Consider the following 230,686-nt stretch of genomic DNA (forward strand, 5'->3'; position numbering starts at 1 on the left):
CTTTATTTTTTCGGGTCTGATCAAGATCAACGACCCGGTTGGCACCCAGATTAAATTCACCGAATATTTCGAAGTTTTTGCGCTGGATGTGCCGTCGCTGGCGGGCTTTTTTCACGGTTTGATTCCTTTCACGCTCATTCTGTCGGTCATGTTTTGTGCGGCCGAAGTGGTGCTGGGGGTAGCCCTGCTGCTGTCCTACCGGATTAAGTTCACCTCCTGGGTGCTGCTGGCTCTGATCGTGTTTTTTACCTTTTTAACCTTCTATTCAGCCTATTTTAACAAAGTGACCGATTGCGGCTGTTTTGGCGATGCGATTAAATTAAAACCGTGGACCTCGTTCAGCAAAGACATTTTCCTGCTGGTGCTGATTCTGGTCATCATCTGGCAACGGAAGGTCTTCCGCAACACGCCCACCGGTTTTCTGGTCGGAATGGCCACCGTGGTAGCAATCGGGATTGGCGTTTTCGCCATTCAGCATTTGCCGCCACTCGATTTGCTGCCATACGCCGTCGGGAAAAGCATACCGACGCAGATGCAACCCTCGGAACCCTTGCGGTTTTCGTATAAAATGGAGAAAGACGGGAAGGAAGTGGAACTGGAAAAATACCCCACCGACACGACCTACAAATTCAAGGAAATGGTTTTGCTGAACGAATCGGCCAAACCCAAAATTACCGATTACCGGGTCTGGAACGACGAAGGCGACTTTACACAGTCCACCTTTGAAGGGACTAAACTCATGCTGATTATCCGGGAACTGGACGATCTGAGTATTGGCGACATGCCCGCCATCCGGAAACTAATGAAAGGCGTCGAGGACAAGAACGTGATGCCGATGATTCTGACGTCGGTGAGTGACAAGGAAATCAACGATTTTCGGCACGAATACCAGCTTTCTGTTCCGGTCTATAAAGCCGATGCGACGGTTTTGAAAACCATCGTACGCTCCAACCCCGGTTTGTGGCTGATCAGTGGCGGAGTCGTGAAAGGCAAATGGCACCATTCCGATACGCCAACTCCTGAGGAAGCGCTGGCGTTGTTGACTACAAACTAAGTGATTGCCTGGCAGGGCGTAATACATGAAGAATATCTTTTTGGTCGGAATGCCATCGTCGGGAAAAAGTACCCTCGGAAAACGGTTGGCCCGGCATTTAGCGTATCGGTTCGTCGATACGGATAAACTGATTGTTCGGGAAGAAAAAGGACGGAGTATCAACGCCATTTTTCAGAGCGACGGTGAACCGTATTTTCGGGAAGTCGAAAGCCGGGTTTTGCACAACATTCAGCCCAACAGCCGGTTGGTGGTGGCAACGGGGGGCGGAATGCCGTGTTTTCACGAGAACATGGCGTTCATCAAGGCGAATGGATTCAGCATTTTTCTGGATGTATCGCCGGAACACCTGCTCGATCGCATGTTGCGCCACGCTCAGGATGACCGGCCGCTTTTTAGCCGACAGGACCCTGCCTTACTCGAAAATTTGCGTCAGAAGTACAATGACCGTCGGATTTATTATACACAGGCAGATTTAATTGTTCCCGGAGAAATCGCTGTAGAAGAACTGAGTAAGCAGATTGAAGGGTATTTGTAAAGTTGCCGGGCAGCGGGCAGTTCAATAATCTTTTCCGGTTCCAGGAACCATTTAAAACAATCAATGTGTATTCTATACAGTTTGCACTGTCCCAGTGCGGTTTTAAATGGTAATATGCGCCGTATATTGATATGATCGTAGCGAAAAAGTACCTGATTGCCTGCCTGCTTAGTTTTGGGTCTTATCTTTCGTATTCGCAACCATCCACTGATTCTACGTTACAACAGGCTACGCTGGAAAGCTGTATTCAGTATGCATTGCAGCACCAGCCCGTTATAAAGCAATCTGAACTGGATCAGTTGATTGCCGAGCGAACGATTCGCAGTGCGTTGTCGAGCTGGCTGCCGCAGATTTCCGGGAATTACAGCCTCCAGCGGTATCTCAAATTACCCGTTTCGCTCTTTCCAAATTTCAGTAACCCAACCTCTCCCGAACGGGTTCCCGTCACGGTGGGCGTTGCCAATCTCTCGAATATCCAGTTTTCCCTCAGCCAGAATCTCTTTAACCGGGATGTGTTGCTGGCCAGCCGCACCGCCGATACGTACCGCGATCAGGCCCGCCAGAATCTGGTTAATAACAAGATCGATGTAACGGTCAACGTCAGCAAAGCCTTCTACGATCTGATCCTGACCCAAAAGCAGGTGGATATTCTGGACGGTGACATTGTCCGGCTGGAGCGGAGTTTGCAGGATGCCACGAATCAGTACAAGAGCGGTTTGGTGGATCGGACGGACTACAAACGAGCCGCCATTGCCCTGAACAATTCACGGGCGCAACGCAAACAGGCGCAGGAGCAAATTGGCGGGAAAGCCCAGCTATTGAAGCAGTTGATGGGCTTTCCGCCCAACGGCGAACTCAAAGTGACCTACGATACGCTGCAACTCGCCAATGAGGTCTACATCGACACGACCCAACTCATTAAACCCGAAAGCCGGATTGAGTTTCAGTTGCTGCGAACCCAGCAGGAATTGCTGAAGGCCAACGTATTGTATAACCGTTGGGCGTATCTGCCGTCGGTTTCGGCCTCGGCCAACTACAATTTTGTGTTTCAGAACAGCGAGTTTGCACAGCTATACAGCCGGAACTTTCCGAATTCACTCATTGGACTCACCATTGCCCTGCCGATTTACCAGGGTGGCCGGCGGGTGCAGGAATCCCGGATTGCCGAATTGCAGCTTCAGCGTTCCCAGTGGGACCTGACGAATCTCTCGAACACCGTCACGACCGAATACCGGCAGGCGATGGCGAATTACAAGGGTAATCTGGCCACTTACCGGGCGTTGCAGGAAAATCTTGATCTGGCCAACGACGTCTATCGGGTGATACAATTGCAATACCGCTCCGGCGTTCGAGCCTATCTGGATGTGATCATCGCCCAAAACGATCTGCGAACCACCCAGTTGACGTACTTCAATGCGCTCTATAAGGTTTTGGTCAGTAAACTGGATGTTCAGCGGGCGTTGGGTACGGTGCCGAATTAGTAATCAGAAAATATGAAACGCAGTCTTTATCCATCATTTCGAATGAACCGTCGCTTATACAAGCTTTCCATACCCGTTGTTTTGCTGGTTTTTTTGACGGCCTGCGGGGGTGACAAAAAACAAGCCCAGCAGGGGCCACCTCCGCCGACAGCCGTGGCTGTGGCCGTGGCCAGTCAGGGAACCGCCACCTATTACGACGAATATCCCGCAACCGTAACCCCGCTCAATCAGGTGGAAATTTATCCGCAGATTACGGGTTATATCACCGGTGTTTTCTTTACGGAAGGGCAGGTCGTTACGCGGGGACAGAAACTCTACGAAATCGACAAACAGCAATACCAGGCGAATTACGATGAAGCCGTTGCCAACGTCAATGTGGCACTGGCCAACCTGAACCGGGCGCAGAAAGACGCGGATCGCTACAATACACTGGCGAAACAGGATGCCATTGCCCGGCAGGTGGTCGACAATGCCGAAGCATCCCTCGAATCGGCCAAAATGCAGGTGGCGGCTGCCCGGGCGAATGTCTCGCGGGTTTCAACCAACCTGAATTATTCGACCATCAAAGCGCCCCTGACCGGAACCATCGGCATTTCGCAGGTAAAACTGGGAGCCGCTGTGTCGCCTGGGCAAACCCTGCTGAATACCATTTCGTCCGATGATCCGATTGCGGTCGACATTTCGGTCGATGAAACTGACATTGCCCGCTTCGTGCGTTTTCAAAACCGGAAAGTGACCGACTCGACTTTTGTTTTTGTCTTGCCCGACGGAACGCCATATCAGGCTGCGGGGAAGATCGGAATTATCGACCGGGCCATCGACCCGCAAACCGGAACCCTGAAAGTGCGCTTGTTTTTCGCCAACAAACAAAAGTTATTGAAGTCTGGCATGAACGGCAACCTCCGGGTTCTGAACAGCGAATCGGGCCAGCGGCTGCTAATTCCGTATAAGGCCGTGACGGAGCAGATGAGCGAATATTTTGTGTATGTGGTCGGCGACAGCAGTAAGGTGTCTCAACGGAAAGTTTCGCTGGGCAACCGCATTGGAGCCAATATTGTTGTCAAAGACGGAATTCGTGCCGGTGATAAAATTGTGACAGAAGGAATTCAGAAACTGCGGGAAGGGGCGATGGTGAAAGTTGTAGGTGATTCTGCTTCCGTTGCGCAGGCTCCCTCCTCAACAACCGGTCAAACCCACTAATCAGCTTTAAACATGTTTGCCAATACGTTCATCAACCGGCCCGTGATGGCCATCGTTATTTCCATTGTCATCGTTTTATTGGGCATATTGGCTATTCTGGAACTTCCGGTTGGGCAATACCCGGACATTACGCCCCCGGTGGTGCAGGTGACAGGAACCTACACCGGTGCCGATGCCCAGACGGTGGAACAAACCGTGGCGACGCCCATCGAAACGCAGGTCAACGGAACGCCCAACATGCTGTATCTGCAAAGCAACAGCACCAGTGATGGCCGGATGACGATGAACGTCACGTTCGACGTCGGAACGGATGTGAACATTGCCGCCCTCGACGTTCAAAACCGGGTCGGAATTGCTCAACCGCAATTGCCTTCGGAAGTAACGCGGCTCGGTTTGACGGTTCGCAAGCGGAACCCGAGTTTGTTCATGCTGGTGGCGATTTATTCACCCAACAAAACCCACGGCGTTTCTTTTCTGGATAACTACGCCAATATTTTTATTCGGGACGCGCTGCTGCGGGTGGAAGGCGTCGGCGACATTTTTTCCCGTGCGGATGACTTCAGTATGCGAATCTGGCTGCAACCGGACAAGATCGCGCAGTTGGGCATGACACCCGGCGATGTGGTGGCGGCTTTGCAGGAGCAAAATCTCCAGGTGGCGGCTGGGTCGGTTGGTGCTCCGCCCCAGCAATCGTCACAGGCGTTTGAATACACGGTTTTTACGAACAGTCGGCTCAGTAAAGAAGAAGATTTTCGGAATATCGTCGTTCGCAGCAAGCCCGAAACCGGGTCCATCGTCTACCTGAAAGATGTGGCCCGCGTGCAGTTAGGGAAGTTCAGCTACGTCAGCAATTCCTTCGTCGACGGCAACCGGGCGGCTTATCTTCTCCTCTACCAATTGCCCGGCAGCAACGCCCTCTCAACAGCCAAAGGTGTTTATGCCGCTATGGATGAACTGAAGAAATCGTTTCCAAAAGACATCGATTATGTGGTGCCTTTCGAGTCGGTTTCGGTGGTGCAGGTCTCCGTCGATGAAGTGGTCAAAACGCTGGTTGAAGCCCTGATTCTGGTTACGATCGTGGTCTTTCTGTTCCTGCAAAACTGGCGGGCAACCCTGATTCCGGTGTTGGCCATCCCGGTTTCGATTTTGGGGACCTTCGCCTTTTTCATTCCGCTCGGTTTCACGATCAATACCCTGACCATGTTCGGCTTCGTTCTGGCCATCGGGATTGTGGTGGATGATGCCATCGTGGTAGTCGAGGCTGTGCAGCATTACATCGATACCGAGAAAATATCGGCTAAAGAAGCCACGCGTAAAGCCATGCGGGATATTTCGGGGCCGGTTGTGGCCATTGCCCTGATTCTGGCCGCGGTGTTTGTTCCGGTTGGGTTTATACCCGGAATCGTAGGACGACTTTACCAACAGTTTGCCATTACCATTGCCGTTTCGGTGCTGATCTCCGCTTTTGTCGCCCTTTCGTTAACGCCGGCTTTGTGTGCGCTGATGCTGAAACCCACGGAGATGAATGAGAAATCGAAGGGGCTGAACTGGTTTTTCTTCCGGTTTAACAAGTGGTTCGACCGAACGAGCAGCGCCTATGGCGGGGGCGTCAACCGGCTGATCAAAGTCTCACCGCTGGTGCTGGTGCTGCTGGCCTGTCTGTTTGTTGGAACCGGTTTTCTGTTCAAGAGCAAACCGACCGGTTTTATCCCAACCGAAGATGAAGGGCGCGTGATCATCACTTACGAAATTCCGGAAGCGGCTTCAACTACCCGAAGTCTGGATGTGCTGAACCGGGTGATGAACATTTTGAAACAGCAACCGTATGTGGCTCACTTTTCCGCCTTGGGCGGTTTGAATGCCGTCACGTTTTCCAGCAAATCGAACAGCGGAACGGTTTTTACCCAGTTGAAACCCTGGGATGAACGAAAAGATAAATCGGTTCAGATCGACTCGGTGGTGGTGAAACTGCAGCGCGCCCTGTCGAGCATTAAGGAAGCCAGTGTCGTTGTCATTCCGCCCCCGGCCATTCCCGGTTTAGGGCAAACCGCCGGTTTTACGTTTGAAATCGAGCAGCGCGAAAGCACAGACGACGTTCGGGCGTTTGATAAAGTGGTACAGACGTTCGTGGCGGAGGTGAACAAGCGACCGGAAATTGCCCGGGCTTTTACCTACTTTACGTCCAAAACACCGGCTTTCCGGGTGGATGTAGACCGGGAGAAATGCAAGAAACTGGGCATTAACGTCAGTGAGGTTTATACAACCATGCAGACTTATCTGGGAAGCGTCTACGTCAACGACTTCATAGTGTATGGCCGGAAATTTCGGGTGGTGGCGCAGGCGGATACGGCCTATCGGGCTGATATTCAACAACTAAACCGGTATTTCGTCCGCAACCGTGCCGGAGCGATGGTGCCGCTCAGTACGGTCATCAAAACCGAGGTCATTGAAAATGCGCCCCTGATTTCGCACTACAACCTGTTCCGCTCCGTCGAAATCAACGGGAGTCCAAAACCGGGCTACAGCAGTGGCCAGGCCATCGATGCACTGCGCGAAGTGGCCGACAAAGTGCTGCCCGCCGGTTATGGATATGACTTTTCCGGTTTGAGTCGGGAAGAGATTAGTTCGGGGTCCAGCACCGTGTATATTTTCGGGCTGTCGATTCTGTTTGTGTTTTTGTTTCTGGCTGCGCTCTACGAAAGCTGGTCGGTTCCCTTTGCGGTTCTCTTATCGGTTCCCATTGGGGCTTTCGGTGCCATTCTGACCCTGACATTGATTCCGTACCTGAGTAATAACGTGTATGCGCAAATAGGGTTGATCACACTGATTGGTCTGGCGGCCAAAAATGCCATTCTGATCGTGGAATTTGCGAAGGAGCGTGTCGACAAGGGGGTGGATTTGCTGGAGGCTACGCTCGACGCCGTCAAGTTGCGGCTTCGTCCGATTATTATGACGTCGCTGGCGTTTATTCTGGGTGTACTACCGTTGGTATTTGCCAGTGGAGCCGGTGCGGTAGCGCGGAAGACCATTGGGTGGACGGTTTTCGGAGGTATGTTAGCGGCAACCTCGCTGGCTATTTTTGTGGTGCCGGTTTTGTTTGTGACCATCACCCGGTTGGCCTATGGAAAGAAGAAACTGGCGGAGTTGAAGGAAATGGCAAAAAAACCGGCCTTGCAGCTTCAGGAAAACGACGGGGTAAACCTGTAAATTATTGAAACGCGAACTGATCCCGCCGAAACGTCTGCCGAAGCTGAATGAGGGCGATGCGGGTCCAGGTTTTTACGGTTCCCAGTGGCAAATTGAGGTATTCCGAAACCTCCTGCTGGGTATAGCCCTGCAAGTAGACAAGTTCGATAATTTGCCAATGTCTGGGATCGAGGGTCGTGTTTACTGCATCACTAAATCCGATGTAGCCCACGTTGTTCAACGTCACACTCATCCCCGGCAAATAGCCATCCAGTGGAATCTCAGCCTGTGGGGCTTTTTTATTGGCCCGCAGGTAATCTAACGCGGTGTTTCGGGTGACGTTAAGGAGCCAGGTGAAGAGTCGGCCTTTGGCCGGATCATGCCGGTGAATGTTCTTCCACACTTTCACGAAGGTATCCTGCAACAAATCTTCGGCTTCCGTTTCGTTTTTGACGATCTTGGTAATCACACCGAGCAGTGTGGCGGCATACCGATCGTACAGTTCGCTGAAAGCAACCCGGCTGTGCGTTTTAAGGCCCTCGATCAGATCTGTTTCAGAAGTGGTAGTAAAAGGCTTTTTCAAAAGGTAAAGAAGAATAGTAATGTGATCGATTAATTGGATTTGTAGCCAGTTGGTCTATTCCTATTCTTTGAACCAGCTACTCAGTAAGGCTAATTATACTACTTAACTCCAGTAGGCTAAAATTGTTCCGGATGTGATTAATTGGCCTGTTAAAAAATGTGTGACCAAAGGAAAATACCTAAAAATTAGAGTTGCACACAAACGAAAAAAGCTTCCCGACAGCGGGAAGCTTTTTTCTGATTACACTTCTGTTTTAAAAAAACACGCCGGCAGTCAGGGTAATTGTCGTCAGCTTCGAATCAATCTGGGCAGAGGCAAAATCCGATGTATTGGGCAGTGTATACGGGGTATAGGCCGATTTAAAGGTATTGTAGGTGGCACTACCATCCAAAAAGAAGCGATCGGTGCGGAAGCCAAGTCCTCCGGAGACCAGCAACCGGCTGCGGTCAATATTATTCAACTGCACTTTATACGGATCAGGCAGATAGGCAACCCCACCCCGGATACGGAGCAAGCCCGCCCGGATTTCGGCACCGGCCCGCAGGTTTACGACATTTTGATAGGTGTTCTGAATTTCTCTTCTAACATCGTTTTTAAAGGCATTGTTGTCCTGCGCATCGTAAACATTGGTGGTGACACGCATACCGGAGTAGCCTACATAATCAGCGGATGCCGTGATGAACCCAATTTTTCCCGAACCCAGAAAATATGTCAATCCACCAGATGCCCGGAAGGGTGTGGTCAGGGAATAATCAAAATTATTGGGTACGACAAAAACCTCGTTTCGTTCTAGGGGAAGGTTTGGGTCCCGGGCAACGGCCCGAAGTGATTGTTCAAACGATTCTTTCACACTGGTAAAGGTTGGGGTGGTCAACGAAGCACCCAATTGCAGATTACGGTCCGGTTTATAAATCAATCCCAATGAAAAATTGATGCCGTTTCCGGTCACACTGAAGTTATCGATCTGGCTGTAATTATCCAGTACGGCCCCGCCAACAACGGTTTCCCGGTAGACATTTTCGAAATCATACCGCAGGCGACTGAGTCCGAGGGAGGCTCCCACGTACAATTTATCGTCCAGGTTTCCGGCGTATCCGATCGTCCACTGCGAATTGGCCCCCGTTGAGGTGAACGTGTTCAATTGCTGGGTTGGCGCAGTGGCGTCATAGCGGAAATAGGGTGGGCCGGATTGATTCGGATTGGTAGAAGAAGGCGTCCCGTTGATCAAAAAAAGCTGATACGCAGCCGCTGAGGCAAAGTTGGCTTCGTTGGTATTTGCGTTGTATTGATTATTGATCTGGTCACCGGACAGGTTTCGGTTGTTGACATCGACAATGTACGAATCGACAATAGAACTGCGGTTGTTGCGCGCCTGAAATTCAAAACTGTTGCTCAGACTCACCTGACGGTTGTAAGTAATTCCCAGTGCAGTCCGGCGCCAGCGCCGGTTTTCATTTTGTTTGTTACCGGCCAGTACCACCCCGAATTGGCTGATGTTCGGCGTTGTTTTGGTATTGGTGGTTTGCGTACCGATGTAGGTCGACTGGGCATTCAGGATGTTGAACGAAGGGCTAAACGTGATTTCGGAGCGGTTGTAGAAGCCCAGACCAGCCGGATTGCCGAAGGTTGAGCTGGCATCACCACCAATGCTGACGTGATTGCCCCCCAATCCGCGCATCCGGGCGGTTCCGGTTTGCGTTAGTTCTGAATACCGAAACGCGTCACCGGCGTAAATATCAGCCTGGCTCCAGGCTGTGCCTGCGTACAGGAGCAAGCCCACGATGCAGATGCTATTTTTCATAAAGGTTGTGTGCTAAAAGTGAAAACAGGTTCCGGACTTGTGTGTAAATCTATTTGTAACTATAGATGCATTATGGAGCCGTTTGGTTTAAAAACAACCGCGAAAAATACCCATAGGTTACAATTCCGTCACGATTATACAACGAAAAAGCCCGTCGATTATAACATCGACGGGCTTTTTATTTTCAATAGCCACGGCTAACCGTGTTAAAAGATCTCAATATTACCGGGGACCCCGTGATCCGCCACCGCCTGAGTAGCCGCCACCGCCACCACTTGATCCGCCCCGGCTACCACCGCCACCACTGGGAGCGCTGTAGCTAGGTTGTGAAGGTGGACTGTAGCTGCGTTGGGTAGGAGCCTCGTAAGACCGCGTCGGCGCTGACTGGTAGCTGCGGGTTGGTGCCGTTGGTGATTGATAACTCCGTGATTGTTGCGGGGCACTATACCGCGATCCGCTATTGACCGAAGACGAAGGGGAAGGCGTGTAGCTGCCCCGGCTGTTGGAACGCGGTGCTGCGTAGTAGTCAGAGTTGCTGGGCGCACTGTAGCTCGGCGTAGCAGCGTTGTTGGCGCTGGTTCGACCACTGGTGCTGGATCCTCCGTAGTAATAATCACTACCCCGGCTGTTGGCCCGACCGGCACCGTAGGTGCCATTGTTGGTCGAACCTGAGGTGTTCGGACGGCTGTAGTAGGTGTTGTTGTTCGCTGCGTTCAACTCACCGGACCGACGACCGCCGTTGTTGTTATTATAACTCCGGGGCGTGTTGACAAAATCACCATTGTAGCGGTCGCGGCTCGATCCGCCACGGGCTCCGTACGTAGCGTTCCGGCTGGCTCCGATGTTGTTGTAATTGTTGACGACCACCACATTACGACCACCAAAACCGCCATAGCCATACGAATAAGGGCTGTAGAAGCTGTTGTAGCCATAGCCGAACGGGGAGTAAAACGAATCATAGAAACCACCACCGTAGCCAAAAGGACTGTAAGCATACCCGCCACCAAAGCCGAAGGGGCTATAACCAAAGGGACTGTAGAACGGGCTGTAAAACCGGTTGAATCCCCAGGGTGACATCATTCCCATGCCAATGCCCAAACTCAAACCACCGTAGAAAGGACTGTTCCATCCCCAGCGATTCCAGCCTGAATTCATCATGGCCATGTTGTAACCGTTGGAGAATCCGTCGGTATAAGCGTTATCGGTATTCCAGCCCGGATCGGGCGAAATACCCCGGGTTACCTTGCGGGCCGAAACTTCACTGTAGTACTCATCGTCAGAATACTGCGCGGCTGTCTGCTCGTTATAATACTCCGGGTCGGAGTTTAACGTACCGTTGTTAAACCGTTGGGTCGATTGACGACTTGCCAGCCGTTTCTCTTTTTGGGGCGATGATATGACGGCCGCATCGGAGGAAGACCCGTAGAGGTCATCAAATTCGCCCGCGTTCTGGGCGGTTTGTTTCGTGGAGCTACAGCCCCAGAAGCCAACCACGGCCAGTAAACTCAGGTATTTGAAGGTATGAAGCACTTTCATGGTGTTGTTTTGATAAAAGGTTTTAGGGACCGATTATATTGCTAAAACGCAGAACCTGGCAAATTGATTACAAATAAGCTGTTTGATTACAAATATAGGAGAAAAACCTATCTTTGCAAGCTTCTCATAACATTAGACCCACATTTGTACCGTAGGGTTTAACCGTGATCAAAAAAAAGTTTAGTACCTATGGCAAAAGCAATTCCGTCGCGTTCCGAGAATTATTCCGAGTGGTATAACGAGTTAATTAAAAGAGCGGATCTGGCCGAAAATTCGGCGGTTCGCGGCTGTATGGTGATCAAACCGTACGGTTTTTCGATTTGGGAAAAAATGCAGCGGGCTTTGGACGATATGTTCAAGGAAACCGGCCACAGCAATGCCTATTTCCCGTTGTTCATTCCGAAATCGTTTCTGAGTAAAGAAGCCTCGCATGTGGAAGGTTTCGCGAAAGAATGTGCTGTGGTAACGCATTACCGACTGAAAAATGCGGAAGATGGCTCCGGTGTCATCGTGGATCCGGAAGCCAAACTCGAAGAGGAACTGATCGTGCGTCCCACGTCGGAAACCGTCATCTGGAGTTCGTATAAAAACTGGATACAGTCTTACCGGGATTTGCCGCTGCTGATCAACCAGTGGGCTAACGTTGTTCGCTGGGAAATGCGGACCCGGATTTTTCTGCGGACGTCCGAGTTCCTCTGGCAGGAGGGGCACACCGCGCATTCGACAGCGAAGGAAGCAATGGAAGAAACAACCCAAATGCTGAACGTCTACGCCACATTTGCGGAAGAATGGATGGCAATGCCGGTGATCCGGGGGACCAAAACCGCCAACGAACGGTTTGCAGGAGCCGACGACACGCTCTGCATCGAGGCCATGATGCAGGACGGCAAGGCCCTGCAGGCGGGAACGTCCCACTTTCTGGGGCAGAATTTTGCCAAAGCCTTCGATGTAAAATTCCTGACCAAAGACAACCAGCAGGATTACGTCTGGGGAACTTCCTGGGGTGTCAGCACCCGCCTGATGGGCGCCCTGATTATGGCGCATTCGGACGACGACGGCCTGGTTTTGCCGCCCAAACTGGCCCCGATTCAGGTGGTGATTATTCCTATTTTCCGCAACGATGAGCAACTGGCGCAGTTATCGGAAAAAATCAACCCGCTGATCAAGGAGTTGAAGAAGGCCGGTATTTCGGTGAAATACGATACCAGTGATGCCAACAAACCGGGCTGGAAATTTGCCGAATACGAACTTCGAGGGGTACCGGTGCGGCTGGCGATGGGGATGCGGGATTTTGAAAACAATACCGTTGAAATTGCCCGGCGGGATCTGAAAACGAAAGAAACCATTTCGGCCGACGGTCTGGTGGCGCACATCCAGAATCTGCTGGAAGAGATTCAGCTCAATATATACAATAAAGCCGCGCAATTCCGGCAGGAGCATACGTTCCAGGTCGATACCTATGAGGCATTTAAGGAACAAATCGAAAAAGGCGGTTTTCTGATGGCCCACTGGGACGGCACTTCCGAAACCGAAGAAGCCATCAAGGAAGAAACCAAAGCCACCATTCGCTGTATTCCGCTGGATGCAGAACTGGAAGAAGGAACCTGTATTTACAGTGGAAAACCGTCGAAGCAGCGAGTTGTTTTTGCGAGGGCTTATTGAGAATGAGGATGAATGATGAGCGATGAACGATGAGTGGTTGACGGATTTCAGGCATCATTCATCGCTCATCATTCATCGTCCTCAAAGAATACTGGCTCAAATAATCGGCAAATTGTGCCTGACTTTCGGCGGGTTTGGGTAGTTTTGCCGCTACACAATTCAACTCGTATTATGGCAGAAGCAAAGGCTGGGGATACGGTGCAAGTGCACTATACCGGCAGAAAAAACGATGGTACCGTGTTTGATTCCTCCAGTGGCCGGTCGCCATTGCAGTTTCAGGTAGGAAGCGGCATGGTCATCCGGGGTTTCGACGAAGGCGTAAAAGGAATGGAGATAGGGCAGGCAAAAACCGTTCGGATTCCGGTGGAAGATGCCTACGGTCCGTCGAGCGAAGATATGATTTTTGAATTTGACCGCTCGCTGATACCGGATGATATTGAATTGGAAATTGGATTAACCCTCAACATGCATCAGGACGGTAACCCGCAGGCGGTTCCGGTGGTGGTTCGGAATGTGACGGCCACGTCGGTAACACTGGATGCCAACCATCCGCTGGCGGGCGAAGAACTGATCTTCGACATCGAACTGGTGGGAATCAATCCTTCCAAGTTGATCCTGTAAGAAGGAGTTACTAAGAGAATATTAAATGTAAAATGAGGAATGTCGAATGTTAAAGTAGCTTGGCGCTGTTCACTTTAACATTCGACATTCCTCATTTTACATTTAATATTCCCTTTTAATTAATCCGGATCAGATCAATCTTGAAAATCAGGATGGAGTTGGCCGGAATGCCGCCCTGCGCACGTGAACCATAGGCCAGACTCGGGGGTAAATAGAGTGTAATGCTGCCACCGGGTGCAATCAGCGGAATGCCTTCCTGCCAGCCCAGAATGAGCTGGTACAATCCAAAACTGATGTTTTTATTGCTGTCAAATACTTTGCCATTGGTCAGCGAACCTTCATAATTCACCGTCACGTTGGAGCGAACGGTTGGTTTTTCGCCTGAACCCGGAGCCTGAATGGTGTAGTAAAAACCACGGTCGTCGGCCGTAGCGGAGATGCCACTGGCCTCAATAAATTCTTTTAGGGTCGCCACTTCGGCCTCTGGTGCTTTCGCCATAAGAATGTCTGGTTAATCAGAAATCGTTTACGGCTGCAAGATAGCCGTTATAAATTTACCCAGGCCGAAACTTTGATTCCAAAGGTTGAAATATTGGGATTGTTGCGGTAGGTCAGGCGGTGAATGGCATCGATACGGAACACCTTGAAGATATTGTCGATGCCGTAGCCGACTTCCACATACGGCGCCCGGCTCAGCGACTGAAAACCCAAAACCGGTTCGCCCAATTGATTGGTGGCTGGAATCAGTGCCGTATTGGCCTGACTAACTCCGCCCATCAGGATGTTTCCGGTAGCCAAAAAACGCCACTTTAGCCGCCGGATTGCCGGAATCCGGTTGAAAAACAGGCCTTCAAAATTATGCTCGGCCATTACGCCCACATACCGGTCGGTGACAAATTCAAAGAAATTCATCAGATTATACGAGTTCTCGACCCGGAAAAATGTCTCGTTGCCCAGCGGCATATACAGCAGCGGATATGGAATGGTGGACGGAATGTACCCGGCATTGACCTGATAGCGGGTTCGGCCCAGAACGCCCATCCGGAACGAATGGCGCACGTTCAGGCTAAACCGGTGGTAAGAAAAATCGCCGTGCAGAACGTCCTGCATCCCCAACTGGTAGCGAAACGTGAACACCGGATTGTTGCTGCCTTCCACACTGAACCGGTCGTTGTCGCTTTGAATCATCAGCGAACCGGGAGCAAACCGGGTTTCGAACAGCAACTCGGTGGTGCGGTATTGACTGGCGGTGATCGTTTCCCGATCATTGGTGTTGTAGGCAAACGGAAAGAGTGGCTCGAAAGACCGGTTTCGTAAACTGATCGTCTGCGTTATTCCCTTGCCCAATTCACTTCGGAGGTAGGTATTGTGAAATTCCTGCATGTAGGGACGGCGCAACGTTCCGAAACGGGTATAAGCCGCAAAAATCGTGTTGCCGCCCAGGTTTTCCGACGATGTACCCAGCCGTTCGATGTCGTAACTTTTCTGAATACCGACAATCGTATACGGTTTTTTACTGACCACGTAGTCGATGTTCATGCCGTATTTGAACTGCTGGTCGCGCGTTCCATAGGCCAGATAACCGCCCAGAATCCACCGACGGCTGAAACCCGAATTCGTCCGCAAGCCCAGTCGCAGGCGATGCCCTTCGACATTGTTAAAGGCGTAGCTGTTCAGCAGCGGACCGGCGTCGAGGTGCAGAGATCCGAGTGGATAGTAACCAACGGCCGTCAGATTCACAACTTCCCCCAGAAATTTCATGAAAGGCACATTTCGGACGGAATCGACAATGGTAAAGGCCCGCAGTTCGTTCGGGTCCAGTCCTTCGGGGCGGATCGTTTGCCAGAATGCCGGGGATTTTTCGCTGTAGTTTTCGACCAGTTCCAGGGGCGGTTCGTAAAATTTCGACTCTTTGGGCACATTGACTTTTACGTTCCGGGCTGCAACATACATTCGGACCAACGCACCGGGGGCATTGGGTGTCGGCTCGTCGGTATCGATCAGCAGTTGCGTTAAAACCGGCAACCGAACTGATGACGTCTGGGTGCTGTCGCCCACATCTTCCCACTCCTGTTCAATCCGGATTTCATCGACAAAATTGATGTTGGCGCGCTGGTCGATTCTGGCGTCGATCTGCGTGAGACCCATGCGGGTGGTATCGATCCAGGCCGTGCCGGAAAACGCCAGATCGGTAGGCCGTTTGGGTTCGAAGTCGACCTGGTAGCAGACGAGCCCGCCAACGGTAACCGTATCGATCAGTCGGAATTTATAAATGGTTTGCCAGGCCTGTCCCAGCGGAGAGGGCAGGTCTTTCCGCAGCAGGCTGATGTAATTCTGATAAAAATTGTATTGTTGAAACGACGAGCCGGTCAATTGCGCCGAAACCCCGCCGTCGCTGATGCCTACACCCGAAGCGCGGCTTTTCAAAATCCGTTCTTTCACTTTGCGGGGGTTCGCCCGCTGGTAGTATTCCGAAAACGTTTCCGAAACAAACACCGGAACCGCCGGTTTCCCCTGGCTGTCGTATATGGCCGGGAGTTTGGAGAGCAAGCGGCCGACCGGGCCTCCTTTACGGCCGTTTTTGCGCTCGTTGGCAAAATTGTTGACGTAAGCTTCAACTTTGGAATAACTTTCGTACTGGAAAGCCGTCAGTTGGTCGGGGTCGAACTGGTCGCGCCGTCGGATGGCTTCCCGGATGATGCGGTAGGCCGGATCACCGCCTTTGGCGTAGATTTTTACTTCCTGAAGTTTGGTGGCGGAGGAGGTCAAAACGGCGTCGATGGTCTGAGAAGCCACCGGAATGATGCGGTAGGCCCGGTTCTGATACCCCAGACTGGAGAAAAGAAGAGAATCGCCGGTTTGGGTGGAGGTTAGTGAAAACTTGCCATTTTCATCCGATGTTGTTCCAACGGTTTTGCCTTTAATGGCTATATTGGCGAACGGAATGCCTTCTCCAGTACCGGCGTCGGTAACGCGACCACTGATCTTGTAGGCTGTTTGTGCAAGAACAGGAAAAAAGAGTGTATTCAGAATAATGAAAACTAGACTGAACCGCTCCCGTATAACGTGCTTCATTCGGAAAGGCAAGTGGTATGAATAATACCGGTTTAACACAAATCTAGTCAACAGAGTTTACCAGGTAAATTGATTTTATTTCATTTGAAGACGAATCGCCGAAATGTATAGATGAATCACCAGAATAATCCTATAAATTATCCGCTGTGGATTCATTTACCGGTATCACTTAGACTTTATATCCCATTTTTTGTCACAATCTGCAACCACTTTTTCCGTTAAACTCAGAAACTTGATTATGCCTACCGATCGATCGTCAGTTACCCGTACGCGGGAATACGCTGAAACGTTGCTTCACGAGATGCCGGCTGCGTTGGTTTACCACAACCTGACACACACCCGCGAGGTGGTTGAAGCCGCCGAATTGATTGGGAAAGAAAGTAACCTGCGCCCGGAAGAATTGGAAAACGTGCTGATTTCCGCCTGGTTACACGATCTGGGGTATGCGAAAGCCTGTCAGGAACACGAAACGATCGGTGCCGAAATGGCTCAACCTTTTTTAGAATCCCTTGCCATCGGGCCGGAGCGGATTCAGGCGGTTGTCGACAACATTCTGGCCACCCGGATGCCCCAGAATCCGAGGTCAAAAATGGCGGAAGTACTTTGCGATGCCGACCTGTTTCATCTGAGTTCCGACCGTTTTTTTGAGCGGAGCGAGATGCTGCGGCAGGAAGTGAAAAGTGTCTACGGAAAAGTGGGCAAACGGAAGTGGATGCAGGGCTCCATCGTTCTCATGGAAAAACACCATTATTTTACCGACTACGGCAAACAGGTTTTAACTCCGCTGAAGGAAAAAAATCTGAAAAAAGCCCGTCGCAAGTTGGCTGAACTGGAAGCCGAAGAAAATGAGAAAGACGGAAAACCCTCGGATAAACACAAATCGGAAGAAGAAACCGACAAGGTGAAAAAACCGGGACGCGGCATTGAAACCATGTTCCGCGTGACTTCCCAGAACCATTTCCAGCTCAGCGCCATGGCCGACAACAAGGCCAACATCATGATTTCGGTCAACACGATCATCGTTTCGCTGATCATCAGTATCCTGATCCGGAAACTGGAAGAATGGCCGCAGTTGGTCATACCCACCGTTATGCTGACGGCCAGTTGCCTGGTAGCGACCATTTTTGCCATTCTGGCCACCCGTCCCACCATCACCAGCGGGCGGTTTTCCAAGGAAGACATTCACCAGAAACAGGCGAACCTGCTGTTTTTTGGCAATTTTCACAAAATGGATCTGGCCGATTACGAGTGGGGAATGCGGGAAATGATGAACGACAGCGACTTTCTCTACAGCAGCATGACCCGGGATATTTATTTTCTGGGGAAAGTCCTGGGTAAAAAATACCGCCTGCTCCGAATTTCCTACACCACCTTTATGTTCGGGTTTGCAGCCTCCGTCCTGGCGTTTGGCCTGGCAGCCTATTATTTTCCGGTCAAATAATCTGAAACCTGTTTAAATGAAAAAATCGCAAGTTTTTGTTCTCGCCCTGCTCTGTTTTTTAGGAGCATGTACGGGCAAAAAAAGTAAGGATGATACCGGAAATCAGGCTGTTAACGGAGAGACTACCTTCGGAAAACAACCGTTGGCCTACGATCTGACTACACCCACCCGTCGCTTTACATTGCCGCCAGATCTGGAAGAAATCTCCGGATTGTCCTATTACAAAGACAACCAACTCCTATGTGTGCAGGACGAAAAAGCAGTTGCCTACTTTTTTGATCTGAAAAAAGAAGCCGTAACTGATTCTTCGGTTTTTGGCGGCTACGGCGATTATGAAGGCATCGAATGGGCCAAAGGCGAGATTTATACCCTGAAGAGCAACGGCGATCTGTACCATTTCAAACCGTTTTCGAAGGAAATTGCCCGTACGCCTACAGATTTGCCGGCCAAAACGGAGGTGGAAGGCCTGGCGTTTGATGCCGAAACCGAACGGCTGCTGATTGCAGTGAAAGAAAACCCCAAAAAGAACGAGAAAGCGGTTTATACGTACGATATCAAAACGAAGGTGGTTTACAAAGGCTTGACCATCAAGGATGACGTGCTAACCCAGGCTGGCGTGCCGTTTAACAAATTCAAACCGTCGGGTTTGGCTGTTCATCCAAAGACCGGCGACCTGTATTTCCTGACTTCCGTTGGAAAAATGATCGTCGTGTTCAACCGGAAAGGGAAGGTCGTTGCCACCGAAGCCCTTGACCCGAAACTGTATCGCCAACCCGAAGGCATTTGCTTTGCGCCCGACGGAACGCTCTACATCGCCAGCGAAGGCGACGGAAAACCCGGTTATATTCTCGAGTTTGCGAACCAGCCGTAATTCCGAATTGTAATAGGCGTATGAAAATACTCTACACGGCTTTACTTCTGCTATTATGCCTTCCATTCCCGGTTCTTGCCCAGTCGAAACCTTATACGGTTTTTTTGTTGGGCGACGCGGGCGAACCCCAGCCGGAAGGGGATGTGGTTTTGAAAACCGTTCGAAGCCAGTTGCAAACCAGCGGTGCCAACAGCAGCCTGATTTACCTCGGCGACAACATTTATCCCCGGGGCTTGCCCGACTCTTCTCATGCCGACCGCGCCGATGCCGAACGCCGGATGCGCGATCAACTCGCCATTCTGTCCGGTTTTAAAGGACGCGCCTTCGTCATTCCGGGCAACCACGACTGGCAGCAGGGCAAACGCGAGGGCTGGGACCGGGTGCGGAACCAGGCTGCTTTCGTAACCGCGGAACTGGGCCGTGAAGACGTTTTTTTTCCGAAAGACGGCTGTCCGGGGCCGGTCGAAGTGGCTTTGAATGATGAGATTACGCTGGTTTTGATCGATACCCAATGGTGGCTTCATCCCTGGGACAAACCGGGTGAAGAATCGGATTGCGAAGCGAAAGATCTGCCTTCTTTTCTGCTGTTGCTGGACGATGTGCTGGCGCGAAATCAGAACAAAAAAGTGGTGCTGGCCGGCCATCATCCGATGTATAGCCACGGTGAACACGGCGGGTATTTTACACTCAAGGACCACCTTTTTCCGTTGACGGACCTCAATCCGTCCCTTTACATACCCCTGCCGGTTTTGGGATCGATCTACCCGGTTTATCGCTCGTTGATCGGCAATATTCAGGATATTCAGCATCCAAAGTACAAATTGATGCGAAATGGCATGGTTTCGCTGCTGAAAAAATACCGGAATGTCGTATATGTCAACGGGCATGACCACAACGAACAGTTGATTCTCCGCGATTCGATCTACTACGTCACCAGTGGCAGCGGTTCCAAATCGGTACCGGTTAAAAAAGGGCGGCACAGTTTATTTGCATCGTCGGCGAAAGGATTTGCCCGGCTCGATTTTGAGGAAAATGGAAAGACGCGGGTCCGGTTTTTTGCCCCCGACGGCGGATCGGAAACCGGTAAACTCCTGTTCGAAACGGCCTTCACCCTGCCCGTCAAGCCCCTGCCAACGCCCGAATCTATGGCGGCTCCCACGGAGCAGAATGTCATTGCCAGTGGCCAGTATGTCGCATCGCCATTGCACCGGATGCTTTTGGGCGAAAACTACCGCGACGTCTGGCAGAGTCCGGTTTCGGTTCCGGTTTTGAATCTGCGTCAGGAAGCGGGCGGGTTGAAACCCTTGCAACGCGGGGGGGGGATGCAAACGTTTTCGCTGCGGATGGCCGGACAGGACGGCAAGGAATACGTGCTGCGATCCGTTGAAAAGTACGCCGAAAATGCCATTCCCAAAGCGTTACGCAGCGGTTTCGTCAACGATCTGGTGCAGGATCAAATTTCGGCTTCGCACCCGTTTGCGGCTCTGGTAGTGCCGCCACTGGCCAATGCTGCGGGTGTTTTTCATACGAATCCCAAACTGGTTATTGTTCCCGACGACTCGCTGCTGGGACCGTATCGCCGGACGTTCGCCCGGTCGCTGGCGTTGTTTGAGGAACGGGTGGATGGCAATTACGCCAACAGTTCGCAGTTTGGCGGGACAAAAAAAATACTCAGTACCACCAAGTTACTCGATAAACTGGCGGACGACAACGACAACCAGGTCGACCAGCGGGCGGTTTTGAAGGCGCGACTCTTCGACATCTGGCTCGGCGACTGGGATCGTCACGATGACCAGTGGCGTTGGGCGAGTTTCAAAACCGAAAAGGGATTGCAGTTCAAACCCATTCCGCGCGACCGCGACCAGGCTTTTTTCGTGAATATGGGTATCATTCCGAAGGTGGTCAGCCGGAAGTGGGCTATGCCGAAGTTCCAGGGATTCAGTAACACCATCCGTGACGTTCCCGGTCTGGCGTTCAACGCCCGGTATTTCGACCGCAGTTTCCTGACCGAACCGTCGCTGGAAGAATGGCTGCAAACCGCCGACAGTTTATCGCGGCAACTCACGGATGCCGTCATTGACGAGGCCCTGAAACAACTGCCCGAAGCCGCCTATCAGGAAACGGCGGCTTCCATCAAGGCCAAACTACAAAGCCGCCGGGCCGATCTGGCACGGTATGCGGGGGAACTTTACCGCTTTCTGGCCAAAACCGTGGATGTTACCGGCAGTGACAAAAAAGAACGGTTCGAGGTGGAGCGGCAGCCGAACGGACAGATGACGGTGGTGGTGTCTAAACTGAAAAAAGCCGGAGAGACTGGTGAACAACTCTACCGGCGGGTCTTCAAGGCGGACGAAACCCGCGAAGTGCGGTTGTTTGGACTGGGGGGCGACGATGAGTTTATTGTGAAAGGAAAAACCAACGAAGGGATTCTGCTGCGAATCATTGGCGGCAAAGGTCGCGATCAGGTGAAGGACAGCTCTTCGGCGTCGGGCCTTCGGCGGGAAACGGTGGTCTACGATTCGAAAAAAACGGTGGTAGAACCCGGTTCCGAAACGCGGGTGCGGCTATCGGGAAAATCAAAAATCAATGCCTACGACCGTAAATCATTCAAATACGACGTTCTGTTTCCGCAGGTTTCAGTGCAGTATAATCCCGACGATGGCCTTTTTCTGGGGGGCGGTTTTTTATATACCAGACACGGTTTTCGGAAAGAGCCGTTTGCCCAGCAACATCGATTCGTGGTCAACCATGCGTTTGCCACCGAAGCCTACAATTTCAACTATGACGGAACGTTCACGGATGTGATTGGTAAAGCCGACCTCCGGCTGGACGCCGATTTGCAGGCGCCCAACTACGTTTATAACTTTTTCGGACTGGGCAACAACACAGTTTTTGACAAAGAGAAAGGCATTAAATACTACCGGACGCGGTTTGAAAACATGGCAGTCAGCGCCTTATTGCAACACAAAGTAGGCAGCCTGAACGTGTATTATGGCCCGGCCGTGGAAAGTATCGAGGTCGAGGAAAATGAAAAGCGGTTTATCGATCAGTTCGCCAATACCCTGCCCGACGGCCAGAATCTGTTCAGTCGCCGGTGGTATGCCGGGTTGAAAGCCGGTTTTCTGATCGACAACCGCGACAGCAAAATTCTGCCCACCCGCGGAACCTACTGGAAAACGGAACTACGTCTGTACGAAGGTATTTCAACCCACTCCCAGGGTCTCACGCGGCTCCAGTCGGATCTGGCATTTTATGCCAGTCTGCGATTACCGACGACGCTGACCATCGCTTCGCGCGTGGGTGGCGGGGTGAATTTCTCGGACTACGAATTTTTTCAGGCCAACACGCTGGGCGGTCTGTCGAACCTGCGCGGTTTTCGGCGGACGCGTTTTGCGGGGGGCAGCACGCTTTACAACAACACGGAACTTCGGCTGAAAGTGGCCACCATCCGCACGTACCTGTTTCCGGCTTATCTGGGCGTGCTGGCGTTCAACGACGTGGGCCGGGTGTGGGTAAAGGGCGAAAATTCGAAGACCTGGCACCACGGCTATGGCGGGGGCGTCTGGCTGTCGCCGTATAAACAGACCGTTATCTCGTTTCTGTATGCCCTTTCGGAAGAAGAAAGGCTCCCGATGCTGCGGGTCGGGTTCCTGTTCTGAGGTCAGGACAGTTTATACAATTCAACGCCTTCTTCCATGCCTTTGACGTCGACCACGCCCAGCAATTCGGTCAGGGCCGGGTATTCGGACAGTTCGTTGATCACATCCTGCGACACGAGCATGTTGGTGCCGTAGACTTTGTTGAGTTGTTCGATGCGGGCGGCCAGAATGACCACGTTGCCGGTAATGGAAAATTGTTGCCGGGTTTCGGTGCCAATGTTACCGATCACGGCATCACCCACGTGAACGCCAATGCCGACGCTGGTGGGAATAATGAGGTCAGCGAAGACGGCTTTTTTGATTTCGTCAATAATCTCCAGACCGGCTTTGACCGCGTTTTCGGCGGGGTTGTCCAGCGGAATCGGAGCGCCAAAGGTGATCATGCAGCCGTCGCCCAGAAATTGGTTGACAATGCCGCCGTGGCGGTTGACGACGTCGACAATAATTCTGAAAAACGAATTCTGGTAGGCGACTACCTCATCGGCGGTGTGCTTATCGGCGTATTTTGTAAAATTCCGAATGTCCAGAAACAGCACACTGACCTTCATGTGCTGGCTTTTCAGCATCCCCTTTTCCTTGATGATCAGGTCCGCAATTTCGGGGGAAACCTGCTGTCCGAAGAAGGTAATCAACTGATTATGTGTTTCGTTGCCTTCGATGGATGTTTTGATGCTTTTCTGAATTTGCCGGGAAACAAAACCGGCACAGGCCCCGCACAATACCAGAATGCCCGCTTTCACCCCGTAGGCAAACGCTACGGACATGTACAGATCCAGCGAATCGGCCACCAGCGACGGCTGCTCCAGCAGATACACACTCAGCAGCAGATACTCGAAACCAGCCACCAGACCGGTGTAAAATGAAATCCAGAAGTTGAGCCGGAGGGTGGAAAGGATAATGAAAAAGTAATAGAGCGTGGCAAAAGGTGACAGCATGACCAGAATTGGGTGGTCAAATTTGTCCGAAATTAAATACATCAACAGCGATATGGAGGTCACTTCAAACGTCGCGTTCAGGAATTTGGTGAATTGCGGCATGTGAATGCCTTTTTGCAACCATCGGCGGAACAGATTCCAGATGCTCAGTTCATAAAGGCCCATGAAGAGCATAAAGCTGAAAACCACCCGCAGGACGTCCATTTTGGCCTGGTGTGGAAAGGCCGACTCGGGAATGAATGAGTGAAAAAACGAGGCAATCAGAACGCCGACACCGAAAACACTGGCCAGCAAACCCGCCCGTTGTTTTTCCCGGCGCAGGTTTTCCTGCGCAAAAGCCAGGTGAAAATACGGGCTGATTTCAGGCTTCTCTTTTTTGTGGTAAACGAAAGTCATAGCGTCACGGTGCTGGATTGGTGAATATGACAAGGCTGCCCGCAATTTACTTACAGGAAAACACGGTTCCCAGTCCAACCCTACGAAGCGACGAACGAGGGGAGTGAAACGCCAAAGTAGTTTCGTGAGCGGACAAAATTAGCGAAATACCCTTGCAACGCTTTCAGAAATTTGTACGTACGGTCAAATAATGATTCCCAACCTTTCATTTGCATGACACCATCTCGCTTACTTATTATCCTCGCTTGGGTTGGTACCGGGTTTTCCTGCCAGCAAAAAGCCATCGACGTCGAGCCGGGCTCGACCAATTCGGATTGGACCACCGAATCGCACAGCAATGAGATCGATCCCAATTATACCGTCGTTTTTCCGCAGGAACAGGTCAACACGCTGGAAATAACCCTGACTGCCGCCGACTGGACCGCGATCCGCGCGGACATGAAAACCAAGTTCGGGAGCGATTTCGGCAGCAGTGGCACAACCGGCGGAGGCATGGGAGGGGCGGGCGGTTTTGGCTCCGATGACCCCGATTATGTCGCCGTGCCGGTTAAATTTAATGGAAAAGTCTGGAACAAGGTCGGTTTTCGGCTGAAAGGAAACTCCAGTTTATCGTCGACCTGGCGATCCGGCATTTACAAACTCCCGTTCCGGTTGCACTTCGATAAGTTTGAAGACGACTTCCCCGACATCAAAAACCAGCGGTTCTACGGGTTTAAGGAACTGTCGATGTCGCCAGCCTACAGCGATAATTCATTGATTCGGGAGAAAGTGGTGGCCGATATTTTTCGCAGTGCCGGTGTTCCGGCGGCCCAAACGGCTTTCTACAAAGTGTACATCGACTTCGGCGAAGGCCAGAAATACTGTGGGGTCTATACGATGGTCGAAGTGATCGACGACACGATGGTCGAGGACCAGTTTGGCGAAGACGACGGCAATATCTACAAACCGGAATCGACCTTTCAGCAGTTTACCCAAAGCCAGTTTGAAAAGAAAAACAACGAAACAGCGGCCGACTGGTCCGATGCCCAGGCTTTCGTAACGGCCCTCAACGCCACTACCCGCACTACCAATGCCGCCGAATGGCGGGCCAATCTTGAAAAAACGTTCAACGTCGATCATTATCTGAAGTTTCTGGCGGTCAACAACACCATCGTCAACTGGGACACCTACGGCGCGATGGCGCACAATTATTATCTCTACAACGCCCCGGCGGGCAAGTTGACCTGGATTCCGTGGGATCACAACATGTCGATGACCACCACAGCGGGCGGGGGCGCCAACCCGGGCAATGGAGGGGGTGGTGGTATGCGGGCGGTTTCGATTTCCATGTCCGAAGTGACGAGTAGCTGGCCGCTGCTCCGCTACGTAGCCAACGATCCGGTTTATTACGCCCGCTACAAAGAACACGCCAAAACGTTTCTGGAAACCGTGTTTACAACCGCCAACATGAACGCGCTTTTTGAGAAAAATACCAATCTCATATCGCCGTATGTCATCGGTCCGCAGGCCACCGAAACCGGCAAATACTCGAACCTGAGCAGTTCGGCCAACTTTACCAGTGCGCTGGGTGTCCTGAAAGCCCACGTGGTCACCCGCAACCAGGAAGTCAGTACGTTTTTAAAATAACCGTGTCCATGCGAACCCCTTTTCAAGTCGATGTCCGGGAAATCGAAGCCCAGGCGAGTTCGTTTGCACCCATTGCCCTGGCCGACATGGAGGGCGTCCGGCTGATGAACCGCACGGATACCAAATTCATGCTGCCCCTGCACCAGTTGCCCCGGTTGCTAATGGCGTTGCAGCCGCATTATGCCTGGCTGGAGATCGATGGCAACCGGCTTTGCACCTACGAAACGCTGTATTTCGACACCGATGAATTGCGGTTTTACCACGATCACCGCACCCGGCGGCTCAATCGCTACAAGATCCGGCAACGGCACTACGTGCAGTCGAACCTCACGTTTACGGAAGTCAAGCTGAAAAACAACAAGGGGCGAACCATCAAAACCCGCATTCCGAACGCCAGCCGTCCCGGAATGGGTTTCGACGAAGCGAGTGCGGCTTTTCTGAGGCAAAACACGGGGTATGAAACCGCTCTTCTCAAACCGGTTTTGTGGGTGAATTATACGCGCCTGACGCTCGTCAGCCGGACGACAGCCGAACGCCTGACCATTGATCTGGACGTCTGTTTTCGGAATGGAACGCAGCAACGGGGATATCCCGAGGTCGTGATTGCCGAACTGAAACAGGATGCGCTAAAAGGATCGGAATTTCTAAAACTGATGAAACAATACCGCCTGCGGGAGGGCTCGCTGAGCAAATATTGCCTCGGCCTGATCAGCCTCGACCACACCCTGAAGCAAAACCTTTTCAAACCAAAACTAAAACAATTACACAAACTCCTTGCCGATGACGCTCCTGTTGCAACACCTCTCTATGCCTGACCATTCGGGATTTGCCAACCTGCCGGATGGCGTTTTCACCCGATTGGGCCTTGATCTGCTTTCGGTCGTTGTGCTGATCCGGCTGATCTATTACCGCATTTACCGAAAAACCGACCTGTTCCTGACTTTTTTTACGTTCAATCTCATCATTTTCCTGATCACGTTTCTGCTGAATCAGGTTCAGATGTCGATTGGGGCGGCTTTTGGGCTGTTTGCGGTTTTTTCGATGCTCCGCTACCGAACCGAGGGGCTTTCGGCCAAAGACATGACGTACCTGTTCGTGGTGATTGCCGTCGGTCTGATTTCGGCGGTTAGCCAGGGCAGTGGGTACCAACTGGCGATCATCAACGGCTTGATTCTCCTTTGTGTGCAACTCCTGGAGGGAAACTGGCTTTTCCGGCGCGAATTCAGCAAAACCGTCTTCTACGACCGCGTGGATCTGATTGTGCCGGGTCGGCGACCGGATCTGTTGCTGGACCTGGAAAACCGGACGGGGCTGGATATTCACCGGGTTGATATTCAGGGTATTGACTTTCTAAAAGATTCCGCTCAAATCACCATCTATTATTACCAGGACGATGCAAAACACGAATCCGTTCAAAAAGCAGCCGCTTCGCTTCTCCGCTAACCGACTTCAGGTCGGCCTGATCGTCTGGTTGATCGTGTTGCCCGGTTTGGGCTGGTCTCAAAGCACCGGGTTGGGGCTCTGGTCGGGGATGAGTCTGGAGAAAAAAATCAGCAAAAAGTTTGCCCTGCAAGTCAACGCGCAACTTCGTTTCAGTGAAAATGTATCGGTGACCCGGGCTTTTCTTGGCGAAGCGGGGCTATCCTACAAGCTCAACAAATCCTGGGAAATCAGCGGTTTCTACCGCTATACGGGCCGCCGGAAGTGGAACAAGGAAACCGATGCCTACTATTACCGTCCCTACCACCGGTTTTACGGGCAGATTACGTACGATCATAAAATCTGGGGAAACCTGAAACTGGATTACCGGCTTCGGTATCAGAACCAGTTCAAAGACGATGTTGAAGGGCTGGTGGCGGCCGGAAGTTATTTGCGGAATAAAGTCGAGTTGTCCTACAAAAACTCCTCCCGATTCACTCCCCTTATCTCCGCTGATTTATTTTATCTGGTTGGCGTTGAATTTGACCAGATCCGGTATAAAGCGGGAGTAAGTGCCGACTTAACGAAATCACAAAGCCTGGATGTAACGGTTTTTAAAGATGCCGCCCTGAGCGGATCGGAAGAAAGCAGCGGGGCGGTAATTGGCGTAACGTACAAAGTTAAGCTGGGTTATAAAAAGAAGAAAGGGAAGAACAATTCATAATTCATCATCGTCCGGCTTTTTAATTTTGCCCGCATGGTACGCGTGTTTTGCATCAGCGGCATCCTGGTTGTACACGTTTTCAACCAATTTAAAGCTGGCCGAATCGGCTCCTTTTACTTCTTTTCCATCGAAATAAACGTGCTTGTTGTCTTTTGCATAACCGGATTCCAAAACGGTAAAGGTAGCCCGGTCACTGTTTTTTAGCGGTTTATCCTGGTAAAACACGGTTTCGCGATCACGGGCATAGAAGTCATTCAGCAGCTCGAAAGAAGCCACATCGGCTCCGGAAATGAGCTTATTCTGATAAAATACCTGCGTTGTATCGGCAATATAATCAAGGTAGTTCGGTTCAACCAGCCGGACGGTGAGCGGGTCGGCGCCGTTTATCGGTTGGTTTTTGTAGTATACCCGGTTTTGATCTTTGGAATACGCAAGATCCAGAACCGCAAAAGTTTGGGGGTCTGCTCCGGGAATAACCTGGGCTACCGGCAGGTTGCGGACCTTCGGATCGGCGTAATTGATCCAGCAATAAAAAACCCGGTTTTGGTCTTTGGCAAAACTATTTCCCACAACTTCAAACGAAGGCCCGTCACTGTTTTGAATCATCATGAGGGCGTAATAACCGGTCACTTTATCCTTGCAAAAACCGTGATCAAGGGGTTGAAGGGTAGCAAGATCGTTTACCGGAAATAGCGTGCCGTTCCAATAGCCATGTAATTTATCTTTGGCGTAACCATTCGATAACAGTTCGAAGGAAGCTGCATCGGCTTTCGGTAATCGTTTGATGCTATTTTTCCGGGAGGTGAAATAGGTTTGGCCATCCAGGGAATTATCGCAGTAATAAACCGTGGATTTATCTTTGGCATAATGTTCGTCCAGCGCTTCGAAACTGGCGCCGTGGGCTTCGATATAACTTCCCCGGTAATAGGCTGCCACGGCATCCCGGGCAAAAACGGAGTTTAATTCCTCAAACGAATCGAGGTCTTCCAGATTGACCTTGTTGCCTTTGTAGTAGACGGCGCCATTCTTCGTTTCGTAACCCGATTTCTTGCAGGAGAGCAGGAAACTAAAACCCAGAACTGACAGGATCAAATAGACGAATTTCATGTTTGGTGTGCGTATTTGAAAGCACTTCAAAGGTAAAGAAGCCTTCAGCGATCACCTATTTGAAATGAATAGCCGGTGGGATTGAGCGCATAACTCGCGGCTTTTAACCGTATTGTAGAGAAATTGCTGACGCTATCGAATCTCTATATTCTCCATTTGGGGTTTGGGATGCACGACGTACACATCCAGAACGGCCAGGGGGCGGGCCAGGTATTCGCGAATCAGGGTGCGGAACGAATAACCGCCGGGAATGTCCTGGGCGGCAAAGGCAATGGCGTCGATGTCCTGGTGATTGCCGATGTAGAGGGCGCGTGCGTTGTGAAAATTCTGGGAGATAATCGTGATCTTGTCCTGATTGAACACCTGCTTGCAGCGTACCACCGAGTCGAAGGTGCGGTAACCGGCGTAATCGAGGGTCATGTCGGCCTCCGGGATGCCCATCCGCAACAGGGCTTTTTTCATGTCGGACGGCTCGTTGTAGTATTCAGAGTCATTATTGCCGCTCAGGATGATGTGTTTGATTTTGCCTACTTTCCAGAGTCGGGCGGTGGCTTCCATCCGGTAGCGGAAAAACAGATTCTCATTCCCGCTTTTTACGGATTTGCTGGTTCCCAGCACCAGACCGACTTCGTTGGCAGGCAGGGAATCCATGTCGAAATAGACCTGACTCCGGGTGCTGTAAACGACCCAGAAATTACAAAGGAGTACGATGGTCACGCCCACGAACGCCAGGGTGATGCTTCCCTTGACGAGACGCTTCATCCGCGACACCCGCACCCGGGGTCTGACTCCTTTGTAATTGCCGGATTCCCGGTCAGTCGTGTACGACATTGGATTCATTTCATGAAAACAAGCCTAGTTGTTTAGCGGATGGCTCGGTTCCGTTGTCTTCCGTTTCGGGTGTTTCATCCATCGGTTCGTCCGTTTCCGTTTCTACGACGATTAAGTTAGGCGTTATCGCGGTATTTTCCGCTATATCCCGCTCATTATTGCGTCGGGGCGGGAGCAATTTCACTTCTTTCACTTTGGCAAACGGCAATTTCGCCCCCAGAGCCTTCCAGCCGCGCACGTCGATGAATCCTTCGGGTTCCAGCACCATTTTCTCGAGTGGCCCCTTGTCTTTCATCTGGTGAACGATTTCGAAACGCGGAAACCGGTCGGCCGAGACCGCCATCAGCTTCGAGCCTTTTGTGTCGCCAATGAAGCTGAATTTCTTGTCCTGCGTCGTGGTTTCAACCTTAAACCGCTTCACATAATGTGATTTCTGGTTGACTTCGTAATAAATCGCCGACAGAATCCGCTCACTGTCGAACTTTTCCAGAACCGCAATTTCGGACGGTTCGTAGCGGTTGGTCAGGTTGTAGTTGGTCAGTTCATACTGCCCATCTTTATAGACCACCAGAACGCTCATTCCGTTGTCGAAATTCCCTAAATATTTTCCGCGCTCGTCGCGGTTCAACCGGCCGAGGTGTTCGTCATACCAGATGTCGACGCCCCCGAGGGTTGAAACCCCGCCCGATTTCAGGCTCACCTTCCGCACCGGATATTTCGTCAGGATATTGCCCTGCGCCGAGCGGTTTTTGATGCCAACTTCCGCAAAATTGTAGTCGAACTGCTTGATTTTGGCCGTACTCTGCGCCGTCAGGTTGATCGTCACCACCTCGGCTTCGCCGTTGTCATTGGCCGTAAACCACAGCACTTTCGACTTCGGATTGCCCATCGTCAGGTCGTATTCCCGGTCGCGGGTGACGGCGGTGACGCTGAACCGTTTGGCCATCGTGATCCCCGATTTGCCGTCGAGGTAAAGCAGGTTATAAACCTTGCGCTCGTCATTCTTTTTGAAAACCGCGCAGTAAATGATGTCCTTGCCAACGAAGGTTTTGTCCTGAATTTTAGTCACCAGACATTTGCCGTCGCGCCGGAAAACGATGATGTCGTCGATGTCGGAACAATCGGAGACAAACTCATCTTTTTTCAAACCAGAACCCACAAAACCGCCTTCACGATCGACGTAGAGTTTGGCGTTGGCGGCTGCCACGACGTTGGCCGCAATGGTGTTGAACGCCCGTATTTCGGTTTTCCGCTCGCGGCCCTTGCCGTATTTTTTCAGCAGATCGCGGTAATAGTTGATGGCATAGCGGGTCAGGTTGGCCAGGTTATCTTCTACTTCGGCCAATTCCTGCTCCAGTCTCCGCATCAATTCTTCGGCTTTGAAACCGTCGTATTTCGAAATCCGCTTGATCCGGATTTCGGTCAGGCGCAAGAGGTCATCCTGCGTAATTTCGCGGTAAAATTGCTTCTTGAACGGTTTCAGCCCTTTGTCGATGGTTTCCAGCACGGCCTCGAACGTTTCGCACTCTTCGATTTTGCGGTAAATCCGGTTTTCGATGAAAATCTTTTCGAGGGAGCTGTACAGCAATTTTTCCAGCAACTCCGCCCGCCGGATTTGCAACTCCCGTTCCAGCAGGTCGACCGTCTGGAGGGTGTTGACCCGCAGAATGTCGGTCACCGTCACAAAGTGCGGTTTGTCCTTGATAATAACGCAGGCATTGGGCGACGCCGACACTTCACACTCGGTGAAGGCATAGAGCGCGTCGATGGTAATATCGGGAGAAACGCCGGGGGCGAGGTGAACGTGAATTTCGACATCTTTCGACGTCAGATCTTCCACTTTCTTGATCTTGATCTTTCCGTCGTCGTTGGCTTTGATGATCGAATCCTTGATTGACGTCGTCGTGGTGCCGAACGGTATTTCGCGGATGATCAGCGTTTTTTTATCAAATTCCTCAATTTTTGCCCGGATGCGGGCTTTGCCACCACGGCCGCCGTCGTTGTAGTTGCTGACGTCGATGTAACCGCCGGTTAAAAAGTCAGGGTATAACGTGACTGGTTTGTCTTTCAGAATATTGATCGACGCTTCAATCAGTTCAATAAAGTTGTGGGGCAGAATTTTAGTCGAAAGACCCACGGCAATCCCTTCCACGCCCATGGCCAGCAGCAGCGGGAATTTTACGGGGAGTGTCACCGGTTCTTTTTTCCGGCCGTCATACGACAATTGCCACTCGGTGGTCTGTGGATTGAATATGACGTCGTTGCCGAATTTCGACAACCGGACTTCGATGTAACGGGGAGCCGCAGCGCCGTCGCCGGTGCGGATGTCGCCCCAGTTGCCCTGCGTGTCGAACACCAGATTTTTCTGGCCGATGGTTGTTAGCGCATCACCGATTGAGGCATCACCGTGCGGGTGATACTGCATGGTTTGCCCGATGACGTTGGCCACTTTATTGAAGCGCCCATCATCCATTTCTTTCAGGGCGTGCAGAATCCGGCGTTGCACCGGTTTCAGACCGTCTTCAACGGCCGGAACGGCCCGCTCCAGGATGACATAGGATGCGTACTCTAAAAACCAGTTTTCGTAAAGGCCCGACACCACGGTTTGCTGGTGGAGGGTGTTTTCATTTTGATCTTCCGGTAAATCAGTTGGGTCCAGAATTTCGCTCATTCGAATGGATACGGATAAAAATCAATGGTCAATGCTATCGTTTTGATTGGGTCGGCGGGTGGAATGGCTCCGTCGATAGCTTCATAAAGATACAATAGTTTTCAAGAAAACAGGCCAGATTGAAGCAAAATGCGGGATTCAGGCCGTTTTCGAGACGTGTCTTTACGTCGCCGGGCAAAAAAAGAACAAAAGAGGTGCCGGTTTTGAAGCCAGGCTTAAAAAGGCACAATTTCCGGCTTCCTGAAGGTTTCGTTCGTATTCATTTTGCGATCCAGGATATGTGATACTTATATCACAAATATAATAACTTTCAAATAGAATCCCAGATTGGATTTTACTAATTTACTTCGGAACGGAATGAATAACCGTCAGCAATTCGCTGATCATCATGGCGGTTGCGCCCCACACCTTGAAACCCTGAATCTGGTAAAACGGAGCGTCAATGAGGGTGCCTTTGATTTCAATGCCGTTTTCACCGATGATGCTTTCGTCCATCAATTCGTCTAACGATACCTCAACAACGTGTTCGACTTCGCGCGGGTCGGGGTAGAAATCCGGGCGGTAGGGAAGGATGCCCACCACGGGCTGAACGTAAAAATTGCTCGGGGGAATGTAAATCTCGGTCAGCTTGCCCAACACCTTCACATCCGTCACCCGAATGCCGACTTCTTCCTGCGCTTCCCGCAGGGCCGTCCGAATCAGACTTTCGTCGGTGCGTTCCATGCGGCCACCGGGAAAGGCCATTTGACCGGCATGAACACCGTCATATTGGGGGCGCAGAATCAGGGGTAAAAAAATCGAATTCTGGTAGGGATAAAAGACAATCAGAACGGCGCTCCGGCGGGTCCGTTCGTTCGGTTGCATCGCCATTCGCAAGCGCGACCGGGCCGCCATTTTCAGGTGGGCGTCCGGGCCGGGCAGTGGTTCGGCCAGCCGGTCCCGCAGGGCGCTGGCGAAGCTATGAAACGAAGGATCAACCATAACATTTTATCAGTTGTTCAGCACATTTTTCACCATCCATAGCCGCCGACACAATGCCGCCCGCATACCCGGCTCCTTCACTACAAGGAAACAGCCGCCGGATCTGCACGTGTTCGAGCGTGTCGGGTTGCCGCGGAATCCGAACGGGCGACGATGTCCGGCTTTCCACGCCAATCAATTGGGCTTCATTCGTCACATACCCCCGCATCGACAGGCCGAACTGTTTCAAACCGGCCTTCAGTGGCCCGGCAATGGCTTCCGGCAGCACCGTACTCATATCGGCCGGTTTCAGGCCGGGTTGATACGATGTGGGCAACAAACTGTTGGAAATACGTCCGTTGACGAAATCCGAAACCCGCTGGGCCGGAGCGGTTTGATCGCCCCCGGCCAACTGACAGGCGCGTTGCTCGAGTTCTTTCTGGTATTGCAAACCGGCCAGCGGACCATAGTCCCGGTATTTTTTCAAATCGTTTTCGTGAATGGCTACCACCAGACCCGAATTCGCGAATTTTGAATCCCGGCGCGAAGGCGACATGCCATTGACCACCAGTTCGCCCGGCGCGGTGGCGGCTGGCACAATGAAGCCACCCGGACACATGCAGAACGAAAAAACACCCCGCTCGACGCCATTATGCCGCGTTTGCGTCACCAGACTGTACGAAGCCGCGGGCAGGTAATCTCCCCGATTCGGACGGTGGTACTGCACCTGGTCGATGAACGACTGCTGGTGTTCGATCCGGACACCCATCGCAAACGGTTTGCTTTCGATGGTGATGCCTTTCTGCTGCAAGAGCGCAAACACATCCCGCGCCGAGTGACCGGTGGCCAGAATGACGCCCAGTCCGGTTACTTCTTCGCCTTGGTGAGTAACAACGCCCTTGATTTCGTTTTGTTCAACCAGCAAATCGACCATGCGCGTATCGAACCGGATTTCGCCCCCTGCATCGAGTATACTTTGCCGGAGCGCCATCACCACATCGGGCAGTTTGTTGGTACCAATGTGTGGATGGGCATCGACCAGAATCTGTTCCGTGGCTCCGTGGGCGACCAGAATTTCGAGAATCCGGCGAACATCGCCCCGTTTTTTGGAGCGGGTGTAGAGTTTACCGTCGGAATAGGTTCCGGCACCGCCTTCGCCAAAGCAGTAGTTGGATTCGGGATTGACAACGTGCTCTTTGTTGATGGCTGCCAGATCGCGCCGACGGGTCCGGACATCGCTACCCCGTTCCAGCACCACCGGTTTGATGCCCAGTTCGACCAGCCGCAGGGCCGCAAATAGCCCCGCCGGACCGGCACCAACGACCACCGCCTGCCGGGCATTGCTGACGGCCGGATACGTGCGTTGGTAGGCAATCAGGGGATGCGGTTTTTCGCCAACGTACACTTCAGCATCGATATGAACTTTAACGTGCCGGGAGCGGGCGTCGATGGACTGGCGCAGTTTCCGAACAACAGGGCGTTCGGGTTCCGCTCCGGTCAGCAGATCCGCCGGAATCAATAAACGGTTATAGACTTCCCGCTCGAAAGCCGCATCATCCAGGGCAACATCGGGTTCGAGGGTTAACGAAAGCGAATGAATCATACATGAAAACTCCTGCTTCTTCAACAACACGAGGGTGTTCCGGGTTCGCAGGTATTTCTTATATTATTTAGGTATTTTTTGGTAAAATTAGTCAAATAAGCGAATGTAACCCGGTCAGCGGTCGAAGACCCTGAGCGCGGTGGCTTTCGCGATCCACCCTGCCACATTGAAAAAACCAGTCAAAGGAGTAATGAATTGGTAAAAACCGCACTACTTTTACCAACCTATCCCGGAGTGTTTGATCAGCCGAATAGTTCGTTAGCGTTTGAAAAACAAGTAACTACGTTTGCCACTGCGGTCAGAGTCTTTGATCATTGACCGGGCGGGAAGACGACAATCTCTTATCAATGAAAAAAATTCTTTATTTAGGATTACTCAGTGCGTTAAGCGTCAACGCGCAAAAGACCGCGCCCCCCGCGCCCTACGGCGCCCTACCAACTCCCCAGCAGGTGCAGTGGCAGCAAATGGAATATTACATGTTCATCCATTTTGGTCCGAACACGTTTACCAACAAGGAATGGGGCCACGGCGACGAAGATCCTAAGGTCTTCAATCCGTCGCGCCTGGATGCCCGCCAGTGGGCAAAAACTGCCAAAGCGGCTGGCATGAAAGCGATCATCATCACGGCCAAACACCACGACGGTTTTTGCCTGTGGCCCAGTAAATTCAGTAAACACACCGTGCGGGAAAGTGCCTGGAAAAACGGTCAGGGCGATGTTCTGCGTGAATTGTCGAATGCCTGCAAGGAATACGGGTTGAAATTTGGCGTGTATCTCTCACCCTGGGACCGCAACCACCCCGCCTATGGTACACCGGAGTATAACCAGATTTTTGCCAACACGCTCGATGAGGTACTGAGCAGCTACGGCGACGTGTTTGAGCAGTGGTTCGACGGAGCCAATGGCGAAGGACCGAACGGAAAACGCCACGAATACGACTGGGATTTGTTCCGGGGCGTGGTATTTAAACATCAACCAAAAGCCATCATTTTCAGTGATATAGGTCCGGGTTGCCGGTGGATGGGGAACGAATCCGGTATTGCCGGTGAAACCAACTGGTCGACGCTGAACACCGACGGTTTTGGCATGGGCAGTGCCGCCCCCTCTACCCAGGTGTTGAATACCGGAAATGAAAACGGAAAGTACTGGATTCCGGCGGAAGTCGATGTGTCGATTCGGCCGGGCTGGTTTTACAGCCCCGACACCGACGATCGCGTGAAAACCCTGACGCACCTGATGAAGATTTATTATTCGTCGGTGGGCCGCAATGGCAATTTGCTGTTGAATGTACCGGTTTCACGCGAAGGCCTGATCCACCCCAATGATTCGACGCGGCTGATGGAATTCCGCAAAACCGTCGATGCTTCTTTTAAAACGAATCTGGCGCTTGGAAAAACCGTAACCGCTTCGGCATACCGGGGAAAAGATAAACAGTTTGCTGCCAGCAACTTGCTCGATGACAACTACGACACCTACTGGACGACGGATGACGCCGTTCGGCAGTCTTCGTTTGTAGTTGACCTGGGAAAACCGACCGAAATCAACCGCGTGGTGTTGCAGGAATACATTCCGCTGGGGCAACGCGTCAAGTCGTTCAAAGTGGAAGCCTGGAACGGGAAACAATTCGAAACCATCGACCAGCAAACGACCATTGGCTACAAACGGATTCTGGTTTTCCCGACCCTGAAAACCGCCAAAGTGCGGATCACGATTCTCGACGCCAACGCCTGCCCGGTACTGTCGTCGGTCGGTATTTACAAAGCACCGGAGCTGTTGTCGAACCCCGAAATCGCCCGGAGCAAACAGGGGTTGGTGACGATCACGTCGGAAGTTGCCGATCCGGTTATTCGGTATACAACCGATGGAAGCGAGCCAACGCTGGCATCGGCGCGGTATTCGGCCCCGTTCAATTTTGCCAAAGGCGGTACGATCAAAGCCAAAGCGTTCATCAAAAATGGCGCCGAAGCGTCGGAAACCATCCCGGCTTCGTTCGATCTGGCTCCCGAAAAGTGGTCGGTCGTCGGTGCAGAAAGCAGCCGGAATTCAGCCAGCCGGGCCATCGATTCAAACCCCAGCACCGTCTGGCAAACTGCCCGGCAGGATGGGAGCCAGAAACATCCGCACGAACTGGTCGTCAATCTGGGCGAAAGCCTGACGCTAAAAGGATTTACCTACACGCCCCGGCAGGATGGCCAGTCGGGCGGGACGATTTACCAGTATAGTTTTTTCGTGAGTGAAAACGGAACCGACTGGAAACCAGTGTTGGAAAACCGCTCGTTTGCCAACATTAAAAACAATCCGGTGAAACAGGAGGTGGCTTTTCCGACTCCTCAGACCGCAAAATTCTTCAAACTGGTAGCGCTTTCGTCGGTGAATGAAAACGAACACTGGGCGTCGGCGGCTGAGGTTGGGGTCATCATTAAGTAAGGGGTCGACATCGAAAACGTAAAACCTGTTCGTTCTACCAAACCAGTTAGGTCTTCAAGACCTAACTGGTTTATGGGCCAATACGTACTATGCCAACTTTTCACAACGCCACCGGTTTTGAAGCACCGGATTTTTTCGAAATCGACGAACTGCTGACGGACGACCAGAAGCTCGTCCGGTCGGCCATGCGGGATTTTGTGAATCGCGAAATTAGTCCGATCATTGAAGACTGCGCCCAGCGGGCGGTTTTTCCGGCTGACATGCCCCGGAAGTTTGGCGAAATTGGCGCGTTTGGCCCCACCATTCCGGTGGAATACGGCGGGGGTGGGCTGGATGCCATTTCGTACGGTCTGATGATGCAGGAGATCGAGCGGGGTGACTCGGGCATGCGCTCCTGTGTTTCGGTGCAAAGCTCGCTGGTGATGTGGCCGATTGATGCCTTTGGCTCCAAAGAGCAAAAGCGGAAGTATCTGCCGAAATTGGCAACGGGTGAATGGCTGGGCTGTTTTGGCCTGACCGAACCCGACCACGGTTCCAATCCCGCTGGCATGCAAACCGCCTTTACGGAACACAGCGATCATTATTTGCTCAACGGTTCTAAATTGTGGATCACCAATTCACCGGTGGCAGATTTGGCGGTGGTCTGGGCAAAAAACGAGCAGGGACGCGTCCGTGGCTTGCTGGTCGAACGCGGAATGGAAGGCTTCTCGACGCCCGAAATTCACCGCAAATGGTCGTTGCGGGCCAGCGCAACGGGCGAACTGGTGTTTCAGGATGTGAAAGTGCCGAAGGAAAACCTGCTGCCTGGCAGCGACGGCATGAAAAGCCCGTTGCGCTGCCTTGATCAGGCGCGGTACGGAATTGCCTGGGGTGTGGTTGGCGCGGCTATGGATTGTTACGACTCCGCCCGGCGGTATGCGCTGGAACGGCAGCAGTTTGGAAAACCCATTGCGGCTTTCCAACTGGTGCAGAAAAAACTGGCCGAAATGCTCACCGAAATCACGAAGGCGCAGTTGATCTGCTGGCGGCTGGGCGTGTTGAAAAACGAAGGGAAAGCCACCACGGCACAGATTTCGATGGCCAAGCGGAACAACGTCGAAATGGCCCTGAACGTCGTACGGGAAGCCCGGCAGATTCACGGAGCGATGGGCATTTCGGGCGACTACCCCATCATGCGCCACCTCATGAACCTGGAATCCGTGGTCACCTACGAAGGCACGCACGACATTCACCTCCTGATCCTGGGCAACGAAATCACGGGAATTCCGGCTTTTAAGTGAGGGGATGTGGACGATGGACCATCGACCATCGTCAATGGTCAATGATCGTCATTTCAACTCCTCCAGCGCCTTTTTCATCGCATCGACCTGGCGTTTTTTCTGCAATCCGGTGGGGGCAGCCACGCGTTCGCGGCAGTCGAAAATGCCGCAGCGTTCGCAGGCTTCGTTGACTATTCGTTGGGAGATGTTAGAAGATAAGGGATTTAAAAACCGCATTTTACTTTTCAGTGTGTCGGTCATTTTAAAACACATCGACACACTCATATTCTGTTGCTGGTGAGGCTGATAAAGCTGGGCGACCGACACAATCAGGAAGGTATTCCCCGTATCGGCGTAAGTCGAAAGCTGGGCCTGGCACAACGCCCCCACGTGGTTTTTGCTCTTTTGCAGAAACGCCAGTTCCTGCAGAATCGTCAGGGCCACCCACCGGCGGCAGTAATGCTCATCGACCATGCTCTTCGGACCCTGCTGACGGGTCAGGTGCATTTCTTTGGTCAGGTGAAAATTGGTTTGCCCGGCGGTGTTGTTAAACCGGTAAAAGAACAACTGATCGATGCCGAAATATTTGGGAAGCAGGTTGCTGAGCCGGTAGAAAAACCGCTCGGGCGTGGCGTTGAAGGACTGAATCAGGTTGAGAAAGGCTTCGTTACTCCAGTTGGCCTGGTCAAAAATAGCCTGTAACCGTGTGATCAGATCCGTCCGGCGAATCAGAATCGTTCCGGCAAAATAAGATGCTTTGTAGTTGTTGAGAATCTGCTCAAACGACTCCACTTCCACGTACGAATACGTATACGGCCGGATTTTCAGGTTGAGGTACTGAAATCCCACTTCGCGGGCCAGAATGAACGTTTTTTGTTCAATCGATAGGTGGCTGTTGAGGTAGAGCGTACCGGATTCGGGGCGGAAGACGGAACGCAGGGACGCCAGTTCCGGATGACTTTCCCGGCTGAAATTCACGATTTTATAATTATACCGGGTTCTTAACAAGCTGCTCAACAGGCTTTCGTCGACCAGCGAATGGCTTGAGGCAAACTCCGTTAAAAACCGGTCGCCGTCCTGCTCGATGTCTTCAAAATAGTTGTCGTGCATTTCCTGGTACGACCGCAGCACCGCCATATAAAGCCGTTCGACGCTGACGTGGTAGCTCCGCCCGATGTTCATCACCGTCGAAATCATGGCACTGACTTTGGCGGGGGCTTCTGCCAGCAATTCCAGCAGATCGGAGGGGTCGATGCCCAGCAGTTCGAGCGGGATTTCGGTTAAAAACCGGGAGCGAAGCAGTTCGGAAATGGGTTCGAGTTTCTTACTGAGTTTGAGCGAAACCAGCGTGTCATAGTCCACGTCCATTGCCTTGGCGAGGGCGGCAATTTTGTCCGTTTTGGGGTATTTGCGGCCTTTTTCAATTTCGGTTAAATACGAAACCGAAAGACCGGAAATCTGGCCCAGTTCACTGATCGACAACCCTTTATCCAACCGAATCTGTTTTAATTTCAGTCCAAAAAGAAGGCGGATATGGTCGGTATAGACAGCCACTGAGTCGGAGAGGTTAAGGTTGTGATGGAAGTAAAAATACCGCTAAAAACGTCGGTAAACAAAAAAGTCCACCCGGTTCGATTGATACCGGGTGGACTTTCTGTAAAATAAAGCGGGATTATCGTCTCATTCCTTTGTATGAACGGGTCCATTTGGCTACAGTGCCATTTTGGTTCAGGGTTGTGACCGATGTGACGGTGACGAGCCGACCTTCGAACAGGCCTGAACCCAGGAATTCGGCATCGTACTGTTTGTTGCCCAGCGACATCTGGTCGCGGGTACGGTTAACCGTAAACTTGGTTCCATCTAATTTAACGACATCCGTCGCCGTGCTGAATCCCGGAAATTCGGTGGTCATTTTCAGTTCATTCGACGCATCTCCTTTGCTGAAGGTGAGAACTCCTTTTCCGCTGTCTTCATTAAAATCGATGGATCCGATGATGGTTTTTGACGAATAATCAATGTCGTAGGTGCCGTAATACTGTTCTCTTGGATCGACATTATCCGCTTCAGAATCGCTTTTTTTACAGGAAGATATACCCACTACAAGGAGGAAAAAAACGACGATGAGTCTCATTGTGCCCTTTAGTTTTTTCAACGGTTGAAAAATAGATAGATAATAGGTCATTTCGCTATAGAACGAAATCGATTGCCTATCTAATATATTCCACCACAAATGATACGCCAGAAATGGGAATATTCAATGAAAATTGATCGTGTTCCCCGTCTCCGCCAAAAACGATGCGTAGTGTTTGATACTGCGCCAGCGCTACTGCGGGCAGCTCCATTCGTATTTGTTGATATGAACGCGCATCCGGGGATCGGTGTCAGGATAGTTAAACATCAGAATGTCGTACTTGAGATTGCCCTGGTCGTCGTAAATATACTTCAGATCGAACTCGGTTTTTGTGCTGGTGTCGAGCGAAATGATATCAGTCCGAAGATTTTTATCTTTTTTACCATTGAAAAAAAACGGATTTGGGATCGGATTGGGTTTTGTCAAATCGTATTCATAGCGCTCGGCATCGGTGCCAATGTCATTTCCGTTTACGATGTTGTAGTTGGTGGAGCCCCGCCGGGTAACATACCCTTCGGCATCGTAGGTTACATTGGGGTCGATTACCAGACCCAGACTATTCAGGGGTACTATTTTGGTAGAGGAAGGGGGAACCGGATAAGTCCCGTAATCATCGGTTTGGGTTATCTGGAGTTCCGTCGGTGAAAGGTACTCGTAGACGGTGGTAATGGTAGCGGTCGGTCTTCGGTAGCGAATGACGGCCTTTGAAAGCCTTCCCTGCGAATCATATTCAAACGCAGCATTGCTTTCTTCTCCACCCGTTCGTGCTACTTCGGATTTACCGCTAACGGCATACAGCTGACCATTGAGCTCCAGAATATCAGCTACGATAAAATAACTTCCGGAAATGCCGGTTACCTGCTGCCCCAGGGTGACGGTTTCTCCGGGTGGTATCAGGTAGGTATCCAGTTGATTTAGCATGTAACTAACCCGGCAGGGGTTCGACTCTTCGGGATTCAGGTGATCCTGAACGGTGCAGGACCCGAGCAGGATGAGGAAACAACTGGGGAGCAGGAAGCGGTATAAGGCGTGCATAGGATAAAAAGATTAAGTAAGGGATAGATATAGATTTTTACAGATAGACATGTTTTTATTCGTAATCGTTGGAAAGAGCTATAAATAAAATTAAAAATGATAATAGTTATATCAATTGGTTGTTAATCCGCTTGTGTGGTCCTGAAAAGCAAACCGCCTTCCTGATTGGAATAAGAAACGTTTCTTATTCCAATCAGGAAGGCGGTTTGGTAGTAAACAAATAACCTTATTCCAGCGTCGCGTCTACGCTGATGGCCGTATTGAATAACTTTGAAATCGGGCAGTTCTTTTCGGCATGTTCGACGAGTTCGTCAAATTTTTCTTTCTCCAGACCCGGAACGCTGGCCTTCACGGTCAGCTTCGAGCTGCTGATGCTGCTGCTGGCGGTATCGAGCGAAACAACGGCTTTGGCGTCGATGAAGGTGGCCGTAAAACCGGCTCCCTGAATGTTAAAGGCGAGTTGCATCGCAAAACAGCCCGCGTGGGCGGCAGCCGCCAGTTCTTCGGGATTGGTTCCTACGCCATCGGCAAAACGGGTGTTGAAGGAATATTGGGTTCCGTCCAGAACGGTGCTGGCGGTGCTGACGGTACCTTTACCATCTTTGCCTGAACCTTCCCAATGGGCGGTGGCATTGCGTTTGATTTCCATAAAGTGGATGTTTGTGTTTAAGCCGGAAAAGTAAGAAATGTTGCGGACAGCCCGGCAACTTACTTAGGATTTGGTCTAAAAATAATACTGACTTCACAGGCCCAAGTGGAATGTGGCCCAAAGATTCGTTTTTCAAACGGCCGGAATAGCCCGAATGGCCGGGCAAAACCGTATTACATCCGGGCGGGTTCACCCGCGACAAACCAAGTGCTATGCAAATCTTAAAAAATCTCTTTCAGGTCGGCGGTGACCTGAACGGCATCACCTTCGACCAGCCGGGGGCGCTGTGGAACGATGCTAATTCGTACGTTTTAAAGACCGGGCAGGGGTTGATTCTGTTCGATTGTGGCTGCGGGGATACCATGGAGCAGATTTTTACCAACATGCGGTATTGGGATCTTTCGCCGGACGACATTCGCTATTGCCTCCTGACCCACGCCCATTTCGACCATGCCGGTGGTGGGCACCTTCTGAAACAGCGGGGCATTCCGATCATTGCCCTGGGCGAAACGGCGGATGCCGTTGCTTCCGGCGACGAACGCTGCTGCGGGTATCTATACCACAAAACATTCCGGCCATTTGCAGTGGATCGACGCGTGACAGACGGCGAGAAACTAGCGCTGCCGGGTCTGGAAATCGACGTGATGCACCTGCCCGGCCACAGCCGGGGTTGCACAGCCTACCTGTTCAACTGGGAGCAGAAGCGGGTCGTCATCAGTGGCGACGTGATCGGGACGCTCTTGAGCGGGGATTTTGGCTGGAGTGGCTCCATTGATTTCGACAAAAAGAGCTACACCGAGTCGCTGCGCCGGTTTGCCCAAGTGGACACCGATCTGATGCTGCCCGGACACGGCATGATCTATTTTCACAAACCCCGCCGACGGGTCGAAGATGCGCTGAATTCGGCGCTGATGCAGTGGCGGTAAGGCCGGAATCGAACGCTAAACCGCCCGCATCTCCGTCCTCAAACCGAGGCTTTCTTCGACAAATGCACGATGCACTTGCCTTCGGTGTTGATGTGAAAATTCGTATTTAAATACAGTTCATTGACTTTCCCGTTTTTCTCCAGAAATTCTTCCACCGCACACCAAACCTCCTCGTCCATGGAAACCTCTTCGACCAACAGGGTTCCGTGGGGTAGAATTCTTCGTTCGGGATCAAGATTCGTAATGATTGCCATCGTGTACCGAAGTGAAAAAGTAAAAACCGGTGTTAGGTTAAGCGATCCAGAACTTCCTGCAAGATCCGGGCAAATTCTTTGTCGTTGGGCGACGTAAACAGATTGAAATGGTCGCCGGGAACTTCGTGAATGGTGATCCCATTTAAAGCAAACGGTTTCCAGCCCAGAAATTCAAAATCATCTACATAATAGCTGTGTTTTTTAGCCCGAAACAAGGTTACCGTAATCTCCTGGGGTTCCAGCCGGTATTTGCGGGACGCGATTTCGTTGGCTTCATTTACTTTATAGTAATTGCCATGGAACACTTTCAGATGGTCTTCGTTGTAGCGAATTTTTCGATAAAGCCGGTTTGCTTTATTCTGTACCGATTTGGCTACATTGACTACGGTTTCGCGGGGGTTTTCTTTCAATAACGTCAGCACATACAGCCGCTCTTTGATCGCGGTAATGGTATTCTGCCAGGCTTTCGCGGGCCAGGGATCGTAAAAATTGGACTGGTAGGCATACGTATCGAACATCGCGAGCATTTTCACTTCTTTCCCCATCTTGCGGAGTTGTTTGCTCATTTCATACGCGATGATCCCCCCAAACGAATAACCGGCCAAAGCGTACGGGCCTTCCGGATTCTGTGCCCTGATGGCATCGATGTAATAGGCCGCAATCTCTTCGATACTTTCGAGCGGCTGGTCCTCGCTGTTGATTCCCCTGGCCTGCAAACCATACACCGGTTGATCGGGGTCCATGCTCAAGGCCAGGGTGTTGAACAGCAGCACGTGCAGACCCGCGCCGTGGACAATGTACAGGGGAATTTTGCTGCCGTGCGGTTTGATCGGTACCAGCGAATCCCAGGTGACCGACCGGCCATTCATGTGCAGGGTCGACGCCAGTTTTTCGATCGTCGAATATTCAAAGAGGGTTGCCAACGGCAGGTTTTTACCGGTTTTTTTCTCCAGAAGGCTCATCACCTGTACGGCCGTCAGCGAATGGCCACCCAGTTCGAAAAAGTTGTCGAACACACTGATGTTTTCAATTTTCAAACACTCGGTCCAGATTTCGGCCACCAGTTTTTCCACATCCGTTCGCGGACCCATAAAACCGGTTTCATGATCCCGTTCGCTCAGCGCGGGCGCGGGCAGTAACTTCCGGTCAATTTTGCCGTTGGCGGTGATCGGGAATTTTGCCAGCGCCACAAAAGCGCGGGGAACCATGTAGTCGGGAAGCTGCTGCCGGAGTTGCTGTTTCCACTGCTGAACCAGTTCTTTCGGGAGGGCCTGGTTAATTTCCGGGGATTCGGAGACGACATAAGCCACCAACTGCTGGTCGCCGGGCCGGTCTTCCCGGGCAATGACCACCACTTCTTTGACTTCCGGGATCTGATGGATGGTATTCTCGATTTCGCCGAGTTCGATGCGGTGTCCCCGGATTTTCACCTGATGATCGATGCGGCCCAGGCACAGGATTTCGCCGTTGTCCAGTAACCGCCCCAGATCGCCGGTTCGGTACATCCGCCCTCCCGGCGTCCCCGCAAACGGATCGGCCACAAAGCGCTCCCGGGTCAACTCGGGGCGGTTCAGATAGCCCCGCGCCACGCCCGCGCCCCCAATCCACAGTTCCCCGATTTCGCCGTCGGCAACCGGCTGCTGCTGTTCATCCAAAATATAGACCCAGGTGTTGTGGATGGGATGGCCGATCGTAATCGGTTCGCCCTTTCGGATGTGTTTCAGGGTCCCCCACACCGTCGTTTCCGTGGGGCCGTAGACGTTCCAGAGTTCAGCGGTTTTTTCGATGAGCTTATCGGCCAGGTCCGGTGCCAGCGGTTCGCCCCCACACAGCACTTTCAGTGGGAGGGGTTTGTCCCAGCCCGAATCGAGCACCATCCGCCAGGTGGCGGGGGTGGCCTGCATGATGGTGACGGTCTGGGTTTCGATCAGTTCGCGCAAGGCCCGTCCATCGCGGGCGGTGGCCTGATCGGCCAGCCGGATGGAGGCTCCCACAATCAGGGGCAAAAACAGTTCAAGCCCGGCAATGTCAAAGGAAATGGTCGTGATCGCCAGGACGGTATCGTTGGGCGTGATGCCGGGCTGCTGGATCATGCTCCAGAGGAAATTCACCAGGTTGTGGTGTTCGATAAGCACGCCCTTGGGTTTGCCCGTAGAGCCGGAGGTGTAGAGAACATACGCCAGATCATTCCCCTCCACAACTTGTTCCGGCTCGTCCTTGGAATGGTTTTTTGACTCCTGTAACGCGGTTTCCAGGTGAATTTCCGGCGTATCGGTGTTCAGGTAGTGGTGGTATTTTTCAGAGGTCACCAGCGTTTTGGCCGATGCGTCCTCCAGCATAAACTGCAGACGATCCGCGGGGTAGTCGGGGTCCAGCGGGAGGTAGGCAGCACCGGCTTTCAAAACCGCCAGCAGGATCATGACCATTTCCGGCGACCGATCCAGCATGATGCCAACGATGTCTCCGCGCTGAACGCCTTGCTGGGTCAGGTAGCGGGCGAGCTGGTTGGCCGTTTCATTCAAAACCTGGTAGCTTATTTTTTGCCGGTTAAAGACGAGCGCAATTTTATCCGGCTGCTGGCGGGCGGTTTGGGCAATCAGCGTCTGCGTCGGTGTATGAAAGGGGTAATCGGTTTTGGTATAGTTTAATGGAACCCAATTCTTTTTCAGCGGTTTCCCGGCTTTGAAATCGATGTCGCAAATGGCAATGGATGCATCGGCCACCACGGTTTCCAGAATCCGAACCAAACCGCTCATCATCTGATCGATGGTCTGTGCCTTGAACAATCCGGTGTTATACGTCCAATTCAGCATAAGTGCCTGATCGTCGCCACTGACATCCAGAAACAGCTCAAAATTTTCGTATTTTTTGGGTTGGTATACGACCTGGTGGGAGAGTCCGACGAAGCTGAAATCGCCGTCCTTTCGATTGAAATTAAAGATGATCGGCACCAATGGCACCCTGGAAATATCGCGCGGTACGTTCAGCTTTCTCAACAGACTGCCAAACGTCAGGCGCTGGTGTTCATGCGCATCGAGAACCGATTTTTTACACTGTTTTAAAAAGTCAGAAAAACCGAGGCCCATTTCGATCTGGCTGCGCAAGGGCAACAAATTGACACAATGCCCCGCCAACTGCTGGTAATCCGTGATGGATTGGCCGGCCGTCGGCAAACCGATGATCACATCATCCTGCCCGCTCAACCGGTGAATCAATACCTCAAAAGCCGCCAGCAGGGTGGTGGCAAAGCTGCACCCGGCTTTTGCGGCCACTTTCCGGACGGCGGTCACCAGCGCCGGTTCGAGCGTATAATCCAGGCGGTGGCAGTCGAAGGTGCGGGAGGCTGGTCTGGGGAAATCGGTGGGCAGGTCAAAAACCGGTATCTTCTTTTTGTACTGATTCACCCAGAACGCTTCCGTCCGGAGGTAGTCATCACTGCTCAGATACTGAAACTGTCGCGTGGCATATTCCGCAAACGAAGGCGCTTCTGGTAAGTCGGGATGGGTATTGTTGACAAAATTCGAATAAAATACACTCAAATCGTTCAGAATGACGCCCATCGACCAGCCATCGCTGATGATGTGGTGCGTGGTCAGCACCAGTTCATGCACCTGATCCGCCACCTTGAACAGACCCACTTTCAGTAAGGGTCCCTGCAAAAGGTCGAATACATGCATCGTGTCCTGTTCCAGATAGTCAGCGAGCAAGCGGTCTTTTTGACTGGCCGGGTTGCGGGAAAGATCCTGGTAGAAAATTTCAATCTGCAGCGCTTTGTAGACGTAGATGTGTTCGCCGTTGGGGCTGACGACAGACCGTAAAGCGTCGTGTCGGTCAACCACCGCCTGAATCGCCTGGGTCATGGCCCGGTGATCAAACGACCCTTCCAACCGCAGCGAGTTCGTTAGATTATAGGATCGGTTGGCATTATCTCCCCCCAACAGACAGGCGATCCAAATTTCGGTTTGCGGCCCGGTAGACGGTGCTATTTGCGCAATTTCGGGACCAGCAAAAGGGTCAAAATCAACCGCTATCGTTTTAGGCATCGTAAAGTTTGCTACCATTCTGGTTAGAGTATGATCTGTAAATAGCTCCCGGGTTTCTCGGGATCTGAAATGAACCACGCCGGATTGCCATCCCGGTCTTTGCCCAGTCGGGCTCCCGGAACGGGTGGTTCGGTAAACGCATAGTCCGGGACAGATCGCTCGGATCGGGGCATTTTCAAGACGGTTTTCGGTCGTTCAACGACGGCCTCCGGGGTTTTGACAGAACTGGCTTTGCTGGCTCCGTTCAGGCCCGGCAGAACGGTTTGGGAAGCCAGGGACGGCAGGTTCTGAAGGGTATTCTGGAGGTATTCAATCTTTTCGGTCAAAATCTGCAACTGCCGGGCCATCTGATCCATAGCCGGATCACGGTTTACAACGGCAGTTCCTGACTGGGCGGGAGCCGGAGTCGGTTGGGACACAGGAGTGGGTGACTGAGGCTCATAAGCTCCCGTCGGTAAGTCCCGGTCGAGGTAGGCCACCAGGGCATCCAGTGTGCCGTATTCCTCATTCAGTTGGCGAAAGGTAATGGGCAACCCAAACTCTTTTCTCAGGGTGGAGGATACCTGCGTCAGCAGCAACGAATCCAGCCCCATTTCATAAAAGCTCAGTTCCGGCCGCATCTGATCGACCCCAATGCCGGATGCGTTCTTCAGCTTTTCCCGTACGATTTGGAGAAGAACCGCTTTGCGGCTGGTGGTTAGGGGGCGGGCGACCTCAGACCGGTTATCTGCCAGTACTTGTATTCCCGAACCCGCTGACGGACTGATTGCGGACGCTGCGGGTTTGGGAGGATCGACCCAATACCGTTTTCGATCGAAAGCATACGTGGGCAGGTCTACTTTTGATCGGTTTTGATGGCGGTAGAACGCATCCCAGTCAGGTTCCAGGCCGTGTAGCCACACCTGACCCAGACCGTTCAGCAACGCCTGGTAATCGGTTGACACGCCTTTTTGGTCCAGGCTGGTGGCCAGCGCAGCCGGTTTGGAACCCGCCTGCTGGCGGGCCAGGGTGGTCAGGCCACTGCCGGGCCCCACTTCAACCAGCACCGGTCGGTTCAATTCAAAAACAGAGTCGAGGGCATCGGCGAAGCGTACGGGCAAGCGGAGGTGGGTGGCCCAGTAGGCCGGGTCCGTCGCCTGGGCATCCGTCAGCCAGGTGCCGCTTACCGTCGAAATTACCGGTTTTCGCGGATGGTGTAAACGAACCTGCTGAACGGTTTCTTCAAAGACGGGAACGACCGAATCCATCATGTTCGAATGGAAAGCGTGGCTCGTTGCCAGCACCCGATTCGGTATTTCTTTTTGATCCAGGAGTTTGGCAAAGCAGGCGATTTCTTCATCTTCACCGGCAACGACGCACAGGGAATGGCTGTTGAAAGCCGCCACCGACAAGGTTTCGGGCATCAGGGCGGTCATCTGCTCCGCGCCAGCCCGCACCGACAGCATGCTGCCCGCAGGAAGTTCGCTCACTAAGCGGCCGCGAACCGCAATCAGCCGGATGGCATCTTCCAGCGAAAAAATACCGGCCAGGTGAGCACCAACAAATTCACCGATACTGTGCCCACAGAAAACCGTGGGTTCGATGCCCCAACTCAGCCATACCCTCGCCAGGGCATATTCTGTAACAAAGATGGCAGGCTGCGTAAACCGCGTATTTTTGAGTCGTTCTTCCGTTTCCCGGTTGGTCTCGTCGGGAAAAAGAACCTGGCGGATATCGACCTCCAGGTGTTCCCGGAGCAGGTCGGCACAATGGTCTACGGCCTGTTTGTAAACCGGTTCGTTCTCATACAGGTCACGGCCCATGTTGAGGTATTGCGCGCCCTGACCCGGAAAAAGAAAGACCACATCGCCCGGTGGTTCCTGCAGCGTTTTCTGGCTCGATGCCGGGCCGTTTTCGAGTCGTAATTGCCCGATTAGTGCTTCCGTCGACGTAGCGGTTACAAATCGCCGGTGGTTGAAATCCGCCCGGGCGGTTTGCAGGGTAAACGCCACATCCGCCAGATTCAAGGTACGGTTTTGCTGCAGGTGCGCTGCCAGAAGCGGGCCATACGCTTCCCGACTGGCCGTCGATTTGGCCGACCAGGTAATCAATTGAACCGGGCGTTGTGGCTCTGCCGGATCGGTAACGGGTGTTGGTACCTCACTGACAAACTCCTCCAGTACGATATGAACATTCGTTCCACCCACCCCGAAAGAGCTGACGCCCGCCCGGCGGGGTTGTTCAGGATTTGAAACCGACGCTGGCCAGGCACCAAACGCAGTATTCACAAAAAACGGGCTGTTGGCAAAATCAATGGCCGGATTTGGCGTCGAGAAATGGAGCGTAGCCGGGATCTGTTTGTGATGCAGCGCGAGGGTCGTTTTAATAAATCCGGCTACTCCGGCGGCAGCGTCCAGGTGCCCCATGTTGCTTTTAATGGAACCGATAGCGCAATATTGGGTGGGAACCTGATTCCCGAAAGCCATTTTTAACCCTTCAATTTCGATGGGATCACCGATGGGGGTGGCCGTTCCGTGGGCTTCAACGTAGCTGATGGTCGCCGGATCGATGCGGGCATCGTCGATCGCCATTCGGATGGCCCCCGCCTGTCCTTCGGCACTGGGGGCCGTAAAGCTTCCCTTGCCGCTCCCATCGTTGTTGACACCGGTTCCTTTGATGATGGCGTAGATGGTATCGCCATCCTGCCGGGCGGCTTCGGCATTTTTCAACAACACCACCCCCGCGCCATCGCTGAAAACCGTTCCCTGTGCATCCGAATCGAACGAACGGCAATGCCCGTCGCGGCTATAAATGGACCCTTCTTCGTAGAGATGACCACTCATCAACGGAGCCCGAATACTGGACCCACCCGCCAACGCAACATCGCACTGGCCGTTGCGCAGGCTGTCGACGGCCTGCGCGATTGCCAACAGCGACGTTGAACAGGCGGAATGAACGCTAACCGCAGGCCCCGTCAAATTCAGTTGGTAGGCCGTCCGGGTGGCGATGTAATCTTTTTCATTCGCGGTCATCACCTGATAGCTACCGACCTGATTCATCAGGACTGGATTGGTCAGCACGTGGTTGTAGTAATAGGTGTTGTTGCCACAGCCCGCATAGACCCCAATCAGTCCGTCGTATTTTTGGGGCAAATAACCGCCATGTTCCAAGGCTTCCCAGGCAATTTCAAGGAAAATCCGTTGCTGGGGGTCCATGAGTTCGACCAGTTTCGGATTCAGGCCAAAAAAGCGCGGGTCGAACTCACTGGCACCTGAAACGACGCCCCGGGCTTTCACGTAGTTTTCGTCCTGCGTCAGTTCGGCGGGCAACGATTGATCCAGTTCTTCATCGGTAAAATAGGAAATGGTTTCCCGGCCTTCCTTCAAAACCGTCCACAACTCCTCCATCGTATTGGCACCGGGAAAACGCCCGGCCATGCCAATGACGGCGATGTCACCCGAACTGCCCGCCCGGTTTACGGCCTTACGTTTTGGGCTGGAATTTCCTTTTTTACCTTCCAGAAAACCGGCCAGCCCGGCCACCGTCGGGTATTGATAAATGGTGGTAACGGGCAATTCATAGGCATATTTTTCTTTCAGGCTGAGCATCATTCGCAACGCCAGAAACGAGTTGCCACCCAATTCGAAAAAGTTATCCTGAATGCTGACGTGGCTTACTTTCAGAAGTTCTTTCCAGAGGTCCACCAGGTTGTTTTCCACTTTCGTACCCGGCGATATGAATTCCCTCGTGAGTAGCTCGGAGGCATCGGGGTTGGGTAACGCCTTGCGGTCAACCTTGCCGTTGCTGGTTAACGGAATTTCAGCCAGTTCCATCAACAATTGCGGAACCATGTAGTCCGGCAACTTGGATTGCAAAAACCGGATCGCTTCCTGTTTATTAAATTCACCTTCGGGAATAAGGTATCCGATCAGGCGTTTGTCGCCGTCCGGGCCTTCCTTGGCATCGACGACACACTGTTTGACGCCGGGAAACTGATGCAGGACGTTGTCAATTTCGCCGAGTTCAATCCGGTAGCCCCGGATTTTTACCTGATGGTCGATGCGGCCCAGGCACAGGATTTCGCCGTTTTCCAGAAACCGCCCCAGATCCCCCGTGCGATACATCCGCCCTCCTGGTGTTTCGGCAAACGGATCGGCCACAAACCGTTCCTGGGTCAACTCGGGGCGGTTCAGATAGCCCCGCGCGACGCCAGCCCCTCCAATCCACAGTTCCCCAACTTCTCCTTCCGCTACCGGTTGTTGCTGTTCATCCAGGATGTAGACCAGGACGTTGTGGATGGGACGGCCTACGGTGATCGTTTCGCCCAGCCGGATGTGTTTCACGGTGGCCCAAACCGTTGTTTCCGTCGGTCCGTACAGGTTCCATATTTCAGCCGCTTTGCCGGTGAGTTTCTCCACCAGATCCTGGGCCATTGGTTCGCCCCCGCAGAGCACTTTCAGTGGCAGCGATTTTTTCCAGCCCGAATCGAGCATCATCCGCCAGGTGAACGGAGTGGCCTGCATGATGGTGATGTTGTGGTTCTCAATCAGGTTGAGTAACGCCCGGCCATCGCGGGAGGTAGGCAGATCGGTCAGCCGGACGGAGGCACCCACGATCAGGGGCAGAAACAGATCGAGGCCGGCGATGTCGAAAGAGATGGTGGTGACCGCCAGAATGGTATCGCCGGGCGTGATGCCGGGCTTATCGATCATGCTCCAGAGGAAATTCACCAGATTGTGGTGCTCGATGAGCACGCCTTTGGGTTTACCGGTGGAGCCGGAGGTGTAGAGGACGTAAGCCAGATCTTGGGGCGTGAACGCATTGGAGGGGGGCTGGGTTGACTCCCGGGCAATCAGCTCCCAGTCCCGATCGATAAACACCGGTTCCAGTTTCTCCCGGCCCTTCAGTAGAACACTGGCGGGAACATCCGTAACTGCCAGACAACTATCACTGTCGGAAAGCATGTAGGCGACCCGGTCCTGCGGATATTCCGGATCGATAGGTACATAGGCCCCGCCGGCTTTCAGAATCCCCAGAATGCCCACAAGCAACTCCAGCGAGCGATTCAGGCAGATGGGGACGAGGGTTCCAGCTTTTATGTTCTTTTTTTTGAGATAATTAGCCAGTTGACTGGATTTATCATCCAGTTGTTGATACGTTATTTGTTTATCATTAAAGGTCATGGCTACCTTATCCGGCGTTCTTTCGACCTGTTCACGAAATAAGGTTACTACGGTTTTATTTTCTGGAAATGGAATCATAAAATCAGGGATTGGCAAAGCCGATTTGTCAATTTCTCCCGCACTGGTTCGGGGGAAATCTTTCAGCCAGATATAATGGGAAGGAATCATAGAATCAGGTAAATGCGGTGCCAAAGCCGACCGAATGGCGGAGGTTTCCAGCTCCGTTTCGGTGGCAATCAGGTAAGCAACTAACGTTGGCTGAACTAGTTGATTCTTCCGCTTTAATACGATTGCCTGCCGGATGCCAGCCTGTTGCTGTAAAACAATCTCGATGGTATCAGTATCATTTCGTTCCATTCAATATTGATTTTAAAACGTTCAGGAATGTATAGAATCCGCCCCGGTAAAGGTGAAATCGTACTTATTTAGGATACCGAAAAAGCCAATAGCGTTAACGGATATAACCCCGGATGAGTCTCTTAATTGTCAAAGCGTAGTATAAAAAATGAGATGCACATACAAACCACTGGGTTTATTGTGACATGCGATGTGCGCGTAATAAAAAAAGACTTTTTCTCAAGTAAGACGGTATGATGGTGGCAATCTTAATCAGATCGCATGGTTTCATCTATTAAAAAACGATGACAATGCAAATTAAATAGTAATTAAAATAATTCGCAAGATTACTTGTAAATTATTTTCAACAAATTAAGTATTTTTCCTCATAATAATCGCCCTCTGCCTCTGCAAATTTTAAATAAATACCAGACACAGGTTCATGGGCGAATCCATTAAAAAGACCACTTCAACACGGGATTAGCCCTTGGCTTTTGGTTTAATCCTACTAAATCTGGCAGAAATCTTAATAACCCCCGTCATACGATGGATGAATGCGAAAAAGGATGGTATCAAGTGGTGGTCAGCTATAACGTCTGACAAGGTGAGCAACTGGAAGTCGAGCTTTTTTACTTTTGGGCAATAGCAGGAGAGGAAAAGGCAGAGGACTTATAAAACCAGTAAATCGCGATTTGATTTTGGACCTGGCAAACTGGGACGAGCTGCTTAAGGCCACCTGAAACTGGCAGAAATTTACTGTTCTGTATGATATTACCGCAATCTTAGCGTTGAGAACGACGTTATTTGCGGGATTAAAAATAACGCTGTTCTCAACGCTGAAAAAGACATCTAAAATGACGTCAAATTGTATTTCTTCTTTTCGCGTTCGATCTTTTCCTGAATGGCTTCAATCACCCAGTCATGAACGGAGATTGTAATTTTCCGGCTGCGGCTCCGGGGGCGTTTGTCACGAAGGTGTTTGATGGTCTCCATTTCGGAGGCAGTCATAATGAGTTTTATACTCTTCATCTCCTCCGGGTCGTCCTGGCCCATGCGGTTTTTTGCGGTCGGACTGCCTCCCTGGCTGATGAATTGCTGAATTTTTTTCTCGGATACTTTTCGGGTTGGTTGTTCCGGTTTTGGCGGCTCCGGCGCTTTCGATATGGCCATGACAGACGTTTTTTAGGAGGTTAAAAATAACGTAAATTTCAACGTTATTTCAGGCGTTTATTTCAGCGCCTAATTTTTCCATAATGATCTTAAAAACCAGAGTGATTTCGTGAATGGCTTTCTGATCGGCAGGCTGGTTTTCGATGACGCCAAGACCATTGCTGGAGGCATTAGCAAAACTCTTGCGTGAAACGATGGGTGGCCCCACGTATTCGATGACCTGGCTTTCCTGCAGCAGTTCCGCCGAGTCTTTGTTGTCGGTGCCTTTCGGGTCGGCCCGGTTGAGGATGGCAAACGCGTGGAGGTCGGTGGGTTTCAGTGCGCGGACTTCTCTCACCAGCGTCTCGACATCGGCAATGGTCCACAAATCGAAGCTGCGCGGGTTAAAAGGAACCAGCAGCGCATCCGACACGAACAGGGCCGCCCGTTGGCTCATCGTGTCGCGTCCCCCGGAGTCGATGACAATGTGATCAAACTTGGGTTTGAATTTTGCCACTTGCTGACGGACGGCATCACCGGTCAAAACCGTTGCTGTATACCCGCTATTTCCGTCGGTGTTCACTTCCCGCCATTTGGTGAATTTGGTTGCCGTCTGCTGTTCGTCGGCATCCACCAGCAACACATCAAAACCCTGTCTGGATAACCAAACGGTGAGGTTCGTAGCAATGGTAGACTTCCCGCTTCCGCCCTTGATTCCGCCTAAAGTAAAAATCATGCTGTTCAGATTAACGTTGATTGAAACGTCAAATATACAGTAAAGAATCACCTTATAAAAAACGTCTTATTTAACGTCAAATGGAAGGTGAAATTAGACGTTGAAGCTACCGTCGATAGTCTGTTTGGCGTGTTCAGTTTAGGGGAGTAGCCTGCATGAAAAACTGGTGTGAAATGCTGTTATTTTTAACGTTAAAAATACTGTCTTAATTCCGGTTCAACATGCCTCTAAAACCGTTTGGTCGTGCCTGAGGACGACTGCAATTTGTTGCCAATGTTACCACAACCTTTTATATTGAGGCTTATTCAATCGATAATTTTGATTTTTGTCAATATCTCCAAATTTTACATCTAAAATTTCTATTTATGTTTCAGATAAAGTTAGTATTCACGATGTTGGTAGTCGTGTTGTTAGGTCAATCTGCACGCGCACAAAAAGAAAAAACAGCGGCAATTTCTCAATTAGACAAACAATATTCCCATTATTCGGCTCTCGCGCAGCGAATCTGGAAACTGGCTGAGCCCGGTTATCTGGAAAACGAAACCAGCAAACTGCTCCAGAAAGAATTACAGGATCAGGGTTTCAGCATCACGACGGGTGTGGCGGATATGCCCACGGCTTTTGTTGCCAGTTTCGGGAAAGGCGCACCGGTGATCAGCATTCTGGCCGAAATGGATGCACTGCCCGGTTTGTCGCAGGATTCCGTGCCGGTTCGCAAACCGCTCGTACCGAATGCCTATGGTCATGCCTGTGGGCATAATCTATTCGGGGTGGGTTCGGTCGCTGCGGCCATTGCGGCCAAAAACTACCTGCAACAGTCCGGCAAATCCGGCACGATTCAGTTGGTAGGCACCCCGGCCGAAGAAGGCGCGGGCGGTGGCAAAACGTATCTGGTGAAGGCGGGTCTTTTCGATAAAGTCGATGCGGTGCTACACTGGCATCCGGGCGATAACAACAGCGCGAGTCCGTCGTCTTCTCTCGCTTACCGCGTCGCCACGTTTCAGTTTAACGGACTGGCGGCCCACGCAGCGGCTGCCCCCGAAAAAGGCCGATCGGCCCTCGATGCTGTCGAAGCGATGAACTACATGGTCAACATGATGCGTGAACATGTGACGTCCAGCACCCGGATTCACTACGTCATCAAAAAAGGCGGTCTGACGTCCAACATCGTTCCCGACTACGCCGAGGTGGAATACACCATTCGCCATCCGTCGGCGAAAGGCCTGGAAGAAGTGTGGGCTCGTTTGATGAAAACCGCTCAGGCGGCTGCGCTCGGCACCGAAACAACGATGACCCACGAAGTGATGGCGGGGCTGTATAATCTGCTGCCGAATGAAACCCTGGCAAAGCTGATGCAAAAGAATCTGGAGCAGGTGGGGGGCAACCAGTATTCACCCGCCGAAACAGAATTTGCAAACAAAATCCGGAAAACCGTCAATTCGGAAAGTCTGCCGCCCTTAAGCCGGGCTTCCGACATTCAACCGTATGCGCTGAATGGGGTGGGTTCGGCGTCCACCGACGTCGGAGATGTCAGTTGGGTGTTGCCAACGGTCGGGCTGTCGGCGGCTACCTGGGTGCCGGGCGTTCCGGCCCATAGCTGGCAGGCGGTGGCCTGCGATGGCATGTCGATCGGTTTTAAAGGGATGCTGGTGGCGGCTAAAACGATCTCGCTGACGGCCATCGACCTTTTTCAGCAACCGGCCGTCATCGAGCAGGCCAAAGTTGAATTGAACAAAGCGCGGGGCGAAGGATTCGTCTACAAATCGCTGGCCGGGGACAGGAAACCACCACTGGACTACCGGAAATAACGTTTGGCGTCTTGGACACTACTTCAACTGGGCCACTTCAAAGTGCATGCCGTCGAGCCGGGTGAAGTGGCCGCCCCAGTAAAAACCGTGTTTGTTGGCAATCGGCACCAGTTCGCGTACACTGCCTTTTTTGCCGACGAGCGCGGGCATGGTCGACAGCATGTTCTGGGGCACATTGATATCGAAAGCCGTACCGAAAGCGTGGTTGCTCAACTCGGTGCGGCTGCCCCGGACAAAGCGGGGGACGAACGACCCGGCGTAGCTCAACACCAGATCGAGCAGGCCCGCATCCTCCCATTCGGCCCACATCGACACCAGTTGGGGAGTAGCCAGATGATGGAATTGGATGGTGCCACTGGCAGGAGCACCGGTCTTTCCGATCAATTGCGGAATGGTCACTTTGACAATGTTTTTGGATTCCCAGTCGTCCAGGATCTTGATGTTTTCGGGGTTTCCGGGAATGGGCGCAGCCGCGAATTTAAACTTCCCGAATAATGCCTGACGGGCGGTTATGCCAACCAGTGGGGAGAAATCGGGTTTCAGAGGCCAGTTGGGTCCTTCTTTGGCCGGGTCGGGGTTGGTCAAAACCGGGAAGCCCAGTTGCATGGCAACACCAACGGTTTTGTTGCCCACAACGCCGTCATCCAGCAGGTTATTTTTCTTTTGAAAGGCAACCGTCGCTTCGTGCGTCCGCAGGCCAAATTTGCCATCGGCCACACCGGGTTCAAAACCCTGCCCGATCAGGAATAATTGCCATTTTTTTACGTCGGCTCCTTTGCTGTTTTGCTTGAGAACTTGCATGGTTTCAATGCGTTGGAAAAAGAAGAATACGGTTCACCAATGGAATTCCATACCCGTAGAGAATGGCCCCGGTGTAAACGTGCATGATCAGGAATATCGTACTGAAAAAGGAATGAAATAAAAAATAACGTTGAGTAATCGTAGCTTTTTTAAAAGAAATGAATGGATCAACAGTATGCGTAACTAAAATGGGCAACAGTAGGGAATCTGTAATGAACCGGTATCAAATTATTACTTTTAATTGCGGTAATTTAAACGGGTAATCACAAAACAAGAATTGGGTTTGTACTTCGTAATGCCTGAGCGATTGATGACATGACTAAACGTACAAAAACTTTTTAAAGGATTATGCCTTGTATTTAGCAAACGGTAAAAGCAAATTTTTCGCTTTTACTTTAATCCGTCGATTACCGCTGTTTCCACCCAAAAAATATCTCCATCCCGGGAAAAGAACAGGTATTTGCCATCACGGGTTAGGAAAGGGCAAAACTCATAGGCATTGGTATTGATCACAGAACCCATGTTTTTGGCTTGTTGCCATTCGCCGGTTTTGCTTTTGAAGCTGATGTATAAATCGCCCTTTCCAAAACCGTCCGGGCGCTCGGCGCAGAAAATGACGTACTGCTCATCCGGTGACACGAAAACATCAGCTTCGTAATGGGCTGTATTGACAGCAGGAGGTAAGGGTTGGGAAGTCTGAAATTTCCCCCTGGCAAACCGGGAAAACCGGATGTCATAATTCTGATCCGTCGACGCATCGGTGCCGCCATTCGACGAAAAATACATCGTACCCGCTTTCGTGAAGGACATGTAATACTCATTCTTGCTGGTGTTGATGCCGGGGCCGGCATTCACCGGCACAGTCGACCAACCGTCTTTTTTTCGTTCAAGATACCAGATGTCGAAGTCCTTCTTTTCGCCCTGCCCGTCGACCGCCCGATCCGAAATAAAATACAATCGCTTTTGATCCGGCGACAGGAATGGATCATTGTACTCGTATCGATCGCTGCCAATGACGGTTTTTGGCGCGGTCCAGGACTTGTTTTCAAATCGTATGCACCGAATCTGGGGTTTTTTATTGATGATCACCGCGTAGTAAAACTCCTTTCCGTCGCTCGAAAAAACCGAACCGTATTCGTAATGATCTTTTAAGGAAACCACATCCGGAGCAAATACGCCGGGTATCTTGCCCGGCGGTTTTTGATTCAGATAGAGTGCAGGTGTTTGCGCGCGTAACGAACCGTAGCAAATGAGTAGCAGAGCAATTACAGTCTGAAAGCAATGCATCAGAGATTTGGAGTTTAGTGAAACTGATCTCAATAAATAGAATGATAGCGAAAATTATACCAGATAGTAAGTGGTTAAACTACAATAAATTGCTGAAATTCTAATGGGATAGATGGGTGCGGTATCACACATTTTGTGCGGCATTGAACGGACGTTGTGGGTCGTAAATACGATATGATATACCAACAAAAAAGTCATTGCCTAACCAGACAATGACTTTCCAATTCATTAACCTAATGTATAGGTTAAAAGTACGCGTACCTCTTTATAGAAGCTGTTCCATTTGGGAACGATCCTGTCAATTTTGGGAGAGAAATAGAACCGCCAACCAAAGCCTGCCAGAGTCAGATTTGCAAAATTACAGAGGACATACCCGAATGGATAGCCAAACAATCCGGCCACAAATTCAGGTGGTCTTAAAATAAAATAACCCACTCAGAATGAGTGGGTTATTTTCGCAGAGAGAGCGGGATTCGAACCCGCGATACGCTTTAGACGTATACACACTTTCCAGGCGTGCTCCTTCAACCACTCGGACATCTCTCTGGGTCGAAACGGGATGCAAAGATGCGGTTTATTCCTGAAACTTACAACCCGTTTTTGGTCCTTACAGACTCATTTCTCCACAAATCGGCGTAACCAGGCGTTTTTTCAGCCGGTCCTGATCCGGTTCGTTGGCGAGCAGGAACATCAATTTGGTGATGGCCGCTTCGACAGTGCTGTCGCTCCCGCTCAACACCCCGATGCGGTCCAGGGCTTTGCTGGTGTGGTAGCGCCCCTGCGTCACCCGGCCGCCGTCGCATTGGGAGACGTTGAAAATGACCAGACCGCGTTCGATGGCACTTTCCAGCGCATTCAGAAACCAGGTTTCCGTGGGAGCATTCCCGGAACCGTAACTTTCCAACACCAGCCCTTTCAAACCCGGAATGCCCAGAATAGCGCTGATAATCTGGTGGTTGATACCCGGGAAAAGCGGCAAAACGACTACGTGAGTGTCCATTTCCTCGTAAACTGTCAGTTTTGAATCCGGTACATACGGATGAATGAACGGTGCATTGTATTCGATGTTGACGCCGGCCATCGCCAGATACGGGTAGTTTTCGGAATGAAACGCGTTGAAATGCACACTTTCCTTTTTCTTGGCCCGATTGCCCCGCAGCAGTATCGAATTGAAGTAGATACAGACTTCCGGCACCATTGGCCGACCATTTTCCTGCGCAGCGGCAATTTCCATCGCCGTGATAAAATTTTCGCGCGCATCCGACCGGGCCACGCCAATGGGCAATTGCGCACCCGTCAGAATCACCGGTTTGTTCAGCCCTTCGAGCAAAAAGCTGAGGGCCGAGGCCGTGTAGGCCATCGTGTCCGTTCCGTGCAGGATGACAAAACTGTCGTAGGATTCGTAATTGTCCCGGATGATACGGGCCAGATGAATCCAGTTTCCCGGTTGCATGTTCGAAGAATCGATCAGTTCGCTCAGTACAATAACCGTTACTTCAAAATCGAGCCGCCGGATTTCGGGAACCCGATCCAGAATCTGCTCAAAATCGAACGGGACAAGCTGGTCATTTTCGCGGTCGTAAACCATGCCGAGTGTGCCGCCGGTGTAGATGACCAAAACCGAAGATCGGGACTGACCGGGCAAAACCGGGTTGATATGAATGGTGCGGTACATGTTAGCGAATCAAAAGCTGTTGGGCATTTTGGGTGGTTTGCGCATCGACCTGCGCCAGCGGAATCTGCTTCAAATCGGCGACCCGCTGGGCAATCAGCTTCAGATACGCCGGTTCGTTCCGTTTGCCCCGGTAAGGGACGGGAGCCAGATACGGAGCATCGGTTTCGAGCACCAGATGCGCCAGGTCGATATGGGGCAGCACCTGATCCAAACCGCCATTTTTGAAGGTCGAAACACCACCGATGCCCAATTTGAAACCCAGTTCAATGGCGCGGTGCGCTTCCTCCACGGTTCCGACGAAACAGTGGAAAATGCCGTTCAGGTTGGGCAGGGCCAGTTTTTCAATGAGGTCGGCGGCTTCGGCAAAGGCATTTCGACCACCGTTGGCGGCAGAACGGCTGTGAATGGAAATGGGTAAATTTCGCTGCGAGGCCCATTGCAACTGAACCGTAAAGGCTTCAAACTGGCGGTCGACGTGGGTCAGATCCCAATAAAAATCCAGCCCAATTTCGCCGATGGCAAAAAACGGATAGCGGTTCAGCCAGCTTTCGACGGTCGCCAGTTCGTCTTCGACGGTTTCGTTGACGTAGCAGGGGTGAAGCCCCATCATCGGCAGACAGTGGTCGGGAAACCGCCCGGCCAGTACCATCATGGCGTCGATGGTTTCGGTGGCGCAGTTGGGCATCCAGATTTGGGAAACGCCCTGGGCTTCAGCCGCCGACAGCATGGCTTCCTTGTCGTCAAACTGCAAATCGTAAATATGGGCGTGGGTGTCGATCATGAATACGTTCGGCCTTTCCAGACCAGCTTCGTGGGTAACCAATAATAAATGAGTGAAATAAAATAGCCGATGTGCAGGTAAAACTCGAACCCGATCAAATACGGTAACAGGTCCCACCGGCGAAACCGGTTTAGAATCCAGAGCAACTGGGCCGTCTGGGTAACAAACTTAATCAGCCAGATCGTTGCCGCTGCGGTCGGAAACCAGAACGCCAGAACGATCAGCAGGGGATAAAAAAGCAGTTGCAGAACAAAAAGGATGATGAAATACGGCGGTAACTGCAAGGCCCCGACCATCCAGCGTTTACGTTGATGCAACCAACTTTGCCAGTTTGGTAACGGCAATGTGGTTGCCAGGACTTCCCGGTTGAAGAGGTGGCCAAAAGAAAAACCGCGCTGCACGATTTCGGTAAACAGTTGGTAATCTTCGACCACCGAAAAGGGCAGATTTTCATACCCGCCCACGGCATCGTAGGCCGTTCGGCGCACCGCCATGTTGTTGCCCATTGCCGTCACCGGAATGTTCAGGTCGGTTAATTGCTTGATCAGGTATTGTCCGTAAAACCAGTCGACGGCCTGTAGTTTCTGAAAAACCGTTTGTCCGATAATCTGCGTACAGCCCGTCAAAATCCCGATTCGTTCCTGTTCAAACGGTTTTAGCATCCCGGAAAGCCAGTCGGGCGACACTGCGCAATCGGCGTCGGTAAACAGCAGAATCCGCCCCTGCGCGTGCTGGGCTAACTGCGCCAGTACATTGGCTTTTCCGGCCTGTTTCCCCATTTTTTGCGTGATGGTGATAAGCCGGTAGTTCGGTTTATTGCGAAAAAAATCGGCCACCAGTTCCCCGGTTTGGTCTTCTGACTGGTCATTGCCAATCAGCACTTCGTAGCGATCCGGCGGATACCGAAGTTGCCCGACGGCCTGAAGACAGCGGAGAATCGTGTCCTCCTCATTGCGGGCGGCAATCAGAATGCTGGCGTCGATGTTCACGCTACCGAAGTCCTGAAACCGGACGTTTGGGGCAAACCGTCAAAGCGATACCCGCGTTCTGAAAAATGGGACAGGACCCGCGGCAGGGCGTAACTCATGCGGGGCCAGGCTTTCAGGCTGTCGTGAAACAGGATGATGGAACCAGGTTCGGTGTATTTCAGCGTTTTCTGCAACACCACTTCCGGCTGCAGCGACAGCGAAAAATCGCCCGTCAGCACATCCCACATGATGACATCATGCGTTTTGAGGACTTCGTTGCCTTGGCTGCGTTTCATGCGGCCATAGGGCGGACGAAAAAGCCGGGTCGGCAGGTCCAACTGCTGTTGACACTGCCGAACGTTTTCCAGATACGGCTCGTCCTCGGTTTTCCAGCCATTCAAATGGTTAAAGGTATGATTGCCAATGGAATGGCCTGCCTGGTGTACCTGCTGAAAAATGCCGGGATGCTTTTTAACGTTGTCGCCAATGCAGAAAAACGTCGCTTTGGCCTGGTGGTTTTGCAGCGTTTCCAGCACAAATTCGGTGACATCCGGGATGGGGCCGTCATCAAACGTCAGGTAAATCACCTTCTCCTGAGTCGGAACGCGCCACTCAAACCGGGGGTAGAAGGCCCGAAGCAGGAAATTTGTTTTATGTAAAAACATAGAATCAGTTCGCTGATGCGGTTTTTGGTGGGACTATCGCAACGTCCGGTCTTTCCAGCGGAATCCCTTTTGCTGAGCCGCCAGCCCGAAAAAAACCACGTACAACGGATATACCAGTTGCGTGACCGGAATCCAGAAAAGCACCGGCTTTTTTTTCAGGAATACCAAAACGGAGCCCAAAAATAGCCACTCCGGCACAGCTTTCAAGGCTACGATGCCGATTAGTTGAATCGCCGACAGATTCCCGAACCCATACGCGAGCAGAGTGACAGGCAGCGCGAGGTTACTGGTAAAGATAAAAACCGCTAAAATCGACGGTAGCACACTCTGGTACGCGCGCCATTTGCTGGCCCACCGCTTCCGCTGGTGGTAGAACGCTTCCAGCGTCGGTTGCGGAGCGGTGTGGACAATCGCATCCGGACTCTTCAGGAATTTCACGCCCGCAGGATAGCGACTGGCAATCTTGTGCATGAGCAGTTCATCGTCGCCGGAAGCCACATGGTCGATGCCGTCAAAACCGTCTACGGCTTCAAAAGCCCGTTTTTCGTAAGTCAGATTGGCGCCGTTACACATCGTCGGAAAGCCCAGGGCCATCGTGCAGGCCCCCGCACCGATGAGGCTGCTGCTTTCGACGGTTTGCAGGTTGCCAAAAGCAGAATGGTCGGTGTTGAAACTGATGGGGCCACTGATGAGTTGGGCGCCGGTTTGCTGGTAAAAAGACGCAATCGTTTCGAGCCACTTTGGTCCCACGCGGCAGTCGCCGTCGGTCGTTACGATCAGGTCGCCGGTGGCCATTGCTATGCTTTGCCGGATCGCCCGTTTCTTCGGCGAGGTGGTCGGTTCGTTGGCCAGCGGCAACGGGCGGAGATTGTAAGGCATCTGTCCAACCAGCGACTGGGTGATTTTCAGTGTGTTATCCGTTGACGAGTCGTCCGCGACAATGACTTCAAAACCGTCGGGAGCAAAAGTCTGGTTTTGCAAATCACGAAGCAGGAGGGGCAAGGTATGTTCTTCGTTGCGAACCGGAATGATGACGCTGATTCGGGGCGAACTGGCATTTTGGGACGTTGCAGGAACTGTAAACACGGTCATTCGCCACCAGGTTACGGCCAGAATTAGCGTGAAGAAAGCGTAACTGATGGAGATTACCAGAAGAATAGAAAACATGGTCGGTCAGTTCGTTGAAAGCTTTAGTTTCCAGACCCAGAACAGCCCGACCAACACCGGAGCCAGAATATTGAACAACCAGAGCGTGAGCGTCGCCGACAGAATTTGCGGAGCCGGAACCTGCCATTGGCCGAACACCCACATGGACGTGGCTTCCCGAACGCCCAGATCGCTGAGCAGGTTAAAAGCCGGAATAATCGTTTTTCCCAGATACACCAGCCCGATTCCCGTGGCAGTTTCCCGAAGCGGTAACTGAATGCCGAATATGAGCAGGGCAAAATAAAATTGCAGCGAAAACGTCAGGTAGCGGAGCGAGGCCGCACCGAAAGCCAGAACCAGTTCCGTCGTCGTATAATAGGAAGCGACCGACCAGTATTTCTCCCAGCGTTGCAGCCATCGGAACGGCACATGAATCAGTCGGTGCCGCTGCCAGGCCGCCAAAACCGCCAGCCCCATCGTCAGCACCAGCAGCCAGAACAGCACGCCCTGCGCCACGGGCCAGGCTTCCGTTTCGAATTGAAGCTGGACGAAGAGGGCGATGGTTCCGAAAAAGACGGCGGCCAGAAACTGCATTCCGCCCGAAACGAGGGCCGCACCGATGCCCTGCCAGCGTTGGTCGGAGCGGAGCGAAAGCAGTCGGCCGGCGGTGTCGCCCAGTTGGGCGGGCAGGGCAAACCCCATCGCCAGACCGGCCAGTACGCCCTGGGTCGCTTCTTTCAACGAAATGGGTTCGACCCGTTGCACCAGGATTTTCCATTTCAGGGCTTCGAGCAGCCAGTTGGCGGGCGTGAGCAATAGCAACAGCAGGGCCGGTAGGCTGAGCCAGTTGGCGGTTTTCCAGTAGGTGAAGACGGATTGCAGGTCGTGTTGCTGGCGATTCAGCGTAATGCCGATGTAACTGACGATCAGGGTAAGAATGCCGATTTTCGACCAAAAAACGATTTTTTTGGTCCTGGAATACGTTCTTTGAGGGACGAACCCGTTACTTTGCATAGTTAAGTTGCTAAAACTCCGTACGACCTTCCATGCCCATACCACTTGCTGCTACCGAACTTGAAGCGTACGACAAAATTATTCTGGGGGTCGATCCCGGAACGCAGATTGCGGGTTATGGCGTCATCCGAATCCAGAAAGATCAGATGAGTATGTTGCAATACGGCGTCATTCACCTGAGCAAATATAGCACCCACGAACTGAAATTGAAGAAACTCTTTGATCGGATGATTCAACTGATCGAGGAACATCTGCCCGATGAAATGGCGATTGAAGATCCCTTTTTCGGAAAAAACGTTCAGGCGATGCTGAAACTGGGGCGGGCGCAGGGCGTGGCCATGGCCGCTGCGCTGTCACGCGGCATTCCGATTGTAGAATATTCCCCCCGAAAGGTGAAGCAGTCGGTGACGGGCAACGGCAATGCATCCAAGGAGCAGGTCTCTCACATGGTGGGGCATCTGTTGCAGGCCGAACTGAACCCCGAGTTTTTCGATGCGACCGATGCGCTGGCGATTGCGATTTGCCACCATTTTCACAAAAATGCGCTGCCGGGAACCAAGTCAACGGGTAAGAAGTCGAAAAAAGGAGCCTGGTCGGCTTTCGCCAGCGAAAACCCCGGCCGCATTTCCTGAAAGCGTAAAAAAGGTACTTTTCACTTCGCAAAACAGGGGAAACTACGCACTATTCTTCCGGAACAACCGTGTACTTTTGGGTATTGAAACGAATTGTCCGCTCTCCACCGGTTTTGATCCTGATCTTTCAGGGAAGGGGAGGAAAAAGTTGACCTGATACTGATGAAAAAGCTATTTAGAAATCGATTGATGTTGGCCGGTTTTTACCTGCTGGTTGGACTGGGTCTCACCACCCTGGGCCGGGAACAGGTGCGTTCTAAAAATCTGGGCGTCATCAACTCCAAAACCATCTTTAGCCACAAAAAAGGCGCTGCCAGCCCCAGTGGTGTATACATGGTTCTCAAATTGATCAAAGTGATTTAATCAAATGGGATTGCCAGCCGCCCGGGTCGGAGATCTGCACGTTTGCCCGATGGTAACGGGCACCGTTCCCCACGTGGGTGGCCCCATTCTGCCGCCCGGTCAGGCCGTCGTTCTGATTGGCGGGCAGCCCGCAGCCTGTGTCGGTGATTTGTGTACCTGCACAGGCCCTCCGGATTCCATCATCAAAGGATCGGCAACGGTTTTGATTGCCGGAAAACCAGCCGCCCGCGTAGGCGATACGACGGCCCACGGCGGTTCCATCGTGCTCGGTCTCCCCACCGTTTTGATTGGCGGTTAAAACGCTTCCCAATTCGTTTTCATTAGGACGCTTGTTGCCCCGTTCTCCTAAAGGGGACTTTCAAATCCGGATGTTAAAGCCTCCTTTAGGGGAACGGGGCAACAAGCGAAAGTCCAGTTATTAATTTTCCAAACTGCTAAATGCAGCCTCCACACTCGTTACCGGCAATTGACAACTGCGGTTGTAACAGACGTAAATAGCGGTTTTTCCATTTACCTCGGTCCGGTTTTCCAGCAGTGGGAGGTCACTTTCCGTCAGGGTTCCCGCCAGGATTTTGTTGGGGTAAAACCGCTGGTCGATTTCGCGACGGAACTGCTCCGCATCTGGCCCCACAATGGCCAGTTCGGCGGTTGGCTGCACCCGCATCGCGTAGAGCGCGGCCCAGTGGGTCAGGTAATCGGCATTTTGTTGCAGCAGGGGTTGCACCAGCCCCAGCATGGCCGTGAGCAGATCCGTGTAAGCCGGAGCGCCATCGACCGCGCGCTCCAGCAACAGGCTGAGGGCGTAGAGGTTATGGGCCATCATGGAGTTGGACGCCGGGATGACGTTATCGAAAACCTCCTTTTTTCGGGCAATCAACGGTTCTGCCGCCTGGTCGGTAAAAAAGAACAAGTGGTCTTCTTCGTCCCAGAAATGATCGAGGGTGTAGCGGGCGAGTCGGTCGGCTTCAAGCAGGTATTCTTCCTTGAATGTGGCCTGATAGAGTGCCAGAAAACCGTCGATGACGGCCGCGTAGTCTTCCAGATAAGCCACAATCGTAGCGACCCCGTCCTGTTCTCTCACCCCGGATTTGTAGCTGTGCCAGAGTTGACCGGTTTCCGGATGGGTCAGTTTTTTCAGAATAAACCGGGCGTTTCGTTCGGCCAGTTCCAGGAAGGAATCTTCTCCGAAAACCCGGTAGGCCGTCACCAGTCCTTTCAGCATCAGGCCGTTCCAGGAACACAGAATCTTGTCGTCTAAACCGGGTCGGACGCGCTGGTTCCGGACGGTCATCAATTTCTGGTGCGCGACGGAAAGTTTGTCGGCTAATTCCGACTGAGACCAGCCCTGCATCCGGGCAAAATCGTCGTCCGGCACCACGCGGTGCAGAATGTTTCGCCCGACGCCCGCGTGTTCTTCCCAGTTGCCTTCGGGTGCGATGTGGTACAATTCACTAAACCATCTGAAATCATCTTCCAGGATTTTCTGCAATTCGGCGGTTGTCCAGGTGTAGAACTTGCCTTCGACCCCTTCGCTGTCGGCATCCAGTGCCGAGTAAAAACCGCCTTCCGGACTGGTCAATTCCCGCTGGAGGAAGTCGATCGTCTGGAAAACCGTCTGGCGATACAAAGGGCTTTGGGTCAGGCTGTAGGCTTCGGAATACAGCGAAACCAACTGGCCGTTGTCATACAGCATTTTCTCGAAGTGGGGAGCAAACCACTGGTCATCAACGGAATACCGGGAAAATCCGCCCCCGATCTGGTCGTAAATACCGCCCAATGCCATGAAATCGAGTGTCCGGCGAATGTGGTTCAGAGCCTCTTCGTTTTTCGTAACGTGGTAATACCGCAGCAGAAAACCGTAGATGCTCGGCATCGGAAATTTGGGTGCCCGACGAGGTCCGCCTTTCACTGGGTCGAAGGATGACGCCAGTTTTTGATACATCGCTTCGAGCAATTCCTGCGTAAAGGCCGGGGCGGCATCGGTCAGGTAGTATTGTTCCGTTACGCTCATGTTCAGTTGTTTGGCAAAACCCTCGGCGGATTCGGCCAACTGATCCGGGTGTTCGGCAAATGCCGATCGCACACTGGTCAGCAGGTTTACCCACTGACGGGCCGGGAGATACGTCAGGCCGTAGAACGGTTTGGCGTCGGGCATCAGGAACACGTTCAGGGGCCAGCCGCCCTGCACCCCCATGGCCTGAACGGCATCCATGTAAATGGCATCGACATCGGGGCGCTCTTCCCGATCCACTTTGATGCACACAAAATTGTCGTTCATGACCGAGGCAACCGCTTCATTTTCAAAAGATTCCCGTTCCATGACGTGGCACCAGTGGCAGGCCGAATACCCAATGCTCACCAGAATCGGTTTGTTCTCCTGCTGCGCTTTCTGTAGTGCTTCGGGTCCCCAGGGAAACCAGTCGACCGGGTTGTGGGCGTGTTGCAGGAGATAAGGGCTACTTTCTTGGGCAAGTCGGTTCATGAACGGGGATGGCTCGGAAGCTGGTATGGTTGCCATTTTAACCGCGATCACCGGACTTAAGTTTAAACCGGCTCGGATTTTTGACGCTGGACGAAGGTGGTCAGAGAAAATAAATCAGTAACTTTATTGGTATGACGTCTTTTAGAAATGAGTATTTAATCATATTATGAATAGGTTTGTACTTTTTATAATCAGTTGTTTGCTGCTTGTTTCCTGTAATGCTAAAAAAGACCCGGTTACAACGCCGGTTTACGATACCAAAATCATTGCGCACCGGGGTGCCTGGAAAGTGATTGGCGCACCCCAGAACTCGATTGCCGCACTCCAGAAGGCAATACAACTGGGCTGTTGGGGAAGTGAATTTGATGTTCAGATGGCGGCTGACTCCGTTTTGTTCATCAACCATGATGCTAATTTTCAAGGTGTTGTACTCGAAACCAGCTCTTCTACCCAGCTTTCGGCATTGAAACTGAGTAATGGTGAGCCTCTACCCACACTCCAGGCGTACCTGGCTGAAGGGACGAAACAGGCTAAAACCCGGCTAGTTCTGGAAATCAAATCCTCGACGATTAGTAAAGACCGCTCCATCGCTACGGCCCGGAAAGTAGTGCAATTGGTAAAAAAAATGAATGCTCAGGTGCTGGTCGATTACATCAGTTTCGATTATGAAGTTTGCAAGACTCTGATCGTGTTAGATCCAGCAGCCCATGTAGCGTATTTGAACGGCGATAAAACGCCCGATGAGTTGGCCGCCGACCAGATAACGGGCCTGAATTATTATTTCGGCATTCTGATCCTGAAGCCTGACTGGATTCCTCAGGCCCACCAGAAAAACCTGACGGTCAATGTCTGGACGGTGAATGATCAACTTAATATGAAATGGTTCCTGGATCAAAAAGTCGATTTTATCACGACGGATGAACCCGAGCTTTTGCGGGAGCTACTCAACTAACTCAACTCGTATGAAGTATTTTTTCGGATTCGTGACCCTCTTTAGTTTAACCTTCATTGCCTGCAAACACGAGCCAGACCCCGAGCCAACCTACAAATTAGTCTGGTCGGATGAATTTGAATATACTGGTTTGCCCGATTCCACCCGCTGGACGTACGAAGTAGGTTTTATCAGAAACAGGGAAGCTCAATATTATCAACCGAAAAGGCTGGAAAATAGCAAGGTCGAAAACGGGCATTTAATCATCACGGCATTAAAGGATAATTTTCAGTCGCATCCGATCAGCTCCGCCAGTGTCATTTCGAAAGGAAAGCAGGATTTTATGTATGGAAAGGTGGAGGTTCGTGCCAAAATGCCGGACGGGAAAGGGGCCTGGCCGGCCATCTGGACACTGGGCAAAAACCGGGATGTTGTGGGCTGGCCGGCCTGTGGTGAAATCGATATCATGGAATGGCTCGGTTTTGCTCCGCAGTTCGTTTTCGGTAGCCTGCACAAAGCGGGAGCCGACGGAAAAGATGCGCCACTCATTAGTATTTCGCCCACAATAACCGATTTGTCTACCGCTTTTCATACCTACACGCTGGAATGGGACCGTGAGCAAATCCGGATTTTTGTCGATGAGTTCAACTATGCTATTTACAAGGCCAGTGATATGACGGCCGCCGAATGGCAGCAGTTTACAAAACCGCATTACCTGTTGTTGAACCTGGCTATAGGCGGCACGAGCGGGGGGACTATTGACGACACCAAATTTCCGTTTATTTTTACGGTCGATTACGTCCGGTATTACAAAAAGGAGTGAAGGAACGATGGCATGAAGAAGAGAGTGGCTTTCACCGCTTCCGATTCCCTGTAGAGCTTCATTCCATCATGGCTTCCTCTTTTATGAAAAACAACCCCCGTATTGTCAACGCCTGGTGTCTGTATGACTGGGCGAATTCCGTGCATTCGCTGGTCATCGTTTCCAGTATTTTTCCAGTCTACTTCAGCGCGACGGCCTTGAACGAAGCGGGTGGCAACGTCATTGATTTTCTGGGGTTTCCGGTAAAAAATTCGGTGTTGTTCTCTTACTCCGTTTCGGCTTCTTTCCTCCTGATTGCGCTCCTGAGCCCGTTTTCGTCCGCTCTGGCCGATTACAGCGGTCAGAAAAAGTCGTTCATGAAGTTCTTCTGCATTCTGGGTTCCATCAGTTGTGCGCTGCTGTATTTCTTCACGCAGGAGACGACGACCTTCGCGGTTTTTTGTTTTATCCTCAGTTTGGTTGGCTGGGGAGGCAGCATCGTTTTCTACAATTCGTACCTGCCCGAAATCGTAACCGAGGACCAGATCGACCGGGTCAGCGCGCGCGGTTTTACGATGGGCTACATCGGGAGTGTGCTGCTGATGGTGTTCAACCTGACCATGATTTTGTTTCCGCAGTGGTACGGCGGCCTGTCCAGCGCGATGGCTTCCCGGATTTCGTTCCTGACGGTGGGCATCTGGTGGTTCGGATTCGCCATGCTTTCATTCCGGTATTTGCCAAACGCCGAGCGCCGGATTCGCACCAAAACCTCGGGTAACTGGATTTTCAACGGTTTTCGGGAACTACAGAAAGTGTATGCGCAAGTGCAGACGCAAACGTTGCTGAAACGGTTTCTGCTGGCTTTTTTTATTTACAACATGGCCGTCCAGACGGTGATGTACATCGCTACAATCTTCGGTAGTGACGAATTGAAACTGCCCGCCCAAAGTCTGATCATCACCATTCTGCTTATTCAATTGATCGCCATTCCGGGAGCCATTCTGTTTGCCCGTCTGTCGGGGCGGTTTGGCAACATTTACGCGCTGATGATGGCCGTAACGGTCTGGATCGGCATTTGCGTCGGGGCGTATTACGTGATGAGCGAAAACCAGTTTTACGCGCTGGCCGTGGTGGTCGGCCTGGTAATGGGCGGTATTCAGGCCCTGTCGCGGGCGACTTACTCCAAACTCATCCCGGATGGAACGCAGGACACGGCTTCGTACTTCAGTTTTTACGACGTGACGGATAAATTGTCCATCGTGATCGGCACGCTCATGTACGGACTTATCGAGCAGATTACGGGGAGTATGCGCAACAGCGTTTTGGCCTTATTGGTGCTCTTTGTGGCCGGATTACTGCTGCTGTGGCGAATTCCTTCACAAAAAGTTTACCGCGTTCGTTTGGAAACCGAAGAAATCTCCTAATTTTGTGGCCTGAAATGACGACAGGATGTTAGCTCAGTTGGTTCAGAGCGCCGCCTTGACAGGGCGGAGGTCAGCGGTTCGAGCCCGCTACGTCCTACACACAAAGCTTATCACTTAACCGTGGTAAGCTTTTTTGTTACTTCCCGCATCCAGATTTCCCGACCGGCGCAATTCCAGTGCGCATCGCTGGTTTCATACAGCGGAACCGAACTGGCGGTATAAGGCGTGTAAACATCGATTGCGGGAATGGCCAGCCGGGGGCTTTGCTGAACACGTTCGATGAGGTGGTTATAGGGTAGCGGTCCCATGCCCGGTGCGTAAATGCTGGTTTTGTTGGGAATAACGGACAGAAACACCTGGTCAAAACCGGCTTTCCGGTACCGGTCGGCCACTACATTGATCGTATCGATATACCGGTTCAGGAGCGAATCGGGCAGGGGTCTGAACGATGAGTTCGTTAATGACGTGTCTGTATCGAGGTAATACAACAAATGCTTTCCATCCGGCGACAGGGTTGTTTTGGGATTCACGCGGCCGAACCAATCCAGCGTCAGCCAGGCTTTCAACTCCTTGAACCACAGCGCCCAGTCCGAAAAGAACAGGATGGTTTCCAGCCGGGCTTCGACGGCATCCCGCGAAAAAAACGTTTCCATTTCCTTCGTAATGCTTTGCCAGGTCATGCGGTTTTCGGACGTCGGTTCGGCTTGGGTCGTGTCCGGAACTACGGTCAGTTCGTCGATGTGTTTCCCAAACTGATCCCGGAAATGGCGCTCGACGGTTTCTATAATCAGGAGGTTGGTTTTGGTGGTATCCAACTGAACCCGGTGGTGCGTGTCCCATTTGGTGCGGTGAAAATATTCAATCGGGAAGTCGTTCCGCGTAACGCGCGGGGGTTCGGAAAAACTATCGCCGATGATGTACAAATGAATGGGTTTCCGCGGACCGTTGGCTGCGTAGGCGGGCGGACAGGGAATCTGTTCGGCTTTAAACTGGGGTAAATTTGCCATCCGGTAGAGATCACCAAAGCGGTAATCGTCGGGAATCAGTCCTTCTTTCTGGGCCGAATTCATGACATCCGAATGACAACTCCCGACGTATACGAGAATTCCAACGAGCAAAATCAAATACCGGGCAATCACGCCAATGTTCATAGACTCCTGCTTAACGCAACTTCACCGACCAGATCTGAACGGCTTTGTTGTCGGTACTGTAGACAAATAATTTATTGCGGGTGGCCGAAAACTGTAACTCCACCGGGAAATTCCCCGGAATGGGACGGTCTCCAACCGGACGACCCGCGAGGTCGTAAATTGTGGTAAAATTACCGGATTTTACGCTGATCAGATTGACACCAGAACCCAAAATGTGGTAGCGGATGGTTGTTTGCCCCGGTCGCAAGCCCCGTACTTCAAACAACGAATTGCCTTTTCGATCCAGAATGGCCGCTTCGGTGTCCGACGTCCGCAGCAACACATAGCCATTCTGATTTACTTCGGGCAAAAGCCGGAACGAACCCCGCCGGATGGGCCGGACCAGTTGATTCCGTTCCAGCACCCTTCCATCGGCCGAAATACTGAGCAGTTCACCTTGCCGCGTCAGGGTGGTGAGGGTGGTCGGCGTTCCGCCTTCCAGCCAGGCCGGTCCGGTTAGTTCCGCTTTCAAATCAAGTGGAAAACCGGGGGCAAAACCGCCATTTTCATTCCAGTAAAACAATTTACCGTCTTTCTGAACCGAAGCCACCGAAAGGGCCTGGTTGCGAATGGCTGCGTGAAAAGCCGACACGCCTTCCCCGGCGGCACTGTTCACCGGGAATTGCCGGATAAACTGCTTCCGCTGCCGGTCAAAGCCGTAGACACTGCCGTCTGCATGAAGCATCAGCAGAATCAGGGAGCGGTTTTGATCGCGCCGGGGGGCCATCATCGTCCGCGGGTCGAGTCCTTCCGGCAACGGGATGGATTGCAATTTGGCCAGCCCGTTCACCGGGTCCGCGAAATACAAGGAGCGGGCCGTTGCAAACGCGTATTGCAAACGCCCGTTGCTTAGGTAATCGACCGGCACCATCGGACTGATCACCGGGCCATTGACCGAACCCATCGGGTGTTTTTCCCCTTCGGGGGTAATGAGCAGAAATTGTTGGGACTGATCGACCGCCCAGATGGCTCCGGAACTGCCGACAAAATCGCCGATTACCATCGGCTGATTCAGCAGGGGTGCGTTGAGGGCAATTTTTCGCTGAAGAAAAATCCGGTTCAACACCGCTTCGCTGGCGCGACGGGTTGTGTGGCCCAGAATGAGTGTCGAATAAATCCGCTCCCGTCCGTAGGTACTTTGGTAGATCAGGTTTTCAACGTTGTCAAGCGCGGTTTCGTCGTGATTCAGCAACTGTTGCCAGGATTGCGGCCAGTTGGCCGTGACGGACTCCCCGGCCCGGCTGAAACGGGTGTAGGCCGTGAAGTTGGCGGGGCGAAGGGTCTGCGTCAGCAAATCCCGCTGGCGGTAGGACTCCGACCAAACCGTTCGCTGATCGACGGCTTGCAGGTACTCCTGCAAAACGCCCTGCCCGTTGGCAATCACGAGGTAATCGCCCACCTGGGCCAGCCAGTTTTGTTCGAAACCGCGAAATAAACCGCCGAACAGAAAAGCGGGCAGGTTGGGGGCTTCGATGGATGAAATCCGGTAGCGCAGGAACGGTTTGGAACTCGAAATCCGGTCGGTGCCGGAAGCCAGCAGAGCCGCAAGCTGGTAACGATCCCACAGTCGGTCGACATTGGGCGAGTGAATCAGCATCACCAGCCGCCGGTCGGCGCTGGGGGCATCCAGCCGAAGCAGCGCCATTTCGTTGCCGACGTATTTATAAATGCCGTTTTCTTCGTTCTGCAACAAAGGCCGGAGTTTCCGGCGACCTTCGCGGGTGTCGTCTTCGTCTTCCGAATTGATAAAAGCCGTGAGGGCTTTGCCGAAACGGGGGCCGTCGCTCAGGCTAAAATGAAAAAGGGTGGTCGTCTGGTCGGGGATAAGCGCAGCACAATTGATGCGGAAAGGCGTTTGCCGGTCGAAGAGATTGGCCAGTGCGCTCTTGGAACCGATGTCGTCCGTCGACAGTCCGATGAGGTGGGAGCGGGAAGCCGACTGTCGAAACCGGGTTAGCAACTCAGTGGGTAACAGGGCTTTGATGTATTTGGACTGGTAATCGGTGCTTTCTTCCCTGGGTGAAAGAATGGCCGACAACACCGAACTGCGTACGTAAATGCCCGCCAGATTGCCCGGCCGGATCAGCGACACATCGGCCCGTTGCAGGGGTGTTTCCGTAAACGGTTGTTTCATGCGCCGAACGACGCTTTCCATCAGAATTGTGGAAGGACTGCCGATCAGGTAATCATCCAGTACCACAAACGACCCCAGCGATTCGTTGCGGACGGTGAGCAGTTCGTGAATCCGGGTGTCTTCGTAGGGATGGCTGAGCACCCGAAACCGGTTGGCGTCGGGATTCAGGATGCGGTTGAAAAACGGTTGATCCTGCAGCGAACGAATGGGAATGTAAAAAATGAACCCCAGCCGGTCTTTTGACGTGGGGTGCAGCGAATACCAGATCGGTTTGTCGTTCAGAAACTGAATGGCGCTGGCGGTGTCGAGGGGTGCCCAGACGAATTTTTCGAGGCTGTGGGCGGCTTCCTGAAAAACCGGGGTGGTCTGCAGGGCCATCTCATTCAGCCGGGCCTGCTTAGATAGCGTATCCTGCAAAGTCGCACTCTCCAGAACCAGCAAGGCATCCGACGGAATCAGCATCCAGGTCGAACGGGCGGGTGCTTTCCACCAGCGGTACCCGAAGTAGCCGCCGAGAATCAGCGCCAAAATACCAATGCCAATCCAGAGCTGCTTTTTGGTCATGTAGGTGAGCTTGAGTGGTAGACCATTGACGATTGACCATTGACGATCGACGGCGGTCAGCGGTCAATCATCAGCGGCCAATCGTCAAAAATAAGACGCAGACCGGGCGGATTTTCGCAGATAAAATCTGTGAGTTCCGTTCAATCTGCGTCATCACGGCGCTTTTCCGGAAGGAAAAGCTTACAGTTTAACGGGCTGCTTCACATCCACGGCTTTCAGGGCTTTCACCTTCGCGCCCAGTTCCAGGCGGAATTCGGCCAGTTCCCGGAAGCTTTGCAAACAAACTTTGATCAGTTTCCAGCGTAGAATCGAAACCGTACCCGTCAGTCGTTCTTTGTGAACGATGGGAATGTCGAAGGTTTTCTGACCGGCTTTCCGCGCCATGACCGCCAGAAAAATATTGGGCGCAAAGGGCGTGGGGTCCGGCAGTTGTTCCAGCAATTTTTTCAGGTAAGCTCCATTGATGAGCCGGAACGGAATATTGCTGTCTTTGATGTAGGTTCCGTAAATCAGGAAAAGGCTGAACTTCAGAATCCGGGTGATGACCAGCCGGGCGGGGGCATCGAAACGAATCTGGCGGTAGCCCAGAATGAAATGAGACTCGTGGCGTTTGGCCCACAGTTTGGCAAAATCGTCGGTTACAAACTGGTCGTCGCTGTCGGTTTGGAATACGTACTCCGATCCCATGGCGACGGCGTGGCGGTATCCCCGAACGACGGCATTGCCGTGTCCGCCATTGGGTGTATGAACCACCTCCAGTTTAGTCGGATATTTGGGTTTCAACGAATCCAGAATGGCACCGGTGCGGTCTTTGGAACCGTCGTTGATCACAATCAGACGCGTATTTTCAGTGGGAAATTGCCGGGTGAGCAGATCGACCCAGGTCTCAACTACCTCGTGGATACACTCTTCCTCGTTGTAGGCCGGCATTACTATTGATAGGTGTAAACTCATTTGCTGGTAGCAGACTTATTAGTGGCCACGCTGATGAACCTGTTCGGTTTCTGTTCGTATGGCCGGTTGGACAATAATATAAAAGCAAAGATAGGGAAATCGGAAGTAGGAATTGTCCTACCCCCACACTTAGATTTATTCAACGGACTCGTTTCCGGAAAATCAATACGAAAAACGGTCTTTCAGGGCATTGAATGGTTTCTCGACCATATACCAGGAAACAGTGGCTAACAGTACCGTAATCCCGTAAAAAAACAGGAATTTAAGCGTCGTATCAGCTCCCGTATCGACCAGAAAGGGCAGTTCCCGCAGAACCCGGTTCCAGGCCCGAACGGTGATAAAATCGGGCGGTGTGTGGTAATAATTAAAAACCAAATTATGAAATAAGTACAATCCGTAACTGATGCGGCCGAGGTAGTTGCTCACCGGATGTTCCAGCACCCATTTGGCCAGACCACCGTAGCCCAAGACGCTTTTTCCGATGATGAAAAAGCAGAACAAGGAGGTGAAAAACCGGTCGAAAACGTCCGTATACACATTCCGCAGGGAGGAGGTCGTCGACATCAGATACACATTCAGGGCATACAAAGCCAGACTGACCAGCAGAAAACCCGTGTTGCCAACCAGTTTGTTGAACTGCTCCCGGCGAAAAACCATCAGGAAGGCCAGTACACCACCCAAGCCGAAGGCATCCAGACAGGCGGGCATGAAAACGAACTGCACCATCCAGGGCGCTCCGGTTGCGAAGAGGTATACCCGCAACAGAAAGGCCAGCCCCACCAGCGTTGCCAACACCACCGGCAACCGGCGAAGCGGCAGGAACAGCACCAGAAACGGGAAAAAGATGTAATACTGCTCTTCTACCGCCAGCGACCAGAGGTGATCCAGCGCGCCAAACCAGGTCTGGTGAATGATGATCCAGATGTTTTGCGTGTAGGTCATGAACCAGACGAAATTCTCCCGGGCGGCCTGAAAGCCAATGATCGCCAGAATAATGATGGTCAGGTAGTAAATGGGAAAAATTCGCAAACTACGCCGAATGAAAAACTGCCGCAACGAGTGCCCGTGCGACCGCTGAAGCCGGTCATCCGCCTGCTTGCTGTGAATCAGGATGCGGGTGATCAGAAAACCGCTCAGGACAAAAAACAGGTTGACGCCAAAATACCCCAGTGGCAGGCTGTTCTTTTCGCCCAGCCAGTGATCGATCATGACCAGTGTGACGGCCAGAAACCGCAGTCCGTCTAACTGAACGAGGTAAAGTTTCTCTTTCGATGGGGATTCGGTCGCTGGTGTCAAGAGGGACATGGGTTAATACGTGGTGGTGTGACGAAATAATACCGGACTCATTTCCAGCCGCAGCGAATCGTTGCGGTTGGTCAGCAGGGCCATTCGGTACGTACCCGGTCTGGTGGCTTCTTTCGGAACCTGCGCCAGAAACGCGGGGCTAAAATAGCCGGTTTTGCCGGATTGCAGGGCCGAGTCCGGCACCGAATAGGGGCGGAGCGGCCGCGCCGGGTAAATGTAACTGCTGTCGGCTCCCAGCAACACGATGTAGGAACCGTTTTCGGGTCGTTCCAGGGTGGGGTTCGCAGCTTCTTTTTTGAAAACCGTTAGGAAAAAATGCTCTTCATTGATCCGGTCGAAAGCTGCTGTGGTGTCCTTTGGGGCGGTTTGTACGGCATTCACATACGAATCAGAAAACGCATGGGGGTGATACACGGATTCAAAAGTCCGTTGTTCCCGGACCGGAGTTTGCAGCCGCCAGGTCAGATACGCCCCCACGGTTTTTCGACGCTGGTTGATGATGCCTTCCAGACATTGATAGTCCGCATACAGACTGATCGGAACAGTCACGACCAGAAAACCCGCCCACACAAACCGCAGCCAGTCCTGCTTCTGATACATCCAGAGGGCATAGAGGTAACAGATACTGATGAACAGCCCCGAATAAATTTTGTAGCGGCTCTGGAGCATGTATCCCGCCCCGCCGAACCCCACACGAGCATACACCGTCATGGCGTCCGTTGCCAGCAGAAACAGCAGACTGCCGCCGAAAAAAGCGGGCCAAAACCAGGGCATCGCCGAAATGGAACGGCGGTTGGTCAGAAAATACGTCAGCAAAAGCCGGATCAGTTGCCAGATTGCAAACCCGATGAACAGAACACCCACCAGAATGGTCACCCAGATCGGGTTGTCGTAGCCAATGGCGACCGGTTTGGGGTAGGGATAGGTGTCGACAAAACCGCCGACGAACACAAAAAAGGCTTTGATCCACTGCCCGAAACCGTAGAGGTAGGGCGAAGGAAAAAATGTGATCCGGTTGTAGCTGTAAAAGTAGATGACCACACACGCCAGACCAACTACCAGCCAGAGCGCTCCCCGGCGAAAAAGACGCTGCCCGAACAGCAGCATCGCACCGATCAGAAAGATGAGAAAACCGTTTCCGCTGGTGAAACTGGCGAGCGTGGCGACGCACAAAGCCGCCACAAAGGCCCGGCGCGATGGATAGGCGAGCAGATAAAAGGCGCCCAGTGCGAAAACCAGGATGTAAAAATTCTGAATGGAAGCCATCGCCCAGATCAGGTTCTCGTGCGATTGCAGCGTGAATAGCAGGAACGGAACCGGCAAAAAGTAATACAGTGGCAGGCGGGTTTTCCGGAAAACCGTATACAGCATTAACAGCAAAACCGCCAGTCCGCTGAATCCAACCAGCGTGAGGTTGTAGTAGTTGAGTTGTCCGGTGAGTTTGTAGTACAGAAAGAAAATGCTGCGGGTCCAGACGATCCGGTGTTCCCAGTGCTGGTCGAACAGGCGACTGAGTTTGCGGAGGGTTCCCGTGTCGCTTTTCAGGGAAATCAAATGCGTCTGAACCAGGTAATCATCCCAGTACGGAAGGTCGATGGCGTATTTTAAAACCGTTGCGCCAACCAGAAAAACCGGTGTCAGGAGTAAAAATAGCGTGATCGATTTACGGAATACCTGCATACTACCAGTTTTTCTTAAAGGATTCCAGCGGTTTTCCGGTCGAAACAACCTGGCGTCCGGTGCTGTAAAACCGCCACTCCGAATTGGGGCCGACGGCCAGAATCTGGAGGTCATACGTACCGGCATCCAGTTCGGCTTCGAGAAATTGCGCCGTAAAACCGGAGCCGAACGTGGCCGCCGGTTTAATCCATCGCTTGCGACTGCCGGAAAGATTCTGCCGGGTGGGAAATAGATAGATCCGGCGGGGTGACCGCGCAATCAGGTACGCGCCCTGGTCGCGAATTCCCAGCGCCGGAAAGGAATCCACACGAATCACAAACTCGTTGCCGGATTTGAAAAGCGTATCCAGCCGGATCACGGCCGCCGGTTTGGCTTCCTGAAAGAGAGCCGACAACTGCGCATCATAAAAAGTCGGCGCGTTATCGACCCATTCACGGGTTTGGGCATCGATGGTAGAAACTGGCCGGTTTTGCGTATAAGTCCAGTTGAATTGCATGGTAGCCAGGTAGTTGCGCAAATTAATGGTTTCGTCTAAATACGTCGTGTACGAAAAAAAGGCGATCAGCAGACTGAAACCTGAGGCTAAACCCGCCGTCAGAAACCGGCGTGAAGGGCGCGCGTTGGCAATCCAGAACGAAAACAGAAACGCCAGCAGCGTCAAGGAATAGATTTTGTAACGACTGGTGGTGAGCGTACCCAGGCCAAATCCCACACGGTTGAAAGCCACGACGAGTCCCGTTCCGACCAGAAAGGCCACACCGCCGAGAAAAAACAACTGCCACGGGCTCAGTTTAATCCCGCGAAAGCGCTGCCCAAGCGTTGAAAAACCCGTCCACGCGGCCAGTCCGACCACCGCAACGCCCAGAATCAGGCAGGTGAGCATGAAATTCTGGATCGGAAATGCCTCGGCAGAAGCCCCGTTGAAGAGAAACCAGCCGTGAATTTGATCCAGCAGCGAACCCTGATCGGTCGGATTCCCCGGCGGTTTCTGGTAGCTCAGAAAATAGAGCCGGAAGGTGACGGCCAGCGCGGCCATCCAGCGAAGAACGCCCACGTAATCCTGGCGCAGAAAGATCATCATCAGGCCTACCGGCCAGATTAACAGGCCATTGCCGCTGGTGATCGTTGCCGCAACGGCCAGCAGAACGGCCACCCAGCCCACCCGGTTTTTAAACGCCAGTTCGTAGAAGGTGGCAATGGCGAGCGCAACCACTGTAAAGTTTTGCAGGGCCGCCATGCCCCAGAACATATTTTCCCAGTGGGACAGGTTGAAAAGCAGCAGTGAAACCGGCAGAGCCATCCAGACGGACGCCCCCGCTTTTCGTAATGCCCTGACAAACACGAACAGTAGCGCAACCAGGCTGAGGCTTCCCACCACCATCAGGTGGATGTAGTTGAGCTTGCCGGTGAGGTTATAATCCAGCCAGGTGATCAGCCGGTCGTAGACAATGCGGTGCTCGTTGTGTTGCCGGAAAAATTCGTACACCTTGTCGCGGAACGAATCGGCTTTCTCCAGGTTGAACAGAAAGGTCTTCAGAATGTGGTCTTCGAATTTCGGAACATTGATGGCATACCGGCTGAACACCCAAAAATAGACCAGGATCGGGACCAGCAACACCAGCCCGCCCAGAAAGACGGATCGTTGGGAAATCGCTTTCGGTCGGATTTCCTGAACCGCTCCCGCTTGTGTTTTCGATTCCATACGGTCAACTCAACAAATCCTCTCTGATTCCCTCTGATGTTTTCTGATCAACCCTGTGTAATGATCGTATCACAAAAAAGCCGCCAGTTTTTCCTGAATAGACGCCGTATCCAGGCCGGATTGCTGCTGGTGGTAGCTCTGATCGCCGTACAGCCCGTCGGGATAACCCTGCGCCGACAAACTGACAAATTGCCGGAACGACAGGCCATTTTCGAGCAGTTTGACCGACAATTGCTGCGCCAGACCACCAATGCTGACGTGTTCTTCCACAATCAGCAGATTTTTCGCATCCGCCCATTGCCGACCCAATTCCGTCGGCAAATCCAATGGCAGATTCAGGGCGGTGTAGACGTCGAATTGATTGCCGAGGGCGTCGGAGGTTTGCAGGGCTTTCAGCACATTGGCGGCAACCGGCCCCAGGGCCACAACGGTTCCTTTCGGATTTTCGCTGCTCACCACTTTCCTGAACGATCCGGTGGTTTCGCTGCCTTCGGGGGTTTTCGGCCCGGCGCCGAGCCGCAAATAAGCCGGTCGACCTTCGGCAACGATGCTATCGACAATCGAATCGATCTCGTCGGCAAAGGCCGGAATCCAGGTTTTGACGTTTTGCAAACCGCTGAGGCAGGCCAGGTCTTCGATGGCGTGGTGCGTGGAGCCCATGATGCCGTAGCCATAGCCTCCGCCGTTGCCAACCAGAAAAACCGGCAAATTGTGCAGGCAGGCATCGTTGCGAAACTGTTCCAGACAGCGATAGACCGCAAACGGTGCGATGCTGTAACAGAACACTTTATACCCTTTGTAGGCCAATCCGGAGGCCACGCCGACCATGTTCTGTTCGGCCACCCCCGCGTTGATGAAGCGCGGCCCCATGATGGCGGCCACGTTTTCAAGCGCATTATATCCCAGGTCGCCCGTGATGAAGATGATTTTCTCATCAGCCGCAGCAATCCTTTCCATCGCAGCAGAAAATTCTTTACGCATAGACTTGATTAGTTTATGGTTTATGGTTTTCAGTTTACGGTCTACGGTGGGCTGGCGCTTTAAGCATGCGCCAGCCCACCGTAGACCGTAAACTGAAAACCGTAAACCTTATTTTGTCTTTCTCGCTTCCACTAGCGCCCGGATTTCGGATGCGGTTTTGTAGAGGTGCCCGCCTTTCCGAACCTTGGTGCGGATAAATTTGGGTCGCTTTTTCGTTTCTTCAAAAATCTTGCTGATGTATTCTCCCACAAACGAAACCCCCAGCAAATTGATACCACCGAACAGCATGACCAGCACAATGATGGTCGAGATACCGGCGGGAGTATTCGGGAAGAACACAAATTTAGCCAAAATCTGCCAGAGAATGCCCAGCAGCGACAGCCCTGTTAGCAGGAATCCGGCGTAGGACATCAATTCGAGTGGGGCAAAGCTGAACGAGAAAATGGCTTTTTTCGCCCACCAGATGTTTTTCGTCCAATTGTTGGTCGACACGCCGAACATGCGCTCCGGCCGCACGTAGCCCACACCGGTTTGCTTGAACCCTACCCAGGCCCGCAGTCCGCGCAGAAACTGCTCGGTTTCGGGCAGCGCCACGAGTTCGCGCACCACTTTCTGATCGATCATCGAGAAATCCCCCGCATCGACCGGAATATTGATGTACGACATTTTCTTGAACAGCCGGTAGAACGTCCGGTAAAAGAAATGAACATGGGGCGGCATTTCGCGCTGCACCCGAACGCCATACGTGACGTCAAAACCCTGCTGCCATTTTTCGTAGAAACTGGGAATGATTTCGGGCGGGTCCTGCAAATCGCCGTCCATCAGCACCACGGCGTCGCCCGACGAAATTTCCATGCCGCTCAGAAAAGCCGACTGTGACCCAAAGTTGCGCGAATGCGTAATGCCGATCACGTTGGGGTCTTTCGCGCAAATTCCTTCGATGACTTCTTCCTGGTTGTCCGGCGAATTGTCGTTTACGAAAATGATTTCGTACCGGACCTTCATCTCGTTGAACGTCTTGACCAGCCGATCATACATATACGGAATGGCCTGCGCGTCTTTGTAACAGGCAATGATGGCCGTGATGACGGGGTTGAGCGTCGGGTTGGCAAACGCGGGCAGCACGCGCTCGGCATACGCGTGCTGGATCTGCCAGTCGGCGGTTTTCCGGAGTCCAACACCCAGGGGCGTCCGGGCTTTCCAGCCCAGATCGGTGTTGGCCGCTTCGGGATCGCCATACCAGTCGCTGAGGTCCCACTGCCGGTTTCCCATGCTACCCCAGACGGGTTCGATGGTCAACCCAAAGGTGTTGCGGGTTTCATCGACCAGCTCGCGCATGGTCGTTTTCTGACCCGTTGCAATGTTATACGACCGTCCGCTGATGGTTTTGTCGACTTTCAGAGCGGCCTGAACGAAGGCTTCCACGCAATCGTCGATGTAAACAAAATCGCGGCTGATGTCGGGTGAAACCAGTGGGGGCAGGGTGTCTTTCCGGGCTTCTTCCACCAGCCGGGGAATCAGCCGGTCGGGTTCTTCCCAGCCGCCGTAAATGGAATACAACCGTAGGTTCAGGGTTTTGAGGCCGTGGACGCGGGCGTAAAATTCCAGCATGTAAGCCGCCGAAACTTTCGAAACGGCGTAGTGGCTGTTGGGTTCGACGCGATCGGTTTCTTTCGGGGCGGTGCAGTTAAAACCATATTCCGAGCTGCTGCCAGCGTGGATATACACCGTGTCGGGCGTGCAGTTTTCGAGAATATTGACCGTCCCGTTGACGTTGGTTTCGTAGGTCAGGTTGACGTTTTTCTGTTTGCTGTAGGCCCCGTATGCCGCCAGGTTGAAGATGGTGCGGGGTTTGTAGCGGTCAAAAATTTCCTGAACCGATTTATGGGAAAGAATATCGCAGTGAATGACATTTTCCGTCGGAACGTTCAGCAACTTCAGCCGCCAGGCTTTGGTGGCGTCGTGCGTCAGGGCGTAGCAATCCTTGCGGAGCTGAAAAATCTGATCGAATAAATTGGCACCGATAAAGCCGCTGGCTCCGAAGACGAAAATGGGTCCTTTTAGTTGAAGGATGCTGTCCTGGTACGGAAGGATCTGTTTAGACATTCGTGGTTAACTGGTAAATGTATTTACCTTTTTTTTCAACACCCGTCAGGTTTTTGAAACCTGACGGGTGTTGAAAAAAGGCTTCAAGCGGTAAAATACCGGTTGTTTATATCGTTGCAGGCCTGGTCGTAGAGGTCGGCGGTCATGGGCAGGTAATGCCATTCGAGCCGGTTTTCCATATACGAAACGCCTTTGCCTTTCACCGTTTGGGCAATAACCACTTTGGGCTTGCCGTTGGTTTGCAAACGCAGCGTGTCGAGGATCACGAGCATGGCTTCCACATCGTGGCCGTCTGCTTCGACCACGTCAAACCCGATGGCTTTCCACTTTGCCACATCGGCGGTGTCGCCGAATACCTCGGCGGTGGGGCCAAACCCCTGCAAACCGTTTTTGTCGATCAGCACCGTCAGGTTATCCAGCCCCTGTTGCAGGGCGTAGTGGGCGGCTTCCCAGGTGGTGCCTTCGTTGGTTTCCCCGTCCGACATCAGCACATACACGGCGTTGGTGTTGCCCTGCAATTTGTTCGCGTGCGCAATGCCCGACGCAATCGGAAAACCGTGGCCGAGCGAGCCGGTGGCAAACGGAATGCCTTTGTGTTTATTGGGCGCGGGGTGAGCGGGCAGGGTGGTGCCGTTTTTGTAGAACGACTGCAGTTGTTCGTCGGAAATTTCGCCCAGGTGATTGAGGCAGACGTAAAGGGCCGCAGCGGCATGTCCTTTCGACAGAATAAAGGTGTCTTCTTGCTGTTTCCGCAAAATCAGCGAGGCAATCATCATATCGAGGCAGCTCAGCGAGCAGCCAATGTGGCCGGCATGGGCCTTATTATACAATTCGAGAACCTTGAGCCTTAGTTGGCCGCTGAGGGTCGTAATATCGGTTGTGAGTGCTGGTGAAGTCATTTAATACCTGTATTTCGTTCCTTCGAGGTCAAAGATAGTGATTTTCTGGCCCGTCTTGCCTTTGACCAGTACAATCTTATCCCGTTCCATAGGGTCGATGCGCTGGTAATAGGTGGCGTCTTTTGGCAAATAGATGTTGACCAACTGCGCATCGATAATGGCATAGGGTCGGCCACTTTTGTCGATATCGGAATATTCCCGGCGTTTCAGCGACGGATACAAAACCGTATCGCCGGGAGCATAGAGTGCTTCAATTTTTTTCGCGGACTCCCGAAACGGATTGGTGGTGCGGGGAACGGAAAACGACGTATACTTCGCTGCCGTATCATTGTAAATGCGTTGCAGCAACTGAATGACCAAACCGCCCTGAATGATCAAAACCGCCGTTAGCGGTAAACTGAGCCACAATTTTTGCGTCGAAAGTTTCCGAATCAGAATGGCAACGAGGATGATGACATACGGAAATGAAAAGCCCGAATACCGCTGCGTAAGCCCGTAGGTATGCCCGGAGCGGAACGCCATCAGGATCAGAAACAGGGTGGGAACCACCGAGAGCAGCACCAGAAAAACGATCAACGGGCGGTCGTTCGGTCTGAAATCTTCCAGCAAAGCCACTATCATTAGATAGAAAAGGGGTAGCATGGCCGACAAAACCAGGTGCTGCAACGGATAAATGCTGTAGAACGCCAGCCCGGCCAGCATCAGAACGGGCAGCATAAATTTGACCCATTGGGGGGGCTGGCGCTGGTTCCGATACCGGTAAATAAGAAATACCGAAAGCAAGCCGATGAAAAGGGCAATCCCCACATTCCGATAACCGGCCGTTGCAGTCGCCAGGCCGTTGGTAAACAGCACCAGATCGCTCCAGATGGGCAGCGACCGCCAGAAAACATTAGGAATCGTGGCCGGCAGAATCAGGCCAAATCCGCTGTTTACGGGGTTGGTCAGCGCCAGGTTACGGTAGAACACGGCCTGGTGGTTCAGGGTGAAAAACGTGGATTGCCCCCCGCCGAAAATCATCCACAGCGATACGAACCCCAGGGCTACGGCGAAGGATGCCCCCAGTTTATACCACATCGGCCATTTGCGGACGTAAAGCAGAGTATACAAGCCGTGACATAAAAAAACCGTAACTGTCAGGTAATGAGATAGAATCGAAATGGCAATGAGCGCGCAATAGCCCAGGTACAAACTGGTCGATGCTTTCTTTTTCTGCTCCTTTTCCATAATGATCAGAAAAACGTGCGTCGACAGCAGCGTCAGAAAGAACGTCATCGAATAGTTGCGGGCAATGTGGCTGTGGGCAATGAACAACGGCTCGATGGCAGCAAAGAACGCGCTGATCAACGCCAGCCGGGTCGCCGAGGCCGGTTCCAGCCGAAAATGGCGCTTGGTGAAAAAATAGAGGAGTAAAACCGTTAAAGTGCTGAAGATGATCGAAGGAAACCGGATCGACAAATCACTGAGGCCGAAAATCTCCTCCCAAATCCATAAAACCGCATAATAAGCGGGGCTGTGGCCAATGTCGCTTCGCTGAACGGCTTCACTAAAGTCGGCGAAGGTTTTGGGTTTCCAGAACTCTTTGGGGGTAAAATACGGCGAATCCTTCTTGTCGAACACATCGTGTTGATTGGCTCCTTCCATCGCGATACACTGGCTGATGAGGAGCGTCGCCTTTTCGTCAAACCAGATACCGTAGGTGTCGGATCGGTAAATCCGGAGGATAAAAGCCAACAGAATAATTCCGGACAGAATAAAAACAGACGTTCGACGATGGGGTGATAGAGACATTAATCAAATACTATAACTTTTCCGCGGGTAAAATTAAACTGATTTGTGGGACTTTACATTTTCAGGATCGTAAATTCTACTCTTCGGTTCAATCGACGCTTCTCTTCGGTCTCGTTACTGGCGATCGGTTTGCTCGGTCCCCAGGCTTTGGTCTGGATGCGGAGGTCGGGGATGCCCTGCGCCAGCAGATACTCTTTGACGACCCGAACCCGGTCCTGCGACAGTTTCATGTTAAGATCCCAAATGCCCTGGTTATCAGTGTGTCCATCGACCTGAATTTCCATCGTGGGGTATTCTTTCAGCATCTGCACCACGCGGTCGAGTTCGGCTGTGGAGCCGGTTAAAAGGATGGCCTTGCTCTGTTCGAACAGAACGTCGCGCAGGACAACCCGTTGCCCGGCTTTAATTGGCGTTAAAATCAGATTTTTCCGGATTTCCTTGAAGCGTTTGTCTTTGCTGAGGTCGACCAGTTCGGTAGACGGGAAGTAACCTTCGCGTTTGGCCGTCAGGTTATAACTGCTCGACATGGCCAGCAACAGCTTGAAATCACCGGTTTCGGGATCGTAGGCAACCCGGCTGTTTTCCTTGTTTTCGGGGGCAATCGTCGAAAAGACCTCCGCAGCGACCGGTTTTTTGGTAACACCGTCGATGACCTGGCCCGACACGATGGCAACGGGATCGGGTTTGATGGCCGGGTACAGTTTCAGCCGAAAAATATCTTCGCTACCCATCGAATTCTGGATGGAACTCAGGTAGGCGTAATCGCCGGTGGCCGGAATGGTGAAATACCCATCCCATTCGGGGGTGTTGATAACCGGCCCCAGGTTTTCCGGCTCCGACCAGTTGGTCCAGGAGTCATCGAGCCGACGGCTGACAAAAATATCACCATTGCCGTATTCGGGTCGCCCGGCAGACGTGAAATAGAGCGTTCGGGAGTCGGAAGCCACGAAGGGAGCGCCTTCGTAGTCGGCGGTGTTCAGAACCGGCCCCATGCTGACCGGTTCGCTCCAGGTTTGGTTCGGCTGTAAAAACGAGACGTATAAATCCTTGTTTCCCAATGAATTTCGGCGCTGGACGGACAGAATCATCGTTTTCCCATCCGGCACAATCGCGTATTCAGTATACGCATTTTTGTGGAGGTTGTGGTTGTTGGCAATCACACACTCGACCGGGAACGACCAGCCATTCTTGCCCAACGTCGATTTGGACAAACCGTAGGTTACGGAACCGTCGGGTTTGTAGACGTTGATGAGGTAAATGGTCCGGCCATCCGGTGACATGCCGCTGACGGCGTTATCGGCGGTGGTATTGATCGGCGGTCCTATGTTGATCGCGTTGCCCCATTCGCCGTTCGGTTGCAGGGTCGAATACCAGACGTCCTGGCTTTTGGGGTCGCCCGTATTGCGTTCGTGCTGCCCCCGGGTGAAATAGAGCGTTTTGCCATCCGGCGAAATTACCGGCGCCACTTCCTGCCCCCGTGAATTGACCTGCGGACCTATGTTTTCCTTTACCAGATCCTTGGGAGCGTCTTTGGAGACGTTGATGGCAATGTCGATGGGTTGCGAATCGGACGAAATTCCGATGGCGTCGATCTGGTTTGGCCCTTTGATCCGGCTGGGGCTGATGACCAGTTTGAGGGTGTTGGCGGTGATAACCGGGTCGGTAGGGGCAATGCGGAGAATGGGCGTTTGGCCACTCTCGGCGATCTGGGCCGAAGGACCCATCTGATACACCGGGATTTCGCGCCCCGAGCCGTCGATGATCAGCACCTGGCTGATGGCACCGGGGTTGCCGCTTTGGAAGATGGCGATCTGGTGTATGGGAATAGCGGCCGCAAACCGGACGGTGATCCACTCTTCATTTGGTCCGTCGGGGTAGAGCGGTGACCAGGCACAGACGTTATCGCCAACCTGCGGCAACCGGTTCGGTTTTCCCAGGATTTGATTGGCCCGGTATTGCTGCGAGTAGGCTTCTCCCCGGCCTTCCGACGAAAAACCGACGACGGAACTGGCCCACTGCACGGTTTGACCCGAAACCGCAGGTAAAAGAAGCACCACACATCCCAGCACCAGTAAGACTCCCCGGATCATGTAAATTAAATTATGAATGATGAGTTATGAATGATGAACGACGGACAGGTGTACAAATTTCATTCGTAATTTATCATTCATAATCCATAATTCATCATTTTCTTAATTGGTATACACCTTATATTCCCACGGTTTGAGTGCGAACGTCAGAGAGTTGCGCAGCTCGGCGGGCTGGCGGCTGAACACTTCGGTATAGACGCCCTCAAAACCGTCGCCGTTCAGGCGGATGGTTTGGGGGGTCGGGCTGAGGTTGACAATGACGATGACCCGGTCGTTTTCCTGCTGGCGGTAAAAAGCGTACACTTTGTCGTCTTTCTCCGTCGGAATCTTGATCAGCGGACCACCGGCCAGGCCATTCCAGAGCGCCTGATTGCGGTGTTTCAGCGTCAACAGGGTTTTGTAGAAGTCCGTTTTGCTGTAATTTCCCCAGTAAATCGGGTCTTTTTCGTAAAATTTCAGCCGTTTGTTCAGGTTAGACTCCATGCCGTTATACACCAGCGGCATTCCATCGAAGGTGAAAGCCAGCACGGTGAAGGCGTCGACACCATTGCCAAACAATTCGGTTGGAGTGCCAACCCAGGCATTCTCATCGTGATTCTGCGTAAACTGCATCTGGTAGGAGCCACGCGGAAACCGCTCCTGGTTGTGGGCCAGCAGCGAATCGAGGGCAGAGGCCGGGCGTTTGCCTTTGGCAATCAACTTCATGAGCTGGTAGGTACTCCAGCTATAATTGATGTTAAAACATTCCTTGAAATGCTCGGGCTTGTCTTCCCACTCGGCCAGCATAAAGACGGTTTTGATGCTGTCGAGTTTGGGGCGGACCTCGCTCCAGAAATCATCCGGGACATAGCCCGCGACTTCGCAACGGTAGCCGTCGATGTCGCATTCGCGCACCCAAAACTGCATGGCGTCCATCATGGCGTGCCGGAGTTCCGGGTTCTTGTAGTTGAGGTCGAACACGTCCGGGCGATCAGTCACCTTGCCCTGGTCGTCAATCGGCGGACTCATCTTGCCGTTGATTTGGGTATACCAGTCGGGGTGCTGTTTCACCCAGGTGTGTGCGCGGCCGGTGTGATTAGGCACCCAGTCGATGATCACGTGCATGCCCAGGTCGTGGGCCTGTTTAACGAGGGCCTTGAAATCGGCCAGTGTGCCATAGTCGGGGTTGACGGCTTTGTAATCTTCCACGGCATACGGATTGCCGGGCAAGGTGCGCTGGTTTTCCTTGCTGATGGGGTGAATCGGCATGAACCAGAGAATATCGACGCCCAGTTCTTTCAGGCGGGTAAGTTGCGTTTCAACGGCTTTGAACGTCCCTTCCGGTGAAAATTGCCGGATATTGATTTCGTAAATGGTCGCGTTTTTGGCCCAATCCACGGTGGGAACCCGACTTTGAACCACGCTGGAGTCGTTGACACTGGTCGGATCGTTTCCGGTGGTTGGGGTTTGCTTGCAGGACAGAACCGAGAAAAACAGCAAACTTCCCAACAGTGAACCACAAAATATTTTCGTATACATGCCTGATTAAAAAGGTCGTGTAAATTGACTAAGCTTCCGTTTATACCGGTCGGGCCGTCTGGCCCAACTGTTTCAGAGAATGAATCGCTTCGGCGGGATCATCGGCTCGAAAAACGGAACTGCCGGCCACCAGCACATCGGCACCAGCCTCTAGTAAAGCGGCTACATTATCATTCCCTACTCCACCATCCACTTCAATAAAAGCGGTTTGACCCGAAGCGGCCAGCAACCGGCGCAATTTCCGGATTTTCTGCAAGGTGTGGGGAATAAACGATTGTCCGCCAAAACCCGGATTGACCGACATCAGCAGAATCAGGTCAACTTCATCAAGCACATCCGCCAGCAACTCCACCGGCGAGTGCGGATTCAGGGCCACGCCCGCCCGGCAGCCGGTTTCCCGGATCTGGGTAAGCGTGCGATGCAGGTGCGTACAGGCTTCGAGGTGAACGGTAATCGTGCCCGGCCGGCCGGGATGGGCAGCACCCGCCCGGGCAAACGCGTCGATATACCGCTCCGGCTGCACAATCATCAGGTGAACGTCCAACGGTTTGGCAGCGTGACGATTAACCGCTTCGCAAACGGGAATGCCAAACGAAATATTCGGAACAAAAACGCCATCCATCACGTCCACGTGAATCCAATCGGCCTCACTGCGGTTGAGGATTTCAACGTCGCGTTGCAGGTTTGCAAAGTCAGCAGCCAGGATAGAAGGGGCAATCAAAGGTGGAATCATGAAGGCGTTTTTAGTGAAATAATGTTTCCGAATTGCACAAGTTGACACCAAAATTAATTCTTTTTGTTGGAACAATTTGAACCGGATGTCAGAGTCCGTACAGGATTTAGTAAGATTGCAGTCTAATTCGATTTTACTGACGCTGTGAAAACCCGGTGCAATTTTAGTTTAAAAATAGAATGAATCCTCAGGAACGAATCGCTGAACTTACTGATCGGCTTAATCATTATAACTTCCAGTACTACCAAAACAGTATTTCAGAGGTCGATGATTTTACTTTTGACCAACTGCTGGAGGAACTCACGGCCCTGGAACGGCAACACCCCGAATTCGGCCGGCCCGACTCCCCGACGCACCGCGTTGGCGGCACCATTAGCAAGGAATTTGCCACGGTTTTTCACCGGTTTCCGATGCTGTCACTGGGCAATACCTACTCGGAAGCGGAACTGACGGAGTTCGATGTCCGGGTACAAAAAGGACTCAACGGGGCGGCTTACGACTACATCTGCGAACTGAAATTCGACGGCGTTGCCCTGAGCCTCGCCTATGAAAACGGAATTCTGGTGCGGGGCGTCACCCGGGGCGACGGCGTTCGGGGTGATGACATAACCGCCAACGTTCGCACCATTCGCAGCCTGCCGCTGAAAGTGAACGGTTCCAATGTGCCGCCGTTGTTTGAAGTCCGGGGCGAAGGCTTTTTGCCACTCGCTGAATTTCAGCGCATTAACCGAGAACGCGAAGACATTGGCGAACCGTTGCTGGCCAATCCGCGCAATGCGGCTTCCGGCACCTTCAAGCAGCAGGACTCCGGTGCGGTGGCCAAACGTCGGCTGGATTGTTACCTCTACTCGTTTTTGTCGGACCCGGAAGCGTTTGAAACCCACGAAGAAAGTCTGGTGGTCATGAAGCAATGGGGCTTCAACGTGTCGCCGACCTGGCGGAAATGCGGTTCGATTCAGGAGGTGATGGCGTTCATCAACGAATGGGAAACCCGGCGGTTTGATCTGCCGCTGGCGACGGATGGCATCGTCATCAAAATCAATCGCTACGACCAGCAGCGGGAACTCGGCTTCACGGCCAAGAGTCCGCGCTGGGCTATCGCCTTCAAATACAAGGCGATGGCCGCCACGACAGTGCTCAACAGTGTTTCGTATCAGGTTGGGCGGACGGGGGCCGTAACGCCGGTGGCCAATCTGAAACCGGTTTTGCTGGCCGGAACGGTCGTCAAACGTGCGTCGCTGCACAATTCGAATGAAATTCAGCGGTTGGGTGTGATGTTGAACGATACGGTTTTTATCGAAAAAGGCGGAGAAATTATTCCCAAAATAACTGGTGTCGATCTGAGCCAGCGAACCGAAGCCAGTTTGCCCATCGTTTATCCGACGCTTTGCCCGGCCTGCGAAACGCCTTTGGTGCGGAAAGAAGGTGAGGCTCATTTTTACTGTCCGAACGAAAAAGCTTGCCCCCCGCAGTTGCAAGCCCGTTTCGAACATTTTATCCAACGGCGCGCCATGAACATCGAAAGCCTGGGCGAAGGCAAGATCGAAATGCTCATCGACCGGGGACTGGCGCGCAGCCCGGCCGATTTGTACGAGCTGACCGTGGAGAAACTGCTGGGCTTGGAGAAAGTATTTACCGACCCGGAAACCGGCAAAAAGCGGGTCGTCAGTTTGCGGGAAAAATCCGTCGATAACATCCTGACGGCCATTGAACGCTCGAAAGCCCAGCCTTTTTCGAATGTCCTGTTTGCCATTGGCATCCGGTATGTCGGCAACACGACGGCTGAAAAACTCGCGGATTATTTCGGCAACATCGACGCGCTCCGGGCGGCTTCTCCCGAGGCCTTGCTAGGCGTTCCGGAAGTGGGCGACCGGATTGCCCAAAGCGTGGTGGCCTGGTTTGCCGATTCCGAAAACCAGGTGTTCATCGAACGGTTGCGGCTGGCGGGTTTGCAAATGGAAACGGATCGGGTGGCGGTGGAGAAAAAAGGGGAGACGCTGGTCGGCAAGACCTTTTTATATACCGGTACATTCGCCAATTTCAGCCGCGAGGAACTTGAAAACGAAATTGAAGCCCACGGCGGAAAGTTGTTAAGCGGGGTTTCCAAGAAATTGAATTACCTGATCGTGGGCGAAAATCCGGGGCCGTCGAAAGTGGAGAAAGCCACCAAAATGGCGGTTCCGATGATTGGGGAAGGAGAGTTTATGGCGATGTTGAATGGGTAGGAACCGACTTATTCGCGTAATATTGTAGTATGGAGAGATTGATTGTACGGAACTGTGGACCGATTAAAGAAGCTACTGTCGACGTCAGGAAGAATACGGTTTTTATTGGCCCACAAGGCTCCGGAAAAAGTACGCTGGCAAAACTGATTGCTTTATGTACAGATACAGTTGTATTGCCAATTGATCGAGGAGCAACAGATTTACTGGTTAATTACAACTTAGAAAGTTACGTAAGCTCAGATACTTATTTTCGATTTGAGACATCACTATATTATATTGAGTACAAAGGCCGATTAATTTTTAATTTGACGGAAGAAGGATTAGCTCTGAATAAGGATACGATAAATCAATTGCGGAATACTTATCCCGCATACAGCAAGAACCTTCCATTAGATTTTCCAGATTATTTACGCGCATATGACGAGAACAAAAATAGTACTCCTCCTTTTTCAAATCCAGGAAAATCTTATAGTGTAAGTTTTGGACATTATTATCCATTTCTTAAAAAGTATATTTTAAAAAGTCCATGCACCTATATCCCTTCAGAAAGGAATTTGACGGCTTTACTTTCTTCTGCCATCTGGAGTTTGATGTATTCCGATATTAATATTCCCAAACCGCTGGCACTGTTTGGGCGTAATTTTGAAGAAGCCCGTAATCAAATCAATACCCTATCCATTCCATTTCTTGACATCCGGTATTCGTACGAAAATGGGAAAGACCGGATTTATTATGGTGATCAGGGTTCTGTCGATTTGGGAAGAAGTGCCAGTGGGTACCAGTCAATCATTCCCTTGTTGTTGGTAGTGAATCATTTGCGGAACAAAGAAAGTCGGCGGTTTATTCTGGAAGAACCGGAGCTTAACCTATTTCCTCAGGCTCAAAAAGAATTAATTTATTACTTATTAAAGCAGGAAGAAACAAGCCTTCATTCATCCCAAATGGTTTTGACAACGCACAGTCCTTATGTGTTGAGTGCGATCAATAACCTTCTGTTTGCGTCGATCGTCGCTGCGGAATTTCCTGAAAAACAGGATGAAATAAAACAGGTTATTTCCTCAGAATCCTGGCTGAATCCGGCTGATTTTTCGGCGTACTTTGTAGAAAACGGCACCATTCGTTCCATCATGAATGAATCAACCGGATTGATTGCGGATAATGAACTGGATGATGTTTCAGAGAATATAGCCGGTGAACGGGATCAACTTTTAACCATTTACCGAAACGGCCAGCGTGAAAGAGCAAATTGAGCAGGTGTTTCCCCAAACGGTTTTAAACGGTTGCCTCGAAACGATTTTAGATCAGGAATTTGGGATTTACGATTCTGAAACGAAACGATGTTACCGACAAACCAACCCCGACGGAATTATTCATTTTATCGTTGAGAATCCGGCAGTGAAACCCATTCATTTTTTAGCAATCGATAAATGCCTTTTCGATGACAGTGATCCAATTGAGCGGTGTGATTTTGCGGTTTTCGATGCCAGGACGTTTGTTTTTGTAGAAATCAAGGAAACTTCCAAAGCGGGTCAACGAGCAACATACAATCAGAAGGCGAAAAGTCAGTTAAAGTCAACGATTTTACATTTTAAAAATGTTCTTACGTTTACCGTCAGGCACTTGGAAGCGTATGCCTGCGTTGGAAAAACCGAGTCAAGGCCTGCCCGAAAAGCGTCTGATTTGAACGACGAATTTGAGTTTGCCCGCTTAGGAGCGACCTTATATCACGGGAATCGCAAACGGTTTACCTGAATTATTCCGCTATCCACCGAAAAACCGTACCTTTGTCCCAATTTCCGATTTGCTTATTCCTTCTAATCCAGTACAAAATACATGAATGCTCGTTTCCACGGCGTTGGGGTCGCCATTGTTACCCCGTTCAACGACGACCTGACCATCGATTTCGATGGTTTTGGCCGGGTCGTTCAGCACATTACCGACGGCGGTGTCGATTACATTGTGCTGCAAGGTACCACGGGTGAATCGCCGACGGTGACCAAATCGGAAAAGAAACAGCTACTTCAGTATCTCAAGGAAAATAACCCGAAAAAATTACCGATCGTCTATGGCATCGGCGGTAATGCCACGCCGGAAGTTGTCCAAACGATTAAAGATACCGATTTCGAGGGCATCGACGCCATTCTGTCGGTGTGTCCGTATTACAACAAACCGGGCCGACGCGGGGTGATCGAACACTTTACGCGCATCGCCGACGCCAGCCCGGTGCCGGTTATTCTCTACAACATCCCGCCCCGGACCGGCATCAACATGACCGCCGAAACCGTCTGCACCCTGGCCCAGCACCCGAACATCATCGGCGTCAAAGAAGCCTCGTGCATCATCGAGCAGTGCATGGAAATTGTCCGTGACAAACCGGAGGACTTCCTGCTGATTTCGGGCGATGATGTGCAGGGCGTTCCCATCATCAGCATCGGGGGTGTTGGCGTAATGTCGGTGGTTGCCAATGCGTTACCGGCCAAATTTACGAACATGATCCACGCGGCCCTGCAAGGCGACTTTGCGTTTGCCCGCACGGAACTCGGCCATTTCCTGCGCATCGATCCGTTGTTGTATGAAGAAGGCAACCCGGTGGGAATTAAAAAGATTCTGGAAATTCTCGGTCTGATTTCTTCCACGGTTCGTCTGCCGCTCTACACGGCTTCGGATGATCTGGGAGAACGGATGCGGGAGGTTTTGCAGCGCGATAAACTGGTCGAACTGGTGGCCTGAAAACCTGCCGTACAAATACTAAAAAACCGCCTTTGCAGCAGCAGGGCGGTTTTTTTATGTGAGCATATTAACTGATCTAATCGCTTCGGCCACCGCCGAACACCTTTCTGAATAGCCAGATCGCCACGAACAAGACGAGAACGATACCGATGCCATAAACCCAAAGACCCGCTTTGAAAATATCGCCGACCAGTTCGCAACTGGTCATCCCGACCAGCAGAAAGAGGGAAATCGCCAGGGTGTATAGAAAATGAGTGAAATTACGCATGGTTTGTGGGGGTTAATGTTCAGGTAATCAACTCCCGATTTTATTTATTTGTTTACAGAAAGTCCGTTATACATTCCACCAATACGTAAACTTGAGCACGAGTGCCCGGCTTTTCACCGTGAGCGAACCCGGTAAATAGTTGTCGGTATACACCAGAAAAAGGTCGGAAGCGGGTTGGTAGCGCCACTGGAACCGGGCGTTCAGATTCACATTGCGCGCCTGTTCGTTATACTGCACGAACGTAGTGAAAAATACCCGGTTCGTCATGGTCAGGTCGACGCGCGGCCCCACCAGCCAGAATTTGGTCGTAGATTTCGTTTCGGGCAGTTGAATGTCGTTGTAGGTGGCACTCACCGCCAGACTGACGTAGGGTTGAAAGCGATACCCCAGTTCGGTGGACAGAAACAAACGGGTGCCGTTGGCAAAATACCCGCCGTAACGGCCTGAGAAAAGGTAGGTGAACAAACTTTGCGGTTTGGAAATGTAGTCGACCCCAACGGCATTCCAGCGGTGTTCAGTCCCGCGCGCCAGCGTGTCCCGACCGGTATTGGTGGGGTCGAAGGGCTGCAAGAGCCGGACAAAATCATGTGCCGCCCAAACCGAGAGCACGCTTTTACTCCGGAATGTGGTCAGGTAGGTAAAAATAGATTGATTGTCAGTTTTTTCGAACTTTTCGTTGTAAATGTAAAACGAGGTAAGCTGCGGGCCGTGACTCAGCACTTTTCCGCCTTTGGGAAACATCATGTAACTGGCCGTCGGATTGGCTTTGATATAACCCCGTCTGGGAACGTACCCGACTTCGGCCGTGTAGTCGCTTCCTACGTATTCGTGCTGCCAGCCAATAATCCACTTTCGGTTACTATAGAGCAGGTTGGCAGCATGAACGTGGTTACGCTTCCCGTCCGTTTGGGGGTCGAACGACTTCATAAACAGGACTTTTCCCGTCCAGGCATTGTTGGAGGAGGCCAGGTTGTATTCCAGCCCGATGTTCCGGTTGTATCTGGAATAAACCGGTTTTCCGGCTTCGGTTGCACCCGGATCGTAGTTGAGCGACTCCTTGTTGATGAATATGGCCCCGATGTTGGAGCGCGAGAAAACCCGCCGTTGCAGCGCGACGACCGCAAAATTCTGGGCGGGCAGGCCGGTTTCATCCACTTTACCAGTCTGCATATCCATCAATCCAATGCGCCAGTCCTTGTTGAGTTTTCCGCTCAGCCGCGCTCCAAACCGGATGGGAACGCCCAGACCGATCCGCCGGGAAAAAAACGGGCGGATGTTGGCGTAGCCGAAGTTGGTAAACAGGTCGCCGTTTTCCAGAAAAAACTGCCTTCGCTCCGGAAAAAACAACTCAAACCGGTCGAGGTTGGTCACCTGCCGGTCGACGTCGACCTGGGAGAAGTCCGGGTTGACGGTCAAATCCAGGTTCAGCGACGAGGTAACGGCCACTTTGGCGTCCAACCCGACATCGCCCCGGTAGGAAGTTGGTTTCTGGTTGGCATAGTCGCGCGTCAACCCGCCGAGCGCATACGGAATCAGTGAGATGTTGGAACCGGCCTGCGGAGGAGCCTGATCCCAGACGATGGTGCCGGTATAGGCCAGCGATGCCGTTGGAAATTGCCGCGGAACGGGCGCCCAGCTCGACTTTTCGGTGGTTCGTAAATCCTGGCGGCTGAAATTGATGCCCCAGCGGGTGATGCCTTTTTTGTACCGAATGGTTTTGAACGGAATGGCAGCTTCGAAGACATAGCGGTCGTCGTAATTTTTCACTTCCGAATACCACTTGTTGTCCCAACTCAGGTTGGCTTTTCCGCCTTCATACAACAAACCGTCCCACTGCGCCCCGACGGCATTGGCTCCGAATGTAAAACCGTTGGTCTGGTCGTCGAAGGGGTCCATGAAAAAAATGAAATTGTCATTTTTGCCGAATTCCCAATCGCGCCGGAGCGACTGGACAAACGGCCGGTTTTGCCGGACCGAAGCCGTAGGGTCGTAATAACAAACCGCAATGATGTACAGATTCTGCTGGTCGTACGTCATTTTGACATCGGTCCGAAGGCGGGCAAAACTGGTGTCCATCGGCAAAACCATGTAAAAGTTGGTCGCCGTATCGGCTTCGAGCCAGCCCGGTTCGTCCATTACCCCATCGATGCGGACGGGCGAGGTCGTTTGGCGAATGTGGTATTGATAGGCTTCGTTTTTCTTTTGGGCGTAAAGGGAGGTACAAAAAATCAGGCAGGGCAGGAACAACCGGAAAAATCTCACAAATGCTCGCTATTTTAATGGTTCTCAAAAGTAAAGTGACAAAGATACGGCAAGTCCCGGCGGGATGATTAAAATCGTATTTGTATTTTTTGTGGATTAATTTCATGCCATTTCTACGCTTCAGATCTTTTTTGCGGAGGCTGATCCGATTTATGGGGTTGCTTTTGGGTGGGTGCGTTCGGCGGTCAGCCGCTGCGGCTGCAGATGATTGATACCCAAGGAGAAATACGGATGGAACAGTCGATTGAAAAAGCGGGAATTCGGGAGCGGTATGATTTTGATCTCAGCCGTCAATTGCCGGGTTTAATGCTCCTGCGGGTCAGCACATCCGGGTAAATCATGTTGTGAAAGTTTTGAAAGTCAATTAGTTATCTGAGAAGGTGATCGCCCTGCCCGAATAGGCAGACGCAAGTTTCAGGCTCGTTACGGTTTTTTTTGATCCCGCCAAATTGAGTATTTGGCGGGATTTTTTGTCTGGTAAAGAGGCTGATTGCCTTTTTTTTCATATGTTTGAATCGGTTATTAGTATTATTTTATTATTTGTTCATATTTTGCAATGTCTTACAAATCCTGTCCCTTAACGATCAATCGAATGAAATTTACACGAAAAATTCCCCGAACTCATTTCCCCGGTTTCAAGTACAATTCTCCGGTTTTTACATCGGTCAGTACCGCCTGATTTTCATCTTTTCTTTCCTTACCTGATCCGGGCGTTCGCCGTCCGGGGCAGCTTTTTATTGATTCTATTCCAAACACTCTAATCCAATTTTCATGAAAAAAAATTTCCAGTTTTCCCTAACCTTATGTCTGTTGCTTGCCTGGGGGTTGCACATTCCCGGCGCTCTGGCGCAGTGGACCACCGCAAGTTTAAGCCAGAGTCGTAATAAACTGGCCGGTACGAGTGCCGGTGGTAAAGCCTTTTTTGGTGGCGGTTTCGAAGGCGTGACGGCTTCCAACCGGGTCGATATTTACACGCGGTCGACGGATTCGTGGTCACAAGCCAGTTTGAGCGAAAGTCGGGGTGACCTGACCGCCACCGCTTCACCGGATTCCGTATTTTTTGCCGGCGGAGGTAGTTTAGACCAGAAGGGTTTTTCCAAACGCGTAGACATCTATAGCGTTGCCAATAATACGTGGTCCCAGACCGATCTCTCGGTGAGTCGTTCCTTACTGGCATCGGCCCAGGCAGGACGAAAAGTTCTTTTTGCCGGTGGTATTCACCTGGAAGGTAATTTTATTAAACTCCTTACAACGGTTAAAACCGTCGATATTTACGATTTAATCGATAAAAACTGGACGACTGGCGAATTGTCGGAAGCCCGCTCCAATCTGGCTGGGGTTGCTGCCAATGGCAAGATCTATTTTGCCGGAGGGTATAAAAGTCTGGCGGGTGGTTTTTCAAAAAAGGTGGACATTTATGATGTTGCTACCGGTAGCTGGTCGACAGCGAGTGACTTATCGGAAGCCCGGGGTGGTTTAGCGGCCGTGGTTGCCGGGGGTAAGATTTTTTTTGCGGGCGGTGTTAAAGGTCTATTAGATTATTCCGACCGGATAGATATCTATGACCTCACTACCTCAACCTGGTCGCAGGCTACCTTATCCAGTAAACGAACCAATCTGACCGCAACTACCGTGGGAGATAAGGTGTTTTTTGCCGGCGGTGAAAATCTTTCGGGGAGCTCGACCGTCGTCGATATTTACGATATGACTTTAGACACCTGGACAACGGGCAATCTTACCAAGAAGCGGAAAGATCTGGCATCGGCCAGTGTCGGAAATAAAGCGCTTTTTGCCGGAGGCTTTGTTGGCGCTTTGGACGGGGGATCAACGGTTCTGGTCGACATTTACACGGCAACAGCCATCGATCAGCAACCGACACCGTCCTCATCCACGGTTTGTCAGGGGAGCCCTGTTTCCACTACCCTGACCGCTTTAGGTGATAACCTGACCTATCAGTGGTACAAAGGAGCCGCCAATACTTCCGCAACCCTGGTCGATGGTCAGACCTCGGCAACCTTATCGTTGACGAACGTGCAAACCACTGATTCGGATTCCTACTATTGCCAGGTCAGTGGTGATGGTGGAGTGGCCTGGTCGGATGCCTTCGCCCTGACGGTTCTCTCCCTGCCTCCGGCACCCACGGTGGCGTTTTCGGGACAAAACGACGTGACGGTTATTCAGAACACACCGTTTATGTCCCTGACCATCACCGGCTGTGAATCCGGGTCGGTTGCCTGGACGGGCTCTAATGCCACCAGTGGTTCCGGCACCAGCATTTCGGTGCCTACTTCCGCAACGGCCACGCTGGTTTACTCGGCCACCTGCACCTTGGGAAGTTGTGTCAGCCCCGCCGGAAGTGCCACGGTCACGGTCGCGCCCCCGTCGGTTACCGGCAGTTTCGACGGTTTTATCTACGGGGCCGATTGCAGCACGTTCCGGGGCTGGGCCTGGGATCGCAACAAGGTCAACACGGCGGTTTCGGTCCAGATTCTGGATGGGCCAACGGTCATTGCCACCATTCAGGCGGATGTCTTCCGGCAGGATCTGCTCAATGCGGGCAAAGGAAATGGGAAACACGCCTTTCTTTTTGCCATCCCGGAATCGATCAAAGACAACAAGTCGCACCTGCTGTCGGCCCGGGTGACCAACAGCAGCTTTATCCTGAAAGATTCGCCAAAAGCGTTGATTTGCCAGGGTAGCGGAGAAAACCCCGGAAACCAGTTGCCCAAACCGCCGACCCCCACGGTTATGATTGCACCGCTGACGGCTCAGGTGGGTGTGCCGTTTTCGGCCACGCTGGTAGCCTTTACCGATCCGGAAGGAACGACGCTTTCGTACGGTTTGACGGGCCTGCCCAACGGTTTATCCCTGGATATGTCCACCCGCATCATCACCGGTATTCCTACGGTAGACGGAACGTTTGTGCTGACGTATCAGGCTACGGATGAGGGCGGAGCCAGCAACAGTGTGAGTTTTCCGCTGACGGTTAATCCGGCTTCTTCCGGTGGGGTTACCGGTAGTTTCGAAGGCTACCTGGACAAAGTGGAATGCGGCACGATTCGGGGCTGGGTGTGGGATCGTAACAAGCCCAACACGCCGGTGACGGTCGAATTCTACACCCTGAGCAGTGGTACGGTATGGGGGAGTACGGTGGCCAATATTTACCGGGTCGACCTGAAGAATGCCGGGAAAGGCAACGGGGCCCATGCCTACAGTTTTGTGGTACCTGATGTTCTGAAAGGCGTTGGCGATACCAAGATTCATGCCCGTGTTCAGGGAAGTACGTATGATCTGAAGGATTCGGGAAAAATCCTGAATTGTCCTTCACCAGGGCGGCTTTCGGCAGAGCGTACGGATGGCCTTCAGGTTCTGGTTTTGGGGAATCCGGTAAAAGACCGGGTTGAAATTGAAGTCCGGGGAGCCGAAGGACAGCCGCTGCGGTTTTCCCTGACGGACACTCAGGGCCGGGTGATTCAAGAACGCCAGATCGAAAAAGCCGCTGCTGTCGATAAGCAGAGCTTCGGCATTTCCGGTTCTCCGGCGGGCTTGTTGTTCCTGAATGTGAGCACCAACGGCCAGAGCCGGACACTGAAGCTGTTCAAAAAGTAGATTAGACTAGAGAGAAAAGACAAGAGAGTAAAGATTAGCCGTGTTTTCAAAAAACCGGTTTGTCTGTACTCTCTTGTCTTTTCTCTTTCCTCTAAAAGCTCAATTCCCCACCATAAACACCGCATTACCGAACAACAGCTTCCCGTTGTACCAGAAACCGCGGAACAGCGGGTTGTCCATCATGTAGACAATACTGCCCTTGCCCAGTTCCTGCACGCCATACAGCAAGGTGTTGTTGAGCTTCGACCGGGCATTTTTTCCCACAAAACCGGCCACATAATTATCTTTCTTCAGGTAGCCGACATTCCAGCCATCTTTCAGGAAATCGTAGTCGTAGACGTTCTGAACCAGTGCATGATAGCCGTTGGGATAGCCAAAAGCCAGCGGATGGGTTCGGTCCAGATCGACGCGGTAGACACTGCCCGGCGTTTCTTCCGAAATCGCTTCGCGTTCACGTTCGCCGTATTCCCGCAGTGACTCGTCGGTATCAGGATCGGATTTTTTATCGGGTTTCTCTTTTTTGGCTTCCGGTTTATCCACCTTTCTCTTTAGGCCAAAATCTGGTTTTTCGGCAAAAAACGAGGTGACCCGCTCCATCACAATGAGTTTTCCACCCGCCTGAACCCAGTCTTTCAGTTTGGTCAACGTCCGGTCGTTCAGGATTTTTCCGTAGCCGTATCCCTGCGGCATAATCAGCACATCGATCTCGGCGAGTGAGGCATTCGGAAAGGAATTGGCTTCGATCAGCGTCAGCGGATAATCGAGGTCCTGATCAAAATAATGCCAGACTTCACCCATAGACGTGGGCGAGGTGACGTCGCCGGAAATGACCGCAACCCGGGGGTTTTTGAGCGAGAAAACACTGCCGGAACCAAAGTCGGCTCCTTCGACCACAAAACCGGTGGATGCGGGGATGAGCGGGATGTTCCGTTTGCCGGCTTCCTGCTGGATGATCTGGTAAAACCGGTCGCCCAGTCGCTCGTTTCCGGCGCGGGTGATGATGAGCGTGCCCGCTTCAAACCGCTGTTCGCCCTGCTTGAAGGTTCGTTCTGCCACCCGCACCCGCACCTTGTTTTTCAGCAAACCGGCCAGAAACTGCACCTCCTGCGCCGACTGCCAGCGCACCAGGTAGGCATACGGTTTTGGCCCGGAACCACTGGCTCCCGGAACCGTCGCAGCCGCCGGACTGACATAGGCCACCGGCGTCAGTTTCTCCTTTAAACCGTAGGCTTTCAACCCGTAGGCGTACGGAATACACCAAGAGGTGATGTCGTAGGTCACAGAATCTTCCAACGTCGATTTAGGCTCGAAGAGAATTTTCAGGAGCGTTGATTTGGGTTGGTAAGCACTGATCACCAGGTCGTTACTTTCCATCGTGACCGCTTCGTTCTTTTGGTTCTGGTAGTTGAAGCCCACCAGTTTCTGGGATTTTCCGGCCAGCCCGTAGCGGATCTGGTTGTTGTCGAGCAGTTTCCGGAGCGCCGTAATCCGGCCTTCCTCGTTAGCGGTTTTGATGACGTAGCTTTTGAATTCGCCCACCGGATTGGTCAGCGATTTTTCGAAGAAGCGGTTGAAGTTTTTGACTACATCATCCGGGCGGTCGGCCACGGATTCGAGGGTAGCAAAGCTGGCGGTGTAATGGTGGTCGATGCGTTCGCGCAGGGTGAGCGTGTCGCCGTCGTTTTTGCGGTAAGCCAGTCCGGCCCGGCCACCACCGCCCTGTTCAAAGGTCATGCCGATGGCGCCGTTGTAGGTCGGCCAGGTGTCGCCGTAGCTCGGATAGAACAAGTCGAAATTTTCCCGCGTGTAATACAACCAGCCATTCTTGTCAAAATACCGGGTGTTATACTGTCCGATAATTTGCTGGAATTCCCGTTGCCAGGGCGTAATGTCTTCGTGGTAGGGCTTGGCCGAGGGGGCAAAATAATACGGACTTTCCGGACCCATTTCGTGAAAGTCGCCGTGCAGGTGGGGCATCCATTGTTGGTAAAGTGCCATTCGCTGCTGCGTGATTTCCTGGGTTTGCCAGGCCCAGTCGCGGTTCGGATCGAACAGGTAGTGGGTGTATCGGCCTCCGGGCCAGGGTTCGCTGTGCTCGCGCGCCAGGGGCGTCGGGTCGGGGTGAACGCCACTCATCTGATTGTACCAGTTGACATAGCGGTCGTGGCCGTCGGGGTTCAGGCCGGGGTCCAGGATGACGACCGTATTGGACAGAATTTTTTGGGAAACCGCATTCGTGGGATTGAGCAAATCGTGGAGCACCAGCATGAAGGCTTCGGAGCTGATGGCTTCGTTGCCGTGGACGTTGTAGCTCAGCCAGGCAATGGGCGGTTGCGTCGAATTTGCGGCCTGAGGGGTTGCTGCGGGGGTATTTCCCAGACCGATCTGTTTGAGGTGCGTGGTGCGGATTTCTTCCAGACGCGCCATGTTTTTTTCGGAGGCCACCACCACCGCCAGCAGTTGGCGACCTTCAAAAGTGGTTCCGTACGGAATTATTTTTACCTGGGAGGGCGCTTGCCGCGCAACCTGTTCGGCGTAGGCCAGCACCCGGTGGTGGGGCGAAAACCGCTTGCCGACGGTATAGCCTAGAAACTGATCGGGATGTTGTAACGTGTTCTGAGCGAGCGTAGTCAGAGCCATTAACAGGCACAGACCGAATGAGGAGAGTCTTTTCATGAAGTGCAAATAATGAATTTATCGGGCAATCCCCAAAAATAAGTCGAAACCACAAAACCCCGTCAAAACGCAGAAAAATCATTTTTTTTTAGCCGGAGATTTGCAGCTATCAATTTTAGCCGTATCTTTGCACCACAATTTCAGAATCAGGGTTGGCAAATGAGTCGCCGAACAACTGAAAACTGAATATGGCCGATTCGTCTAGCGGTTAGGACGCGGCCCTTTCACGGCTGAAACACGGGTTCGATTCCCGTATTGGTCACCCCGATAACCCCGACAAATTTTGTCGGGGTTATTTTTTTTGGAAAATTTGCGGCAGAACGAGGATCAAGTGCAAAAGTTGTGGAGGGCGTAGGATTTTTTTAGGTTTGTGTTTTTAATCAAACCTGACCGTCTTGGAGAGTTTCTTACCTTTAGTCGAATACCTGTTACCTGATTTTATCGTAGCCTATTATGAACTGACCCGTGTCGAGAAGTCTTCGGATCTGCTTCATGTTTATCTGGAAGAGAAAAACTACCCGGAGTCCGATCCCGCTAAAGCATTTCTTTTATCGAAGGGTTTCTTACCTGAAATTACCATCCAGGACTTCCCCATCCGTGATAAACGGGTTTTTCTTCATATTAAACGTCGTCGCTGGCCACCGTGGCGCGGCTCAATACCCAGACCGGTCACATCCAGCAAAGAGATTGGTCACAGGTAGCAGAGGGAACGCGAATGACGAAAGAATTCGCGCTTTTTTTAAACCAGCTTGACGGATTTATCCCCCCACAGTACCAATAGCCTGGGTCGTTTATATGGCGTTGACGGAAAACGTTTGTCCCGCCAGTATCGGACCCATTTGAGCCATTTTCAGAACTGGTCCCAGCTAAAACATGCTAAACAGTGGCTGTTATATCCCCAAAATATAGGAACGCATTTGTCAATTGATGAGACTAGCCTTTCGCATGGCGAGTTATATACGATTCTGACCAATAAAGCAGCCAAAGGCCAAAAGGGCAGTATTGTAGCCATTATCGCCGGTACAAAAGCGGAAACCGTGATCGCTATTCTCCGGAAAATTCCCGAAAAGCTCCGCAAAAAGGTCACCGAAATCACTTTGGACATGGCGGGTAACATGGCTTTGATTGCCAAAAAAAGCTTTCCACGAGCTACTCAGGTCACCGACCGGTTTCATGTTCAGCAATTAGCCCTGGAAGCCGTTCAGGAAATGCGCGTCGAGTACCGGTGGGAAGCCCTGGATGCCGAAAACGAAGCCCTTGAACAAGCCAAAGCCACTCAGAGTGAGTACGAGTCCCCGGTGCTTTCCAATGGCGATACCCTTAAACAATTGCTGGCCCGCAGCCGGTATGTGCTTTATAAAAAACCGGGTGATTGGACTGACAGTCAACGGGAACGGGCTACGCTGCTTTTTGATCGGTACCCTGATCTGAAAAAAGCCTATGATCTCAGTCAAGCCCTAAGCCAGATCTTTGAGAATACGACCGATAAACTTTATGGCTTGGCTCGTCTGGCTAAATGGCATGAAAAGGTCCGGCAGTGCGGTTTTAAGGCCTTCAACACGGTGGCCCGTTCGATTCAAAACCACTATGAGACAATCCTGAATTATTTTGACAACCGCAGCACCAATGCGTCGGCCGAATCTTTCAATGCTAAAATCAAAGCGTTCCGAGCCCAGTTCAGAGGGGTAAAAAATGTGGAATTCTTTCTTTACCGATTGACGCAGTTATATGCTTAATCCAAGATGCTCCACAACTTTTGCTCTTGATCCCCGTTTTGGCAAACTACTCAGAACCGTCTACCGCAGCACATCGACCGCAGAAACAGAGCAAAACCGGGGCAGATGATCCATCTTGAATAAATTGACCTTGTTGTGAATATTCATTTTTCAGTGCATAAAAGTGTTGAATATTCGCAGAATAGTACCATGTTTTGAGTTGCGCCACCCCTAATTTTGCACGGAAGGCTCAAAATCTTCCGTTAATAGAGATTGGTAAGTAATCAGACCCGGTGACGTTTCGCCGGGTCTTGTTTTTAAGGCATTGCCCTGGCTACCCCGACAGATTACCCGTGCTTTGTTTTGGTGTAATTGTATAGCTCTCCTACTATTTCTGAACCATATGATCAGAATTCGGGAGCCAAGATTAAACCGGCACCCGATTTGATTGTCATAATATTCAATTGATCGTTTGATTAATTGAATGTCATTTATTGACGAACCCATTGGAAACAGATCGGTATAAAAAGGACAGAGCGTGAAGACCTACAAAGTGACTTTTCTAAAAGGGGAGGAATCCTGGACTACCTATGTGGAAGCGACCAACCGGCTTGATGCCAGACGGCGGTTTCTGGCTCAAAATATGGGAACGCTGGTTCGGGTCAATAAGGCCATTACAAAATACGATGGGAATGCAACTGTCAACACGCAGGAATAGCTGCTAAAACGCATCTGCCGCTTTCGCAACAATCAGCCGGAATCCGGGTTAATCAGTCTAACCCCGACATCCATGAAAAAGCGGCTTCCATTCCTCCTGACAATTTCTGTTTCCTTCGTTCTCCTGAGCTGCGATCCCCTCGACCAGAAATACGATCAGGACAACTATTCGAAAGTAATAGAAGATCATGCCGATTCGGTAAGCCGGTCGGCATTTAACCGGGCTACGGTTGAAAATGACATCAATGATGTTCGCAACGAAGAGTTTACATATCAGGAATTAATCGAGCAAGGTAAGATTTTACAGAAAAAAGAGCAGACCAATAAAAATGTGGCACGCTGAATGTGCGCCATATCAAGATGAATATTGGTCAAAACTATTACGAAAAAGATTGCTTGTGCAATAAATTATAATGAAAAAATAAAACAAAAATGTCCGAATGCAAAGCTTCCGGACATTCGTTTCACCATCGTAAAGTAAATCTGATCTTTATATTCAAAATAAGGAAAGGTTCTGCTGGAAAAATGAAGTTGTTTTGTTGGTATAGACCCGGAAAAAGTGGCAATGGTTGCACGCAGATAGCCAAAAAGAAATCGGAAAGCCTTTTTAAATTAATTATAAATAAAGAAAATATGTAATTATAAATAGTACACTTGGTTTGATTTTTGCTCGATTTATCATGAGTTATCAACTCATTAGCCTGGTAAACTAAGTTTATTTTACCACACAATTTGTTCTTAATCTCCGCTCATTAGTACGAATAAATTTCACATAGATGCTTGTTTGTTGATTTAGTTTTAATTGCCTGCCTGTACGGTTTTAATGCACCCACTCTCTGTATGCTGAACTTTAAAGATCACGAAAATGGAAATGAAAACTCTGCGAGGAACCTTGAACAAAAAGAAGTTCAAATGCATCGTATATGCCAAAGATGGCACCTATCTGGCAAGCCGAATTTATAATTCCTACACGGAGGAAGGCGCCCTGATGCAGCTTGAAGAGTGGCTGGAGGTGCATCAGCCGGCCAACTATGACCCGGACACGATAAAAGTTGAGGCTTTATAGACGGCACTCGAAAATGATACAAAAAGAAACCCCGACACCTGTGCCGGGGTTATTTTTTATGTAGGACAGAGAAAGTAAGGAATGCAGATGGGATAGAATGCCGGAAATACCAGCCGTTGCCTAATCGGTTACACCCGGAGTTTATTGAGTTCCAGATCGATCTGGTCTTTAAGCTGAATCAAGATCTGGCTGTGGGCATGCTTTTTTTGCAGTCGCTCCACCTGGGTCGATACTGTAGATTCGATCTCCGTCAACGATTCGGCCAGCAAGTGAGACAGCGTATCCAGTACATGCTGTTGCAGGGCTGTCAATCGAAAGACGGTCTTCGGGTTGGTTCCCGGATTTTGCTCTAGTTGTTCGATTAAGTCGATCAAGACATTGTGTTGCTGCTGGATTTCATTTACCATCGTCAACCATCGGCTTTCAATCACCGAATGACTGGGTAAAGTGATTTCCTTGTTGTTTGACATCTGAGCAACCACGCGAATGGCGATTTACCGTAAATGACTAAATCGTTGCGTAAAAATACATAAGTAATTATACATAAAAAACAGATCCTGATTTATTTATTTTTATCGAACGGTAAATGACTGTTAGTAAGCAGATTGCAGCGGATTATACGTAGATCATTTTTCGTGAAATTCCGCCGTCTACAACGAAGTTTTGTCCGGTAATAAATGAGTTGGAATCGTTGATCAAAAAGAGGATCATCCGGGCGATATCGTCGGCTTGCCCAACCCGGCCAGCCGGATGCTGCGCGTGGTCCTCGGGGCGGAGTTGTTCGTTGCGGGCCTTGCCTTTTTTCTTCAAAGCCGCTACATCGATCCAGCCCGGACTGATGCAGTTGACCCGGACGTCCGGCCCCAGGCTAACCGCCAGCGAATGGGTCAGGGCAAATATGCCACCCTTCGATGCCGAATAGGCAAAGGTTTCCGGTTCCGACTGAAAGGCGCGCGTCGAGCAGAGGTTAACGATGCTGCCCTGTTGTTCGGCGAGGTGGGGGGCGGTATATTTGGAGCAGAGGAAGGTGCCGGTCAGGTTGGTGCCAATGACTTTGTTCCAGTCTTCGAGTGTAAACCGTTCGAGCGGCTTTTCAACCTGAATGGCGGCATTGTTGATGAGGTGGTTGATTTGACCGAACCGCTCGATGGTGGCTTTGACGGCATTTTTTACGGCGGTTTCGGAGGTGATGTCGCAATTGAGCACGAGGGACCTGGAGTTCGACGATTTCATGGTTTCGCTGAACTCTTCGAGCGCTTCGGCGTCGCTTTCCCAAATGGCAACCCGGTAGCCGTGGGTCAATAAATACTGAGTCGTTACACGCCCGATACCCTGGGCTCCTCCGGTCACAATGACAGTTTGCATAAGTGCTTACATAGCTGGTTACTGTCCGCTAACTTACCGATGGATGTTGAAAATTGCTTATAATCCTATTTACCGACACCCGCTACCCGAAGGTCACCGCTTTCCGATGTCGAAATATGAATTGATTCATGATCAGTTGCTGTATGAAGGAACATGCCGGCCTGCCAACTTTTTTTCACCCGGCATCGTCGATGATCGCTGGGTACTGGCGGTCCATACTGCCGACTATGTCCGGCAGTTAAAAACGCTGAGCGTTCCGCCGGTTATGGTGCGCCGGATCGGTTTCCCGCTCTCAGAAGAATTGATTCAGCGGGAGTGGATGATTACGCAGGGAACCATCGATTGCAGCCGGATTGCCTTACAATCCGGCATTGCGCTCAACATTGCCGGCGGTACCCACCACGCCTTTCCGGATCGGGGTGAAGGGTTTTGCCTTTTGAACGATGTTGCCGTGGCGGCCCGGTATGTACTCGATCAGCAACTTGCTCAGAAGGTGCTGGTTATCGACCTGGATGTCCACCAGGGTAATGGAACGGCGGTGATTTTTCGGCAGGAGCCGCGAGTTTTTACCTTCAGTATGCACGGCAAAGACAACTACCCGCTGCACAAGGAGCAGTCGGATCTGGACGTGGCGTTGCCGACCGGAACGACCGACGAAGACTACCTCAATCAACTGGCCGAAACCTTGCCCCGTCTGTTAAAAGAACAAAAGCCCGATTTTCTGTTTTATATTTCCGGCGTCGATGTGTTGAAATCCGACCGGCTTGGGAAGCTGGACCTGACCCGTGAAGGCTGTAAACAGCGCGACGAGTTTGTCTTTGAGCAGGCCCGAAAAAAAGCCTTGCCGATGGTGGTTTCGATGGGGGGCGGTTATTCCCCCCGAATCGCCGACATTGTGGAAGCGCATTGTAATACGTTTCGATTAGCAGAAAAACTTTACTTTTGAGCGACGAAAACGAAAACAAATGAAACTACAACTGTTGACACTCGTGTTGGGAGTGGGGTTTTCGGCATCCGCCGTAGCCCAGCAAACGACGCCAAACCAGGCGAAAGAGGATACCCAACGGCGTTTGCGTCGGACGGAAACCCGCACCACGACCACGAAACTGTATCCGGAGCGTGATTCGATTCTGGTTTTGCTCAAAAGCCGCATGGCCGTTCTGAATCCCGGTTTGGGCACCGCCGGCAATGTGGCGACCTGGTTCACGGAAGAGGCAAAAATTACTGATTCGGACGGCAGCCGGAAAACACCGGCGGAATACCAGGCTTCGGGCGGGAAAATAAAGTACCAGCATTACCGTGTCCGGAAACTGGAAATCAACGAAAATACCGCTCAATCCGTTGAGGTCTACTCCTATGTTCCGGCCGAAACCACTGGTGCGGCATCCCGTTCGGCTTCGGTCACCAGTCAATTGCGAAAAGATCCGGACGGCCGGTGGCGGATCACGGACATGCGCATCACCTCGAAATAGAACCGTTTCTCATAGCCAAAAAGACCACAATGAGTCGTTACCGTTTTAGCATTGATTTGGGAGAAACGTTTACGGATTTTGTGTTGATGGACGACGCAGGCCGGCTATCCATCAAGAAAATCCCCACCACCATTCATGATTCAACCGAGCGTCTGGTGGAAGAAATCGGGTATTTCATGGCGGAGAAAAAGGTAGATCCGGCGGTGGTGGAGGCCCTGGTTGTGGGAATGAGCGTACAAATGCCGCCGTCTATGGCCATCACCTGTGCCCGGAATCTGGAAGAGAAGCTGCTGGCCGCCGGGTGGGCAACGCCAATTCGGTTGGTAACCAGCCACGGGCGTCTGCTCCCCATCGATGAAGCAGTGGAAAATCCCGAATCCATCATGTCGCCCCGCATTGGAGGACTCATGACCGGACGGTATTTTGGAAACCAGATCGGGCAAAAAAACCTCGTGGTACTGCGAATTGGCGGATCGTCGGCATTTGTCTCTCTGCAGAACGAACTATCGGCCACTTCGATGGATTCACTGGATCAATCGCTGGAAAGCCAGGTGCGTAGTTTCGACATGGGCGGCAACAGCTACATCGGGCTGAATGAAGAAAAAGAACCCGTTCTGCTCGCCGAACATGCCACACCGGGGCCGGGGCCCGCTTGCTTTGACCGGGGCGGCACGGTGCCGACGTTGACGGATGTGGATTTGGTGTTGGGTTTTCTGAATAAAGATTATTTTCTGTATGGGGCCATTCCACTCAAAGTAGATTTGGCCAAAAAGGCCATTCGGGAACACCTGGCGACTCCGCTCAATATTTCGGTGGAAGAAGCCGCCATGCGCGTATCCAACAGCGTTGACGCGAACCTGGCGGCCCAAATCCGGGAATTGACCGGGGCGCATACCGCTGAGCTGGAGACGTATAGCCTGCTGGCGTTTGGTGGCGCCGGACCGGTTCACGCCTGTGAAATTGCCCGGCTGTTGGGGATCAAGCAGGTGGTGGTGCCGGTGGGAGCCGGGGTGTCGTCGGCATTGGGGTATCTGCTCGTGTTGGCCGAAAATGACCCGGAATGGCAAATACCGGCCGCTATGCAACGGGCCGGTTATTACAACTCCACCCAGCGAACGGGGGATTTCCACGCTTTGAAAGGCTACCGTTCGGTGTATTATGAAAAGGATCTGACCCCCTGCGGCTGCCCGATCTACGACCGCGCCGGTATTCGTGCCGAAGACACCTTGTCGGGACCGGCGATTATCGAAGGCCCGGAATCCACGGTAGTGATGCACGAAAAAAGCTACGCCCGCATGGATGCGTTCCGAAATCTGCGGATTTTTTTGAGATAGATAGAAAAGACAAGAGAGGTTAGACAAGAGAATAAAGACTCAAAAAGGGAACTTCACAGTCTCTACTCTCTTGTCTATCATCTCATCTCTCTTCACGAATTATAGATCGAAAACGACGCGATGCAGTCGTATTTCCTGACACGGGAATTGCTCCGGGAGCGGGCAAAAATATGGAGCGTCGACCAGCCCCGGATCGGGACGTTGAACTGCAACTGGTGCTGATTGCCGGAACGGGCCACTCTTACCGGAACTTCGGACCCCTTCGATTGCCCGAAACGACTGACCGTACAGAGGTATTCCAGCGCCTGTTCGTTTTGCAGCGTCAGTTCTGCTTTCCCCTGCGCCCGAATCTGGCCGTCGCGCGGGAAGTCCGGCCCGAATCCCAACTGAAAATACGGATCATAGAGTTTCGGAAACCGGTCGAACTCACTTTTGCTGAACGGCTGATCCAGAAACTGCCAGCGGGAATCGGTCGGAAAGTGTTGGGAAACAAATACTTCCGGTGGTGTCAGGAAATAAAAATCATTGCTGCCACTGCCTTCCGAAGCGGTGGTGACGGCCCAGGCTAAATCCAGCAAAAACCACTCATCTTCAATATTAACGGCGTTCCATTCGTGGTCGACCACCGCAACGGGACGCCCCGCTTCCTTGTCTTCCGTGCGGGCATACCCCCGGATGTTGACGGCCTGAATGCCCGCCCGTTTCAGGAGGTATTTGAACAACAGTGCATAGCCGGTGCAGAGCCCTTTCCGCTGGCGCAGAACCCGGTTGGCGTATTCAAATTCGGAATAATATTTCTGTGAACTCCGGTTATTAACGGCTTCCAGATCGTAGCGGATGTGGGAAACCATCCAGGCGTAAATCACCCGAACCTTGTCCATATCCGTGCGGGCGGGAGCCGTCAGATAGTCCGACAAACTGTTAATGCTGCGGGCATACGAGTCCGGAGCATGACGCGCGTAATAATCGATCTGGCCGTAGTGATCGTTGGGCGACACCACCGACGCAGGTTTCAATCCGACGCAAAAAAACAATACAAGTACGATGGGCAGGAATCGGCGACACATATTCGTTCAACACTTGTCGATAAAACTGAAAACCGCCCCCGTTTATTGTTTTCCGCCGGTGAATTCCTCCCCTGGTGCCGTTTAGAGCAGAATATTATCCACCGCCTGCATACGCTCCGGCAGCTTGGTTTCGCCCAGCATTTCGCGCAAATCGATCTCCACATTGCGGCAGATGGCCGTCATCGGAACGTCGTTGATGCTGTTTTCGAACGGGTTTTCGCTCGTGTCGCCAATAATTTCCATCGTGTTGAACACCCAGGAGATGAGCGTGTAAAACGGAATGGTGAGCCAGACGTACCAGTCGCCCAGTTTAGCCATTTCGCCGAGCAAACCGTAGGGCAGAATCAGGACGAAAAGCCAGATGAAGACGTAGCTGAAAAAGGCGTACTGGCGGGGAAACGGAAAGGTCTTGATCCGCTCGCAGGCACCCTGCTGGCCGTAGCACTCGACCAGCAGGCGTTCCATTTCAGCGTGGTAATACTCCGAAATCAGTCCTTTGGCCCGCAGTTCTTTGAGTTGGGCGGATTGGTTGCGGATTAGATGCGTGGCGGCATTCTGACGCTTGATGATAAATTCCACTTCTTCGGCGGCTAAAAACGGGGCCAGGTCTTCATCCAACTGGTGCAGCCGAAAGGCTTCGATGCGTTCGATCAGGGTGTGTTCGGCCCCTACACAGGCCTCCCAAACCGTGCGTCGGCGGAGCTGGAGCCGCAGGGCGTTCAGAAAAGCCAGTTGGCGGTAGATCAGACTCTGGTGAATGGTTTTCAGTTCCTGTTCCGAAACCGGATCGGTGGCGTTCAGGTTGGTCACGTAATCCAGGGCCATCATGGCCCACGACCGGCTGACATTGACCAGACTGCCCCAAATCCGGCGCCCTTCCCACAGCCGTTCGTAGGAGGAATTGTTTTTGAAACCCACATAGAACGCGACGGCAGTTCCGATCAGGCCGATGGGCAGAAATGGGATGGCCAGACATTGCCAGCCTGCCATGACATACAGCAGACAGATGAGGGTGGAATACCCCAGAAAGAACAAAACCGAGCGCCAGGCGAACGGTAAAATAAGGTGAAAAGGAACCCGTTTGGAGGTATACATGATGGATAGGAAGTTGGTTGAGTCGGTGTATTGTCACTAAAAAAAGACCTGCAAGGTTTGAAAGCTTACAGGTCTTTTGGGGTATCGATAGGATAAGTGAATTTATCGGGCGAGCCTGAAAACCGGAAACTGTCGCTGTAAGAGATAATAACTGCCGAATAAAATCGTGCTGAAAGTCAGGTCGCCCAGAACGGCATTCAGGAAAAAGGACTGGCCGTTGTAGAACGCCAGACCGGCGGCATAACTGGCCAACAGGCCCTGGGGCGTTTGCGGGTAAAACGAACTGCCGTACCAGACCGCGAAATTGGTAATCAGAAAAAACAGGGCGGAAGACAGGAGCGAAGCGGTTAAGACCCGGCCAAAGGTGACTTTGCGTAACAGAACAACGCCCAGCAACCAGATTACGGTGAAGGCACTGTAGACGCTCATCATCCCGCTGTGGAAACCAATGAAGAGGTCACTGAGCAGCATGGCCGCCACTGGAATGACCAGCCCGAGCCATTTGCGCTCAAAGGTGGCCGCGCCAAACAGGGCCAGGGCGGCAATGGGTGTAAAATTATACGGGTGAGGTAACAAACGACTCAGAGCCGTGACAACGATGATGGCCGCTAACGATGCCGTACGAATGTGAATAAGCTTCATGGCGTGAAGTTACACCGAAAATTAAAAACTGTCAAAACCTGAATCAATTTGGGGGACCAAACGCTCAATTTGCTGCCGTATTTCCGCTACTTTCCGTCGCAGATCTGTTTCAGAATTCAAATCGGTTGCAAGCTATGGAAAAACTAATTGGCGTTGACTGGCATTCAGTCTTTATCCCCACAACCTCTGTTTTGGAAATGATGGTGCGCGGCACCCTGACGTATTGGTTTATCTTTTTATACCTGCGGTTTTTCAGGCGCGGCACCGGGCAATTGAATCTCAGCGACTTGCTGCTCATTACGATGATTTCGGATGCCGCACAGAACGCGATGGCCGGGCCGTATGAATCCGTGACGGAGGGTTTGTTTCTGGTCGGAACGCTGGTTTTCTGGGACTATACGCTCGACTGGCTGGGTTATCAATCCGTTCTTTTGAAAAGAATCGTGGAACCCGAACCCATCTTATTGGTGAAAGACGGTCAGTTGATGCGCCAGAACATGAAGCGGGAGATGATCACGGAAGACGAATTGATCAGCATCCTGCGGGAAAAAGGCGTTGACGATTACCGCAATGTGAAAAAATGCTACCTCGAAGGCAGCGGAAACATTAGCGTAATCGAAAAAAAATAACCGGATAAAATCGCCTAATAATCAGACAGTTTCAGGCGGTTTTATCCGGTTTATTCAGAATTAATTTAATTGATAAAAGATGAGTATATCTTTTACTTTATCCCGAACGCGTTTCAGCCGCATTTTGACGGCACTGTCTTTAACCTGTAGTAGTATTGCCATTTCCCGGATGTTCAAGTTGTCTTCATACTTCATTCGCAAATACATCGACTCGCTGGGGGCGATTTTTTCCAGAATCAGATCAACGAGCTGGTAGCGTTCTTCCATCCCGGCGTAGTCGTTGGTTTCGGCCAGGGTCTTGACGATCTCGTGATCCAGTTCGACCCAGTCGCTCCGCCGGCGGCCCATTTTCATGCGATCCATGCAATAGTTGGTCGAAACCGTGTAGAGCCAGGTCGAAAAGGTGGATTTCTCCTTAAAATTGTGTAATCCGGACATAACCCGCATAAAGATGTCCTGGGTGAAATCCTCCGCATCAATGGGGTCTTTGGTGATGGTCAAACACCGGCGGTACACCTTGTTTGAATAACGCTTGTAGAGTTGACCAAAATAGTCGCTTTGTTGGGTAGCAAGGTAAAACCGTACCAGCTCCTCGTCGGTGTGACGATTGGTGTTCATAAGTTGATAGCACAGAAATCGTGAACTATTTATTGAACACAAAGAGGAGGCTGACCCTTTGAGTAATAATAACTGAGCAATCGCTCAATGATCCAAAACTATTGATTGTCCATACAAATGTCAAGAGGTAACTTTACTTTTATTTGATTTTCACCATTAGTTTATAATCAATCCATCCTAAAAAAATATTGGATTGATTTTAGGAGATGAAGCGGATTCAGAAGTCGGACTTGTATTATAGTCAGGAGCGGGAAAAAGTGCCTTTTCATGCACATTCTTCAATAAGTTATATCTTTTTTTTGGGATAGAATCGGGGAGTAACACAATGAAAAAATAACAAACCCTTTTACCTTTGCCGAAAGAACCGAAAGAGGACACAGGCCCTCTGCTCATTTACAACACGATTCCAATGGTACAGAACGACGAATTGATACGAATCATCGACCTGCTCAACACCACCTACGAAGGGGAAGAAGCCTGGCACGGGCCTTCGCTGGTGGAAGTGCTGAGTGGCGTTTCTCCCGAAATGGCGGGTCACCGGTTGACGCCCAACACGCATTCCATCGCCGAACTGGTCTTCCACATGACGAGCTGGCGGATTTTTTGCGTCAAAAAAATGCAGGGAGACAAGGATTTCGACATCAAGACGCCGGAGAAAAATTTTGGGTCGTTTCAGGTTATCGACGATTTTGAGTGGGAAGCCCTGCAAATGGAACTGAGCCTGAGTCAGGAAGAATTGATCAACGAACTCGACAAACGCGATGATGATGAATTTCTGGAAGATATCGTTCCCGGTAGAGACTATACGTACTATGATATGTTGCATGGCATCATCAATCACGACACCTACCACTCCGGTCAGATTTCTATCATTAAGAAAGGACTGAAATTCAAAGGGCTGGACGAAGATCATTCGCACGATGAGTTCGGGTCCAAATACGGCGACGAATTCGACGACTATTAAACCGTCGACAAATCGGTTTAGCCATTCTAACCATCAAACCATTTAACACTCCAACCCGTTGAACTACTGGCTCGTTAAGTCCGAACCGGACGCCTATTCGTGGGACGATTTTGTCAAGCAGGGAAAAGCCGTGTGGGATGGCGTACGCAACTATCAGGCCCGGAACAACCTCGCTGCAATGCGACTGGGCGATCAGGTCCTGTTCTACCACAGCGTGGCGGGTAAGGAGGTGGTCGGACTGGCCAAAGTGAGCCACGAAGCCTATCCCGATCCGACCATTCCCGAGGATCCCCGGTGGGTGGTGGTGGAACTCGAACCCGTCACCCGGCTTTCGAAACCGGTTTCCCTGCAACGGATTAAAGCGGAACCGCTGTTGCAAAATCTGTTGCTGATCCGGCAGTCCCGGCTGTCCGTCGTTCCCGTGAGCGTCAACGAATTTGAGTGTATTTTAGCCCTGGGCTCATGAGTAACAACCGTCTGACGCTGCTGACCCCCGAAAGCTGGGCTTCCTACGAATTAATCGACACGGGCGGTTTTGAAAAACTCGAACGTTTTGGCTCTGTTGTCCTCAGCCGCCCGGAACCGCAGGCCATCTGGCCCAAGTCGCTGAGCGATGCGGAATGGCAAAACCGGGCCCATGCGGTTTTTAAAAAAGACAAGGGATCGCAGGAAAAAGGGGAATGGGTACTAAACGCCAAAATGGACGGGAAATGGTTCATTCCGTATCGGCAACAAGGCCTGGATCTGACTTTCAAACTCTCACTTTCGTCCTTCAAACACGTCGGAATTTTTCCGGAACAGGCCGTCAACTGGCCGTTTATTCACCGGAATGTATCGGCTCTATCCGTTGAAAAACCGCGTATTCTGAACCTGTTTGCCTATACCGGAGCAGCATCGCTGTCGGCCCGGCAGGCGGGTGCGGAGGTGACCCACGTCGATGCCGTTCGGCAGGTCATTACCTGGTCGCGGGAAAACATGGAAGCCAGCGGGCTCGACAACATCCGCTGGGTGGTGGAAGATGCGCTGAAGTTTGTGAAACGGGAAGTCCGTCGCGGCAATACCTACCACGGCTTGATTCTGGACCCCCCGGCCTACGGGCGCGGGCCGGAAGGGGAGAAGTGGCTGCTGGAAGAACACCTCAATGAATTGTTGCAGGTTTGCGCCGAATTGCTGGACAAGCAGCAGTATTTTTTGATCATCAACCTCTACTCCCTCGGTTTTTCCGCGCTGATTCTGGAAAACCTCATGAAAGCCCATTTTGGCGAGCGTCCCAACACCGAATTTGGCGAATTGTATCTCCGCGACGGTTTTGCCAAACGCCTGCCCCTGGGCGTATTTTATCGCTTTTCTTCCATCGAATGACCTATATTTGCAGGTGGAAACGAACTGGTCTGTCTGGCCATCCGGTATTTCGGAAGCGGCAGTCCGTCCTGATTTCCGGGAATTAGAATGGGCAAGTTCTGTAGCCTCTGGTGTCTGATTGGTGTGTGTTTTCTAGTGGCCTGTTCCGACGACGACCGCCGGCAGACCCGGATTCCCGCTGTGCCGGAAAATTCGGCTGACATCCGCAACCAGGCCGCCCTGGAAGCCCTGACGCGGGCGATCAACCAAAGCGGCCCGGCCTCGGCCTATGCCAAACGCGCGGCTCTGTATATGGATATGGGAAAGACCGACGAAGCGCTGGCCGACATCAACGAAGCCCTTGAACGGGAAAACAACGAAGGGCGGTATCACTTTGTGAAGGCGCAGGTTTTGCGAAAAAAACAGTTGTATGACGACGGACTGGAAAGTGCGTTGCGGGCCGAAGGGCTGGGTGTCAACACGCCGGAATTATACATTGCCATCGGGGATTTGCTCCAGCACGAAAAGCAGTTGGACCGCGCCCGGTTTTACCTCGTGAAAGCCCTGCAAATGGCCCCCTACGAGGGCGAAGCGTTTTACCTGAACGGTCTGGTGGCGGCCAAATCGGGCGATACCACGCGGGCGGTTACGTTTTACAAACGGGCATTGACGCTGAAACCCCGGTTTCTGGAACCGTATGTGCAATTGTCGATCATCCATTCCGTGCGGGGCGATTATGCGACGGCCATTGCCTACAACAAGCGGGGCGCGGGTTATTTCCCGAATGACCCCGGTTTGCTGTATGCCCTCGGCCACATTTACCAGCAAACGGCGGCATCCGACAGTGCCTACTTTTTTTACCAGAAAGCCCTGCGACTGGACCCCACGATGGTGCAGGCGCATTTTCAGTCGGGTCTGGTAATGATGAAGCTGCGGAACATGGCGCAGGCCCTGCAGCATTTCGATCAGGTGGTGAAACAGGCTCCACAGTTTCCGCGCATCCATTATTACATCGCCATGTGCTACGAACAATTCCGGGAATGGGAACAAGCCGGTAAGCAATACGCGTTAGCGATGCAGGAGAATGCCGCCGATCAGCAGGCGTATTATGGCTACTGGCGGGTGCAGAAGAGAAAAATGTATGGCGATGCTACCGATATTCCGTACACAGAAAGCTCCACCGCGCCAACCCGCCCCGGTCAGGTGCTCGACACCACGCGCGTCCGCGTCATGATGATTCAGCCCCGATCCCGATTCAGCCGCGATTCAACCAGAAATTGAGATGTTTGAAGAAGGAATGTTAAATGTAAAATGATGAATTTTGAATGTTAAACTGAATGCATCCCAACTATTTTAGGAAATTCGTATGTTGCCCCTAAATCTCCTAAAGGGGACTTTTAGCATCCGGAGGGTTCCGCGTCCAAGTCCCCTTTAGGGGATTTAGGGGCAACAGCGAATTTCCAACTACTTTTACATTCACCATTTCTCATTTTACATTTAACATTCAAAACAATTGCCGATTGAGTACCACTGATAAACTTTATAAAAATGAGTGACCAAATTCGCATTACACTGCCCGACGGCAGTGTCCGGGAGTATCCCAACGGAGTAACCAGTCTGGAAATTGCCCTGAGCATCAGCGAAGGGCTGGCGCGCAATGTGTTGGCTGCCAAGGTGAATGGCACCGTGCAGGATGCCACGCGCCCCATTACAACGGATGCAGCGGTTACCCTGTTGACGTGGAACGATACCGAAGGAAAAGCGACATTCTGGCATTCATCCGCCCACTTGCTGGCCGAAGCCCTGGAAGAACTGTATCCGGGCATCCAGTTTGGAATCGGGCCGCCAATCGAGAAAGGCTTCTACTACGATGTCGATCTGAACGGACAGCATTTCTCGCAGGAGGATTTCAAGAAGGTGGAAGACAAAATGCTCGAACTGGCGCGGCAGAAACAGGAGTTTATCCGTCAGCCGATCAGCAAAGCCGAAGCAGTCGCGTATTTTGAAAAGAAAGGCGATCCCTATAAACTTGACCTGCTGGAACGGCTCGAAGACGGAACGATCTCGTTCTATACTCAGGGCAACTTCACCGACCTCTGCCGGGGACCACACATCCCGCATACCGGTTTTATCAAAGCTGCGAAGCTGATGAACGTGGCCGGGGCCTACTGGCGGGGCGACGAGAAGAACAAGATGCTGACCCGCGTTTATGCCGTTACGTTTCCGAAACAGAAAGAACTGGACGATTACCTGCACCTGCTGGAAGAAGCCAAAAAACGCGACCACCGGAAACTGGGCAAGGAACTGGAACTGTTTGCTTTTTCGGAAAAAGTCGGCGCCGGTTTGCCGTTGTGGTTGCCAAAAGGAACCATGCTGCGCGAACGGCTGGAGAACTTCCTGCGGAAAGCGCAGGTTCGGGCGGGCTATCAGCAGGTCGTTACGCCCCACATCGGTTCGAAGCAATTGTATGTGACCTCGGGCCACTGGGAGAAATACGGTGAAGACTCGTTCAAGCCCATTCTGACGCCGGAAGCGGGCGAGGAGTTTCTGCTGAAACCCATGAACTGCCCGCACCACTGCGAAATTTATAAGACCAAGCCACGCTCGTACCGGGATTTGCCTTTGCGGCTGGCCGAGTTTGGCACGGTTTACCGCTACGAACAAAGCGGTGAATTGCACGGTTTGACCCGGGTTCGCGGTTTTACGCAGGACGATGCGCACATTTTCTGTCGCCCGGATCAGGTGAAGGAGGAGTTTATCAAAGTAATCGATCTGGTGTTGTACGTTTTCAAATCGCTCGGTTTCGACGATTACAGTGCCCAGATTTCGCTGCGGGATCCCGAAAACAGGCAGAAATACATTGGCTCGGATGAACTCTGGGAAAAAGCCGAAGCGGCCATCATCGAAGCGTCGGCCGAACGGGGCCTGAGAACCGTGACCGAACTGGGCGAAGCCGCTTTCTACGGTCCCAAGCTGGATTTTATGGTTCGGGACGCCCTGGGCCGCAAATGGCAGTTGGGGACCATCCAGGTCGACTACAACCTGCCCGAACGGTTTGAACTGGAATACACCGGTTCCGACAACCAGAAATACCGGCCGGTGATGATTCACCGCGCGCCATTTGGTTCGATGGAACGGTTTATTGCGATCCTGATCGAGAACTCGGGGGGCAACTTCCCGCTCTGGCTGTCGCCCGACCAAATTGCGGTTTTGCCGATTTCGGAGAAATATGAGGACTATTCCAACGAAGTTTTCCTAACTTTGCAGGAAAGCGACATTCGGGGGTACGTCGATCACCGCGATGAGAAGATCGGTCGCAAGATCCGGGATTCGGAATTGAACAAAGTCCCATTCATGCTGATTCTGGGCGAGAAAGAGCAGGCCGAAGGGCGTGTTTCCGTTCGCAAGAAAGGCGAAGGCGACTTGGGTTCGATGACCATTGCCGAATTTGTGGCGTTTTTCCAGAATGAAATCAAGCCCGTAGCGAAGGCAATTTGATGAAATACATGAACCATGAACGGGGTTAATGAACAGACCGGACGGTTTTCGGCTATTCATTATTTCCGGTTCATGGTTCATTGACTTCATTTTCTTGCTCCGAATGCTTAAAATGCGTATTTTACGGGAAACTTTATAATACAGATTACGTTATAGGCACGTAATCACCCGCAACAGCGGACCCATTTTCAACCCTAAATATTATCTATGGCATTACAGCGCAGACCCATGCGCCCACCGCGTGTGGTCGAAGAACCTTACCGGATCAACGGCCGTATTCTAGCCCGTTCGGTTCGGGTAGTTGGTGAAAACGTCGAACAGGGCGTTTACGACATTCAGCAGGCCCTTGACCTGGCCAAGTCGCAGGCCCTCGACCTGGTCGAAATTTCTCCCAACGCCGTGCCGCCCGTCTGCCGGATTGTCGACTACTCGAAGTTCAAATACGAACAGAAGAAGAAGCAAAAAGAAATCAAGGCGAAGGCTCAGAAAGTCGTTATCAAAGAAATCCGGTTCGGCCCGAACACCGACGACCACGATTTTGAATTCAAATTGAAACACGCCATCAACTTCCTGAAAGAAGGCTCGAAGGTGAAGGCTTACGTCCAGTTTGTCGGGCGTTCCATCGTCTTCAAAGAGCGGGGTGTTGAACTGCTCCAGCGGTTTGCCAAAGGCTTGGAAGACATCGGCCGTGTTGAGGCTGAGCCCAAACTGGAAGGCAAGCGGATGAGTATGTTCCTGGCACCCAAGGTGGTTCAGGTGAAAAAATAATTCGTTTAAGGTTTGAAGTTTAAGGTTTAACGTTGCTGATATTGGTAACGTTAAACCTTAAACTTCAAACCTTAAACTTTTTTTACTTATCTTTGCGGCCTGTTTCACAATCAGCAACATTTCTGTTTAAAGCAATGCCAAAAGTAAAAACCAATTCGGGCGCCAAGAAGCGTTTCAAGCTGACTGGTACCGGCAAAATCAAACGGAAGCATGCCTTCCACAGCCATATCCTGACGAAAAAGTCGACCAAACGCAAGCGGAACCTGGTTCACGATGCGCTGGTTTTCAAAGGCGATGAGCGTCGGATCAAGGTTATGCTCAACCTGGCGTAAGCAACGCCCACTTTCGCGGATTCTCCGCGCGGTTTCATGTTCAACCCGATCTCAGGCCTTTCAAGAACAAAATAAGTTAAGAATTATGACGGGGCCGCCCGTGCGGTTAAGAGTTATTTTCCAGTAAGAAGATTAACTCATAACTATTAACTCTTCACTCTTAACTGAACTGTCGCCTGTTGTCAAAAACAAAAAAAATCAAAAATGCCACGTTCAGTGAACCACGTAGCCTCCAGGGCACGTCGCAAGAAAGTAATGAAATTGGCCAAAGGATACTTTGGTCGTCGTAAAAATGTTTGGACGGTAGCGAAAAACGCGGTTGAAAAAGGCCTCGTTTATGCATTCCGCGACCGTCGCCAGAAGAAACGCGATTTCCGCGCTCTCTGGATTCAGCGGATCAACGCCGGTGCGCGTCTGCACGGTGTTTCCTACTCGGCCCTGATGGGAAAAATTCACTCGGCCGGTATTGAGTTAAACAGAAAGGTACTGGCTGATCTGGCCATGAACCACCCCGAGGCTTTCAAAGCCGTTGTTGAAACTGTGAAATAAATAGTCCGCAGGCAGCCCTCACCGGCTGCCTGCTTTTTTTAGAAAGCGGTATCTACGACCAGCGTCTTCAATCCGGCCCAGCAGCCGTCCGCTTTGCGTCCGAGTAAATACAAATCCACTTCGTTTTCGCCAACCCGGAACACCTGACGATCGCTCAGGACAGCCTGCACGGTTTTTTGCAGTTCGATAAACCGGATGGTTCTTTTCTTTTCGTCCTCGTCATACCACGCCTGATCGGTAACAGCCGGTTTCCAAAAACCGTCTTCCGGGATCTCCTCAACGTAAATTTCCGGCGTTATCAGTAACAAATCCTTCACCTGGCTAATGGTCAATGGCGGCTCTAAATCAACCGTATAGTCCACGGATTCAACGGGTTCGTCCGACTCACTGGGATAAAACAGGTCGGTCAGCAAATCAGGCAGGGAAAATTCGGGGGTAGATTCTTGGGGCGGCATTGTTACAATCCATAATTAATTGCGTCTCAATTAAACTGATTCCGTACCGGGAAGTTATTACAAAGAAACAGTATAACCTGCTCAGTCCGGTGCTTCATAGTATTTTTTAACCACTCAAAACCCATACGATCATGATGGAAACCCTCATGAACCTCATTCGCCAGCAGTCGGGCGATGCGGTCATCAACAACCCCGCCATACCGAATCACCAGAATGAAGATGCCATGCAGGCGATTTCGAGCGGTATTCTCGGCGGACTACAGCAACAGGCCCAGGGCGGTAATCTGAGCGACCTGCTGAGCATGGTAACCGGCCAGGGCAATGGTGCCAACGTGCAGGAAAGCCCGGTGACCCAGGGCGTCCAGCAGAATGTGCAGCAAAACCTGATGCAAAAACTGGGCATTTCGCCCCAGATGGCCATGTCAATTGCGACGGTGGTGGTGCCGATGGTATTGAGCAAACTGATGAACAAATCCCGGGACCCGAACGATTCGAGTGTCGATGGCAATCAGATTCTGGGAGCGGCCACCGGCAACCAGGGCGTCGACTGGATGGGAGCCGCCAGTTCGGCCATGGCCGATGGCAAACTGGATATGAGCGATCTGATGCGCGTTGCAGGCGGTTTTATGGGTGGCGGTAATAACACCCAGCAAAACCAGTCGAACAGTGGCGGACTGGGTGGCTTGTTAGGCGGTTTGTTTGGTAAATAACGGGAATCCCCCAACCCCTCCCTGAAGGCGGCAAAAAAACCGGCGTTGAAATGCCACTTTCAGGGAGTTTGGGGATTTATCGATGAGCCTGCCAGTAGGTATCCTGGCGGACCCGCTACCGGTTTACATCCTGTCAGAAAAAGTCGGAGAATTTCAAGCATTAAAGCCATTCAGTCAGCTTTAGCTGTCAATCTGTCACGTTTTGGGGCAATTGTATGGGCTGGCATAGGTCTTGTTCATTAGGCATTTGTAGTTTGTCAAAAGACTAAAAGCAAGACATTCGTAAAAGTATCATGGGAAAGATTATAGGAATTGACTTAGGAACAACCAACTCGTGCGTGTCTGTCATGGAAGGCAACGAGCCGGTGGTCATTGCCAACAGCGAAGGCCGTCGGACCACTCCATCGGTGGTGGCCTTTATGGACAATGGCAACGGCGAACGCAAGGTCGGTGATCCGGCCAAACGCCAGGCCATCACAAACCCCAAGAACACGATTTCATCGATCAAACGGTTCATGGGGAAACGTTTCAATGAAGTTCAGAACGAAATTAAAACCGTCGCCTACACGGTCGAACGGGGCCCGAATGACACGCCCCGCGTCCGGATTGGCGATCGTCAATATACACCACAGGAAATTTCGGCCCTGATTCTGCAAAAAATGAAGCAGACCGCCGAAGATTATCTGGGCCAAACCGTTACGGAAGCCGTTATTACCGTACCGGCTTACTTCAACGATGCCGAACGTCAGGCGACCAAAGAAGCCGGTCAAATTGCCGGTCTGGATGTCAAGCGGATTATCAACGAACCCACAGCGGCTGCCCTGGCCTACGGCCTGGACAAGAAGCACCAGGATATGAAAATCGCCGTGTTTGACCTCGGTGGTGGTACGTTCGATATTTCCATTCTGGAACTGGGCGATGGCGTATTTGAAGTAAAATCGACCGACGGTGATACGCACCTCGGTGGTGATGACTTCGATCAGGTGATTATCGACTGGCTGGCGCAGGAGTTTAAAAACGACGAAAACATCGACCTGCGGCAGGATCCGATGGCGTTGCAACGGCTGAAAGAAGCGGCTGAAAAAGCGAAGGTGGAACTGTCCAGCTCCAGCTCGACGGAAATCAACCTGCCGTATATTATGCCGGTAAACGGTATTCCCAAACACCTGGTGCGGACGTTGAGCCGCGCGAAATTCGAACAGTTGGCTGATTCGCTGATTCAGCGGAGTCTGGAACCTTGCCGCCGGGCGTTGAAAAACTCCGGGTATTCGGCCAGCCAGATCGACGAGGTCATTCTGGTCGGTGGATCAACCCGGATTCCGAAAGTGCAGGACGAAGTGGAGAAACTGTTCGGACGGAAACCGTCGAAGAGCGTGAACCCCGATGAAGCCGTAGCTGTTGGTGCTGCCATTCAGGGTGGTGTTTTGACCGGTGAAGTGAAAGATGTCCTTCTGTTGGATGTGATTCCGCTGTCGCTGGGGATTGAAACGATGGGTGGTGTTTTGACCCGTCTGATCGACGCCAATACGACCATTCCGACCAAAAAATCAGAAACATTCTCGACGGCTTCCGACAATCAGCCGAGCGTTGAAATCCATATTTTGCAGGGAGAACGTCCCCTGGCGAGCCAAAACCGCTCACTCGGACGATTCCACCTCGACGGTATTCCACCGGCCCCGCGCGGTATTCCGCAGATTGAAGTGACGTTCGACATCGACGCCAACGGGATTCTGCACGTAACCGCCCGCGACAAAGGAACCGGCAAAGAGCAGAAAATCCGGATTGAAGCCTCAAGCGGTTTGAGCGATGACGAAATCAACCGGATGCGCGAAGAAGCCAAAGCCAACGAGGCTTCTGACAAAGCCGAACGGGAGACCATCGAGAAAATCAACCAGGCCGACTCGCTGATTTTCCAAACCGAGAAGCAGTTGAAAGAATACGGCGATAAATTGTCGGAAGGCAACAAAACCGCCATCGAGGGTGCATTGAGCGAATTGCGTTCAGCCCACAGCAGCCGCGATGCAGCCGCCATCGATGCGGGTGTGGAAAAACTGAATGCTGCCTGGGCAGCCGCTTCGCAGGAACTCTATAACGCCACGGGCGGTGCGCAAGGCCCCAACCCGGCCGACGGTTTCGCGGGTGACGGTGGTCAACCCAACGGGCAGACTGGTCAGCCAACCGGCCAGGACAACGTTTCGGATGTGCCGTTTGAAGAAGTAAAATAAGAAACAAACCTAAATTTGGGAAGCCAGCCTGTGATAAACGGGCTGGCTTTTTTTGTGCTCATGCGCCAAGCCTGCCAAAATGAGTTTGAAACTTTAAAAAGACTAATTATCTTTGTCGATAAGATAATTAGTTACTAAGGTAATATGCAGGAAGAAGACGCACTCCGACCCATCCGAAAACTGAGCCAACTGTATGCCTATACCTCTATTCAGATGCACGAAGCCGTTGCCCGAAAGGCTGGCCTGTCGGGAACGGACCATAAATACCTGGGATTTTTTATTGAAAAAGGGCCGATGACTGCCGGTGAGCTAGCCACGTTAACGGGCCTAACGACGGGCGCAGTTACCGGTTTGGTCGACCGATTTGAAAAGAAAAACCTCGTAAAAAGACAATTTGCCCGGGACGACCGGCGCAAGGTCATCCTGGTACCGAACACCGCCACCATTATGGCGCTTTTGGCTCCGCTCTATGCCGAATTCCGAAGCGAGTCGGAAAAATTGCTGGCATCCTTTTCAAACGAGGAGATTAAAGTCATTGAAGCCTACTTTTTAAAGGCCATCGACATCATGAAGGCAACGACTCAAAAACTTAATACCAACGAATTGTAGAGTAGGAAAGGGATGAAGAACGCAAGTGAATACCTGCTTGATTTTCAGAATATTGACCGGAAAATGCTTGCCGTGGTTGGGGGCAAAGGGGGGAGTCTGGGAGAATTGTCGCGGATGGAGGAAGTGCAGGTGCCGGAGGGTTTTTGTGTGACGACGGAAGCTTATAAAGATAGTATCGGCCAAAGCGAAACGTTGAAGACATTGCTCGATCAATTAGCCCTGCTGAAAGTAGATAACCGGGTAGAAATAAGCGAAATCAGTGCAAAAATCCGGAAGGTGATCGAAGAAACCGCGATTCCGACCGGGATCGAAAAGGAGATTGCCCGCCAGCTTCAAAAACTTGGTGAAGAACATGCGTACGCCGTTCGATCTAGCGCTACGGCGGAAGACCTGCCAACGGCCTCGTTTGCCGGACAACACGATAGTTATCTGAATACCGTTGGCAAGGCCGCCATTCTGAAATCGATCAGTCGCTGCTGGGCATCGCTGTATACCGAGCGGGCTGTTACGTACCGGCTGCAAAATGGATTCGACCATCGAAAAGTCTATTTATCGGTGGTGATTCAGAAAATGATTTTTCCGGATGTCGCCGGAATTCTGTTTACGGCTGACCCGGTTTCCGCCAACCGGAAGGTGGTGTCGATTGATGCCAGCTTCGGATTGGGTGAGTCGCTGGTTTCCGGCCTGGTCAATGCCGACCATTATAAAGTTCGTGCGGGCAAGGTGATTGCCAGAAAGATTTCCTCCAAGAAGCGGGCGGTTTATGCCGTAAAATCGGGCGGAACGCAGGAAATGGAGGTGGAATCCAGCCGTCAGAACCGGCAGGCGCTGACCGAGGAACAGATTTTGCAACTTGAGCGTGTGGGCCGGAAAATCGAAGCCCACTTTGGTTGTCCTCAGGACATCGAATGGGGATGGGCTGATGATACATTGTTTGTGTTTCAGAGCAGGCCCATCACCACGCTGTTTCCGATTCCGGAAGCAAATGAGCCCGGAAATGCCGGGCCCGACCCGCGCGTCTATGTATCGGTCGGTCATAATCAAATGATGACCGATGCCTTAAAACCCCTGGGAATTTCTTTTTTCCAGTTAACGACCCGTGCTGTCATGCATCAAGCGGGCGGAAGGTTGTTTGTGGACGTCACACCGCACCTCGCTGCACCGGACAGCCGAAAGAAGTTGATCGAAACCTTTGGACAAGGCGACCTGCTCATCAAAGACGCCCTGTTGACCATCGCCGGGCGAAAAGACTTTATCAAACCGGTACCGAATGGGAAAATACCGGCCACGGGATTTATCGACAACAACCTTTCGTGGCGTTATCTGGCGTCATTCGAAAACAAACCGGCTCTCGTTCCTGATCTCATCCTACAAAGTGAAACCTCTATGGCTGCGTTGAAGCAAGCTATCCAGGCGAAATCAGGAACCGCCTTATTCGATTTCATTCGGGAAGATATTCCGCAATTAAGACAGATGTTGTTTAGTCCGCTAAGTTTGGAGGTGATCAAGATTGCCCTCTACGCTACGGCCTGGATCAACAAAAAAATGGAGAAGTGGCTGGGCGAGAAAAACGCAGCAGATGTGCTCACCCAATCCGTATCTCACAATATTACGTCGGAAATGGGACTGGCCCTGTTGAATGTTGCCGATGTGATTCGTCCGTATCCCGAAGTCATTGCGTTTTTACAAGGGGTAAAAGACGAGCACTTTTTGGATGAGCTGGTGAATGTTGAAGGGGGGCAGGAAATCCGCAAGGCAATCGAGGTTTTCCTTACCCGATACGGTATGCGTTGTGTCGGTGAAATCGATATTTCGAAGGCCCGTTGGAGCGAAAAACCGGCTCAACTTGTACCCATCCTCCTCGCAAACATTAAAAATGTTGAACCCGGAGCCGCCAGGCAGAAGTTTGAGCAGGGGCGGCAGGAAGCGATGGAAAAAGAACGGGAATTGTTGGAACGATTGATGGCATTACCGGACGGGAGACGAAAAGCCCGGGAAACCAGACGAATGATCGGCCTGCTCCGGAATTTCATCGGCTTTCGTGAATATCCCAAATATGGTCTGGTCAATCGCTACTTCGTATATAAACAGGCAATCCTCCGGGAAGCCGAGAAACTCGTGCAAGCCGGGGTCATTCCTGAAAAAGAAGACAGCTACTACCTTACTTTTGAAGAGCTTCGCGAAGTCGTACGCACGCAGACCCTGGACCTTCAAATCATCCGCCAACGAAAAGACGAGCATAAAATCCACGAAAAACAAACGCCCCCGCGCGTGATGACATCTGAGGGTGAAATCATCACCGGTCAGTACAGCCGGAAAAATCTTCCGACCGAAGCGATGGCCGGGCTGGCGGTTTCTTCCGGACAGATCGAAGGGCGGGCAAGGGTCGTCTTCAAGCTGGAAGATGCGGATCTGGAAGCGGGTGATGTGTTGGTCACGACCTTTACTGACCCGAGCTGGACACCCTTGTTTGTGTCTATCAAAGGCCTGGTGACCGAAGTGGGCGGACTGATGACCCACGGAGCCGTGATTGCCCGGGAATATGGTTTGCCGGCAGTGGTCGGGGTGGAAAATGCAACCCGGTTGATCAAAGACGGCCAGCGAATCCGGGTGAATGGAACGGACGGTTATGTGGAAATTCTGTAAAAAGCAATGCGATTATGGCACCGGACTTACTCGGCGGTTTTCTGCCAGTAGCCACTGAGAACCATACTTCCCAAATAAGGCTGTGATTTACCGAAGTGCAGGGAGGGGTGTGCATTCAGCAGCGTCAACCAGTTGGGCAGTCGATTTGCTTCGATGCGGCTGAGCGTGCGAAAAAACCGGTATTGGCCCCAGAGCAGCAGGCGTTGCCACCACAAAACCGGTTGAACGAAATCGCAGCAAAACCAATAACCGTAGTTGTCTAAACAGGTCAGCAGCCGGGGCAGGATCTGGGTTTGCAGCCGTTCCTCCGAAAACAGATCAAGCACAAACGGCGTAAAGAGAACCTGAACACGGTCGCCGGGCCGAATGGCGGTTTCGGTTCCAACCCGAAAGTCGACCCGACTGTCGTTATTCACTTCCTTCTTTGCCAAAGAAATCATCACCGGCGAAGCATCGATGTAGAGGACATTTTGGGGATCGCAAACCGCCAGGATGCGCGACAACAGCCAACCCGAACCGCCACCCAGGACAAGAATAATCGCTTTTTTAGGAACCGATCCGAGCCAGTGAGCCTGCGCTTTTCGAAGTGAATCACCGAAAACCAGCCGGGAAAGGGCGTCGTAGAAAGGAGCAATACTGTCAAAACCAGCGTCAACGGGTGGGAAAGTAGCCATAGCCTGGTAATCGGTTTCACTTCAAACTACAAATGAAGGCAATTAAGATGACTTTTTTACCGGTTTCACGTCTAAGGAAAACACATAAACCTGTTGACGGATGAAAAGAGAACTACGCCCCGGTTTTAGTCTGTTTCTACTCAGCCTGAGCATGCTACAGGCCTTCGCTCAACCTAAATCAACGTCGCCAAAAACGACTTCGCAACCTGCGAGCCTCGCGGTTCGGGCCGGGTTCAATCAGTTATACGGCGATCTGAAAGACCCTCTATCGACTCCGTTCGCCGGGGCCTCGCTGCTGGTTCCCATCACAAAAACCGTAACGGTTGAATTGCCTTTCGATGTGGGAACGTTGCAATCCCAGCAGGATGACTACTATCATTCCAGTGCCAAAACACGGTTTATTCAAGTCGCCGGTGCCGTATCGGTGGATATACTGGAATGGTTCAGGCAGGGGCAAAAGCTGGTGGAACTTCGGCCCTATGGCGGGGCCGGTCTGGTGTTTTTCCGGGCAGAAGCCGTTGACCTGACCACCGGAACGGTGCAGCGGGTGACCAACAGCGCGGGCAGCCACCGCTCGCGCGACGGAATTGAAGCGCGCGGGAAAGCTGGCGTCAAACGCACCCACGAACTGGTTTGGCTGGTGGGGCTGCGGGGCGCAACCGCCCTCTCGCGCCGGATGAGTATTTTCGGGGATGTCCGGCTCAACCTCGTCCGTACCGATAAACTGGATGCCACCCTGGACGATAACAACCAGGTGATGCAGGCCACCGGCCCGGCATTTACGGAGGGAAACCATTACGGGAAAAACAGCCCTGACAAATGGGGCTTTGTGACCGTTGGCCTGAATTTCTACTTTGGCGAGCGGTTTTCGAAAAACTGAGTTATTTACCGGCCAGAAAATCCGAATAGGTCGCGCATTCCCGGATCATCTCTTTGTGAAACCGGGTCTGCGCATATTCTTTGGCGAGTTTAGTCAGAGAGGCACTGTATTGCTCCCGACGCAGGGTTTTCATTTCGGTATCGAACGGTTTGGGGTCAATGGCGTAATTGCGTCTGGCATATTCAATTTCCTGGCGGGTGCGGAACGCATTTTGTTCGCAGCGAGCGGCCATAAAGCAGGCCCTGGCAGCCAGTTCGGGGTTATGGGCGGCCGTCATCGCCTTCTCGAAAAAAGCTTTGGCGGTTACATTGGTATAATAATCCTGCTCGCCAACCAATTGAAGCCCGCGATCCCGTTGGGGCTGTTGAACCTGCCGGTAGGTATACTGGTAAAGAACTGGTTCGGCCCCGCTCCAACGCGCCCGCACCAGGAGCCAGGCATTGCCAAACCAGCTCATATTATACGCCCCGCAACCCAGTTGGTAATATAGGTTGGCGGCTGCATCACCCGATGCGGTTTTGGCCTGGGTTTCCAGGGCGACCATTTTTTTGAGGAATGAAACCGGGGTGTAGGCGTTGGCTGTTTTTGTTCCGCGCTGTTTGCCCAGAAGATTGATGGCGAACGGATTTTCGTTGAAATAGGATGTAAAAGGTTCGCTTTTCCAGGTTTTAGGCGAAACGTTTGCGTAGGCTTCGGCGGCTTCAGCATACTGGTTTTCGGCCAGCAGCCGTCTTCCCAACAGCAGATACAGCGCGTCGTTGGTAAAACCGGTCAGTTTCAACAGCCGTTGGTCAAACCCGGCAGGTTTGGGTTGGGTCGCAAACTGAACGACGTTCCGGATCGCGGCGGAAGAGGTCGTATCTTCAATGTCGTACAGATCGGAATGGCTGTCAAAATACAACTCATTCCGGTTGAGTTGCGATGATGTCAGGGCAGTGAGTAAAAACGCTTTGGCGGTCGAAGGGCCATCCGGCTGGCCTGACTTGGACCGAAAACAACCCGACAGCCAGCCGCCCGCTTCTTTTTCAACGGGTTTTCCGTAGCCGTATTTCCGGGCCAACTGTTTGCAGGTTTCGACAAACGCATTGGTCATGTGAAAGCTCGTCGAGTTGCCGAACTGTTCGAGGTAGCCAATCAACTGATTTTCAACGTCCGGCGTAAGGCTCTCCGTTTGGGCAGTAAGTAAAAGCATTTGTTGCAGCGCGATCTGCTTTTTCAACATCGGGTTGGTGGTCGGTTGTTGACCGGCCAGATCGAGGTTGGTTTTGGCATCAGGATAGGCTTTGGCCAGATAGTCCAGGTACGCGGTTGCCGTGTACCAGAATGCCGGATTGCTCAATTGGGTATTCCCCGCCGACTGTAGCGCAAAATCCCGAAGCTGCTGGAAATAATCGGGGGCTTCTTTTTTCCGGTCCACGAAATTGAGCGAGTCCGTCCGCGTTTTGTCATCATAGACGTTGATGGGCGACGAGTCCTGAAAGAAGAAGTATTCATTCCGGTTGATTTCCCGCGCCATTACCAACTCGATCAGCGGATTTTTGGGGTTCAGGCTCGCCATTTCTTTCAGGAATGATAAGGCATCCTGTTTCGGCTGAATGGCACAAATAGCGTAGACGGCGGCTTTTTCGCGGTCATTTTTGCAAAAATCCAGCGATTTTTTCCGAAAGCGGATGCCGTAAATCCGCAGGCTGGTTTCGGCTTCGCGACGGCGTGACGGACAGCGGTCAAAAACCTGCGCAAATTCATACAAAGCCTGGGCCGTATCACCCAACGCCATCGTTGCCCCCGCATGACGACACAACGACCAGTCGCTCAGGAACGTTTTTTTGGACAACGGACGAACCAGGTCGTCATAAAGTGTGCGGCTCAGGGCATAGTTCTTCGCCATAGCCGCCAGTTTGACGGCCTGAAAAGCGTAACGTTCTTTCAAAAACGGATCCTGGGTGGACTCAAAACCGGCCCGTGCTTCGCCCAGCAGCGTCGGCAACACCGACCCCGAGGTGTCCTGACGAACCGAATCCGCTTCCCAGGCATTGACCGGACGGGGGGCGGCTTCCTCGGCTTGCCAGGCCAGTTTCAGGTAGGTCAAAGCCGCCGGGTTGATGGCTGTTGCCCAGCGAACCAGCCCGTTTGATGCCTGGTTTTCGCGGCTGTAGAGGGCGGCAGAAATCTCGTTGTCGGACACTTTGCCCCGGCTGTAGGCTCTCCACGCCAGCACATTCTCGTCCGTTACAACCGTATCTTCATCCGTATCAAAATACTCATCATACCGGTAGAGCTGTGGCGTAAAGTGATAAATCTGGTCACGCAGGGAAGTTTGGCTGCTTTCCGGCATGAAAAAACTCATAAACTCGTTGATGTCATACTAACTCGGGCCGCAGGCAAAGCCGATCAGGATGGCAGCCGACAGCAGGGCGCTGCGGAGCTTACCGGACAAGAGAGTGAAGAAACGCATTGGTGTAGGAGGATGTTACGGTAGAATCGAGATGATAGAGGGCAAATGTAAGTTTTTGATTTTGAATTTTCGATAGCAAAAGCTGCTTCCCTGCCGTCAAATCGTCGTTTTGGCAAGCTTCGGCCCTGAACACATCACCCCGGCGGATCGAAAAACCGAGGGCGGTGGTGTCGCGGGTGGCGACAAAGCGGTTTTCGGTTTCGGGTTTCAAAAAGGAACACCTCGCCAGCGTTTTGGAATCGAGGTTGTTGAGCAAGCTCAGAAACCGGTTGTTGCGGTAAACCACCGTCCAGCGAAACAGCGGCAGAACCACATCCAGCGGCAGGGGATAGTGTTCCAGAAAGTCGGTATAGTGCCGGGCTACATCCAGATCATAAATCGAGTTGCGGGTATCGGCGCGCTTCCAGTCGGCCATATTGTAAAACATCAACATGCCCCGGTCGACGGGTGGCAGTCCGGTTTGTTCCGGATACTTGATCTGGTGTAGCCGGATGGTGGCCGAAACCGGACCCTTGAAGCGGTTTTTTAGTTCCCGGAGCAGGAAAAAATACCGCTCCCGGCTTCCCGCGCTCCAGTCGCAATCCAACTGAATTTCCGGACTGCGAAGGCCATTTTGCCGGGAGATCTGGGTGATTTTCCGAAAGAGGTTTTCGGCCAGCCCCGGAATGGCCGAAGCATCACTGCGAAGGAGCGTCTGGTTCGTGATAAACACCACCGGAACGATGGTCAGGCCAACGGGTTTCCGGGCAAACCGGACGACGGTTTTTGGAACTGCCGATTGGGTAGCCGGGTCCCAGTCTACGTCGAAAAACCGGAGGTAGAGTTTCCGGATTTGAAGCTGATCGAGCAATTGACGTTCGGTAGGGGAAGGGTTGTAGGTGGTTTGCCAGAAATAAAAAGCCGGGCTGAGTTGTTTTGGGTTGGGCGACTGGCAGGAAAGTGATACCAGAAAACCCGTAATGAAAAATACGCACAGTCCACTTGATAATGGGATACAGCAACGGAATTTATGCATGGAGTGGACTATTTCTTCGAAATAAACTCGTAAAATTCGCAGCGAGTATACGCATTCTTCCGGTTTTATACCAAGCCTTCTGTCCCATGAATATGGGATAGCATATCAGTATTTGTCTGATTAACTTTGTTCGCAAACGTCTACCCATTCGAGAATGGATTCCATCCGTGTACTGATTTACGAAGACAATGTTACCCTGCGTGGGGCGCTGGAAGTCCTGATCGAGGGAAGCGAGGGCTACGAAGCGGTGGGTGCTTTTGGTGACACCCTGATCATTGAACAACAGGTGGAGCAACTTCGCCCGGATGTGATTTTGATGGACATCAGTATGCCGGGGCAAAGTGGCATTCAGGCCGTTCAAAAACTACAGACCCGGTTTTCGCACGTCGAGGTGTTGATGCTCACGGTTTTTGACGACGATGAGTCGGTATTCGATGCGTTGAAAGGCGGGGCGACAGGTTATTTGCTCAAGAAAACACCGCCAGCCGAAATTTTGAACGCCATCCAGCAAGTCTACGAGGGTGGGGCTCCCATGTCGCCGGTTATTGCCCGGCGGGTGCTGGTTTCACTGCAATCCGGAAAAGAAACCCCGGAAATGGCCCGGCTGACGGCGCGTGAAAAGGAAATCCTGGATCTGCTGGCCCAGGGACTCAGCTACAAACTCATCGCCAGCGAAGCCGGCATCAGCATCGAAACCGTGCGGACGCACATCAAGCGAATCTACGAAAAACTCCACGTTCATTCCGTTACCGAAGCCCTGGCGCACTACCGGCACTAAACTCTGAACGTGGAAATATAAATTGACTTTCGGGTTCAAAATCCGAAAATTTAAAATTGGGGTTGGTTCCTGCGCAGGAATCAATCCCAATTCGTTAGATCACATCTGGTTCAGTCTCAGCCGATCGCGGCACGGTTTTCTGGCTTTTCCCCTCCAGAACCAGCAAACTGCCAAACAAAACAACCTCAGCGGTTTTGTCCGAAAAGTTCTGCACGCTTACGTCAGACTGCGTCACTTTGATTTCCAGCAAGGCTCCCCGAAACCGGATTTTAAACGCCAGCGACGCCCAGTTGTCGGGGCAATGCGGATCCAGAATCACCTGCTCATCCTTGATCCGGAAACCGCCGAAACCCTTCACCACCGCCAGCCAGGTGCCCGCCATCGAGGTGATGTGGCAGCCGTCCTCGGTGTCGTTGTTGTAGTCGTCGAGGTCCAGCCGGGCGGTGCGCAGGTACATCTCATACGCCTTTTCCTTCAGCCCCAACTGCGACGCCAGCACCGAGTGGACGCAGGGCGAGAGGGATGATTCGTGAACGGTCATCGGCTCGTAGAAATCGAAATTCCGGCGCAATGTCTCCCGGTCGAAGTCGTCTTCGAAGAAATAAAGTCCCTGCAACACGTCGGCCTGTTTGATGAAGCACGAGCGCAGAATCCGGTCCCACGACCAGTGCTGGTTCAACGGCCGCTGTCCTTTCGGAATCTCGCTCACCGGCATCAGTTCTTTATCCAGAAACGACTCCTGTTGCAGGAAAACCTGCCGGTTTTCGTCGTAGGGGAGGTGAATGTTGTTCGCGATATGGAGAGCCGTGGCCACTTCCTTCTCCTCCCGGAAATGAATCCGGTCGCACAAGTCGTTGAATTTCTCCAGGTTAAGCTGCTTCACCCGGCCAACCACTTCGGTGGTATAGCGCAACGTCCAGGCGGCCAGGTAACTCGTATACCAGTTGTTGTTGACGTTGTTTTCGTATTCGTTCGGCCCGGTCACGCCCAGCATCACATACTGCTGTTTGGCCTCCGACCAGTTGACGCGCTGGCTCCAGAACCGGCTGATCGCAACCAGTACTTCCAGGCCGTAGTCCGTTAAATAGTCCTCGTCACCCGTATACCGCACGTAATCGTAAATGGCGTAGGCGATGGCGCCGTTGCGGTGAATTTCCTCAAACGTGATTTCCCACTCATTATGGCATTCCTCGCCGTTCATCGTCACCATCGGATACAGCGCAGCCCCAGCCTTGAAACCCAGTTTTCGGGCATTCTCAATGGCTTTTTCGAGGTGCTTGTAGCGGTAGAGCAACAGGTTTCGGCTGACTTTCTGGTCGGCTGTGGCGAGGTAAAACGGCAAGCAATACGCTTCGGTGTCCCAATAGGTCGAGCCGCCGTATTTCTCCCCGGTAAATCCTTTCGGGCCGATGTTCAGCCGTTCGTCTTCGCCGGTATAGGTCTGGTTGAGTTGGAAAATCGAAAACCGGATGCCCTGCTGGGCTGCAACATCGCCTTCGATGGTGATGTCGTTCATCTTCCACTTGTCGGCCCAGGCCTGCTGCTGTTCGATCAACATCCGGTCGAACCCTTTGCCGGTAATCCGCTGCAGGTATTTCCGGGCTTCCGAAACGACTGTATCACTATCGTAATTCAGGGACGACAGGTTGACGGCGTATTTATAAATTGCCGTTTCCTGGCCCTGTCGGCATTCCAGCGTGATGCGGTTGGCGACGTATTTTTCCTGCCGGATGGGCTGGGATTGAAAATCGATCCGGGCATTGTCCTGTTCAATTTCGATGGACATGCCGGTGCAAACGTGAAAGCCGGTTTTTCGGGTACGCAGTTCGATGAAGGCTTCCCCATACCCGGTTTCTTTCCGCACTTCATCCCAGAACGTTTCGTCGTAGTTGGAGTCGCGGTTGCGGATGTTGCCGTCGATGTAGGGTTCAATCGTGATTTTGGCGTCGAAATTCAGGGGTGTCAGGCTGTAGCGGATCACCCCGGCTTCGTCGTCGACAATGGAGCAAAACCGCTTCGAACTGACTTGAAGCTCTTTGCCACTTTTCAGCAAAGCCACAAATGACCGTTCGAGATACCCTTCCTGCATGTTCAGCACCCGTCGGAAATCGCGGACTTCGCAGGTGTTCAGGTCAAGTGTTTCGTATTCGATGTTGATGGAAATACCGATCCAGTTGGCCGCGTTCAGCACTTTGGCGAAGTACTCGGGATACCCGTTTTTCCACCAGCCAACCCGGGTTTTGTCGGGGTAATAGACCCCGGCGACGTAGTTGCCCTGCAAGGTTTTGCCCGAAAAATTCTCCTCAAAATTCCCCCGTTGCCCCATGCGCCCGTTCCCGAGGCTCATGACACTCTCGGTAATTTCATTGTAGGAACGGTGGAAATCTTCTTCAACAATCAGCCAGGGGTCGTGCTTTAGGTACTGTTTCATTCCGGGTTAAGATTTTTTTAGCGAGATGGCAGAACACCCGTTCGATAGCGTGTTCTGTTAATAGACTGAATAGTAGGTAGTTGTAGTTTGTGGATCGTGGGTTGGGCGTAAATATACTTATTTCGCCAGAAAACCAGCGGCTTCCTGTTTCACCCGCAGGGCCTGGTTGAGGTGGCGCTCGGTGTGGGCCACCAGCATCTGAAACGCATCGCCGACGTTGATTTTAAGCCAGTTGCCAAAGAGGGTCATCATCTTTTCCTCATTCCAGTCGAGATAGGGAGCCTTGTCGAGCAATTCGTGCAGGAGTTCCTGCAATTCCACAAACTGCCGCATGACATCACGGGCGTCGAGGTCATGGCGGGGCGTCATGAACGAAACCGTCGGCAGTTTCAGGCTGGTGTTTGGGTCGACGGCCTTGCGCAGCATCCGACCGACCAGCGTGCTTTTCAGTGGCTGGTTGGTTGGGTTGGTCTGGATGAGCCCGAGGTCATCGACTTTTTTCTGAAGATTCCGAATGTAAAACCGTTCGGCCAGGTTGAGGTGTTGCAAACACTGCGTGATGCTCCAGCGTTTGGTGTCGGGTTTCCAGTTCAGTTGCTCGTCGGACAGCGGACGAAATTCCCGCTCAACGGTTTCCAGAACCATTTTGATCCGCTGCTGGAGTTGGTGGGCGGTTTCTATTTTTTGCATATTTATGAACCCTGTCAGCGCCGGGTCATCGCATGATCGATAGACCCTGACAGCGGTTTTTATTTATGATCGGTTGAGCCATAGTTCGACCGCTGATTGGGTTTCAATCGCTGTTAGGGGCGACGGCCCTGGAGGAGGTCATCACCGCTGTCAGGGTCATTCGACCGCTGACAGGGTGATGACCTCCTCCAGCGTCAATTGCGCCAGCGACGGCACCACCAGATCGGCCTGGGTCAAGACTGATGGCAAGCCAATGCCAACCGCCAGCATCCCGCCCCGTTTGGCGGCTTCAACACCCGCTACGGCATCTTCAAAAACTACACATTCGTCGGGCCGGACGTGGAGTTCGGCGGCTCCTTTCAGAAAAACCTCCGGATCGGGCTTGCCCCGGCTGATTTTGGTGCCGTCGATAATCGAATCGAAATCGTCGATCATGCCGATGCGTTCCAGAATCAGGCGGGCATTTTTACTGACCGAACCGAGGGCGGTTTTCAGGTGGGCGGCTTTAACGGCCACGAAAAAATCCGTTACGCCGGGCAAAATGGCTGCGGGTGTCATCTGTGAAATCAGTTCCAGATACCACTCGTTTTTCTGGGTAGCCAGCGCCAGCTTATGATTTTCCGAAACCGTCAGTCCGCCGTGAGCCAGAATAATTTCCAGGGATTCGGTGCGGCTGATGCCCTTCAATTGCTCATTAAATTCTTCCGTAATATCGAATCCCAGCGTGTTGGCCATCCGTCGCCAGGCTTGGTAATGGTAAATGGCAGTATCGACAATGACCCCATCCAGGTCGAAAAGTAAGGCTTTTACAGGCATTTTACGGGTGCATTTCGCAGGTTGTATACTGCAATAAAGCGATAAAAAAGAACTTATGTGTTACGATCCGTGCGATTTCATCAAAGCCGGTTTCAAGGAGCCAGTTCCAGCACCACCACGGTTTTGGCCGGTAACTTCAGGGTGGCCAGGCTGTTGATCGTTTCGTCGGTCAGCACGTTTCGGGCTTTGGTAAAACCCGCCATGCGTTCGGCAAACCGACCGGTTTCCAGACTGATTTCCTGCTCCGTCGAATTGGTCGCTACCAGCACGGTTTTGGCCGCATCATAGCGAAAATAGACGTAGATGCCGTTTTGGGGAATAAACTGCATGAGTTTTCCGGTGTGCAAAACCGGCGTGTTTTTCCGGTAATTCGCCAGTTTTTTTACAAAATTGAACGCGTCTTTCTCCTTTTCGTTTCGCCCGGCATCGGTAAACTTATTTGCCGGATCACCGGGAAAACCGCCCGGAAAATCCCGGCGCACTTCCGCATCCGACGGGTTTTTGGTGTTCTTCATCAGCACTTCCGTTCCGTAATACCAGGACGGGATGCCGCGCGTCGTCAGGAGCCAGGTAACGCCCATTTTGTATTTCGCATAATCGTCGCCAATCACCGACAGGTAGCGGTCGGTATCGTGGTTGTCCAGAAATGTAACCAGCTTTTGCGGATCGGCATAAACCGCATCCGTCGCCAACGCCTGATAAACCCGGTTGACGCCCGAATCCCAGCCAAAATTTTCTTTCAGGGCCGCATTGACCGCATCATACAGCACAAAATCCAGACCGCCGGGCTGGTTGGATTTGAACGGCTGATCGATCCGGTTTTTGACAAAAAACGCCTGCGCTACCGGATTCCCCACCCAGGCTTCTCCAAAAATATGGAGTTTGGGATACTCCGTCAGAAGGGCCTGATTACAGCGGTTCAGGAAGTTCAGATCGTTGTATTTATAGGTATCGACGCGCCACGCATCCAGCGAAAAAAGCTCCGTACACCAGATTGCATGTTGGATCAGATAGGTAGACAAAAACGAATTTCGCAGGTTCAGATCGGGCAGAAAAGGCGTGAACCAGCCGTCCAGCAGCATTTTTCGATCCGAAGCCGAAGCATAAGGGTCATACAATGCCTGCTCTTTGTGCGAACTGCCGGTGTAGGTCGGCCACTGGTTGAACCAGTCTTTGAACGGCTGATTTTTGTAAAGCCAGTGGTCGTCGCTCACGTGGTTATACACCGCATCCTGCACCAGTTTCATGCCGCGCTGGTGGAGCGCCTGACCCAATTTTCGGTAGCCCTCCGTGCCGCCAAACCGCTTGTCGATCTGGTAATGGTCCGTAAAATGATAACCGTGATATCCCGCCTGCATCCGGTCGGGGGCCTCCTGTTTCAAGGTTTCATCGTTGGCCAGAACCGGCGTCATCCAGAGGGCCGTGACGCCCAGTTCCTGCAAATAATCCAGGTGGTTGGTGATGCCCTGCAAGTCACCGCCGTGCCGTAGATGAGGAACCGACCGATCGGCTTTGGTGTCGAGCATATCCGAAAACGCATCGTTGGCCGGGTCGCCGTTGGCAAAGCGGTCGGGCATGATCAGGTAAATAAAATCGGCCGTCGAAACCCCCTGTCCTTTCGGTCCGCTCGTCCGGGGCTTTAACTCATACGGTCGACTGACGGTTTCGGAGCCGGTTTTTCCCACAATCCGAAACGTACCTGGTTGGGCGGTTGCGGAAATAAGCAGATCCAGGAAAACAAAATCGGGGTTTTCTGCTTTATGGGTTTTCACCAGTTTGACGCCGGGGTAGTTGATCGTGTAGGTCATCGATCCGGCTTTGGGGCCATAAACCAGGAGCTGGAGGTTGGGGTTTTTCAGGCCGACCCACCAGTTGGTTGGGTCGATGCGCTGGATGGAAGCGGACTGCGCCCGGGCCTGGCAAAAGACGAGCTGGCTGACCAGCAGGAAGAGGGTAATCGAACGGTTCATAACGGTTAGCGGAGAGATGGGAACGTAATCTTAAATATGGTAAAATAAAGGATTTGTTTTCATATTGCCAGTAAATTTGAAATTTGACGCCGAATCCGATCGGTCGGGTCGGGCAAAGAGTGCTAAATTTGTATCTTGGACATGAAGTTGAATTCATCCGCTCCAGATTCTTTCAAAATAAACCGCCGAACCTTTGCCGGCGGTTTGGTGGTCTCCGGTATCCTGCATACCCTGGCGGCCTATTCCATTGAACCCTTACCATCGAACATGAATACATCTGTGCCCATCGAAGAAAAATCAGACAAACTTGTTGTTTACCAAATCTTTACGCGTCTTTTCGGTAATCAGAATACGACCAATAAGCCCTGGGGAAGCCGGGATGAAAACGGCGTCGGTAAATTCAACGACATTACCGTCAAAGCCTTGCAGGAACTGAAGAAATTTGGGGTTTCGCACGTCTGGTATACCGGTATTATCGAACACGCACTGATGACGGATTACGCGGCATTCGGCATCCGGAAAGACAATCCGCAGGTGGTGAAAGGCCGGGCGGGTTCGCCCTACGCCATCAAAGATTATTACGATGTGAACCCGGATCTGGCGGTCGATGTGCCGAACCGGATGAAGGAATTCGAGGATTTACTAAAACGGTCGCACACCAACGACCTGAAAGTGCTGATCGATTTTATTCCCAACCACGTAGCCCGGGAGTATCATTCCGACGCCAAACCGGCGGGCGTGCAGGACATGGGAGAGGGCGACGATACCAGCAAACCCTTCGATCCAAGAAACAATTTCTATTATTTACCCGGTCAATCGTTTCAGGTTCCGCAGGGGGTGGTTACGCCGGAAGAACCGGTGGCGAATTACGTTGAGCAACCAGCCAAAGCGACAGGCAATGACGTTTTCAAAGCCCAGCCCGACCTCAATGACTGGTATGAAACGATCAAGCTGAACTACGGCGTCGATTACCTCAACAACCGCCAGACGCACTTCGATCCGGTTCCGTCGACCTGGGTGAAAATGAAGGATATTCTGCTGTTCTGGGCGGCCAAAGGCGTCGACGGTTTTCGGTGCGACATGGCCGAAATGGTGCCGGTCGAATTCTGGGGCTGGGCCATTTCGCAGGTCAAAGCGGCTTTTCCCGATGTCATTTTTATCGCCGAAATCTACAACCCGCAGCAATACCGCAATTATATTTTTACCGGCAAATTCGATTACCTCTACGACAAAGTTGGCCTGTATGATGCCGTTCGGCGGTTGATGGAAGGCCACGGGACGACGGAGGATATTACGCGGGTGTGGCAGCAGGAATCCGGCGATTACGCCAATCACATGCTGCGGTTCCTGGAAAACCACGATGAACAGCGCGTGGCCTCCCGGTTTTTTGCCGGTGACCCCTGGACGGCGGTTCCAGCCATGACGCTTTCGGCGACCTTGCACACGGGCCCACTGATGATCTATTTCGGGCAGGAATTGGGCGTTAATCCGACGCAGGCCGAAGGGTTTCAGGGAGAAGATGGCCGGACGACCATTTTCGATTACTGGGGTGTCCCGGAATTTCAGGCCTGGACCAACGGCAGCGTTGGCAAACCCGCGAAGTTTGATGGTGGCAAGCTAACGGACGACCAGAAAAATCTGCGGAAATTTTACCAGCAGTTGAACCAGTTGGTCAACACCAGCGACGCCATCCGGACGGGCGCGTTTTACGACTTGCAATATGCGAACAACGACCGTGGCGACGGATCGGGCAAAAGCCCCGGCTACGACCCCCACCGGCTGTATAGTTACCTGCGGCACTCGGTCAAACAGAAACTACTGATTGTCTGTAATTTTGATAAACAGAAAACCGCCAAAACGACCATTCGCATTCCGGCAGAAGCCTGGGAAACGATGAAGCTGGACGGAGCCAAAACGTATTCATTCAGCGATATTTTTCGGACAAAGACCAAATTGAAATCAGCCGCAACGTCCGGTGTTCCAATTGAATTGCCGCCGTTGAGCGTGCTGGTTTTGGAAATCAAATAAACCTGCTAACGGAGTTGCTGTGTCTACTTCGTAAGAAATCCCTTCTGATTCATTTGCAAGAAGGGTCGAACGGGATAAAGAGGAATAATGTTAAATTGGTGAAATTTTAAAACAACGGGTTATGCAGTTAACATACAGGATACCGGCGGATTCGTTGAATAGTGGCTTTTTGGAGACCATCAAAGCTAAATTTGCAGGTAAGGAAGTCAGTATTACGGTTGAAGACGTGCCAGATGAAAAACCAGTCAATCAAAAAGAACTTTATAAAAAGTCTTTGGTTCTGCTGGATCGGTTCAAAGACATGAAAGTAGACCCGGACCTAAATCTTTCTGATCTAGCGAATGAAGTGAATCTATGATCTACTTTGACACCAATGATTGTCTCCATACAGCTATTGCCGAAACCCATCATTGCCAGGAGTTGCACACCTTCAATCAGTCAGACTTTAAGCGAATCCAAAAACTAACAAAGATCAAAATAACGGTATTTTGAAAACGGAACCGGGTTTTTTAGTTTGATTTCGAGAGCGTGTATATAGATTGATATGGCGTCGTAACCCGATTTTTGCTATTTTCACGGAAAACCGGTTCGCTGTCTTGATTCCTGCGTTTTCTTAACCACCGTACTTGATGAAGAAACTGTTTACCGTTCTGCTTGCGTTAGTGCCTTTTACCCGTACGATTGCCCAGGAAATCCTGCCGACTTCGCCCCTCCGGCAGGTGGCCGTTGCGCCCGGGATCTCCCCGGCCGAAACGGTGATCGCGATCAGTAAATCGTTTCAGGGGCGGCCGTATGTGGCCCACACACTCGACGGCAATGAAACCGAGCAGTTGGTCGTCAACTTTCGGGCGTTCGATTGCACCACTTTTCTGGAGACCACTCTCGCGCTTTCGCTGGCTCGCCATCAGTTGCTCAACGAGCAGGATTCGGTACAGTTCGACCGGCTTTTTCGCAAAAACCTGACCAAACTACGGTATCGCAACGGCACCATCAACGGTTTTGCCAGCCGCCTGCATTACTTTTCGGAATGGCTGGTTGATAACGAGCAAAAGGGAATTGTGCAGGATGTGACGCGAAAAATTGGCGGAATGCAGGTGTCAAAACCGGTGTCGTACATGACCAAAAGTACCTGGAAATACCCGCAGCTTTCGGACCCTCCAACCCGTCAGCAGATTGCGCTGGTGGAGTCGGCCATCAGCCAGCAGAGCTTCTGGTTTATTCCCAAAAAGCGCATTAAAGAGATCGAAAGCAGCCTGAAAGAAGGCGACATCATCATGCTGACAGCTTCCCGGCCTGGCCTGGACATGAAGCATGTCGGCTTCGTGGTCTGGCAAAATGGCCCCAACGGGGAGAAAAGGGCCCATCTGCTGCATGCGTCATCGCACTACGGTGAAGTGATGATTTCGGAAGAACCGCTGGCCGATTACGTGTTGTGGAACCGGCAATTTTCGGGGATTCGGGTGGCGCGTCTGAAAGAAAACAGTCCGCAGAGCCTCTCTTACAAAGACGCCCGCCGAATCAATTGAAAGGGGTTTTTTACTTTTTCGTGTCGTTTTTCCAGAATGAGCCGGGCTGCGGTTTCGCCCATTTTTTCGTGATCGGTCGAGATCACCGCAATGCCATCGGCCAGCACTTCCTTCAGGGGCGTTTCGTTAAAGGCCAGCACCCCAATGTCCTGCCCCAGTTTCAGGCCCCGCTGTTTAACCTGCCGAACCAGTTCGACGAGGTCGCCATCTTCCAGCACAATGTAGGCCGTACCGGTTTGCAGTTCGCGTCCCGTCAGCGTGTCGAGTAGCTCGAACTCTTTGTGGTAGTGAACGCAGAAATTGCGAAAACCGCGTACGATTTCCCGGGGATAATAGACTTCTTTCGGGAAAACCAGCGTCAGTTTTTTGTACTTTTCCAGCACATCCAGACCCGATTCCAGGGCTTCGTAAATATCGCGGTCAAACTGCTGGTAAATCGCCGAATAGTTGCCGTGTAATTCCGAAATCTCCCGGTCCAGAATGATCAGTTCGTTGGCCGGAATCTGCTCCAGCAACTTGACGACGTTCACCTGTTCGGTTTCTTCGTAAAAATGCGGCATCACTACGTAATAGTGGTATTGCCCCAGGTTTTCTTCCAGCAGTTTTTTAAACCGCTGTGCGCTGTGGTGGTGAATGCGCAGGTCAACAACGGCGTTATGGCCCAATGCATTCACCAGCGAATAGTAAATGATTTTTTTATAAGCGCTGAATTTGTTGATCAGAAACAGAACCCGCAGTTGGCCGGGACCATCGCGCCGGATAAAAAATCCTTTGCCCTGAACCGCCTGAATCACCCCTTCTTTTTTCAGGAAGTTATAGGCTTTCTCGACGGTATCGCGGGCCAGGTAATATTCTTCACTCAGTTCATTGATCGACGGCAGTTGCTGATCCCGTTTCAGGGTGCCAATTTCAATGCCATTGATCACCGCGTTGACGATCTGACGGTATTTCGGAACGCTCGACTGAGATTCGATATGAAGATCAATCATGGACAGGGTTTAAGGGAATTTTGGAAATTTACTGAAATCCGGTTTGCGTTTCTCAAGAAACGAATCTTTGCCTTCTTTCGCTTCATCCGACAGATAATACAAGAGGGTGGCATCACCCGCCAGTTGCTGAATCCCCGCCTGACCATCCAGTTCGGCGTTGAACGAGGCCTTCAGCATCCGCAGGGCAATCGGACTTTTTTCGAGCATCTTGCGGCACCATTCCAGGGTGGTTTCTTCGAGTTGTTCCAGCGGCACCACTTTGTTGACCAGCCCCATTTGCAGGGCTTCCTGTGCATCGTACTGGTCGCACAAATACCAGATTTCGCGGGCCTTTTTCTGTCCGACAATTCGGGCCAGGTACGACGCACCAAAACCGCCGTCGAAACTCCCGACTTTGGGGCCGGTCTGGCCGAAGCGGGCATTTTCGGCCGCAATCGTCAGGTCGGAAATCACGTGCAGGACGTGGCCACCGCCGATGGCCCAGCCAGCCACCATCGCAATCACCGGTTTTGGAATCCGCCGGATCTGCATCTGAAAATCGAGCACGTTCAAGCGCGGAACGCTGTCTTCACCCACATAGCCGCCGTGGCCCCGGACGGACTGATCGCCACCGCTGCAAAATGCTTTGCCACCTTCACCCGTCAAAATCACAACGCCCACGCGCTCGTCCTGGCGGGCGAGTTCCATGGCTTCGCTCATTTCCTTGACCGTCAACGGCGTAAAGGCATTGTGTTTTTCGGGCCGGTTGATGCTGATTTTGGCAACGCCTTCGTAATACTGGAACAGAATCTCGCGGTATTCTTTAATGGTTTCCCAGGGATATTTGCTTTGCATTGAATGTTAAAGTTTGGTGGTTTTGATGGTTAAATGGTTAGTTATGGTTGAAATGGTTGGATGGTTAATTATGGTTGGATGGTTAAAGGTTTGAGTGACAATAAATTAGCTGTTTAACCATCAGGGCCATCAAAACCGTTTAACCATCAAACCATTTAACCATCAAAGCCATCCAACCATATTTAACCATCTATTTTATTCTTCAGTAAACTCCGTGTCATGGTAAACGACGTCCCAGGTATGGTCGGCCATCATGCGAACCGTGGCAACACACCGGCGAAACGGATACGTGCGTCCCCACTCATTCGGAGCGATCATGGACAACACATCGGTACCGTCTTTTTTCTCGTAGAAATAATACGTGTGTCCGACAATGGGTTCGAAACCCATCTGGGCTCCGTAAATCCGTTCCGATACTTCCACGCGGTTGCGGATGGCCGTCGCCTGTTCGGCCAGCAACTGCATCTGCCGGTACAACTGCGAGAGTTGCAAATCCGTTTGTTCACGCATGGCCGTCACCGCCCGGCCTTTCATTTTTCCCTTATCCTCCGGCTTGATCAAAGCCCCACCGACCGAGTGGGCATATTCGAGCAATCCGGGTTTATCCGTAACTTTATCGACTGAAATCGGATTTACAAACGCTTCGTTCGCCATAGTAAAGTGGGTCAGTTTTAAGTTTACGGTTTAATGTTCCGAAAAATGTACCCTGATCGGCAACGATAAACCAGAAACGATAAACTTGAAAACCGATGCGGGCCTTCAGAGTTTTGTCAGGAACAAAAATCGGGGCAAAAGTAGCTTATTTTTACGATTCATACCGTACTCCCCATGCGAATAGCACCCGGTAATTTACCGATACCCCAAACGGCATACGAAGCAAAGGCCATCGCGTTTTGCCGGGAATGGCTTTCCGGCCAGTCGGTGTTCACGCTCCATACTTCCGGATCGACCGGAACACCGAAACCGATTACCCTGAGTCGGCGCCAGATGAGGTCCAGTGCGGTTCTGACGGGCCACACGTTCGGCCTGGTGCCGGGCGATCGCGCGCTGGTCTGCCTGCATGTGGACTACATTGCCGGGGTCATGATGCTGGTTCGGGGACTTGAACTGGGGCTGGTGATGACCGTCGTCGAACCGTCGTCCAATCCGTTGCGAACCCTTGATCCGGGAACCGAACCGGTTGATTTTGCGGCTTTTGTCCCTTTGCAGATGCACACAATGCTCGACCATCCCGTTCATTCGTTGCCCATTCTGAACCGTATGAAGGCAATTCTGGTGGGGGGAGCCGCCGTAGACCGAACGCTGGCCGACCGGTTGCAAACCATATCGGCCCCGGTTTTTAGCACCTACGGCATGACCGAAACCGTTTCCCACATTGCCGTCCGGCGCATCAACGGGCCGGATCGAACAGATGTATTTGAGGCACTGAAAGGCGTTGAAATTGGGGTCGATGCGCGCAACTGCCTGTTCATTAAAGCCGCAGCGTCTGACTTTGAGACGATTCAAACCAACGATGTGGTCGAACTAATTGATTCTTTTCATTTTCGCCTTTTAGGCCGTGCCGACTCGACCATCAACAGCGGAGGGGTGAAGATTCAGCCGGAGCGGGTGGAAGACGTGATTGCCGAACTACTGGCGAAGGAGGGTGTTACGCCCCGATTTTTCGTCGCGGGTATGCCGGACGAGCGGTTGGGGCAGCAGGTTGTGTTGTTTCTGGAAGGAACCGAATGGCCGGAAAGCCGTCATGCGGCTATCAAGGAAGCCGTACAGCTTTCCATCGGACCATATGCCGTTCCCCGGAAAACCGTACAGGTGCCGGTTTTTCCTGAAACACCCACCGGGAAGATCGACCGAAAAGCGATTGTTTGGGCTCACCCATAGCCGGGCATCTTTTTTCTCCGGTCTTTAATCCCTATTCTTGCAAAATGATTGAGCAGCGCTTTAAAATGATCGAAATCCGGTACCAGACCGCTCAGGTCGTTCCACCACCGTACGCCCACTTTTTTACCCTTCAACTCCATCCGACCAGCGAAGGTCGTCTGTCGATTAACCTGACGATGACCTACATCGACCGGGAAGAACTGGACGAGGAAGAAATTACCGGCGAAGGCTTTTCCATGAACGATGACTATCAATGGGCGGGACACCTGCCGGCCATTTGGGAGCAAACCGTTAGCGATCTGGCCCGAAAAACCCAGCTTAAGACTTTTAATGAAGAAAAACTAAGTGACAATCAGGATTATTTTTTGGTGACGATTGAAACGTACGCACAGGGCAACCAGTCCGGAACGCCTTCTCAGCGCTCCGAATGGCAGTTTTTGAGCCAGGAATTGATTCAGGCCGTGTACGAAGTTTCGGGGAAGGAAAAACCGTTTGAAGCGACCTACCTGGAAATTGAGTCGGGAAACCGGACGGAAGCACACCTGACCGCATCGTTTGCCGGACGGGAGGTGCGCCTGGAAACCCGGCGCGCGAACCAAACCCAATCCAAAACCCTGCCGTGGAAAGAACTCAAGTCCATGATGGAAGTTTTCTTTGCCGTGGATTACAACAGCGAAGAAGCCCTGCTCGATGTTCCGCGCAAACCCGGCCGGTATCTGAACCTGGGAACGCCGGAATGGTACGAAACCGGCACGGCCATCATCGGTGATGAAGGGGCGGTGAGTAAACTTCGGAAAGTTTTGATTCGGCTCATTCAATCGTAAGTGGCTGGTTTACAGCGTCACGGTTTGCTCTGTCATGATCAGCTCCGATTTTCCGCCGGCTTCTTTCAGCAAACATCCCAACCGGTATTGCCCCGGTTGGGTGGCTTTTAAAGGTACCGTAGTCGAAAAACCATTCCCAAAATAAACCCCCTCGGTGAGCAACCGACGCCAGCCTGCCATCCTGGGCAGCGTTCCGGTCAGATACGTACGCTGGGCGGTTTCATCGTGTAGCACCACAAACAATTCATCGCGCAACTGCCGACGGCGGAGCGGAAATTCGGGGGTTTCAATCAGCAATTGTGGATGGCCGTTTTCTTCGTGGAGATAGTGACTGGTCTGGAAAACCAGCGGTTTGAAACGATTCTGCCGGATGGTAGCCTTCAGCCGTTCGTCAAAATCCTCGAATCGTTCAGGCACCTGCCAGTAGCCCTGCTGATAGGCCGGAACCAGAAACTCAATGCTGTTTTCGAGGGAACTGAAATTGCATAATTCCGTTTGATTTTTTCGCCAGTTATACGTGTCGGCAACGTAGCGGGTATATTTGTTTACGACTTCGGGCGTGTAGAGAAAGTAGGAACTTAAATAAAAAAGGGTAGCAAAAACGACAAAAAATACATAAGTTCCCCGGCGCAGTTTAGGATACGTGATAAGTAAAAATAAATAAAAGAAAACGGAGCTGAAAGCCGCATAAATTTTGAAGCGGTTTTCCAGAACGATATCTGAGGAAGCCCGATAAATTGTAATCAATCCCGTCGTTAAAAATATAAAACAAAAAAACGCAAATATCGTGTGGGTAACCGCCGGTTGGGTCGTATTTTTCCGAAGGCTTCGAAAAACCGCCATCAGCAGGGAAGGAATGACAACAATGCAGATCAAAGTTCCCCAGATGATCGGGGCACCGATGGATAAAGAAGGCCAGGCCGACAGGATTGCGCCAATCTTTGCTACAAAAGCCGCCGGAATGAGCGGCCAGTTGATGCTTCTTTTGACCCCACTGCCGGGCGTGTAGCCCGCCAGATAACCAGCCAGTGCGATCATCATAGCCAGCATCCAGGGCAACAAAACAACGTAATGCCGGTTAATCAGCAGAATAAAAAAACCGGTTGCGAACACCAGGATGCCATTTCCGTGGGTGTAGGTGGCCAAAAGGGCCAGAAAAACGGCTGTCGCGACCCGAACTGGTGACGGCACCTGGAGCAGAGTCAGGCAGGCGCACAGGAGGAGGAGCAGGGTGATGTGCTGCAATCCGGTCAAGGCCCAGATCGTAACTTCATGGTATTGCGGCTGAAAAATCAATAATGGAATGGGAAGGAAATACGCCAGAGGAAGTTTTAGCTGCCGAAATAATCCATAAATATAACCCGCCACAAAAATTAAATTAATTGCAGCAATAAAAATATAACTTCGGAAGTTCAAATAGCCGTTAATCAGATAATCGATGTAGGAAACAAACCGGGGTACGAAAATACGGTGGTCGTTATCCGCCCGGAAAAAAGTAGAAATCGTTTCTGGCCAGCTTAATCCTTTTCTGATTTCAGTAATTAACTGAAGAAAGGTGTTATCATCCTGGAATGGGAAATTGACGGAATAGATGGCGACGTAATAGACAAAAAAAACAATAGCACCGACGCTTACCAAACCCGATATCCAATTTAAAATATGGATTAAAATAGGTGTTTTCGTCGTTGGCTTGTTGAGTAATAAAATGTTCACACTAGTAAGTCGGTAACGTTGTCAATATACTTTAGTAAGACACTTTACATTCGGACGATGCCTAAAATGTTATTTTTTCTGAATGCGATCCAGCTCATACTGCAGGTCTTCAACGAGGGTTCGAATGCCATCCAGAGACGGGCTGGCTTCGGGCATTTGCTGACTGATAAAAGCAGAAATTTCCCATACTTCGAGCACTTCGCGGATGGAAACTTCCCGGCTGTTGATCGAGGGTTGATCGGAAGACAGCAGCAACGTCCCTTTCAGTTTGACTTGATTAAAAACCCGGCGGCACAGAATCCCCTGGTTCTGAATCAGCAGGACATGCAGCTTGCTGTCGGCAATATCATACCAGTTCCGGATGTATTTGCCAATCAGCACCGCGCCCGGAAAAGCAAACTCTTCCCCCGCTTCAAACGCCCGATAGGTGTCGGGCGGGAGCAAAGGTAATTGTAAAATCGCCAACCGATTCAAAAAATCAGGTTGCTGGTACCGCTGCATATAATCGCTGAACTGACGCTTTCGAACGTAAGCAATTGTACTGGTTGAATACGTTTCGGCCGAACTGCGGTGTTCGGGGGCCGAACTGGTTACTGTTCGCGTAGTATCGTAACTATTGTTAAAAGACAAAGGTTGTGGTGAAGGCAGATTGCCAGACAAAGAAAAAGGTGAGAATCCTTCGCGACGCGAAACCGGCCGGGGAACAATCCGTTGCGATACCAGCTTGATTTGTGGCTGGGCAGGCGGGTAATGATCGACCGGTTTCGGAAAATTTACCGGCGGCTTGGCGGCCGGTTGCTGGTAGTATTTTTCAAGAACCGACGACAACGCCTGGGGAGCAGACGCGGTATTCTCAGTTTCGGCAATCTCTTTCGGCAGGGGCGAAGCCGGAAAACCGGTGGAGGGCTGGGCCCCTGACGGTGACCGGTCGAGCGGCAATGCCAGATCGGGGGTTTCACGGATTTTCCGCAGGTCACTCTTCAACAGATTGTCGACCGTGGTGCTGAACGCACGGGCAATCGACATCAGATTGTCCAGATTAGGGTTGGCCCGGGCTTCTTCGTAAGCCCCCAACAGCGATCGTTTGATGCCAATCCGCCGGGCAAACTGTTCCTGAGTCAACCCATTGAGCCGGCGAAGGTATTTAATGTTGTTGCTGACAATACTCATCGGACAGTGTTTTGACAAAAATATTAGTATTTCTGTATTATTACCTGTTTTTTCATGAAAACGTAATCATGCAATGATTGTGCCGCCATTTAATCGCGAAAATAGGACACAGCTCCGGGATTTGTTCGATGCCCAACGCCGACAGACGGTTTTTTTGAAAGAATCATCGGCCGGGGATCGGGTGGCCAAACTGAAAAAAATACAAGCATATCTGCTGGCCAACCGGGCGGTTTTGGCAAAGGCACTCTATGTCGATTTCCGAAAACCAGCGACCGAAACCGATTTGACCGAGGTGTATGGCACAGTCAACGAACTGAATGTGGCCATCCGTCATCTGAAAAGATGGATGAAACCCCAGCCGGTTCCCACTCCGCCGGGTATGTTGGGAACGACCAGCTTTATACACTATGAACCCAAAGGGGTGACACTCATCATTTCACCCTGGAATTACCCTATTTATCTGACCCTGAAACCACTCATTTCGGCGATAGCCGCCGGGAATACGGCAATTATCAAACCGTCGGAGCATTCCCCCGGAGCTGCTGCCTTCCTTCGCAGGCTGGTGGAGGAACTATTTCCGTCGGAAGAAGTGGCGGTTTTGGAGGGCGATGCTACGTTGGCTCAATACTTATTGGAATTACCATTCGACCATATTTTCTTTACGGGCAGTACGGAAGTGGGGAAAACGGTGATGACGGCAGCGGCCCGAAACCTGGCGTCGGTGACCCTGGAACTGGGCGGTAAATCCCCCGGCATTATTGACGAAACCGCCGACATCCGGACCGCAGCCCGGCAGATTGCGTGGGGAAAATGGATCAACAACGGACAGACCTGCGTAGCTCCGGATTTCATTCTGGTTCAGCGGTCGGAAAAAGACCGGTTGATCCGGGAGATTCGTGAAGCGATTCGAAGCATGTACGATGCGGAGGGGAAGGGGATTCAGGCTTCGGAAAGTTATGCCCGAATCATCAATGACCGGCATTTTCAGCGGCTTAAATTCCTGTTGGACGATGCCGTACAGAAAGGCGCCACCGTGTCGATTGGTGGACAAACGGACGCCGGTGAGCGGTTTATGGCGCCTACGCTGCTCGAAAATGTAACGGTAAAAATGGCCGTGATGCAGGAAGAAATTTTCGGCCCTCTTTTGCCGGTTATTCCATACGATACCCGCGAAGAAGTGGTTCGTTTTCTGGGTGGCCAACCCAAACCGCTCGCTTTGTATATTTTTAGCGGCAGAGAATCGAACCGCCAGTTCTGGCTGAACCGAACGACGGCCGGGAATACTGTTTTCAATGACACGATGATTCACTTTGCCCATGCTGAATTGCCGGTGGGCGGAATCAATCAGAGTGGAATCGGAAAATCGAACGGGTTTTATGGTTTTCAGGAATTTTCAAATGCCCGCGGGGTGGTGAAGCGTCAATTTGGTAACTTAAAGTTACTATATCCGCCTTATTCAGACAGAGTTAAACGAATGGTCAAAATAATTTTAAAATACTTTTAAACGAATCGAATCCGTATTGGGTCAATTGATAAGATTGCTATATTAGTATCAGTTTTTACTCAACAGCTTCTGTATGATAAATACGTCTCCTTCCTCTGCCGACTTGAAAGAAACCGTTCCCGTAACCACCCGGGACCAAAATCAAAAGTCGGGAGGTCGATCGGGCATTCCGATTATTTTCGTCCATCAACGTTACAGTTTTTACCTGGAATATACCCTTCGGCAAGCTGCTCATTCCAATCCCGACAGTCCGATTCACCTCCTGGGTGATGACGACAATAACCGGTTTCCGTTTTTGATTCACCACAAGGTCAGTGATTTTTTGAATCCGGAAACGGACAGGTTTAAAAGTGTGTATCAGCACCAGTCTCCCAATCATTACGACTACGAACTGTTCTGTTTCGTGCGCTGGTATCTGGTGAAAGAACTGATGCGACGCGAAGGCTATCAACAGGTTTTTGTGGCCGATTCGGATGTTATGATTTATTCGGATATTACCCACTACGTGAACCAGGCCGGCTTGACGAAATACCAGGCGGCATACAATGTTGGCGTTGACTATCAGTGGGTTCGGTCAGCGTCGGGCCATTCGTCGTACTGGACCTGGGAGGGAATCAGCCAGTTTTGCGATCTGATGAGTAACCTGTATACCCTGCCCCGGTTTATCGCATTCATGGATCAGATCCGGGCGGAGAAGATCATTAAAAACGACCGGGCCGGCATTTCAGACATGACCGCTTTGTATGTTTTTTACGAGGAAGAAAATTCACGAATCCGTAATCTGTCGGCTTGCCAAAGCGGGTCCGCTTTCGATCACAATATTTCAATGGCAACCAATTACGATCTGGATGAATACGAATTTGGTTTGGGGCGCAAGAAAATCGTGATCAAGAATGGACACCCTGTTGCCTATAACCTGTTGTTAAAAAAAGAAATCATTCTCCATACGCTCCACTTTCAGGGCAATAGCAAAAACATTATTCACCGGTATTATACGGGTGGTGGATTGCTGGGAAACAAAGCCTTAAGAGAGATTCGCTTTCGGGCCTCCGTACTCTATCACATGATGCGATGAGGCCGGGAAAATATCAATATTCATTGTAGGGCAGATTGACGGTATCCCGCCAATACGTCGTAACGTCGCTGATCATCTGAATCAATTCCGTAAACTGGATGGGCTTGACGAGGTAGGAATTGGCCCCCAGCCGGTAGGCTTTTTCAACCTCCTGCCGCGACGAAGTCAGAATCAGCACCGGAATGTTTTTTAAATGATGGTCGGCCCGAATGGCCTGAAGCGTCTCCAAACCATTTCGGAGGGGCATATTGATGTCCATAATCACCAGCGAAGGCAGCGGGTTGACGGCCTCCACGCCAATGCAGTTCATCAGATAGTCGATGACCTGATCTCCATCCTCCACAAACCGTCCGCAGTCGAACAACCCATTTTGCATAAACGCTTCATCCAGTAACAGCCGATCTTCTTCATCGTCTTCGGCAACTAATATGGTAAAAGGTCGGTTGGGCAACATAAAGAAATGAACAGGTGCCGGACAATGGCCCTAAATGAGAGATTGAAGGTAGTAGTTTTCCGGTTTATTGCCAACTTGTAAATCATATTTCGCCCCGGTTCGATTCTTTAGCGGTTTTGTGTACCTTACCGGTCCAACTTTTTTTGATGGACCCATTCAAAATTATGCGCTATTGGTTGCCGGTTTTTCTGCTTACAACCCTGTCGGCTGCGGCTCAGACCCTGCCCGTTCTGGATCAAAATCCCCCCCGCCTGCCCTGGTATCAACTGCAAACACCCCACTTTCGGGTTCTGTACCCCAGCGGTTTCGACCAAACCGCCCAGCAAACCGCCCGGCGTCTGGAACAGGTGTATGAACCCGTCAGTGCAACGCTGCAAAAAAAGCCCCGCAGGTTGTCGGTGGTGCTCCAAAACCAGACCATGATCAGCAACGGTTTTGTAACCATGATGCCCCGGCGATCGGAGTTTTTTGCCATACCGGCGCAGGATCCTTTTCTGGCCGGAAATCTCGAATGGCTCGATCTGCTGGCCGTTCACGAGTTCCGGCACGTGGTTCAATACGATAAAGCCTTGCAGGGGCTGACGCGGCTGGCGTATACGGTTTTTGGTAATTCGGCCTTTTCGGCCCTGACGCTGGGCGTGCCGGACTGGTTTTGGGAAGGCGACGCCGTGGGTACGGAAACCGCGCTGACGCTGGGCGGTCGCGGGCGAATTCCGAACTTCGATCTGGGCATGCGGGCCAATCTGCTGGCCGGAAAACGGTTTAGCTATCCCAAAGCCGTCGGCGGATCGTACCGCGACAATGTGCCTAATCATTACGTTCTGGGATACTTTATGTCTACCTATTTAAAACGGACTTACGGTGCGGATGCCTGGAGCAAGGCCCTGAATCGGTATTACCGGTTTCCGTTGTACCCATTTTCTTTTTCCAACAGCGTTAAAAAAACGACGAACTACCGGATTGAAGAACTCTACCGAAGGTCGATGGATGATATTGAGGAAAGCTGGCGGAAACAACAGAAAGGTCTCCGTTTAACCGATGCGGTTACATTTCCGGTAACTGCATCGGGAAAGGTATTTACCAATTACCAATATCCGCAGTATGTATCAGGCCAGGAGGTGATCGCCTTGAAGTCCGGGTTGGGGGATATTGCGCAGTTCGTGCGGCTGGACCGGAATGGCGTCGAATCCAAAATCATGGTACCCGGTTTATACAACAATCCCGAAATGCTGTCGGTAGCGGCTGGAAAAATCTGCTGGACCGAATTCCGGTATGATGTCCGATTCGGACAACGGATTCAGTCCGAGGTCAAGCTTTTCGATTTGAAATCCCGCCAACTCAAACGATTGTCGAGCCATAGCCGCTATTCAGTGGCGTCCCTGTCGCCCGACGGAACCCGGGTGGTGGCCGTCCGCAACGACGAATCGTACCAAATCCGGCTGGTTATTCTCGACGCCCAAACCGGTCAGGAACTGCGGGTTCTGGATAATCCACAGAATGACTTTTATGGTCAGCCCCGCTGGCAGGACGACAACCGGACGCTCGTGGTGGTGACCCGCACCAAAGCCGGAAAAATAATTCAATCCATTGACTCCGAGACGAATATCCGGCGGGATTTGTTGCCGGTTTCCGGTCTGAACATCAGCCATCCCCAGCCCTGGAAACAGTATGTTTTCTACAATTCGCCCCAGTCCGGCATCGACAACATCTATGCGCTCGATACCCAGACCGGGCAGTCGTACCAGGTAACTTCCCGGCCACTCGGGGCCTATCACCCGGCGATCTCCGCCGATGGGCGGAAACTGAGCTTCCATGATTTTCACGCTGAAGGCTACCGCATCGCCGAAATGCCGCTCGATCCGTCCCAATGGATTCCCGTCAGTCAGGTTCGCGATGGTTCTGTCCGGTATTTCGGTCCACTGATCAGCCAGGAAACGGGTGGTGCACAGGTGCGGGCGGCCCTGGCCGATTCGCTGTCCCCAGCGACCGACTTCCCCAAAAAGCGGTTTAACCGGTTGCTGAACGCCGTCAATGTGTATAGCTGGGGGCCGGTGGTGAGTTCCGACGGCCAGAGCGGAACGGTCGGTTTGCGGTCGCAGGATCTGCTAAGCACCACCCAAATCGACCTGGGCGTGGGCTATGACCAGTCGGAGCGAACGGTGAATTACTACGGAAATCTCAGTTATCAGGGCCTTTTCCCGATCATCGATCTCGGTTTTCAGCGGGGGCGCCGGTCCACGTCCGTCTACATCGACCGCCGGGCTCCGCTCGATTCGTTGCGGAGCGACGCCTGGAATTACAACCAGTTGAATGCCGGCATCCGGATTCCGCTGCAGCTCACGACCTCAAAATATTTTCAAAGCGCGTCTTTGTCCGCGTATTACAATCTACAGCAAGTGAGCGGGTATGACCTGCCGGTGCGTCCCCTCACGGAAGTCGGTTTTGACCGCGTGTTGCACGGCATGTCCTACGCGGGATCCTATTCACGCACCCTGAAACAGAGCAAACGCGATGTCGGCCCCCGCTGGGGACAGGCGGTTTCGGCCGTCTGGCGAAACACGCCGTTTGGCGGGAAACTGACCGGCGAGGTGTGGGCGGTGCAGGGAAGTCTGTATTTTCCGGGGGTAGGAAAACACCATTCGTTGCGGTTGCGGGCGGGCTATCAGCAGCAAATGCAGGGAACATACCGGTTTGCACCGGCGGTTTTCTTTCCGCGTGGTCAGTCTTATGTGAGCTATGATCAGTTGATGACAGGCAGTGTGGAATACCGCCTGCCGCTGCTCAATCCCCACTGGTCAATCGGGCGGTGGCTCTACATCCAACGGGTCAAAGCCACCGGTTTTTACGATGCCGCGCAGGGGGAGAGTCAGGTGCGCGTGCAGGGGCAAAACCGGGTCGTCACCGATCAGTATTATACAGCGGGACTGGATCTCTCGTTTGTCTTCAACGTCATGCGGTTACGCACGCCGTTTGAAGCGGGGATGCGGACCCTCTACAACCTCAAAACCGGCGAGCTGCTGGTGCAACCGCTGGTGATCGGGCTGGGCTTTTAGCATTGAGCGATTTGTGATTGAGCGATTGAGTGACAATACATCCTTCTCATCGATCAATCACAAATCGCTCAACCACTCAATGAAATACCACTCAATGATAAACTTCCTTGCGGGCCGATTTCAGCGTATTTTGCATCAGGGAGCAGATCGTCATCAGGCCGACGCCACCGGGAACCGGGGTGATGAAGCTCGTTTTGGGGGCCACTTCGTCAAATTTTACATCGCCTTTCAGCGCAAAACCGCTTTTTTTGGAGGCATCCGGAACGCGTTCCAGCCCCACGTCGATCACCACGGCCCCTTCTTTCACCATGTCGGCGGTGATAAATTCCGGTCGGCCCAGGGCCGCTATCAAAATATCGGCTGAACGACAGATTTCGGGCAGATTCTGTGTCCGGCTGTGGGTCATGGTCACGGTGCAGTTGCCGGGGTAGGTGTTGCGCTGCATCAAAATGCTCATCGGCAATCCCACAATCTGGCTGCGACCCACCACCACGCAGTGTTTGCCGGCGGTTTCGATCTGATACCGTTGCAGCATTTCCAGAATGCCCTGCGGAGTGGCCGAAATATAAGCCGGTAATCCCTTGGCCATGCGGCCAATGTTGATCGGGTGAAAACCGTCTACGTCTTTGGCCGGATCGATGGTTTCCATGACTTTGTCGGCCGAAATGTGGGCGGGCAGGGGCAACTGCACAATCAGACCGTCCATGTCCGGATTGGCGTTTACGGCCTGAACGGCGTCGATCAGCTCCGCTTCCGAAACCGCATCATCGAACCGGATGAGCGTCGAGGCCATGCCGATTTCTTCGCAGCTTTTCATTTTGCTGGCAACGTAGGTTTCGCTACGCCCCGCCGTGCCGACCAGAATGGCGACCAAGTGCGGAGTTTTGCCGCCCTGGGATTTGATTTCGGCGACTTCTGCCGCGAGTTCCTGTTTGATTTGTTGGGAGAGAACTTTTCCGTCGAGGAGTTGCATGCGCTAATTCGATAAAACGCAAAGGTAGCGGTTTTACACAGACGATGAACCGGTTTTCTTCCGCATTCTTTGAAAGCAGGCTGGCTTTTTAGCGAAAAATTTAGTATACTTGTAAAAACCGCACTGTGGGTTTTACCATCGTTAGACCAAAAATGATTCTTTGATGCCTTTGTATCGCCCCCTTTTTCATGTGATTTCTTTCCTCCTGATCGGGTGGACACTGGCTTTGTGGGCCAGGGTGTCCGACGGGCGGTTGAAGGAGTCGTTTGTGAAAGTGGCGACGATCGATGTCCCATCCGGTTATGAACTGACCGACAATCTGACCGATGGGTTTGCACACTTGTTTGTTCACGAAGCCCTGGTGACCCCTCCGGTTTCGCACCAGATTCCGCTGCCCTTTTTTGCGATAATTGCTGCGATTTGGGTGTTGATCAAGCCTGTAGCCCTTTTCCTCCGGCGCGACGTTTTCTATTATTTTTTCTCCTGGTTTCGGCGGCTCTTTGGACACCAGATCGCCATCAATGCCCCCTGACGTTCCTGAGATTGCTGTATTCACTCCTGAAATCCTTGCGACCTTTCGTAAGGGTTCTGTCGTTCATGAGCCGACACAATCGGTGATGTCAACGGATCAGGAAAGACTGTAAATATACACGGTTTTGATAATCAATTAATTATCCACCATCAACTCAGGAATTATGGTAAAGAAACGCATACAACGGGCTCGCAATTCGGCCGTTTTTCGGGAAATAAAAGAGGTTATATTGATTGTTCTGGGTGTACTCAGCGCCGGAATGGGACTGAAAGGGTTTTTGTTGCCCAATGATTTTCTGGACGGGGGCGTAATCGGTATTTCGCTGCTGCTTCAAATCAAAACCGGCGTCGACCTGGCCATTCTGGTCGTGGTGGTCAACATCCCGTTTATCTGGATGGGATTCCGTCAGGTATCCTGGACCTTTGCCCTCAAAACCGCCGTCGCCATTGGATTGCTGGCTCTGTGTCTGGCTTTTATCCCTTATCCCGTTGTGACAACGGATAAACTGCTGATTGCTGTCTTTGGCGGTTTTTTCCTCGGTGCCGGCATTGGACTGGCCATTCGGGGGGGCGGAGTGCTGGACGGGACGGAGGTGCTGGCGATTTACGTGAGCCGCCGTTCGCCCTTGTCGGTAGGAGATGTCATTATGATCATCAACGTTCTGATTTTTGGGTCAGCCGCCGTGTTCATCAACGTCGAGACCGCCCTATACGCCATGTTGACGTATCTCTCGGCCTCCAAAACCGTCGATTTTATCATCCACGGCATTGAAGAATACATTGCCGTGATGATCGTGTCGGATCGGCACGAAGAAGTGCGCCAACTGATCACGGAAGAACTCGAACGCGGGGTTACCGTTTTGAAAGGTGAAAAAGGATTTGGCAAACGCGGGATGCGGGAAAACGACATCAATATTCTGTATGCCGTGGTTACCCGGCTGGAAATCACCCGCTTGAAAGATAAAATCAGCGAAGTCGATGAAAAGGCATTTCTGATTGAACACAGCATTGCCGACGTCAAAGGCGGGATGATCAAGCCCCGCCCGTTGCATTGACGATCAACTGCTCGGCCAGCCGCGACAAACCCGTCGTGGCTGGTTCGGGAATAAACGTCAGGTTTTTGCGGGGGCGTATATCCGGCACGTTCGGATCGACCACGTAAATCGGAACGCCCGGTCGAACGTAGTCGATCAAACCGGCGGCCGGATAAACCACCATCGAAGTGCCGACGATGATCAGGATGTCGGCGGCATGGGTCAGTTCAACGGCGGTTTCCATCAGCGGCACGGCTTCGCCAAACCAGACAATGTGGGGGCGCAAGGGCGCCCCTTTTTCGCAGCGATCAGTCCGTTTCAATTCCCAGCCATTGATGTCATACACCAGGTTTTCATCCCGCGTACTGCGCGACTTGAACAGTTCGCCGTGCAGGTGAATGACGTTCGATGAACCGGCTTTTTCGTGCAGATTATCGACGTTTTGGGTGATGATGGTCACCGCATAGAACTTCTCCAGGGATTTTAACGCCAGATGCCCGGCATTGGGTTTCGCGTCAAGGGCCTGTTTCCGGCGCTGGTTATAAAATTCGAGCACCAGATCCGGATCTTTCGCCCAACCTTCGGGCGTGGCAACATCCTCGATGCGGTGGTTTTCCCACAGCCCGTTGGCGTCGCGGAAGGTTTTCAAACCGCTCTCGGCACTGATCCCGGCACCGGAAAGCACAACCAGGTTAAGACGTTTAGGCATGATAAGAACAAGGAAATGGACGTTCAAAATAGTGCATCTTTCGAAAACTAAAAAGCGGTTATTTCTGAGACTGACCGATCGGGTTCAAAATCGCCCGGAATGGAATGGGTGAAAAAAAGCCCCTCAGTGTTAATTGAGGGGCTTCGTATCTAAACAATTGGCTCTATTTACTTCTTTTTCACAGCGGTTTTCTTGGCCGCAGCAGGACGTGTTGCCGGTGCTTTCGTAACCTTCTTCGCTTTGGGTTTTTCCTCGCTACCCGTGTCGCCCGCCAGTTTCAGGCAGTCTTCCAGCGTCAGGGTGGCCGGTTCTACATCCTTCGGAATTTTGACATTTCGTTTTCCGATGGAAATGTAGGGGCCATACATGCCGTTGACGACTTTCACCGCCGGATTTTCCGGAAACTCCTTGATGTATTTATTGCTCTCCGTCAAGCGTTTGGCCTGAATCAGTTCGATGGCGCGTTCCAGCGTCAAACCGGCAGGTGATTCACCTTTCGGGAGCGAGATGTATTTGTCATCGTGTTTGACATACGGGCCAAAACGGCCTTTTCCGGTGGAAATGAGCTTGCCTTCAAACTCGCCTATGGATTCGCTGATGTTTTCCAACCGCTTTTGCTGAATCAGTTCGACGGTGCGTTCGGCCGTAATCGTGTAAGGATCATCTTCTTTCGAAAGCGAGACATATTTATCGTCGTGTTTGACATACGGGCCAAATTTGCCAATGCCGATCACCATCGGTTTGTCTTCAAAAAAGCCGACTTCGCGGGGCAGCGAGAACAGATCGAGGGCATCTTCGAGCGAGATGGTTTCGATCAACTGGTCTTTTTTGAGGTTGGCAAACTGCGGTTTGTCCTCGTCGGTGGCTTCGCCAATCTGGACGTAAGCACCGTATTTGCCGAGTCTGGCCGACACTTTTTTACCCGATTCCGGGTGAATTCCCAAGTCACGGCTACCCGGTTTCGAGCCCGTCAGGGCGGCACCCTGCACGGTTTCAACGTTCCGGTGGAAGTCGCCGTAGAAATTCTGGATCATGTCCTGCCAACCCATTTTGCCGTTGGCGATCTCATCAAATTCCTTCTCGACGTTGGCCGTAAACTTATAATCGACAATGCCTTCAAAATATTCGACCAGAAAATCGTTCACCACCAGACCCATGTTGGTCGGGAAGAGCTTGGCTTTTTCGGAACCGTAATTTTCTTTGCCGGTTTTTTCCTCGATTTCGCCTTTTTTCAAAATCAGTTCCTTGAAATCGCGCTCTTTGCCGGGCCGGTCTTCCTTGATAACGTACTGCCGTTTGACAATGGTCGAAATCGTCGGCGCGTAGGTCGACGGCCGGCCGATGCCCATTTCTTCCAGTTTTTTCACTAGACTGGCCTCCGTATACCGGGGTGCGGGCCGACTGAATCGCTGGGTGGCTTTCATCTGATCCAGATTCAACACCTGGCCAATGGAGAGCGGAGGCAACATGCCTTTGCTTTCTTCGTCTTCGTCGTCGGTCGATTCCAGGTAGACCTTCAGAAAACCGTCGAACTTGATCACTTCACCTTGTGCAATCAATTCTTCCGGGGTGGTCGAAATACCGATGGTCGCTGTCGTCCGTTCGAGTTGGGCATCCGCCATCTGGGAGGCAATGGAGCGTTTCCAGATCAGGTCATACAAGCGTTGTTCGTTGCGGTCACCGCCAGCGGTTTTGACCGAAAAATCGGTCGGTCGGATGGCTTCGTGGGCTTCCTGCGCCGATTCGGATTTGGTTTTGTATTGGCGGGTATGAACATATTTCTCGCCAAAATCGGTCGTAATTGCCTGTTTCGCCTTGTCGATGGCTTCCTGCGACAGACTGATCGAGTCCGTCCGCATATACGAAATCTTCCCGCTTTCATACAGTTTCTGCGCCAGCGTCATGGTTTGCAACACCGAAAACGACAGTTTGCGGGAAGCTTCCTGTTGCAACGTCGAGGTGGTAAAGGGCGGTGCGGGCGATTTCTTGGCGGGTTTGGTTTCCAGATTTTTGATCGTGAAAATGGCTTCCCGGCATTTGTCCAGAAAAGCACGCGCTTCGTCGAGCGTGGCAAAGTTTTTGGGCAACTCGGCATTCAGAATCTTGCCGTTGTCGACCATAAACTGGGCTGTAACCTTGTAGCTGGATTTGGTGCTGTGACCGTCGATTTCGCGTTCGCGCTCCACAATGAGCCGAACCGCGACCGATTGCACCCGACCCGCCGACAAGGCCATTGAACTGCCCGATTTGATTTTTTTCCACAAAACCGGTGACAATTCAAACCCCACCAGCCGGTCGAGAACGCGCCGGGCCTGCTGGGCATTGACCAAATCAATATCAATCAGACGGGGTGAATCGATGGCATTCTGAATGGCTTTTTTGGTAATCTCGTGAAAAACAATCCGTTTGGTATCGTCTTTCAGACCCAATGCCTCTTTCAAATGCCAGGAGATGGCTTCCCCTTCGCGGTCGTCGTCCGTGGCGAGCCAGATTACTTCAGATTCCTTTACCAGTTTTTTCAATTCACTGATAACCTGACGTTTATCAGGGGAGACTTCATAGATCGGACGAAAGCCATTCTGGATGTCAATCGCCATATCATCTTTAGGTAAATCCCGAACGTGACCATAGCTCGATTTCACCACGAAATCTTTACCCAGATACCCTTCAATGGTCCTCGCCTTCGCGGGTGATTCCACGATAACCAGGTTTTTTGACATATAAATTCAGGTTGAATGTTAAAACTGCACCGACAATCGGTCCCCACGTCTCGTGCCAAATATAGAAGCAAAAGCCGTAATACTCACAAATCTTAGGCCGGGAAAGGTGGCCGGGCGGGTGATAGTTGCGGTTTGATAACGATTTCAGGGGGTTATTCGTTCAGGAAAATTAGGTAAAAATGATCCTGTTTAACCGCCCGAATGAGGCAAAAAAGCCTTTTTAGGGTATCGATTTGCCATTTTAACCCGCTATTTTTTATAATGTTGAAACGTTTTGTTCCTTCTGCCATATACCCGGATTTAAAAAGAAATAAATTTATTTGTAAAAGGAACCCTTAAAATGCCTAATGTTGAAAGATGAAACGATCCGCCATGGCCACTTCGGCGGACGATCTGACGGTTTTAATCGCTTCAATTTCTTACAATGATACTTCTGGTTTTGTGGGCGGTTCTGGCGTCCGGTTGTTTTGCATATGGTTTATTCTTCTATAAAGTGTTGATTCGATGGCGGTTAATCGATGGTTTGGAACCGGTCAAAGGAAGTGATCTGATTTTAGTCGGTTTGTGTCTGCTGGTTATGTTCGTGCAATTAGCCTCCATTTTCTTACCAGCCAACCACTACCTGGCGCTGGGCTGGCTGGCCGGGGCGGTTTTGATGGCCGCCGGATCTCCGGCATCGGTTTCGGCTTATTTCCGTCGATTTACCCGGCAGCAGAAACAGATTCCGCTTTTCTGGCTGTTTGTGGTGGTTGTGTTGCTCTATTCCATGCTCGAACCCGGTAACATCGACAGTGGCATGTATCATTTGCCTTCCATGCGCTGGTACGAACGGTTTCGGGTCATTCCCGGCCTGGGCAATCTACACGGACGGCTGGCTTTTAACTCCAGTTTTCTGGTTACGTCTGCGGCTTTTGGCTTTACGGACTGGGCGGGTCAGACGCTGTTTCCGCTCAACGGGTTTCTGTATCTCGTCGTCTGCTGGCGGCTCTTGAGTCAGATTCGCTCGGCCACACCCGTCCGGTTTCTGGCCGTCGTCATTCTGAGCCTGCTGCTTTTTTACCAGATCCGGCAGGTTTTTTCGCCGACGCCGGATGTCTGGGGTACGCTGCTCCCCATCACCATTTTCATGATCTGGCTGGAACTTCGTCCGGTTTTTTCCATTCGGCACGTCCTGCTCTTCATGCTGGTTTGTGTTTGCATCACCGTCAAATTAGCAACGATTCCCATTGCGTTGGGTCTGGTGCCGCTTGCCTGGGCGGTCAGAAAGCAGCTTGCCGTGCGCCATTTCATGTGGCTGGGCGGATTGGGCCTGTTGACGGTTTTGCCCTGGATGGTTCGCACGACGATCCTGTCGGGGTATCTGCTGTATCCTTTTCCGGCGCTGGACCTGTTTTCGTTCGACTGGGAAATTCCGGTTGAACGGGTGCGTTTTGAAAAGGATTTTGTCGAGTTCTGGGCCAAATTCCGGATCATAGAACCGTATTATGATGCTTCAAAGCTGAGAACCCCGGCGACAGAGTGGATTCCGGCCTGGTGGCAATACAAAGATTATTATTTCCTGAACAAACCAATCTGGCTGCTGGCCGTCTTGTCACCTTTTCTGGCCCTGAGCCATTTTTTCAATCCGGTGCGTAAAACCCGGTTTCAACCGCTGGTGGTTCCGTATGGCGCTGCCCTGGCCGGTTTTCTGTTCTGGTTTCTGTCGGCCCCGGAATTCCGGTTTGGGTATGCCTTCGTCTGGATGACTGCTTTTTTACCCCTTTTACCCTTTTTCCCGGCCAAAACCAATTACTGGAACATCATGCCCTGGACCAGTGCTCTGGTGGTGGGGCTGATCGGCATTTTGCTTGGCTACTACGGTTATATCGTGCTCTGGAAAGAACGGTTTCCGCTGCAAACCTACGCCTTGTTGCCCAAACCGCTGACGTATCAAACCCGGGGCACACAGGCCGAATTGTTCACCCGCAAACACACCCAGAGCGGTTTGGTGGTGCTGATTCCGATCAACACGCCCACCGTCCAGAGTTGTTACGACCTGGAAGAACCCTGCTCACCGTATTTTTATCCGGATCTGGAATTGCGGGGCCAAACCGTCGCGGATGGTTTTCGGAGTACGCTCATGAGTCGAAATAAAAATTTGTAACCGTTTTGTTAATAAAGTAAATAAAAGCTGTTAAAATAGGGGATAAACTCATTTTTCTCTATGCTTTTATCGATTATCATTCCCGCTTACAACGAAGAAAAAACCATCGGTTTCGTTTTGAAACGAGTGGCCGAAGTGGGTCTTCCGGGTCAGTTGAATCGGGAAATTATCGTTGTAGACGACGGTTCTTCGGATCAAACGGAAACGATTGTCCGGCGGTTTAACGAAGATCATCCCGATACGACCGTACGCTACATCAAACAGGCTGTCAATCAGGGAAAAGGAGAGGCTCTGCGGGTAGGAATTCAATGCGCACACGGGAATTTTATCATCATTCAGGACGCTGATCTGGAATATGATCCCGAAGAGTATACCCATTTGCTGCAGCCGTTGCTGGCGGGTCGGGCGGATGTGGTGTACGGGTCGCGTTTCATGGGCGGGCGGCCCCACCGGGTGTTGTATTTCTGGCATACCGTCGGCAACCGGTTTTTGACGTTGCTCTCGAACATGCTCACCGATTTGAACCTGACCGACATGGAAACCTGTTTCAAAGTGTTTCGCAGCGAAATCATCAAATCGATCGACCTGAACGAAAAGCGGTTTGGCTTCGAACCGGAAGTGACCGCTAAGATTGCCCGCATTCCGGGCATCCGGATCTACGAGGTTGGCATCTCCTACTATGGCCGGACGTATCAGGAAGGCAAAAAAATCGGCTGGCGCGACGGATTTCGGGCCATTTTCTGCATCCTGAAATACAATTTGCTGGACTGGAAACCCCGCCCGCAAACCGACCTCACGATGGACACCCCGAATGCCATGTCGAGTAGTAATTGACTCCTCCGGCCTTGCTTCTACAAATAGGCTCGCAAAAGGGAACACAATAGCGATAACGTTTACAAATTATCGGGAAAATTCCATCCTGTTTTATTTTAGAATGAAAATCACCTAATTTTGACACGCTCATCGGGAAACTCATTTTCCGGTAGCCGGTGTTGTTTATTCAGATACATTTTACTATTCACTGCTAATTCCTCCTGTCTATGGCTTTTGATTTTGACATGATTCAGCGCGTATACGACGGTTTCGGCGAACGTGTCGAAGCAGCCCGGCAAGTGGTGGGCCATCCGCTCACGCTGTCGGAAAAAATATTGTACGCCCACCTTAGCAACGGAATCGCCCAAAAGGCGTTCAATCGGGGCAAAGATTACGTTGATTTTGCCCCTGATCGCGTGGCAATGCAGGACGCAACGGCCCAGATGGCGTTGTTGCAGTTTATGCAGGCCGGCCGTTCCAAAGTGGCTGTACCGTCGACCGTTCACTGCGATCACCTGATCCAGGCTGAAGTGGGTGCTGTGCAGGATCTGGAAAATGCCAACAATAAAAACCGGGAGGTATACGCCTTCCTGGCGTCGGTGTCCGACAAATACGGAATCGGTTTCTGGAAACCGGGTGCCGGAATTATTCACCAGGTGGTGATCGAAAACTACGCATTTCCGGGCGGTTTGATGATCGGTACGGACTCACACACGCCGAACGCCGGTGGGTTGGGCATGATCGCCATTGGGGTCGGTGGTGCCGATGCCTGTGACGTGATGGCCGGTTTGCCCTGGGAGCTGAAAATGCCAAAACTGATTGGTATCAAACTGGTCGGAAAACTGTCGGGCTGGGCTTCGGCGAAAGATATCATCCTCCGCGTTGCCGGTATTCTGACCGTAAAAGGCGGAACAGGCTGCATCGTGGAATATTTTGGAGACGGCGCGGATAGCTTGTCGGCCACCGGAAAAGGCACCATTTGTAACATGGGCGCCGAAATCGGAGCAACGACATCGATCTTTGCCTACGACGAAAAAATGGGCGATTACCTCCGGGCTACCGACCGCGCCGATGTGGCCGATGCGGCCCATGCCGTTCGTCAGCACCTGCGTTCGGACGACGAAGTATACGCCGATCCGGCTTCTTACTACGATCAGGTCATTGAAATCAACCTGTCGGAACTAGAACCCCACGTCAACGGTCCCTACACGCCGGATTTGGCCTGGCCGCTGTCCAAATTTGCGCAGGCCGTGAAAGAAAATGGCTGGCCCGAAAAACTGGATGTCGGTCTGATCGGTTCATGTACCAACTCCTCGTATGAAGATTTGACCCGCGCGGCTTCGATTGCCCGTCAGGCCATTTCCAAAAATCTGAAAACCCATTCTGAATATACCGTTACACCGGGTTCGGAACTGGTGCGGTTTACGACCCAGCGCGACGGTTTACTGACGACGTTCGAGCAAATCGGCGGTGTCGTTCTGGCCAATGCCTGCGGACCCTGTATCGGTCAGTGGGCGCGTCACATCGACGATCCGAAACGTCAAAACTCCATCATTACGTCTTTTAACCGGAATTTCGCCAAGCGGAACGACGGTCTGGCCACCACCCACGCCTTTGTGGCTTCGCCCGAACTGGTGACGGCGATGGCGATTGCCGGTAGCCTGACGTTCAACCCAATGACCGACAGCCTGGTTAGCGAAACCGGTGAATCGGTGATGCTGGACGAACCGGAAGGAATCGAATTGCCCGTCAACGGTTTTGCCGTGGATGACGCGGGTTATCAGGCTCCGGCCGAAGATGGCAGCGGCATTCAGATTGCCGTCAGTCCGACCTCGGATCGTCTGCAACTGCTCGAATCGTTCAAAGCCTGGGAAGGAACCGACCTGACGGGCCTGAAATTGTTGATCAAGGCGAAAGGCAAGTGTACGACCGACCACATTTCAATGGCAGGTCCGTGGTTGAAATACCGGGGTCACCTCGACAACATTTCAAACAACATGCTGATCGGAGCGGTCAATTTCTACAACGAAAAGACCAATACCGTCAAAAATCAGTTGTCGGGCGAATATGGCGAAGTGCCAGCCGTGCAGCGGGCTTACAAAGCCGCCGGTATTGGTTCGATTGTGGTTGGTGACGAAAACTACGGTGAAGGTTCCTCGCGGGAACACGCGGCCATGGAACCCCGGTTTTTGGGTGTTCGGGCCATTCTGGTGAAGTCATTCGCCCGGATTCACGAAACGAACCTGAAAAAACAGGGCATGTTAGCCCTGACGTTTGCCAATCCGGACGACTACGAAGACATCCGCGAAGACGACACGATCGACATTCTGGGTCTGACGGAGTTCAGCCCGAACGGTCAGTTGACGATTCGGTTGAACCACAGCGACGGAACGAGCGAAGAATTTCAGGTCAATCATACCTACAACGAAACGCAGATCGAGTGGTTCAAAGCCGGTTCGGCTCTTAATCTGATCAAGCAGAAGCAAAACGCGTAGGTTGTTGCGATAAGTGTTTGAAAGCCCTCAAAATGAGGGCTTTCTGCGTTTAAAAGGTTATTACACAGAGTTTATCAGAGAACATCAGAGTTAAACAGAGAAAAAAAATAACTCTGATGTTCTCTGATAAACTCTGTGTAATAACTTGATACTCCAGACACACTTCACCCACCATTTATACCGTTTCATCGAAAAAAGAGTTGATTCGTTGGTAAGTTTGCCGGTACCTTAACGCACAAGCCCAGCGTACCCTATGACCTATGAATTCTGGCAACCCATGTTTGTCGGCATGGTGATTTCGATCCTGCTGATCAACGTTGTTCAGTGGGTTACCTACCGGGAGCGGATTTACGGGTTATACACGCTTTACATGCTGGCCTGGCTGATGTATTTCGCCATCCGGTTCGATGGTTTCCAGGAAGCGGTTTCACTTTCCAACAACGATTGGTATTTTATCCGGGGCTGCGCGCCCATGATCGCGTATTTCATTTATTTTGGCTTCACCGACGCGTTTATCGGACTGCGGAAACGCCTGCCGGATTTGTTCCGGATCTTCCAGTATACCCAGCTTTGTATTGCCCTTTACGTGATTCTCCAGTTTACCGTCTGCTACTTGCGGGAAGACTGGTACCCGATGGTGTATGACACGGCTCACACGGCCATTCGCCTGGGAATGATCGGATTGGCCGTCTACGGGATCTACAGGATTTTGCAGTTGAAGGATACCGTCGCCCGGTATTTCATCATCGGCTCGGCCTGTTTGATGGTGGGAGCAGTAACATCCATGATTTTAACCTATCTAGACACTTATGCCGGACCCAATTCGCCATTCTGGACGGCTCCACTGACCGCCATCCAGATTGGCATCATCCTCGAACTGGTTTTTTTTTCGTTGGGACTGGGCTACCGCCAGCGAAAGGCCGCCATCCGAACAGCGGTTCTGGAACAGAAAATAGAACGGCAGCAGGAAAAACACGAGCGGAAACAACTCGAAACCGAACTGTCGGTTCAGCAACTGCGGCAGGAAATGTCCGAAGTCCAGATGCGGGCGTTGCAGTCGCAACTGAATCCGCATTTTCTGTTCAATTCCCTCAATTCCCTCTCGTCGCTGATTGCCGACGAACCCGTGAAAGCCGAGCAGTTTGTGGATGAAATGGCGAGTGTATACCGCTACATTCTGCAAACCAACGACGTTGAATTGACGACGCTGAAACGCGAATTGCAATTTATTTATTCGTATTTTCATCTGTTGCAAACCCGGTATGCCCGGGGCATATCTCTCCAAATTGAGGTAGACGACGACTTTCTGACATGCCGGCTTCCCCCGCTGACGTTGCAATTGCTGGTGGAAAACGCCGTCAAACACAACATCGTGTCCAGCGAGCTTCCATTGAAAATTCATATTTTTACGACTGACTCCGCCTGGTTGACGGTTCGGAATAATCTGCAAAAAAAATCAGTCGATCGGGTCAAATCGACCCAGAAGGGTTTGCTTAACATCCTGACCAAATACAAAATGCTGGGCCAGCCAACGCCCACCGTTGAAGAAACCGATCGCGAATTTGTGGTCACCCTGCCTTTAATCCCCTAGCAGCGTCGGTTGAGTGGGGGCTTTTTCCGTTTCAGTGAAGCTGGAATGGGTTTAATGGGGCAAATTTGCGAAATATGCCCCATTCCCCTAAAGGGCAGGGTTGTTAAGTTCTTCCGCTTTTCGCCCCCAACCCCCTAAAGGCCGGGCGGCCGGTGCCGGCCTTTAGGGGGTTGGGGGCGAAAAGCGGATCGATATTTCTAACTTTAACGATCGTAATTTCCAGAACTTAACAGCCCGGCCTTTAGGGGAACGGGGCAAAAGCGAAAGTCTTATAAAGAACCACATCATGAAAATTATGAATCGGTTTACCATCATCGGTGGTGGGATTGCGGGTCTGACCACCGCCATTGCCTTGCGAAAAATCGGGATTCGGGCGACGCTGTTCGAAGCCGCCCCGGCCATTAAACCGCTGGGGGCGGGGCTCGTACTGGCCGCCAACGCCATCAAGGCATACCAAAAACTAAGCATTGCGGAAGCCATTCTGCCCGCTGGTCGGGTCATCGACACGTTTGTCATTCGGGACGAACAAGGCCGGGCGATTACCCGCACCGACAGCCGCGCCGTCAGCCAACGATACGGAACCGATAATTTTACCATTCACCGGTCCACGTTGCATCGGGTTTTGCTGGATCAACTGATCGGTAATCCAATCGTTCTGGGTAAACGGGCCATTTCCATCGATCAAAGCAGCGACGGGGTCATCATGCGGTTTGACGACGGAACCGTACACCAGACCGATTACCTGCTGGTGGCCGATGGCATCCACTCGGCGATTCGCCAGCAGTTGCTTCCCGATTCCAAACCACGCTACGCGGGCTATACGTGCTGGCGGGCGGTGGTGAACGCCACCGGCCTGGATTTGACTGAAGCTACCGAAACCTGGGGTTCCCAGGGTCGGGTGGGCATTGTGCCGCTCGCCAACAACCAGATTTACTGGTTTGCCACGGCCAACGCCCCGGCGAACGATGGACTGATGCGGACCTTTCGGGTCAATGACCTGATGACCCGGTTTGCGGGCTACCACGCGCCCATTCCGGACGTTATTTCCCGAACCCCAGATGGCGGCTTACTCTGGAATGACATCATTGACCTGAAACCCCTGCCCCGGTTTGCCTTCGGCAATGTGTTGTTGCTGGGCGATGCCGCACACGCTACGACGCCCAACATGGGACAGGGCGCTTGCCAGGCCATTGAGGACGGGGTGGTTCTGGCCGATGAACTGGAACGGAGCGGTACGGTTTCCGACGCTTTCAAGCGGTTTGAGCAACGACGGCTGAAGCGAACGCATTCGATTGTGGAGAAATCCCGGCGCATTGGCCAGGTGGCCCAGGTGCAGCATCCCTGGCTGGCGGCCGTGCGCAACGGTTTGTTTCGAATGTTACCGGATTCCATGAACGAACGACAGTTGGAATCCTTGTATAAAGTGGATTTTTAAGTATATTTCTGCCCCAACTCATTCTCTATGCATCGGGTTCTGTTCAATATTGAACGCATCGTTCGGCCATCCAGCGAAGAAAAAAACGCTTTTGAGCAAATCATTCAGCACCGCGTGCTGGCGAAAGATGAGCTGTATGTGCGGGAGGGAGACGTTTGCAACACCATCGGTTTTATCGAAAAAGGGTGTGGGCGTTTGTTTTACGAAATCGACGGCTGGGAAGTGTCGAAAGAGTTTTTGTTTGAGAATTCGCTTCTGGGGTCGTTCGTCGGATTTTTTACCCAAAAACCGTCCAACGTCAATGTCGCAACGGTGGAAGAAACGCACCTGCTCGAAATGCAATACGACGACGTCATGGCGCTTTGCCGAACCTATCCGACCTGGCAACGCTTTGCTACCCTGCTGCTGCAGGACCAGTTGCTGCGGGTCGAAAAGCGGGAGGCTTCTCTACTGAAAGAAGCCCCGGAAGACCGGTATCGCCGGTTGCTGGAAGAACACCCGAAAGTATTGAATCGCATTCCGTCAGAATTTGTCGCCAGTTATCTGGGAATTACCCCCGAAACGCTGGGCCGCTACCGGTCGGGTATCGGGGTTTGAAGTATATTTGTGGTTGATTGTGGTGACATCAAATCGTACGGATGAGTTCCGACACCTAAGGTACACGATGCCGTGAATGAAATAAGCAGAATAAAAAACGAAGAAGGGGATGTTTACGCCATTTTACGGTATGAACCCACGAAGAATTACCTTCTGATGAAGTGGATCGGCTTTTGCACCGACGACGAACTGATGCAGGCGACGCTGAAAATGCTGGAATGGCAGCAGGCCGAAGGGCAGCAGCGGGCTTGCCGGTTTCACGTTCACGACACGAAGGAGTTCGACGTGGCCTGGGCCGGAACCGTCGACTGGATTGTGAATGACTATTTTCCGAAGATTCATGCGGCCGGGGTGCGTTACAACATCAGCATCGTGTCGCCGGATTTGTTTTCGAAACTGTCGTCGGAAGCCCTGTTTGAAAAAAGCAACCCGGTGCTGCCCACCAAGTTGTGCGAAACGCTTTCGGAAGCCGAACGTTTCATGGCCGGGCAAACCCCCAACTCCTAAACCGCCTTTCATGATTACCGTTCGTCATTCCGAATTGATTCGATTGCCGTTAACGGAGGTATACGGGTTGCTGGGTTGCTATGAATACGATCTGCTCTGGCGCAGTAATTTGTTCGCCATGCAGCAGGATGCGCCCGGTTTGGCCCGCTCGGGCATGAAACTCCGGCAGGAAGTACGGCTTTTTGATCAGGAAATGACCATTCTGGCTGAGGTGACGGCAGCCGCACCAAACCGGCGGACGGCCCACGAGAGCGTCGATAGCCCGGTTGAACTCTGGGAACAGCGGCTGTTTGAGCGGGTGGACAAGGAAACCCGGGTGACTTACGAGTTGAGCCTGGAACTTAGAGGCTGGCAGCGGTTGATGGCCCCTTTGTTGATTCACCAGTTGCAGAGGCAGTTTCGGAATGACCTGATCCGGGCCAAACAATTGCTCGAAGACACCCCTAATCCGCTGATTGAGCTGCCGAAACGGCTTTTGTAGCAACGGTTTTTACTTCCCCATCCACTTCTTAAACTCCGTGGCACGCTCGCGGCTCACCAGCACTTCCTCTTCGGGAGCCGGTTTTAAGGTTAGTTTCAGTTTGTTGTTAAAGTACGGATGGATCTGCTGCACGCAGTTGATGTCGACGATAAATTGCCGGTTGGCCCGAAAAAACTGCAAAGGATCGAGCATGGCTTCGAGTTCATCGAGTGTGTAGTCTACCGAAAATTTCTGATTCGTTCGGGTCCGGAACAGGCTGACGCCTTCTTCTGAATAGAAATAAGCGATGTCGGACACCTCAACGGGCATCCACTGCGAGAGGTGTTTGACCAGAAACCGTTTGCGGTATTCGGCGGGTTGAATCTGCTGGCGGAGTTGCTGTACGAGTGCGTCGATGGCCATGCGGCCGCCGGTTTCGGGTTCGGCGGGGTTGCGCAGTTTGCGGTGTTTTTCCAGACTCGCTTCCAGTTCGTGCCGTTTGATGGGTTTCAGCAAATAATCAATGCTGTTGACCTTGAAAGCCCGCAGGGCATATTCGTCGTAGGAAGTCGTAAAAATAACCGGCGATTCGACCGGAGTCTGCTCAAAGATTTCAAAGCTCTGTCCGTCAGCCAGTTCGATGTCCATCAAAATCAGGTCCGGCGTCGCATTGTTTTGCAGCCACTGGACAGATGCGCGCACGCTGGCGGCCGTTCCAACAATCCGGATGGAATGATCGACGTCCTGCAGCAGTTTGGTCAACTTACGGACAGCCAGTTCTTCGTCTTCAATTACCAGTACATCCATACGAATCGGTCGTTATGTTTTTCGGGGAGGAGGGTTAAGGCGTTACGGTTCAAATCGTGCCTACAAATAGCAGATTCAGCTCGTTTTTTCCAAATCACCTTTCGTTGAAACCGCAAATTGGTGGGTCAAACCGGTATTGTCCGGTCATGAAACGCACCCTTCCTCAGTTGATGCCAATCCGTTCCTGTAGCAGGGGAAGGGTCACAATAAACTGCCCGTCTTTTTCTTCAATAATCGGGCTCGGTTGTTTCAGCAGCTTGTATTTGGACGCAATGTTCGACAAACCGACGTGGTTCGATTCCACCCGAACGTTTTTGCGTTGCAGGGTATTTTTGATTTGTAAAAAACCGTCCGTCGTCTCAATTCTAATTTTCAGGGGTTGTTCCGGCAACATCGTGTTGTGCTTGACGGCATTTTCGACCAGCATTTGCAGCGTCAACGGAGGCAGCAAAGCGTCTTTTTCCTCCTCCCGGACCGCTACTTGTAGAGCTATGCCCGAACCGTAGCGGGTCTTGAGCAAATAGTAGTAGGAGTCGATAAAATCCAGTTCTTTCCGAAGGGGTGTCAGTTCGCGCTCGTTGGTCTGTAAGAGGTAGCGGTAGACACTGGCCATGTCGTCGACAAAGGCTTCGGCCAGATTCGGATTTTCGGAGATGAGCGACGAAAGCGTATTAAGCGAGTTGAACAGAAAATGTGGATTCACCTGGTTTTTCAGTACTTCAAAGCGGCCCTGCCACTGCATACGGAGCAACGCTTCTTTTTCAAGATTGGTCTTCCGCCACTGAATAAACAGGTAGGAACCTTCGTAAATGCCGATGTATATAAAGTGGTAAAAAATCTGAATACCGATGGTTTCGAGGTAGCTGATGAAGAAATTAACATCCCAATCGAAGGCCGATTCGCCGTCGTGCGGATAGATCAATCGGTGACCAAAAAACCGTAGGAAATACCCGATGTTGACCAGAATGGGAAACGCCAGCAGCAATACATACAATCGATACCGGGTGTTGGCCAGACCCGGATGCCGCTGCTGAATTCGCCGGACGAGCCAGCGGGTTACGTTCCAGCAAATATAACCGGCGGTAATTCCCACAATCAAATACCGGATCAACTCGATGCTGGTGTAACTGAGCAGTAGTTTAACCCGAAAAAATAACGCCCCAAAAAAGAACAATACCAGTGGCCCCGTCAACCGAAGGCGGGTATCGTTAAAAGTCATCATAGCATCGGATTAAAAGCCAGGCATTCGGATTTATTTTAGTTCGTTCATCATCAGGGGCAGGGTGACACAAAAACTGGTTTCCGTGTTCAGGATTTCCAGATTTCCCTGTCCGAGCAATTGGTATTTTGTGGCAATGTTGGCCAAACCAACACCATTGGAAGCCACGCGCAGGTTTTTTAACTGCACATTATTCGAAACGATAAGTCGACCGCTATGGGTGGTTTCAATGCGTATTTGAAGCGGTTGATCGGAAAGAATGATGTTGTGTTTCACCGCGTTTTCGACCAGCATCTGGAGCGTCAGGGGTGGTAATTGCGCTTCCTTAAAACCATCGGCTATGTTCACTTCCAGATCGATGCCATTTCCGTACCGGGTTTTCAGGAGATGGAAATACGATTCGATAAACGTCAATTCATCGCGAAGGCTGGTCAGGGCGTTTTCGTTGGTCTGCAATAAATACCGGTACACACTTGATAATTCCTCGATAAACAGTTCCGCTTTATCGGTGTCTTCGTCAATCAGGGACGACAGGGTATTGAGCGAATTGAATAGAAAATGGGGATTGACCTGCTGTTTTAAACTGTCAAGCTGACTTTGTAAATTCGCTTTTTTAAGTTTTTCCGTTTCGCTGATGGTTTGCGACCATTTCTCAAAAGTATAGACACTTTCGTGAACAATGTTGGCGACAACATTGCCAATAATTCCCAGGGTAATTGCCCAAAAAAGCCGGTTGTTGTCGAAGGTGTAGCCAGGGAAATTGATCCACTTATAAACGTAAAATAGAAAAGTTATGGCCGCTGAAGACATCAGAATATGGATCGACAGGGCAAGACACATGCGCATCCAGGTTTGGCGAATGTGCGGAAATCGTTTGCGGAGATAAACCGCCGGCACGGCATGAAGAAAAAAAGCCGGTGTCCAGATCAGCGTCGTGAGCAGCGAAGCACTCAGAAAAATATCCAGCCGTTGAAAATAAGACTTCCCGAGCATCATATAGTTCAGGAAAAGGTAATAACCCGGCAAAAGGCCGAGTGCGATCCAGGTGTCACGGTTGGTATAACGGATAGATTTCAGGCCCACATCGGTAGGGAAAAGTCAGGGTAAATTTACCAAAAAATCGGCACCTTTCACGATTAGCGGCACCCGAACACTAAACTGTCGGCCATCGTCGGTGATCACCGGGCGTGGCAACTGCAGGAGTGTAAACCGCTCGGTGAGTTGCCGCAATCCGCCGGGCTGCTTGTTGACCTGTACATTTTTTCGCTGAATGTTATTGGTCACCCGCAGGGCAACCACTCCGTCGTTGATTTGTGCTTCGGCCTGGAGCGAGATCAGGAGCGGTCGGTCGGCCAGAATGATGTTGTGACGGATGGCATTTTCGATCAGCGTTTGAAGGCTAAAAGGCGGCAGATAACACTCCATCAGGCAAGGTTCGATGCCGATCTGCAATTCGATGGCCGGGCCATAGCGGGCTTTTAACAGGTAAAAGAACGAATGGATGAAGTTCAGTTCCGTTTGGAGTGATACGAGTTTGCGCTCATTCGATTGCAGCAGATACCGGTATACGCTCGATAACTCTTCCAGAAATTTGTTGGCCTGCTGCTTGTCTTCGGAAATCAGAGCCGACAGCGAATTGAGGCTGTTGAACAGAAAATGCGGATTGACCTGACTCTTCAGGCTGTCGAACTGCCCCTGAATCCGGGATTTCTGAATCGCTTCGGCTTCGGCAATTGCTTTGCGGTATTGTTGCAGGTAATATATGATTTCGTAGGTCGTACCCAGAATCAGGGAACAAAAGATACCGATTCCGATGTAAGCCTGATAGACGCGGGCCGTGATGGGAATAATGGCCAGCCCGGTCAGATCGGTCAGAAAGATGAACAGCGACTGGCACAAAACCGCCAGCAGTCCGTAGCCGGTAAAGGTGATGACTATCCGCCGGAAGGCGTGCCGGGCGTCGGGGAATTTTTTGCGGACATAATGCACCCAACTCACGGAGCCTTCCCAGGCCAGGGTCATGTAGGCCATGCCAATAAAGACCCAGCCTGAATACAGAACCGGGTTATGCTGGTGATCTTTCAGGTAGAGTATGTTGCCCAACAGCACCATCAGCGGAATTCCTATCCAGCGGAGCCATCGGTCGTTCGGTCTTTCCAGCGTCGTCACGTACTTTGCAATGATTTATTATTTTTTGTAAAATAAATGGTAGTTAACCGTTTGCTCAATACAGATTGGATTGAAACGCCGACTTTTGGGGTTGAATTGAGGTTAGTTGACCCTAAAGAGTATAAAATCATTTTGAGCGATTAGTTTTACAGACGAATCCCAGAAATCACCCGAATCCGGCAAAAACATGCTTAAATACAGTTTACTTTTTCTATTCCTGCCCATTTCGCTTTTCGCCCAGCAAACGCCGTCCAATCGTTCCGTTACTGATTCCATTCAACTGGCGGAAGTAACCGTCCGGGGCTACGAGACGAACCGCCCGTTGCTCGAAACGGCGGCATCGGTCAACGTGCTTTCCGGCAAAGAACTGAACCAGCGGTTTGGCACCCCGGCCCTCGTTCCGGCTTTTAACACCCTGCCGGGCGTCCGGATGGACGAACGATCGCCGGGCAGCTACCGGCTTTCCATTCGGGGGAGCCTGATCCGGTCGCCGTTTGGCGTTCGGAATGTCAAAGTATACTGGAACGAACTGCCGATGACCGATGCGGGGGGCGGCACTTACCTGAACGCGCTGGACGTTCGTTCCATTGGTCGGGTGGAAGTCATCAAAGGCCCGTCGGGCAGTTTATACGGGGCCGGAACGGGTGGTACGGTTTTGCTCAGTGGCCAGAGCAGCCCATCGGGCGACCAGGCCAACCGGGCCGAAGTGAGTGCGCTGGCGGGTTCTTACGGATTATCAGGTCAAAACTATACGATTCAAACCGGTCAGAACAATTCGGTCATTTCACTGAATTACGGGCATTTGCAGTCGGACGGCTACCGGGCCAATAGCCGGATGTACCGTGACAATTTGTCGTTGAACGCCACCTTTGCCGTCAACCCAAAGCAAACAGTTTCGGTCATGGGTTTGTATACGGATTTGATGTACCAGACGCCGGGCGGGCTGACCCAGGCGCAGTTTCTGGCCGATCCGCGCCAGGCCCGGCCGTCGACACGGGTTTCGCCCGGCAGCGCCGACCAGCGGGCGGCCATTTACCAGAAAACCGGGTACCTGGGCTTCTCGCACCAGTACCGCTGGAACGACCGTATTCAGAACACGACGGTTTTGTTCGGTTCTTTGACCGACTTTGCCAATCCGTTCATTACCAACTACGAAAAACGCGCCGATCAGGGGATTGGCGGACGAACGGTGACGCGCTGGCAGATGATTGAAGGGAGCGTTCCTACCCAACTGGTTTTTGGGGGCGAGTGGCAGAACAATTTCACCATCACCCGCAATTATGGCAACCGCCGGGGCCAGCCCGACACCCTGCAGTCGGACGACGAATTCCGGGCGTCGCAGTCGGTTTTGTTTGCCCAGTTGGAAGCCAGTCTGCCGTTCGGCATCATTGCCACGGCGGGGTTGAGTCGCAACGAAGTATCGTACGGGTTTACCCGGTTTTCGGATCAACCCATTGTTTCGCAACCGCGTGGCTTTCAGCCGGTCTGGTTGCCGAGGTTGGCGTTGTTGAAGAAAATTGGTGATCATGTGTCGGTTTTTGCCAGCGTTAGCACTGGCTATTCCGCTCCCACGATCCAGGAAGTCCGGCCGTCAGCCGGAACCTTCAACCCGACGCTGGAGCCGGAACAGGGCACCAACCTGGAAGCTGCGGTTCGGGGGCAATTGAACCGGTTTCAGTTCGACGTGGCCGTGTATCAGTTCCGCTTGCGGCAAACGATTGTCCGGCGGTCGGTGGAAAGCGGAGCCGAATACTTCATCAATGCCGGGGCTACGAACCAAAAAGGGCTGGAAGCGCAACTGTCGTATAATCTGGTGGTTCCGAAACCGGCCGGCTTCTGGCAAACCGTTCGGGTCTGGAACAGCACCACGGTGACCAATTACCGGTTTAAGAATTACCAGCAGGGCACCGCCGATGTGTCGGGCAACCGTGTTACGGGCGTGCCACCGCTGGTGGTCGTCACCGGTTTTGATGCTGAAACCCGGTTGGGATTATACGCGCACCTGACGCACCAGTTCATCGACAAATTCCCGCTCGATGACGCCAACGCGTTTAAGTCTGACGTTGCCCGGATGCTGAACGCGACGCTGGGGTTTCGGAAAACGCTGGCCAAACGCTGGACGCTCGATGCGTATCTGAGTGGGGATAACCTGCTCGATCAAACCTACAGCCTGGGCTATGACCTCAACGCTTTTGGCGGCCGGTTTTACAATGCCGCCCCGCGCCGGAATTTTACGGGTGGTGTACGGCTGGCGGTTCGGTGGTAAATGAATGGGTTTATTTAGGATTCTGCGTTACTTTTTGATCGAAAAGCGGTCTCAAGTAGGTAGTCATATTCCTAAATAATAAACGATTCCCATGAGTTTACCCGTTCAAGAATTAAAAGGCATTACCGCAGAACTGGCCGAAGCCTTAAAAGCACAGGGTTTGACCAACACCGACGCCCTGCTCGAAGCCTCCAAAACCGTACCTTTGCGGAAGAAACTGGCCGCTACTGTCGGCGTAGAAACCGCCGTGATTCTGGATCTGGCCAATCGGGCGGATTTGAATCGCATTGCGGGCATCGGTGGGGTTTACAGCGATTTGCTGGAAGAAGCTGGCGTCGACACGGTTAAAGAACTGGCCCACCGCTCACCGGAAAACCTCTTTGCCAAAATTACGGAAATCAACCAGGAACGGCAGCTAACGCAACGGCCTCCAACCCTGGAGAAAATTACCGATTTTATCAACCAGGCCAAAACCCTGCCCGCCGGGTTGGAGTATTAAATTAAATACTAAATGTAACGCGAACTGTGAGATTTATTAATTGATTATGAGCTGATTAAGTGCCATAGGCACGACATGTTTGTAGCAAAACGGATCACCCGGTTCCTCCGGCGTGCCCTTGGGTACGCAACAAGTGCATCAGATTGCGTACCCAAAGGCACGCCGGAGGAACCGGGTGATCCGTTTTGCTACAAACATCAGTCCGCTACGCGGCCAATAATCCCATAGTTCGCGTTAAATGTAGAATGAGGAACGCCAAATGTAAAAGTATCCGGGTGCTTCCCTCTTCACTTTTACATTTGGCGTTCGTCATTCTACATTTAGTATTCATTTATAACGTTATCGACTCGTCTTTTTCTTCGTAAAACAGGTAGTTCAGGTAATCGCAATACGGTTTGATCAAACGGGCACCTTTCACGACTTCGTCCACAAAATCCGGTTTTACCACCTCCTGATCCGAATACCGGTGGAGGAAAAACAGTTCTTTCCGGCGCAGTAAGCCAATTTCCGGATGGTCGGCCGAATAGCCTTTGGGTGACGTTTTCATCGTTTCGCCAAAAATTTCCGGAAAATACGCTTTGAACTTCGGCGCTTCGATGATGTCTTTCAACTCATCGACGTTATAGTCGATTTCCTGCCGAAATTTGGCAAGTTGGGCCGGTGTGGGCTGCCACATGCCCGCGCCCAGAAAGGTTTCGCCCCCGGGTTGCAGGTGAAAATAATAGTCGATCCGACCCGAATGCCGCCCGCCCGGCCCCACAGCAGCCGCCAGATTCTTCTTATACGGTGCCTTGTCTTTGGAAAACCGGATGTCGCGGTTGATGCGAAAAATACAATCTTTCACGGCGGTGTTGGGCAGCGGCTGAAACGTTTCGATGCCCTGTAGCAGCTTGCCCACAAAACCTTCAAACTCGGATTTTGCCGCATCGTAGCGGGCGCGGTTCGCCTGAAACCACTCCCGGTTGTTGTTCTGAACCAGATCGCGCAGAAAGTCAAGCGTTTGAACGGAGAGCTGAGAATTAGGTGCTTTTTTCGTCTTCATACAGTTCCAAAGCTAGCCAGAAATAGCGAAGTTTGCGAGGAAATTCAATTGTGAATGAGCGATTGAGTGGTTGAGTGAATACTCAGCTGAAAGCAAGCACCGGCGAAGCTAGTTACTCAATCACTCAACCGCTTATTCACTCAATAAAAAAAACATGTCTCGCATTCTCACGGGTATTCAAAGCAGCGGACGGCCGCATTTGGGTAATATTCTGGGGGCCATCAAACCCGCCATTAAACTATCGGAAGAACCCGGTAATGACTCCTTTCTGTTCATTGCCGACCTGCATTCCCTGACGACCATCAAAGACGGGGCTCTGCGTCGGGAATACATTCGGGCCGTCGCGTCGGCCTGGCTGGCGTTCGGACTCGATACGACTAAAAACACCTTCTGGCGGCAGTCGCACGTGCCGGAGCATACCGAACTGGCGTGGTATCTGAACTGCTTTACGCCGTTTCCGATGCTGTCGAATGCCCATTCGTTTAAGGATAAATCCGAGCGGCTGGCGGATGTCAACGCCGGTTTGTTTACGTATCCGTGTCTGATGGCGGCTGATATTCTGCTGTATGATGCCAACTTGGTTCCGGTTGGAAAAGACCAGAAACAGCACGTCGAAATGACGCGCGACATGGCCAGTGCGGTCAATCACCAGGTGGGTGAGGAGATTTTTGTCTTGCCCGAATCCCGCATCGATGAGCGGATTATGACCATTCCGGGCATCGACGGTCAGAAAATGAGCAAGTCGTACAACAACTACATCGACATTTTCGTACCGGCCAACGAGCTTTATAAGGTAATCAAAAAGATCATTTCGGATTCGACACCACTCGAAGAACCGAAAAATCCGGCTACCGATATTACTTTCCAGTTGTATGCCCTGCTGGCGGATGAGGCTCAGGTGGAAACCATGCGCCAGAATTACCTGAATGGCGGGTATGGCTACGGTCACGCCAAGAAGGAGCTGTACGAACTGATCATCAGCCAGTTTGCCGGGCCACGCGAGAAGTTCAATTTCTACATGGAAAACGAAGAAGCACTGGAACGCGAACTGCGCAACGGCGAAGAAAAAGCCCGTGCCGTTGCGTCGGTCACGATGGAAAGGGTTCGGCGGAAATTAGGCTTTAATTAATTGTGATTGAGTTATTGAGCGATTGAGTGAAAAATTCGACAAAACTCACTCAATCGGTCAATAACCCAATCGCTCAATAAATTTGGAAACCCTCAGGCAACTCGATACCGACCTCTTTCTCTGGCTGAACGGCTTGTACGCGCCGTGGCTGGATCCCGTTATGGTGGGGGCCACGATGCGGAATACGTGGATTCCGTTCTATGCGCTGCTGATTGGGTGGTTGATTTTTCAATATCGGAAACGGGCGTTCGGGCTGGTGCTGACGTTGGTGCTGGCCGTGGTGTTGAGCGATCAGATGGCGTCTACGGTCATGAAACCGCTGACACTCCGGTTGCGACCCTGCCACGAACCGGCTTTGCAAAAACTCATTCATCCGGTGCTGGAATGTGGCGGCACCTACGGTTTTGCGTCTTCCCATGCCGCCAACACCTTCGCCCTGGCGATGGCATTGTGGTTGCTGGTCGGCAAGCGGTTTGGCTGGGTCAGGTGGGTATTTGTGTGGGCGGCTGTCGTTTCCTACAGCCGGATTTACGTCGGGGCGCATTATCCGCTGGATGTTTTGGCGGGTGCCGGGATTGGCGTGGTCATGGCAGTAGGTTGTGTAAGTCTATACCGAAAGCTCACGGTTTTGCCCCCAACCCCCTGAATACCGGGCGGCCGCTGCCGGGCTCAGGCATCCGGATTTTTAAAGTCCCCTTCAGGGGGTGGGGGCAAAGTAGATTTATATTATTCAATATAATATTGCAATAATCTTATAATCAATCTTCTACAAGAAAACTTTAAGGTTCTCTTCCCAAGAGTCAAATACTATTTGTATTTTTGCGGACATTTTCGGCACTGATACAGCACTGAATGGCATCCCTCAACACGGTTAAGATTTTTTCAGGTAGTCAATCGACGTATCTGGCAGAGAAAATTGCCCACCAATACGGCAAGGATCTGGGCGGTTACACCCTTCGTAAATTCAGCGACGGCGAATTATCGCCGAGCTACGAGGAGTCGGTTCGTGGTTGTGACGTTTTTCTGATTCATTCGACAAACCCACCCGCCGACAACCTGATGGAGTTGTTGCTGATGGTCGACGCAGCCCGTCGGGCCTCGGCTCACTACGTAACGGTTGTCATTCCGTACTTCGGTTATGCCCGGCAGGATCGGAAAGACAAACCGCGGGTGGCTATTGCCGCCAAACTGGTGGCCAACATGCTGGCGGCTGCCGGAGCGGATCGCCTGATGACGATCGACCTGCACGCCGGTCAGATTCAGGGATTCTTTGATTTTCCGGTCGATCACCTGGAAGGAACGTCAGTTTTCGTCCCTTACATCCGGAGCCTGAATCTGGATAACCTGCTGATTGCCTCGCCGGACGTTGGTGGGGCCGCCCGCGCCCGGACATTTGCGAAGCATTTCAATGCCGACATCGTGCTGTGCGATAAACACCGCAAACGGGCCAACGAAATTGCGTCGATGCAGGTCATCGGGGATGTGGAAGGTGCCAACGTCGTTTTGGTCGATGACCTGATCGATACGGGTGGAACCCTGTGCAAAGCGGCTGAAATTATCCTGGAAAAAGGCGCAAAATCCGTCCGGGCAATCTGTACGCACCCCGTGATGTCGGGTAGAGCGCACGACAACATTACGAATTCGGTGCTGGAAGAACTGGTGGTGTCCGACACCATGCCGTTGCGCCAGTTGAGTCCAAAAGTGAAAGTGCTGACGGTGGCGGATTTATTTGCCAAAGCCATCGGCCGCATTCGCGATCATGAATCTATTAGTTCATTGTTTATAAATTCTTAATAGAGAGGAAAGAGGATAGACAAGAGAGAACAGACAAAAAGCTACGCGCTTGGTGCCATTCTCTACGGTTTAAAATCTTTTATCTCTTGTCTCACATCTAACATCTTATTATAATGAAACAACACGAGATTGTAGGGTATAACAGAGCGAATCTCGGTAAGACAGAGTCGAAGGCTCTTCGTATCGAAGGAAATGTACCCTGTGTATTGTACGGAGGTAAAACGCAGGTCCATTTCTATTCGCCGGCTATCCTGTTCCGCACTTTGCTGACCACGCCAGACGCTTACGAAGTGACTCTGAACATTGAAGGTGACGAGTACAAGGCTATTTTGCAGGACGCGCAGTTCCATCCGGTGAACGACCAGATTCTGCACGCGGATTTCCTGGAAATCGTTGAAGGAAAAGATATTAAAGTTGAAGTGCCGATTCGGTTTAGTGGTACCTCACCCGGTGTACAGCAGGGGGGGAAACTGATTCAGAAAATGCGTAAACTGAAATTGAGCGGGCCTTACACGAAGATTCCCGATTACGTTGAGGTGAACATCTCAAATCTGGAACTGGGCAAAACGGTGAAAGTAAGCGCCATCCAACTGGAAGGCGTCGAAATTCTGGATAGCACCGCTCTCCCGATTGCTACGATTGAAATTCCGCGTTCTATGCGGGGAAAAACCGCTTAACACCGGTTTTAGTGCTAATAGATTAGAAACAGAAAATCCGCCCAATTGGGCGGATTTTCTGTTTCTAATCTATTAGACAAGAGAGGTAAGACAAGAGATGAAAGACTTTTGTTTGATAATTTTGTTCGATTTTCGCCCCTAAATCCCCTAAAGGGGACTTGGACGCAGCAACATCCAGATGCTAAAAGTCCCCTTTAGGGGATTTAGGGGCAGAAAGCGAAAGTCCTGGTCTTTCATCTCATGTCTTACCTCTCTTATTTAGAAAATCACTTCTTCGTCACCCGAATCGAGATCCGGCGGTTCTGGGCGCGGCCTTCTTCGGTGTCGTTCGATGCCACCGGATGTTCCTGTCCATAGCCTTCCGCATCCAGCCGACTTTTGTCGACGTCCAGATTGGCCAATTCGCTTTGAACGGATTTGGCCCGGTCGCCCGAGAGTTTCAGGTTGGAATCCGCATTGCCGGTATTATCCGTATAGCCGCCCAATTTAATGGCGACGCCGGGATAGGCTTTCAGGATTTCGGAGATGTTTTTCAACTGCTCCTGCGACTCGGGTTTGAGCGTGGCGCTGCCGGTTTCGAATGTCAGCCGGTCGAAGTCAAACCAGGTTTCCTTATCGACCGCTTTCTCATCATCCTCGATGAAAACCAGCAGTTTGTTTTCAACGCCCCATTCCGGTAGAGAGAGTTCAGTGCCGTTTGTCAATTTAACCGGTTGAAACGCACCCAGATTGGGCGTGCTAACGGTTTCGTTGTCAGCACCGGTAGATTTTTCCAGATCGACGCCTTCCATGCCGCCCACCGCAACCTGACCTTCCTGCACAAATTCCGTGGTTTCAGTCGACTGCACGGCGATGTACGGTGCAATAACCAGCGACACGATCGACATCAGCTTGATCAGAATGTTCATCGAAGGGCCGGAGGTGTCTTTGAATGGATCACCCACGGTATCACCCGTTACCGAGGCTTTGTGCGGTTCTGACTTTTTGTAATAAATCTGCCCATTGATTTCAACGCCTTTCTCGAAGGATTTCTTCGCATTGTCCCAGGCCCCACCGGCATTGCTCTGGAAAATTCCCATCAAAACACCGGAAACCGTAACCCCCGCCAGAAAACCGCCCAATACTTCAGGGCCAAAAATAAAACCGACGATGACCGGTGAAATCAAGGCGATAGCGCCCGGCAGAATCATTTCGCGAATCGACGCCTGGGTTGAAATGGCGACGCATTTTTCGTATTCCGGTTTGCCGGTTCCTTCCAGAATACCCGGAATTTCGCGGAACTGACGACGAACTTCCTCCACCATTTTCATGGCAGCCCGACCCACGGCAGCAATCGCCAGCGACGAGAAGATGAACGGAATCATCCCACCAACGAACAGGCCGGACAACACATCGGCTTTGTAAATGTCGATGCCGGTAATGCCCGAAACGCCCACGAAAGCGGCCAGCAGGGCCAGCGACGTCAGGGCGGCAGAGGCAATGGCGAACCCTTTTCCGGTAGCGGCCGTCGTATTTCCAACGGCATCCAGAATGTCGGTGCGACCCCGAACTTCTTCGGGCAGTTCGCTCATTTCGGCAATCCCACCGGCATTATCGGCAATCGGACCAAAGGCGTCGATGGCCAATTGCATGGCGGTTGTCGCCATCATCCCGGCGGCTGAAATCGCCACCCCGTACAGACCGGCAAATTTGTAGGAAATGAAAATACCGGCAGCCAGGGTCAGAATCGGCAAAACCGTCGATTCCATCCCTACTGACAAACCGCCGATGATGTTGGTCGCGTGACCGGTCGACGACTGGCGAACGATGGTCATCACCGGACGGCGACCCATGGCGGTGTAATATTCAGTAATAATCGACATCAACGCCCCGACCACCAAACCGGTGACAATGGCGTAAAACACATCGAGCCGCGTGAACTCAACGCCCCGGATTTCCAGAATGCCGGACGGCAGAACCGCGTTCACCAGAAAATAGGATGCAATGACGGTCAGGATGATGGAAGCCCAGTTGCCCATGTTCAGAGCCGCCTGCACGTTGCCGTTGTCGTCTTTGACCCGCACAAAATAGGTGGCAATAATGGAGAAGATCAGCCCCATGCCGGCAATTAGCATCGGCAACACGATGGGCGCGTGACCAAAAATGTTGCTCACATCCGGAATCCGGATTTCGCGACCCAGCACCATCGTGGCCAAAATGGTGGCCACGTACGAACCGAACAAATCAGCACCCATCCCGGCAACGTCCCCGACGTTGTCACCCACGTTATCGGCAATGGTCGCCGGGTTGCGTGGGTCATCTTCCGGAATACCGGCTTCTACTTTCCCCACCAAATCAGCACCCACATCAGCCGCTTTGGTGTAAATACCGCCCCCAACGCGCGCAAACAAGGCAATGGACTCGGCACCCAGCGAGAAACCGGCCAGCACTTCCAGGGTTTTTTCCATGGGAATTCCGTTCACATCGCCGGTGGCACCCACGTAAATGGAATAAAAAATGATGAATAAAACGCTCAGCCCGATCACGGCGAGACTGGCAACGCCGATGCCCATCACCGAGCCGCCGGTGAACGAAACCGCCAGCGCGCGGGTCAGGCTGGTCCGGGCGGCCTGCGCCGTGCGAACGTTCGCTTTGGTGGCGATTTTCATGCCGATGTACCCGGCAAAGGCCGAGGTGAAGGCCCCGATGGCAAAGGCAATCCCGATGGGCCAGTCGGAGTTTTCAACCAGGGTTCCGGCGAAACTGAGCAGGAGGGCGACAAAAACACCGAAGATTATGAGGACCCGCCACTCGGCTTTTAGAAAGGCAATGGCACCGTCGGCGATGTAGGATGCGATCTCCTGCATCCGCTCGTTACCAGCATCTTGGCGCGAAACCCACATAAATTTGGTGTACATCACCACCAGGCCAATGAGACCCAGTATGGGAACAAGGTAAATACTCGAATTCATGCTGAAAGATTAATAGGGTTTAATTTTTGCAAAGTCGCAAATATAATTGGATTGACAGCAATTGAAAATCGGGAAACTGGTTTTGATAGATTTTTTAGAGAAAAACTGTACTTATTTTTAGGGATCAAAAAAAACGGGCTTTTAATTCAAAATGGGCCGAAGCCGGTAGTAATTCGTTCGTTTGCCCTGACTATTTTTGTTATTCATGTGACTGTTTCTTGCTGATGATCAACCGACCTTATTTTCGATTTTGGTGCTATACTGCGTTCGTACTCACCGCGTTCGTTCAATCTTCGTTTGCGCAAAACAAACCAGCCGCGGCCGGAACCATCTTGCAGGGACTCAAAAAACTCAATGTGGTGGGTTCGGTGCTCTATGTAGCGGCCCACCCGGACGACGAAAATACGCAGTTGCTGACGTATCTGGCCAATGAGCGACTGCTCCGAACCGGCTACCTTTCCATGACGCGGGGTGACGGTGGGCAGAACCTGATCGGACCCGAGCAGGGCGAATACATTGGCGTGATTCGGACGCAGGAATTGCTGGCAGCCCGGCGCATCGATGGCCCGGATCAGTTTTTCAGCCGGGCCAACGATTTCGGATTTTCCAAATCGACGGATGAAGCGGTTCGGATGTGGGGGCAGGAGCAGGCTCTGGCCGATGTGGTTTGGATGATTCGGAAATACCGCCCGGATGTGATCATCACCCGGTTTCCGCCCGACAGCCGCGCCGGTCACGGTCACCACAGCGCGTCGGGATATCTGGCCGAGGAAGCTTTCAAGATTGCCAACGATCCGACCAAATATCCCGAGCAGTTGAAGTGGGTGAAACCGTGGCAGCCCAAACGGATTTTCTGGAATGTGTTTATTCCGGGGGCGTTTATGAGCAATAAAAAACCGGACGAACCGGGCGTGATTTCGGTAGAAACCGGTCTCTATAATCCGTTGTTGGGAAAATCGTACGGCGAAATTGCCGCCGAAAGCCGGAGTCAGCACAAAAGCCAGGGCTTTGGCGTTCCGGCCAACCGGGGCGTTAAAATTGATTACCTGGCCCTGAAAGGCGGAGAACCGGCCCCGAATGATCCCTTCGACGGTGTCGATCTGAGCTGGAAACGGGTTGCGGGGAGTGAAGCGGTGCAACAGTTGATCAATCAGGCGATTGCCAATTTCAAACCCGAAAAACCGGTGGCTTCGGTGCCGGTTCTGGTGCAGACGTATAAAGCACTCAGTCGGCTCGATACCGCTAATATCTACGTCAAAACCAAACGCCAGGAAATCGAGACGCTGATTCAGCAGTGTATCGGACTCTGGTTTGAGACCAACCCCGGCAACTACGCGGCCGCGCCCGGAGAAGCCATTCGGGTGACGAGCAGCGTGGTGAACCGCACCGACTACCCGGTCAAACTAATCGGCATGCAAATGCCCGCGATCCATAAAGATACCGTCACAAACCTGATTTTGAAGCCGAATGATGTGGCTGCGTTTACCACGATAGTGAACATTCCGGCCAACCAGCCAATCTCGCAACCTTACTGGCTTGAAAAACCGGTGGTGAAAGGCTTGTTTCAGGTGAGCAACCAGGCGCTGATCGGTTACCCCGAAAATCCGCCCGCTTTCACGACGCTTTACACCTTCGACATTGATGGCCAGACGTTTACCTTTAGCCGTCCGTGGAGCTACAAATCGACCGATCCGGTGGATGGCGAAATCTACCGCCCGTTTATCATCCAGCCTGCCGTTATGGCGAACCTAGCCGAACGGGTTTACGTATTTGCCGACAATACGCCCAAAACCGTCGATGTAATCTTGAAATCCGGCCGGGCGAACGTTTCCGGGACCTTGAAGCTCGAAGTTCCGGCGGGCTGGCGGATTGAACCGGCGCAACTGCCGTTCGAGTTGAAAGAAAAAGCGCAGGAAGTGCGGGTATCGTTCCGGGTGTTTCCGTCGGCGGCCTACAGCGAGGGCAAACTGCGGGCGGTAGTCAGCACTGAATCGCCGGAAAAAACCGGGTACGCCAGCAGTCTGCGGGTGGTGGCCTACAAACACATTCCCACCCAAACGTTGTTTCCGGACGCTGAAGCCAAACTGGTGAAACTGGACGTCAAGGTAAAAAGTAAAAACATTGGGTACATCGCGGGAGCGGGGGACGAAGTTCCGGCAGCCTTGCAGCAGATCGGTTGTCTGGTTACTCCGCTGGGCCCCCGTGAATTGAACGCCGATCTGGCGCGGTTCGATGCCATTGTTGTGGGCGTCCGGGCCTACAACACCGAAGAATGGCTGCGGTATTACCAGCCGAAGCTGATGGATTACGTCAAAAATGGCGGTACGATGATCGTTCAGTACGTAACACCGGGCGGCTCCTTCATTCAGAATGGCCTGAAAGTGAATCAGATCGGGCCGTATCCCTTCACCGTAGGCCGGGATCGGGTGACGGAAGAGGATGCGAAAATGACGTTTTTAAAACCGCAGCATCCCTTACTCAATACGCCCAATAAGATAACGGATCAGGATTTTAGCGGCTGGGTGCAAGAGCGTGGCATCTATTTTGCGCAGGAGTGGGACAAAGTGTACGAACCGATTTTTTCGGCGCACGACACCAATGAAGCCGCCAAGGACGGGAGCTTAATTTACTGCAAATATGGAAAAGGCCACTTTATGTACACCGGTCTGGTGTTTTTCCGGGAATTACCGGCTGGCGTTCCGGGGGCTTACCGCTTATTCGCCAACATGATTTCGGTGGGGAAGTAATTCAGGAATAACAGAATGTGGCAAATCTGGATTGATACCGGGGGAACCTTCACGGATGGCATGGCCACTGATCCGGACGGAGACATACACCGTACCAAAGTACTCAGCAGCAGTTGTCTTCGAGGTATAATCACGTCCGATAATGGGCTTCATCTGGATGCACATTGGCTGCGGGCTCCCATTTTTAACGGCTATCGGTTGCGAATTCTGGAGACCGGTGCAGAAGCAACGGTTTTGAGTCTGAATTTGTCAGGTAATATCTTGTTGAATAAGGATATAGATCTTCTAAGTGAAGTAACAGTTGAGTTGTTTACAGGTGAAGAAGCACCGGTTTTAGCCACCCGATTACTAACCTTAACACCGTTAGATAAACCGTTTCCATCGCTGGAAATGCGTCTGGGAACGACCAGAGGTACCAATGCATTGCTGGAGCGAAAAGGTGGCCGTGTAGGGCTGATCGTTACCAAAGGATTCAAAGATCTGCTCAAAATCGGGACGCAGCAACGACCGGATCTTTTCCAGTTGAACATTCCCCCGGCGGAACTTGTCTACGATACCGTATTTGAGCTGGATGAGCGGATGGATGCCGATGGGCAACCGGTTAAGCCCCTGGCAGAAGATTCGATGATACAACTCTTGGAACATCTTCAATTGACCAAACCGGAGGTCGTCGCCGTTTCTCTAATGAACGCCTACAGCAACCCGGCACACGAGCAGCAGATGGGAGCCGCCTTGCGCGAAGCTGGTTTTCTGGTGACGCTTTCCAGTGAATTATCCTCCGCCATTCAGTATTTGCCCCGCACGCAAACGACGGTGGTCGATGCGTATCTGACCCCGGTCTTACGTTCGTATTTGTCCAATTTGACCCGGCAACTGGGCGGGAATCCCGTTCGGGTGATGACCAGCGGAGGAGGGCTGGTGAAAGCCGACCTGTTTCAACCCAAAGACAGTTTGCTGAGTGGCCCCGCCGGTGGAGTAATTGGCGCCGGGCACGTTGCCAAAAGCCTGGATGGGTTTTCGATTAATCGCACGCTGACACTCGATGTCGGCGGCACCAGCACAGACGTTGCCCGGTTCGATGGCCGGGTCGACTACCAGTTTACGACCAAAGTAGGCCCGTTTGCGCTGCAATCCCCTTCGCTGGCCGTGGAAACCGTGGCAGCCGGTGGCGGTTCGGTTTGCTGGTTCGACGAAACCGGATCGACGTTCGGACAATTGCGGGTGGGGCCACAAAGTGCGGGCGCATCACCGGGTCCGGCATGTTACGGAGCGGGTGGACCGCTGACCATTACTGATGTCAATCTGTTGCTGGGCCGCGTGCATCCGGCCTTGTTTGGCATTCCGGTTCAGGTCGAAAAGGCACGGGCGGCTTTGCAACGGGTTCGGAAACAGGTGGAGCAGAAAACCGGTAAAGCGGTTGACGAAGAAAGCCTCTTGCTCGGATTTGAACGGATTGCCAACGAGACGATGGCCGGGGCGATTCGGAAAATCTCCGTGGCCCGCGGGTTTGATCCGAGAGACTATGCCTTGCTGGTTTTTGGTGGTGCCGGGGGCTTGCACGGTTGTGCCGTAGCCCAATTGCTGGGCATTCAAACGCTGATTCTACCGTTTGACGGCGGTTTGCTGAGTGCGTATGGAATCGGTCAGGCCCGGATTGAGCGGATGGCTGTCCAGCAAATTCTGCAATCACTTGAAAAAGCCGCGCCCGAATTGGCCAGAATGGTCAATGACTTGATCAACGAAGCAACAGCGGCTTTGCGTCAGGATGTTGGTGAACAAACGGCTGTCGAGGTGAATAACGTTCTGTTTTTCATGCGGTTGCAGGGGCAGGAAAGTACGATCGAAGTTCCGTATGTTGAACTTATGGATCGAAAAATTGGGTCGGTTTTGGAACTGGAAAAAGAACTCGAAGATCGTTTCCGGTACCGGTATCAGCAGCTTTACGGTCATTTTCCGGCCAACCGGGTAATTGAGCTGGAAAGCATTCGGGTCCTTGTCAGTGAACAACGCCAACGGTCGACCGCCAACCCAATTACAGCGCCTGACGTACGGGCAACACCGGCTTTTTCCGTTGGGTCGGTTCCTGTTTATGAGTGGATAACGCTACCGGAAGGTGCGATTTTCAAAGGCCCGGCCTTGTTATTAAATACCACGTCCTCCGGTTTTCTGGAAGAGGGCTGGGAAGTTACCATCGGTCCGAATCGAAATGCCGTCGCCCGGTATACGGGTGAGGTAAAAACCGCCGATGCACCCTTGCTGGAAGCGGCTCAAACCGAATTGTTTGCCCGCCGGTTTACGGCCATTGCCGAAGAAATGGGCGCTCAGTTGCAACGGACGGCTTTTTCGGTGAACGTGAAAGAACGGCTGGATTTTTCCTGTGCCTTGCTGAACGAAAAGGCCGAATTGCTGGTCAATGCGCCCCACATTCCGGTACATCTCGGAAGTCTGGGAATTTGTACGCGTCTGGTCTTAAACAAGTTGTCACTGGGTCCGGGCGATGTGGTGATTACGAACCATCCGAAATACGGCGGTTCGCATTTACCCGATGTGACCTTGATTGCGGGTGTTTTTACCGGGAAAAATGAATTAATTGGCTACGTCGTCAACCGCGCCCATCACGCCGAAATTGGCGGGAAAGTGCCCGGTTCAATGCCGCCCGATGCCATACGGTTGATCGAAGAAGGCGTGGTGCTGGAACCGCAATACCTGGTTAAAAACGGCATTTTTTTGTGGGAGGACATCCGGAAACGGTTTACGGAAGCCACTTTCCCGACCCGCTCGCTGGCCGAAAACCGGGCCGACATCGAAGCCGCATTGGCGTCTCTGCGGGCGGGCGAAACCGCTTTGCAGGCCCTGGTTCATCAGCACGGTTTAGAAAGGGTTCACAGCTATATGCACCGCCTTCAGCAGGCGGCTGCCCATTCGTTGAAACCGGTTTTGGAGCATTTTGCCGGACAAACCTTTTCGGCGCAGGAGTCGCTGGACGATGGCCACCGGATTTGTATCAACATTACCGTTGAAAAGGAATCAATTCTCTTTGATTTTACCGGTACGTCGCCCGTGCATCCCCATAATCTGAATGCAAACCTGTCCATTTTATACAGTGCGGTTTTGTACGTTCTGCGGTTGTGGTGTGGGCAGGACATACCGCTCAATGAAGGGCTGATGGCCCCGGTTTCGCTTCGGTTGCCCGAGTGTTTCCTCAATCCAGCCTTTTCGGATGACCCGACAGCCTGTCCGGCCGTGGTGGGCGGCAACACCGAAGTCAGCCAGCGGCTGGTGGATACTTTGCTGAAAGCCCTGGGGTTAGCTGCCTGTAGTCAGGGAACCATGAATAATTTCCTGTTCGGTAATTCGGCGTTTGGCTATTACGAAACCATCGGCGGGGGCGCGGGTGCCGGACCCGGTTTTGCGGGTCGCCCGGCGGTTCATCAACACATGACCAACACCAAACTCACCGATCCGGAGGAATTGGAACGGCGGTATCCGGTGCGCCTGCATCGGTTTGAAATTCGGGCCGGTTCGGGAGGAGCGGGGGCGTGGCCGGGTGGTGATGGCATTGTCCGGGAAATCGAATTTCTGGAACCGGTTCAGGCTACCCTGCTCAGTCAGCACCGGGTGGAGGCCCCCTACGGATTGCAGGGCGGAAAACCGGGTCAGGTTGGAAAACAAACGTTAATTGAAGCCGATGGGAAAGAAACCGCTTTGCCTGGAATATTTACCCGACCGATGTTGCCGGGTGAACGGATTCGGATTGAAACGCCGGGTGGTGGCGGCTTTGGAAATCTGAAATCCGATTAACTTCACTCTTCACTCTTAACTCAGCTTTTCTGTGCCAAAGTCACTCTCGTTTCGTTCCGGTCTCGGAAGTGTGTTGTTCTGGTCGGTCATTTCAGCGGCTTTCATTGGGCCCGGAACAGTCACGACCTGTGCCATGGCGGGTTCACGCTTCGGGCTGGATTTACTCTGGGCGCTTACCTTTTCGACCATCGGCACGATTGTTTTGCAGGAAGCGGCTGCCCGGATCACCATCGCTTCCGGGTTAAGTCTGGGGCAGGTGGTGGCCCGGTCGTATGGAGCCGGGGGCCGCTGGATTGCAGGAGCGCTGCTGTTTTCCATCGTGTTGGGGTGTGCCGCCTATCAGGCCGGAAACATTCTGGGAGCTGTAGCAGGATTGTCGATGATCGTTCCGGTTTCACCGATTTGGTTGACCGCTGGAATCGTGCTGATCTGCATTTTTCTGCTCTGGCAGGGCTCCACACGCTTGATTGCTAATTTTTTGGGCGTGGTTGTTTTCATCATGGGCATTGCGTTCGCCTACGTGGCAACCCGGAGTGACGTGTCAGCCGGTATGTTTGTGAAAGCTTTGGTGGTGCCGATTGCTTCCGCCGATTCGTTTGTGCTGGTCATTGGCCTGATCGGTACGACCATTGTTCCGTATAATCTGTTTCTGGCATCGGGGCTTGGAAAGGGGCAGTCGCTGGCGGAAATGCGCTGGGGAATCGGTCTGGCGGTTTTGATTGGCGGACTCATTTCCATGGCGATTCTGGTGACCGGAACCCTGGTAACCGGCGAGTTTTCATTCCAGAATGTCGCCGACACCCTGGCCAACCGGGTTGGTGGCTGGAGCCGAAGTCTCTTTGCATTTGGCTTGTTTGCTGCCGGTTTTACGTCGGCCCTGACGGCCCCGATGGCCGCAGCGGTGACGTCCCAGAGTTTGTTGGGCTGGGCCGGTTCTTCCTGGCGGTATCGGCTGGTGTGGCTGGGCGTCATGGGCGTGGGGCTGACGTTCGGGCTGATGAATGCGCGCCCCGTTCCGGTTATCATTGTGGTTCAAGCCATTAACGGGGTCTTATTGCCGGTTGTGACGCTATTTCTGTTTCGGGCGGTGAACGACAAAAAACTCATTCCGGAAGCCTACCGGAATTCAGGACTGCAAAATCTGGCGATGCTGGTGGTGGTGGCCGTCTCCTTACTTTTCGGTGGCTGGAACGTGTGGCTGGCGGTTCAGAACTGGCTGAAATAACAGATTAAACCCGTTCCCGTTCGTTCATCACAAAACCTTTTGATTTTGGTTCAAGAGAAGTGTATCTTCGATTAATCAAATAAATGATGGTATGAAAACGGGGAAAACTATACAGGCTTTGTCGATTTCAATGGCGTTGCTGGCCGGATTAAGCGGCTGTGCGACAAAAGTATACCAGCTCAAACCGGTTTCCGGCGATGTGGCCCTGATCGACGGTCGGCCTACGACCAAGGCAGAGCGGGACGGCATTGTGGTCGTGGCTTCCTACGAGCGGCTGGATTTGCAGTATGTAGCGCTGGATATTGAGGTGAAGAACAAGACGGATCGCCCGTTCGAGGTGAATCCGGCCAAATTTGAATACACGGCCCTGGATGAAGAGCAGCACACGGTTTTTCGGACGGCCAGTTCGCCCCAGAAACCACTCATGTTTTCGGCGGCTGATCCCATACACGAAGCGGATCGCACGGTTTACAACCAGGAGCGGGAGGTGAAACGGCTGAAAACCGCGAAAGTCATTAATACGGTTTTGCTGGTGGCGGCCGTGGCCAGTGATGTCGCCAGTTCGTCGTCGCGCAACAACCAGCGGCCCGAACGCTGGGTTCAGAACCGGATTAATCACAACAACATCTACTCCGCCATTCAGGCCAAACGCATCATCGACCACGGCATGTTTGCCGACCGGATGCAACGCTACGATTACGAATCCTATCGCTGGAAGGAATTGGCACTCAAACCCACGACCTTGCAACCCGGCGAATCCGTTCGTGGGCTAGTGTATTTACCGATGAGCCGCGGTGCTAAAAATATGTTGATCAACTATCCTGTGTCTGATTATGAATCGGTTATGATTACGTTTCAGCAGGAATGGGTGAAAGCGGAAAAGCGGAGGAGGTAATATGCAGAAACGGTATCCCAACCAGCTTTCCTACGGAGCGTATAATCTCGTCGTTGCTTTATCCGAAACCGAAGTGGCCAAGGTTTTTCGGGGGGATACGCGTTCGGATATTGGATCGGAAACCGAAAAGCTGAAGATTGCCAATCAGATCAATGGATTGGTCGCCCGGTTTATCCGACTGGATTACGACGAAGAGAACGAGTGGGACATGTTGGTGATGGAACGGCTCTATCCCCAGGATTTCCGGAGCATTGAAATTTCCAAACGGGAATTGCTGCTGGATGCTTTTGAGGATGAACTCAAAGAACTGCACAAGGCCGGTTTTGTCCACCGGGACATTCGGCGACCTTCCGATCAGAGCGGAGAGAAATACGATAATATCATGCTGACTGATAAAGGGTTACGGCTGATTGATGTCGGAATTTCGGCTTTGAAGACTCAGGTAGGGGAGAAGCTGTTCGGAAAATATCTGGAAGGTGAATTGGGTGAATTGGATGCGTTTAAAGCGTATTTCTTGAGTCGATAACTACATGATGGAAAAATAGTATGAATGATTACTTTTTAAACCAAACCCTTCGCAAACTTTATTTAGATCGTCTCCCCAAGATTAATTCAATCATTCATGCTAATATAGGCGGTAATGATTTAACAAAGGTTTCGGGGCCATTCATGATGCATGTTTATCCTGAATACATCCAAGCAAGCAAGAAGATACTTTTTGTGGGAATGGAGACCCACACATGGGAGCCAATTAAATTTGATGAAGATATTGAAGACACTTACAAACGATTGACAGAACGTTATTTTAAATTTATAAGTGGAGAAGAATACCCTAATTCTCCTTTTTGGTGGTTTATAAGAAAACTAAGCTATGAATATGGTATTCAGAATTATGCTAAATCTGTTCTTTGGACAAACCTTTCAAAGATTGATGTTCAAGGTAAGCGACCAACAGGAGTTTTATATGATAATTCAATGCAAACATTCATGAGTTTATTAACAGATGAAATTTCTGTTGTGAAACCAGATATTGTAGTTATGATGACTACTGATCCAAATTACGTGTGGCATATTAATGAGCAGTATGGATTGAAATTTGAAACGAATTACCGCGAAGAAAAAATTGCAAATCGCTTATTTATAATTAAATCTCCAATGTTGCCTTCCAATACTTATCAAATATGCCACCCTAATCGACTGCGATTCATGAATGGAGGTTTTTCAAAAAATGCAGATGAGATCATACAAGCCATTACTAATGAAGTTCTAAAATAAAGAGGATCTATAATATTGCCAATAGCCAAGAACGCTAAATTGATGAAGCCAGAAATCGGTAAAAACCGCCCAGATATCTCGCCAACCGCTTTCTGGGATGTCGATTTTGAGCACCTTGACTTCGAAATCAAATCCCGGTTTGTGATTGAGAAAGTATTGAATTATGGCCTCTGGGCGGATATTACCGCTTTGTTCCACTATTACGGTTTTGAACGGGTTAAAGCCGAAGTGCTCGAAATTGCTTACCTAAAAAAGAAAACGCTTTCGTTTTGTTGCGTTATCTTTGATCTGAAGCCCGAGCAATTTCGATGTTATACACGGCAACAGTCCAGCCCGGTACCCTGGAATTACTGAAAAACTTACTGCAATTTCCGTTGCTTCAACCATTTGCGTTGGCTGGTGGGACGAATTTGTCTTTACGACTTGGTCATCGAATTTCAGTCGATTTAGATTTGTTTACAAATCAGGCCTTTTCCGAGCAGGAAATTTTTGAAGAAATCTTGCTGCACTTTGCCCCGGTTATTAAATTGGACGAAGCCCGAAACACATTGAGCTTATTGATAAAAGGCGTCAAAGTTGATCTGCTGGCCCACCAATACCCCCTTGTTGAGCCGTTTTTTCAAGAAGAGACCATCCGTTTTTGGTCAATTGAAGATGTCATTGCGATGAAGCTGGGAGCCGTCAGCAGTCGGGGAGCTAAAAAAGATTTTTGGGATCTTGCGGAACTAATGAATCATTTTTCATTAAACCAAATGCTTGACTTCTTTGTACTGAAGTACCCTAATAGCGATATTGGGTATGTCATACGCTCTTTAACGTATTTTGAAGATGCTGATCCACAAGAAGATCCCGTCAGTTTGAAAGCAGTTTCGTGGGAGCAGGTCAAACACCGCATTAGTAGCTCGGTCAAGTCTTACATCCGCTTTTAACAAAAAGCAGTCGTTAAAATATCATTAGCATGCAATTCTCACACCTCCATTGCCACACCCAATACTCGCTGCTCGACGGGCAGGCTGAGATCAAGAAACTGATTAAAAAGGCCAAATCCGACAATATGCCCGCCGTCGCCATCACCGACCACGGCAACATGTTCGGCGTGTTTGAGTTTGTGGCCGAAGCCGCCAAGCAGGGCATCAAGCCGATCGTAGGCTGTGAGTTTTACGTGGTGGAAGACCATACCAAAAAGCAGTTTACCAAGGAACAGAAGGATATTCGCTACCACCAGTTGCTGCTGGCGAAGAATCCGCAGGGCTATAAAAACCTGATTAAACTGTGCTCATTGGGCTACATGGAAGGCTTGTATGGCAAGTACCCCCGAATTACGAAAGAACTCATCGATCAGTACAAGGAAGGGTTGATTGCGTCGACCTGCTGCATCGGAGCGTCGGTGCCGAAAACCATTTTGAAGAAGGGTGAAGAAGCGGGCGAGAAGGAGTTTCAGTGGTGGCTCGACCGGTTTGGGGAAGATTATTACGTGGAATTGCAACGCCACGAGATTCCCGATCAGATCAAGGTCAACGAAGTGCTGGTCAAGTTCGCCCGGAAATACAACGTCAAAATCATTGCCTCCAACGACTCGCATTATGTCGACCGGGAAGACTGGGTGGCGCACGATATCCTGCTGTGTGTCAACACCAACGAAAAGCTGAGTACACCTTCCGAAAAAGAATTTAACGATGAGGAAGGTTCTAAAAAAGGAACCCGCTTTGCGTTTTTCAGCGACCAGTTTTACTTCAAAAATACCCAGGAAATGTCGACGCTGTTCCGCGATTTGCCGGAAGCGATCGATAACACCAACGAGATTGTCGACAAGGTCGAAACGCTGAAACTGAAGCGCGACATTCTGCTGCCCAACTTCGTGATTCCCGACGGTTTTGCATCCCAGGACGATTATCTCGAATTTTTGACCTTCGAAGGGGCCAAACAACGGTACCGGGTGTTGACGCCCGAAGCCGATGAGCGGTTGCGGTTTGAACTGGGGGTGATCCGGCAAATGGGTTTTGCAGGCTACTTTCTGATCGTGTCGGATTTTATTCAGGCCGGACGCGATCTGGGCGTGATGGTGGGACCGGGCCGGGGCTCGGCGGCAGGTTCGGCGGTGGCCTATTGTATCGGAATTACGAACATCGACCCGATCAAGTACAACCTGCTTTTCGAGCGGTTTTTGAATCCCGACCGGAAGTCCATGCCCGATATTGACACTGACTTTGACGACGAAGGTCGCCAGAAGGTGATCGATTATGTGGTGAAAAAATACGGCAAACAACAGGTGGCACAAATCGTGACGTACGGCACGATGGCTGCTAAATCGGCCATTAAAGACGTGGCCCGCGTGATGGAATTGCCGCTGCCTGAATCGAACGCGCTGGCGAAACTGGTGCCCGACAAGCCGACCTACAACATGACCCTCAAGAAGATTTTTGAGGACTCGATCGACACGCTGGGGATGATGATTCAGCCCGAGGAAGTGGAGAACGTGAAAAAGATGCGGGCCATCGAAGCGGGCAACGATTTGCAGGCGAAGGTTTTGAAACAGGCCCGGAAACTAGAGGGTAACATCCGGAATACCGGGATTCATGCCGCCGGGATCATCATTGCGCCGGAGGATTTGTCGAACATCGTACCGGTTTCGACGTCCAAAGAATCGGACCTGATCATTACCCAGTATGAAGGGAAAGTAATTGAGGATGCGGGCGTTATCAAGATGGACTTTCTGGGTCTGCGAAACCTCACGATCATCAAGGAAAGCCTGCGGCTGATCAAACAAAACCACGGCGGTTTGTTTGTCAACGGCGTCGAAACCGACATTGACGACATTCCGCTCGACGACGAGGAAACGTACAAAACCTTCCAGCGCGGTGAAACGAACGCGATTTTCCAGTTCGAATCCGACGGGATGAAGAAATACATGAAAGACCTCAAACCAGACCGTTTTGAGGACTTGATCGCCATGAACGCCCTCTACCGCCCCGGTCCGATTGCCTACATTCCGAACTTTATCAACCGGAAACACGGGCGGGAAGAAGTCAAGTATGACTTGCCCGAAATGGAAGAATATCTGGCGGATACGTATGGCATTACGGTTTATCAGGAGCAATTGATGCTGCTGTCGCAGAAACTAGGCAACTTTACGAAGGGGGATGCCGACGTGTTGCGGAAGGCGATGGGAAAGAAAGACCGCGCAACGCTCGACAAAATGAAGGGGAAGTTTATGGATGGCTGTGCGGCTAACAAGCTGGCCATCAAGACCTGCGAGAAAGTCTGGACCGACTGGGAAGCCTTTGCCTCATACGCCTTCAACAAATCCCACTCGACCTGTTACGCTTTTGTTGCCTACCAAACCGCGTATTTAAAAACGCATTACAAGTCGGAATATATGGCGGCCGTTTTGACCAGCTCGCTGGGCAACATCGAAAAAATTACCTTCTTTATGGAGGAATGCAAAGCCATCGGCATACCGGTTTTGGGGCCGGACATCAACGAATCGGAGCGGTTTTTCGGGGTGAATCAGAAAGGAGAAATCCGGTTTGGACTGGGGGCCATCAAAGGCACCGGCGACGCAGCGGTAGATTCCATTATTGAAGAGCGCAAAAAAGGCGGGCCGTTTAAAGATGTCTATGATTTCGTGATTCGGATCAACCTGCGAACGGTCAATAAAAAGACACTGGAAAGTCTGGCCTACGCGGGAGCCTTTGATAATCAGGAGGAATTCCACCGGGCGCAGTATTTTACCCCCGCTGAAGGAGAAACCGCGACGTATATTGAAAAACTAACGCGATACGCCAATAACTACCACGCCGAGAAGTCGGCGGCCCAGCAGTCGCTGTTTGGCGGAATTGGCGGAGAACCCAACATTGCCCGGCCCAAACCGCCCATTGTGGAGCCTTGGAGCGAAATTGAACGGCTGAAATACGAAAAGGATGTGGTCGGTTTTTATATCTCCGGTCACCCGCTGGATGAATTTCGGATTGAATTGGAAAGTTTCTGTACCTGTACACTCGATAAACTGTTCGATGAAGCGAATCAGGGACGGGAAATTACGGTGGGCGGCATTGTGACCACCAAGCAGCTGCGGCAGTCGAAAAACGGAAACCCGTTTGTGATTTTCAAACTGGAGGACTACAACGGAACGGTGGAAATGAGCTTGTTCGGTGAGGATTTTGTTCGGATGGGAAATTACATCGAAGAAGGCTTGTTTCTCCATGTGAAAGGAAAACTGCAAAACCGCTGGAATTCCGACGCCTTCGAATTCCGCCCGAATTTCATTCAGTTGCTAACCGAAGTTCGGACAAAATACAGCAAAGAACTCTGCGTTCAACTGGATTTGAAGCTGATTAACAACGAGTTTGTAACTAAAATTGCCGATATAATAAAGACCTATCCCGGTTCCTGCAATCTGGTGCTGCGGGTAACGGACGATGAAGACCGGGTTGACGTCAGCATGTTGTCGAGGCCGTTTAAAATCTCGCCGGTCAATGAATTACTGAAAGAATTGGACGCGATCGATGGAGTGGGCTATCGTTTGAATTAGTGTTGAACTTTTTTCCAATTCAAAACATTGTACGTACAGATGAGTTAAAGTAGACAAAAAATCGAGATACAATCATGGCAAAAGCGATTGAAATAACCGACGCCAACTTCGCAGAAGTAATCAATTCTGATATACCGGTACTAGTGGATTTTTGGGCTGAATGGTGTGGCCCCTGTAAGATGATCGGACCCGTTGTGGAACAACTGGCTGGCGAATACGAAGGCAAAGCCATCGTGGCCAAAATGGATGTGGACATGAACGCCCAGGTTCCGGCTCAATTCGGTATCCGCAGCATTCCGACTTTGATGGTGTTTAAAAACGGAAAAATGGTGGACAAGGTCATTGGTGCCGTTGCCAAATCCGTTCTGGAACAGAAATTAGTAGCCCAATTGTAAACATTGCGTGCTATTTTATCATAGATCGCCAAAGCCCGACAGCCGTGTCGGGCTTTTTTGTTTGCATTTTGGGCGATTGAGTCACAATCTACTTGTCAAAGCTTGCCCGGTTTCGCGTTTTGGCCTATCTTACGAAGGAACGAATACCGCCTTTACACCCTGTACGATGCGATCTCTTTTCTTCCTGCTTTTTCTCCTGAGTGCATTACCCGCCTGGACGCAGGCTTTCCGCCCCGACGAAGTCAAACGCTGGCAGCAGCGCGCCAAAGGCATTACCATCACCCGCGACACCTGGGATATTCCGCACATTTACGGAAAAACCGATGCCGACGTTGTTTTCGGATTGTTGTATTCCCAATGCGAAGATGATTTTGCGCGGGTGGAAGAAAATTATATCGATGCCATTGGCCGCATGGCGGAGGTAGACGGCGAAGACGCTCTCTACCACGATCTCCGCGCCCGGTTGTTCATGGACACCACGCAGGCTATTGCGATTTACAAAAAATCACCGGCCTGGATGAAAAAACTGCTGGATGCCTTTGCCGAGGGCACGAACTATTATTTGGCCACGCATCCCAACGTCAAACCCCGGTTATTGACCCGGTTTCAGCCCTGGATGCCCCTCATGTTTAGCGAAGGCAGCATCGGCGGAAACCTGAGTGTTATTTCTACGGAGCGGATCAAAGCGTTTTATACCAATTCGAAATGGTCGGCGCAGGCGTATGATTTTGAGAAGACCGACCGCGAACCCGTCGGCTCGAACGGTTTTGCGATTGCGCCTTCGAAAACCGCATCGAAAAAAGCCATGCTGCTGATTAATCCGCACACCTCGTTCTATTTCCGGTCTGAGGTGCATGTAGTCAGTAAAAAAGGCTTGAATGCATACGGGGCTGTCACCTGGGGGCAGTTCTTTGTTTATCAGGGATTTAATCAGAATTGTGGCTGGATGCACACGTCGGGTGATGCCGACTCGATGGACGAGTATCTGGAAACCGTAGAGAAGAAAGACGGGATTTATCAGTACAAATATGGTTCGGACTGGCGTCCGGTGAAAACCGAAAAGATCTCGTTGCCTTACAAATCCGGGAATGAAATCAAGCACAAAGATTTTACGATTTACCGCACCCACCACGGCCCGGTGGCGGGTCAGCTCGGTGACAAGTGGATCACCATCAGCATGATGAACGACCCGTTGAATGCACTCGCGCAATCGTATCTGCGGACGAAGGCCAACGATTACAAGAGCTATCAGAACGTCATGAAGCTGAACGGCAATGCGACCAACAACACGGTTTATGCGGATCGAAAAGGCACGATTGCGTATTGGCACGGTAATTTTATCCCGAAAAGAAACCCGAAATTCAACTGGAACGAACCCGTCGATGGAAGTGATCCCGAAACGGACTGGAAAGGCCTGCACGACATTTCGGAGATTGTTCAGGTGAAAAATCCGGTCAGCGGCTGGATTCAGAATTGCAATTCAACGCCGTTTTCCGTTTCGGGGCCGAGCAGCCCGGCCATCAGCCAGTATCCGACCTACATGGCGCCGGATGCCGAAAATTACCGGGGCGTTAATGCCGTTCAGGTGTTGAGCCAGAAGTCGGTTTTTACGCTGGATACGCTGATTGCAGCCGCCAACGACCCGCATCTGCCCGGTTTTGATGACCTGATTCCGTCGCTGCTACAAGCGTATAAAACCGTTTCTGCCAAGTCGGAAGAACCGTCCAAACCGTTAGCCGAAGCCATCGAAATTTTAAATAACTGGGATAAAACGTACGGAACAACTTCGGTGGCCACCACGCTGGCGGTTTTCTGGGGCGAAAGGATTCAACGCCTGGCCCGCGCGCAAATCAAAGGAAATCAGCGGTTTGACTTTTTGACATTTACCGATTACGTCGTGAAAAACACAAGCCCGGAGGATAAAGTGAAGATGCTCGCCGAGGTGCTGGATGAACTCACACGAGACTTTGGCACCTGGAAAACCCCCTGGGGCGAAATCAACCGGTTTCAGCGACTTACCGGAAAAATCAAAGAAACCTTCGATGATCAGAAGCCCAGCTTTCCGGTCGGGTTCACCTCCGCCACCTGGGGGTCGCTGGCGTCATTTGGGGCGCGGACGTATCCCGGAACGAAAAAAAGATACGGCAGTGTGGGCAATAGTTTTGTTGCTGTCGTGGAGTTTGGCGACCGGGTCAAAGCCCGGACGGTTGTCAACGGCGGCCACAGCAGCGACCCGGCTTCTCCGCATTTCAATGATCAGTCCGCGTTATTTAGTACCGGAAAATTCAAGGACGTCTGGTTTTACCCGGAAGATATTCAGCAGCACGTTGGCAAAACGTATCATCCGGGGAAAAATAAATGATTTTCCGCCTGAGATTAATTGATTGAAATTTATTGATCGCCGAAATAAATGTTTATCAGCCCACCGCTTAAGCGGTGGGTAAATTGAAGCGAACCGAATGAGAATAAAACCGTTAAAACGGTTCGGTTAGCGGTGGATTACTTTTCGCTTTACCCACCGCTTAAGCAGTGGGCTGATAAACCAAACGAGTAATCCGCCGTATTATTGAGTTTCAATATATTAACCGCAGGCTAAGGGCTTTCTAATTAACAGAAAGCCACAAAAAACCATTTTTGGAAGACACGCGTTCAATCGAACCCGCTTTCGCCCATTCGGAGAGTATTTTCTCGGCACTGGCAAAATCCTGCCCGGTAATCACGGCAAATTCCTGGGTTGTCAGACTGCGAAATTTGTGAAACAATTCCTTTGCCGGTAACGCAAAAGCCGTTTTTTGGATGTCTGGTTTCAGGGCGTGCAGTTCTTCCTCAAACAGGGAATACGGTTTGAAACCATAGATTTTGGATTGTCGGGTATTCGTTTCAAGAAACAGGGTCGGAAAACCGCGTACACCCAACCGTTTGGCAAAAGCCAGATCGTCTTCAAAACCGGCTACCGCGCTGGTTTCATAATCGGACCGGAACCGTTCGACATCAAGCCCAACCCAGGAGGCTGCCTGAGCGAGATGCTCCCACTTTGTGATATTTTTCTTGTGCAGAAAAACCATTTCACGAATGTGCCGCAGAAACAGGATGGCTTTTTCCGGGCTTTGGTACCGGGCTGCTACAAACGCCACGGAGGGCGGATAGGAGGAAGGCAGCGGGTCTTCCAGCCAGACATCGCCATCGATGGGCATCTGGTAATGCTGACTAACTTCATCCCAATGGTGGGCCACATCGGCGGGTTTGCTAATGCCGCCACTGTTGTAAACGTCCCACGAAGGCAGCAAACCACCCATGCGATAGTCGATGGTTAAATACCGGCCATATTCCAGCTTCAATTTGCGAAGCTGCGGTTCAATGCCCCAACAGGTCGAACAAATCGGATCGGTAAAATACGTAATGTGAATTTGATCGGCCGGAGCACCGTCGGAGGTCGGGGCGAAGGGTTCGTTGCCGGCACTTGACACGCGATCCGGGATTTCGCAGACACCCGAAACCGGGTCGCACAGAAGTAGATTAGTCATTGGATTAATAAACAGGTTGTATGAATCTAGTCGGTGAATTCCCGGATAATGCTCAGGACCTCTTCGCCGATCATTTTGACTTTCGTTTTTCCGAATCCTTTTACGGTTAATAATTCATCCAGCGTTTTGGGCCGGATGCGGCTGAGTTCCAGAATCGTTTTCCGGGGAAGCACCATATACCCGGCGCTGTCGTTTTCTCCGGCCAGATCGTCCCGCCATTTCGTCAGGGCTTTGTAGAGGCTGGTACCGGCTTTACTTCCAGTGCTTTCCGCTGGCTCACCGGCTTTCCGACGATCCTTCAATTTCCGGTTCGGCTGAAAAGCCAGTTCGGATTCGTTCCGTGCTTTCAGGTAAGCCAGTGCTTCAAAACCGCTTCGGCAACCGTCGAAACAATGCATTTTGATGAACAATTCTTTTTCGAGTTCTTCCAGCGATTCGCGCAAAGACTCCTGAACCAGTTTGTTATCAGAACCGGTTGGATAATGATAAAGAATGGGTAAAAGTTCGTTGTTGATCAAATTGTAGAAGTAAGAACCCGCTTTTCGGATGCGCTCCTGCAATGGCTGGTTATCTTCCGGCAAGAGACTTTCGGCGAAGTAAGCCGACAGTTGCTGCCGGAACCGTGTGGCCAGACTCCCGGCTTTTTCGTGGAAGAGGTTTTTGAAATGACCCAGGATTTGCTCAGCCCCTTCGTCCAGACTGGCCGCATTATCGACCACCAGCCGCAGCGATTTGTTGATTAAATACGCCGATCGGTCGAACAGAAACAGGTCCAGCAGCAGGTTTTCCTGGTTGGTCTGTTTCGAATTCCACAACTCCTGTTCGTCGGGTGTTTGCAGTTGAACCTGTTCGTGAAATTCCTCCAGCATCAGCTCGGTTTTGATGCTGTGGGAGGGAATGGGCGCGCGCAGCACCAGGCCTTCCAGCGATTTACAGCGGCTCAGCGCTACGTAGACCTGCCCGTGGGCAAAAGCCGCCGACGCATCGATAATTGCCTTTTCGAACGTTAGCCCCTGGCTCTTGTGGATGGTGATGGCCCAGGCCAGTTTGAGGGGATATTGAACAAATTTACCGACCGGTTCTTCTTTGATTTCATTCGTAGTCGCATCCAGAGAATACCGAATATTCGTCCAATCCATTCGGTCGACGGCGATCGTTTCAACCTCTTTCGGACATTTTACATAAATGAAATCGTCGTCGATGTCGGTAATTCGCCCGATTTTTCCGTTGTAGAACAGCTTTTCGCGGGAAATGTCATTTTTGATGAACATCACCTGTGCGCCCACTTTCAGTTCCAGACTGGCTTCGGTGGGGTAAGCTTGGGCCGGAAAGTCGCCTTCGATGGTAGCCTCAAAGGAGTGTGAGGGCGTTTTCAAGGCCCGCAATTTCTGGTTGTTGATTTGCTGGGCCGCGTTGTTGTGGGTCGAAAGGGTGATGAAACCTTCGCTGTCGTCCGGAGAAAAATCGGCAATATACCGTTGGTTCAACTCGTCCAGTTGCAAACGCGTGACGCGTTTTTCGCGAATGCTGTTCAGGATGTCGATAAAACGCTGGTCGGATTGCCGGTATATGTGTTGTAGTTCAATGGAAATGTACGGCGTTTTTCGCAGGGCGCGGCTTCCGAAAAAATAACCGGTTTCGTAGTACGGTTTTAGAAATGCCCAGTCGTCATCCCGAATCACCGGCGGCAACTGCTGCATGTCGCCAATGAGCAGCAACTGAACGCCCCCGAAGGGTTCCGGGCGGTGGCGGTAGCGTCGCAACACCTCATCGATGCCGTCGAGCACATCGGCGCGAACCATGCTGATTTCATCGATAACCAACAAATCCAGTGTCCGGAATAATTTGATTTTTTCCCGGTTTATTTTTTTGGATTCCTGGCCGGCTGTTCCCGGAACCAATGGGCCAAACGGCAGTTGGAATAATGAATGAATGGTAACCCCCCCGGCATTGATGGCGGCCACGCCGGTGGGAGCCACCACCGCCAGTCGCTTGGACGTCAACTGTTTAATCTCGTGTAAAAAGGTTGTTTTCCCCGTGCCGGCTTTCCCCGTCAAAAACACATTGCGGTTGGTATGCAGCACGAAGTCATGCGCAAGCTGGAGCTTTTCGTTTACAATGGTGGGCATAAGGTAACAACTAATAAACAGATAGCCGAAAGCAAGTAACAGATTGGAGGAATCTCACTGGTCTTTCCCGGAAAAGGTGAAGATAACAAATGGAAAGGGGACTGCCAACCCTTTTTTTTCCAAAAACCGCATTGCTGATGGATGGCAAATTGCCTGCGTTCTGGCTCGTGTGGGCATCGAAATAGCACTATTCTGGTAACAAAATTTATTAATTGAACGAATCCCGGAAAAGAAAAATCATACTGACTCTACGGCTTGCGGTTCTGGTGACTGCGTCTTATTTTTACTCATCAGATGATATGATGACTACCGATACGATCCTAATCAAGCGCGAGAGTCTGGCCGATGCGGTTGTCAACAAGCTCCAGCACCAAATCGCGACGAATCACTACAAAATTGGCGAAAGGCTGCCTTCCGAGCCCGAACTCATGCAGCAGTTTGGTGTGGGTCGCTCGACCATCCGCGAAGCGATCCGCATCCTGGCTAACAAGGGTTTGATCCGGGTGCAACAGGGTGTTGGCACCTTCGTGGAACTCCAGCAGAACAGCGTTGAACCATTTCACCAGAGTTTATCGCGGGCCGAGGGCGACGATGTGAACGAGGTTCGCCAGTTGCTGGAACTCAAAATTGCCGAAAAAGCCGCCCTGAACCGGACGCAGGAAGACATCGACATCATGAGCGGTTATCTGCAGAAACGGCACGAAGCCGCCCTGCAAAACCGCCCGGAAGAATGCATCGAGGCCGATATTCAGTTTCACATCCGCCTGGCGATGGCATCAAAAAATGAAGTTCTCGTGGATCTTTACCGGATCATAGCCAATAAAATGAAGAAGTCGTTTATGGAAGTCTTTATAACGACGGAGACGTTGCTGAGTAAACAAACCATGCACACCTCCCTGCTGCAAAGTGTCGCCGACCGTGACCCTAAAAAAGCATGGTTTTGGGCGGCTAAAATTACGGGACAAATCCGGTAGTGCGTTCGATACCCGTAGATTCCAACTTCTAACAAAGGACAGTACGTTATGGATTTAATCCGATCAGCCCTTCGCAAACCCATTACCGTGCTGGTATTGGTGGCGGGTTTATTTTATTTCGGTGTCGGTGCCGTTCGCACGATCAAAATCGACATTTTTCCCAATCTGGATTTGCCGGTAATCTACATTTCCCACCCCTTTGGCGGCTACACGCCCAATCAGATGGAGTCGTTTTTCGGGAAACAGTACGTCAATCTGTTACTCTACGTATCGGGCGTCAAAAGCATCGAAACCAAGAACATCCAGGGGCTTACGCTGATCAAACTGTCGTTTTACGAAGGCACGAACATGGCCCAGGCAGCCGCCGAAGTGTCGTCGTATACCAACCGGGCGCAGGCCATTTTTCCGCCCGGGTCCCAGCCGCCTTTCATCCTTCGATTCGATGCATCGACACTGCCGGTGGGTCAGTTGGTCTTAAGCAGTCCGATCCGAACCAACAACGAATTACAGGATTTAGCCAACGTCTACGTTCGGGCGCGGTTTAGTGCCATTCCCGGTCTGGTGGCTCCGGCACCCTTTGGCGGTAATTCTCGAACGATCGTGATCCGGGCCGACCCGGCACTGCTGCGCTCCCACAACCTGACGCCCGACCAGCTCGTGCTGGCGCTGCGGGCCAACAACCAGGCGACGCCAGCCGGTAACGTGCGGGTGGGCGATCTGAATTATTTTACCCCGGCCAATACCACCATCCGGGAGGTGAAAGACTTCGGCAACATTCCGTTATATACCGGATCGGTGCAGAGTCTGTACCTCAAAGATGTGGCGCAGGTAGAAGATGGGGCCGATATTACGTCGGGTTATGTGCTGGTGAATGGCCGCCGGTCAGTCTATTTGCCCATCACCAAATCGGCGGATGCGTCGACTTGGGAAGTGGTTCAGAACTTGAAAAAAGAGCTGCCTAATTTTCAGTCGTTATTGCCCGAAGACGTCACGTTATCGTATGAATTTGACCAGTCGGTTTACGTCATTAATTCGGTCGAAAGTTTGATTACCGAAGGTGTCATTGGGGCCATTTTAACCGGGTTGATGGTCCTGCTTTTTCTGGGCGATCCACGGGGTGCTCTCATCGTGATAATCACCATTCCGATCTGTATAATTTCCGGGGTTTTATTTCTGTCGTTATTCGGGCAAACCATCAACATTATGACGTTGAGCGGTTTGTCACTGGCCATCGGGATTCTCGTGGATGAATCGACGGTAACGATCGAGAATATTCACCAGCATCTGGACATGAAAAAGCCCAAAGCGCTGGCCATCTGGGACGCCTGTCAGGAAATTGCCTTCTCTAAACTGCTGATTCTCTTCTGTATTCTGGCGGTTTTTGCCCCGGCGTTTACCATGAAAGGCATACCGGGAGCCTTGTTTTTACCGCTTTCGCTGGCCATTGCGTTTTCCATGATTACGTCCTATATCATGGCGCAGACGCTGGTACCGGTTTTGGCGAACTGGCTGATGAAAGCGCACGTCATCAAAACCAACGGAAAAGCCGGGAAACAAGACGCCAAACAGGCCCAGTCGATTCCGGTGGCGGCCCAGTCGTCGGAAGAGCGAATCCTGAGCGGAAAACAGAAATTAGCGCACCAGGCTGATTTGAATAACGACGGTAAAATCGGTCGTTTCGAGCGGCTACGGATTAACTTCGTGCGGTTTATTTCGTGGACACTTCCTTATAAAAGATCCATTACCGTCGGTTATGTCGTGGTCGCACTGGCCAGTACGGCTTTCTTTTTGAGCATCATTGGCCGCGACGTTTTACCGCGTGTCAACGCCGGTCAGTTTCAGGTAAGATTGCGGGCTCAGGATGGTACACGACTCGAAAAAACCGAGGCTACCATGTTGAAAGCCATCGATGTTTTGCACGATCTGGTGGGGAAAGAAAACGTTGATATTACCTCCGCCATGGTGGGCATGCACAGCTCCCAGTTTTCAACCAGCCCGATTTATCTCTTCATGGCCGGGCCGCAGGAAGGTGTTTTGCAGGCCAGTTTAAAACCCGATTATGACGTCGATCTGGATCAGTTAAAAGACCAGTACCGCGCTAAAATGAAGGAGGCTTTACCCGATATAAAAATGTCGTTCGAGCCGATTGAACTGACCGATAAAATCCTCAGCCAGGGTTCGCCAACGCCCATTGAAGTAAAGGTGATCGGGAAGAATAAACCGGAGAACGAGGTGTATGCCAACAAAGTGATTGCCAGTCTGAAAAAGATCCCGTATCTGCGGGACGTTCAAATTGGTCAGGCGGTTAATTATCCGGCCATCGACATTGAAATTGACCGCGTTCGGGCGGCCCAGTTGGGAACGGATATTTCGGCGATTTCGCGTTCTTTGACGGCCTCGACTTCGTCGTCACGGTTTACGGAGAAAAACGTCTGGATTGATCCGAAAAGTGGTCAGATGTACAGTGTTCAGGTGGTGGTGCCGGAAAGCAAGATGGCTAACCTCAGCGATATTGGCGAAATTCCGGTTACGCCCAATGCCAACCGCCCGGTTCTGAGCGATGTGGCCACCATAAAGAAAGGCCGGACGTACGGCGAAAACGACAACATTGGAGCTGTGCCGGTTTTGTCGGTCACGGCGAATCTGAACGACATGGACTTGGGAACGGCCACGGTCGACGTTAAAAAAGCCATCGCCGACCTGGGTGAATTGCCGCGCGGATTAACCATCGAAACGCGGGGGCTGACGCAGGTCCTAACCGAAACCCTCGATAGTTTACAAACCGGTTTGTTAACAGCGATCATCGTGATTTTTCTGATGCTGGCGGCTAATTTCCAGTCGTTCAAGGTATCGCTGGTGGTTTTGTGTACCGTTCCGGCGGTGTTGGCGGGCTCCCTGGCCCTGTTGCTGCTGACGGGCTCTACGCTCAATCTGCAATCCTACATGGGCATGATTATGTCGGTGGGGGTGTCCATTTCCAACGCGGTTTTGCTGGTGACCAATGCCGAGCAGTTGCGGATGAAAAACCACAACGCCCTGCTGGCGGCCAAAGAGGCCGCTTCGCTGCGGATGCGCCCCATTCTGATGACCAGCGTGGCAATGGTGGTGGGCATGCTGCCGATGGCCCTTGGATTTGGTGAAGGCGGTTCGCAAACCGCCCCGCTGGGCCGGGCCGTCATCGGTGGGCTGATTGCTTCGACCTTTGCGGCTTTGCATATTTTGCCGCTGGTATTTGCCTGGGTGCAGGAAAAATCATCGACCCAGTCGGTATCGTTAGACCCTGAAGACAAAGAAAGTAAACATTATATTCCCGGCGTATATGAATCGGTTAATTAACAGAGTAGGGTATTCCGTATTGGCGATTTTTTCCGGCATTCTGGTGGTCAGTTCATTGAATGGCTGCCACTCGAGCGAGGGGAAAACAGAAAAAACAGCCGTGGCGGAGGAGCCGCAACCATTGGAGGTGATTGCGCTGCGCAAAGGCAAACTTTCGTCGAGCCTGCAGATTCCCGGCGAACTGATGGCGTTTCGGGATGTGGATATCTACGCCAAAGTGAGCGGTTTTATCAAGTCCATCCATGCCGACGTAGGCACGGAGGTGAAGGAAGGGCAGTTGCTGGCCCTGGCCGAAGCCCCCGAACTGAACGCCCAATTGTCGGCGGCCCATTCGAGGCTGAAATCACAAGAAGCGTTATACATCGCCAGCAAGGCCAATTACGACCGTTACGTAGATGCCGCCAAAACACCGGGAACCGTCGCCCAGACGATGATCGAACAGACGCTGGCGAAAAAAGAATCGGACCTGGCCCAACTGGAAGCCGCGAAATCCTCCTACCGGGAAGTATCCGACATGCGGAAATACCTGGAAATCCGGGCGCCTTTCAGTGGTATCATCAGTCTGCGAAACGCCAGCACCGGGGCCTACATCGGGCCGTCGGGCAAAGGGTCGGAGTTTCCGCTGTTTGTGTTGACAGAACAAAAGCGGCTGCGGCTGGTCATTGCGGTTCCCGAAGCCTATACGGGGTATGTCGATCTGAACGACGAGGTGACGTTTACCGTGAAAGCCTATCCCGATAAAAAATTCAGCGGGAAAGTGAAACGCCTGGCGGGGGCGCTCGACAAACGCCTGCGCTCGGAACGAACCGAAGTGGACGTGATCAACTCCGACCGGAAGCTGTTGCCGGGCATGATCGCCGAAGTGACCATTCCGCTCCCAACCAAAAATACAACCTTCGTGGTGCCAAAATCCGCGGTCATCAACGCCACAACGGGGGTTTTCATCGTCAAAGTGGCCAACCAGAAAGCCGAATGGATTCCGGTTCAGAAAGGACTGGAAGACGGCGACAGCGTCGAGGTGTTTGGCGAGGTAAAAGAAGGCGATCAGATCCTGACCACGGCCACGGAAGAAGTGCGGAACGGTTCTGCCATTCGCTCGGTAAAGCAACGGACGTAGTCGCCAGCGGTCCGGTTTTCAGGAATCAATAGCATCCAAAATAACCGCACAGGCTTCCCGAATCTGCTCCCCGGTGATGATCAGCGGGGGCGCAATGCGCATGGAATTGTCGCAGAACAGAAACCAGTCTGTAATCACGCCGTTGAGAATGGCCCGGTCGATGACCGGTTTTAAAATGTCGAACGATTCAAATTCGGCTGCCAGCATCAGCCCTTTGCCCCGGACTGCTTTGATGGCCGGATGAACCAGCAACTGTTTGAACAACTGGCCTTTGTCTTCGGCCTGCTCGTGCAGTTTTCCGTCCTGCACAACGCGCAGGGTGGCCAGCGATGCAGCCGAGCAAACCGGGTGGCCGCCAAAGGTCGTGATGTGGCCCAGAATCGGGTTGGTTTTGAAAACGCTCATGATTTCGGCGGAACTAATGAACGCGCCGATCGGCATACCACCCCCCATGCCTTTGGCGCAAACCAGCACGTCGGGAACGACCCCAAAATCCTCGAAAGCCCAGAACGTTCCGGTTCGCCCAAAACCGGTTTGAATTTCATCAAAAACCAGCAACGCGCCCACCTCCGTACACCGCTTCCGCACCGCCTGAAGATAGGCCGTTTCCGGTACCCGGACGCCCGCTTCACCTTGCACCACTTCCATGATCACGGCAGCGGTTTTTGGGGTGATTTCCTCAAGGTGCTGCCAGTCACCGTGCTGGATGTGCCGAATGCCGGGAAGGAGGGGGCGGAAACTCCGTTTGAAATTCTCGCTCCCCGACAGCGACAGCGCGCCCTGCGTGGCTCCGTGATAGGCATTGAAACACGAAATGATTTCCCGCCGACCCGTAAACCGTTTGGCCAGTTTCATGGTGCCTTCGATGGCTTCCGTGCCGGAGTTGGTGAAATAGACGCTCGACAGCGGTTCCGGCAGCGTTTGGGCCAGCGCGTGGGCCAGTTCGACCTGGGGCGTCTGTACATATTCGCCGTAGACCATCAAATGCAGGTATTTATCCAGTTGCTCCTGAATGGCCGCCAGCACGCGCGGATGCCGGTGGCCGACGTTGCTCACGCCGATGCCGGAAATCAAATCAATGTAACGCTGGCCGGAACCGTACAGGTAAATGCCCTCCGCCCGCTCGATTTCGAGGGCCAGCGGAAAGTCGGACGTTTGGGCGACGTGCTGAAAAAACAGTTGCCGTTGGGTTATTACTGTGTTGTTCTTCAAGGAAATAGTTAGTTGCCGGTGCAAAAATACACCTATATAACGCTTGGGCGAAATCGGTAAGTTTATTAACTTTATTAGTTATGAAATTTTCCTGCCTATGAAGCTAATCTACCTGTCTGTTATTCTGGGAATTTTGCTGGTTTCAAAGGGGTGGTCCCAGGACGTGTATTACGAACCGGGTCAGTCACACATTCCCGGAACGTATGATTTTCTCCTCAAAAATGGCACCACGATACGCGGACAATTCGTTCGGCGGGACAGCGCTTCGTATCTTATCCGAACCAAAAAGGAGGGCGACCGGCTGTTGGCCGCTCACGAGATTCAGCGCGCCGATCTGGTTGGCGGTACTCTTCGCAGCGGCCCCGACTTTCCGAACGGTTTTCCGTTCCGGTTATTTTTGATGCCGACGGCGTATATGCCGGAAAAAAAGAGCCTGTATTTTCAAAGCAGCTACGTTTTATTCAGTCGGCTGGACGTTGGAATTACCAAAAACCTGAGTCTTGGCACGACTTTTCAGACCCTGAATCCCCGAAATTTTCATACATTTTCGGCCAAATACGGAGCCAAACTGATGCACCGGACCCACGTCGCGCTAAATGTCCAGTACATCGGTATTCGTCTGAATGAACGCCTGTTAACCAAGCTGGGACTCGCCCAGGGTGTCGTGACGGTGGGCGATGCCGAGCGCAACATCACCGTGGGAGCTGGTGTTACTTTCTCCCGGCAGGGCATTGCTTCGTCGGGCGTCGTCACCATCGGCTTCGTCCGCAAACTGACGCCGGATCTGACGTTCATCAATCAGAACAACATTCTGGTGGGAGAAGCCATAGAGCCGCAATACACTTACCTGTCGGGCTTGACCTCGGCGGGGTTGCGGTTCAACCGCCGTCGCCACGCGTTCGACACGGCGCTTCTGCTGCCCATCTACAGTACCAACGGCCTGGTTCGCACCAGCCCCCTGCCGTATTTGAGTTATATGGTTCGGATTGGAAAGTGAGAGTTTTGGGTTGAGGGTTGACGATGGACCATCGACGGTTGACCATTGACGATGGTCGATTGGCAATGGTCAATCGTCTATTCTTCAAAAAAACACACGGTTCCGCCCACCCAGTCGAAGTCTTTGTTGAATCGAACGCCGATCATTTCGCCCCGGCTCAGACGTGCCAGATTGGTCAGGAGCGTCGGGCGCGGGTCTTTCTCGTGCCAGATGTAAAGCATCCGGATTTCGCACTTCACCAAGCCGTCCGGCGACTGAATAACCGGTTCGTATTTGACTTTTTTCTGGAGTAAATAATTCTCTTTGTCAGAAATTGAATCCAGATCTGCTTTCGAAATATTCAGCATAACGCCACTTCCCGCGAAGGAGAAAAGCGGTTTCAAAACGTAATTTTCCAGATCGTCGGGATAGGTTTCTACCCGATCCAGGTATTGACTGGTTGGCACGTAGGGGCTGTTCAGCAATGGCAGCGTGTGTTTGCTGATGCGGAAAAACCAGTTCGGGTGGCCAATCCATTCGACGTCAACATCGTCCGTCAGCGAGAAAGCGGTTTTTAGCTCGGGGAAGTTCTCTAACTCGTCAAATATCAGTCGATTATAGATTCGTTTGATGTGGTAGCGCTGACCGTCTTTCTCGTAAAAAAGCTTCCGGCCTTCCTTCTGAATCTTCGTCAGGCAAACCGCTTCGATGCCCAGCATCTCGTGCGTGATGGCAAAGTCGATGCGGGTTTTCTGTTTTTCCGGATAAATTTCCAGTAGAATCACCTGCTCCGGCGGCTCCGTTCCGATGATCAGTCGGCGAAGATGCTGGCGGTAGGTTTCGTCCGAATCGACGTCGAACAGGTGGTTAAAACCGTCGGGAATGGGGAAGTAGTTTCTAAAATTACCGGACAGGTAAGATTGAAAACCAAAGATCGACGGAAAGCCTTGTAGCTCGATCAACTGTGGGAGAAGATCACCGTTTTCATCCTTGCAAATGGCAAAGTCGATGGCCAGAAAGGACGTATGCTCGTTCTCGTTCGGCACCCGCTGGCCGGGCGGAATGGCGGCTTCCGACCAGGCTTTAAACTGGTCTTCGGTGATGGTATCGATAATCGAATCGCAGGCTTCCAGAATCCGGTTTTTCAACGCCAAAGGGACAAAAACCGGGGTTTCGGCCACCCGAAAATCCAGTTGGCCGGGATAATCGTGGTGAATCTGATCCAAAAAAGCCCGGTAATTTTCCGGGCTAAAGGTTGCATTATAGGCTTGACGAATCGATTGAATCATAGTCGTTGGACGTGACCCGGTTTTCAGACATCCGGGTCACGATTTAAAGGTGGTCAGATGGTTTGGCGCAGAAAATCCGGAATCAACACCGATTCGGTCAGCCCGATTTTTTGAGGGTCCAGCAGCGACGCAACCATTTCGTTGTATTTTTCTTCGCCGTGGTTCTCCACAATCTGCCGCTTTTTCTCGTCTTTCATGAAATACCGCAACATGCCTTCGCCGTCGGCTTCCGGATGAAACTGGGTTCCGAACACCTCGTCGGTAAACCGGACGGCCATGATGGCCCGTTCGTAGTCGACGTGGGGGCGGATTTTTTCCAGACACAACACCTTGGCATCCAGCTCACTAATGCGTTGCCAGTTGGGTTCGGTCAATTGATAATCCCGCGAATCGACCGCAAAAAACGGATCGGGCAATTTCTGAAACAGCGGATCGGTTTGGCCTTCGTCGGTTTTGTGAATCGGAAAAATGCCAAAGGAGGTCGACCGCCGTTTGCTGATGGTGCCGATGCCGAGGTGCCGCGATACGAGTTGAAACGAATGGCAAATCAGAAACAGATATTTCTTTTGATTGCTGGTCCGGTTGTGCGAAAAAAGCTGGTCGATCAACTGAAAATAGGGTTCTTCCCAGGGCTCATCGCTCGGCAGCGGACTACCGGGGCCACCACTCGAAATATAAATATCGTAGTCCAGTCCGGGAATTTCGTTTTTGCCGCGCACGTCGAAAACCGTATGCGTTAATTCAAGCTGTTCTTTTTCGCTGATATTCCGGATGAGTTGCAAAATACAGCGCATGCCTTCGTTCGGGACGTTGTTGTATAGGTCCAGAACGGCCACTTTCATCGATTCCATTGGGTATGTTTTATGAGCCCCCCACCCCCTAAAGGGGGCTTTGAAAATTTGGATGTTTCAGCCCCCTTTAGGGGGTGGGGGGCCGGATGATGTAAAGATAACTATCTCAAACCGTGAGAAGTTTCCTCCACAATGTAATCCACAACCCGCTTGAGATCATTGGTTTGTCGGAAAACCGCCAACTGCCGATCGGCACCGGTACCCATTTCGAGGATGGTTTTGACGTATTCGACATCTTTTCGGCTGCCGAGATCGTCGACCACATCGTCGATAAAATCGAGCAATTCCTGCGCCAGCGTGTGGTACGGAACTTCTTCCTGTTTGCCGAAGTCGATCAGTTTTCCTTCAATGCCGTACCGGGCCGCCCGCCATTTGTTTTCGTTGATCAACAACCGGCGGTAGGGTCTGAAATTCAGGTTTTGCTTGTGCAATTTGTGGATCTTCGCCACCAGTGCCTGCATCACGGCTGCCAGGCAAATCGTTTCGTCGACGCGCATCGGCACGTCACAAATCCGGAATTCGATGGTGTCGAAAAAGGGATGGAGCCGGATGTCCCACCAGATTTTTTTGCCGTTGTCGATGCAGTTCGTTTTGACGAGCAGGTTGATGTAATCGTCGTATTCGGCCGCTGACGAAAAATAATCGGGAATGCCCGTTCGCGGAAATTTGTCGAACACCTTGGAGCGGTACGATTTAAAACCGGTGTTTCGCCCGCACCAGAACGGCGAATTGGTCGAAAGGGCATAAATGTGGGGCAAAAAATACCGCACGGCATTCATAATGTGAAGTCCTTCGTTGCGGTTTTCGATGCCGACGTGGACGTGCAGGCCAAAAATCAGGTTCGAGCGGGCCACGTCGCGCATCTCATCGATGAGCTTGTCGTAGCGTTCGTTGTCGGTGATGAGCTGATCCTGCCAGTCGGAAATGGGGTGCGTGCCTGCTGCCGCAATCCGCAGATTCTGCTTGTCGGCCAGGTCGAGAACCATTTTGCGGAGGTAGGTAACTTCCTCGCGGGCTTCGTGAATGTTCGTACAGATGTTCGTACCCACTTCCACCACGGCCTGGTGCATCTCGGCTTTCACCCGTTCCTGCAACTGAATTTGACCGCCCTCCACAATTTTAGACATGTGCGAACGCAATTCGCGCGTGACGGGGTCGATCGTCTGAAATTCTTCTTCGATTCCTAACGTGAATACTGGCATGAAACAGAGTTGGGCTTCGTGAATCGATTACTTAGTGGACTTTTTCGCCTTTTTCTTTTCGACAGGTGCCGACACGGGTTCTTCCACGAGCGTATCCGGAACAAAAAGCCGACCCTGCGATGAACTTTGAATATATGAACCCCAGGTCAGGTTGTCCGCGCCCGGTTTTTGCGCTTTCGCCCGCGCAATGGCCATCGTGGCGGCTGCTTCCACCACCCAATCGAAGTTGGCCTGGCCCACCGAATGAATATCGGCGTCCGGGGCCGGGTTGCAGAAGTCGATGGCGTAGGGAATGCCGTCGCGGATGGCAAACTCGACCGTGTTGAAATCGTAGCCCAGCGCCCGGTTGAGGGCGATGACGTAGTCTTTAACGGTGGTCATCAGTTTTTTGTAAGCATCGCCGGTTACTTTCGGTTCGGCTGCATAGCGCAGGTGGTGCGGGTTGCGCGGTTCGTAGGGCATGATCCGGACGTCGGTGCCGCCAATGCAATAGCACCGGAAATAGTCATCGAAAATGATTTCTTCCTGCAGCATCATTACCAACTGAGCGGTTTCGGCGTATTTTTCCCACAGATCATCCGCGTTGTAGATCTTGTACACACTCTTCCAGCCCCCGCCGGAATGCGGTTTCATGTAAGCAGGAAAACCGATGTACTTGAAAATGAACTCCCAATCCATCATTTTCAGGTTGCGGAACGAGTTTTCGTTCGTATCGTCGGGCCGGTCTTTCGAGGGCAGCAGGACGGTGTTCGGAACCGGCACATTCAGTTTGGTTGCAATCGCGTTGTTAAAGAACTTCTCGTCGGCACTCCACCAGAAGGGGTTGTTGATGACGGCGGTTCCGCTCAGGGCCGCGTTTTTGAGGAAAGCCCGGTAAAACGGAACGTCCTGCGAAATCCGGTCGATGATGACGGCATAGTCGGTGGCTTCTCCCTGAACAACTTTGTCGATGGTTACGAATTCGGCCACGATGTCAGTTTCTTTTTTGCTGTTGACGCGGTCGACGAAGGCTTGCGGAAAGGAGTTTTCCTGCCCAAATAGTATTCCAATTTTCTTCATGTGCGTTTTAAAGGATCAAAATCGGTCGTAACGGAATAAAGGGTATGCTTACTGGAATTGTTTGAAATGATGCCCCAGATGCGCCACATAATCGTCGATGAGCCACAACAGGGTAACCGTTGGAGAATCATCAGGCGGTATGACCGGCTTTTGAAGGGTTTCCTCCGGTATATTTTCGGTAACATACAAAATTTGTCGATTCAACGATTGCCAGTACGTCAGTAAATGTTCCAGCGGGAGTTGCTGGTAGTGGTTCAACACCACCGACTGGTTCTGGTTATACCGCTGGACCACAAACGGCGACGGCATAAACTGCGCATCCGTAAACCGCTTGAGGTTGTTGAGCCCCGAATCGATCAAATGCCCCAGAATTTCCTTCTTCGACCATTTTCCTGGATTTCGGAAGGTTAATTCCTCCTCACTGAAGTTCCGCAGACGCACCGGAACTTCCTCAAGATACGTCCGAAGCTGTTGCAAAGCCTCCGGTAGCGGGCGCTGGTTTTCGATATAGCCGTATTTCAAAGCGGAAGGTGGTTTTTGGTTTGCGGTTTACGGTTTTTGGTTTGCGGTTTACGGTTTTTGGTTTACGGTTTTCGGTGTGGTTCCCTCACCGGACTGATACATGCCGTATTTGTTCTTTCGTTATTCAAAATTCGATATTCCGTATTCGATATTCATTCAATAAGCACGCGCCAGCCCCCGTAAACCGAATACCGTAAACCGCCTTTACACCTGTGACAGATAATGCGGAAACATTTCGCGCCAGACGGGCCAGTCATGCGCGCCCCAGGGCCGCACATCGAGCCAGTGGTGAATGCCTTTGCGGTTCAGGATGCCCGACATCGCATAGTTATCCGGTTTGCAGAAATCATGCTCCGACGTCCCCAGAATGATTTTCATCTGATAAAACTGATCGTTGTGAGCATTCGGAATGTAATCCGGCGGGTTGTTAAAATAGACGTTGTCGTCGTAATACCCGCTCATAAACGATTTGATGTCGAACTTGGCACCCATCGACCAGAGGTGCGCCACTTTGTCGGGGTGGCGGAAGGCGAAGTTGAGCGCCTGAAAACCGCCGAAACTGCACCCGCCCACCGCGATTTTTCCGACCTGACACTCGTGCTGAATCCACGGAACCAGCTCTTCATTCACCATTTTGTCGTACCAGATGTGGTTTTGAATCCGGACGGATGGATGCAGGTGTTTGGCATACCAGCTATCCCGGTCGATGCTGTCGATGCAATAGATTTTAATTTTCCGGTTGTCGATAAACCACTGGGCGGATTCGATCAGTTTAAAGTCTTTGGCTTCGTAATACCGCCCCATTGTGGTGGGAAAAAGGAGTACGGGATACCCCCAGTCGCCGTAAACCAGCATTTCAATGTCGCGACCCAGATGTCGCGAATACCATTTTCTGTAGTGTTCCTGCAAAATATCGGTTGGTTATTTGTTGATGATTCCGGAGGAAAGATAACCATATTTACGAATTTCCACGAAAACTGTCCGTAATTTTGGGGTACTTAGCCATTAAAATCCGGTAGGTCCTTTGCGGAATGAAGGAATGGTGAACACGCTGTAACGGTCTTATAATGAGTAGAGTTGGTGAAATAGCTTCGCTTGCCGATGGGGTAACAAGCCAGGCAGACACCGGTTTGGTATCGGTTTACCTGAACCGGGGCGTCCGGCTGGATGTCGTTTTGCCGAAAGAATACGCGGATACAAACGAGTCCTTTCCGGTTCTGTATCTCAACGATGGGCAGGACCTGGAACGACTTCGAATGATCGCGGTTTTGGATGCACTGTACCACCGGAATGCTATTCAGCCGTTCATTCTGGTGGCCATTCATTGTGGAGACCGGATTCAGGAATACGGTGTGGCCGCGCAGGCCGATTATCTCCACCGCGGTGCCAAAGCCGGTGCTTATGCTGACTTTGTCGTTCACGAATTACTCCCCTACGTGCAGAAACGATACCGGGTTTCGACAGATCCGAATCAGTCGGTTTTTGCCGGTTTTTCGCTCGGAGGGCTGTCGGCTTTCGATCTGGTCTGGCATCGCCCGGAACTGTTCCGAAAAGCCGGGGTGTTTTCGGGTTCGTTCTGGTGGCGGCAACGCGGACTGAACGATGGCTATTCGGATGATACTGACCGGATTATGCACGCACAGATTCGCAAAACAAAACCGCCAGCCGGTTCGACATTCTGGTTTCAGACCGGAACCCTGGACGAAACCGACGACCGTGACCACGACGGCATTATCGACTCCATTGCCGACACCCTCGACCTGATTGCCGAAGTCGAGCGCCGGGGTTTTCGCTGGGGCCGCGATGTGCAGTATGTGGAGGTAAAAGACGGTCGGCACGACCCCGAAACCTGGGGGCAGGTGATGCCGCAATTTTTGACCTGGGCGTTCCCCAAGACTTTAGGGGCAATAAGTTTATCAACCGATTCCTGAACCCATGAAAACGATCCTTTCAACCGTCGCCATTGCCATCTTAACCGCCTGTAATTTCCCCGAACCGGCCGGAACCGTCGCCGAACGCAAGCTCGTCTGGTCCGACGAATTCGACAAAACCGGGTTGCCCGACCCCGGCAAATGGGCGTATGACGTGGGCGGCAGCGGTTTTGGAAACAACGAACTGCAATTTTACCGTGCATCCCGCCCGGAAAATGCCCGCGTCGAGAACGGTTTTCTGATCATCGAAGCCCGGAAGGAAAAACACGAAAACCGCGATTACACCTCCGCGAAACTGATTACGAAAAGGATTGCCGAGTGGAAATACGGACGAATCGACGTACGGGCGAAGCTGCCGAAAGGGCGCGGAACCTGGCCTGCGATCTGGATGCTCAGCGCGAAAACGCCCCTGAAATGGCCGCTCGACGGCGAAATCGACATCATGGAACACGTCGGTTTCAACGAAAACCAGATTCACGGCACCATTCATACCGAAGCCTATAACCACACCAAAAATACCCACAAGACCGGTATTAAAGTCATTCCCGGTGCCACGGACAATTTTCATACCTACTCCATCGACTGGACAGCGGATAAGATTGATTTCCTGATCGACGACGCAACGTATTTCACGATTACCAAAAAAGAAACCGGCAGCAGCTACGAACAATGGCCGCTCGACCAGCCGTTTTACCTCATTCTGAATCTGGCCGTTGGCGGCAACTGGGGTGGGCAAAAGGGCGTCGATGAATCGATCTGGCCGCAGCGGCTGACGGTCGATTTTGTCCGGGTGTATCAATAAACCGCTTTCGGTTTTCGGCTTCGCTGGCGGAATCGCCGACCCAGCACGATGGCCAGAATGACAACGAAACCGCCCCCCAGCCACCACCAGGCTGTCTCGAAAGCAGGAAGCGGGTCGGCGTTGCCCGCCAGAATCAGTCCGGCCCAGCGGTAGGGCAACTGGTCGGCGCGGGAAGCGCTTTGCAACCAGTCGAGTTTCGCTTGCTGAAGCGCCTGATCTTTCGGAAGTCCTTCGCTGAGGTGGTGGTAAAACCGCTCCGTTAGCTTGTAGGTAGCCTGATCTTCCACACTCCAGAGCGTGGTCAGCACACTGGGAATACCGAGCGTGGCGAACCCGCGCGCCAGACTGAAAACCCCCTCGCCCTGCTGGTTCACACCCAAACTGGTTTTACAGGCCGATAAAACAATGAGCTGCGTCTGGTAGGGACCATCGTCGCTGAGTTCCGACAACCGCAGGGTCGAATCAGCAAAATACAGCAGCGGCTCGCGGCCAATGCTGTCGGCTTCGGCGTGTGTAAACAACTGAACAACACGGTAATTGGGGGCCATTATCCGGAACGCCCGGCGGGTTGCAGCCTGTTCGGTTAAAACCGTCGGATGACTGAACCGATCACCGATTTTGGCCAGCACCTGACCGGAGCCAGCGAGCGTGGCCTGTCGGAGGGTCTGGTTGAAATGCACCGGCGCCATGCCCAGAAATTCCGAACTCTTCGCCGAGGAACGTTCCGTTTCTTTCAGCAAAACCGTAGCCGAATAGCCGTAACTAAACGCGTGGTGTTTGATGAGAAAGTCGGGTTGGTCGGCGGATTGGCTGAGGGTTTCAAACGGGATAAAGTGGTAATCGGGCGAAACAATAACGCGTTCTGTGGTCAGGTTCAGCGGTTTAAGAAGTTGGTTGTAAACCTGATGGCTCAGCGTTAAAAACCGCCCGAACTGCCGGTTTTGCTGGTCGGTGGCACAGAGCGGCAGAAATTCGCCCACCACCTTTTGATAGTCCTGAACGGACTGCCGCAACAACTGGGTGCCGGAGGGCCCAACGGCCAGGCTATACAGGGCACTGTCGCCGACGAAATACGAGACCAGCGTCGATTTCCGGTCGTTCAGCCAGTTTTGAAGTCGGGCGAGTGACGGAACCGTATTGTCGAATTTGTAGCGGTAATAGGTCGGGTTTTCCTGCTCCAGTTTTTTGAGAAAGGCATCCAGTTTTTCCTGCTCGGTCAGCAGAACGGTTCGCGTTGAATCGTAGGTACGGCTGCCGGGTTTCAACGCCGAGAGCGCATTTTGCATGGTGTTGATCCGCTGGCGAAAATCCTGTTCCTGCTGAGCCTGTCGTGGGGGCAATTCCTGCCTGGCGCCCAGTTCGTTGAGTTTATCGCTCAGCAAAACCGCCCGGCTTTTTTCAAAAAAATGGAATCCCATTTCGCTGTCATTCAGCCGGTAAGCAGTTTCAATGGCCCGTTCATACATGCTGTGGGTTTTCTGCCGCCAATACAATTTCGATTGCTGACCCGCCTGCTCGAACCGCATGATGTCGATCATCTGGTCGGCAATCTGGTAGCGTTTCAGGGCTTCCTGAAGGAAATTTCTGGTGGGTTTGGGCAGGCTTTTGGCGTAATCGAGCCAGGTGTCGGCTTTGTTCTGGATCACCGTCAGCAGGTATTCTTTGTAGGGCGTGAGCCGGATGGTCCGGGTCAGTTCGGCCGGTTTTTGCCGGTCATCGAAGTGCAGCGTATCGAGGGCTGTCTGGAAATAGTTCAGGGCGGTTGGGTAGTCCTTTTTTCGCCAGTAAATTTCGCCGATGTTGCTCAGGATCCGGACGCGGCCGTATTGGTCGTCGCCGATGGTTTTCAGGGCCTTGCGGTAATAGAGGAGTGCTTTGTCGTAGTCTTTCAGGTAGTTGTCGTACAGAAAACCGATGTTGGAGGTCACTTCCGACTGGCCGATTGTATTGTCAAATTGTCCGTGAAGGCTGTAGGCTTTGTCATAAGCCTTGAACGCTTCGTCGTACCGGTGCAAACGGGCCGATATGCTGGCTAAAGACGAATACGCATTGGCAACTTCGACCGACGGTTTTGGCGAATCTCCAAACAGGCGAATGATCCGTCGGATGATGGCCAACGCCTGTTCATTCTCACCAATTTCTTTCAGGCTGTTCGCTTTTTCGGTCAGATTGGCTGCCATTAATTCCGTGTGGCTAATTTGATCGGCAAATGAAAAGCCTAATTCCGCCTGCCGAATGCTTTTCTGGTAATCAGACTCCTTGAAAAATAGATTGGCTAAATGCCAGTAGGCCCGCGCAACTTGCTCAAAGCGTTCAGGATACAAACGTCCCTGACGAACAAATTGCTGAAAAACCAGTCGCGCCCTTCGGTCGTCTTCCAGGTTCAGGTAAATCATTCCCAGATTAAAAATACTTTTGGTCAGAAAGGAGGGACTGGTATCCGACCGCTTTTGGGAATTGATTTCAATGGCCCGGCGGGTATAGGCTAAGGCCGTCGGGAAATCGGATTTAGAAAAGGCCAGCGCGCCAAGCCGGTGCAGGATTTTGGCGTAGGTTGAATCCCGGTTTTGGCGGCAACGGTCACAAAGACGCAGGAGGACGCGAAAACCCGCTTCCTGCTTTTCTTTTTGAATTGCCATTAAACTATCGTATCGAAACCGAATGATTTCCGGTTCGGGACATTGTCCGAGAACCTGAAATGTGTTGATCGTCAGATAGATAAAAAATAAAGCAGAGCCAAACGAAGGCCACCTGATTCGACACTTGAGCGTGCCAAACCAGGGAGCGTTCGTCGGAATGATTTTGTTTTGCATCGCGGTTGAAACGTCTGTCGCGTTGTTAGCGAATAATAAACACGCCTTTGTTTATTTGACTTTCGAGTGATGCATGACGTCTCAAAACAGGCTGCCCGGGAACCGGTGGAGGGAGCTGGTCCAGGGCGTCTAATAAAACAGAACGTTGGTTGCCAGGCCAGTTTTGACCCAGTTTTGCTGCCAGCTTTCCCGTCAAGACCGGAGCCGCAAACGACGAACCGGAGGTAAATACCGGTGGTTCTTTCGTAAAATCCCGGACGTTGCAGTCGGCCTTCTTTTGGGTTATATTGAGTACGCCTGCGTTCACAAACCGATCGGAGCGGTTCTGATCTTCACAGGTTTCGTACGCATTGTAATTCCGGGTGGAATGAGCGGATGGTGGCGACTCTCCTTTGGGATGAACCGTCGTTACCGTAATGACATTGTCGTGTGACAAACTGTAATTTGCCGGCCAAAACGGGTTGATTTCCAGATTGCGAAAGGACGATTGCGGAATCAGGTTGAGCCAGGAGTTTTCGATTTCCGGTGATGTATTACCGGCTGCCGCCACAAAAAGAACCTGATTATCTTTCAGTTCCCGCAGAAAGTAATCCAGTAGCGCACTTTTGTGGGCATTGTAATACCCCCAACTGGCGTTGACGATTTTGGCACCTTTCTGCCGGGCGTACGATAGGGCGCACATATTGTTAAAAAGCGTTCCTTTTCCGTTGGCGTCAAACGTCTTGAGATACATAAACCGTACGTGCCCATTGACCCACTCGGCATTGCCCAACTGCTCATGGATAAGGGACGCGACCAGTGTGCCGTGGCCATTGCTATCAAACGGCATCTTGCCCTTGTTCACAAAATCCCAGCCGATCCGGTCGTCGACCATTCCGTTGTTATCCTGATTCGCTTGTTGGATTTCATCCGGGTTTACCCAAAACCAGTTGTTGACAGCCGGGTATTTTTCGGGTCGGATTCCGGTATCGGTGATGGCAACAATGAAAGGTTGTGTGGTCGGTGTGGTTGGCAGTTCAAAGGTGGGTGTGGTAATGATCGTTTTGCCATCGGTAACTGTATAGGGCAGCGTAAGAATATAATTCGGTGAACCACCGGCGATCAGTTCTTCCCATTTCAGGGTGTTGGACGCACCATCATAACTTACCGTTCCCGTCGGCGGATTTCCCTCGACTCCTCCACTGGGTCGGGTACTGGAAGCCATTTCTTTTCCGCTGATGTTCAGCAAATCCAGGTCTTTTCCTTCCAATAAGACCAATGAACTGTCGCAGGGGCACCAACTGCGGATTATCACGGGCTCTTTCCCCGCATTGCGCAGGCTTTGATTCACTCTGTCAAGCATTTGGCGCTGGAAGCGGACCGGCATCGGCACGGTTATGCCGTCATTTGTACTGGTTCGGAATAAAATGATGTTTTGATCAGGGACATGCTTGTTGGTATCCGGAAGTGTTCTGAACAACGGGAACAGTGGTTGACAGGACGGCAAGGCAATCGCCAGGCTGAGGATGAGCAGACGAGTAAAAATACGCATGGGGATATGAAAAATTTAGTTAGTTGAACTTGATCTTCTCTACCAACTGCCCGGCTTCCTTCTTTCCTTCCAAATTGCCTTGAATAACAGTCAGTAACAACTTTTTAGTCCGGTTTTTATCCATCGGTTGTC

The 230,686-nt window shown here is 51.8% G+C and carries 180 protein-coding genes and 3 tRNA genes (2 of these 183 running past the window's edge); 96 read left to right on the forward strand and 87 right to left on the reverse strand.

All coding sequences use genetic code 11. The features are described from left to right. The 5 genes from ACO064_RS29180 to ACO064_RS29200 form a co-directional block, all read left to right on the forward strand. Positions 1-1,054 carry the 3' portion of a BT_3928 family protein gene (locus ACO064_RS29180; RefSeq protein WP_421830706.1) on the forward strand. Its footprint begins 95 nt before the window's first position, so the window shows 1,054 of its 1,149 coding nt (coding positions 96-1,149); its start codon lies beyond the left edge, outside the window; its stop codon occupies positions 1,052-1,054. Positions 1,055-1,079: 25 nt separating this feature from the next. After that, the gene (locus tag ACO064_RS29185) at positions 1,080-1,589 is read left to right on the forward strand and encodes a shikimate kinase (RefSeq protein WP_421830707.1); all 510 of its coding nucleotides are present in this window, start codon (positions 1,080-1,082) and stop codon (positions 1,587-1,589) included. 131 nt (positions 1,590-1,720) lie between these two features. Then, positions 1,721-3,070, forward strand: coding sequence for a TolC family protein (locus tag ACO064_RS29190; RefSeq protein WP_421830708.1), 1,350 nt, complete (start codon positions 1,721-1,723; stop codon positions 3,068-3,070). A gap of 42 nt (positions 3,071-3,112) precedes the next feature. Then, positions 3,113-4,270: an efflux RND transporter periplasmic adaptor subunit gene (locus tag ACO064_RS29195; RefSeq protein WP_421830709.1), complete on the forward strand. Its 1,158-nt coding sequence runs from the start codon at positions 3,113-3,115 to the stop codon at positions 4,268-4,270. A gap of 12 nt (positions 4,271-4,282) precedes the next feature. Beyond that, positions 4,283-7,477: an efflux RND transporter permease subunit gene (locus tag ACO064_RS29200; protein WP_421830710.1), complete on the forward strand. Its 3,195-nt coding sequence runs from the start codon at positions 4,283-4,285 to the stop codon at positions 7,475-7,477. Position 7,478: 1 nt separating this feature from the next. Here the strand turns inward: ACO064_RS29200 and ACO064_RS29205 are convergent, their stop codons facing one another. The 3 genes from ACO064_RS29205 to ACO064_RS29215 all read right to left on the reverse strand — a co-directional run bounded on the left by ACO064_RS29205 (position 7,479) and on the right by ACO064_RS29215 (position 11,376). Further along, the gene (locus ACO064_RS29205; RefSeq protein ID WP_421830711.1) at positions 7,479-8,039 is read right to left on the reverse strand and encodes an RNA polymerase sigma factor; all 561 of its coding nucleotides are present in this window, start codon (positions 8,037-8,039) and stop codon (positions 7,479-7,481) included. A 253-nt stretch (positions 8,040-8,292) separates the two neighbouring features. Further along, positions 8,293-9,840 carry a hypothetical protein gene (locus tag ACO064_RS29210; RefSeq protein ID WP_421830712.1) on the reverse strand — a complete coding sequence of 516 codons (1,548 nt, stop codon included), beginning with the start codon at positions 9,838-9,840 and terminating at the stop codon, positions 8,293-8,295. A 222-nt stretch (positions 9,841-10,062) separates the two neighbouring features. Next, complete coding sequence (locus ACO064_RS29215; protein WP_421830713.1) at positions 10,063-11,376, reverse strand: hypothetical protein; 1,314 nt, start codon at positions 11,374-11,376, stop codon at positions 10,063-10,065. Positions 11,377-11,565: 189 nt separating this feature from the next. Between ACO064_RS29215 and proS the strand changes: the two genes are divergently transcribed. After that, the gene (gene proS, locus ACO064_RS29220) at positions 11,566-13,038 is read left to right on the forward strand and encodes a proline--tRNA ligase (protein WP_421830714.1); all 1,473 of its coding nucleotides are present in this window, start codon (positions 11,566-11,568) and stop codon (positions 13,036-13,038) included. Positions 13,039-13,209: 171 nt separating this feature from the next. Next, the gene (locus ACO064_RS29225) at positions 13,210-13,659 is read left to right on the forward strand and encodes an FKBP-type peptidyl-prolyl cis-trans isomerase (RefSeq protein ID WP_114409587.1); all 450 of its coding nucleotides are present in this window, start codon (positions 13,210-13,212) and stop codon (positions 13,657-13,659) included. A 115-nt stretch (positions 13,660-13,774) separates the two neighbouring features. Here ACO064_RS29225 and ACO064_RS29230 read toward each other — a convergent pair whose 3' ends face one another. Both ACO064_RS29230 and ACO064_RS29235 read right to left on the reverse strand, forming a co-directional pair. After that, positions 13,775-14,158, reverse strand: a complete 384-nt coding sequence (locus ACO064_RS29230; RefSeq protein WP_114409586.1) for an FKBP-type peptidyl-prolyl cis-trans isomerase — start codon at positions 14,156-14,158, stop codon at positions 13,775-13,777. Positions 14,159-14,205: 47 nt separating this feature from the next. After that, a complete protein-coding gene (locus ACO064_RS29235; protein ID WP_421830715.1) occupies positions 14,206-16,734 on the reverse strand; it encodes a DUF5686 family protein in 2,529 nt (842 codons plus the stop codon). A gap of 238 nt (positions 16,735-16,972) precedes the next feature. Here ACO064_RS29235 and ACO064_RS29240 point away from each other — a divergent pair, with 238 nt between their 5' ends. Genes ACO064_RS29240 through ACO064_RS29250 form a run of 3 tightly spaced genes read left to right on the forward strand, consistent with a single transcriptional unit; the run spans position 16,973 to position 22,705 of the window. Continuing rightward, complete coding sequence (locus ACO064_RS29240) at positions 16,973-18,175, forward strand: Pycsar system effector family protein (protein ID WP_421830716.1); 1,203 nt, start codon at positions 16,973-16,975, stop codon at positions 18,173-18,175. 16 nt (positions 18,176-18,191) lie between these two features. Then, on the forward strand, positions 18,192-19,046 hold the full coding sequence (locus ACO064_RS29245) for an SdiA-regulated domain-containing protein (RefSeq protein ID WP_421830717.1): 855 nt from the start codon (positions 18,192-18,194) through the stop codon (positions 19,044-19,046). A 20-nt stretch (positions 19,047-19,066) separates the two neighbouring features. After that, on the forward strand, positions 19,067-22,705 hold the full coding sequence (locus ACO064_RS29250) for a BamA/TamA family outer membrane protein (protein WP_421830718.1): 3,639 nt from the start codon (positions 19,067-19,069) through the stop codon (positions 22,703-22,705). A gap of 2 nt (positions 22,706-22,707) precedes the next feature. Here ACO064_RS29250 and ACO064_RS29255 read toward each other — a convergent pair whose 3' ends face one another. Next, positions 22,708-24,036 (reverse strand): adenylate/guanylate cyclase domain-containing protein, encoded by a 1,329-nt coding sequence (locus ACO064_RS29255; protein WP_421830719.1) that lies wholly within the window; start codon positions 24,034-24,036, stop codon positions 22,708-22,710. Positions 24,037-24,249: 213 nt separating this feature from the next. Between ACO064_RS29255 and ACO064_RS29260 the strand changes: the two genes are divergently transcribed. The 4 genes from ACO064_RS29260 to ACO064_RS29275 are packed head-to-tail and all read left to right on the forward strand — an operon-like array spanning position 24,250 to position 27,805. Further along, a complete protein-coding gene (locus tag ACO064_RS29260) occupies positions 24,250-25,662 on the forward strand; it encodes a CotH kinase family protein (protein ID WP_421830720.1) in 1,413 nt (470 codons plus the stop codon). 8 nt (positions 25,663-25,670) lie between these two features. After that, entirely contained in the window at positions 25,671-26,477 is an 807-nt protein-coding gene (locus ACO064_RS29265) for a polyphosphate polymerase domain-containing protein (RefSeq protein ID WP_421830721.1), read from the forward strand. Continuing rightward, on the forward strand, positions 26,443-27,105 hold the full coding sequence (locus ACO064_RS29270) for a DUF4956 domain-containing protein (RefSeq protein ID WP_421830722.1): 663 nt from the start codon (positions 26,443-26,445) through the stop codon (positions 27,103-27,105). Before ACO064_RS29265 ends, ACO064_RS29270 begins: the two co-directional genes overlap by 35 nt. Further along, complete coding sequence (locus ACO064_RS29275; protein WP_421830723.1) at positions 27,056-27,805, forward strand: DUF2490 domain-containing protein; 750 nt, start codon at positions 27,056-27,058, stop codon at positions 27,803-27,805. Before ACO064_RS29270 ends, ACO064_RS29275 begins: the two co-directional genes overlap by 50 nt. Here the strand turns inward: ACO064_RS29275 and ACO064_RS29280 are convergent. The 5 genes from ACO064_RS29280 to ACO064_RS29300 all read right to left on the reverse strand — a co-directional run bounded on the left by ACO064_RS29280 (position 27,800) and on the right by ACO064_RS29300 (position 34,977). Then, the gene (locus ACO064_RS29280) at positions 27,800-28,912 is read right to left on the reverse strand and encodes a DKNYY domain-containing protein (RefSeq protein ID WP_421830724.1); all 1,113 of its coding nucleotides are present in this window, start codon (positions 28,910-28,912) and stop codon (positions 27,800-27,802) included. The two genes, ACO064_RS29275 and ACO064_RS29280, sit on opposite strands and share 6 nt — an antisense overlap. Positions 28,913-29,044: 132 nt before the next feature. Beyond that, positions 29,045-29,752, reverse strand: coding sequence for a SanA/YdcF family protein (locus tag ACO064_RS29285; protein WP_421830725.1), 708 nt, complete (start codon positions 29,750-29,752; stop codon positions 29,045-29,047). Between the two features lies 1 nt (position 29,753). Further along, entirely contained in the window at positions 29,754-32,414 is a 2,661-nt protein-coding gene (locus ACO064_RS29290; protein ID WP_421830726.1) for a DNA gyrase/topoisomerase IV subunit A, read from the reverse strand. A gap of 342 nt (positions 32,415-32,756) precedes the next feature. Next, positions 32,757-33,395 (reverse strand): NUDIX hydrolase, encoded by a 639-nt coding sequence (locus tag ACO064_RS29295; protein ID WP_421830727.1) that lies wholly within the window; start codon positions 33,393-33,395, stop codon positions 32,757-32,759. Beyond that, entirely contained in the window at positions 33,388-34,977 is a 1,590-nt protein-coding gene (locus ACO064_RS29300) for an FAD-dependent protein (RefSeq protein WP_421830728.1), read from the reverse strand. Before ACO064_RS29300 ends, ACO064_RS29295 begins: the two co-directional genes overlap by 8 nt. A 347-nt stretch (positions 34,978-35,324) precedes the next feature. On the opposite strand from ACO064_RS29300, the gene ACO064_RS29305 reads away from it, so the two are divergent. Both ACO064_RS29305 and ACO064_RS29310 read left to right on the forward strand, forming a co-directional pair. Next, positions 35,325-37,403: an alpha-L-fucosidase gene (locus ACO064_RS29305; protein ID WP_421830729.1), complete on the forward strand. Its 2,079-nt coding sequence runs from the start codon at positions 35,325-35,327 to the stop codon at positions 37,401-37,403. Between the two features lie 89 nt (positions 37,404-37,492). Continuing rightward, entirely contained in the window at positions 37,493-38,683 is a 1,191-nt protein-coding gene (locus ACO064_RS29310) for an acyl-CoA dehydrogenase family protein (RefSeq protein WP_421830730.1), read from the forward strand. A 48-nt stretch (positions 38,684-38,731) separates the two neighbouring features. Here ACO064_RS29310 and ACO064_RS29315 read toward each other — a convergent pair whose 3' ends face one another. The 4 genes from ACO064_RS29315 to ACO064_RS29330 form a co-directional block, all read right to left on the reverse strand. Continuing rightward, positions 38,732-40,216 carry a helix-turn-helix domain-containing protein gene (locus ACO064_RS29315; protein WP_421830731.1) on the reverse strand — a complete coding sequence of 495 codons (1,485 nt, stop codon included), beginning with the start codon at positions 40,214-40,216 and terminating at the stop codon, positions 38,732-38,734. Positions 40,217-40,334: 118 nt separating this feature from the next. After that, a complete protein-coding gene (locus tag ACO064_RS29320; RefSeq protein ID WP_421830732.1) occupies positions 40,335-40,793 on the reverse strand; it encodes a hypothetical protein in 459 nt (152 codons plus the stop codon). A 192-nt stretch (positions 40,794-40,985) separates the two neighbouring features. Further along, positions 40,986-41,828, reverse strand: coding sequence for a hypothetical protein (locus ACO064_RS29325; RefSeq protein WP_421830733.1), 843 nt, complete (start codon positions 41,826-41,828; stop codon positions 40,986-40,988). A 226-nt stretch (positions 41,829-42,054) separates the two neighbouring features. Further along, positions 42,055-42,477, reverse strand: coding sequence for an OsmC family peroxiredoxin (locus tag ACO064_RS29330; protein ID WP_138994117.1), 423 nt, complete (start codon positions 42,475-42,477; stop codon positions 42,055-42,057). 212 nt (positions 42,478-42,689) lie between these two features. Here ACO064_RS29330 and ACO064_RS29335 point away from each other — a divergent pair, with 212 nt between their 5' ends. Next, on the forward strand, positions 42,690-43,403 hold the full coding sequence (locus ACO064_RS29335) for an MBL fold metallo-hydrolase (protein WP_421830734.1): 714 nt from the start codon (positions 42,690-42,692) through the stop codon (positions 43,401-43,403). Positions 43,404-43,441: 38 nt separating this feature from the next. Here ACO064_RS29335 and ACO064_RS29340 read toward each other — a convergent pair whose 3' ends face one another. From ACO064_RS29340 to ACO064_RS29360, 5 genes are all read right to left on the reverse strand, one after another. Further along, positions 43,442-43,657 (reverse strand): hypothetical protein, encoded by a 216-nt coding sequence (locus ACO064_RS29340; RefSeq protein ID WP_421830735.1) that lies wholly within the window; start codon positions 43,655-43,657, stop codon positions 43,442-43,444. A 32-nt stretch (positions 43,658-43,689) separates the two neighbouring features. After that, positions 43,690-47,700 (reverse strand): non-ribosomal peptide synthetase, encoded by a 4,011-nt coding sequence (locus tag ACO064_RS29345; RefSeq protein WP_421830736.1) that lies wholly within the window; start codon positions 47,698-47,700, stop codon positions 43,690-43,692. 23 nt (positions 47,701-47,723) lie between these two features. Then, on the reverse strand, positions 47,724-53,219 hold the full coding sequence (locus ACO064_RS29350) for an amino acid adenylation domain-containing protein (RefSeq protein ID WP_421830737.1): 5,496 nt from the start codon (positions 53,217-53,219) through the stop codon (positions 47,724-47,726). Between the two features lie 828 nt (positions 53,220-54,047). Beyond that, complete coding sequence (locus ACO064_RS29355; RefSeq protein WP_421830738.1) at positions 54,048-54,368, reverse strand: hypothetical protein; 321 nt, start codon at positions 54,366-54,368, stop codon at positions 54,048-54,050. Positions 54,369-54,417: 49 nt separating this feature from the next. After that, positions 54,418-55,083 carry an AAA family ATPase gene (locus tag ACO064_RS29360; protein WP_421830739.1) on the reverse strand — a complete coding sequence of 222 codons (666 nt, stop codon included), beginning with the start codon at positions 55,081-55,083 and terminating at the stop codon, positions 54,418-54,420. A gap of 365 nt (positions 55,084-55,448) precedes the next feature. Between ACO064_RS29360 and ACO064_RS29365 the strand changes: the two genes are divergently transcribed. Continuing rightward, the gene (locus ACO064_RS29365) at positions 55,449-56,891 is read left to right on the forward strand and encodes an amidohydrolase (RefSeq protein ID WP_421830740.1); all 1,443 of its coding nucleotides are present in this window, start codon (positions 55,449-55,451) and stop codon (positions 56,889-56,891) included. Between the two features lie 18 nt (positions 56,892-56,909). On the opposite strand, the gene ACO064_RS29370 is transcribed toward ACO064_RS29365, so the two are convergent. The 9 genes from ACO064_RS29370 to ACO064_RS29410 all read right to left on the reverse strand — a co-directional run bounded on the left by ACO064_RS29370 (position 56,910) and on the right by ACO064_RS29410 (position 65,228). Beyond that, positions 56,910-57,692 carry a M15 family metallopeptidase gene (locus ACO064_RS29370; protein WP_421830741.1) on the reverse strand — a complete coding sequence of 261 codons (783 nt, stop codon included), beginning with the start codon at positions 57,690-57,692 and terminating at the stop codon, positions 56,910-56,912. Positions 57,693-58,082: 390 nt separating this feature from the next. Next, positions 58,083-58,979 (reverse strand): hypothetical protein, encoded by an 897-nt coding sequence (locus ACO064_RS29375; protein WP_421830742.1) that lies wholly within the window; start codon positions 58,977-58,979, stop codon positions 58,083-58,085. A 458-nt stretch (positions 58,980-59,437) separates the two neighbouring features. Then, positions 59,438-59,525: transfer RNA gene (locus tag ACO064_RS29380), tRNA-Ser, on the reverse strand. Positions 59,526-59,586: 61 nt separating this feature from the next. After that, a complete protein-coding gene (locus ACO064_RS29385; protein WP_421830743.1) occupies positions 59,587-60,654 on the reverse strand; it encodes an asparaginase in 1,068 nt (355 codons plus the stop codon). 1 nt (position 60,655) lies between these two features. Then, entirely contained in the window at positions 60,656-61,435 is a 780-nt protein-coding gene (locus ACO064_RS29390; RefSeq protein WP_421830744.1) for a TatD family hydrolase, read from the reverse strand. Next, positions 61,432-62,424 (reverse strand): glycosyltransferase, encoded by a 993-nt coding sequence (locus ACO064_RS29395; protein WP_421830745.1) that lies wholly within the window; start codon positions 62,422-62,424, stop codon positions 61,432-61,434. Before ACO064_RS29395 ends, ACO064_RS29390 begins: the two co-directional genes overlap by 4 nt. Then, positions 62,421-63,068: a polysaccharide deacetylase family protein gene (locus ACO064_RS29400; RefSeq protein WP_421830746.1), complete on the reverse strand. Its 648-nt coding sequence runs from the start codon at positions 63,066-63,068 to the stop codon at positions 62,421-62,423. Before ACO064_RS29400 ends, ACO064_RS29395 begins: the two co-directional genes overlap by 4 nt. Before the next feature lie 33 nt (positions 63,069-63,101). Continuing rightward, positions 63,102-64,235, reverse strand: coding sequence for a glycosyltransferase (locus ACO064_RS29405; protein ID WP_421830747.1), 1,134 nt, complete (start codon positions 64,233-64,235; stop codon positions 63,102-63,104). A 6-nt stretch (positions 64,236-64,241) separates the two neighbouring features. Then, positions 64,242-65,228 carry a lysylphosphatidylglycerol synthase transmembrane domain-containing protein gene (locus ACO064_RS29410; RefSeq protein ID WP_421830748.1) on the reverse strand — a complete coding sequence of 329 codons (987 nt, stop codon included), beginning with the start codon at positions 65,226-65,228 and terminating at the stop codon, positions 64,242-64,244. A gap of 32 nt (positions 65,229-65,260) precedes the next feature. On the opposite strand from ACO064_RS29410, the gene ruvC reads away from it, so the two are divergent. From ruvC to ACO064_RS29425, 3 genes are all read left to right on the forward strand, one after another. Then, positions 65,261-65,860: a crossover junction endodeoxyribonuclease RuvC gene (ruvC, locus tag ACO064_RS29415; protein WP_421830749.1), complete on the forward strand. Its 600-nt coding sequence runs from the start codon at positions 65,261-65,263 to the stop codon at positions 65,858-65,860. A 162-nt stretch (positions 65,861-66,022) separates the two neighbouring features. Further along, entirely contained in the window at positions 66,023-66,223 is a 201-nt protein-coding gene (locus ACO064_RS29420) for a hypothetical protein (protein ID WP_150874911.1), read from the forward strand. A gap of 4 nt (positions 66,224-66,227) precedes the next feature. Beyond that, a complete protein-coding gene (locus ACO064_RS29425; RefSeq protein WP_421830750.1) occupies positions 66,228-66,521 on the forward strand; it encodes a PAAR domain-containing protein in 294 nt (97 codons plus the stop codon). 120 nt (positions 66,522-66,641) lie between these two features. Here ACO064_RS29425 and ACO064_RS29430 read toward each other — a convergent pair whose 3' ends face one another. Beyond that, positions 66,642-68,705: a thioredoxin domain-containing protein gene (locus ACO064_RS29430; protein WP_421830751.1), complete on the reverse strand. Its 2,064-nt coding sequence runs from the start codon at positions 68,703-68,705 to the stop codon at positions 66,642-66,644. 166 nt (positions 68,706-68,871) lie between these two features. On the opposite strand from ACO064_RS29430, the gene ACO064_RS29435 reads away from it, so the two are divergent. The 4 genes from ACO064_RS29435 (at position 68,872) to ACO064_RS29450 (ending at position 71,959) form a co-directional block, all read left to right on the forward strand. Further along, positions 68,872-69,657 carry a glycerophosphodiester phosphodiesterase gene (locus tag ACO064_RS29435; RefSeq protein WP_421830752.1) on the forward strand — a complete coding sequence of 262 codons (786 nt, stop codon included), beginning with the start codon at positions 68,872-68,874 and terminating at the stop codon, positions 69,655-69,657. Positions 69,658-69,667: 10 nt separating this feature from the next. Further along, complete coding sequence (locus ACO064_RS29440) at positions 69,668-70,459, forward strand: glycoside hydrolase family 16 protein (protein WP_421830753.1); 792 nt, start codon at positions 69,668-69,670, stop codon at positions 70,457-70,459. 83 nt (positions 70,460-70,542) lie between these two features. Beyond that, entirely contained in the window at positions 70,543-71,862 is a 1,320-nt protein-coding gene (locus ACO064_RS29445) for an MFS transporter (RefSeq protein WP_421830754.1), read from the forward strand. A 22-nt stretch (positions 71,863-71,884) separates the two neighbouring features. Beyond that, a tRNA-Val gene (locus ACO064_RS29450) sits at positions 71,885-71,959 on the forward strand. 13 nt (positions 71,960-71,972) lie between these two features. Here the strand turns inward: ACO064_RS29450 and ACO064_RS29455 are convergent. The 13 genes from ACO064_RS29455 to rpe all read right to left on the reverse strand — a co-directional run bounded on the left by ACO064_RS29455 (position 71,973) and on the right by rpe (position 91,509). Continuing rightward, positions 71,973-73,013 carry a hypothetical protein gene (locus ACO064_RS29455; protein WP_421830755.1) on the reverse strand — a complete coding sequence of 347 codons (1,041 nt, stop codon included), beginning with the start codon at positions 73,011-73,013 and terminating at the stop codon, positions 71,973-71,975. A 10-nt stretch (positions 73,014-73,023) separates the two neighbouring features. Further along, positions 73,024-75,750, reverse strand: a complete 2,727-nt coding sequence (locus ACO064_RS29460) for a hypothetical protein (RefSeq protein ID WP_421830756.1) — start codon at positions 75,748-75,750, stop codon at positions 73,024-73,026. A gap of 180 nt (positions 75,751-75,930) precedes the next feature. After that, positions 75,931-76,704 (reverse strand): glycosyltransferase family 2 protein, encoded by a 774-nt coding sequence (locus tag ACO064_RS29465; protein ID WP_114410000.1) that lies wholly within the window; start codon positions 76,702-76,704, stop codon positions 75,931-75,933. A gap of 162 nt (positions 76,705-76,866) precedes the next feature. Continuing rightward, a complete protein-coding gene (locus tag ACO064_RS29470) occupies positions 76,867-78,009 on the reverse strand; it encodes an acyltransferase family protein (RefSeq protein ID WP_421830757.1) in 1,143 nt (380 codons plus the stop codon). A 3-nt stretch (positions 78,010-78,012) separates the two neighbouring features. Further along, entirely contained in the window at positions 78,013-79,689 is a 1,677-nt protein-coding gene (locus ACO064_RS29475; RefSeq protein ID WP_421830758.1) for a hypothetical protein, read from the reverse strand. Position 79,690: 1 nt separating this feature from the next. After that, positions 79,691-81,391, reverse strand: coding sequence for a hypothetical protein (locus ACO064_RS29480; RefSeq protein WP_421830759.1), 1,701 nt, complete (start codon positions 81,389-81,391; stop codon positions 79,691-79,693). A 69-nt stretch (positions 81,392-81,460) separates the two neighbouring features. After that, positions 81,461-82,372, reverse strand: a complete 912-nt coding sequence (locus tag ACO064_RS29485; RefSeq protein WP_421830760.1) for a transketolase — start codon at positions 82,370-82,372, stop codon at positions 81,461-81,463. A 108-nt stretch (positions 82,373-82,480) separates the two neighbouring features. Further along, a complete protein-coding gene (locus ACO064_RS29490; protein ID WP_421830761.1) occupies positions 82,481-84,478 on the reverse strand; it encodes an NAD-dependent epimerase/dehydratase family protein in 1,998 nt (665 codons plus the stop codon). 83 nt (positions 84,479-84,561) lie between these two features. Beyond that, positions 84,562-85,377 (reverse strand): transketolase, encoded by an 816-nt coding sequence (locus ACO064_RS29495; protein ID WP_421830762.1) that lies wholly within the window; start codon positions 85,375-85,377, stop codon positions 84,562-84,564. Then, the gene (locus tag ACO064_RS29500) at positions 85,378-87,111 is read right to left on the reverse strand and encodes a glycosyltransferase family 39 protein (protein ID WP_421830763.1); all 1,734 of its coding nucleotides are present in this window, start codon (positions 87,109-87,111) and stop codon (positions 85,378-85,380) included. Positions 87,112-87,221: 110 nt separating this feature from the next. Next, positions 87,222-89,258 (reverse strand): OmpA family protein, encoded by a 2,037-nt coding sequence (locus ACO064_RS29505; RefSeq protein ID WP_421830764.1) that lies wholly within the window; start codon positions 89,256-89,258, stop codon positions 87,222-87,224. Positions 89,259-89,360: 102 nt separating this feature from the next. Next, positions 89,361-90,776, reverse strand: coding sequence for an alpha-amylase family glycosyl hydrolase (locus ACO064_RS29510; protein WP_421830765.1), 1,416 nt, complete (start codon positions 90,774-90,776; stop codon positions 89,361-89,363). 40 nt (positions 90,777-90,816) lie between these two features. Next, the gene (rpe, locus tag ACO064_RS29515; RefSeq protein WP_421830766.1) at positions 90,817-91,509 is read right to left on the reverse strand and encodes a ribulose-phosphate 3-epimerase; all 693 of its coding nucleotides are present in this window, start codon (positions 91,507-91,509) and stop codon (positions 90,817-90,819) included. Between the two features lie 179 nt (positions 91,510-91,688). Here rpe and ligA point away from each other — a divergent pair, with 179 nt between their 5' ends. From ligA to dapA, 4 genes are all read left to right on the forward strand, one after another. Beyond that, positions 91,689-93,734, forward strand: a complete 2,046-nt coding sequence (gene ligA, locus ACO064_RS29520; protein ID WP_421830767.1) for an NAD-dependent DNA ligase LigA — start codon at positions 91,689-91,691, stop codon at positions 93,732-93,734. A 29-nt stretch (positions 93,735-93,763) separates the two neighbouring features. Then, the gene (locus ACO064_RS29525) at positions 93,764-94,984 is read left to right on the forward strand and encodes an AAA family ATPase (protein ID WP_421830768.1); all 1,221 of its coding nucleotides are present in this window, start codon (positions 93,764-93,766) and stop codon (positions 94,982-94,984) included. Then, complete coding sequence (locus tag ACO064_RS29530; RefSeq protein WP_421830769.1) at positions 94,968-95,486, forward strand: hypothetical protein; 519 nt, start codon at positions 94,968-94,970, stop codon at positions 95,484-95,486. The genes ACO064_RS29525 and ACO064_RS29530 overlap by 17 nt, the downstream gene beginning before the upstream one ends. An 81-nt stretch (positions 95,487-95,567) precedes the next feature. After that, positions 95,568-96,464, forward strand: coding sequence for a 4-hydroxy-tetrahydrodipicolinate synthase (dapA, locus tag ACO064_RS29535; protein ID WP_421830770.1), 897 nt, complete (start codon positions 95,568-95,570; stop codon positions 96,462-96,464). Positions 96,465-96,540: 76 nt separating this feature from the next. Here dapA and ACO064_RS29540 read toward each other — a convergent pair whose 3' ends face one another. Both ACO064_RS29540 and ACO064_RS29545 read right to left on the reverse strand, forming a co-directional pair. Further along, entirely contained in the window at positions 96,541-96,732 is a 192-nt protein-coding gene (locus tag ACO064_RS29540; protein ID WP_421830771.1) for a hypothetical protein, read from the reverse strand. 66 nt (positions 96,733-96,798) lie between these two features. Beyond that, on the reverse strand, positions 96,799-98,994 hold the full coding sequence (locus ACO064_RS29545; protein ID WP_421830772.1) for a DUF5916 domain-containing protein: 2,196 nt from the start codon (positions 98,992-98,994) through the stop codon (positions 96,799-96,801). 204 nt (positions 98,995-99,198) lie between these two features. Here ACO064_RS29545 and ACO064_RS29550 point away from each other — a divergent pair, with 204 nt between their 5' ends. Both ACO064_RS29550 and ACO064_RS29555 read left to right on the forward strand, forming a co-directional pair. Next, complete coding sequence (locus tag ACO064_RS29550; protein WP_421830773.1) at positions 99,199-99,330, forward strand: hypothetical protein; 132 nt, start codon at positions 99,199-99,201, stop codon at positions 99,328-99,330. 435 nt (positions 99,331-99,765) lie between these two features. Then, the gene (locus ACO064_RS29555) at positions 99,766-102,603 is read left to right on the forward strand and encodes a Kelch repeat-containing protein (protein WP_421830774.1); all 2,838 of its coding nucleotides are present in this window, start codon (positions 99,766-99,768) and stop codon (positions 102,601-102,603) included. Between the two features lie 99 nt (positions 102,604-102,702). Here ACO064_RS29555 and ACO064_RS29560 read toward each other — a convergent pair whose 3' ends face one another. Then, positions 102,703-105,279 (reverse strand): M14 family metallopeptidase, encoded by a 2,577-nt coding sequence (locus ACO064_RS29560; protein WP_421830775.1) that lies wholly within the window; start codon positions 105,277-105,279, stop codon positions 102,703-102,705. Between the two features lie 190 nt (positions 105,280-105,469). Here ACO064_RS29560 and ACO064_RS29565 point away from each other — a divergent pair. The 6 genes from ACO064_RS29565 to ACO064_RS29590 all read left to right on the forward strand — a co-directional run bounded on the left by ACO064_RS29565 (position 105,470) and on the right by ACO064_RS29590 (position 108,777). Then, positions 105,470-105,541, forward strand: a tRNA-Glu gene (locus tag ACO064_RS29565). A gap of 133 nt (positions 105,542-105,674) precedes the next feature. Then, positions 105,675-105,980: an ISAon1 family transposase N-terminal region protein gene (locus ACO064_RS29570; protein WP_421825547.1), complete on the forward strand. Its 306-nt coding sequence runs from the start codon at positions 105,675-105,677 to the stop codon at positions 105,978-105,980. Positions 105,981-106,028: 48 nt separating this feature from the next. Next, positions 106,029-107,015 (forward strand): ISAon1 family transposase, encoded by a 987-nt coding sequence (locus ACO064_RS29575; RefSeq protein ID WP_421825546.1) that lies wholly within the window; start codon positions 106,029-106,031, stop codon positions 107,013-107,015. A gap of 517 nt (positions 107,016-107,532) precedes the next feature. Further along, on the forward strand, positions 107,533-107,712 hold the full coding sequence (locus tag ACO064_RS29580) for a hypothetical protein (protein ID WP_421830776.1): 180 nt from the start codon (positions 107,533-107,535) through the stop codon (positions 107,710-107,712). A gap of 72 nt (positions 107,713-107,784) precedes the next feature. Beyond that, positions 107,785-108,054, forward strand: coding sequence for a hypothetical protein (locus ACO064_RS29585; RefSeq protein WP_421830777.1), 270 nt, complete (start codon positions 107,785-107,787; stop codon positions 108,052-108,054). Between the two features lie 528 nt (positions 108,055-108,582). After that, entirely contained in the window at positions 108,583-108,777 is a 195-nt protein-coding gene (locus tag ACO064_RS29590) for a hypothetical protein (protein ID WP_421830778.1), read from the forward strand. Positions 108,778-108,905: 128 nt separating this feature from the next. On the opposite strand, the gene ACO064_RS29595 is transcribed toward ACO064_RS29590, so the two are convergent. Together ACO064_RS29595 and ACO064_RS29600 are read right to left on the reverse strand one after the other, a co-directional pair. Continuing rightward, positions 108,906-109,184: a hypothetical protein gene (locus ACO064_RS29595; protein ID WP_421830779.1), complete on the reverse strand. Its 279-nt coding sequence runs from the start codon at positions 109,182-109,184 to the stop codon at positions 108,906-108,908. Positions 109,185-109,392: 208 nt separating this feature from the next. After that, positions 109,393-110,142 carry an SDR family oxidoreductase gene (locus ACO064_RS29600; RefSeq protein WP_421830780.1) on the reverse strand — a complete coding sequence of 250 codons (750 nt, stop codon included), beginning with the start codon at positions 110,140-110,142 and terminating at the stop codon, positions 109,393-109,395. Between the two features lie 43 nt (positions 110,143-110,185). Here ACO064_RS29600 and ACO064_RS29605 point away from each other — a divergent pair, with 43 nt between their 5' ends. From ACO064_RS29605 to ACO064_RS29615, 3 genes are read left to right on the forward strand one after another with little or no spacing between them, the layout of a single operon-like run. Beyond that, on the forward strand, positions 110,186-111,088 hold the full coding sequence (locus tag ACO064_RS29605) for a histone deacetylase (protein WP_421830781.1): 903 nt from the start codon (positions 110,186-110,188) through the stop codon (positions 111,086-111,088). A 19-nt stretch (positions 111,089-111,107) separates the two neighbouring features. Further along, positions 111,108-111,614: a hypothetical protein gene (locus tag ACO064_RS29610; protein ID WP_421830782.1), complete on the forward strand. Its 507-nt coding sequence runs from the start codon at positions 111,108-111,110 to the stop codon at positions 111,612-111,614. A 29-nt stretch (positions 111,615-111,643) separates the two neighbouring features. Next, positions 111,644-112,948 carry a hydantoinase/oxoprolinase family protein gene (locus ACO064_RS29615; RefSeq protein WP_421830783.1) on the forward strand — a complete coding sequence of 435 codons (1,305 nt, stop codon included), beginning with the start codon at positions 111,644-111,646 and terminating at the stop codon, positions 112,946-112,948. A gap of 92 nt (positions 112,949-113,040) precedes the next feature. Here the strand turns inward: ACO064_RS29615 and ACO064_RS29620 are convergent, their stop codons facing one another. From ACO064_RS29620 to ACO064_RS29630, 3 genes are all read right to left on the reverse strand, one after another. Continuing rightward, on the reverse strand, positions 113,041-114,015 hold the full coding sequence (locus ACO064_RS29620) for a transglutaminase domain-containing protein (RefSeq protein WP_421830784.1): 975 nt from the start codon (positions 114,013-114,015) through the stop codon (positions 113,041-113,043). Positions 114,016-114,096: 81 nt separating this feature from the next. Further along, positions 114,097-115,110 carry a bestrophin family protein gene (locus ACO064_RS29625; protein WP_421830785.1) on the reverse strand — a complete coding sequence of 338 codons (1,014 nt, stop codon included), beginning with the start codon at positions 115,108-115,110 and terminating at the stop codon, positions 114,097-114,099. 102 nt (positions 115,111-115,212) lie between these two features. Further along, positions 115,213-115,752 (reverse strand): DUF6580 family putative transport protein, encoded by a 540-nt coding sequence (locus ACO064_RS29630; protein ID WP_421830786.1) that lies wholly within the window; start codon positions 115,750-115,752, stop codon positions 115,213-115,215. A gap of 134 nt (positions 115,753-115,886) precedes the next feature. Here ACO064_RS29630 and ACO064_RS29635 point away from each other — a divergent pair, with 134 nt between their 5' ends. Beyond that, positions 115,887-116,381 carry a DUF421 domain-containing protein gene (locus ACO064_RS29635; RefSeq protein ID WP_421830787.1) on the forward strand — a complete coding sequence of 165 codons (495 nt, stop codon included), beginning with the start codon at positions 115,887-115,889 and terminating at the stop codon, positions 116,379-116,381. A gap of 60 nt (positions 116,382-116,441) precedes the next feature. Here ACO064_RS29635 and ACO064_RS29640 read toward each other — a convergent pair whose 3' ends face one another. Continuing rightward, positions 116,442-116,999, reverse strand: a complete 558-nt coding sequence (locus ACO064_RS29640; RefSeq protein WP_421830788.1) for an RNA polymerase sigma factor — start codon at positions 116,997-116,999, stop codon at positions 116,442-116,444. A 409-nt stretch (positions 117,000-117,408) separates the two neighbouring features. Here ACO064_RS29640 and ACO064_RS29645 point away from each other — a divergent pair, with 409 nt between their 5' ends. The 8 genes from ACO064_RS29645 to rplT all read left to right on the forward strand — a co-directional run bounded on the left by ACO064_RS29645 (position 117,409) and on the right by rplT (position 124,451). Next, positions 117,409-117,963: a DinB family protein gene (locus tag ACO064_RS29645; RefSeq protein WP_114409361.1), complete on the forward strand. Its 555-nt coding sequence runs from the start codon at positions 117,409-117,411 to the stop codon at positions 117,961-117,963. Positions 117,964-118,021: 58 nt separating this feature from the next. Next, positions 118,022-118,429 carry an EVE domain-containing protein gene (locus tag ACO064_RS29650; RefSeq protein ID WP_421830789.1) on the forward strand — a complete coding sequence of 136 codons (408 nt, stop codon included), beginning with the start codon at positions 118,022-118,024 and terminating at the stop codon, positions 118,427-118,429. Continuing rightward, positions 118,426-119,325: a class I SAM-dependent methyltransferase gene (locus tag ACO064_RS29655; protein ID WP_421830790.1), complete on the forward strand. Its 900-nt coding sequence runs from the start codon at positions 118,426-118,428 to the stop codon at positions 119,323-119,325. The genes ACO064_RS29650 and ACO064_RS29655 overlap by 4 nt, the downstream gene beginning before the upstream one ends. A gap of 87 nt (positions 119,326-119,412) precedes the next feature. Further along, positions 119,413-120,585 (forward strand): tetratricopeptide repeat protein, encoded by a 1,173-nt coding sequence (locus tag ACO064_RS29660; protein ID WP_421830791.1) that lies wholly within the window; start codon positions 119,413-119,415, stop codon positions 120,583-120,585. A 267-nt stretch (positions 120,586-120,852) separates the two neighbouring features. After that, complete coding sequence (gene thrS, locus ACO064_RS29665; protein WP_421830792.1) at positions 120,853-122,802, forward strand: threonine--tRNA ligase; 1,950 nt, start codon at positions 120,853-120,855, stop codon at positions 122,800-122,802. Positions 122,803-123,009: 207 nt separating this feature from the next. Continuing rightward, positions 123,010-123,570 carry a translation initiation factor IF-3 gene (infC, locus tag ACO064_RS29670; protein WP_114409339.1) on the forward strand — a complete coding sequence of 187 codons (561 nt, stop codon included), beginning with the start codon at positions 123,010-123,012 and terminating at the stop codon, positions 123,568-123,570. Between the two features lie 134 nt (positions 123,571-123,704). Beyond that, entirely contained in the window at positions 123,705-123,902 is a 198-nt protein-coding gene (gene rpmI, locus ACO064_RS29675) for a 50S ribosomal protein L35 (protein WP_114409338.1), read from the forward strand. A 204-nt stretch (positions 123,903-124,106) separates the two neighbouring features. Then, positions 124,107-124,451 (forward strand): 50S ribosomal protein L20, encoded by a 345-nt coding sequence (rplT, locus tag ACO064_RS29680; RefSeq protein WP_114409337.1) that lies wholly within the window; start codon positions 124,107-124,109, stop codon positions 124,449-124,451. Between the two features lie 38 nt (positions 124,452-124,489). Here rplT and ACO064_RS29685 read toward each other — a convergent pair whose 3' ends face one another. Next, positions 124,490-124,906, reverse strand: a complete 417-nt coding sequence (locus tag ACO064_RS29685; protein WP_421830793.1) for a nuclease A inhibitor family protein — start codon at positions 124,904-124,906, stop codon at positions 124,490-124,492. A 131-nt stretch (positions 124,907-125,037) separates the two neighbouring features. Here ACO064_RS29685 and ACO064_RS29690 point away from each other — a divergent pair, with 131 nt between their 5' ends. The 4 genes from ACO064_RS29690 to ppsA all read left to right on the forward strand — a co-directional run bounded on the left by ACO064_RS29690 (position 125,038) and on the right by ppsA (position 131,096). Next, complete coding sequence (locus tag ACO064_RS29690) at positions 125,038-125,616, forward strand: hypothetical protein (protein WP_421830794.1); 579 nt, start codon at positions 125,038-125,040, stop codon at positions 125,614-125,616. 293 nt (positions 125,617-125,909) lie between these two features. Then, positions 125,910-127,841, forward strand: a complete 1,932-nt coding sequence (gene dnaK / locus ACO064_RS29695; RefSeq protein WP_421830795.1) for a molecular chaperone DnaK — start codon at positions 125,910-125,912, stop codon at positions 127,839-127,841. 144 nt (positions 127,842-127,985) lie between these two features. Continuing rightward, a complete protein-coding gene (locus ACO064_RS29700) occupies positions 127,986-128,450 on the forward strand; it encodes a MarR family winged helix-turn-helix transcriptional regulator (protein WP_421830796.1) in 465 nt (154 codons plus the stop codon). A gap of 12 nt (positions 128,451-128,462) precedes the next feature. Beyond that, positions 128,463-131,096: a phosphoenolpyruvate synthase gene (gene ppsA, locus ACO064_RS29705; protein WP_421830797.1), complete on the forward strand. Its 2,634-nt coding sequence runs from the start codon at positions 128,463-128,465 to the stop codon at positions 131,094-131,096. A gap of 26 nt (positions 131,097-131,122) precedes the next feature. Here ppsA and ACO064_RS29710 read toward each other — a convergent pair whose 3' ends face one another. After that, positions 131,123-131,770, reverse strand: coding sequence for a class I SAM-dependent methyltransferase (locus tag ACO064_RS29710; protein ID WP_421830798.1), 648 nt, complete (start codon positions 131,768-131,770; stop codon positions 131,123-131,125). A gap of 100 nt (positions 131,771-131,870) precedes the next feature. On the opposite strand from ACO064_RS29710, the gene ACO064_RS29715 reads away from it, so the two are divergent. Next, complete coding sequence (locus ACO064_RS29715) at positions 131,871-132,650, forward strand: hypothetical protein (RefSeq protein WP_421830799.1); 780 nt, start codon at positions 131,871-131,873, stop codon at positions 132,648-132,650. A gap of 1 nt (position 132,651) precedes the next feature. Here ACO064_RS29715 and ACO064_RS29720 read toward each other — a convergent pair whose 3' ends face one another. Both ACO064_RS29720 and ACO064_RS29725 read right to left on the reverse strand, forming a co-directional pair. Then, on the reverse strand, positions 132,652-134,997 hold the full coding sequence (locus ACO064_RS29720) for a hypothetical protein (protein WP_421830800.1): 2,346 nt from the start codon (positions 134,995-134,997) through the stop codon (positions 132,652-132,654). A gap of 79 nt (positions 134,998-135,076) precedes the next feature. Beyond that, on the reverse strand, positions 135,077-136,120 hold the full coding sequence (locus tag ACO064_RS29725; protein ID WP_421830801.1) for a hypothetical protein: 1,044 nt from the start codon (positions 136,118-136,120) through the stop codon (positions 135,077-135,079). 154 nt (positions 136,121-136,274) lie between these two features. Here ACO064_RS29725 and ACO064_RS29730 point away from each other — a divergent pair, with 154 nt between their 5' ends. Continuing rightward, complete coding sequence (locus ACO064_RS29730; RefSeq protein ID WP_421830802.1) at positions 136,275-136,898, forward strand: response regulator; 624 nt, start codon at positions 136,275-136,277, stop codon at positions 136,896-136,898. A 94-nt stretch (positions 136,899-136,992) separates the two neighbouring features. Here the strand turns inward: ACO064_RS29730 and ACO064_RS29735 are convergent, their stop codons facing one another. The 4 genes from ACO064_RS29735 to ACO064_RS29750 form a co-directional block, all read right to left on the reverse strand. Further along, positions 136,993-139,329, reverse strand: a complete 2,337-nt coding sequence (locus ACO064_RS29735) for a glycoside hydrolase family 65 protein (protein WP_421830803.1) — start codon at positions 139,327-139,329, stop codon at positions 136,993-136,995. A gap of 117 nt (positions 139,330-139,446) precedes the next feature. Then, positions 139,447-140,019 (reverse strand): DinB family protein, encoded by a 573-nt coding sequence (locus ACO064_RS29740; RefSeq protein WP_421830804.1) that lies wholly within the window; start codon positions 140,017-140,019, stop codon positions 139,447-139,449. A gap of 156 nt (positions 140,020-140,175) precedes the next feature. Continuing rightward, positions 140,176-140,835 (reverse strand): beta-phosphoglucomutase, encoded by a 660-nt coding sequence (gene pgmB, locus ACO064_RS29745; protein WP_421830805.1) that lies wholly within the window; start codon positions 140,833-140,835, stop codon positions 140,176-140,178. 92 nt (positions 140,836-140,927) lie between these two features. Then, a complete protein-coding gene (locus tag ACO064_RS29750; RefSeq protein ID WP_421830806.1) occupies positions 140,928-142,805 on the reverse strand; it encodes a glycoside hydrolase family 13 protein in 1,878 nt (625 codons plus the stop codon). A 267-nt stretch (positions 142,806-143,072) separates the two neighbouring features. Between ACO064_RS29750 and ACO064_RS29755 the strand changes: the two genes are divergently transcribed. The 3 genes from ACO064_RS29755 to ACO064_RS29765 all read left to right on the forward strand — a co-directional run bounded on the left by ACO064_RS29755 (position 143,073) and on the right by ACO064_RS29765 (position 146,359). Continuing rightward, on the forward strand, positions 143,073-144,833 hold the full coding sequence (locus tag ACO064_RS29755) for an alpha-amylase family protein (protein ID WP_421830807.1): 1,761 nt from the start codon (positions 143,073-143,075) through the stop codon (positions 144,831-144,833). 121 nt (positions 144,834-144,954) lie between these two features. Beyond that, positions 144,955-145,191: a hypothetical protein gene (locus ACO064_RS29760; RefSeq protein WP_421830808.1), complete on the forward strand. Its 237-nt coding sequence runs from the start codon at positions 144,955-144,957 to the stop codon at positions 145,189-145,191. A 271-nt stretch (positions 145,192-145,462) separates the two neighbouring features. Next, positions 145,463-146,359, forward strand: a complete 897-nt coding sequence (locus ACO064_RS29765) for an N-acetylmuramoyl-L-alanine amidase-like domain-containing protein (protein WP_421830809.1) — start codon at positions 145,463-145,465, stop codon at positions 146,357-146,359. Here ACO064_RS29765 and ACO064_RS29770 read toward each other — a convergent pair. The 3 genes from ACO064_RS29770 to ACO064_RS29780 all read right to left on the reverse strand — a co-directional run bounded on the left by ACO064_RS29770 (position 146,332) and on the right by ACO064_RS29780 (position 148,836). Beyond that, positions 146,332-147,348 (reverse strand): GntR family transcriptional regulator, encoded by a 1,017-nt coding sequence (locus ACO064_RS29770; protein WP_114409311.1) that lies wholly within the window; start codon positions 147,346-147,348, stop codon positions 146,332-146,334. The genes ACO064_RS29765 and ACO064_RS29770 overlap by 28 nt on opposite strands. Before the next feature lie 9 nt (positions 147,349-147,357). Beyond that, a complete protein-coding gene (gene menB / locus ACO064_RS29775) occupies positions 147,358-148,182 on the reverse strand; it encodes a 1,4-dihydroxy-2-naphthoyl-CoA synthase (protein WP_138991947.1) in 825 nt (274 codons plus the stop codon). A gap of 195 nt (positions 148,183-148,377) precedes the next feature. Beyond that, positions 148,378-148,836: a DUF2452 domain-containing protein gene (locus ACO064_RS29780; RefSeq protein ID WP_421830810.1), complete on the reverse strand. Its 459-nt coding sequence runs from the start codon at positions 148,834-148,836 to the stop codon at positions 148,378-148,380. 174 nt (positions 148,837-149,010) lie between these two features. Between ACO064_RS29780 and ACO064_RS29785 the strand changes: the two genes are divergently transcribed. Together ACO064_RS29785 and ACO064_RS29790 are read left to right on the forward strand one after the other, a co-directional pair. After that, the gene (locus tag ACO064_RS29785; RefSeq protein ID WP_421830811.1) at positions 149,011-150,063 is read left to right on the forward strand and encodes an AMP-binding protein; all 1,053 of its coding nucleotides are present in this window, start codon (positions 149,011-149,013) and stop codon (positions 150,061-150,063) included. Positions 150,064-150,107: 44 nt separating this feature from the next. After that, positions 150,108-150,887 (forward strand): hypothetical protein, encoded by a 780-nt coding sequence (locus ACO064_RS29790; protein ID WP_421830812.1) that lies wholly within the window; start codon positions 150,108-150,110, stop codon positions 150,885-150,887. A 9-nt stretch (positions 150,888-150,896) separates the two neighbouring features. Here ACO064_RS29790 and ACO064_RS29795 read toward each other — a convergent pair whose 3' ends face one another. Together ACO064_RS29795 and ACO064_RS29800 are read right to left on the reverse strand one after the other, a co-directional pair. Beyond that, complete coding sequence (locus tag ACO064_RS29795; protein WP_421830813.1) at positions 150,897-152,183, reverse strand: hypothetical protein; 1,287 nt, start codon at positions 152,181-152,183, stop codon at positions 150,897-150,899. 486 nt (positions 152,184-152,669) lie between these two features. After that, positions 152,670-153,770: a helix-turn-helix domain-containing protein gene (locus ACO064_RS29800; protein ID WP_421830814.1), complete on the reverse strand. Its 1,101-nt coding sequence runs from the start codon at positions 153,768-153,770 to the stop codon at positions 152,670-152,672. Positions 153,771-153,843: 73 nt separating this feature from the next. Between ACO064_RS29800 and ACO064_RS29805 the strand changes: the two genes are divergently transcribed. Beyond that, positions 153,844-155,274, forward strand: coding sequence for an aldehyde dehydrogenase family protein (locus ACO064_RS29805; protein WP_421830815.1), 1,431 nt, complete (start codon positions 153,844-153,846; stop codon positions 155,272-155,274). A gap of 73 nt (positions 155,275-155,347) precedes the next feature. Continuing rightward, positions 155,348-156,349, forward strand: a complete 1,002-nt coding sequence (locus ACO064_RS29810) for a hypothetical protein (RefSeq protein WP_421830816.1) — start codon at positions 155,348-155,350, stop codon at positions 156,347-156,349. Between the two features lie 13 nt (positions 156,350-156,362). Here ACO064_RS29810 and ACO064_RS29815 read toward each other — a convergent pair whose 3' ends face one another. Further along, positions 156,363-156,803, reverse strand: coding sequence for a response regulator (locus ACO064_RS29815; protein WP_421830817.1), 441 nt, complete (start codon positions 156,801-156,803; stop codon positions 156,363-156,365). A gap of 164 nt (positions 156,804-156,967) precedes the next feature. On the opposite strand from ACO064_RS29815, the gene ACO064_RS29820 reads away from it, so the two are divergent. Further along, the gene (locus ACO064_RS29820) at positions 156,968-159,856 is read left to right on the forward strand and encodes a hypothetical protein (protein ID WP_421830818.1); all 2,889 of its coding nucleotides are present in this window, start codon (positions 156,968-156,970) and stop codon (positions 159,854-159,856) included. A 91-nt stretch (positions 159,857-159,947) separates the two neighbouring features. Here ACO064_RS29820 and ACO064_RS29825 read toward each other — a convergent pair whose 3' ends face one another. Further along, entirely contained in the window at positions 159,948-160,829 is an 882-nt protein-coding gene (locus tag ACO064_RS29825; RefSeq protein WP_421830819.1) for a bifunctional 5,10-methylenetetrahydrofolate dehydrogenase/5,10-methenyltetrahydrofolate cyclohydrolase, read from the reverse strand. Positions 160,830-161,019: 190 nt separating this feature from the next. Here ACO064_RS29825 and ACO064_RS29830 point away from each other — a divergent pair, with 190 nt between their 5' ends. Further along, positions 161,020-161,361, forward strand: coding sequence for a hypothetical protein (locus ACO064_RS29830; protein WP_421830820.1), 342 nt, complete (start codon positions 161,020-161,022; stop codon positions 161,359-161,361). Positions 161,362-161,524: 163 nt separating this feature from the next. Then, the gene (locus ACO064_RS29835) at positions 161,525-162,415 is read left to right on the forward strand and encodes a YitT family protein (protein WP_421830821.1); all 891 of its coding nucleotides are present in this window, start codon (positions 161,525-161,527) and stop codon (positions 162,413-162,415) included. On the opposite strand, the gene ACO064_RS29840 is transcribed toward ACO064_RS29835, so the two are convergent. Together ACO064_RS29840 and topA are read right to left on the reverse strand one after the other, a co-directional pair. Continuing rightward, complete coding sequence (locus tag ACO064_RS29840) at positions 162,393-163,103, reverse strand: SIR2 family NAD-dependent protein deacylase (RefSeq protein WP_421830822.1); 711 nt, start codon at positions 163,101-163,103, stop codon at positions 162,393-162,395. The genes ACO064_RS29835 and ACO064_RS29840 overlap by 23 nt on opposite strands. 167 nt (positions 163,104-163,270) lie before the next feature. Further along, the gene (topA, locus tag ACO064_RS29845) at positions 163,271-165,823 is read right to left on the reverse strand and encodes a type I DNA topoisomerase (protein WP_421830823.1); all 2,553 of its coding nucleotides are present in this window, start codon (positions 165,821-165,823) and stop codon (positions 163,271-163,273) included. 424 nt (positions 165,824-166,247) lie between these two features. On the opposite strand from topA, the gene ACO064_RS29850 reads away from it, so the two are divergent. From ACO064_RS29850 to ACO064_RS29885, 8 genes are all read left to right on the forward strand, one after another. Further along, positions 166,248-167,966 carry an LIC_10190 family membrane protein gene (locus ACO064_RS29850; protein ID WP_421830824.1) on the forward strand — a complete coding sequence of 573 codons (1,719 nt, stop codon included), beginning with the start codon at positions 166,248-166,250 and terminating at the stop codon, positions 167,964-167,966. Positions 167,967-168,026: 60 nt separating this feature from the next. Further along, positions 168,027-168,800, forward strand: a complete 774-nt coding sequence (locus tag ACO064_RS29855; RefSeq protein WP_421830825.1) for a glycosyltransferase family 2 protein — start codon at positions 168,027-168,029, stop codon at positions 168,798-168,800. A gap of 206 nt (positions 168,801-169,006) precedes the next feature. Next, positions 169,007-171,274, forward strand: a complete 2,268-nt coding sequence (locus ACO064_RS29860; RefSeq protein ID WP_421830826.1) for an aconitate hydratase — start codon at positions 169,007-169,009, stop codon at positions 171,272-171,274. 253 nt (positions 171,275-171,527) lie between these two features. Continuing rightward, positions 171,528-172,865 (forward strand): sensor histidine kinase, encoded by a 1,338-nt coding sequence (locus tag ACO064_RS29865; protein WP_421830827.1) that lies wholly within the window; start codon positions 171,528-171,530, stop codon positions 172,863-172,865. Between the two features lie 286 nt (positions 172,866-173,151). Beyond that, positions 173,152-174,300, forward strand: a complete 1,149-nt coding sequence (locus ACO064_RS29870; protein ID WP_421830828.1) for an FAD-dependent monooxygenase — start codon at positions 173,152-173,154, stop codon at positions 174,298-174,300. Between the two features lie 27 nt (positions 174,301-174,327). Next, positions 174,328-174,897: a Crp/Fnr family transcriptional regulator gene (locus ACO064_RS29875; protein WP_421830829.1), complete on the forward strand. Its 570-nt coding sequence runs from the start codon at positions 174,328-174,330 to the stop codon at positions 174,895-174,897. Positions 174,898-174,969: 72 nt separating this feature from the next. Then, complete coding sequence (locus tag ACO064_RS29880; protein ID WP_421830830.1) at positions 174,970-175,404, forward strand: hypothetical protein; 435 nt, start codon at positions 174,970-174,972, stop codon at positions 175,402-175,404. 10 nt (positions 175,405-175,414) lie between these two features. Next, the gene (locus tag ACO064_RS29885) at positions 175,415-175,885 is read left to right on the forward strand and encodes a hypothetical protein (RefSeq protein ID WP_114409288.1); all 471 of its coding nucleotides are present in this window, start codon (positions 175,415-175,417) and stop codon (positions 175,883-175,885) included. A 9-nt stretch (positions 175,886-175,894) separates the two neighbouring features. Here the strand turns inward: ACO064_RS29885 and ACO064_RS29890 are convergent, their stop codons facing one another. The 4 genes from ACO064_RS29890 to ACO064_RS29905 all read right to left on the reverse strand — a co-directional run bounded on the left by ACO064_RS29890 (position 175,895) and on the right by ACO064_RS29905 (position 180,059). Next, positions 175,895-176,671, reverse strand: coding sequence for a LytR/AlgR family response regulator transcription factor (locus ACO064_RS29890; protein ID WP_421830831.1), 777 nt, complete (start codon positions 176,669-176,671; stop codon positions 175,895-175,897). Positions 176,672-176,834: 163 nt separating this feature from the next. Then, complete coding sequence (locus ACO064_RS29895) at positions 176,835-177,893, reverse strand: sensor histidine kinase (protein ID WP_421830832.1); 1,059 nt, start codon at positions 177,891-177,893, stop codon at positions 176,835-176,837. A gap of 30 nt (positions 177,894-177,923) precedes the next feature. Continuing rightward, entirely contained in the window at positions 177,924-178,973 is a 1,050-nt protein-coding gene (locus tag ACO064_RS29900) for a sensor histidine kinase (protein WP_421830833.1), read from the reverse strand. 15 nt (positions 178,974-178,988) lie between these two features. Further along, a complete protein-coding gene (locus ACO064_RS29905; protein WP_421830834.1) occupies positions 178,989-180,059 on the reverse strand; it encodes a sensor histidine kinase in 1,071 nt (356 codons plus the stop codon). 187 nt (positions 180,060-180,246) lie between these two features. On the opposite strand from ACO064_RS29905, the gene ACO064_RS29910 reads away from it, so the two are divergent. Beyond that, the gene (locus tag ACO064_RS29910; RefSeq protein WP_421830835.1) at positions 180,247-182,325 is read left to right on the forward strand and encodes a TonB-dependent receptor; all 2,079 of its coding nucleotides are present in this window, start codon (positions 180,247-180,249) and stop codon (positions 182,323-182,325) included. Between the two features lie 91 nt (positions 182,326-182,416). Further along, on the forward strand, positions 182,417-182,824 hold the full coding sequence (locus tag ACO064_RS29915) for a DUF4332 domain-containing protein (protein WP_421830836.1): 408 nt from the start codon (positions 182,417-182,419) through the stop codon (positions 182,822-182,824). A gap of 331 nt (positions 182,825-183,155) precedes the next feature. On the opposite strand, the gene ACO064_RS29920 is transcribed toward ACO064_RS29915, so the two are convergent. Continuing rightward, positions 183,156-183,866 carry a DUF2461 domain-containing protein gene (locus tag ACO064_RS29920; RefSeq protein ID WP_421830837.1) on the reverse strand — a complete coding sequence of 237 codons (711 nt, stop codon included), beginning with the start codon at positions 183,864-183,866 and terminating at the stop codon, positions 183,156-183,158. A gap of 154 nt (positions 183,867-184,020) precedes the next feature. Between ACO064_RS29920 and trpS the strand changes: the two genes are divergently transcribed. The 4 genes from trpS to ACO064_RS29940 all read left to right on the forward strand — a co-directional run bounded on the left by trpS (position 184,021) and on the right by ACO064_RS29940 (position 187,466). Then, on the forward strand, positions 184,021-184,995 hold the full coding sequence (gene trpS, locus ACO064_RS29925) for a tryptophan--tRNA ligase (RefSeq protein WP_421830838.1): 975 nt from the start codon (positions 184,021-184,023) through the stop codon (positions 184,993-184,995). Positions 184,996-185,077: 82 nt separating this feature from the next. Next, positions 185,078-185,641: a phosphatase PAP2 family protein gene (locus tag ACO064_RS29930; protein WP_421830839.1), complete on the forward strand. Its 564-nt coding sequence runs from the start codon at positions 185,078-185,080 to the stop codon at positions 185,639-185,641. 206 nt (positions 185,642-185,847) lie between these two features. Further along, a complete protein-coding gene (locus ACO064_RS29935; protein ID WP_421830840.1) occupies positions 185,848-186,789 on the forward strand; it encodes a ribose-phosphate pyrophosphokinase in 942 nt (313 codons plus the stop codon). Between the two features lie 113 nt (positions 186,790-186,902). After that, on the forward strand, positions 186,903-187,466 hold the full coding sequence (locus ACO064_RS29940) for a 50S ribosomal protein L25/general stress protein Ctc (RefSeq protein WP_421830841.1): 564 nt from the start codon (positions 186,903-186,905) through the stop codon (positions 187,464-187,466). Between the two features lie 266 nt (positions 187,467-187,732). On the opposite strand, the gene ACO064_RS29945 is transcribed toward ACO064_RS29940, so the two are convergent. Further along, positions 187,733-190,417, reverse strand: coding sequence for a sodium-translocating pyrophosphatase (locus ACO064_RS29945; RefSeq protein ID WP_421830842.1), 2,685 nt, complete (start codon positions 190,415-190,417; stop codon positions 187,733-187,735). Between the two features lie 224 nt (positions 190,418-190,641). Here ACO064_RS29945 and ACO064_RS29950 point away from each other — a divergent pair, with 224 nt between their 5' ends. The 11 genes from ACO064_RS29950 (at position 190,642) to ACO064_RS30000 (ending at position 207,648) form a co-directional block, all read left to right on the forward strand. Further along, positions 190,642-193,164 carry a PIG-L family deacetylase gene (locus tag ACO064_RS29950; protein ID WP_421830843.1) on the forward strand — a complete coding sequence of 841 codons (2,523 nt, stop codon included), beginning with the start codon at positions 190,642-190,644 and terminating at the stop codon, positions 193,162-193,164. 15 nt (positions 193,165-193,179) lie between these two features. Then, a complete protein-coding gene (locus tag ACO064_RS29955) occupies positions 193,180-196,965 on the forward strand; it encodes a hydantoinase B/oxoprolinase family protein (RefSeq protein WP_421830844.1) in 3,786 nt (1,261 codons plus the stop codon). Between the two features lie 31 nt (positions 196,966-196,996). Continuing rightward, complete coding sequence (locus ACO064_RS29960; RefSeq protein WP_421830845.1) at positions 196,997-198,190, forward strand: NRAMP family divalent metal transporter; 1,194 nt, start codon at positions 196,997-196,999, stop codon at positions 198,188-198,190. A 91-nt stretch (positions 198,191-198,281) separates the two neighbouring features. Continuing rightward, a complete protein-coding gene (locus ACO064_RS29965) occupies positions 198,282-199,085 on the forward strand; it encodes a hypothetical protein (protein WP_421830846.1) in 804 nt (267 codons plus the stop codon). Position 199,086: 1 nt separating this feature from the next. Continuing rightward, positions 199,087-199,611 carry a hypothetical protein gene (locus ACO064_RS29970; protein WP_421830847.1) on the forward strand — a complete coding sequence of 175 codons (525 nt, stop codon included), beginning with the start codon at positions 199,087-199,089 and terminating at the stop codon, positions 199,609-199,611. Between the two features lie 20 nt (positions 199,612-199,631). Beyond that, positions 199,632-200,360: a hypothetical protein gene (locus ACO064_RS29975; RefSeq protein WP_421830848.1), complete on the forward strand. Its 729-nt coding sequence runs from the start codon at positions 199,632-199,634 to the stop codon at positions 200,358-200,360. Positions 200,361-200,402: 42 nt separating this feature from the next. Next, on the forward strand, positions 200,403-200,714 hold the full coding sequence (locus tag ACO064_RS29980; protein WP_421830849.1) for a DUF6922 domain-containing protein: 312 nt from the start codon (positions 200,403-200,405) through the stop codon (positions 200,712-200,714). Further along, on the forward strand, positions 200,669-201,289 hold the full coding sequence (locus ACO064_RS29985; protein WP_421830850.1) for a nucleotidyl transferase AbiEii/AbiGii toxin family protein: 621 nt from the start codon (positions 200,669-200,671) through the stop codon (positions 201,287-201,289). The genes ACO064_RS29980 and ACO064_RS29985 overlap by 46 nt, the downstream gene beginning before the upstream one ends. 29 nt (positions 201,290-201,318) lie before the next feature. Further along, on the forward strand, positions 201,319-204,891 hold the full coding sequence (dnaE, locus tag ACO064_RS29990) for a DNA polymerase III subunit alpha (RefSeq protein ID WP_421830851.1): 3,573 nt from the start codon (positions 201,319-201,321) through the stop codon (positions 204,889-204,891). A 74-nt stretch (positions 204,892-204,965) separates the two neighbouring features. Further along, positions 204,966-205,286, forward strand: coding sequence for a thioredoxin (gene trxA, locus ACO064_RS29995; RefSeq protein WP_421830852.1), 321 nt, complete (start codon positions 204,966-204,968; stop codon positions 205,284-205,286). 166 nt (positions 205,287-205,452) lie between these two features. Then, positions 205,453-207,648 carry a penicillin acylase family protein gene (locus tag ACO064_RS30000; RefSeq protein ID WP_421830853.1) on the forward strand — a complete coding sequence of 732 codons (2,196 nt, stop codon included), beginning with the start codon at positions 205,453-205,455 and terminating at the stop codon, positions 207,646-207,648. A 241-nt stretch (positions 207,649-207,889) separates the two neighbouring features. Here the strand turns inward: ACO064_RS30000 and ACO064_RS30005 are convergent, their stop codons facing one another. Together ACO064_RS30005 and ACO064_RS30010 are read right to left on the reverse strand one after the other, a co-directional pair. Next, complete coding sequence (locus ACO064_RS30005) at positions 207,890-208,810, reverse strand: ClpXP adapter SpxH family protein (RefSeq protein WP_421830854.1); 921 nt, start codon at positions 208,808-208,810, stop codon at positions 207,890-207,892. Positions 208,811-208,836: 26 nt separating this feature from the next. Then, entirely contained in the window at positions 208,837-210,939 is a 2,103-nt protein-coding gene (locus ACO064_RS30010) for an HRDC domain-containing protein (RefSeq protein ID WP_421830855.1), read from the reverse strand. A 299-nt stretch (positions 210,940-211,238) separates the two neighbouring features. Between ACO064_RS30010 and ACO064_RS30015 the strand changes: the two genes are divergently transcribed. The 3 genes from ACO064_RS30015 to ACO064_RS30025 are packed head-to-tail and all read left to right on the forward strand — an operon-like array spanning position 211,239 to position 216,366. Continuing rightward, complete coding sequence (locus ACO064_RS30015; protein WP_421830856.1) at positions 211,239-211,913, forward strand: FadR/GntR family transcriptional regulator; 675 nt, start codon at positions 211,239-211,241, stop codon at positions 211,911-211,913. A 48-nt stretch (positions 211,914-211,961) separates the two neighbouring features. Beyond that, a complete protein-coding gene (locus ACO064_RS30020) occupies positions 211,962-215,249 on the forward strand; it encodes an efflux RND transporter permease subunit (RefSeq protein WP_421830857.1) in 3,288 nt (1,095 codons plus the stop codon). Then, positions 215,233-216,366, forward strand: coding sequence for an efflux RND transporter periplasmic adaptor subunit (locus tag ACO064_RS30025; protein WP_421830858.1), 1,134 nt, complete (start codon positions 215,233-215,235; stop codon positions 216,364-216,366). The genes ACO064_RS30020 and ACO064_RS30025 overlap by 17 nt, the downstream gene beginning before the upstream one ends. An 18-nt stretch (positions 216,367-216,384) precedes the next feature. Here ACO064_RS30025 and ACO064_RS30030 read toward each other — a convergent pair whose 3' ends face one another. Next, a complete protein-coding gene (locus ACO064_RS30030; protein ID WP_421831082.1) occupies positions 216,385-217,560 on the reverse strand; it encodes an aspartate aminotransferase family protein in 1,176 nt (391 codons plus the stop codon). 115 nt (positions 217,561-217,675) lie between these two features. Between ACO064_RS30030 and ACO064_RS30035 the strand changes: the two genes are divergently transcribed. Further along, positions 217,676-218,575, forward strand: coding sequence for a hypothetical protein (locus ACO064_RS30035; RefSeq protein ID WP_421830859.1), 900 nt, complete (start codon positions 217,676-217,678; stop codon positions 218,573-218,575). A 77-nt stretch (positions 218,576-218,652) separates the two neighbouring features. Here ACO064_RS30035 and ACO064_RS30040 read toward each other — a convergent pair whose 3' ends face one another. From ACO064_RS30040 to ACO064_RS30065, 6 genes are all read right to left on the reverse strand, one after another. Beyond that, positions 218,653-219,843, reverse strand: coding sequence for a hypothetical protein (locus ACO064_RS30040; protein ID WP_421830860.1), 1,191 nt, complete (start codon positions 219,841-219,843; stop codon positions 218,653-218,655). A 53-nt stretch (positions 219,844-219,896) separates the two neighbouring features. Beyond that, the gene (locus ACO064_RS30045; RefSeq protein WP_421830861.1) at positions 219,897-220,694 is read right to left on the reverse strand and encodes a type 1 glutamine amidotransferase; all 798 of its coding nucleotides are present in this window, start codon (positions 220,692-220,694) and stop codon (positions 219,897-219,899) included. Between the two features lie 101 nt (positions 220,695-220,795). Next, positions 220,796-221,896, reverse strand: coding sequence for a carboxylate-amine ligase (locus ACO064_RS30050; RefSeq protein WP_421830862.1), 1,101 nt, complete (start codon positions 221,894-221,896; stop codon positions 220,796-220,798). Between the two features lie 27 nt (positions 221,897-221,923). After that, positions 221,924-222,955, reverse strand: a complete 1,032-nt coding sequence (locus ACO064_RS30055; protein WP_421830863.1) for an ATP-grasp domain-containing protein — start codon at positions 222,953-222,955, stop codon at positions 221,924-221,926. A 48-nt stretch (positions 222,956-223,003) separates the two neighbouring features. Further along, positions 223,004-223,477, reverse strand: coding sequence for a DinB family protein (locus tag ACO064_RS30060; protein WP_421830864.1), 474 nt, complete (start codon positions 223,475-223,477; stop codon positions 223,004-223,006). A gap of 204 nt (positions 223,478-223,681) precedes the next feature. After that, on the reverse strand, positions 223,682-224,386 hold the full coding sequence (locus tag ACO064_RS30065) for an esterase family protein (protein ID WP_421830865.1): 705 nt from the start codon (positions 224,384-224,386) through the stop codon (positions 223,682-223,684). Positions 224,387-224,544: 158 nt separating this feature from the next. Between ACO064_RS30065 and ACO064_RS30070 the strand changes: the two genes are divergently transcribed. Together ACO064_RS30070 and ACO064_RS30075 are read left to right on the forward strand one after the other, a co-directional pair. After that, positions 224,545-225,408 carry an alpha/beta hydrolase gene (locus ACO064_RS30070; RefSeq protein ID WP_421830866.1) on the forward strand — a complete coding sequence of 288 codons (864 nt, stop codon included), beginning with the start codon at positions 224,545-224,547 and terminating at the stop codon, positions 225,406-225,408. A 4-nt stretch (positions 225,409-225,412) separates the two neighbouring features. Beyond that, positions 225,413-226,210 (forward strand): glycoside hydrolase family 16 protein, encoded by a 798-nt coding sequence (locus tag ACO064_RS30075; RefSeq protein ID WP_421830867.1) that lies wholly within the window; start codon positions 225,413-225,415, stop codon positions 226,208-226,210. Here the strand turns inward: ACO064_RS30075 and ACO064_RS30080 are convergent. The 3 genes in view from ACO064_RS30080 to ACO064_RS30090 are tightly spaced (at most 25 nt apart) and all read right to left on the reverse strand, a layout consistent with a single transcriptional unit that may run on beyond the window. Further along, positions 226,204-229,023 carry a CHAT domain-containing protein gene (locus tag ACO064_RS30080; RefSeq protein WP_421830868.1) on the reverse strand — a complete coding sequence of 940 codons (2,820 nt, stop codon included), beginning with the start codon at positions 229,021-229,023 and terminating at the stop codon, positions 226,204-226,206. The genes ACO064_RS30075 and ACO064_RS30080 overlap by 7 nt on opposite strands. Positions 229,024-229,048: 25 nt before the next feature. After that, positions 229,049-230,554, reverse strand: coding sequence for a S8 family serine peptidase (locus ACO064_RS30085; protein WP_421830869.1), 1,506 nt, complete (start codon positions 230,552-230,554; stop codon positions 229,049-229,051). 19 nt (positions 230,555-230,573) lie between these two features. After that, positions 230,574-230,686, reverse strand: partial view of a tetratricopeptide repeat protein gene (locus tag ACO064_RS30090; RefSeq protein ID WP_421830870.1) — the end only. 589 nt of this gene lie beyond the right edge of the window; only the last 113 of its 702 coding nucleotides appear in the window; its start codon lies off the right edge, out of view — the gene reads right to left on this strand; its stop codon occupies positions 230,574-230,576.

The sequence above is a fragment of the Larkinella sp. genome (genome assembly GCF_965227735.1).
In the GTDB taxonomy this organism is placed as follows: Bacteria; Bacteroidota; Bacteroidia; order Cytophagales; family Spirosomataceae; genus Larkinella.

Bases quoted from the DNA above. Each gene is read 5' to 3' on its own strand.
- ACO064_RS29970 (WP_421830847.1), top strand. From the start codon at position 199,087: ATGCAGAAACGGTATCCCAACCAGCTTTCCTACGGAGCGTATAATCTC.
- ACO064_RS29810 (WP_421830816.1), top strand. From the start codon at position 155,348: ATGATAAATACGTCTCCTTCCTCTGCCGACTTGAAAGAAACCGTTCCC.
- ppsA (WP_421830797.1), top strand. From the start codon at position 128,463: ATGAAGAACGCAAGTGAATACCTGCTTGATTTTCAGAATATTGACCGG.
- ACO064_RS30045 (WP_421830861.1), bottom strand. From the start codon at position 220,694: ATGGAATCGATGAAAGTGGCCGTTCTGGACCTATACAACAACGTCCCG.
- ACO064_RS29840 (WP_421830822.1), bottom strand. From the start codon at position 163,103: ATGCCTAAACGTCTTAACCTGGTTGTGCTTTCCGGTGCCGGGATCAGT.
- ACO064_RS29645 (WP_114409361.1), top strand. From the start codon at position 117,409: ATGGTACAGAACGACGAATTGATACGAATCATCGACCTGCTCAACACC.
- ACO064_RS29625 (WP_421830785.1), bottom strand. From the start codon at position 115,110: ATGTATACCTCCAAACGGGTTCCTTTTCACCTTATTTTACCGTTCGCC.
- ACO064_RS29630 (WP_421830786.1), bottom strand. From the start codon at position 115,752: ATGAAGCTTATTCACATTCGTACGGCATCGTTAGCGGCCATCATCGTT.
- ACO064_RS29560 (WP_421830775.1), bottom strand. From the start codon at position 105,279: ATGAAAAGACTCTCCTCATTCGGTCTGTGCCTGTTAATGGCTCTGACT.
- ACO064_RS29895 (WP_421830832.1), bottom strand. From the start codon at position 177,893: ATGATGACTTTTAACGATACCCGCCTTCGGTTGACGGGGCCACTGGTA.
- ACO064_RS30010 (WP_421830855.1), bottom strand. From the start codon at position 210,939: ATGCCCACCATTGTAAACGAAAAGCTCCAGCTTGCGCATGACTTCGTG.
- ACO064_RS30085 (WP_421830869.1), bottom strand. From the start codon at position 230,554: ATGCGTATTTTTACTCGTCTGCTCATCCTCAGCCTGGCGATTGCCTTG.
- ACO064_RS29710 (WP_421830798.1), bottom strand. From the start codon at position 131,770: ATGGCTACTTTCCCACCCGTTGACGCTGGTTTTGACAGTATTGCTCCT.
- ACO064_RS29855 (WP_421830825.1), top strand. From the start codon at position 168,027: ATGCTTTTATCGATTATCATTCCCGCTTACAACGAAGAAAAAACCATC.
- ACO064_RS29720 (WP_421830800.1), bottom strand. From the start codon at position 134,997: ATGAGTTTTTTCATGCCGGAAAGCAGCCAAACTTCCCTGCGTGACCAG.
- ACO064_RS29435 (WP_421830752.1), top strand. From the start codon at position 68,872: ATGAATAGGTTTGTACTTTTTATAATCAGTTGTTTGCTGCTTGTTTCC.
- ACO064_RS29890 (WP_421830831.1), bottom strand. From the start codon at position 176,671: ATGGATGTACTGGTAATTGAAGACGAAGAACTGGCTGTCCGTAAGTTG.
- ACO064_RS29290 (WP_421830726.1), bottom strand. From the start codon at position 32,414: ATGAGCGAAATTCTGGACCCAACTGATTTACCGGAAGATCAAAATGAA.
- ACO064_RS29335 (WP_421830734.1), top strand. From the start codon at position 42,690: ATGCAAATCTTAAAAAATCTCTTTCAGGTCGGCGGTGACCTGAACGGC.
- ACO064_RS29295 (WP_421830727.1), bottom strand. From the start codon at position 33,395: ATGGTTGATCCTTCGTTTCATAGCTTCGCCAGCGCCCTGCGGGACCGG.
- ACO064_RS29825 (WP_421830819.1), bottom strand. From the start codon at position 160,829: ATGCAACTCCTCGACGGAAAAGTTCTCTCCCAACAAATCAAACAGGAA.
- ACO064_RS29215 (WP_421830713.1), bottom strand. From the start codon at position 11,376: ATGAAAGTGCTTCATACCTTCAAATACCTGAGTTTACTGGCCGTGGTT.
- ACO064_RS29885 (WP_114409288.1), top strand. From the start codon at position 175,415: ATGATTACCGTTCGTCATTCCGAATTGATTCGATTGCCGTTAACGGAG.
- proS (WP_421830714.1), top strand. From the start codon at position 11,566: ATGGCAAAAGCAATTCCGTCGCGTTCCGAGAATTATTCCGAGTGGTAT.
- ACO064_RS29210 (WP_421830712.1), bottom strand. From the start codon at position 9,840: ATGAAAAATAGCATCTGCATCGTGGGCTTGCTCCTGTACGCAGGCACA.
- ACO064_RS29445 (WP_421830754.1), top strand. From the start codon at position 70,543: ATGAAAAACAACCCCCGTATTGTCAACGCCTGGTGTCTGTATGACTGG.
- ACO064_RS29655 (WP_421830790.1), top strand. From the start codon at position 118,426: ATGAGTAACAACCGTCTGACGCTGCTGACCCCCGAAAGCTGGGCTTCC.
- ACO064_RS30055 (WP_421830863.1), bottom strand. From the start codon at position 222,955: ATGAAGAAAATTGGAATACTATTTGGGCAGGAAAACTCCTTTCCGCAA.
- ACO064_RS29870 (WP_421830828.1), top strand. From the start codon at position 173,152: ATGAAAATTATGAATCGGTTTACCATCATCGGTGGTGGGATTGCGGGT.
- ACO064_RS29440 (WP_421830753.1), top strand. From the start codon at position 69,668: ATGAAGTATTTTTTCGGATTCGTGACCCTCTTTAGTTTAACCTTCATT.
- ACO064_RS30020 (WP_421830857.1), top strand. From the start codon at position 211,962: ATGGATTTAATCCGATCAGCCCTTCGCAAACCCATTACCGTGCTGGTA.
- ACO064_RS29495 (WP_421830762.1), bottom strand. From the start codon at position 85,377: ATGACTTCACCAGCACTCACAACCGATATTACGACCCTCAGCGGCCAA.
- ACO064_RS29805 (WP_421830815.1), top strand. From the start codon at position 153,844: ATGATTGTGCCGCCATTTAATCGCGAAAATAGGACACAGCTCCGGGAT.
- ACO064_RS29920 (WP_421830837.1), bottom strand. From the start codon at position 183,866: ATGAAGACGAAAAAAGCACCTAATTCTCAGCTCTCCGTTCAAACGCTT.
- ACO064_RS29420 (WP_150874911.1), top strand. From the start codon at position 66,023: ATGAAAAAGCTATTTAGAAATCGATTGATGTTGGCCGGTTTTTACCTG.
- ACO064_RS29465 (WP_114410000.1), bottom strand. From the start codon at position 76,704: ATGAGTTTACACCTATCAATAGTAATGCCGGCCTACAACGAGGAAGAG.
- ACO064_RS29310 (WP_421830730.1), top strand. From the start codon at position 37,493: ATGCCAACTTTTCACAACGCCACCGGTTTTGAAGCACCGGATTTTTTC.
- ACO064_RS29365 (WP_421830740.1), top strand. From the start codon at position 55,449: ATGTTTCAGATAAAGTTAGTATTCACGATGTTGGTAGTCGTGTTGTTA.
- ACO064_RS29240 (WP_421830716.1), top strand. From the start codon at position 16,973: ATGCCTACCGATCGATCGTCAGTTACCCGTACGCGGGAATACGCTGAA.
- ACO064_RS29280 (WP_421830724.1), bottom strand. From the start codon at position 28,912: ATGAAATTCGTCTATTTGATCCTGTCAGTTCTGGGTTTTAGTTTCCTG.
- ACO064_RS29595 (WP_421830779.1), bottom strand. From the start codon at position 109,184: ATGGTAAATGAAATCCAGCAGCAACACAATGTCTTGATCGACTTAATC.
- ACO064_RS29620 (WP_421830784.1), bottom strand. From the start codon at position 114,015: ATGTGTCGCCGATTCCTGCCCATCGTACTTGTATTGTTTTTTTGCGTC.
- ACO064_RS29275 (WP_421830723.1), top strand. From the start codon at position 27,056: ATGCAAAACACGAATCCGTTCAAAAAGCAGCCGCTTCGCTTCTCCGCT.
- ACO064_RS29850 (WP_421830824.1), top strand. From the start codon at position 166,248: ATGATACTTCTGGTTTTGTGGGCGGTTCTGGCGTCCGGTTGTTTTGCA.
- ACO064_RS29430 (WP_421830751.1), bottom strand. From the start codon at position 68,705: ATGAACCGACTTGCCCAAGAAAGTAGCCCTTATCTCCTGCAACACGCC.
- ACO064_RS29760 (WP_421830808.1), top strand. From the start codon at position 144,955: ATGCAGTTAACATACAGGATACCGGCGGATTCGTTGAATAGTGGCTTT.
- thrS (WP_421830792.1), top strand. From the start codon at position 120,853: ATGAGTGACCAAATTCGCATTACACTGCCCGACGGCAGTGTCCGGGAG.
- ACO064_RS29195 (WP_421830709.1), top strand. From the start codon at position 3,113: ATGAACCGTCGCTTATACAAGCTTTCCATACCCGTTGTTTTGCTGGTT.
- trxA (WP_421830852.1), top strand. From the start codon at position 204,966: ATGGCAAAAGCGATTGAAATAACCGACGCCAACTTCGCAGAAGTAATC.
- ACO064_RS29610 (WP_421830782.1), top strand. From the start codon at position 111,108: ATGAAACTACAACTGTTGACACTCGTGTTGGGAGTGGGGTTTTCGGCA.
- ACO064_RS29245 (WP_421830717.1), top strand. From the start codon at position 18,192: ATGAAAAAATCGCAAGTTTTTGTTCTCGCCCTGCTCTGTTTTTTAGGA.
- ACO064_RS29875 (WP_421830829.1), top strand. From the start codon at position 174,328: ATGCATCGGGTTCTGTTCAATATTGAACGCATCGTTCGGCCATCCAGC.
- ACO064_RS29765 (WP_421830809.1), top strand. From the start codon at position 145,463: ATGAAGAAACTGTTTACCGTTCTGCTTGCGTTAGTGCCTTTTACCCGT.
- ACO064_RS29755 (WP_421830807.1), top strand. From the start codon at position 143,073: ATGAATACATCTGTGCCCATCGAAGAAAAATCAGACAAACTTGTTGTT.
- ACO064_RS29255 (WP_421830719.1), bottom strand. From the start codon at position 24,036: ATGACTTTCGTTTACCACAAAAAAGAGAAGCCTGAAATCAGCCCGTAT.
- ACO064_RS29910 (WP_421830835.1), top strand. From the start codon at position 180,247: ATGCTTAAATACAGTTTACTTTTTCTATTCCTGCCCATTTCGCTTTTC.
- ACO064_RS29790 (WP_421830812.1), top strand. From the start codon at position 150,108: ATGATTGAGCAGCGCTTTAAAATGATCGAAATCCGGTACCAGACCGCT.
- ACO064_RS29285 (WP_421830725.1), bottom strand. From the start codon at position 29,752: ATGAATCCAATGTCGTACACGACTGACCGGGAATCCGGCAATTACAAA.
- ACO064_RS30080 (WP_421830868.1), bottom strand. From the start codon at position 229,023: ATGCAAAACAAAATCATTCCGACGAACGCTCCCTGGTTTGGCACGCTC.
- ACO064_RS29375 (WP_421830742.1), bottom strand. From the start codon at position 58,979: ATGCATTGCTTTCAGACTGTAATTGCTCTGCTACTCATTTGCTACGGT.
- ACO064_RS29360 (WP_421830739.1), bottom strand. From the start codon at position 55,083: ATGATTTTTACTTTAGGCGGAATCAAGGGCGGAAGCGGGAAGTCTACC.
- ACO064_RS30075 (WP_421830867.1), top strand. From the start codon at position 225,413: ATGAAAACGATCCTTTCAACCGTCGCCATTGCCATCTTAACCGCCTGT.
- ACO064_RS29965 (WP_421830846.1), top strand. From the start codon at position 198,282: ATGAAAACGGGGAAAACTATACAGGCTTTGTCGATTTCAATGGCGTTG.
- ACO064_RS30015 (WP_421830856.1), top strand. From the start codon at position 211,239: ATGATGACTACCGATACGATCCTAATCAAGCGCGAGAGTCTGGCCGAT.
- topA (WP_421830823.1), bottom strand. From the start codon at position 165,823: ATGTCAAAAAACCTGGTTATCGTGGAATCACCCGCGAAGGCGAGGACC.
- ACO064_RS29425 (WP_421830750.1), top strand. From the start codon at position 66,228: ATGGGATTGCCAGCCGCCCGGGTCGGAGATCTGCACGTTTGCCCGATG.
- ACO064_RS29230 (WP_114409586.1), bottom strand. From the start codon at position 14,158: ATGGCGAAAGCACCAGAGGCCGAAGTGGCGACCCTAAAAGAATTTATT.
- ACO064_RS29410 (WP_421830748.1), bottom strand. From the start codon at position 65,228: ATGCAAAGTAACGGGTTCGTCCCTCAAAGAACGTATTCCAGGACCAAA.
- ACO064_RS29725 (WP_421830801.1), bottom strand. From the start codon at position 136,120: ATGCATAAATTCCGTTGCTGTATCCCATTATCAAGTGGACTGTGCGTA.
- ACO064_RS29740 (WP_421830804.1), bottom strand. From the start codon at position 140,019: ATGCAAAAAATAGAAACCGCCCACCAACTCCAGCAGCGGATCAAAATG.
- rpe (WP_421830766.1), bottom strand. From the start codon at position 91,509: ATGATTCCACCTTTGATTGCCCCTTCTATCCTGGCTGCTGACTTTGCA.
- ACO064_RS29270 (WP_421830722.1), top strand. From the start codon at position 26,443: ATGACGCTCCTGTTGCAACACCTCTCTATGCCTGACCATTCGGGATTT.
- ACO064_RS30000 (WP_421830853.1), top strand. From the start codon at position 205,453: ATGCGATCTCTTTTCTTCCTGCTTTTTCTCCTGAGTGCATTACCCGCC.
- ACO064_RS29785 (WP_421830811.1), top strand. From the start codon at position 149,011: ATGCGAATAGCACCCGGTAATTTACCGATACCCCAAACGGCATACGAA.
- ACO064_RS29460 (WP_421830756.1), bottom strand. From the start codon at position 75,750: ATGACCAAAAAGCAGCTCTGGATTGGCATTGGTATTTTGGCGCTGATT.
- ACO064_RS29940 (WP_421830841.1), top strand. From the start codon at position 186,903: ATGAAACAACACGAGATTGTAGGGTATAACAGAGCGAATCTCGGTAAG.
- ACO064_RS29190 (WP_421830708.1), top strand. From the start codon at position 1,721: ATGATCGTAGCGAAAAAGTACCTGATTGCCTGCCTGCTTAGTTTTGGG.
- ACO064_RS30025 (WP_421830858.1), top strand. From the start codon at position 215,233: ATGAATCGGTTAATTAACAGAGTAGGGTATTCCGTATTGGCGATTTTT.
- ACO064_RS29405 (WP_421830747.1), bottom strand. From the start codon at position 64,235: ATGTTTTCTATTCTTCTGGTAATCTCCATCAGTTACGCTTTCTTCACG.
- menB (WP_138991947.1), bottom strand. From the start codon at position 148,182: ATGCAAAGCAAATATCCCTGGGAAACCATTAAAGAATACCGCGAGATT.
- ACO064_RS29260 (WP_421830720.1), top strand. From the start codon at position 24,250: ATGACACCATCTCGCTTACTTATTATCCTCGCTTGGGTTGGTACCGGG.
- ACO064_RS29200 (WP_421830710.1), top strand. From the start codon at position 4,283: ATGTTTGCCAATACGTTCATCAACCGGCCCGTGATGGCCATCGTTATT.
- rplT (WP_114409337.1), top strand. From the start codon at position 124,107: ATGCCACGTTCAGTGAACCACGTAGCCTCCAGGGCACGTCGCAAGAAA.
- ACO064_RS29865 (WP_421830827.1), top strand. From the start codon at position 171,528: ATGACCTATGAATTCTGGCAACCCATGTTTGTCGGCATGGTGATTTCG.
- ACO064_RS29325 (WP_421830733.1), bottom strand. From the start codon at position 41,828: ATGCACGCCTTATACCGCTTCCTGCTCCCCAGTTGTTTCCTCATCCTG.
- ACO064_RS29265 (WP_421830721.1), top strand. From the start codon at position 25,671: ATGCGAACCCCTTTTCAAGTCGATGTCCGGGAAATCGAAGCCCAGGCG.
- ACO064_RS29305 (WP_421830729.1), top strand. From the start codon at position 35,325: ATGAAAAAAATTCTTTATTTAGGATTACTCAGTGCGTTAAGCGTCAAC.
- ACO064_RS29915 (WP_421830836.1), top strand. From the start codon at position 182,417: ATGAGTTTACCCGTTCAAGAATTAAAAGGCATTACCGCAGAACTGGCC.
- ACO064_RS29700 (WP_421830796.1), top strand. From the start codon at position 127,986: ATGCAGGAAGAAGACGCACTCCGACCCATCCGAAAACTGAGCCAACTG.
- ACO064_RS29525 (WP_421830768.1), top strand. From the start codon at position 93,764: ATGGAGAGATTGATTGTACGGAACTGTGGACCGATTAAAGAAGCTACT.
- ACO064_RS29600 (WP_421830780.1), bottom strand. From the start codon at position 110,142: ATGCAAACTGTCATTGTGACCGGAGGAGCCCAGGGTATCGGGCGTGTA.
- ACO064_RS29585 (WP_421830777.1), top strand. From the start codon at position 107,785: ATGAAAAAGCGGCTTCCATTCCTCCTGACAATTTCTGTTTCCTTCGTT.
- ACO064_RS29605 (WP_421830781.1), top strand. From the start codon at position 110,186: ATGTTGAAAATTGCTTATAATCCTATTTACCGACACCCGCTACCCGAA.
- ACO064_RS29615 (WP_421830783.1), top strand. From the start codon at position 111,644: ATGAGTCGTTACCGTTTTAGCATTGATTTGGGAGAAACGTTTACGGAT.
- ACO064_RS30040 (WP_421830860.1), bottom strand. From the start codon at position 219,843: ATGATTCAATCGATTCGTCAAGCCTATAATGCAACCTTTAGCCCGGAA.
- ACO064_RS30035 (WP_421830859.1), top strand. From the start codon at position 217,676: ATGAAGCTAATCTACCTGTCTGTTATTCTGGGAATTTTGCTGGTTTCA.
- ACO064_RS29640 (WP_421830788.1), bottom strand. From the start codon at position 116,999: ATGAACACCAATCGTCACACCGACGAGGAGCTGGTACGGTTTTACCTT.
- ACO064_RS29860 (WP_421830826.1), top strand. From the start codon at position 169,007: ATGGCTTTTGATTTTGACATGATTCAGCGCGTATACGACGGTTTCGGC.
- ACO064_RS29780 (WP_421830810.1), bottom strand. From the start codon at position 148,836: ATGGCGAACGAAGCGTTTGTAAATCCGATTTCAGTCGATAAAGTTACG.
- ACO064_RS29455 (WP_421830755.1), bottom strand. From the start codon at position 73,013: ATGAACATTGGCGTGATTGCCCGGTATTTGATTTTGCTCGTTGGAATT.
- ligA (WP_421830767.1), top strand. From the start codon at position 91,689: ATGAATCCTCAGGAACGAATCGCTGAACTTACTGATCGGCTTAATCAT.
- ACO064_RS30070 (WP_421830866.1), top strand. From the start codon at position 224,545: ATGAGTAGAGTTGGTGAAATAGCTTCGCTTGCCGATGGGGTAACAAGC.
- ACO064_RS29470 (WP_421830757.1), bottom strand. From the start codon at position 78,009: ATGTCCCTCTTGACACCAGCGACCGAATCCCCATCGAAAGAGAAACTT.
- pgmB (WP_421830805.1), bottom strand. From the start codon at position 140,835: ATGCCTGTAAAAGCCTTACTTTTCGACCTGGATGGGGTCATTGTCGAT.
- ACO064_RS29385 (WP_421830743.1), bottom strand. From the start codon at position 60,654: ATGTACCGCACCATTCATATCAACCCGGTTTTGCCCGGTCAGTCCCGA.
- ACO064_RS29685 (WP_421830793.1), bottom strand. From the start codon at position 124,906: ATGCCGCCCCAAGAATCTACCCCCGAATTTTCCCTGCCTGATTTGCTG.
- ACO064_RS29800 (WP_421830814.1), bottom strand. From the start codon at position 153,770: ATGAGTATTGTCAGCAACAACATTAAATACCTTCGCCGGCTCAATGGG.
- ACO064_RS29400 (WP_421830746.1), bottom strand. From the start codon at position 63,068: ATGTTTTTACATAAAACAAATTTCCTGCTTCGGGCCTTCTACCCCCGG.
- ACO064_RS29635 (WP_421830787.1), top strand. From the start codon at position 115,887: ATGGAAAAACTAATTGGCGTTGACTGGCATTCAGTCTTTATCCCCACA.
- ACO064_RS29950 (WP_421830843.1), top strand. From the start codon at position 190,642: ATGATCAACCGACCTTATTTTCGATTTTGGTGCTATACTGCGTTCGTA.
- ACO064_RS29510 (WP_421830765.1), bottom strand. From the start codon at position 90,776: ATGTATACGAAAATATTTTGTGGTTCACTGTTGGGAAGTTTGCTGTTT.
- ACO064_RS29320 (WP_421830732.1), bottom strand. From the start codon at position 40,793: ATGAGACTCATCGTCGTTTTTTTCCTCCTTGTAGTGGGTATATCTTCC.
- ruvC (WP_421830749.1), top strand. From the start codon at position 65,261: ATGCCCATACCACTTGCTGCTACCGAACTTGAAGCGTACGACAAAATT.
- ACO064_RS29370 (WP_421830741.1), bottom strand. From the start codon at position 57,692: ATGCAAGTTCTCAAGCAAAACAGCAAAGGAGCCGACGTAAAAAAATGG.
- ACO064_RS29390 (WP_421830744.1), bottom strand. From the start codon at position 61,435: ATGATCGACACCCACGCCCATATTTACGATTTGCAGTTTGACGACAAG.
- ACO064_RS29590 (WP_421830778.1), top strand. From the start codon at position 108,583: ATGAAAACTCTGCGAGGAACCTTGAACAAAAAGAAGTTCAAATGCATC.
- ACO064_RS29955 (WP_421830844.1), top strand. From the start codon at position 193,180: ATGTGGCAAATCTGGATTGATACCGGGGGAACCTTCACGGATGGCATG.
- ACO064_RS29735 (WP_421830803.1), bottom strand. From the start codon at position 139,329: ATGAAACAGTACCTAAAGCACGACCCCTGGCTGATTGTTGAAGAAGAT.
- ACO064_RS29555 (WP_421830774.1), top strand. From the start codon at position 99,766: ATGAAAAAAAATTTCCAGTTTTCCCTAACCTTATGTCTGTTGCTTGCC.
- infC (WP_114409339.1), top strand. From the start codon at position 123,010: ATGGCATTACAGCGCAGACCCATGCGCCCACCGCGTGTGGTCGAAGAA.
- ACO064_RS29185 (WP_421830707.1), top strand. From the start codon at position 1,080: ATGAAGAATATCTTTTTGGTCGGAATGCCATCGTCGGGAAAAAGTACC.
- ACO064_RS29540 (WP_421830771.1), bottom strand. From the start codon at position 96,732: ATGCGTAATTTCACTCATTTTCTATACACCCTGGCGATTTCCCTCTTT.
- rpmI (WP_114409338.1), top strand. From the start codon at position 123,705: ATGCCAAAAGTAAAAACCAATTCGGGCGCCAAGAAGCGTTTCAAGCTG.
- ACO064_RS29980 (WP_421830849.1), top strand. From the start codon at position 200,403: ATGAAGCCAGAAATCGGTAAAAACCGCCCAGATATCTCGCCAACCGCT.
- ACO064_RS29715 (WP_421830799.1), top strand. From the start codon at position 131,871: ATGAAAAGAGAACTACGCCCCGGTTTTAGTCTGTTTCTACTCAGCCTG.
- ACO064_RS29505 (WP_421830764.1), bottom strand. From the start codon at position 89,258: ATGATCCGGGGAGTCTTACTGGTGCTGGGATGTGTGGTGCTTCTTTTA.
- ACO064_RS29815 (WP_421830817.1), bottom strand. From the start codon at position 156,803: ATGTTGCCCAACCGACCTTTTACCATATTAGTTGCCGAAGACGATGAA.
- ACO064_RS29350 (WP_421830737.1), bottom strand. From the start codon at position 53,219: ATGGAACGAAATGATACTGATACCATCGAGATTGTTTTACAGCAACAG.
- ACO064_RS29750 (WP_421830806.1), bottom strand. From the start codon at position 142,805: ATGAACCGTTCGATTACCCTCTTCCTGCTGGTCAGCCAGCTCGTCTTT.
- ACO064_RS29345 (WP_421830736.1), bottom strand. From the start codon at position 47,700: ATGCCTAAAACGATAGCGGTTGATTTTGACCCTTTTGCTGGTCCCGAA.
- ACO064_RS29485 (WP_421830760.1), bottom strand. From the start codon at position 82,372: ATGCGTAAAGAATTTTCTGCTGCGATGGAAAGGATTGCTGCGGCTGAT.
- ACO064_RS29690 (WP_421830794.1), top strand. From the start codon at position 125,038: ATGATGGAAACCCTCATGAACCTCATTCGCCAGCAGTCGGGCGATGCG.
- ACO064_RS29330 (WP_138994117.1), bottom strand. From the start codon at position 42,477: ATGGAAATCAAACGCAATGCCACCGCCCATTGGGAAGGTTCAGGCAAA.
- ACO064_RS29660 (WP_421830791.1), top strand. From the start codon at position 119,413: ATGGGCAAGTTCTGTAGCCTCTGGTGTCTGATTGGTGTGTGTTTTCTA.
- ACO064_RS30050 (WP_421830862.1), bottom strand. From the start codon at position 221,896: ATGCCAGTATTCACGTTAGGAATCGAAGAAGAATTTCAGACGATCGAC.
- trpS (WP_421830838.1), top strand. From the start codon at position 184,021: ATGTCTCGCATTCTCACGGGTATTCAAAGCAGCGGACGGCCGCATTTG.
- ACO064_RS29340 (WP_421830735.1), bottom strand. From the start codon at position 43,657: ATGGCAATCATTACGAATCTTGATCCCGAACGAAGAATTCTACCCCAC.
- ACO064_RS29480 (WP_421830759.1), bottom strand. From the start codon at position 81,391: ATGGAATCGAAAACACAAGCGGGAGCGGTTCAGGAAATCCGACCGAAA.
- ACO064_RS29945 (WP_421830842.1), bottom strand. From the start codon at position 190,417: ATGAATTCGAGTATTTACCTTGTTCCCATACTGGGTCTCATTGGCCTG.
- ACO064_RS29250 (WP_421830718.1), top strand. From the start codon at position 19,067: ATGAAAATACTCTACACGGCTTTACTTCTGCTATTATGCCTTCCATTC.
- ACO064_RS29770 (WP_114409311.1), bottom strand. From the start codon at position 147,348: ATGATTGATCTTCATATCGAATCTCAGTCGAGCGTTCCGAAATACCGT.
- ACO064_RS29835 (WP_421830821.1), top strand. From the start codon at position 161,525: ATGGTAAAGAAACGCATACAACGGGCTCGCAATTCGGCCGTTTTTCGG.
- ACO064_RS29975 (WP_421830848.1), top strand. From the start codon at position 199,632: ATGAATGATTACTTTTTAAACCAAACCCTTCGCAAACTTTATTTAGAT.
- ACO064_RS29355 (WP_421830738.1), bottom strand. From the start codon at position 54,368: ATGGCCATATCGAAAGCGCCGGAGCCGCCAAAACCGGAACAACCAACC.
- ACO064_RS29490 (WP_421830761.1), bottom strand. From the start codon at position 84,478: ATGTCTAAACAGATCCTTCCGTACCAGGACAGCATCCTTCAACTAAAA.
- ACO064_RS29475 (WP_421830758.1), bottom strand. From the start codon at position 79,689: ATGCAGGTATTCCGTAAATCGATCACGCTATTTTTACTCCTGACACCG.
- dnaE (WP_421830851.1), top strand. From the start codon at position 201,319: ATGCAATTCTCACACCTCCATTGCCACACCCAATACTCGCTGCTCGAC.
- ACO064_RS29300 (WP_421830728.1), bottom strand. From the start codon at position 34,977: ATGATTCATTCGCTTTCGTTAACCCTCGAACCCGATGTTGCCCTGGAT.
- dapA (WP_421830770.1), top strand. From the start codon at position 95,568: ATGAATGCTCGTTTCCACGGCGTTGGGGTCGCCATTGTTACCCCGTTC.
- dnaK (WP_421830795.1), top strand. From the start codon at position 125,910: ATGGGAAAGATTATAGGAATTGACTTAGGAACAACCAACTCGTGCGTG.
- ACO064_RS29935 (WP_421830840.1), top strand. From the start codon at position 185,848: ATGGCATCCCTCAACACGGTTAAGATTTTTTCAGGTAGTCAATCGACG.
- ACO064_RS29235 (WP_421830715.1), bottom strand. From the start codon at position 16,734: ATGAAGCACGTTATACGGGAGCGGTTCAGTCTAGTTTTCATTATTCTG.
- ACO064_RS29730 (WP_421830802.1), top strand. From the start codon at position 136,275: ATGGATTCCATCCGTGTACTGATTTACGAAGACAATGTTACCCTGCGT.
- ACO064_RS30005 (WP_421830854.1), bottom strand. From the start codon at position 208,810: ATGACTAATCTACTTCTGTGCGACCCGGTTTCGGGTGTCTGCGAAATC.
- ACO064_RS29985 (WP_421830850.1), top strand. From the start codon at position 200,669: ATGTTATACACGGCAACAGTCCAGCCCGGTACCCTGGAATTACTGAAA.
- ACO064_RS29225 (WP_114409587.1), top strand. From the start codon at position 13,210: ATGGCAGAAGCAAAGGCTGGGGATACGGTGCAAGTGCACTATACCGGC.
- ACO064_RS29550 (WP_421830773.1), top strand. From the start codon at position 99,199: ATGATTGATACCCAAGGAGAAATACGGATGGAACAGTCGATTGAAAAA.
- ACO064_RS29820 (WP_421830818.1), top strand. From the start codon at position 156,968: ATGCGCTATTGGTTGCCGGTTTTTCTGCTTACAACCCTGTCGGCTGCG.